Below are 179,764 nucleotides of genomic sequence, written 5' to 3' on the forward strand. Positions count from 1 at the left end.
TATTTTCAATACAGTTTATAAATGCCCAAGATCAGGAATTGATTAGAGCAAAGAAATTTTTTGATAGAACTTATTACAGCGAAGCTATTATTTTATACGAAAAATTAGCCGAAGAAAAGCCATCACAAGAAGTTATAAAAAACCTTGCAGATTCTTATTATTATACAAATGATTTAATAAAAGCGCAGCGTTATTATCGTCTGTTATTTCAAAATTATAAAGACAATTTAGACAGAGAATATTATTTTAGATATGCTCAGACATTAAAAGCAACAAATGCATACAATGATGCAAATAATGTTTTAAAAGAATATTATGCAAAATCATCAAATCCTGAAGATGCTGCCAATTTTGAAGAAGATATTAAAACCCTGGAAAATGTTTCGGCAATTGGAAAACGATTTGAAATTAAAAACCTGCCAATAAATACACCAAATTCAGAGTTTGGAGCCGTAAAACACAAAGACAATTTGGTTTTTGCTAGTGTTAAATTGAAGCCGGGAATGTTCGATAAAAAATTTAAATGGGATGGCGAAACCTATTTAAATTTGGTTACAGTTCCGCTAAAAAATATTAATTCTGCAGATTCTATTACATATTATTTTGCTAAGGAATTAAAAACCGGAATGCACGAGTCAAATGCCATTTTTACAAAAGATGGTAAAACAATTTACTTTACCAGAAATAATTCTAAAAACGGAAAGAAAAAGAAAGACGACAAGGAAATTTCAAATCTTCAGATTTTTAAAGCTGAATTAGTTAATGGAAAATGGACAAATATTACGTCACTGCCTTTTAACAGCCCAAATTATTCAGTAGAACACCCTGCACTTAGTGCTGATGAAAAAATATTGTATTTTGCTTCAGATATGCCGGGATCTCTTGGTTCTTTTGATATTTATTCGGTAAACATAAATAAAGGTGCATTTGATACTCCCAAGAATTTAGGCCCGGAAATTAATACAAATAGAAGAGAACAATTTCCTTTTGCTTCTGCAGATAATAAACTTTATTTTTCTTCTGACGGGCATTTAGGTTATGGATCTTTGGATGTTTTTGTTTCTGAAATAAACGGAACTGAATATTCAAAACCAATAAATATTGGACTTCCATTAAACTCAAACTTAGACGATTTTGCATTCAATATCGATTCTGAAACCAAAGAAGGATATTTTGCATCAAATAGAGAAGGAGGAAAGGGCAGCGACGATATTTATCAATTTAAAGAAACTAAAGACTTAATTGTTGAAGACTGCCATCAGTTGATTGCAGGAGTTATTACAGATATTGACACTAAATTGGTTTTAGAAAATGCCACAGTAATACTGCAGGATTCAAATAATAAAACACTGAATACAGCAACAACTTCTGCAGACGGAAAGTTTAGTTTTAGAGCTCTTTGTGAAGCTTCGTATAAAGTCTCGGCTTTTAAAGAAAAATATACAAATGAATCTAAAACGGTAACTTTAGATAATATCAGAAATAAAGAAAATGACGCTTCTTTAGCATTAAAATCTTTGGAAAAAATCAAACTTGAAGAAAAAGAAAACGCCGAAAAGAAAAGACAGCAGGAAATTATTATAGAAGAAGAAAATAAAAAGAAAGAAGCACTTGCCGTAATCGAATTAAAACAAAAAGAAAAGAAAGCGAAGGAAGCTGAAATTGCTGCCGCAGAAATCAAAAAGAACGAAAAAGTAAAACAAATTTTAGAGCAGGAAAAAGATGTTGTAAGAGATAAAGACAGATTAATTATCAAAACAGATCCAATTTATTTTGATTACAACATGTGGTACATTCGTAAAGAATCAAAAGTTGTTTTAGGAAGAGTTGTGGCGCTGATGAATAAATATCCGGGAATGGTAATCGAAATTGGTTCACACACAGATTCTCGTGGAAATGCAAAATTCAACGAAAGTTTATCTCAAAAAAGAGCCAATTCGACCAGAGAATTTATTATACAATCCGGAATTGATGCAAAAAGAGTTTCGGCAAAAGGTTATGGGGAATCTGTACCAATTGTAAAATGTAAAACTGACGATGCATGCTCTGAAGAAGAACATGAATTAAACAGAAGATCTGAATTTGTAATTAAGAATTTATAAATTCTATGAAAACAAATAATTTAATTAAGAAGCCTTTATTTTGGCTTCTTTTTTTTTAATTTTATAAAATAACCTTGAAACAAAATATTAAAATATGAAAAATCTAGTTTTACCTTGTATGCTTGTTATCTGCATTGGATTTCAAAGCTGTAAAAATGAAGAAAAACAAAAACAGGCAGAAGCAGCAAAAGCTGATGCTGAAACAGTTATAAAAACAGAGTGTTATCAGGCCGTATATGAAAAAGATACTATTCAATTAAAGCTTAACACTTTAAAAAATGGAAAATTAAGTGGAAATATGATTATGAAAGTTGCGCCTTCAACAGTAAGAACCGGCGAAATTGCAGGCGAATTTCATGGAGATACGTTATTTGCAGATTATACTTTTAAGGATTTAGCAAGTAAAGACAAAACGTTTAAAAATCCTATGGCATTTTTAAAGAAAGATAAACAGCTTATTTTAGGAAACGGAACAATGCAGACCACGATGGGAGTTACTTATTTAGTAAAAGATAAACCTATCGATTTTGATCGTGTAAAATATAAATTTGAAAGCGCTGAATGTGCTGAAAAGTAAATAAGAAAAAAGATTTAAGAAGCAAGATTGGTTTCTCTTAAAAAACAAAGCCGTTTCTAAAATTAAGAAACGGCTTTAGTTTTTTTAATATTTTATTTTTGTTATAAAACTTCACCTTTAATTTTTAAGGCGACTCTGCCGTCAGGGTAGTTTACAGCATTGGTTTCAACAGTAATTGTTTTACGAATTGGCCCGCTTGTCATATTGTATTTAACATCAATTTTTCCTTTTTTACCAGGCATTACAGCTGCTGCAGGTTTTGTAACAACTATAGAACTAACTGTCGATTCTGCACCAATAATTAAAAGCGGAGCGTCACCGGTGTTAGTAAACTCAAAGGAGCGAACTCCATTATCAGTCTTAGAAATTTTTCCATAATCAATTGTATTGTCCGGGGCTGCAAATTCAATTTTTGGGCCATTTTGTGCATAACCTATTGCGCTAAACAATACGATTGCAATAAAAGAGGCAACATTTTTCATCTTGAAATTATTTTTAAGTTGTAAGTAAATATACATTCTTTTAATTAACACACAAATTATTAATTCGCTTTTTATAGTGTACTTAATTATTTACTTTTGCTGTCAATTACAATTACAAAAATTGAACCAATTTTTCTGTTTAATTGTTTAATCGTTAATTCGTTTAATCGATTGACGATTTAAAAAAGTAAAAATCAATTAAACAGTTAAACAAAAAAACGATTAAACAGTTAAACGATTAAACAACCTAATAAATGACAATTCCAGCACAATTTGACGCTAAGACGATTGAGAACAAATGGTATGATTACTGGATGAAAAACAACTATTTTCATTCGGAACCAGATCATAGAACGCCGTATACTATTGTAATTCCGCCTCCAAACGTCACTGGTGTCTTGCATATGGGACATATGTTAAATAATACTATTCAGGATGTTTTAATTCGTAGAGCACGTCTTAAAGGTTTCAATGCCTGCTGGGTTCCGGGAACGGATCACGCATCAATTGCTACTGAAGCAAAAGTAGTTGCGAAATTAAAAGCAGAAGGAATTAATAAAAACGATTTAACCCGGGAAGAATTCTTAAAACATGCTTGGGAATGGACAGATAAATATGGCGGAACAATCCTTGAACAGCTTAAAAAATTAGGTGCTTCATGCGATTGGGAGCGTACAAAATTTACGATGGATCCGGATATGTCTGCATCTGTAATTCGTTCTTTTGTTGATTTATACAACAAAGGCTTGATTTATAGAGGATACCGAATGGTAAACTGGGATCCGGAGGCAAAAACGACTTTATCTGATGAAGAAGTTATTTACGAAGAACAACAAGGAAAATTATTTTTCCTGAAATATAAAATCGAAGGAACTGAGGAATTTTTAACCATTGCCACAACTCGTCCGGAAACTATTTTTGGAGATACTGCCATTTGTATCAATCCAAACGATGTGCGTTTTACACATTTAAAAGGTAAAAAAGCAATCGTTCCTATTTGCGGCAGAGTAATTCCAATTATCGAAGATGAGTATGTAGATGTAGAATTCGGAACAGGATGTTTAAAAGTGACTCCTGCACACGATATGAACGATAAAACTCTTGGAGAAAAACACAATCTTGAAATCGTTGATATTTTTAATGAAGACGCTACATTAAATAGTTTCGGATTACATTATCAGGGGAAAGACCGTTTTGTAGTTCGCACTGAAATTGCAAAAGAACTGGAAGAAATTGGAGCTTTGGCAAAAACCGAAACCCACTTAAATAAAGTAGGAACATCTGAAAGAACCAAAGCGGTGATCGAACCAAGATTATCAGATCAATGGTTTTTAAAAATGGAAGAATTGGTAAAACCTGCGATTAAATCTGTTTTAGAAACAGGGGATATTAAATTGCATCCAAAACGTTTTGAAAACACTTATGCGCATTGGTTAAACAATATTCGCGATTGGAATATTTCTCGCCAGTTATGGTGGGGACAACAAATTCCTGCTTATTATTACGGAGACGGAAAAGAAGATTTCGTAGTGGCAGAAAATATAGAAGACGCGTTAAAATTAGCACAAGCCAAAACCAATAACCAGCAACTAACAACCGACAACTTAAAACAAGATGTCGATGCGTTAGATACATGGTTTTCTTCCTGGTTATGGCCAATGTCTGTTTTTGGCGGAATAATGGATCCCGAAAGTGCAGATTACAAATATTATTATCCAACAAATGACTTGGTTACAGGTCCGGATATTTTGTTTTTCTGGGTTGCCAGAATGATTATTGCTGGTTACGAATATGCAGGTGAAAAACCATTTACAAACGTATATTTAACAGGTTTAGTACGTGATAAACAGCGTCGTAAAATGTCTAAATCATTAGGAAATTCTCCTGATCCTTTAGATTTGATCGATAAATTTGGTGCCGATGGTGTTCGTGTAGGATTGCTTTTAAGTGCTTCTGCAGGAAATGATATTATGTTTGATGAAGAATTATGTAATCAGGGGAAAGCGTTCTCTAATAAAATTTGGAATGCTTTCAAATTAATTAAAGGATGGGAAGTTTCAGAAACAATTCCACAGCCAGAATCATCAAAAGTGGCGATCGAATGGTATGAAGCAAAATTGCAGCAAACTTTAGTTGATATTGAAGATAATTTTGAGAAATACAGAATTTCAGATTCTCTTATGGCAATCTACAAATTGGTTTGGGATGATTTCTGTTCTTGGTTCTTAGAAATGATCAAACCAGCATATCAGCAGCCAATTGATAAGGCAACGTTTGATAAAGCAATCGAAATGTTAGAAAGTAATTTAAAATTACTTCATCCGTTTATGCCTTTCTTAACAGAAGAAATCTGGCAGTTAATTGCCGAAAGAACGCCAGAAGGAGCTTTAATTGTTTCAACCTGGCCAGAATTAAAACCGTTCAATGCTGATTTAATTTCTGATTTTGATAATATTACAGAAGTAATTTCTGGAATTAGAACTATCAGAAAAGACAAAAATATTCCGTTTAAAGATGCTATCGAATTAAAAGCAATCAACAGCGAGAATCTAACGACGCATTTTGATTCAATCGTAACAAAATTAGGAAACGTTTCTGCTTTTGAATATGTTTCTGCTAAAGTTGACGGTGCATTATCTTTCCGCGTAAAATCAAATGAATATTTCATTCCAATTACCGGAAATATTGATGTGGAAGCAGAAATTGCAAAACTGACAGAAGAATTGAATTATACAAAAGGATTCCTTAAATCTGTAGAAGCAAAACTTTCAAACGAGAAATTCGTAAATGGAGCTCCGGAAAAAGTTTTAAATATAGAGAAACAAAAACAAGCCGATGCTTTAGCAAAAATTGCTACAATCGAGCAGAGTTTAGCTGGTTTGAAATAAGAATCAGATTATTCTTTAATATAAAAGCTGTCCATTTCGGACAGCTTTTTTGTTTTCGTCAGAATGGACAATAGCATGTTGTTTTGTTCTTTAAAATCTGTCAAATTTATTATTTTACAGGTTCCCTAAGTATAGTTTTTAATTTCTCGGGAGATGTTTTACGAAAGTCTGATAAATAAATCTCGTGATGTAATCCGTTTTTTTGTAAATTGTTTTTGGTAGTAAATTCTTGAATTTTTTTCAGTGTTTGCGGTTCATTTTCAAAAGGTCCAACATGAAGGATCTGCACCACTTTGCCTTCTGTCATTTCATAAAATTCGATTGCTTTAGCTAATTCTATTAGTTTTTTATTAGCCACTGTATCAATAGCGGCTTTGGTTTGTTCTCTAGTTACAAAATCCGGCATTCTGATCATAATTCTGTAATTCCATTCACTGCGAGGTATCTTTACAGGCGCTTCATCCATAGAAATATCTTTGTATTTTTTGTCGTCAAAACTCCATAAGGCTTCTAGTTTTGGAACAACAAAATCATTATTTACTGCCTTTAGCACAAATTTAATAACGTAAGCTGTGGCATATAACGCTTGAATTTTTTCTGAAAACTCTTTTCCTGAAGGATCTCCTTTACCAATAATCGATATATAATTTGTTTTTTCTATATGAAGTATTTCAGGCTTAATTTTAGCAGTATAATATACTTTGTCAGTTTTTGCTAAATCTAATTTGTCCATTTTTTTATGTTTTATATTGCAAATTAAATCACATTAAGTGACAACAGTATGTCAGCAGAAATTCTTCATTATAGTTTCTTCTTCAAAACTAAAAACAAAGGATAAGAAATCACTGTAATTCCCATAATGATAATAAAGCTTTTTGGATCACTGTAAATAAATCCAATCAGTAAGGCAATAGAAGAGATAATAGCAATAATAGTTGTCCACGGATACCAAAAAGAACGATACGGTCGAGGTAAGTTTGGTTCTGAAGTTCTTAATTTTAAAAGTGATAAATAAGCCAGTCCCCAAACAATAATTGAGATAAATGCGGCGAAGGAGAACAGCACTTCAAACGAACCAATACAAATCAAAAATAAGCTAACAAATGATGAAACTAAAAGTGCGACAATTGGAGTTCCGCCTTTGTTCACTGTTGTTCCTTTTTCTATAAAAAAACCGTCACGACTTAATCCGTAAAGAATTCTTGGCGGGATCATCATAAAAGCATTTAAAATACTGATTAAAGAAAATATTGAAATTACAGTAACGATAATAGCACCGTTTTCTCCAAATAGAATTTTAGCAACATCGGCGGCGGCAAGATTTGATTTGGCTAAAATTTCAATTGGTAAAACATGAAAGAAAGCCGCATTTACCAAAACATAAATAGCAGCAACAAGAAAAACGCCGCTGTATAATGATTTCGGAATGTTTTTACTTGGATTATCATTTTCTTCGGCAAAAAAGCAAACACTGTTCCAGCCATTATAAGTCCCGATGATTAACTGCAATGATTTGAAAAATCCAAATAATAAACCAATCTGAAAGAAGGTGTTATCAGTTTTTATGAGCGGAAGTTTAACACCGGTATACATAAAACAAGCCACAACCAGGGACATAAAACAAATTACTTTAAGGAAACTCGTAATCTGCTGAATTATACTTCCGTTTTTTACACCGCTTAAATGAATCAATACAAAAGCAGCTAACAAAGAAATTGCCATTACTGTCGAGTAATCAGCAAGAGCCGGAAACAAAATAAAAAACCTCACCTTTTGCAAGATGAGGTTTAAATTTTCCAAAAAAACATTGTAATCTCTAATAATCAGAAAACTTTGAATGGGAAAAATCTAATTCAAAATTTTAGAATTTATAACGTAAACTTGTCATTACCTGTCTTGGTGCAATTGGGTTTACACTGTAATTTTCGTGAACTGTATAATTTAATTCATTTGTAATGTTTGATAATTTGCAAAGAATAGAGAATTTTCTCCAGGTATATCCTGCTGAAACATCGATTGTAGTATAACCTTTTAATGGTATTTCTCTGTGATAAATACCATCAGGATATTTGGTAGTATCAGTGTTGTATTGATCATTCCATCCGCCTAAACGGTCTCCTACATAATTCCCTATTGCACCTACAGAAACTCCTTTAAAAAATCCTTCCTGAAGAGTATAAAAGAAACTTAAATTAGCAGTATTTTGAGGTGTTCTTACCAAACGATCCCCCTCGATAAAACTTCCATTTAATCCAGATGTTTTTGTGTAACGCATATCATTGTAGCTATAACCTGCAATAATGTTTAAACCTTCAACAGGTCTTGCTGTGACATCGATTTCTACACCTTTACTTTTAGTCTCGCCGCTTAATACTTTAAGGTTTGTATCTGCATTTGCTGTTCCGTCAGCTTTAAATTGCGCCATTTGTGCAAAATTGCTGTTTGTAATTTGATAAACCGTAACATTTGTACTTAATAATCCTTTTAAGAAATCAGTTTTAATTCCGGCTTCATATTGGTCAATGATAGAAGGTTTTATAGGCTGTAAATCTACAGTTGTTCCTGTATTTGGCGTAAAAGAGTTAGAATAACTTCCAAATACTGAAATATCTTTTGTTGGCTGATACACTAATCCCACTTTAGGAGAAAATGCATTATCTAAACGTTTTGGCGTTACAACCGCAACCGCATTTTCCGGCGATGTAGTTTGAACTTTTGTGGTGTTATTGTATACTTCTTTATAAGTAGTAACTTCAGCTTCCTGCCAAGACCAGCGAATACCAGCCAGTAATTTGATTTTTTCTGTAAAAGAAATTAAATCCTGAGCATAGACCCCAAAACGATTTGTTTCTGTTTTTGCAATTTGAGTAGTTCTTGCGTCTGGAATATCGTTTCGTTGTGTTGAAGGATCAAAGTTATAAAGATTGATTGTATCGTAGTTGGCTGGAGAAAAAGCAAATGTATAAGCAGTTGCAAACGAATTTTCCCAGTCTGCTCCGGTAAATATTTGGTGTTTAACGCTTCCAGTATTAAATGTTCCCTGTAAGCTTAGCTGATCACCAAGTATTTGCTCTAAATTTTTATTTTGAACCAATGGTCTGGCCCAGTTTCCGTTAGCATCTACCGTTGCTAATTGAGCAGTAGATTTAGAACTTCTGTCGTAATTTTGAAAAGAAGAATTAAAATTTAATTTCCAATTGTCATTAAAATTATGGTTTACTAAAGCAGAAGCGCTTGCAGATTTTGTATTTCCATTAGACCAAAGTGCTCCATAAAAATTATTGCGTGGTACATCTACAAGTTCTTTTCCAATAATTCCTGTTCCAAAATCCGGAGTCCAGTCAGCACTTAAATAATCTCCCTGTACTGTAATCTGCGTTTTAGCACTAATATCAAAAAGTAATGATGGATTAACATACAAACGTTCGTTTTTTACAACATCTCTAAAACTTTCTGAGTTTTCATATGAACCATTAATTCTAAAAGCAATCGATTTACTTAGAGGACCATAAAAATCGATCGATGGTTTGTAGTAAGCATAACTTCCCATTTGCATAGAAATTTCGCCGCCACTTTTAAATTGAGGTGTTTTTGTCACAAGATTTACGATTCCGCCCGGGGCTACGTTTCCAAATAATAAAGCCGAGCCCCCTTTAAGAAATTCTACTTTATCTAAACCAGAAACGTCTGGAATTGAACCTGCATTATAACGAAATCCGTTTTTAAACATATTGTTGGCAGACATGTCATAACCTCTTGAGAAAAAAGATTCCTGAGCACCGCCGCGCGCAGAACTTACATAAATACCATTAGCATTTTTTAAAACTTCACTTAATCTGATGGCTTGCTGCTGCTCGATAATCTCGGCTCCAATAACTTGTATAGCTTGCGGATTATCCATTGGTTTTAAACCAGAACGAACTGCTGTTACAGGTTTTGGTTCTTTGTTTTTGGTAACAATTACTTCGTTTAATATTTCTCCTTTTTTGTTTTTTACAGTATCGCTTGCTGTATTATTTTCTGTACTGGTATAATCCTGGCTATAAGAAGAAGCAAAGCATATTAAAGCTAAGAGTGTTATTAAATTTTGTCTCATGGTATTTATTTAGATTCAATAAAAATTATCGATTGCAAATATAAAGAGACGGACACCTTAACAAAAAATTATGAAGTGATTATCTTTATTAAAGTTTTATTAGTTTTGCCTTAAGATTGTCTTAAGATATTGTTTTTATAGTTTTTATTGTTTAAAGAATTGTGTTGTGTGTGAAAATATGTAATATGAAAACAAAAAAACCTTGCTCATAGGAACAAGGTTTGATTGAAGATTAAAATTTTAAAAAACAGTTTTGAAAATTATTTAACAGCAATTAAGTATGTGGCCATTTTCCAGATTTCATCATATTTTTTACCGTTGTGTTCTCCGGCAGCTTTTTCTGTATAAGCAAATTCTACCATGTAATTTCCTGACCAGATTGGCGTAAAAGAAATTTCACCTTTATCATTTGACCATAATTCTTTTTCCCAGCCGTTTGGGGCGATAACTTTAATTTTTTGTTCTTTTGCAATAGTTCCATTATATAAAGCTGAAACATTTATTATTGTATTTTTTTTCGCAATATCAGCATTTTCAGAAAAAACACTAATTATATTATTGTTTACTGCAGCCACATTTCCTGCTGCTTTGTTTCCAACAACTACAGTTGCACTAGAATTATAATCTAATTTCATTGTGCCATAAACATCTTTTACTGTATGATGCATTACAATAGTATAAACTCCGTCTTCATCTGGAGTAAAAAACGCCTGGTATTTATTGTCTAAAGCTTTTGCAGTAAGTTTTGTTTCTTTTTTTGATGGAGAAATTACTACCAAAGAGAAATCTTTTAAATCAGAAAACCATTTATCTGCTTTTGTAATATCGTTTTCTGAAAATTCTCCAAAATAAACAGAAATTTCTTGTGCTTTCCCTTTTGTTCCGGTTGATTTAGTTTCGATCCAAAGTGCATGGGCAAAAAGCTGAGGTGCTGCAAAAAGCATTAAAAATGCAAATGTTATTAATTTAAAAGTTTTTGATTTCATGATAATAAGATTTAAAATTAATATTGAAAAAATCCTGATAAACGCTCAGGATTTTTAATTTATGGGTTATTATTTTGTGTCACAAATGTACTGTTTAATATTTGTTGAGCAATGTTTATTTAGATTAATTATCGATAGCAAGGTTTTAAAAAGAGACTTTTTTTATTAGTCCCTTTTTTTGATATTTAACTAGAATGAAGAGCTGTCACCCTGAGCGAAGTCAAAGGGTTTTACACTGTGTGGGCTTCGACTTCGCTCAGCCTGACAATGACAAACTCTAAACATTTTTAGAATTTATAAGAAAAACTCAATAAAGCATTTCTTGGTTTTTGCGGATTAACTGTAGACCATCCGCCATTAAAATAATCTTTATTTGCTATATTGTTTATGTTTAAAGCTGCACGAAATTTAGCCGAACTATAAAAAATTGAACCATTGATTACGGTGTATTCCGGCAAAACAAATTTTCCTGTTACCTGGCTGTCCAAAATAATATTGTCGCTGGCATAATTTCCTCCAAAACCAATTCCGAAATTTTCTAAGAAACCTTCGTCAAATTTATAAGCTGCCCAAAGATTTACAAGGTTTTTAGGTCCTGCCCAAAATGGTCTTTTTCCGGTTTCAAGCCATGAATTTGCAGCATCTCCTTTTACTATTTTGCTGTCATTATAGCTGTAGCCTGCTATAATACTTAAGCCTTTTACTGGTGCAGCATTCAGGTCAAATTCAAATCCTTTGCTTCTTGCGGTACCTCCTTGAGCTGTATTTACTACGCTTCCCGGTGCTGCAGTAACTAAATTTTCTACTTCGATATCATAATAACTTACTGTTGCATTTAGTTTATCTGCTAAAAGGTTTGCTTTTACTCCAAACTCTAATTGATTTGCATGTTCTGGTTTGAATGTTTTTGTTCCAGTTGGTTCTTCTGTAACTTCATCATATGTAACGGCTGGAGAAATGTTTCTAAAACCATTCATATAATTTGCAAACACGGCAAGTTTATCTTGTATTGGCTGATAAAGCAAACCAAATTTTGGTGATAAAGCAGTTTGGTCATAATCATCTTTATCTGTTGTTACATCAGCTTCAGTATCAAAATAATCGACACGTAAACTCGCCATTGCAAGTAAACTTGGTGTTATATTAATAACATCAGATGCATAAGCGCTGTATGTGGCTTCTTTACTCGTGTAATTTGTTACTCCCGATGCTGCCAAAACGTTATCTACAGAACTGCGGGTAGGATATCTCGGACTAGCTTCGATACCGGTCTCAGGATCAATATAACTTACAGCTCCCTGTGCTGTTACATTGTATAACCATGCATATCCGCTGCCGCCAAACATTACTTCTTTTGCATAATAATCAAGTCCGGCAACTAAACGGTTACGCATGTTTCCGATTTTGAAATCGCCGACAAAATTCTGCTGTATATCTGTTGTTGTGGTTTGTGACTGCTCTTTAGTAAGGCTTAGACCAAATTCTTTCGTACCATTTTGATTATCATAAATATAAGAGTAATAACCATCAGATTTTGAAGAACCTCTCGAAAAAGTGGTTTGCGATGTCCATTGATCAGAAATTTTGTAATTCATCTGAGCTTGTAAATTGAACCTTGGGTTTTTCATAGTTAAATCATTACTATAAAAAGAAAGGTGAGTATTATAGTCCAGTTCATCAAGATTTGCATACTGCAGCTGAGATTCTCTTCCTAAAAACAACATAGGCGGAGTTGTTTTTTCTTCCTGCATAAACTCAGTATTAATAAGAAAAGATAATTTGTCATTTACTTTGTAAGAAAGGGAAGGAGCGACAAAAAGTGCTGTGCGGAACCCAGCATCCTGAAAACTGTTTTCTGTTTGATAAGAAGCATTTACCCTAAATAAAATATCATTATTATCATCTAATGGCGTATTAACATCAGCGGTAACTCTGTTAAAGCCAAAACTTCCTGCCGTATATGAAAATTCTCCGCCAAAACCTTCGTATGGTTTTTTGGTCACGGTATTAATAAGACCTCCATAACTAACCAAACTGCTGCCAAATAAAGTTCCAGACGGGCCTTTGATAACCTCAATTCTTTCAACGTTTGCAGGATCAAGGCTTCCATTAGTCAAGCCCGGTAATCCGTTTACGATATTAGCCTGAACTTCAAATCCGCGCAGAGTATAATACGAACCGCCATCGCCGCCGCGGCCTGTAGATTCCCATAATTTTTGAATTCCCGGTACATTTTTTAATGCATCGTCATAAGTTGTAATAGCCTGTTCTTTCATTAATTCAGAAGAAACGACATTGTAAACCTGTGGATTTTCGATGTTTTTAAGAGGCATTTTTGATACATAAGTACTTTGTTTCGGGAATGCTTTTCCTCTCGAATTGGTAATGATAACTTCTTTTAATTGTTTGTTAGAAACTTTCAATTGTAAGCTTAATGCTGTTGTTTCATTGCTTGCAACGGTCACTTCTTGTTCAAGGGTTTCGTAGCCCGTTAAGGAAACCTGAACGGTATATGTATTTGGTTTTACTTTATTGAATTCAAAAGAACCATCTTCATTAGAAACAGTTCCGTATTTTGAGTTTTTAAGAATGATGTTTACGCCAAGTGCCGGCTCGCCGTCAGAGGTTGTAATCGTTCCTTTAATTTTTCCGTTATTTTGCTGGGCATTTACAGCACCAATAAAAATAAAGAACAAGCAGATTGTGTAGAGAAACTGCTTTGTAATTTGGTTAGAATAATTCATGATTTTATTTTTAATTAGTTATCGTTATTATTTAGAATAAATAAAAACAAGGTAAATTTAGAAATTATAATTTCTTTAACAACATATAGCAGGATTTAAAAAAAATCTATTTTCAAAATTTATTGTTAGGAATGTATTTAGTATAAAAAAATAAAACCATTCACCGCAGCGAATGGTTCTACTTAAAATGAAGCCTAAAGTTTAAGCGTTAAATTGACTAATACATTGGCTGGATTTTGTGCCATTCCATAAGAATCCCAGTATTTTGTATCGGTAAAATTATTATACTTTACACCAGCTCTCCATTTTGGCCTGTCATAAAATACTGTTGCGTTATAAGTAGAGTATGATGGAGCATAAAAACTTTCATTTTCAAATTTATATTGTTTGTCTACATAATTACCTCCAATACCAAACCCTAAGTCTTTCAGTTTGTTTTGAAATTTATATGACAGCCAAAAATTCACAACATTTTCCGGAGCACCGCTTGCCTTGTTGCCTTCGATAGCAGTATTTGATGATTTAACGATACGATTGTCATTATATGCATAACCTGCTATAATATTTAAACCCGCAATAGGATTAGCAATAAATTCAAAATCAATTCCTTTGCTTACTTGTTTTCCGTCCTGAACATTAAATCCGTCAGGAGTTGTTCTTGTGGCATTATCAATAGTAATGTTGTAATAACTAAGTGTTGTGCTTATTTTTTTATCAAATGCTTCTATTTTTACACCACCTTCGTATTGATTAGCATAAATTGGTTTTAAGATTAATAATGTTCCGTCAGGCTGGTTTACTGGCCCGGAATTTTGAAAACCATTCATGTAGTTCCCAAATAAAGAAACCTGATCTTTCACAATTTCATAGACTAAACCTAATTTTGGAGACAAAGCGGTTTGATTGTAACCCTCAGTATCTTCTAATTTTTTCTGAACAAAATTATCAAAACGAAGACTCAGCATTATAGATAAACGATCTGTAAAACTAACTACATCTGAGGCATATACACTAAAAGTCTGTTCATCCGGAACACCAAATTCTAAATCTTTTAATGCAGCATCGACCTGATTTTTTCTAATAGGTTCAAAATCCTTTGTGATATCTATTATATCCAGGACTCCTGTTGTAGCATATTTGAAAGTTCCTTTTGTAAATCTGTAATTAATACCGGTTAATAATTTATGTTTAATGCTTCCTGTAGAAAATTCACCATTAATATTTTCCTGAAAATTGGTAAAGTTGTTGTGGATTGGGCCAAAACGCGATACTATTCGCTGTACTTCTGTTGGAGAATTCCATACTGTATAATATTGATAACTGTAATTAACTCTTTCATCTACCCATGAAAAAAGCGTTGTCGATTTCCATTTATCAGATAACTTATATTCTGCCTGAGCAAATATTTTTGGAGAAGAAGTTTTAGCATCGGCATCATCAGCAAACAGGCTGGTTCTGTAATCCAATTTTAGATCTGTCGGGTTTGTAAGTCCGGCTGCATAAGAACGTCCGTAAGTTGGTCGGGTATTATTTGTATTATAAATTTCGGTATCTAAACTCAACGTTAATTTGTCTGTAACTTTATAAATAATACTTGGTGCAAACAAGACCGTTTTATTAAAACCATAATCTAAGAAACTGTTTTCTGTGTTTGCAGAAGCATTCATCCTAAACAATACTTTCTTGTCCTGAGTCAGCGGCATATTAAAATCGACTGCAATACGCTGTAACCCAAAACTGCCTCCGGTATATGAAATTTCTGTTTTACTAGCTTCAAAAGGCTTTTTAGTAACCAGATTTACGACTCCTCCAAAAGAAGAAACCGAAGAGCCAAATAACGTTCCCGAAGGCCCTTTTAATACTTCAATTCGTTCTGCATTATCAATAGAAACTGAGCTTCTTCCAGAAAGGGTTTCCATACCATTCCTGGCATTAACTCCGGTGCTGAACCCTCTAAAAGCAATCTCAAGCCCTCCCGAAGGATAAATTTTGGTAGTTACTCCGGGAGCATTCAGAACTGCACTTCTTATATCTACTGCAATTTGTTCCTGTAAAAGTTCTTTGGGAATAACATTATATACCTGAGGATTTTCTAAATTTTTCAATGGCATTCTCGCCACATAATCGGTTTTTTTAGATACAATATTTTTCTTGCCGTTTATTACAACTTCTTTCAATTCTTTGTTAGAAACTTTTAACTTTAAATTAATTGTAGTTGTTTCACTTTCTGCAACAATTACTTCACTTTCAAGTGTTTCGTAACCTGCTAATGAAACCTGCAGCATATAAGTATTTGCTTTTATGCGGTTAAAATCAAAACTTCCGTCTTCATTTGTAACTGTCCAGTATTTTGAATTTTTTAAAACTATATTAACTCCGGCTGCCTGCTCACCGTCTGATGTTGTGATGGTTCCTTTAATTTTTCCGTTGTTTTGCTGAGCAAATGTAATAAGGAAGGTTAATAGAAAACTAATTGTAAATAGAAAACGAGGTGTTTTCAAATTAAGGTAATTCATTTTTTCTTTTTAAATGGTTTATAATTAATTTTATTTAGAATAAATAAAAACAATACAAATGTAAAAATTATAAATTCGTTAACAAACATTATTTAAGTTCATTTACTAATGATTTGTTATAATTGAATAAAGAAGAAATGAAGGGATAAAAGTCAAAAATTATAAGGTTTTATTAAATATAAAAAGGACAGTAATTCCCTTTAAAAGCTTTATTTTTGCAATCTGAAAAACAGACTTCATGATTTTACCCTTCTTCAAAAAAATACAAAATACGCCTAGGGGATTCCGTATAGCAAATACTGTGTTTTTTTTTCTTTCAGGATTTGGCTATTCTTCGTGGGTATCGAGAATTCCGCACATACAAGCGCAATTACATTTAAGTGAAGCTGAGTTTGGAGCTGTTTTATTTGCATTTCCAATAGGTTTAATGCTTACAATGCCGTTTACAGGAAAGTTGTTGAATAAGTACAGCAGCCGTTATATTATGCTGTTAGGAGCGATTATGTTTAATATTGTTCTTTCTTTACCGGGTTTAGCGGCTTTTGTGTGGCAGCTGGTTATTATACTTTTAATTTTTGGTGCTTCTCGTAATATTTTCAATTTATCGATTAATGCACAATCTCTGGAAGTGCAGAAATTATATCCAAAATCGATTATAACCCGTTTTCATGCCGTTTGGAGTATTGCTGTTTTTTCGGGGGCAGGTTTAGGTTATGTAATGGTAACACAGCATATTGCACCGGCACATCATTTATTAGGAGTAAGTGTTTTTATGTTGTCTCTTACGGCTTGTTTTTATCCGTTGAGTATTCATAATGAACCTGTACCGGTCAAAAAGAAGTTCTTTTCGATGCCGGAAAAAAATCTTGTCAAGTTTGCCCTGATTTGTTTTGTATCTATGGCTTGCGAAAATACAATGTATGACTGGAGCGGTATTTATTTTGAAAATATATTGAAAGCGTCGCCAAAATTAACCAGCGCAGCATTTGTGTTTTTTGCCACAGCAGTAACTTTAGGACGTTTGTTTGGCGATTATGGAGTAATGAAATTTGGTACGAAACGAATTTTGCTTTACAGCGGTATTTTAATCACTTCTGGTTTTGCACTTTGTTTTATTCTACCGTATGCTTACCCAACTATTTTTGGTTATGTTTTAATAGGGTTTGGGGTTTCCTGTGTGGTTCCTCTGGTATTTAGCATTGCCGGAAGATCTTCAAAACTCAGCAGCGGCTCTGCATTAACTTCTATATCTACAATTGGTTATCTTGGGTTTTTGCTAGTTCCCCCAATGGTTGGTTTTATCTCTGAATATTTAAGTATGAAATGGGCGTTTTTAATAATGGCGCTTTTAGGTATACTGATGATTTTTATGGTGAATAAGATCGGGGAGAATGAGTGATTTTGTTTAAGTTGCTGAGATTCTAAGATGCTGAGGTGCTAAGGTTTTTTTGCTGGTTTTTGTGTTTATGCATTATGGATAATCTTTGCGCAAACCAGATTAATCCCGATAGCTATCGGGAGGTCCTACAAAATTGATCGAACCTCCGGTTCTTCTAATATTGTGAAAAATTCCGGAGGAATGAATCGTATTGTAGTGACGGATTTCAATCCGTGGAAACCAATTTGTGATAAATCTGGAAGTTCCGTAGGAACGACAAGTTTTATTAAATTATTTCTTCGTCATAACAAACTTTTCCGAACTCGGTTTCCCATTTAAATTCCCGGAAATTTCAGCAGTTAAAGTATTATTTGCTCCTTTTGTATATGTGATTTTTTGAGGATAATCGTGTTTAGCGTTTTCAAAAACCAATTGTTTGTCTGATTCTGCAGTTGATAGAAAAGCTATAGCTTTCTCTTCATTTTGACCTTTTACGGTTGCGAAATAGGTTAGGGTTTCGCCTTTTTGAGCGAGAACAATAGTTTCAAAATGTAAAGTATCTTTTTCTTTTATAAAATAAGAATAAGCGTTGAAAGTACTGTCGTTTAGTTTTTCCCAGTTTTCGGTTAAAACACCGTCTGGAGATTTGTTTTCCCAGTTTCCGATAAGCCAGTCGGCAATTTTAATTTTATCAGTTTCTGAAGATTCTTTTTTTTGACAAGAAACAACAGCTAATACAAGAGTTAAAAGAGTAATTTTCTGAAACATATTTATGAGTTTTGATTGTACTAAAGTATGAAAAAAATTGGTTGCCACGAATTACACTAATTTTCACGAATTAGTTTTTGAAAAACTGGAAATGTTTTTCCACTCCCGATAGCTATCGGGATAAAAGGATTAAAATGATTTTTTTCACGCAGATTTTGCAGATTTAGGCAGATTTAATTTTGATTCTGAGTTAAATAAATCTGCGCACATCTGCTAAAATTTTTTTAAATCTGCGTGAAAAAGAATTAGTGAAAATTCGCGTAATTCGTGGCAAAAAAACAAAAAAATCTTTTCTAATCCTTTTAATCTGTGGCTTAAAAAAATCTAAACATTTTCCTCTAAAATCGAATACACCAATTCCTTAGTTGGTTTTTGATCTTTTAATTTGGCACGGACTTCATCAAAAGTGACTTTAAAATCACAGCCCGATTTATATTCAGTGCAGCCGTAAGCGGTTTTCCCTTTTAGAATTGTTCCTTTTTTGCATTTCGGACAGATTAAAGAATCTGATGTTTCTTGCGTTGTTTTCTTCGTTTCGGTTTTTTTTGGTTCTAATTTGAGTTTGTAATTTTCCTCAAAACGAATTAAACCTTCAACCGTTCCAGCATCAGTTTTAAAGCCTTTTATATTTACGGTTGAGCCTTTTTGAACCAATCGTAAATATTGGCTTTCGGTAATTTTTTTACCTGAAAAAACATAAGGCAGCACAAAATCACAGCCCGACTTATATTCGCTGCACCCAAAAGCCGTTTTTCCTTTTATAAGATTCCCTTTCTGGCATTTCGGACAAGTTTCTGCCAAAATTCCATCGGCTTTCTTTTTCTCAGGTTTTACAACAGGTTTCTGAATCGTTGCTGCATGAGAAATATTGGCGTGTCTCGTTTCGCTTCGAACCTCGGTAACCAAAGCTTCGACCATGCGTTTCATATTTCTAATAAAAGCGGCAGCTGTAAAAGTTCCTTTTTCGATATCTTTTAGCTGTTTTTCCCAAGAACCCGTAAGTTCAGCCGATTTTATCAATTCATTCTGAATTGTATCAATTAACTGAATTCCGGTTATTGTTGGTAAAACCTGTTTTTTGTTGCGGACAATATACTGACGTTTAAAAAGTGTTTCAATAATATTCGCACGTGTTGACGGACGCCCGATTCCGTTTTCTTTCATTAATTCCCGTAAATCTTCATCATCAACTTGTTTTCCTGCGGTTTCCATCGCACGCAGTAAAGTAGCTTCGGTAAAATGATTGGGCGGTTTGGTTTCTTTTTGAAGGAAAGACGGTTCATGCGGGCCTTTTTCGCCCACAATAAAACTCGGCAGTAAATCGGGTTCTTTTTCTTTTGCGTTTGTATTGGGCGAAGTCGAAGTATCGAAAACAACGCGGAAACCTTTTTTCAGGATTTCTTTTCCTGTGGCTTTAAACATTACATCTGCTGCTTTTCCTATCACTGTCGTGTTAGCAACGAGACAATCGTCGTAAAAAACAGCAATAAAACGTTTTACGATTATATCATAAACCTGCTGCTGATTGTATGGCAGATTAATTTCTATTCCTGTTGGAATAATCGCGTGGTGGTCTGTTACTTTTTTATCGTTGAAAACCTTAGGCGATTTTTTTATTTTTTTTCCTAAAAGCGGTTCTGTTAAATAACCATAATTCGTCAGTTTTTGTAAAATTCCCGGTACTTTTGGGTAAATATCACCTGGCAGAAAAGTTGTATCAACTCTCGGGTATGTAATGGCTTTTTGCTCGTATAAAGTCTGTGCAATTTTAAGCGTTTCTTCTGCCGAAAACCCAAATTTTTGATTGCAATAAACCTGTAAACCCGTTAAGTCAAATAGTTTTGGTGCGTATTCGTTTCCGTTCTTTTTATCGACAGAAACGATTTCGAAATCACTTTCTTTGACTTTTTCGGCCAGAATTTCTCCGTCTTCTTTTTTCAGGAAACGGCCTTCTTCATAACTAAAAAGTGTCTCTCTGTACAAAGTCTGCAATTCCCAATAGGGTTGAGGTTTGAAATTTTCGATTTCTTTAAATCGGTCTACAACCATTGCCAAAGTTGGCGTCTGTACGCGTCCAATAGATAATACTTGTTTGTAACCGCCATGTTTTACGGTATACAAACGTGTAGCATTCATGCCGAGAAGCCAGTCGCCAATAGCTCTTGAAAATCCGGCGTAGAATAAATTGTCGTAGTTTTCGGATGGTTTTAAGTTGTCAAAACCTTCTTTTATGGCTTCGGTGGTTAGGGATGAAATCCACAAACGTTTTATTTCTCCTTTATAATGCGCTTCGTTCATTACCCAGCGCTGGATTAATTCTCCTTCCTGCCCGGCATCCCCGCAGTTTATGACCAATTCGGCTTTGTCAAAAAGACTTTTTATGATTTTAAACTGCTTTTGAATTCCAGAATTCTGAACGACTTTGGTTTCGAATTTTTCTGGAAGCATTGGCAGGTTGTTTAAATCCCAGCTTTTCCAGTGCGGTTTGTAATCGTTGGGTTCTTTCAAGGTGCATAAATGCCCAAAAGTGTAGGTTACGGCATAACCATTGCCTTCGTAATATCCGTCGTGCTTGGTATTGGCACCCAAAACGGATGCGATTTCGCGTGCTACACTTGGTTTCTCAGCAATACAGACCTTCATTTTCTCCTTTTCTTATTTAAAGAGCGAAGTTAGGATTTTTTTTGGTTTTGCCACAAAGGCGCCAAGACGCTAAGTTTTTATGCTGTTGTATTGGTTCTCGCAAAGTTGCAGAGACGCGAAGTTTTTTGTTCTGTCATTGGAACGAAGCAATCTCAGTTAGTTTGTTGATTTCTTTAAGAGTATCTCAATTTTAAAAACATCACAATTCCTTTCAACCAAAAAATTCCTGATTCTAAAAACGTAAATCTGGTTTTAATTATTTTATCGCTTTTATCTCTCGGACTTTTAGCCAGAAATCTGGCTGTCGAATTACTAAAATCTAAAGTATATCTAATTATTAATCATAGGTTCTAAATTAATGTCCTTATTTCGTAAATCTAAACCGCCTTCATAAACTGATTTAAGATTGGTTAAGTAAAAACCCCAGCCGTTTGAACAGCCGAGTCTGATATATTGTTTAGAATAATCATCTGTAGGGATATTGTGCTGACGAAGTTCAACCAGAGTATAACCGTTTGTTTCGCTTAGTTTTATATCGACAAGACAAGTTCCTTCAAAAGTAAATTGTAATTCGTCTTTTCCGTTGGCAGAAATAATTTTTCCTTTCATGGAATCTTTATACAAATACCAAAGCCAATCGTAAGTTGTAGCTTCTGCAACGTTTTGGTCTTTGTCAATTGGTTTCTGGTTTGTATCAAAAAAAGATACTTTTTCGAGAAACCATTTTTCTAATTCATCTGCAATTGTCCAGGCGTTATATATGTCGCTGAGTTTAGCTTTAATGGCTATTTTTTTTGTGAAAGATGTCCAGTCGAAGTTTTCCATAGTTAAACTTTTATTAATCTGTTATTCCTAGATTTTTGTCAAGTTTTTGGAGCCATAACCACAACTTGGACAATAAATTGCTCTTGGAGTTCTGAAAGGTTTTTCACAATTTGGACAATCTTTTCCAAATTGGCTTATTTGATGATGTAAAATAGGCAAAGGATTTGGCTCGTATTCTCCTGTTAGTACTCGATACATTTCAAGCATATAACGATATTTTTCAAACGTTTCAATTTTGTCCAGCCAAATATGATTTTTAATATTTCTACTTTTTAATTCTTTTTCAACGACTTTTTTTCCTTGAAACAATGCTTCTCTGCATAATTTGAATTCATTATCATCGAGCATTTTGACTTTCATATCACAGCGCCAGCAAAATTTTTCTTCCATGTATGATGTTTATAGGCTTATAATTAGATTATAACAAATATATGATATTTAACGTAGGTTATATACGGTAATAAAATCATATAAATATTCAGCGGGATACAACCAATTATGTGCAATTATCTAAAAGAAATAAAAAAAGCGCAAAGTCAGTAGACATTTGCGCTTTTGTATTATAATGAACCTTCTAATTTAAATTTTCCTTTTTTCATAATATTATAATCCGGACTTCTATAAAGGTTTCCACTTGTATCTCGTATGGTAATATATATTTTAAAATTAGAAGTTTGGTTTCCAGTATCTGAATAAAAAGTATCAGCAACAGACATAAAATAACCTGTTGCACCCCAGCCAATAGCATAAGGAGCTCCAACGCCATTTACTTTTGAGTACCACCAAATAATACTGTCTAAATCAGCATTTGCTAAATTTCCTGTATAAGCCCATGTAAATATATTTGGTCCAGACTGTAAATAATCAGGTCCCGTAGCTGTTACTTGCGGTAAGATTACCGGAGCTGCTGGATATAGGTATCTAATAGCTACTAAATCATAAACTGAAAATCCATTCCAGGAATAGTTTGCAGTACCACCATTCATTACTGAATTTGGATCCTGAGCAGGGGTATTTGGGATAACATTTGCCCCATAACTTCCCGGACCTTCATACCTGTTAGGGTCATCCCAGTTTGTATGTCGTAAACCAATACAGTGACCTAGCTCGTGTACCAAATTATATCGTTTACTTCCTTCACTAATGCTTGTATTGCTCCAAAAATCTAAGTTTATTAGAATTTGATTGTAAGGATTATTATTGTTAGGGAATCCTGCCGAAGCTATAACATTATCCTGTAGGACATTCCCATCGCTTTTTATAACTATATCTGCGGTGGGACTGCTACTAGTAATAATATTAAAATGAACTGTAGATCCGCTAATGTTATTGAGATCACTTACCGCATAACTTAAGGCATCTCTCCAATTGTCTTCTCCGCTCGATGGAATAGAAGGGTCGACGTAAACAGACATAAATGTAATTTTTAATATTGAAACTAAATTATTTGTAGCTGCGTGCCTGCTTGTGGTATTGTTTTTTGAATACGTTTTAATGTCTTTTGAAAACATTAAATCGCCCTCTACAAGATAAAAATCATCATATTCTTTGATTCTTTCTTTCTTAAAACCTAACGAAGTAAGTTTTGCTACAACAGGTGTTTCTTTTAACTCGTTTTCAATATTGCCTTGATTGGAATTTTCTTCAGAACAATTTTGAAATAAGAACAGGATTGAAATTGCAAACGCAAAAAGTAACGATTTACCGTAATACTGGTTTTTCATTTTTTTCATAATTTTTCAAATTTAATTTTGACTTGTTTAGTTAAATCAGGGAATTTTTTGAAGTATTTATTATAAAATCTATTAGTTAAAACCATTTAATTATGAATGATTTACAAATGTTATTTCTTTGGTTGTGTGAAATAATAAATTAACAGCATAAAACTTATAATAAAACCTCATTTTCAAAAATAGCTTCTTTAAAATCAATAATCTTACGGAGAAACCGTAAAGCTGTTTTTATGAAATTGCCGTTTTTACTAATACGGAATGGTATTATTTGTTTTCTTGTTTTTTGTAAGAAAATAAATGTATCTTGCAGCAAGATTAGAATTGTAATAATAATGATGACTGCAAATTTTTATTTAGTAAACAGCTGTTTGATGTGCTTGATGTACACATTATTATATTTGCATGATGACACTTTCTTAAAAAACTCAAAAGAGTTTATTCATTATGCCCTGTCGCAACTCTAGGCAGGGATCCTTTTTATTTATTAGTTCGTTTTATTTAACCTCAATTTTCATTCAGGATGCGATATCATTGAATTAGATGGAACTGCAAGATATTCAATGAAGAGTTGTATATCATATTCTATGAAAAGTGAGCAAACAAGAAAGTTATGTCACAAAATATTATTTTAACCACAGGAACATACGATTTAATTAAAGATCACGTAAGAAGAAAAAAAGTAACGCCGCAAGAAGAAGAACTGTTATTAGGCGAATTAAAACATGCGTCTCAGGTATTGAGAAAAAATCTGCCAGAAGATATTGTTTCGGTAAACCGAAAAGTAACTTATAAAGATCACATCAAAAACGAAGAAAAAACAATTCTTCTTGTTGGTCCGGAAAAAGTAAAAGTGAGTAAAAACAAAATTTCGGTTCTTTCTGATGAAGGTATTGCAATGGTTGGTTACAAGGTTGGGGATCTTATCGAATGGCCTGCTAAAAAAGGAAATTTAAAATTAGAGATTTTAAAAGTAGAAGTAGAGGCTTAACATTTTTATTGTTTTCGATTTAAGTATAGTAACATCCCAAAAGAGTTTTCTTTTGGGATATTTTTTTGATGAAGACATCGATCTGTATGCAGATCCGTTTTTTGTATTAAAAATGGAAAAATAACAAGATAATTGCTTCAAAAAAAGGCTTATTAAAAGATTAAAATAATTATATTCGTTCTTCTTAATTTAACAATAACCAACATGAAACAAGCAAATACTATAGACGAAGTAATTCAGCTTTTGGATGAAATAATAGAAAGATCAAAAATAGAGCAAAGTGCTATAGGTTTATTTGCTGCCCTATATCGTGAAGTTACTGTAAAAATAAAAGAAGGTATTCACGATGGTTCTTTTCAAAATGGTGAACGAATGGAGAAATTGGATGTCATTTTTGCCAATCGGTATTTAAAAGCCTATTATCAATATCAAGCCAAAGAGAAACCATCAGAATGCTGGGGATTTGCCTTTCAACAAGCCGAAAAGTTTTGGCCAATAGTTGTTCAGCATTTACTGCTCGGAATTAATGCACATGTGAACCTTGATTTAGGAATAGCCTCAGCTCAGGTCAGTACGGTAGAAAACATCAGCGATTTAAAAGCCGATTTTGACCATATAAATACCATTCTTAGCAATCTGGTAGGAGATGTTGAAAAATGCTTAATCAAAATTTGGCCAACGCTTACGTGGATACTAAAATTTACAGGTAAAATAGACAACTTCTTTATTGATTTTAGTATGGAAACCGCAAGAGACGGTGCCTGGAAATTTGCCAATGAATTTGTGGCGGTTCCTGAAAATGAAAGAGAAGTCTGTATTCAGCAAAGAGATGAAAGAATAACAGAAATTGCCCGATTAGTTTCAAATCCGGGGTATTTTGTTAGTGCCGTTTTCAAATTCATTCGTTTATTCGAAAGAGGAACTGTCGCTCAAAAAATAATTGATATGCAGATAATGGAACAAAAAAAGATTGAATGTGCTGTTGCGTGATTTTGGAAAAGTGATTCCGATATTCGATAGTGCGGATTTGTAATCTGTGTCCGTAAAGATTGTTTTGTTTGTAAATATAAAAAATCTGCATGATTTTTTGCAGCTTTTGTTTTGATGATTTCTACGTGCTAGCGCGAGCGTCCTTTGCTGTGCGAAGTCACCTTTGTTGTACGAAGTCTCCCGACTTCGTACCCGTTTCTATATTCCATCACAATTTTCAAATTCAATACTCATTATATCGTATAAAATTTTTCAAATTTAATGTATCAACAATGAGAACGTCGGCTTTTACGATTTTTAATAGACCAATGTCAGAAACATAATTATTGGCACTAGAATAAATATAATGTGACGCTTTTTCGACAATACCAGCACGAACCGGATTTAAATGAATATAATCTAACTTTGACCACATAAATTTGTTAGTATAAATTTCTTCGGGATGATTACCATATTGCCAAAACTGATAATTTTTGTTTCTGGAATGACTTTCAGTTGCTAATTTAAAACGTTCTAATATCCATTCTCTTCGACTCTCTGGATCAGATTTTATTTTTTCTATGATTTTTACAGCGGTAAATTTTTTAAAATCTCTCAATAAATCCGATAATTCTCCCTTTTCAGACTGCACAATCATATGTATATGATTACTCATAATTACATAGCCATATAAAATCATAGATTTGTTTTTAATGCAGAAATCTAAACATTCTATAACTATATCTCTGTAGTTTTTTCTTGTAAAAATATCAATCCAGTCAACAACTGTTGCTGTTATAAAATGAGGTAAATTTTGATCTCTTATTTTGTATCCGTCGTGCATTTTTTTTTGCTCAAATATAGTTATTTTTCTTACAAATAAATATTTGATAATCTTTATTGCATATTGGGATGGGTACGAAGTCGGGAGACTTCGCACAGCAGTCGTGATATTTAAGAAAGAACACTTCGTAGAGTGAGGGGTATTGAATGATTTATACAAACTTCATTTGTAAGTTTTATAAAAATCCTAAAGGCGCTGTGCGAAGTCTCCTGACTTCGTATCTGCATGCTATATTCCGTTTGGAATAGTTTTATTTTTTTGTGGATTATTGGAGTGGGTACGAAGTCGGGAGACTTCGCACAGCAGTCGCGGTATTTAAGAAAGAATACTTCGGAGAGCGGGGGAGAAATTATCGAGCAGATTTCATGGCTTTTACTTTTTTGATTTTGGGATCTTTTAAAAACTTTAGGTATTCATCTGTTTCCATTCCGAAAAGGGCTATTTTTCCATTATGGTCATTATGAATTCCAAAACCATATGTTTTTGAGAGAGGTGAGGCGCGAAAACAAGCTTGTCCCTTAGAAAAAAAATCTTCTCTGGCTTTTTCGTATTCGCTTTTTGTTAAATCATTCCGATCTGCAAATACCTGAAAAAGAACATCATCTGAGGTATATTTATACGGATTTTTGCTAATTAGTTCATATTGCATTTCTGCAACTGTTTTTTTGTCTTTGCTTGGTGGTTTTGTTCCGTGAGAAACTTTGCTGTCTTCTGCTGTTTCTATAAAAGTATCAAAATAGTTGGTGGTATGTATTTTCATCTTCCTATAAATTTGCTTTGTAAATATAGATTTTTCTTACGGGATATTTTTTATTTAATGCGTCATTACATCATGTTTTAACCCGCGAGATGCTATCGCTAGCGAATATCATTATCTTGTTATCAAAAAAACTGTTACAAATAAAAATATAAAAAAACAGATTGTATCAACTATTGTAACCCTTCTCCCATCTAAACTGTCATATCGGCTATTTTTTTCAGGTACAACTAATTCTTTTCCCTGAATCTGTAAACTTATAAATCTTAAAAATTGAAAAAGCGTTAATGAAAGTAATGTATTTCTTAAACCTAGAGATGCATTACTATTTACAAAAGCTAATTCTGGCAAATCTTTAATTTTAAGGAAAATACAAAAATGAATTAGTCCAATTATCATCCAGATTAAAAAATAATTGAAATTACGAAGTGCCCGATATTGAAAAAAGTAAAGAAAAAATTGTGTTCCTAATCCATAAAGGAATAAAATATCTGCCAGATGATTATTGTGTATTGCACCATAACTCAACAAGAAAATTGAAAGCAATAAATAAGAACAAATAGTAACAATATTCCATTTGGTTAGCGGGTAACTGCGAATAAATTTATTTTCCATTAAGGTTAAAATTCTTTTTATTTCCAAATATATAAATCTAAGTTGAAAATAATATCATTAATAGCGCGAGGGAAGGGAATTTAAGGGTTTAAGCTAAGTTTCCAACTTTATCTCTAATAGTTACTATAAGTTCAGGGTAATTTTCAAAATGATCTGGGCTAATTAATAATTCTTCACCATTTTCAAGATATATTACGCTTTCAAAATAACCCGTAGTTATTTGTCCTGCCTTAGAAGAAGATCCTGGAACACGTTCTGTTTGAACTCTTAAAATCGAAGAATAAGGGATTAATTCTACTTTAGACGAAACTAAAGTTGTTCTTTTTATTCCTTTTTCTGTAACGGTAATTTCATTAACCGAACTAAGTTTATTAATGTGAAAAAATATACACAATGCTAAAAAGAGAACCGATGCTAAAATTACTTTATAGTTCTCAGTACGAAAACCACCAAAAAAATTGGACAAACAAAAGAATTCAAATATGAAAAAAAGAATATTTATTCGAATCAAAAATAATGTTCGAAATTTTGAATGTATTTTCATTTAAGTAGATAATGTGGCAGTAATTTGATTATAACAAATATACTTTTTTTTGGATATGTTTTATACTGATTGATAGTTTGTAAATTTTCGGTTGTATACACCTGATTGTTTACAATCACTTAAAAATAATCTGTTATTTATAATTTCGTTAAAAAAAAAATCATAGAAATGCAGAATAAAGAAAGAGCCGAAGAATTGTTAGAATTAATAAATAAAAGAAATTATTTTACCAAACTAAAACTGGAACATAAAGAAGACACTTCATTTACGATACCGCTAAAAGTATGTTCTTATAACGAATTAAATTTAATGGTTTCAGATTTGCTTAAAGCTAGTATTGTTCTAATGAATAAAGAAGCCCGAAGTTTAGCCGTTTTTCATAAAGAAACAGATATTAATGTATTGACTTTACTTGAAATTGCATTACAGCTTCTGCCGGAAGAAGAAATGGAGTTATTGGATGATTTGCATAAAGTTCATCTTGAGAGTTAAGCGTTGCTGTTTATATGTCTCTGACTTTGCGTCATTTTCTATAATTTATTTTAAAAATAGAAACATTTCAAAATCTCTAATTTTACATTTTTATTCTTATAAAATAGTTTTAGAAGAATTTGTAAAAAGTCAGGAGACTTTTGAGACGTTTATTAATTTATAAGAAGCAAAAAAAATACGCAAAGTCAGAGACATTTGCGTAGCGTTTTATTAGTACTTTTCGTGGAGCGGGGACGTTCTTTATTTTTTTAAGATTTGGTTTTTATCGCTTTTATTAGTTTCTTATTACGTTTATCAGCTCTTGAATTCTGTAAAGAAATAACAGCCCAAATTGCTGCAGGAATCCAGCCAATTAAAGTTATTTGCAAGATTAGACAAATAATTGAAGTTAATATTCTTCCTCTCAAGAAGAATGAAGCAAAAGGAAAGAAAATTGCAATTAGCGTCATAATTTTTTTGGTTTGTAAATTTATTTAAATTTCATTTAAACGTTTCACATATATGCGATGTTGTGGAAATAAAGAGTAACGTATTATTTGTTACCGAAAACAAACTTAGTAAAAAAAAAAGACTCCCTCAGCTAGCGCAAGCGTCTCGTGTTAGCGAGTGAATTATGAAGCCAAAATTTTTGATTTTTGTTGTTCAAACTCTTCTTGAGATAAAACACCGGAATCTAACAACTCTTTTAGTTTTTGTAAACTATTTAATTTTTCATCAAAATTATTCTTTTGTAAATTGGAGGTGCTTTCTTCTTTCGGATAGGGATTGTTATTTACAACAATTGTTTGAGGTTTGTTATTTGTTGTGCAAGCCCAAACTAATGCAGCTATCCATCCAATGAATGTCCAGCCCAAAAAGAAATTCAATAATATTATTGCAGTGCGATTAGTTTTCTTGCGACTCAGTGCAATAAATGATGGTAAAAAGTAAAGTGCTAAAAAAGGAATTACAATTACAAGTAATTCTGTTGCTCCAATTCTTCCCATAATTGTTTTGTTTAATTAGTTAATATTTGTCTTTAGTTATTGTCTATGTGAATTTAACCTTGCTTGCTGTACGAAGTCTCCCGACTTCGTACCCGCATGCTATTTCCATTCTATATTTTCTCGTTCAAATAAATTGAATATTTTATTTTAATAAAATACTTGTTAAGTAATAACTGCTTATTGGAATGCGTACAAAGTCAGGAGACTTCGCACAGCAGTGACTTCGCACAGCAGTCTCGACATTTAAGAAAGAATACTTCGGGGAGCGGGGTCACTTCGTAGAGAGTGCTATTCGCCAATTATAATCTCTCTATAAATTCCTATTGGACTGACAGAAACTTTTGGATGATATACTTCGAAAAATTTTTCTAATCCTTCTATAGCTGAGAAAACCCCTCGAAATGCTTTTTCATAAACTTTTTCAACTGAGAGTTCTGTTTCATCATAGTATTTAAATTCATCATTTGGATTAGTTCGTTTGTCAATGGGCTGTGGACAAGAGGTAATTATCCCAAAAATTGTAAGTTTTACATTTGGTCTACTTCCGTAAGTGTATATAATATTTTCAAAGTTCCCATTAACTAAGAATTGATTTTTTAAATTAGAAACTATTTGAAAATCTGGAAAATTTTCAAATGGAATAAGTTTAAAATTTAGGCGATTTGGATTAAAGGTAGATAAGAACGTTTTAATCCTCTCAACAAATGTCTCATCTAATAGATTTGTTCCGGACAATTGCTGAATAGTTTCATCAAATTTTTTCTCAGTGATTTTTAATTGATTTATTTCTTTTTGATTATGAGCTCTTTTCAGACTCTTCTTTTTAGCATCTATCTCTTTTTTTAAATTAATTATTTCTGGGTCTGATTCATGTGCGGAGCCAAATATTAGTCTTTGAATTTCATTAAAATTCTCAAGAACGGTAGTAAATCTCTGGTAATCTTCAAATGTACACCAACCGGTTGCTTTGATATATGTGAATTCAGGGACTTTTTCAAGAAAATTATTAAAAGTGCTATCAAATTCATTATTTAATTCTTTTAGAGTATTACTTTCAAATAATTTCGTTTCAATATCATTTAGTAGTTCATGAAAGATTTCTAATTTTTCTGTTTTTATAGTTTTTTCTTTGTCATTAACTCCAGTTTTTCCACTAATAATTTTTATATCAAAACCAATTTCAGCATCACCACCATTTTCGTTTTCAATTGCTCTAGTTATTTCTTGCAACAATCCTCCGCTGAGTTGACTTTGCAAAGATTTTGCTTTGTCATAATCAAAGTAAATAAAGTCTTTTATTGTCTTCATATTTGTTATATATTTTGGTAAATACCGTCTGACTTATTTTATTTGCCCTTGCTGTGCGAAGTCTCCTGACTTCGTACCCGCATGCTATTTCCATTCTATATTTTCTCGTTCAAATAAATTGAATATTTTATTAAAATAAAATACTTGTTAAGTAATAATTGCTTGTTGGAACGGGTACGAAGTCAGGAGACTTCGCACAGCAGTCTCGACATTTAAGAAGGAATACTTCGGGGAGCGGGTAACTAGCGATTTATTTGTTTTTTGCATAAACTAAATCAATCATAAATTTAGCAAATCCAGTAGATAATTTAAGTTTATCTTTCCCCCAATTTAGCCCGCCTAAAGACTTGCTACCATTTGCTAAAATATAATTGTTTGCATTTTGATTAAGATAGTTATTTGCAACTAATCCAATATTAAAATTATAATTTGACCAGTTTCCGCCATAATTTACAGTCAAGTTTCCGCCTTTAATATACCAAGGCCATCTTTGCATCCAATCGTCTTTTTCGATTTCTTCATCTGAAACTTTAATTGGCAATGTTAGTGCTTTGTAAATTGATAATATTTTGCCTGTCCCAACTCCATAACAGATAAGTATATCATTAATTTTTACTCCAGTTGGTCGAAGTTTAGAAAAGTGCAAGTCAAATTCGCTATTGTCAAATTTTCTAGTTTGTTCGACAGGATGTTCAGTAACTCCTATCGGTTTTAACCAATAATTTACAGAATAATCAAAATGATTTGTCGAATTTATATTTAGATAAGAACTTAAATCTAAGTCTATTTCCCTAATTTCAGTATTTGGTTTTTGTTCTAAAAAGGAATTAGAAACTTCGGCAAGTTTATAAATATCAGTTTTTGTAATATTGTCTATTTCTATACATTTACCTATTGAGGATTCTAATTTTACTATTTCTTCAAAATCAGAAATTTCAATCCCCCATTCATGATTATATGATAAGCCACTATCGGTAAAATTAGCAGAAGTAATTATCGCACGGAATGGCTTGTCAAACTTTTTAAAGATATATATTTTTCCATGCAATTTATTATTGATTGAAATTCTAAAACTAACTTTGTCATCATTAAAAATTGGTAAATCAACAAAAGTCATCAATGAGTTAGTTTTGTTAATCTGATCAAAAGACTTAGGTTTTAGTGTTGTAATCAAATGAATATGACTTAAATTATCTAATTTTAAATCATTGAAAAATGTATTGAAATCTCCCATTAGAAAAGGACTAATAATAATAATTTTATCAGATTCTAACGCTAATTCTTTAATTCTAGAAAAGTGACTGCTTTTCGCATCTGAATTACTTATAATTTTCATGTTTATTTTTTTGTCTTAGTTGTTGTTGCGAATGTCTCGTTCGTAATTTATTATGGTTTTACTTAGATTGCGTGCACGAGCAGGACTAGAAACGGTTGATAATAAGGAAAGCACTTCGTAGAAAGAGAAATATTAAAAATCATTGTTATTATCTAAATTGATTTTTAAAATCTCCTCAATTTTGATATTATTTAAGATATTACCTTCTTGTAGCTGTTTCTTTTTTTCTTCACTTAGAGTTAGAATCATTTTGTTGATTTGCTCAATAAATTGGTCATGTAATCTATTATATTGAATTGTATCACGTTTTATTGGCATTTTTAGATCATTTTTTAATAATATTTCATTTCCCTTAGCTGCTAATTTGTCAAGAATGTAAATAGATCGATTAATATGTTTCCATATTTGTTCTAGTTCTTCAAATGAAATATAGGAAAAATATTTGTCTACAATCATAGATAAATTTATACGAGCATTTTCATAATTTAATAAAGTTGTTCTGATTTTTCCAATTTCAGGATTAAATCTTAAAATCAAACCGATTACAATTCCAAGTGTGTTAAGTGCGTTCGAATTTATTATTCCTAGATTTAAAGTAGTTGTAAGTCTATTAAAATTTGATACTTCGTTATAAGCAAATTGTAAAAGTTCAAGTTTTGTTTGCGTCATCCACCAAGGAGGTGATACTTGCCTTAGGACATCACAAATTGAAACAACTTCAATTTTAGTATGCATACTTGCAGGAGTATAATTTAATGATCCATAATAATATCCGTAATCACTAACTAACCATTTTGAATGGTTTTTTGAATTCAGAATTACTCCAATACCATTATTAACTAAGTGTTGAATATTAAGTGTATGATTACGATTACCAAATCCCCACATGTTAGGAGGCATAATAATAAGTACAGCAGCTCCATTACTTCTTTTGGCAACGAGTCTTGGGATTATGGAAGAAGGATGCGTATAGGGCGAGAAATTATAACCACATACAATAACAAAGTCATTGGCATTGTCAATAATTGAATGAATTTCTAAAGTTAGATCAGTTCCTGATGGTTTTATTCCCCATTGGCTGCCATTTCCTGGATTTATCATATTTTATATTTCTATTTCTTGTATTGTGAATATTTATGAAAAATGCTTTGCAGAAGTAAAGTTTATCACCAGTAAGATTGATATTAATTATTCTTCGCTTTCTTCTTCCTCTTGCCTTCTTCTTCTTCTTCTTCTTCTTCTTCTTCAGCTTCTTTTTGTTGCCTTTCTTCTAATTGCTTTTTTTGATATTCATCTTCTTCATTTTGTCTTATTCTGTCTTCTTCATCTTCGTTGTCTTCTTTTTGCTGAATCAGATCATCCTCATCTTCCACATATGTAGCGGTATTACAATCTCCATTATTTCCAATAATTTTTACTGTGTAATCAACACCACGGTCACTCGTAAACGAAGCTTCACCGCTTGAAATATCTGGAGGAGTGAAATGGGAATTGTCAAGCCAACCTCCATTCGGCCAATGAATTTCAATTAGTTCATTATTTTCAATTTCAACAAGTAAAATATATGTTGAGTTAGTCCCGGTTTCGGAATAATAATAATCTATTTCTGCACAATAAGTTCCATCAGGATAACCATCTTCTTCAAAATCCCCTAATGAATGTTCTTGTAAGTAATAACTATTTGATTTTTTACACTTAACAAACAAAATGCTAATGAATACAATTGAAAATATTTTTAAAAGTTTTTTAAGTTTCATTTTGTGTTGTTTGTTCTTTTGATTTCAAATTTTATAAAGAATTAAATAACAATAGTTTTTAGACAAAGTGATTTAATGTAAAAACAAACATCGACTTTAATTTAAATAAATTGTAGCGTAAAAACACCTGATTTTATGTCTGTAGCGAAAATGAAAGTAAAATTGTGTTTCCGATTTATTTAATTTCTTTCAGCATAGTAAGTAATTCTGGTATTTTGTTAACCTGAGACTCAGTCCAGAAATAATGTTCATTATCTGTGTTACCATTATCTTTTAAATAAATAGATATTCTTCTAGTGCTTTTTTCTATATAAAAACTGAATGTTATTTCTCTTGAATTAAAAATATATGTGGTGGATTGTTTTTTTTCAGTCTTATCTTTAAGATTTGGAACGACATATTCTTCAATAAATAATATAAATTCATTAACTTCATCTAAATCAATCCATGAAGATTTGAAATAACCATTTCCAACTGTCATATCCATTTGCAATGATTTTATCTTGTTTTTTGATTTCAAATCAATTGCTTCAACTGGAAAGAAAGATAATATTTCTCCAATTCCAGATTTAAATTCAGCTTTAATATTCCAATCTTTATTAATCTGAGTTATTTCTGCATTATCAATAAACTGCCTCGTTTCTGAATTTGTTTTTTCTTTTTGAGAATAGTTTTTCGATGTAATTAAGAGTAATAGAAACGTAATTAATATTTTATTGAATTTCATAAGAATGTTTATTTGTTGTTTAATATTGCCAAAACTAATTCCTTTAAAGTCAATTAAATTACGGGAAACCGTAACTGTTATAAAAACAAGATTATGTGGCACTTTATATTTTAAACAAAACAAACATCGCATAAAATTTAAATTTACCACTAAGTAAAAATACCTGATTTTTTCAAAACAAAAAACATCAAAATCCTACTCAAAATTCCCAAAAAATCAACACTAGAATTTTCCACAAAAATTTTGTAATTTTGCAGTCCAATAAAAGGAATTAGAAAATGTTAGATAGACTTCAATATGTAAAGCAGCGTTTTGATGAGATTTCGGATTTGATTATTCAGCCGGATGTTATTGCTGATCAAAAACGTTATGTGCAGCTTAACCAGGAATATAAAAGCATAAAAGCACTGGTTGAAAAGAGAGAAGAATACATTCTTGTTTTAGCAAATATTGACGAAGCAAACGAAATTATTGCTGACGGAAGCGATGCTGATATGACCGAAATGGCCAAAATGCAGCTTGACGAAGCAAAAGAACGCTTGCCGCAGCTAGAGGAGGAAATCAAATTTATGTTGATTCCTAAAGACCCTGAAGATGCTAAAAATGTAATGGTCGAGATTCGCGCCGGAACGGGTGGGGACGAAGCTAGTATTTTTGCAGGGGATTTATTCAGAATGTATACTAAATACTGTGAAGCACAAGGATGGAGAACATCTGTTGTGGATATGAACGAAGGAACTTCCGGAGGTTTCAAAGAGGTTATTTTTGAGGTTTCGGGAGAGGATGTTTACGGAACTTTGAAGTTTGAAGCGGGTGTTCACCGTGTACAGCGTGTTCCGCAGACAGAAACACAAGGTCGTGTGCATACATCGGCAGCAACTGTTATGGTTTTACCGGAAGCAGAAGAGTTTGATGTTCAAATCGATATGAACGATGTTCGTGTAGATTTCTTCTGTTCGTCTGGACCTGGAGGACAATCTGTAAATACTACGAAATCGGCAGTACGTTTAACGCACATTCCAACCGGATTAGTAGCGCAGTGTCAGGATCAGAAATCGCAGCATAAAAATAAAGATAAAGCCTTAATCGTATTGCGTTCTCGTTTATACGAAATGGAATTAGCCAAAAAACAAGAAGAAGATGCTACAAAACGAAGCTCTCAGGTAAGTTCTGGTGACCGTTCGGCTAAGATTCGTACCTATAACTACGCTCAAGGCCGTGTAACCGATCACAGAGTTGGTTTAACACTTTACGATCTAGGAAACATCATGAATGGTGATATCCAAAAAATTGTTGCCGAGTTACAATTGGTAAACAATATGGAGAAATTGAAGGAAGCGTCAGAAGTTTACTAACGTAAACTTCTTAGGTTCAAAGATACATAGTTACAAAGGTTCAGAGGTTTCTTTTCTGACGTAAAATAGTAAGCCGAACATTTGTTCGGCTTTTTGTTTTTAAAAACTTTGTCCCTTTGAACTTTTGCCTCTTTGTCACTTTTTTACCAATATTGATCCCTCAAACATAAACCTTTTCTTAAGAACTCAGAACCTCAGTGACTTAGCATCTTAGAACCTTTTGTATTGTCATTTTTTATTTCATATTTGCGCTACTAATCAACCAATTATAGCCAATTTATGAAAAGAACTTTACTTTTATTATGCTTCTTTGGAAGCTTTTTTTATGTCCGGAGTCAGTCTTATTTTGGGTTTCGGGACGATAATTATGCCGGAATTCAGGGAGTATTATTTAATCCGTCGGCAATTGTAGATTCTAAATATAGGGCAGATGTTACAATTGCCTCAGTAAGCGCAACCGGACAAAATGATTTGTATGGTGTTAATTTTGCCGAAATATTCGACGGCGGTTACGACTTGGATACAGATGCCAAAAAGAAATTCAAATCGAATAATAGAGGGAATTTTAATGTTGATATTCTTGGTTCTTCTTTTATGTTGAATATTACACAGCAGCATAGTATTGGTGTTTTTACACGTGTACGAAGCATCACCAATCTGATTGATGTAAACGGACAGCTTATTGACGAGGTAAACAAAGATATTGATGCTTCAAATAGTTTTTTAATATCTGGAGGAAATCCTAACGGTGTCAGCAATTCGTGGGCAGAAATTGGAGCCAGTTACGGAACCATATTGCTAGATCGTGATGAACATTTTATTAAAGGCGGTATTACGGTAAAATATTTAATGGCTGGGGTAAACGGTTATATCAACGGAAATAATTTGAGTGTTGCTTTTAATAAAAATGATGCGAATCCGGCTTTGAGTGCATATAACTCAGCAGGAACACTAAAAACGGCCGCAAGTTATGATTATGAAAACGGAAAAGATCCGGAGTTTGATATGGCTTCAGCAGGTGTAGGTTTTGATTTAGGATTTACTTATGAATACCGTACCAATTGCCATACCTGCATAGGCAACAGATATAAGTTTAAAGCAGCCGCAGCTGTAACAGATATTGGTAAGCTTAATTATAAAAACCTTACTGAAAACACGTATGATCTGACAGGAAATGTCACTCAGGAAGATATTGACAATGCAGATGATATTTTTCAATTTTTTGATACTTATTATACCAAAACCTCGTCCAGAAAAGGAGTAAAGGCAAATTTGCCAACGGCATTGCACACAAACTTTGACTGGAATATTGACAATAAGTTTTATTTGAATTTAAGTGGTGATTTTGGTTTAGTTGATGCAAAAAAGATCAACGGAACTGCTATTGCAAATTCGGTTACTTTTACACCCCGATATGAAACCAGACAGTTTAGCTTTTATGTTCCCGTAACCTGGATGGAATACAGCGGAACGCAGATAGGAACCGGTTTTAGAGCCGGACCATTATTTATTGGCTCAGGATCGCTGATTTCAAATTTGTTTTCAAACAATTCGAAAGGGGCCAATGTGTATGTAGGTTTGAAACTTCCAATTTATCAAAATTACAATTAAAGGTTTTGAGGTGCTGAGAGGTTAAGGTTTTAAAATGAAAAAGAGATTGTTTCACTTATGTGAAACAATCTCTTTTTTTTGGTTTGAGATTCTTAAGTTTTTACTTCGAAACTAAAAAATCTTAGCATCTTAGAACCTTAGTGCCTCAGAACCTTTATATTAAAAGTATTAACTGTTTAACCGTTTGTTATAGCAGAAACGTATAAACGAGTTAGATACCAAAAAATACTCGTGTATATTCAAAACATTTATATAGATTAGAGTACATGTATACACCGTTTTTTAATACTATGTGGCTTAGCTTTTCCATAATGTTTAAAATTTAAGTTTAACAAATTACTCTCTGGATGATGATTCTTCTTCTGAAGTTTCGCCGGGTTTTGAAATCAGGTTGGTTATAATAAGCTGAACGATTGATCCTAAAATTCCTTTTAACATCGAATCGCCTTTTCCTACTATAAATCTTTTAGCCAGATATCCAATTCCAATACTGATGACAGATTGTGCCAGATGGCTTTTAAAACCAACTGTTTCGTTGATTTCTTCAACTGTATTTCGAATGAGGTTAAGAGGTTTTAAATTCTCTGTAATGTCATCAATATGGTTTTTAATTGCACACCATTCAGTATCCTGACGTTCTTCTAATAATTTAATTCTCTGATTTAACTCATCAATAGTATAAATAGGCTCCATAATAGTCTTGTTTAGTTATTAATTATTATAAATCAGTTCTTAAACTTTTACTTTTCTTTTAAAATACTAGATACAATCGAGTTGCCAATTGGGGTTTTTATCAGCCTGTGATGCATTTTGTGCAGTATAATGGCAGCAATTAAATAAAAAAGTGACATAATAAAAAAGCCGAAATAATATTCCCCAAGTTCTTTACCAATCCATAAGCTTAATCCGACATTTAGGAATAAGGTAAAAAATGCAACAACAACGCTAACTGCTATCTTTGATGCTAATGATGAAACACCATCGGCTACTGAATATACTGTTTTGAGTTTTAATAATTCTAAACTTGTTTTTGTATAATTTTCAGCTCTTTCATAAATATTCAAATTCTCGTTTGTTGTTGCATTTGGTTCCATGATGCTGGTATTTATGGTTTGAAAAAATCACTTCTTATTAGTTAGATTATACAGTTTTAGGTTCATCTTTAACTGTATTGAAATCATCTTTTACCTGGTTGAATTTTGCTTTTCCTTCCTCGATGATGTCTTTACCGTTTGAAGTAATTGTGTTTACAATACCATCAAATTTTGTTTTTAAATTATCGCTGTATTCTTTCGATTTATCTTTAATTTTTTTTCTTGTGTTTGAACCTTTATCCGGTGCAAATAATACTCCTAATAGCGCTCCTGCCGCTGCCGCTGCAGCGATTCCTAAAACTGTGCTAGTTGCTTTCATAATATTTGATTTTTAATAGATTAATATATTTTATTTAATGTTGATTAATTTTTAAACCTCCCGGCCTTTGACAGGGCTCAGTAAAATTGCAATAATGGCGAATATTAATAAAACATGGATGATATTTCCGAAATTGTATATAAAAAAACCAAGAGCCCATAGAATAACTAGTATTACTGCGATGGTATCTAATAACTTTGACATGGTTTTTTATTTAATAGGTTAATAATTAACTGTTTTTAGTTTAGTTTATACGAAAGGTATAAAGACAAGCTGCTGTTTTTGGCATCAGGAAACGTATAAGTCGTTCCGGCAACTGTTGTTCTTTCTTTTCCAATAGTTGTAAGACCGTAATTATAACGTAAACCAATGCTTATTGGGTTAAAATCAAATCCAAGACCTGCAGAAACACCCGCATCAAATTTATTTAAATCGTCTGTGTCGATATTCTCATTAAAAAAAATATCGCCGTCTCCGCTGACTTTAGAACTTACCAGATAAGAAGCATATCCACCGGCATGAACATTAAAGTTTTTAGTAATATTTACTCGCACTAAAAGCGGAACCTCGATATAGTTTAATCGGAATTTAGCATTTCCACTTAGCAAAGCATTGTTATATTCTAATTTGGCGCCTTTTGTTGTAAACAAAATCTCAGGCTGAATGGCGACAAAATCTGAAACTGGTAATGTAGCATAAATACCGGCATTAAATCCGTATAATATATTCTCGTCATCAGCATCATCATTATATAAATTCGACATATTGAATCCGCCTTTTATACCAAACTCTGTGTTTGCATTATTGTTCTGAGCGTGCAGCATTCCAAATGAAGCTGAAATAAAAAGGGTCAAGGCACATAAAAAATTGGTTTGCATTTTCATAAAAAAATAATTTAGTTAGTTTTAATCTGGGCTTTTAAATGTTTTCTTTAATAATTCTCTCGGTTTCTCTTAAGAGATCAAATTGTTCAGGCAAATACTTCAATACTAATTCTAAAATTATTTTATCGTTTGTTTCATTCGAAACAGTTTCTAATAACTTAATCTGCTGTTCCAGGTATTCTTTCATAGAGTTCAAATAAACTCTGTCAAAATTTGAAGGATTTGCGGTAACCAATTCATAAGTATCTCTTCTGTGTGTTGCATTAATTTCAGAAATTATAATGAGCTTTTTATTAGCTAATTCTGTTATTTCCTGCAGTAGTTGATTTTGATGTCCTTCGATTTTTTTACCTAAAATCACTATTGAATTTTCTGAACTTTTTTGTTGTGCAATTTGACTTTTTGAAATAATTGTTTTTCCAATATTTGCCGTTTCAATGAGAAAAAAAGCAATTGTTTCTTCTTCCTCATTTTTCGCAAAAGTTTCATTTTTTTTCAGTGTACTTTCTATCAAATTATTTTTTGTGCATGATGGAACACAAATTATAAATAATAAAAAGAGTACTTTAAAAATGGTCACTTTAAGTACGGGGTTAGTTTTCATTATTACTTCATAAAGTATTACATTACAAAGATGCTAACGAATACAACATTTTGCTTTACAGCATAAAAAATAAACGTTATATAATTCCCATAAAGAAATTATATAACGTTTATTATGTAGGTTTTTAGGGTGTTGACGATAATTTAGTCAGGAAGAAATATTGTAAAAACAGACCCTCTGTCCGGCTCGCTGTCGGCCATAATATGTCCTTTATGGTTGTCAACAATTTTTTTACAAATGGCTAAACCAATTCCGGTTCCGGGATAATCTGTTTTTGAATGTAAACGCTGAAACAAAATAAAGATCGTTTCTTTAAACTGAGGATCAAATCCCATTCCGTTATCAGTAAAAGTTATTTTATGGAATTTCTTGATATTCTGATCCAGTATTTCCGGATAATCTTCAGAGTTAACCCTTATACTTTCAATAGTAATCGAAGGTATAACATTTGGTCTGCTGTATTTTAAAGAATTTCCAATTAAGTTGATAAAAAGCTGTTCGATTTGATATGGAATAACGGCAAGTTTTGGAAGTTTATTAGCCACAATTACAGCGCTTTTTTCTTCGATAACCTCTGTTAGTTCTGATTCGGCATTTTCAAGCAATTCCTCTAAGTTTGTTTTTATAAATTCTTTCTTGGTAGTATTTGTTCTCGAAAATAAAAGTAAATCGTCAATTAATACACGCATTCTTTTTGCCGAAACTTCAATTTTAGAGATATAATCTATTGCACTTTGAGACATAACAGCTTTATCAGCATCAGAAATCCTCGAAATAAAAGTCTGGATTTTTCGCAGCGGCTCCTGTAAATCATGACTTGCCACATGATTGAAAGAGGCAAGTTCCTTATTCGTTTTTTCAAGTTCTTTATTACGTTCCTGCAATTCTATATTTAGCAGATGTTCATCGGTAATATCAAAATTAATTCCCAGTAAAATATTACTTCCCTGCTGATCGGTCAATAATTTTCCAGTCGATTTAAAATATCTGATTTCGTGACTGGGTAGTAAGATTTTATAATAAACAAAAGGTAATTGTTTGTGTCTTATAATTCCTTCAATAGAATTAGAAACGGTTTCTTTATCGTCAGGATGTACAAAATCTAAAAAAGTTTCTTTTACAGGAATAAATGCACCGGGCTGGTAACCAAGTAAACGATATTGATTGTCTGAATAATCGATTTTATTGGCATCTAAATCCCATTGCCAGGTACTAAATTTTCCAATAACTTCTGACTCTGAAATTAATCCGTTTGATATTAAAAGTTTTTTATTGAAAACCTTTAAGCGCTGGAAATCTTTACTGATCTGCCTGAAGGCTAAAAGGATAAAAAATAAAGCCGTTAAAAAAAGAGAGATAGAAAAAAGCGGACTTAAAGAAATTTCGTCATCGTAAATTTTAAGTCTGTTTTTTAAATATGTTTTCTCGATGTCGTTCATTTCGTCTACTTTAAAACGAATGTTTTCCATCAGGATTCGTCCCCCAAACATATGATTGTCAAGCCTTCGTTTGTCATATGTTTTGGGATCACTGTATTTTAGACAATTTTCAAAAGAAACAAAACGCTGAATAATGAGTTTAAATAACCTTCGAAGATTTTCCTGCTGGACGGGATTATCTGTAGTTAATTTTTTTAATGTAATAAATGAAGTGTTTACCTTGTCTCGTGAATAAATATAAGGAGTTAAGAAACGGGCATTTCGGGTAATAATATAACCTCGCTGTCCGGTTTCGGCATCCTTAATTGCCGACATTAATCTTTCTAACTGAATGTTTATTTCGTATGTGTGCATAACCACTTTGCTCGATTCATTCAAGTCCTGATTATGTTTATAAGCGATAGAAGACAGAAATAACAGAATGAAAACTGCGATTACAAAAATAACTCTCAAAGAGTTTGAAGAATTAAAATTTGGTATCCATTTCATTTTGGTATACTTTTATTTTAGACGCAGCAAGAAATTATCACGATTTAACCCAGAGGTATGATAGTGCCAGTTTACGGTCACGACTTCATTAATTATTTTTTTCAGCGTATTAAAATCGCTTGGCTTTTTGATATAAATATTGGCACCCTGAATAAAAGTGTCTTCTATATCATCTTCTGAAGATGAAGTAGAATAAATTGCAATAATTATATTTTTAAGATGTTCTGCTTTTTTAATTTCTATCAAACACTCTTTACCAGTTTTTTTTGGCATATTTAAATCCAGAAACAAAATATCCGGAAGTTTATTATCAAAGTCCATTAAATGCTCCATTAACTGCATTCCGTCATGAACAAATTCTACGTTTGTTTGTATTTTTATTTCTTCAAAAGCATCCTTAAAAAAAAGACGATCATCCTCGTCATCATCCGCCAGTAAAATATTTAATGCGTTTTTTTGCATTTTAGTGTGGTATTTGTTTTTTTATTTTAAATTTTCTCTTCGTTTCTTAATTATTCTTTGAAATGCCGAAGGTGTAATTCCTGTCGTATTTTTAAACTGCGTACTTAAATGCGCAACACTTGAGTAATTTAACAGAAAAGCAATTTCTGTTAAACTCATTTCATTGATAATAATTAATTGTTTTGCTCTTTCTATTTTTTGTAAAATAATAAAATTTTCGATAGATGAATAAGTGACTTCTGAAAAAATGTTAGATAAATAACCATAACTATGGTTGAGCTTTTCTGCCAAAAATACAGAACTTTTATAATTATTACTATCTTCCATAAAGACCAGTTCAATTATAGCGTCCTTAATTTTTTGAACTAAAACACTTTTTTGATTTTCTACAACTTCAAAACCATGCGGACTTAAATTACTTTTTAAAGTTTCGAGAGCATCAGCATCAAAATTATCATCAATCTCGATCTCGCCAAATCCTAAACTAGTAAAATTTATATTTTGTTGTTCCAGGTTTTGTTTTAGATAAAGTGAACAGATGGTATTTATGTCGAACTTTATAAATAGCTTCATTTTTGAAAAAAATTTGGTTAAAGATAAATAAATTATTTGGGGTTACAGCGTTTAATGTTTTTAAAAAATCGATAAACAGTAGTAATAATCATTAAAAACTTCAAAAAAAATACCGCCTAATAGATTTAATTACTAGACGGTATTTCCTGATTGAGTCAGAAGGCTTACAAATTTGACAAAATTTGATAGAATTCTTCTTTAGTTTTTCTTTTAACTCATTCCTGTTTTTCTTTTATTTCTGTAGTATTCATGGCCGCATTTGTTTTGTTATCGGTTAATGTAAAGCAGCATTTCTCAAATAAATGTGTTATAAGAATTTCGATGCACATTGCATAATTTACATTTGCACTTATTTAAGCCTGATAACGACGCAAAACCCAAGCCATTTTTTCGTGTTCCTGCAGCAATCCGGTAACAAAATCTGCAGAACCTCTATCGTTTGTTTCATTTTCAAAAACCGGAATATAATCTCTAAATTCCGTAACCAATTGTTCATGGTTTTCTAATAGTTCCTCAAGCATATGTTTTTGCGAAGCATATTCTTTTGGAGATTCTTTAAGAGTAGAATTTTCGATAAATTCCTTCATTGTACCAATTGTTTTTTCGCCAAGCTGACTAATTCTTTCTGCGATCTCGTCAATCTGTGCTTCTAAAATGCGGTATTGTTCTTCAAACAATTTATGCAGTTCCATAAAACTATTTCCTGAAATATTCCAGTGAAATTTTCTCGTTTTCACGTAAAGTGTCATTTCGTTTGATAAGATCGTAGCTAATATAGTAGAGCTTTTTTTTAAGTTTGAAGTTGATATTCCGATATTTGGAGTCATAATTGTCTGTTTTTTCGGGTTCAGTTCAAAAATAAAAAGGAAGAACCCGGTACATCTTACATAATTTATCAAAGATGTTACATGAATTCAATGTTATCATAACCTGTATATAATTTCAATATTGTAGTTTTGCGCCAACTAAAACTAAAATCCAAAATTTAATGAAAAAACAGTTACTCATTTTATTTATTTTAATTACTTCCGTATCAGCCAAAGCACAATCTTATATTGGTTATTTTCATGACAATTATGCGGGTGTACAAAGTGTTCTTTTTAATCCGGCTTCAATAGCCGATTCCCGTTTTAAAACAGATATCAATTTATTTTCTGTTAGCGGATCTGTACAAAACGATTTGTACGGTGTTAAAATTTTTGATACTTATAAAGATGGATATGACTTTGACAGTCAGTCTAAAATGACTCCAAAAAATGCCAATAACGGATTGGCAAATTTTGATGTTATGGGGCCGTCTTTTATGTTTAACATTGCTCCAAAACATACTATTGCAGTATTTACAAGAGCAAGATCAATAACTAATGCCAATAAAATTAACGGATATCTGGTAGATCAGGTAAAAGATGGTTTAGACGAGGCAGGCGATTTTAATTTTAATTTAGGAAGCCCAAACGGATCTTCAAATGCCTGGGGAGAATTAGGAATCTCGTATGCGGCAGTTTTATACCAAAACAATCAGCATTTTTTAAAAGGAGGTTTAACTGCTAAATATTTACAAGGCGGTGCAAATGCTTATGTTAAGGGAAAAGATGTAAGTGTAACCTATATCGAGAATACAACAAATCCGCAATTAGGAATATTACAATCAAGTGGAGAAATTACTGTAGGTGGAAGCCAGGATTGGGAAAATAATGAAGATTATGATTTTGACTCTGCTTCACGCGGATTTGGTTTTGATTTCGGTCTTGTTTACGAATGGAGACCAGATTACAATCAATATGATTTAAGAAACGCAAAACCTGCAGATAATAATTTTAGAGATTTTAACAAATACAAATTACGTTTCGGATTATCAGTTACCGATATTGGATCTATTAACTACAAAAATTCTAAACTGGATACATATAATGTAAATGGTGTCGTGACTCAGCAAATGATTGATGATGCAGATAATTTATATGATTTCTTAAACGAGCATTATACTAAAGTTTCTACTTCAAAAGGAGTTAAAACAAACCTGCCAACAGCCATTCATGCTGATGTAGACTGGAATATGTATAATAAATTCTATTTGAACCTTAACGGAGACATAAGTATGGTTTCTGCTGATAAACTAAATTCATACGGAATTGCAGACAGAGTAACGTTAACACCTCGCTATGAAAGCAGATGGTTTAGTTTTTATGTTCCCGTAACGTATATGGAATACAGCGGTATGCAGGTTGGTACAGGTTTGCGTACGGGAGTTTTCTTTATAGGTTCTGGTTCTATTTTGAGTAATTTAGTCTCTAAAGAATCAAAAGGGGCAGATTTTCATATTGGGATGAAAATTCCGGTTTACGAAAAGCAGTTTAAAGATACCGATGAAGATGGTATTATTGATAAAGAAGACGCCTGTAAAAAAATAGCCGGGCCTAAAGAAAATAATGGATGTCCGTGGCCAGATGCAGACGATGACAAAGTTTTTGATAAAGACGATGCCTGCCCGGATGTAAAAGGGCCAAAAGAAAATAAAGGCTGTCCGTGGAAAGATTCTGACGGAGATACTTTATTAGATAATGTAGATGCCTGTCCAGCAATTGCCGGTCCGGTAGAAAATAAAGGCTGTCCGTGGCCAGATACAGATGGAGATGGCGTTTTAGATAAAGATGATGCCTGTCCAGCTGTTGCCGGATTAGCAGTAAATAAAGGATGCCCTGATTTAGATGCTGATAAAGACGGTGTTTTAGACAAAGAAGACGACTGCCCTCTTATAGCAGGACCAGCAGATAATAAAGGATGTCCTAAAGTAACTAAAGAAACATTAGCACAATTAAAAGTAGAAGCAAAATCTATTTTCTTCAACACAGGAAAAGCCACTTTAGACAATGCTAAAATGGGAGAAACTTCAGGAAGATTAGATGCGATTAAAGAGATTTTAAAGAATTATCCAAATGCTAAATTTGCAATTAACGGACATACAGATAATGTAGGGAATCCAAAAGCAAACCAGAAGCTGTCTGAGGCAAGAGCAAAAGCAGTAATGGATCTTTTAATTGAAAAAGGAGTAAATCCTGCTAATTTAACTTCTAAAGGTTACGGAGCTTCAAAACCGGTAAAAACAAATAAAACTGCAGCAGGAAGAGCAGAAAACAGAAGAACAGAAATTGTTTACTTAGGTAATTTATAAGAGCTGTTGAATATAAAACTAAAAAGCCATTCTTAATTGAGTGGCTTTTTTTATTTTTGCATACTTTCTAAAAAGAATATATTCTTTGAAAAAGAACTAAAAAAACAATATGACAACACAACAACTACACGAACAAATTCTTCAAAAAAAATCATTTTTATGCGTAGGCTTAGATCCTGATTTAACTAAAATTCCGGCTCATTTATTAGAAACAGAAGACCCTATTTTTGAATTTAATAAAGCCATAATTGATGCAACGCATGATTTAACTGTTGGGTACAAACCCAACACTGCTTTTTTTGAAGCATATGGAATAAAAGGATGGATGTCTCTGCAGAAAACGATCAATTACATCAACGAAAATTATCCTGAAATTTTCACGATTGCAGATGCAAAACGCGGCGATATTGGAAATACTTCGAGTATGTATGCAAAAGCTTTTTTTGAAGATTTGAATTTTGATAGTGTTACCGTTGCACCCTATATGGGAAAAGATTCAGTAGAACCTTTTCTTGCTTTCGAAAATAAACATACAATCATGTTAGCCTTAACTTCAAACGAAGGCGCTTTTGATTTTCAAACTTTAAACATAAACGGAACAGAATTATACAAACAAGTTATGGAAACGTCTAAAACCTGGAAAAACAGCCATAATCTAATGTATGTTGTAGGCGCTACAAAAGCAGAATATTTTGCCGATGTCAGAAAAATTGTTCCAGACAGCTTTTTATTAGTTCCGGGAATTGGCGCTCAAGGCGGAAGCTTGTCTGAAGTATGCAAATACGGAATGAATGATAAAATAGGATTGCTGGTAAACTCAGCAAGAGCAATTATCTACGCCTCAAAAGGAGCTGACTTTGCAGAAAAGGCAAGACAAGAGGCTTTATCAGTTCAAAAAGAAATGGAAGAGATTATTCGTTTAAAGTTTCAGGTTTAAAGTTTAAAGTTTACTTTGAACACAATTTTAACGCAAAGTTCGCTAAGTTATTTTCGCAAAGGCTGCAAAGGTTTATATGTTTGCTGAATTAAAGTTTTTTAAGTTCTCTAAGTTTAAATAAAGCAAAACTCATACTCTCAGAACTAAAAAAAACTTTTACAAGACTGCAGATAATTTCTTTGTGCACTTTGCAGAAAAAACTTAGCGAACTTAGCGTAAAAAAAAAACACCTCAACAAACCTGAAACAAACAAAACCCGAAACATGAAACAACTAAAAGACCAATTCGGCACTTTACATTCTTTTGAGGCGTCTCCAAAGCGTATTATTTCGTTAGTGCCTTCGCAGACAGAATTGCTTTATGATTTGGGTTTAGAAGATAAAATCATCGGGATTACGAAGTTTTGTGTGCATCCATATCATCTTAAATCTACCAAAAAGATTGTTGGCGGAACCAAGAAAATCCATTTCGAAAAAATAAAACTATTACAGCCTGATATTATCATTTGTAATAAAGAAGAAAACACAGAAGAAATCGTAAAACAATTGCAGGAAATTTGCCCGGTTTGGGTTACGAATATAGTTTCTATAGAAGATAATTTCCAGATGATTTCAGATTTCGGGCAATTATTCAACTGCAGAACCGAAGCTCAAAAGTGGAATGATAAACTGACTTTCGCTTTAAGCGATTTCAAAAAATATATTCAGGATATTCCGGAAAAAAAAGCAGCTTATTTTATTTGGAAAAATCCATACATGGCTGCAGGAAATGATACTTATATAAATGAGTTATTAAAACTGAATCATTTCAAAAATATCTATAGCGATAAAGGACGTTATCCTGAAATCGAACTTAAAAAAATGCGTTTAGAAGGCGATCCTGATATCGTTTTTCTTTCCTCAGAACCTTATCCTTTTAAAGAAGAAGACGCTTTCGAGATTGGAAGGTTTACGCATCATGCCAAAACCATTTTCGTAGACGGCGAAATGTTCTCCTGGCACGGCAGCCGACTATTAAAGGCTTTCTCTTATTTTAAATTACTGCACGAAAGACTTAGAAATTAGTTTTCTTTTGTTTCAAGTTTCAGGTTTCAAGTTCTTGGAAGCTTAACCGCAAAGTTCGCAAAGTTTTTTACACAAAGCTTTGCGAACTTTGCGTTTGTATAAAACACTCACAAAAAAACTTAGCGCTCTTTGCGTTAAAAATTATGTTCAAAGTAAAGCAGCCTGAAACTTGAAACGTGAAACAAAATAAACTAAGTTGACATAAAAAATAATGCCGGCGTCCTTAAGATGCCGGCATTATTTAACTAACCAAAACCAAAATAATAAATAACCAGTTTATTACATTACAAATGTCCGACATATATCAATCTTAAGCTGTTAAGGTCTTGTTATTACTTTGTTGGATATAAGTTAATGTTAGAGATTTTCATATATAACTTTGCGTGCTTTGCGAAACCTTTGCGCTCTTTGCGGTAAAAATTATGCTCAAAGCAAGCAACCTCAAACAAAGAAAACTTGAAACCTGAAACCAAATTATTACAAAAAAGAATGCCGGCATCTCGAAGACGCCGGCATCATTTAACTAACCAAAACCAAAATAATAAATAACCAGTTTATTACATTACAAATGTCCGACATATATCGATCTTAAGCTGTTAAGGTTTTGTTATTACTTTGTTGGACATAAGTTAAGATTCTTTAAATCGCTATTCTGAGCTTTCTGTAACGTTAAATAATTTTTGACTATTAAAATATAATAACAATCAATTTTGTTTATGGATATCGTAGAGATTAGTTTGTATATTTGATAAAGTGTTAAAAATCAGTGAAATGTGATTTCTTAAAAAAATTAGCATCTCATAGAAAATAGTTAACTTTAATAATAAAAAACAAAAGAAATGAGTGATTCAAACGAAAGTAAATGTCCTTTTCACAACGGACAAATGAAAGAAACTGCTGGTACAGGAACATCTAATAAAGATTGGTGGCCAAATCGTTTAAACTTAAACATATTGCGTCAGCATTCTAGTTTGTCAGATCCTATGGAAAAAGGTTTTAATTATGCTGCTGCGTTTAAGACTTTAGACCTAAATGAAGTCAAAAAAGATCTTTTTGATTTAATGAAAAACTCTCAGGATTGGTGGCCGGCTGATTATGGTCATTATGGTCCTTTGTTTATTCGTATGGCATGGCACAGTGCAGGAACTTACCGTATATCTGATGGCCGTGGAGGCGCGAGTTCAGGCAGTCAGCGTTTTGCACCTCTTAACAGCTGGCCGGATAATGGTAATTTAGATAAAGCACGTTTTTTACTTTGGCCAATTAAGCAAAAGTATGGAAATAAAATTTCGTGGGCCGATTTGATGATCTTAGCAGGTAACTGCGCTTTAGAATCTATGGGATTCAAAACTTTTGGATTTGCAGGTGGTAGAGAAGATGTTTGGGAGCCGGAACAAGATGTTAATTGGGGTAATGAAACAATATGGCTGGGTGATGCAAGATACAAAGGAGAGCGCGAACTTGATAATCCTCTGGCGGCTGTGCAAATGGGATTAATTTATGTAAATCCTGAAGGACCAAACGGAAATCCTGATCCACTAGGATCTGGTAGAGACATCAGAGAAACTTTTGCCCGTATGGCAATGAATGATGAAGAAACTGTGGCTTTGACTGCAGGCGGTCATACTTTCGGGAAAGCGCATGGAGCCGGAGATGCAGCCTTGGTAGGAGCAGAGCCAGAAGGCGCAAGTATCGAACAAATGGGGTTAGGATGGAAAAATAGTTTTGGTACCGGAGTAGGAGGAGACGCTATTACAAGTGGTCTTGAAGGTGCGTGGAAACCAAATCCTACAACTTGGGACAATGGCTATTTTCAAACATTATTTAAATATGATTGGAAATTGACCAAGAGCCCTGCAGGAGCGCATCAATGGACTCCAACTGATGAAAGTGCTGCTACAATCGTAGAAGATGCACATGACCCAACAAAAAGACATGCTCCTATGATGACAACGGCGGATATGGCAATGAAAATGGATCCTATTTATGAACCAATTTCAAGAGATTATATGCAAAATTTTGACAAATTTGCTGACGCTTTTGCCAGAGCATGGTACAAACTGACTCACAGAGATATGGGGCCAATTACGCGTTATTTAGGACCTGAAGTTCCAAGTGAAGTATTAATCTGGCAAGATCCTATTCCTGCTGCTAAAAATGAATTAAGCCATAATGATATTGCTGTTTTGAAAGAGAAAATCCGTTCAAGCGGTCTTTCGATCTCACAATTAGTGCATACTGCCTGGGCATCAGCATCTACATTCCGTGGTTCTGATAAACGCGGAGGAGCAAATGGGGCACGTATTCGTTTTGAACCTCAAATCAGTTGGGAAGTGAATTCTTCAAATCAATTAAAAAGCGTATTAACAGCTTTAGAAGCGATACAAAATGAATTTTCCAATTCAGGGAAAACAGTTTCTATAGCAGATTTAATTGTTTTAGGAGGATCTGTAGCGATCGAAAAAGCAGCATCAAATGCTGGATTAAGTATAGGGGTTCCTTTTACACAGGGAAGAGGAGATGCAACTTTAGAGCAGACAGATGTGCATTCGTTTGAAGCATTAGAGCCAAAAGCAGATGGATTCAGAAATTATAAAAGTGCTAAAACGAGTGCAATAACAGAAGAACTTTTGGTAGACAAAGCACAATTATTAAACCTTACAGTACCTGAAATGACAGTTTTGGTTGGAGGTTTGAGAGTATTGAATGCCAATTACGACGGTTCTAAACATGGTGTACTTACCACAAATGTAGGAACATTAAATAATGATTTCTTTGTTAACTTATTAGATTTGGGTACAACATGGAAAGCTATTAACGAAACCGGAGAAATTTTTGAAGGGCGCAATCGCGCAACTGGAGAAATAAAATGGACTGCAACCCGTGCAGATCTTATATTTGGTTCTAATTCTGAACTTCGTGCTATAGCTGAGGTTTACGGAAGTAACGATGCCAAAGAAAAATTTGTAAAAGATTTCGTTGCAGCATGGACGAAAGTAATGAATCTGGACCGATTCGATTTACTTAAATAGTTTTAAAAGGTTCAAAGCTTTTATACTTTATAATAAAAATAAAACCCGACAGATTTTATCCCGAAGCTTCGGGGCTGTCGGGTTTGTTTATTTTTAGGTTCAATCCCAATAGCTATCGGGACAGAGTTACAAAGGTTCAAAGTTATCAGAAAAGAAACCATCAGCGAAAACCTGTTCAATCTGTTCAATCTGCAGGCAAAAAAACTATAGAAAACAGCTTTTTCGATCTTCAAAATCAACAGAATTCATAAGCAAAAACTTAGCGTACTTAGCTTTGAAAAAGCATAATAAGAAATCAGCGAAAGCCTGTTCAATCAGTTGAATCTGCGGGTAAAATCTATAGACAACAGTCTTTGCGATCTTCAAAAAATCAACAGAATTCACAAAGCAAAAAAAACTCAGCGTTCTTTGTGCTTAAAAAAAAGCATTATGAAAATACAACGGTTTTGTTACTGTAAACCATCGTTTTGCGTTCAGAATGCAATTTAATTGCCCTGGCTAAAACAATTCGTTCTAAGTCACGGCCTTTCATAATAAAATCTTCGATTGAATGAATATGAGAAACTCTTGCAATATCCTGTTCGATAATTGGTCCTTCGTCTAATTCTTCGGTAACATAATGACTTGTAGCCCCAATAATTTTTACCCCGCGTTTAAATGCCGAGTGATAAGGTTTTGCACCAGGAAATGCCGGTAAAAAAGAATGGTGAATATTGATAATTCTATTCTCGTAAAGCGAAATTAATTTTGGTGTAATAATCTGCATATAGCGAGCTAAAACGATAAAATTAATCTCGTATCTTTTTAAAAGTTCAATTTGTTTGGCTTCGCCTTCTTCTTTATTGTCTTTTGTAAAAGGCACGCAGTGAAACGGAATATCAAATCGTTCTGCAATCGATCTTAAATCATTATGATTGCTGATAATAACCGGAATTTCAACGTTTAATTCCCCAGCGCTGTATCGTCCTAAAATATCAAATAAACAGTGATCATATTTAGATACAAACAATGCCATTTTTGGCTTTTGTTCCTGATTATACAAATGCCATGACATATTAAAATCGGCAGCAAGAGTTTTGTTGAAATCTTCTTTCAGGCTTTCAATCGTAATTTTCGGATTGGTAAATTCGCATTCCAATCGCATAAAAAATACATTTTGCTCCACATCAACATGCTGATCGATATAGGTAATATTTCCTTCAACTTTTGCAATAAAAGTAGTCACCGAGGCGATGATATTTTTTTGATCTTTGCAGTGAATGAGAAAGGTTATTTTTTGCATTTGGTTTTATTGGTTAATCGGTTAATCGTTGATTTGTTTAATCGTTTAAATGCTAAATCGTAAATTCGATTATACAATTAAACGATTAAACAGTTAAACGGAAACTATTTTCCGTCCTGCATTGCAAAAACACTTTTTAATAAAGGTGTTGTTCTTGCACTGATATTATTACGGATTTCTTTTTCTTCTACGGCAATCATTTTAAAAACTCCTGCTAGTGCCTGATTAGTTGTATAATCAGTTAGATCAGGATTTACTTTTTTTACTAGCGGAATGGTGTTGTATTTGTTGATGATTTTTGTCCAGACAACATCGGCACCCACTTTTTGAAAAGAACTTTTAATTACCGGATTAAATTTTCCGTATAAAGCTGTTGTTGTACTTCCTTGTAAATAACTAGTTGCAGCACTGTCATTTCCTAATAAAATATTTTTAGCATCTGTAAATGACATATTTTTAACAGCCGAAACAAATATTGGTGTTGCTTCTTTTACAGCATCTTCGGCTGCGCGGTTTAAAACTTTTATTCCTTCGTCGGCCAGTGAGCCAAGACCAACTTTACGTAATGTAGCATCTACTTTTTGTAATTCTTCCGGCATTAAAATTTTTACGGCTTCATTTTTATAAAAACCATCTACAGCGGTTAATTTACTTACTTGTTCAGTAATTCCTTTGTTAAGGGCTTCTTTTAGTCCAGAAGCAATATCAACTCCGCCAACTCCCGGAATCTGAGATGATATTTGAGGTAATTGATTTAAAGTCTGTTGTACCTGCGCACATGACGTTAGAGAAAATGTAACGGCTAATAAAAAAATCTTTTTCATTTATTGGGGTTTTATTAAGGTTCAAAAATACTACTTATTCAAAAATAAAGCCACAATTTATTTAACGACTCGTAACATTTTGTTTTATTATTAACAATTATAATGTTTTAATTTAATACAAAATCAAATAGTAAAAAAACTCAGTATCTCAGCACCTTAGCATCTTTAAAAACTATTTCTTCAATAAATCTATTTCTTCTTTTGTTTTCTCAATATAAACAGACATTTGATCGTATTTCCATTTTCCTCTTTTTGTGGCAACGATAAATAGGGCAGCTTTTCCTTTAGGGCCTTTTATCGGAATTTGTAAATCGCAATTTCCGGTATTGCTGCTTGTGTTTATACTTCCAGATATCATTCCGTCAGTTTCAATTGGATTTCCTAATTTTTCGATTACAATTTTATTGTGCTGTACGGCTGTCATCGACTCTTTAAAAACATCAGAATCTTTCATCATTGATGTTACTCCAAAAAATATTCCGCCAATAAATAAAGCAAAAAGTATTACAAGGCTTAAACAGCCTGTTGGCACAAACCATTTCCAGTTTCTGTCCCACCAATTTTTTTGAGGCTGATAATCATCATTCATAGTAATAAAAGGTTAATTTTTGATTAGGTTATTTTTCTGAAAGATATTAATTTTCAGATGAAACCAAAACAAAAAAAATCACCTTATAAACTATAAGATGATTTTTTGTTTTTAAGGTTTAACGATTATTAAAAGCTATTTCTTCTAAGGCCTTTGGATTACTGATTACTTTATTTACTTCTTGTTTTCTCATATTGTCATTATCCCTAATTCCAGTACTTAAAATAAGTTTTTTAGGAATAATTGGTGTTTTATCAAATATAGTAGCATATAGTAAAACTGCTTGTAAAAAACCACCATCGTTTATAAAGTGAAGTATATTTTTACCATAACGAAGATTATCTTTATTATTTTTTAAATATTTATAACCGTTTTTACCTTCATATGCATCTTTAACAGCATCACCAACCCTCAATAAACCTGCATTTTTAATAAAAGCGGCCGCTAAAATGGCATTTTTTTGTAATTCTTTATGATAATCATTATATTCTGAATTTGTATAAGCTAATGGAGACATATTTTGATAGACATATATTGCAACATCTGGACTGTTTTTATGTATTTTTTCCACGATTAATTTTAAGTTTGATCTATATTTTTCAAGATCTGTTAATGCAATTGGTGTCGATTCCTGAAGTACAACAAAATCATAATAATTTCCATCCTTATCTATATTAGAAAAAATTTGGTTCGCTTCTGTTTTATTAGTATAATAAACTTTATCAAGTGAAACTCCCATTGTTACCAATTGCTGCACATTTATATGTTTATTATTAGAATTACACAATTCCTGAAACAGTGTAGGGGCGCTTACAAAATATTCAATTTGACTATTTCCAATAAATAATATACGTGGAGGTCCTATAGCTTTTGGCGGTTTAGGTTTGCTGATTCCATCAGATATAATCCCATCATTTACTGTAGATTTATTGCATGAAATAAATAAAGCTGGTATAGTAAAACTAAAAATTAAAACGTATTTTTTCATTTGCAAATGGATATAGGAATCTGCAAATCTCTATTTAATCTATGACCATATATGCCTCAAAATGATTTTAAAGTAGTATTTTAAGACAAAAAAGATGTGGGTTTTACTTCAATATATTGGTTTATAGATATAGAAAAATCAGGAAACTCTAAAGCCCAATCTTTCTGTTATTTTTTGTCTCGCAGGTCTTATTAACAAAAAAATCACCTTATAAAATTTATAAGATGATTTAATTTTTTGTTTGAGATAAGCAAATTACTAAAAAAAACATTTTTTTTCAAGCAGAGTAGGGATTGCCTGATTGCCAGAATAGCTTTTGGTTTATCGTAACAAATTTATAACTAAGATTTTTAGGGACAAAAAAGGCAGTTTAAACGTATTGTAAGCAATAAAGGTTTGGGTTGTAAACAGGATTTATTGTTTTTAAATCTGCCAGTACTGCATGTGTATAATTTTGACCGCCAATAGCTAAATAAAATAAGGATTTAGAAAGATAAAGTGGTCTAAAAGGTATTGTATGCCAGCAATTTGCTACATTCTTAAAAAAATGTTTTACTGCATATTTCAATATCTTCTCTTCCGGACGAACAAAATAAATAGTTGAACTTTTAAATTTAGTCATCATATTAGGAAACATTACAAATTTTGCGCCTTGTTGAATTAGTAGGTTTATTTCAAAAAGTGTCAATCCTTCGATATTCTCTGTTTTCATGATAAATTGATTTTGCAATTAATATTAGTGGTAGTATTACACTGCAAAGTTGCGACAGAAATCGAAATATTTTTAGACTTAAAAGTTTTAAAATTAATAAGTTAGGTTATTTTTTAAAATGAATAATCGGAAATTTATTTAAGTAAATTTCCGATTATCTTTAGTTTATGATTTAATATAATTAGTTTGCAGCTACACCATCAACAGGAAATAAGAAATTATTTAACTCGGTATCTTTTTCATAAACATCCTGATAAAAACTAATTTCTCCGGAATCATGTACCCACGAAGTAAAATAAGTAATATAAATAGGTATTTTATTTGGCAGCTTAAATGTAGTTTCAGTTTTTCCCTCCATTGCTGTATTTATCTTATCAGTTGTCCATTCCGGATAATCTTTAAGTATTGCAATGGCTAATTCTTTGGCTTTGTTTACATTAATACAGCCATGGCTGAAAGTTCTTCTTTCAAAATCAAATAAACTTTTTGCAGGCGTATCGTGCATATAAATATCTTCAGGATTTGGGAAAATAAATTTTACTAATCCAAGAGAGTTATTAGGACCCGGTTTTTGTCTTACCAAACCGTTTACCATTTCCATATTATGATCTGCCAAATAATTAGGGTCGGCAGCTATTTTCATTTTTAATTCATTTTCAACAATACTTTGAGGAACCGTCCAGTACGGGCTGAAAACGATTTTATCAATATTTCCATTAAATATAGTGGTTTTAGTCACCGCAGATCCCACAAAAACTTTAGAGGTAAGTTCCGGTTTTCCGTTTTTTACATACACCAATTCAAAAGAAGGAATATTTACAATAATATATTCTTTGTCTTTTAGAATTTTTGGAGAAATCCAGCGGCAGCGTTCCATGTTAACCATCAAGGTATTAATCTTGTCTTTAAGCGGAATATTCATTTCTTTAATATGATCTTCAGACAAAATGTAATTTGGTTTAAACCCGTTTCTAAGTTTATATTTCATTACACCATCCATTAATTCACGATCATAAAAATTACTTTTTGAATCATGCTCTAAATCACCCAAAATAAATAATCTCGTTCTAACTTGTCCAATTGTAGGTGTATTGGCATCAGGTCGTAAATCTTTATAAGGAGATTCGGCAGCAATGGGTTTCCAGACACCGGATTTATCTATTTCTCTGTATTTTTTAAGAGCATCCTGCAATTTATAGTATTGGTTAAAAAGAAGCTCGTCATTTTTCTCTAATAATGTAGGTTCGGTCATTAAAGAATCTAACAAAGTATCATAAGATATTTCTTTTTTTGGAAGAAGCCATCCTGTTTTTTTAGCAGTTTCGGCATCCAAACCAACATACACACGATTCATGTATATAATATATGCAGTACTCAAAAGCATATCAGAATCTGTTTTTGATGGTTTATCAGTTGATCTTTTTTTAAAAATCTGATCAATTTCATATTTATAAGGAAGCTCAAAAATTAAACCTTCCTCATAAGTATCATTCAATTTGGCGTACAAGGTTTTTCCAAACTCATTGATTTTGTCATCCTCAAACCAAATTGGTTCATAAGATCTGGTTTTGTACAATGACACAACCTCGTTTTGATATTTTTTTAGATCAGAATATCTTTTAAAAAAATCAGCCAGAACTTCATTATCAACTTTTGTATCTGAATTGTTATTCTGATAAGATTTATTCAAACTTATGTTTTCTTCGGGATTACTATTATTATGCTTACTAAAAGATAATATAGTGAAACTAAGAGCTAAAATTATACTTAGTGGATATATTGTTTTCATCTTCATTTCAAATTTTACGTTAGTACTTAGACTTTAAGTTCCGGGTAAAAATTTGGGGTCTTTTCTACACTGCTAAATTACTTTAGGTTACTGATAATGAGTTGCTTTATTACATTTAGATTTTGCAAGATTGCCATGTTGTAGGTTTATATAGTATAAATCAGATGTTTATAAAATTTGTTACCCTAGTTATTAACGAAATCGATATATTTTTTAAAAACATAAAGGTTAGAGCATAAACAAATATTAAAATATTTTGTAAATTGCTCCCTTAAAATTATCATATTCATAAAATGGAACAACAAATACCATATATTCCTAAAAATAAAGTAAGAATTGTCACAGCTGCTTCGCTTTTTGACGGTCATGATGCAGCAATTAACATCATGCGTCGTATTATTCAGTCAACCGGAGTTGAGGTAATTCACCTGGGACATGACCGAAGTGTTGAAGAAGTGGTTAATACTGCCATTCAGGAAGATGCCAATGCCATTGCAATGACATCATATCAGGGCGGACACAACGAATACTTTAAATATATGTATGACTTGCTTCATGAAAAAGGAGCGGGGCATATTAAAATTTTTGGCGGCGGCGGCGGAGTAATTCTGCCAAGCGAAATTTCTGAATTACATGAATATGGAATTACCCGAATTTACGCGCCGGATGACGGCCGTTCTTTAGGACTTCAGGGAATGATTAATGATTTGGTGCAGCAGGCTGATTTTCCTATTGGAGATAAATTAAACGGAGAAATCGATCATATCGAAAATAAAGTTCCAACGGCAATTGCACGTTTAATTTCTGCAGCCGAGAATTTTCCTGAAATTGCAAAACCAGTTTTTGATAAAATTCACGAAAGCAATGCAACGTCTAAAATTCCGGTTTTAGGAATAACGGGAACGGGTGGAGCCGGAAAATCATCTTTGGTTGATGAATTGGTTCGTCGTTTTTTAATTGATTTTCCAGAGAAAACAATCGGATTAATTTCTGTCGATCCTTCTAAGAGAAAAACCGGAGGGGCGCTTTTAGGAGATAGAATCCGTATGAATGCTATTAATAATCCTCGTGTTTATATGCGTTCGCTGGCGACACGTCAGTCGAATCTGGCTTTATCTAAATATGTTGCTGAAGCGATTCAGGTTCTGAAAGCTGCAAAATACGATTTGATTATTCTGGAAACTTCAGGAATTGGACAATCTGATACCGAAATTATGGATCATTCTGATGTTTCTTTATATGTAATGACACCCGAGTTTGGAGCGGCAACACAATTGGAAAAAATCGACATGCTTGATTTTGCCGATTTAGTGGCTTTGAATAAATTTGATAAAAGAGGCGCGCTTGATGCTTTGCGTGATGTAAAAAAACAATATCAGCGCAACCATAATTTATGGGATAAAAATCCAGATGAAATGCCGGTTTTTGGAACAATTGCTTCGCAGTTTAACGATCCTGGAATGAACACGCTTTATAAAGCAATTATGGATAAAGTGGTTGAAAAAACGAATTCTGAGTTGAAATCGACTTTTGAAATCACAAAAGAAATGAGCGAGAAAATCTTCGTGATTCCGCCACACAGAACCCGTTATTTATCTGAAATTGCAGAGAATAACAGATCTTATGATGAAATCGCACTTTCGCAGCAAAAAGTAGCGCAGAAATTATACGGGATTTTCAAAACTATAGAATCTGTTTCTGGAAAAGTTCCTCAAATAAATAAAGCAGGAATCGATGATTCGACTGTTTTACCAAGTGCAGCGCAGCCACATGACGAAAACAGAATCTTTTTAAATCTTTTACTAAATCAGTTTGATAAAGTAAAAATGGATTTAGATCCGTACAATTGGGAAATTATCCTGAATTGGGATGAAAAAGTAGCGAAATATAAAAATCCGGTTTACTCGTTTAAAGTTCGTGATAAAGAAATCAAGATTGCAACACATTCGGAGAGTTTATCACATTTACAGATTCCGAAAATTGCTTTGCCTAAATATGAAGGCTGGGGCGATATTTTGCGTTGGAATTTACAGGAAAATGTTCCTGGAGAATTTCCTTTTGCTTCGGGATTATATCCGTTTAAACGTGAAGGCGAGGATCCGTCAAGAATGTTTGCGGGCGAGGGCGGACCAGAAAGAACCAATAAACGTTTTCATTATGTAAGTGCGGGAATGCCTGCAAAACGTCTTTCGACAGCATTTGACAGCGTTACTTTATACGGAAACGATCCAGATATACGCCCGGATATTTACGGAAAAATTGGAAATGCCGGAGTTTCAATCTGCTGTTTAGACGATGCAAAAAAGCTGTATTCAGGTTTTGATTTGGTTCATGCTTTAACATCTGTAAGTATGACAATAAACGGGCCTGCGCCAATGCTTTTAGGCTTTTTTATGAATGCGGCGATTGATCAGCAATGCGAATTGTATATTAAAGCCAATGAATTAGAAAAAGAAGTTGAAGCTAAAATCAACAAAATATATGCTGGAAAAGGTATTGAAAGACCAAAATACCAAGGCGATTTACCAGAAGGGAATAATGGTTTAGGATTAATGCTTTTGGGCGTTACCGGAGATCAGGTTTTACCTTTGGAGGTTTATAATGAAATAAAAGTTAAAACATTATCACAAGTTCGTGGAACGGTTCAAGCCGATATTTTAAAAGAAGATCAGGCGCAGAATACGTGTATTTTCTCAACCGAATTTGCGTTGCGATTAATGGGCGACGTTCAGGAATATTTTATTACTAAAAACGTTCGTAATTTCTATTCCGTTTCGATTTCAGGATATCATATTGCCGAGGCGGGAGCGAACCCAATTACGCAATTAGCTTTTACGCTTTCAAATGGTTTCACTTACGTGGAATATTATTTGAGCCGTGGAATGAATATCAACGATTTTGGACCAAATTTATCGTTCTTCTTCTCAAACGGAGTTGATCCAGAATATTCGGTTATTGGACGTGTGGCGCGTAAAATTTGGGCAAAAGCCATGAAAAACAAATACGGAGCTAACGAAAGAGCGCAAATGTTGAAATATCATATTCAGACTTCGGGACGTTCGTTACACGCACAGGAAATTGATTTTAATGATATTAGAACAACTTTACAAGCTTTATATGCTATTTATGATAACTGTAATTCGTTACACACTAATGCTTACGACGAAGCGATTACAACGCCTACAGAAGAATCTGTACGTCGTGCAATGGCAATTCAGTTGATTATTAATAAAGAATTAGGTTTAGCGAAAAACGAAAACCCAATTCAAGGTTCGTTTATCATCGAAGAATTGACTGATTTAGTTGAAGCTGCGGTTTTACAAGAATTCGATAGAATTACAGAACGCGGCGGAGTTCTTGGCGCAATGGAAACCATGTACCAAAGATCTAAAATTCAGGAAGAAAGTTTGTATTACGAAACCCTAAAACACAACGGCGATTTCCCAATTGTGGGTGTAAATACTTTCCTGAGTTCGAAAGGTTCGCCAACGGTTATTCCGGCAGAAGTTATTCGTGCTACAGAAGAAGAAAAACAATATCAAATTACAATGTTGGATAACCTGCATCAATTTCACGAAGCAAAAGTTAATGAGCATTTAAATAATTTGCAGCAAGCGGCTATTAAAAATGAAAACTTATTCGATCATTTAATGGAAGCTACAAAGGTTTGTTCTTTGGGCCAGATTACTTCGGCGTTGTTTGAAGTGGGCGGGCAGTATAGAAGGAATATGTAATTTTTTTTATTTTTTAATGATATGGAAAAAACCTCTCAGATTTTGGGAGGTTTTTTGTTTATAAAGTTGATAATAAATAAAGAAATTATAAGGAATTGTTAGATAAAAATTAATTAAATTTAAAATTAAGTTGAAAAGTAAAAAAACGTATTCAGATTGAATTTAAAGCATGTCAAAAAAAAAGGACAGTATAAAAAATGAGTGGGTGGAATTTAGAAATTCTGTATATGAAACTAAATCAAAAAGTCAAGATGATTTTGAAAAATATATAAATATAATTGCTTCTGGGGGATTAGGTATAACCATAGCTTTTTTCGATAAGATAGTGCAAATAGATAAAGCAATATATCTTTGGATAATTGTTTTTGGTTGGCTTCTTCTTGCTGTTACTTTATTGATAAATTTATTTTCACATTTTAAATCCGTTAATTATATGGAACTTACGATTTCGGAAATTAATGATGAAAAATATGAAGAAGTTTTCACTAATGTTGAAAAAAGAAATAAAATTATTAATAGATTTAACTTAATCTCTTTGGCTTCACTCATTATTGGTGTTTTGGCAATAATTATTTTTGTAACAATAAATTTATATATTATGAGTAATGAACGAAAACCGGTTTCTCCACAAAAGCCAGTTCCTGAAGAAAAAGGAAGAAAAATCCCTATTCCACCTACTAATAGACCATCAAGTACACCAAAAAAATAAAAAAATATGAATGAAGAAATAAAAAAGAAGTTAGAAGAAGCAATTATTTTAACAAAAAAAATTGAAGACTCAGGTAGTAAAGTAATTGCAGGTAGGACTGTGCCAATGCCTTCAAACTCATTAAAGCCTAAAGTAGTAATAATTGCAAAACCTAAAGAAAAGGAATAAACGAATATTGGCTTCTTCAAAATTTCGTTTATTTAGAAATACCATCAAACACAAAATTTTAAATAAAATCAAATAATATGAAAATATATAATGCTGATTTTAAAATACTTCGTTTGGATTTCGATATCGGGATTTTAAAAACAAAACCATTAATGGAATCTAATGTAGAAATAGTTTTAGAGTTATTTCCAGCTTCTGATGGTATAAAAGATGCTTGCAGATTTGGATTTAGGATTGCTTCTCATTTTTTAGAAATAAAGTCAAAAAAAAGAAGTAGTTGGTTATTTGTCTGAATATTTGTCTGATTTCGAAATAGAAAACGAAGTCAAAGATTTAATTGATATTAAAAGATTTGTTGAAAATGCATTTCTTAATCATGAAGTTCAATTTCAAGAAAATAAGCCTGCAGGAGTTGTAATGGATAACTTAATATTAAATCCAAATATTGAAGGTTTTACAGAAGATGTTTTTTTTTCATTTAAAAAGAAATGGATATTATCCAGATTAAAGATTATTTCCCTCCGCTGGCGCGAGCGTCCCGCTCGCGCCAGCGGAGGATTATCGTTTAATTTTTAATGAATCAACTAAATCCATTCCTAATGGCGTCAAAGCCCAACTTCCTGTATTATTTTTTTTAACGTAATGTTTTCCTGTTAAGATTTCTTGTAATGTAATTGGCAAGTCAGAGAATTGTTTTTCTGGATTATTAGCAAAATTAAAAATGCTTGTTTGATGTTTTTCAGAAAGGTTATTATAGAATTCAGCTAAGATTGAACTATTGTCATTGCCGTTATGAGTTAAATTAAAATTACTTAAGGTATTTTGTAAATCTTGTACTAGTTCATTTGATTCATTCAGTTTTAAATTTAGTGATTCTATTGTGTTTTTATCTGCATTTGCTCTTTGTGTGTTTGATTCTTCTAAAAATTTGATTCTATCCAATAGTTCCTGATGGTCTCTGTTCCCGCTTAAAATATTTTTCAATTCAGTTTCTCTTTCTGCTTCAAAAAACTTCCTTTTATATTTTGAAGATATTCGGCGTTTATTTATAGGTGTCAAAACTTCATCTACCAGTAGCATTATTAACGGAACGATTAGTGTGTAAATAAATGCTAGTGCTATTGGCCATAATATTGCTCCAAGAGTGCAATACTCATAATCAATCATCGCAATTTTATATTCAATGTTTGTATCAGAGAATAATAATAGGAAAATTGGCCGCCAATTGTAAATAAAAAAAGAACATATGAAAGCTCCTGTAATTGGAGTTTTTATACGCTCTTTAGATGATTCTATTAAACTATGTAATAAGTCAGATATTGTTTGCATAGGTCGTTTTCTGTTTAACAAACATAAGAAAAATAGTAAATCAAATTTGTAGTATTAAACCATAAAAATACTAATTGAAAGCTAGAATTAATCATTGACCTTCTTGTTAGTGCAAGTGTTCCGTTTTTAAACCCAAAATGGTTATATAAATAAGTTTTTGTATGGACGAAGAAATATTTATACCAGCTAAAGTCTACTAAAATATTATACTGTAAATTAAACTTTACTTTTTCCTAATAAATTAATTAGTATAATTATAAAGATATTTATTAATGTAATAGTTAACCCAATACATGTTATGTTAGTAATAATACAAAAAAAGTACAAGCCTATCCATGAGAAAAAAATTACTAAGCTAACCATGATATTAATTTTTGAAACAGAAAATTTTCCCCTGCTAGCGCGAGCGTCCCGCTCGTGAACGCAAAGAAATGCACGAGCGGGACGCTCGCGCCAGCAGAGAAACCACAGGCTATGTTTATATCGTTTTGAAATAACAAAAAATAAGATCATTCCCCAACAACCTCCCTAACATATCCTAAAAACTCTATTTCATCCAAAGGAAAAATAGACAGCACAGTTTCTAAAATAAGTCCCACATTTATAGATTGATTTTTCTTTTCGGGAACATTATGGATATCATGATCGAGTGCGAGAATGCATAATTTTAGCATATCGGTAATAATGCAGCCTAATTCAAAATAATTTAAAACCTCAATTTGAGCGATATAGTTTTTAGATTCGCTATTTGCAGGTTTTAGTGTGCGAAAATGTATTGCAGCTAATTTTTTAAGTCTCTCTAAAGTTTCCATTTCATTTGTTTCCATAAGGCGTGTATTTAGGTTGTGTTAGATAATTACTTTACAATTTGGTTTTTATAAATTTATTATAAGAAAAATTGTACTTTTGTTTGGTTCGGCGAAGGAAGAAATACATTGTATTTTACCAAACCATTTCTGCTGGTATCGTACTTTACTAAATAAGTTAATTACCAAAGGAAGTTTTCACACTTAATTATTATCTTTGAATTATGAGTACATTATCAAAACCAAATCATATAGGGCGAAAAATAAGCCGTATTCGTGAACTTCGTGATATGAAACAGGAAGCTTTGGCACAGGCTTTAGGAACAAATCAACAGGCGGTTTCTATTTTAGAAAATAGCGAAACTATCGATGAAGATAAACTTATCGCAATAGCAAAAGTTCTTGGTGTAACAGTTGAAGCCATTAAAAGTTTTTCAGAAGAAAGCATGATTAATTATTTTAATACTTTTAACGATACAAATAATAGTGGTGCATTTAATTTTGGAACAAATCACTGCACTTTCAATCCATTAGATAAATTAATGGAAACTGTAGAAGAAAATAAAAATCTTTACGAGCGTTTGCTTCAGGCAGAAAAAGAAAAAATTGAATATTTAGAGAAATTGCTAAAAGAAAAGTAATCGTATCATTCACGATTTAATATATAATATTTTAAGAGCAGTTCTATTAGAACTGCTTTTCTGTTTAAATTTGTCTTTAGAACAAATACTTAAAAATTATTATTAAGCGCTTAATTAATTTATATGTTTTTTCTTACTTTTATAAATAATCAAAAATGTAAAGAATAATGAAACAGGAAGGTGCGATTCAGATATTTGAAGAAAAAAAAGTGAGAACGATTTGGAATCAGGATGAGGAAAAATGGTATTTTTCTATTGTTGATATAATTACTGTATTGACAGAAAGTAAAGATTCAGGTGCGTATTGGCGGAAATTAAAACAACGCCTAAAAGAAGAAGGAAATGAAACCGTGACGAATTGTCACAGTTTGAAACTCGAAGCTGCAGATGGTAAAATGAGATTAACAGATGTAGCAGATACAGAACAACTATTTCGTTTAATACAATCTATTCCATCACCTAAAGCAGAACCGTTTAAGTTATGGCTGGCGCAAATTGCAGCAGAACGACTGGATGAGATGCAGGATCCAGAAATTACAATTGATAGGGCTTTAGAACAATACATGCAGTTAGGTTATTCTGAAAGTTGGATTAATCAACGGTTAAAAAGCATAGAGATTCGTAATGAACTAACTAAGGAGTGGAAAAACAGAGGTGTTAAAGAAGGTTTACAATTTGCCATCTTAACGGATATTATTTCAAAAACCTGGTCAGGAAAAACAACCAAAGATTATAAAATTCTTAAGGGACTAAAAAAAGAAAACCTAAGGGATAATATGAGTAATACTGAGTTGATTTTGAATATGCTTGCAGAAGCATCGACTACAGATATTTCGAGTGTTGTTAAACCCAAAGATTTTGATAAAAGTATGGAAGTAGCCCAACAAGGGGGAAATGTTGCAAAAGTTGCCCTTAACGAATTAGAATCTAAAACAGGAAAAAAAATCGTTACATCGCTAAATGCTAAAGATCTATTAAAACAGCAAATAGAAGAAAAATAAAAAAAGCAGCTCCATCTTATAGAGCTGCTTTCATTTTTTTTGTGGGGCAAAAAAAGTGGTTTAACGACGAAACCCAGGACTTTCGTTTACTGACTCGTCTAACTTAACAGTTTTTGCCTTTTTTGCAGCAACTTTAATTTCGTGTTTAGCAACTTTGTCGTTTGCTTTAACTTCTAACACATAAGTACCGGCTGGAAAACCTTCTAAACTTATTGTTTTTGAAACTTCTAATTTGTTTGCAGCAGAATCTCCCGCATAAAGTAAATTATGATTTACGTCGTAGATAGAAAAAGATGATTTTTCAACTGTGTTTAAGGTAAAGCTAACTACTTTTCCGTTTCCAGTTTGAATGTTTAAAATAAAATTGCCTTTTCCATCAATGGCGTAAGAAAATAGAGTTGCAAAAAAGAAGGCTGCAACTAGCCCGGCTTTGGTAAATTTCGTCATGTTTTTTTAAAGTTATATTACTAAAAGTGGAACGGTCAAAACTACAAATAGAAATTTAATTTTTAGCAAAAAAATCACCTTTTTTGAGGTATAAAATGCTGAATTCAAACTGTTTCTGTGTTTTGTCTGCGCTATGTACGTAAATACGGGGCTTACGGTTTTAAAAAAGTTGATTTTTTTTAATGCAGTAAAAACCAGGTATATACATTTATTAAGAATAATTTTTCAAAAAAAAATGAAAATTGAAATTTTGAAAAAAAATGGCATAAAAAAAACAGCTCAATAACCACAAAGAGCTGTTTCTAAAACTTGCGTTTTTAACTTTACTAACTATCTAACCTTATTTTATACTTATGAGAAGTATAACTTTTTTAGCGCACTGCTACGCTTGTATTTTTATCAGAAACTGTTTTGTAAACAGATGAAACTGCTTTTGCAGATAATACAGTTGTATCGTCTGTAATTGTAATTTCATGTCTCACTTTTTTTACATTGTCCTCAGCTTCTAAGAAGTAAGTTCCCTCAGGAAATTCTTCTAAGCTAAAAGTTCTTAATATTCCATCTTTACCTGAAGCAGTTTCAGAATAAATTAGATTTCCGTCTTTGTCGTAAATTGCCAGGGTAGCTCTCTGCAATTTATTAATTGCAAATGAGATAAGCTTTCCGTTAGCTTTTATTACATGAAGATTAAAGTCTTCATTTCCATCAATTGCATATGTACTTCCTGTAAAAAGTACTGCACATACTAAACTCAATTTTAAAATCTTTTTCATAACTGTTAGTTTTAAATTATTAGTTTAATTCTCTGATGTAAAATTACTACAGAAGTGCTTGGATTTTAACAACTCTATTTTCCGATTTCGATGCTGTATTCTCATTTACGAAACCGTTATAGGTTAAAATTTAAATTATTTTTATTGTTTTTGTTAATTCAGTTATTATTTTTCAATGAATTTACAAAACTTTGATTTTACCTTTTTCTTACATTTTATTAATAATAAGAGTTTAGAAAATACTTGTTTGTAAACCTGGTTTTACCAAAAAGTAAAGAGCAAAAAAAACAGCTCAATAACCACAAAGAGCTGTTTCTAAAACTTGCGTTTTTAAACTTTACTAACTATCTAACCTCATTCTTATACTGTATGCGAGTATAAATTTTTCAGTGCATTCCTGCACTTGTATTTTTTTGCAGGGATCTGCTTAATAAACTGTTGTAAGGGCTTTTGAAGACAAAACAGTAGATTCACTTGTAACCGTGATTTCGTGTCTGGCTTTTTTGAAGTTGTCTTCAATTTCTAAGAAATAAGTTCCGGCTGGAAATTCTTCTAAACTAAAAGTTCTTAAGATTCCGTCTTTACCAGAAGCATTTTCAGAATAAATTAAATTATTGTTTTTATCATAAATACTAATACTTGCCTTTTTAGTCTGATTTAAAGCAAAAGTGATTAGTTTTCCATTAGCTCTTAATACATGGAGATTAAAAGCGTTGTTTCCGTCAATTGCATAAGTACTTAATCCTGATAAAAGTACTGCACATACTAAACTCAATTTTAAATTCTTTTTCATACTATTTGTTTTTGATGTTATTATCTCTAATTCTCTGATGTAAAATTACCTTAGTTTTATCTGTTTTTTATCAACTCTATTTTCCAATTTCGATGCTGTATTCTCATTTACGAAACCGTTATAGGTTAAAATTTGAATTATTTTAGGTGTTTTTGTTAATTTGGTTGTTATTTTTCAATGTTTTTACAGAATGCTGTTTTGGGATTTTTATATCTATTATATATAAGTATAAATGTTAAGCTATTGTAGAAACCCTAATTCTTAATATAATTTAAATATAAATACAATCTAAAACATTGCCAGCGGTTTCAACCGCCGGGATGTAATATATAATCTCAATAAAAAATCTGCCAAATCTGCAGAATCTGCGTGAAACTAAATTAAGTACGTTCAAAAAAGTAAAGAGCAAAAAAAAACAGCCCAATAACCACAAAGAGCTGTTTTTAAAACTTGCGTTTTTAACTTTACTAACTATCTAACCTTAGTTTTATACTTATGAGAAGTATAACTTGTTTAGCGTACTGCTACGCTGGTATTTTTATCTGAAATTGTTTTGTAAACAGATGAAATTGCTTTTGAAGATAAACTAGCAATCTCGTTATTTACAGTAATTTCATATCTAACTTTTTTGGCATTGTCTTCAACTTCTAAGAAGTAAGTTCCATCAGGAAAATCTTGTAAGCTGAAAGTTCTTAAAATTCCATCTTTTCCAGAAGCATTTTCAGAATAGAATAAAGTACCTTCTTTATCGTATATAGCTAATTTTGCTTTTTGTGTTTGGTTAAGACCGAAAGTGATCATTTTTCCGTTTTTCAATACATGAAGATTAAAGTCCTCATTTCCATCAATTGCATAAGTACTAATTCCTGATAAAAGTACTGCACACACTAAACTTAATTTTACAATCTTATTCATAGTATCTGTTTTTAAAATTATTATCTCTAATTCTCTGATGTAAAATTACTCTAGCTGTTCAATATTTATATCAACTCTATTTTCCAATTTATGTGCTATATTCTCATTTACGAAACCGTTATAGGTTAAAATTTGAATTATTTTAGGTATTTTGGTTAATTACATTGTTATTTTTCAATGTTTTGTAAATGTTAACATTTTTAAAAAATTCCAATATTCTTACAGAAATAATGAGTGTCTATAAAAATGATCGAATAAATACGATATCTTAAAAAAAACTGTAATAAAAATATGGGGTGTTTAAAAAAAGATGTTTTGGGGATAATTTGTTAGATTATCTTTTTATTATTTTAATGAAAAATTCTTATTTACGAAACCGTTATAGGTTAAAATTTAAATTATTTTAGGTGTTTTTGTTAAATTTGCTATTATTTTTTAAAGAAATTATCATGAAGACAATCGCCCCAGCTCTTGAAGTGATAACTAACTCATACGGAAGTTCTTTTACCTACACAAAACACGCCGAAAAGACCAATAGCAAAGCTCATTTATGGCATTATCATCCAGAGATTGAGTTGGTTTATATTAACGGCGGGGCAGGAAAAAGACAAATAGGAAGCCATGTTTCCTATTATACAAATGGTAGTTTGATTTTGATAGGGTCTAATTTGCCGCATTGCGGCTTTACGAATGAGCAAACGGGAAACGTAAACGAAACGGTTATTCATATTAAACCTGAGTTTTTAGGGAATGGCTTTTTTGGAGTACCGGAAATGAAAAAAATTCAAAATGTTTTAAGTCAGTCGAAAGGCGGAATCGCTTTTGGTGGTGAAACTAAAAAACATATTGGAAAAAAAATCGAAGCAATGGAAGATCAGCTTCCGTTTGAGCGTTTGCTTTCGCTTTTGAATATTCTGGATGAATTAGATTCGTCTGAAGAATATACAATGCTCAATGCAGATGGCTTTGCAATGGAACTGCAGACTCAGGATAACGATCGTATGAATGTGGTTTTTAATTTTGTTAAAGATAATTTTCAGCAGTCTATCGCTATAGATGAAGTTTCGAATTTAGTGAGTATGACAACGCCTTCGTTTTGTAGATATTTTAAAAAGATTTCTAACAAAACTTTCACAGAGTTTGTAAACGAATACAGATTGGTACACGCCTCAAAACTTTTGGCCGAAAAACCTATAAGTATAAATGAGGTTTGTTACGAAAGCGGTTTTAATAATTTCAGCCACTTTAGTAAATCGTTTAAACAATATACAGGTAAAAGTGCCTCGCAATACCGCCACGAACATAAGATTATTATTAGTTAGTGTTTTTTGCCACGAATTATACGAATTACACGAATTAGTTTGTGAAGAATGTTTGATATTTTTGCCACAGATTAAAGGATTAAAATGATTTTAGAATCCGTTTATAAGCCAAGTTGAAAATAAATTCGTGGAAATTCGTGTAATTTGTGGCAAACCAATTTTTCAAAGAAAATAATCCATAGAATCCTTTTAATCTGTGGCAGTAAAAAATAACAAATACATAATCCGATTAGTATAAAAGCTGGTCGGATTTTTCATTTAGTTTGTTCAGAAAAAAGGTATATTTACATTCCTTTAATCGAAAAAAAACTATCAAAATGAAGAACCTTAAAATTTTAGTATTCCTTGTTTTTCTGTGTATTTCGTCAATGTCATACGCCGCAAAAGTAGATACTCTACAAATTGCAAGTGCAGCCATGAACAAAACCTACAAAGCGGCTGTAGTTTTACCAAATTCGTATACAAAAAGTAAATCGACGTTTCCGGTAATGTATTTGTTACACGGAGCGTACGGACATTTTAGTGACTGGTTAAAAAATACTCCAAATAAAAAACTGGTTCAGAGTTTATCAGATCAATATAATTTAATCATCGTAATGCCCGAAGGCGAAACTTTTAGTTTTTATCTGGACAGTCCTGTAAATAAAGGAAGCCAATTTGAAACTTTTATTACACAGGAAGTAATTCAAAAAGTAGATAAAACTTATAGAACAATCAGCAATAAAAGCGGAAGGGTTATTACCGGACTTTCGATGGGCGGACACGGTGCTTTATATCTTTCTGCCAGACATCCTGATTTATTCTGCGCTGCCGGAAGTATGAGCGGAGCAGTAGATATGAGTACAATGCTTAATCGTGAATCTTCGGCGCAGGTAGTAAAATTAATGCAGCCTGTTTTTGGGGACAGAAGCGACAATTCTGAATTATACGCACAGCATGCCGTTATGGGAATGCTCGATAAATTAAAAGAAAACAAACTGCCTTTAATTATTGACTGCGGAGTAGATGATTTCCTTATAGAACCAAATAGAGAATTACATCGCCGATTAGTTTATAATAAGGTTGAACACGATTATACTGAACGTCCCGGCGCACATACTTGGGAATATTGGGAAAATTCCTTACCTTACCATGTATTATTTTTTAGCAAGATCTTGTTTAAGAATCAGGTTGTTGTGAAAAAATAATAAGAAATTTTGTTTCAAAATCTATTTAACAAAATTTTTGGTTTGGTTTTTGGAATGCTTTTATAAACTTAAAAAAAATATATATTATGAAAAAGATACTTACGTTATTCGCTGTTGTTGGGTTAATTGTATTTACGGGTTGTGAAGGACCGGAAGGGCCTCCGGGACAAGATGGAGTTAATATTGTGGGAACAGTTTATGAAAATACATCGGCTAATTATTATAACTTTACTGAAGGAAATAATTATAGTGTTGTATTTAATTTTCCACAGCAACTAATAATTTCAGATGTTGTTCTTGTATATCGTCTAGGAGATGTAGTTAATGGTCAACCGCTGTGGGAATTTTTACCTGAAACTCATTATTTTGATGATGAAGCAGGAATTAGAGACTTTACTTATAATTTTAATTTTACAAGAAATTATACTAAAATTTTTCTTGAAGGTTATGATCCGAGTAATCCAGTTCCAAGCCAATTTACATCTAATCAAATATTCAGAATTGTAGTGGTTCCTGCAGATTTTGCATCGAAAGTAGATAAGTCTAATTATTTAGATGTTGCTAATAAATTAAATCTTAAAGAAAGTCAGGTTCAAGATATTAAATTTTAATTGTTAGAAACTAATCAAAAAAAAGAGGCTGTCTCAAAAGTCGAGACAACCTCTTTTTTATTCGGATACCTATCGGAGAAATTTTCCGTTTACGCGATTCTCAACAGCTTGATTTTACTTTTGAGACAGCCTCTTTTTTTATAGATTTTTTAGTTTTTTATAAATGTTTTTTGAATAATGCCAGAAGGGACTCTTTGCATTGTAATAAAATATGTTCCTGTTATTAAATTCGAGACATCTAAACTTATCAGATTTGGATTTATTATGGTTAATTGTGTATTAATTGTTTCTCCCTTAATATTTACAATATTAATTTGATAAAGTGATATATTACGACTTTCAATATTTAATAATGATGATGTTGGATTCGGGTATATTTTTGTTTCTTCTTCATATGTGCTTCCGTATAAAGAAACTTCGTTGCTGTAACTAGAAACGTTTCCATAAGTCGATTTATCCATGTTTAAATAATTTATTTTAGAAATTCGTCTATACTTGTATGATTCATCAAATATAAAGACCGTACCAGTTCTACCAGAGCTCTTTATTGTAAATTTTTGAGCAGGCAAGTAATTTTTTGATGTAGCTCCTAAAATGTTTGACCATGTAGAGGTGTTTTGACTACCAATTGATTGAACTTGCCATTGATAAGAAATATCATTAATTAGGAAATTTTTTCCTGTGATATCTGTATTATCTAATATGGGTGTAGATCCAATTATAGTATCAGGTGTTTCAAAATTTGTACTTGATAATATTTTTACGACTTGATCACAACAGATGGTGTTGTTGTAGCCAATTGTTCGGACCATAATCTTTAATACATTACTACTACTTTTAATGCCTTTATATATTGCTATTCTTCTTAGTAAGTAGTAGTTGTCTTCAGTATTTGATATTTCGGCAGGATTAAAATAATTTAAAATTGAAGAATTTTCATTTGGTATTGTAATCCATTTTGGGATACCTCCCAATCCTTTACTGGTCTTAGTGTATTCCCATTCAAATCTTTCAACATCAGTGAATCTATCAAGTCTCGAATATGTATGGAATGGGTTGTCTAAAATGTCTAAGTTAACATTAACTTTATTTAGACCTCCACTTACTTCAATTGGATTAATATTTATGTGCTCTATAAAACCATCTGGATTTGGCTCTGCATATACTAAAATGTTATTTGATGTTATTGGTGATGGTATAACAGTAATTGTTATTGTATTACTTTTGTTAGTAGGAGTTAGAGTTGTAGGATAACCTAAGCCTCTCATAACTGTAAAATTCCCTGTATTTTCTATATAGTCTAATGATAGAGTTTTATTCGCATTATCAACTTCTAAAATACGAACATTTGGATTTCCGTTCACCTGCCAAGAAGCATTTATGCCATATGTCTGTCCTTGATAAGGATTAAGATATTGGGAACCAGTTATTATAGTAGGTTTATCTCCTAATCTAACAGTTTGGTTACAGCAAATTGAATTCGGGATTTTGGCTGGATCAGGAGCATCTGCAGGAATTTGAGGAGTTCCGCCTCCTTGCGTAGCATTTTTGATAATGGCAAGATTAGAGCTCTTGTATATTACACCGCCTCCAGTCTTATATTCTGCATAAATATAACTGCCAGAAGTAGTAAAAGAACTCCACAGTAAGTTTATAACAAAACTACGGGATGCAGATTTTCCTTCGCCAAAAAATAAGGTTCCTCCGTTTCCTCCAGTTACAATGTTGTCGTTTAAGCCATTTACGGAATGAATGGTAATTGTACCGTAATTTCCTGGTATTGCTGGCATTTCAACGTTGACACCTAATGAAATAGTTGAATTTGGCGTGCCACCTAAATTAATTGGTCCTCCGCTAACGCTTTGACCGTTGACTGTAGTAGGTGTGAGCGTAACTTTTTGCCCAAATGAAGTAAAGGCTAATAAGAAAACAAAAATGGCGTAAATGTAATTTTTTCTCATGATAAAAATTTAAGGTTTATAATGAGATAAAAATAGTATTTAAATGCGTAAAATCTTATTTTTAAAAGTTAAATTATAGTATTTGTCTTGTTTTTTTGGTAATTATATTAAAAAGAGATTTTAAAAAAGGAAATCTTTCGATTTCCTTTTTTTATGAATATATGTTTTGAAATGATATTACAAATCAGAATCAGTAAGTTCTTTTTCTTTTCCGAATTTAAGCGAAACCAAAATTCCAACTAAAAGCGAAAGCGCAATAAATCCTAACGAAGCCCATTCTGGAACGTGAACCCATTCGTGTAAAAGCATTTTTAAACCAACAAATGCTAAAATAGCAACCAAGCTGTATTCTAAAAAGCTGAATTTTGCCAGCATATTGGCCAAGAAGAAATACATAGAACGTAAACCCAGAATGGCAAAAATATTAGAACTAAATACTAAAAAAGGATCTGAGGTAATGGCTAAAATTGCCGGAACGCTGTCAACGGCAAATAAAACGTCCATAACTTCGATTACTATTAAAGCAACAAAAAGCGGAGTAGCGGCCTTTTTTCCTTTTTCGGTTAAGATGAAAAATTTCTCATGATCCGTATGTGAAGTAATCGGAATAATTTTCCCTAAGGTTTTGTATACAAAAGAATCTTTAGGATTGAAATCTTCTTCTTCTCCTGAAAACAACATTTTTATAGCAGTAAATACTAAGAACGCTCCAAAAACATAAGTTGTCCAGCTAAATTTATTAATCAGCATTACGCCAAAGAATATCATTAAACCACGAAAAACAATTGCACCCAAAATTCCCCAGAATAAAACACGGTGCTGGTACTTTTGCGGAATTTTAAAAGAGGCGAAAATAATTGCAATTACAAATATGTTGTCAACGCTTAAAGATAATTCGATTAAATAACCTGTAATAAACTTCATCGAAGCCACAGCAGGTTTTAATTCGTCGGGATTTGCAATATAATCTGTAGTGTAAAGCCAGTAGATAACGCCTGAAAACAAAAAGGATAAAGTAACCCAGATCAATGTCCATTTACTGGCTTCTTTGGTGCTGATAATATGCGGTGTTTTGTTGAATACGCCTAAATCTAAAGCAAGAATAAAAACTACGGCCAGTAAAAAGAGAGTCCAAACTATCATGATGGTTTTTTTAAATGAATTACAAAGATAAGTTTTGAAGTTTAAATTAAAAAGTAATTATAAGAAAGGTACTTTTAAATTTAATTAATCTTATTAGATGTAAGAGGTAAAAGTTAGAAGGTTCTCGACTTCGCTCGAACTGACAGTTGTTGTTTGTTAGAACTTTGTCAAAATTTTAAACTTTGACAAAGTTTTGGATAAAGATTTTTAACGTAATCTTGTCATTGGAGGAACGAAGAATCGTACTAGTAATTCCGCAAAGAAAGTCGTGAATCTTTGTAGAGTTTTTGTGCGATTCCTCGTTCCTCAGGAATGACAAAACTGTGTGTTTATTGAAAATGATAAAAAAATCTGTTTAAACCAGCGTCATCTGTGTGCCGTTATATGCACTTTAGTTTTAGTGCGGCTGCTTCGTTCCTCCTCAATGACAAACAAGGATATAAAAAAAGTGCCAGCAATTATGATGGCACTTTTAAGATATATTCTAAGCTTTAAATTATAGCGCTGATTTAACAGTTTTGATAATTCTTGCAGCAATTTTGTATGGATCTCCGTTTGAAGCTGGTCTTCTGTCTTCTAACCAACCTTTCCATCCTTTTTGAACAGTCATTAAAGGAATTCTGATAGAACATCCTCTGTCTGAAACTCCATAAGAGAAATCGTGAATAGAAGCAGTTTCGTGTTTACCAGTTAAACGCTGTTCGTTGTAAGCTCCGTAAACCGCGATGTGCTCAGCAGTAACAGGACGGAAAGCTTCACAGATTCTTTCATAAGTTGCCTGATCTCCACATGTTCTTAACACATTGTTAGAGAAGTTAGCGTGCATTCCAGAACCATTCCAGTCAGTATCTCCTAGTGGTTTTGGGTGATATTCAATATAGTAACCATATTTTTCAGTCAAACGATCTAAAAGGTAACGGGCAACCCAGATTTCGTCTCCAGCTTTTTTAGCACCTTTAGCGAATAATTGGAACTCCCATTGTCCGCAGGCAACCTCTTGGTTAATACCTTCAAAGTTAATTCCGGCAGCGATACATAAATCAGCATGTTCTTCTACTAATTTTCTTCCGTGAGTGTTTTTTCCACCTACAGAGCAGTAGTACATACCTTGTGGAGCAGGATAACCTCCAACAGGGAAACCTAATGGCAATAAAGTTTTAGTATCCATGATGAAATACTCTTGTTCGAAACCAAACCAGAAATCATCATTATCATCATCAATAGTAGCTCTACCGTTAGAAGGGTGCGGCGTTCCATCAGCATACATAACTTCAGACATTACTAAATATCCGTTAATACGAGTTGGATCTGGATAAATTGCAACAGGAACTAATAAACAGTCAGAAGATCCACCTTCAGCTTGTTTTGTTGACGAACCATCAAATGACCAATTTCCAAGTTCTTCTAATGTTCCTTTGAAATTTTCGTGTTCTTCAACTTTAGTTTTACTTCTAAGATTTTGAGTTGGTTCGTATCCATCTAACCAAATGTACTCTAACTTAATTTTAGCCATAATAATATAAATTTATTTTTTTTTTTGTTTTTTCGCTGGGTCAAATATAGATTTATTTTTTTAGTCCTAAAAATTAGGGGGCTATTTTGTTTATCAGACAACAATTTTTTTGAGAAGCGCAATTTTGATAGGGGTATATTTTTAAAAAAGCAATTTTGAATACTTAAAAAAAATAAATTCGTAAAAATAAAGGTGAGTTTTTGAATTTTAGGGTTAAGAAATTATGAAAAAATGTTTATTTAATGAATAATACTGAGCTTTTTTGTTATATTTCTTTACATCGTCTTTATTATTCTTTAAAAAAAGGATCATCTGTTGATAAATCTTCGTATAAAATTCTCGGGTTTAAGTTTAAAAAAGGGGCTTTTATTGTTTATATTTGTTGTTCATTTTTTTAGTGAAAACTATTACGAATTTTTAAAATTATATACATGTCAACATTACGTTTTCAAGCTTTAAAAGAAGCTTCTACAAGAAAGCCGGTACACTTTGAAGAAATAGATAAGAAATCGAATCTTTTTGGTTCAAATGTGTTTAATGAGAAAGCAATGAAGCAGTTTTTAACTTCAGATGCTTTAAAAGGAGTAAGAGATGCCATTCAACACGGAACGAAAATAGAACGAAAACTGGCAGATTATATCGCCATGGGAATGAAAGAATGGGCATTATCAAAAGGTGTTACGCATTATACACACTGGTTTCAGCCATTAACAGGAACTACTGCAGAAAAACACGATGCTTTTTTTGAAACATCGTATGATGGAAGTGATCCTGTCGAGAAATTTGGTGGTGCACAATTAGTACAGCAAGAGCCAGATGCATCAAGTTTTCCTAACGGCGGAATCAGAAATACATTTGAAGCAAGAGGTTATACAGCCTGGGACCCGACTTCGCCAGCCTTTATATATGGAACAACTTTATGTATTCCAACCGTTTTTATTGCCTATACAGGTGAAGCCTTAGATAATAAAATACCTTTATTAAGAGCATTATCTGCAATTGATGAAGCGGCTACAGAAGTTTGTAAATACTTTGATAAAAATGTAAAAAAAGTAACTGCAACCTTAGGATGGGAACAGGAATATTTCCTGATTGACAAAGCTTTAGCAAATTCACGCCCTGATTTAGTGATGACAGGAAGAACTTTATTAGGACATACATCTGCAAAAGGACAGCAGTTAGACGATCATTATTTTGGATCTATCCCAACTCGCGCCCTTACTTATATGAGGGATTTAGAGCAGGAATGTATGTTGTTGGGAATTCCGGTAAAAACACGCCATAACGAAGTTGCGCCAAATCAGTTTGAGCTGGCACCAATTTTTGAAGAAACAAACCTTGCAGTAGATCATAACTCTTTATTAATGGATGTAATGCAGAGAGTTGCAGAACGTCATGATTTTAAAGTATTATTTCATGAAAAACCATTTAAAGGAGTAAATGGATCAGGAAAGCACAATAACTGGTCGCTGGCAACAGATACAGGGGTTAATTTATTGAGTCCTAGTAAAACGCCAATGAGCAATTTACAGTTTTTGACTTTCTTTATTAATACCATAAAAGCGGTTAACGATTATGAAACTTTATTGAGGGCATCTATAGCAACAGCTAGTAATGATCATAGATTAGGAGCTAATGAGGCGCCGCCGGCTATTATTTCTGTTTTTATTGGAGCACAATTAACAAAAGTTTTATCTGAATTAGAAAGTGTAACAACCGGAAAATTATCTCCAGAAGAAAAAACAGATCTTAAACTAAATGTGGTTGGTAAAATTCCAGATGTACTTTTAGATAACACTGACAGAAATAGAACTTCGCCTTTTGCCTTTACAGGAAATAAATTTGAGTTTAGAGCGGTTGGTTCAAATGCAAACTGCTCGAATGCAATGACAACCTTGAATGCTATTGTGGCAAAACAATTAATAGATTTTAAAAATGAAGTGGAGAACCTGATCGAGTCGAAAGACATGAAAAAGGATGATGCTATTTTTAATGTTTTAAGAGAGTACATCAAACAATCTAAAAAAATCCTTTTTGAAGGCGATGGTTACAGCGAAGCCTGGGAAAAAGAAGCTGCAAAAAGAGGTTTAAGTAATTTTAAAACAACTCCGGAGGCGATAAAAGCTAAAGTTTCGAAACAAGCTTTAAACTTATTCGACGAACTTGGAATTTTTAACCATGTTGAGGCGGAAGCGCGTTATGAAATTGAATTAGAAGAATACACCAAGAAAATTCAGATTGAAGGAAGAGTTTTAGGAGACATTGCCAGAAATCATGTAATTCCAACTGCAATTCGCTACCAAAATACATTAATTGAAAATGTAAAAGGTTTAAAAGAAATCTTCGGAAAAGAATTTGAAACTATTGCAAAAGAACAGATTACTTTAATTAAAGAAATTTCTGGTCATATTGAAGGAATCAATTCTAAAGTTTTGGCCATGACCAATGAAAGAAAGAAAGCAAATCAGTTAACTGATGGTCAAAAAATGGCCGAAGCATATTGCAATAATGTGAAGCCATATTTTGAAGATATCCGCAATCACTGTGATAAATTAGAATTATTAGTGGATGACGAAAGCTGGACATTAACAAAATACAGAGAATTATTGTTTACTAAATAGTTTTTTCGCCACGAATTGCACGAATTTATATTTCAAAAATCATCCTTATTGGATGATTTTTGTTTTTTAGAAATAGAAATTTGTGAAAATTTGTGCAATTCGTGGCAAACTTTTTTGAAACCTATATTTGAATAAGCCAAAGAATTAAAAAAAGGGATTATCTTTGCACCACATCAACACAAACTAATTTTCATGAGTTCAGATTCTAGCAAAAGATATGCACAAAGAGGTGTTTCGGCATCAAAAGAAGACGTACATAACGCTATAAAAAATATTGATAAAGGTTTATTTCCACAAGCATTCTGTAAAATTGTCCCTGATTATTTAACTCAGGACAACGACCACTGTTTAATCATGCATGCTGATGGAGCGGGTACAAAATCATCCTTGGCTTATATGTACTGGAAAGAAACCGGAGATCTTTCGGTTTGGAAAGGAATTGCCCAGGATGCTTTAATCATGAATATTGACGATTTATTATGTGTTGGCGCAACGGATAATATTTTACTTTCTTCAACCATTGGAAGAAATAAAAACTTAATTCCGGCTGAAGTTATTTCGGCAATTATCAACGGAACCGAAGAACTAATCAACGAGCTAAAATCTTTTGGAGTAACAATTCATTCAACGGGAGGAGAAACTGCAGACGTTGGAGATGTTGTTCGTACGATAATTGTAGACTCGACTGTTACAGCTCGTATGAAACGCAGCGATGTTGTAGATAATGCAAATATTAAAGCCGGAGATGTAATTGTTGGATTGGCTTCTTTTGGACAAGCAACATATGAAAAAGGATATAACGGCGGAATGGGTAGCAACGGATTAACGTCTGCCCGCCATGACGTTTTCGGGAAATATCTGGCTAAAAAATACCCGGAAAGTTATGATGCTGCTGTTCCCGAGGAATTAATTTATTCAGGTCAGGTAAATTTAACGGATGAAGTTGAAAATAGTCCAATAAATGCTGGTCAATTGGTACTTTCTCCAACAAGAACTTACGCACCAATTATCAAGAAAATTTTAGATAAATACACACCAAACGAGATTCACGGAATGGTGCATTGCAGTGGCGGTGCGCAGACTAAAATTTTACATTTCGTTCAAAATTTACACATTATAAAAGATAATTTATTTCCGGTTCCGCCATTGTTCAAGTTAATTCAGGAACAATCAAAAACAGACTGGAAAGAAATGTATCAGGTTTTTAACTGCGGTCACCGTATGGAGCTTTACGTTCCTGAAAACATCGCACAAGATATTATTGAAATTTCAAAATCATTCAATGTTGATGCACAAATCGTAGGCAGGGTAGAAGCAGCAGATGCTAAAAAGCTTACTATTACCAGTGAATACGGAACATTCGAATATTAATTTTTTTGAGGTGCAAAGGATCAAAGGTTCAGAGTTACAAAGTTTTTAACATCTGAATTTTTAGTAGAGACGCACAGCAGTGCGTCTAACATTACGAAAGACGCACTGCTGTGCGTCTCTACAATTTATAAAACGCCAGTATTATGTACGAACTGCTTTTTTGGAGATATTTAGACGAAATTTACCTAAACCATCATGAGGTTTACGAGGCTCTTGTTGAAAAAGAAGAAGTTGACGGACTTGAGAAACTTCCTGTTGAGGTAATTATCAATCGTATCAATTCTGTTTTCTCAAAATGGGAAAGAGTAGATGAAAACAGCTGGAAAAATAATGCCGGAAAAGGAGCTTTCCAAGTTATTACAACACCGCAAAGCATCAAAATTGACTGTTACGGCACCGAAGGAAAAACCATGAATCAATTAGTAGATTTAATGGAAGAATTCAAATGTCCGCTTTACGATCCGCAGGTTCCGGAACGTTATGATGAAATGAGTGAATAATTATTTTTTGCATATCGAGTAGAAATTGAGAAAAAGTATAGCCCCTCCGGACAATGTCATTAAGTTAAGAGGAAATCTATAAAATTACTTAACAGTTTAATTAAGAAAGTCATTAGAAAAATCAGTAAAATCAGCGTCTAATTGTGACGCGGATAAAACAGATTTACTTCGTAAAAACGCTGATAAACACGGATTTGATTTGCAATAATTTTATTTTCTAAAAGCTTAACTTAATGACATTGCCCGTAGGGACTACATTTTATAGAAGAATGGCGGTAAAATATTTAAGCCTTAATTTTTTTAATTGATAGAGAAAAACATGAATGCAGTTTCAAATTTCAATTTCACAGATAATATAGTTTTAGAAGACGACTTCGTTTTATTATGTCCTATTCAGGAATCAGATGTAGAAAATTTACTAGAAATTTCTATTAACGAACCCGAAACCTGGAAATATTCTTTAGTTAGTGCAGAAGGAAGAGAGAATTTGATCAATTATATTCAATTGGCAATTAAAGCAAGAGAAAACCAGAAAGAATTTCCGTTTATAGTTTTCGATAAAAAGTCTCAAAAATATGCCGGCTCAACACGTTTTTACGATATCAACTTTGAGTTCAAAACCTTACAATTAGGTTATACTTGGTATGGATCTGCTTTTAGAGGAACCGGACTAAACAAACATTGTAAATTCCTATTATTACAATTTGCTTTCGAAACCCTTGGAATGGAGCGAGTAGAATTTCGTGCAGATAATAATAACGAACGAAGTATTGCTGCAATGAAAAGCATTGGCTGTAAAATCGAAGGTGTTTTAAGAAGCAATATGCCAACACGAGATAGCGATGTTCGTCGTGATTCTATCGTTTTAAGCATTCTAAAAAACGAATGGTTTGATGAAGTAAAAGAAAATCTAAAAAATAAGCTTTAAAAGAGCCGTTAGTTTTTTTCCATATTTGTAGGGCCGGATTTTAATCCAGTTTAAAAGAAACAGAAGGGAAAAAAGAACCATAGGTTCGACCAATATTGTAGGGCCGGATTTCAATCCAGTTTAAAAGAAACAGAAGGGAAAAAAGAACCATAGGTTCGACCAATATTGCAGGGCTGGATTTTAATCCAGTTTAAAAGAAACAGAAGGAAAAAAAGAACCATAGGTTCGACCAATATTGTAGGGCTGGATTTTAATCCAGTTTAAAAGAAACAGAAGGGAAAAAAGAACCATAGGTTCGACCAATATTGTAGGGCCGGATTTCAATCCAGTTTAAAAGAAACAGAAAGTAAAAAAGAACCATGGTTCGACCTGTTTTATTATGCTAAATGAACCGTTCCTACGGAATTTGTCATTCAAACTTGAAATTTATTTCCATTGACTTTTATTATTGGAATTTGGAATTTCAAAATTGAATTTTCCATAACCATTATTGGAATTTCTCATTAATTTATCCATCTTTCAATAACAAATTTTGTTCTTTTCGAAGCCTCACCACCAACTGATCAATATGAGTTTTTATCTTTTGAGGTAATGTATTCCAGTTTTGGTCTTTCTTAAAACTTCTGCAATGATCTAAATCACATTCTACTGCACGAATTACATATTTTTTGTTGTTATAAACCGTAATAATTTTTACACGTCTAATTTCGTCATATTCCGTTTTTGATCCGTAGACAATCACCGGATCAATGTAGCCATCACCATCAAGATCTTTGGTACTGCAATATTTTGTCCAAAACCAAATTGTAGTTTCTTTCGGATTATAATCTTCCAGTAAATCGTTAATTCTCCATTTTTCCAAAAAGCCGCCATGATCATTCATGACACAAATCGCCTGAATTTTAGTATTTAAAGTATCTTTTTTTGAAATATTTTTTTGATTTTCGGTTAAAACCAAATTAGTAACCCCGCCTTTATCTTTGTATTCAAAAGCTCTGTAAATAGGAAAATCAGAAATTTTATCAAGCTCTCTTTGAGTTATTTGTTCTTTGGATAATTTATAACTTTCAATTTTTTGAGAGAAAGCAAATATAGAATTTAGAAGAAACAGGAGTACAGTTATTTTTTTCATTTCGGCAGTTATGTTTAGAAAACCAAAGATATTCAAATGCTGTTGAGTTTAAAATTTAAATTTTTTAAAACTATATTTTATCGTAATTTTCTGAACCAAACAATTACTGAAAAAGACCTGATGAATATTGTACAAAAACCTGCTTTTATTATTGCATTTGGAATTTTAATGCTTGCTTTTACGGCAAATACAAATGCGCAGAAAAAGGGAAACAGCCTTGGAAATTTGATTCAATATGTAGATCCAATGATTGGAACAGCAAAAATGGGACACGCATATCCAGGAGCTACAGTTCCGTTTGGGAGCGTGCAGTTAAGCCCGGAAACAGATACAATTGCATACAGCTTAAACGGAAAATACAATGGCGAAGTTTATAAATATTGTGCAGGATATCAATATGAAGATAAAACAATTGTAGGTTTTAGTCACACCCATTTTAGCGGAACTGGCCACTCTGATTTAGGAGATTTTCTAATTATGCCAACAACCGGCAAATTGCAATTGAATCCCGGTGTTGCTTCAAAACCATTATCAGGTTACAGATCGGCATTTTCTCATGCAGCAGAAAAAGCAGAACCGGCTTATTACAGCGTTCTTCTGGAGGATCATAATATTAAAGCCGAGCTTACGGCGACTACCAGAGTAGGAATGCACCAATATACTTTTCCAAAATCAGATAAAGCACACATTATTCTCGATTTAACTTCGGGAATTTACAATTATGATAAAAAAAATGTCTGGACTTTTGTACGTGTAGAAAACGATACTTTAGTTACGGGTTATCGCCAGACAAACGGCTGGGCGAGAACCAGAACCGTTTATTTTGCAATGTCTTTTAGCAAACCAATTAAAAGTTATGGACAGGCCGCGCAGGAAAAAAGTGTTTACAGAGGCTTTTGGGGAAGATTCGATCAAACGAAAAATTTCCCCGAAATGGCAGGGCAAAACCTAAAATTGTTTTTTGATTTTGATACAAACGAAGGCGAAAAAATCAAAATCAAAATGGCTTTATCGCCTGTAAGTTCTGCAGGAGCTTTAGAAAACATGAAAAAAGAAATTCCGGATTGGGATTTTGAACGTGTTAAAAAACAAAGTCAGGAAATTTGGAATAAAGAACTGAATAAAATTCAGGTTGAAACCATTCAAAAAGAAGATTTGGTGAATTTTTATACCGCAATGTACCACGCTTTTTTAGGCCCAACAGAATATATGGACCTTGACGGAAATTACAAAGGTTTGGATATGAATGTACATAAAGCCGATAATTTTAAAAATTATACCAGTTATTCATTGTGGGATACTTATAGAGCTTTGCACCCGTTATTCAACATTGTGCAGCCTGCCAGAAATGCTGATATGATAAGTTCGATGCTCGCACATTCAGATCAAAGTGTTCATAAAATGCTGCCAATCTGGTCACATTATGCAAATGAAAACTGGTGTATGATTGGGTATCATTCCGTTTCTGTAATTGCCGATGCAATTGTAAAAGGAAATATAAATTTTGATGCTGAAAAAGCACTTCAGGCTTGTGTAAATACAGCAAAAGTTCCGTATTTCGACGGATTGGAATATTATATAAAAAAGGGATATGTTCCTGAAGATAAAAACAGTTCATCAGTTTCTAAAACTTTAGAATATGCTTATGATGATTGGGCAATTGCACAGGCAGCGAAGAAATTAGGAAAAACGGATATTTATAATGAATTCATAGAAAGATCAAAGAATTATAAAAACGTTTACGACGAGAAAACAGGATTTATGCGTCCTAAATTAAACGACGGAACTTTCAAAAAAGAATTTGATCCGCTTGATACACACGGACAAGGTTTTATCGAAGGGAATTCGTGGAATTATAGTTTATACGTACCGCAGGATCCTGCCGAGATGATTAAAATGATGGGTGGAAATGATAAATTTAAAGTTCGTTTAGATTCATTATTCAACATGCACCTGCCAGATAAATATTTTGAAAACACAGAAGATATTACAAGAGACGGAATTATAGGAAATTATGTTCACGGAAATGAGCCTTCGCACCATGTTGTGTACTTGTACAATTGGACAGATTCTCCGTGGAAAGCTCAGGATAAAATCAGAATGATTCTGAAAAAAATGTACCGAAACGGCGCCGATGGTTTAGGCGGAAATGACGATTTCGGGCAAATGAGTGCCTGGTATATTTTCAGCAATTTAGGGTTTTATCCCGTTGCTCCGGGTTCTGATGAATATGCATTGGGAAGTCCGCTGGTTAAAAAAGCTGTTTTCAATTTAGAAAACGGTAAAACATTTGAAGTCGAAACGGTAAATCAATCGGATAAAAATGTGTTTGTAAGCAAAGTTTTATTGAACGGAAAACAATTGGACAAACCGTTTTTAAAACATGCAGATGTTATTAATGGAGGAAAAATTACTTTTTATATGAGCGCAAAACCTAATAAGAAATATTATCAAAATTAAAGATGACCGCGGATTTGGCGGATGAAACGGGTTTACACTGATGTTTATTTATTGTAGTGATGTAATATTACCAATGTCACCCTGAGTGAAGTCGAAGGGCTTTTGCGATGAAAAAAGGGCTTCAACTTCGCTCAATCTGACAAGAGTACAAAATTAGAATTCGTGAAATTTGCGGCAAAAAATAAACAAAGATCGGGATCGCTCAGCCTGACAAGAGAACAATATTAAAATTCGAGAAAATTTGTGCAATTCGTGGCGGAACAACAAAAAACTTCACGAAATTTGCACTTCAAATAAAATTACACGCGATATGAAAATAAATTTAAAATCAGGAATTGATAAATTGCTTTTCGGAATGAAGCAGAACGATGTTACAGCTGTTTTAGGAAAACCTGATAAAAATTATAAAGATGAAGATGACAATGTGATTTTTGTTTATAATGCATACAAAATCAGATTGACATTTTATGAAGAAGAAGATTTAAAACTTGGTTATCTTGTAGCTTCAAGCAATGATTTAGAAGTTTTCGGATTCAAATTAATCGGAAGAAAAATTGCTGATGTAAAGAAAGATTTCGCTGCAAAAGGAATTACTAAATACAATCAGGAAACTTTTGATACTTTCGAAAATTATTTCAATGAAGACAATTGGTTTATTCTTCAAACAGAATTTGATGAGGTAGTAAAGTTTGAAATTGGCGCAATTATCAATAATAAAGATGAGTTTGACTGGAAGTTTCCGGTTAAGAAATAGTAATTTGTCATCCTGAGGAACGAAGGATCACACTAGTTGATCGACATAGATTGTCGACATGCTTTGTAGAGTTCCTAGTGTGATCCTTCGTTCCTCAGGATGACAAAATAAAAAAACCGACAAGTGATTGTCGGTTTTTTTTATGAGTTTAAAAGAAATTACCCTTTTAACCATGCATTTCTAAGTTTGTCTTTTGAAGCATCAGTAGCTTTAAAAGTCTCAGTTTCTTCGTATGGTAATTTTACAGTTCCTTTAATAGTTTCTTCTTTACCGGCGCGTTTTATTTTTACAGCGATTGGATCATTTTCTTTCCATTTTTCACTTTCACCAATAAGGTCGTAAATGTTTTCTAAAGAATATGCTTTGTTGTTAACTGCTAAAATGATATCTCCGCCTTTTAAATTTAAATTCTTGAAAAAATCGTTTGGTTCAACATCAGAGCGAACTGCAATTTCTTTTGTCTGCTTGTCAATTGTAATGTATGGAGTTTGCCCTTTTAAGAAAACTGCTCCGGCTTTTTTCTCAGTAGATTTAGTTACTCCAACTTTTGCAAGATAAAAATCGTAAGGGATTGGAGTAGTTCCGGCAACATATTTGTTTAAGAAATCTCCAACTTCAGGATAAGTTAATTGTGTAATTTTAGCAAATAACTCATTATCGTTAAACGGTTTTTCAACACCATATTCAGTTGATAATTTGTGCATTAAATCAAGGATTCCTCTTTCACCGTTGCTTTTTTCTCTAATGATAATGTCTATACACATCCCAATCAAAGCACCTTTTTGATACACATTTAAGTATTGGTCTTTATAAGGCTGTTCTAAAACGTTAGCACTCATTTTAGTAAATGACATTGTATCATCTAACTTTTTAGCCTGCTCAATTTTATCAGCAATTCTAGTGTAGAATTCTGCTTCATCAATTAAACCTTGATTAATCTGGAAAAGATTTGCAAAATATTCTGTTACACCTTCGTACATCCATAAATGTTCAGACATTTTTGGGTCATTATAATCAAAATACTGGATTTCTTTTGAGTGAATAGTCAATGGAGTTACAATATGAAAAAACTCGTGAGAAACAACATCTTTCATCGATTCTACCAGTCTTTCTTTTGGCATAGATTCCGGAAGCACAACTGTAGTAGCTGTTGGGTGTTCCAGAGCTCCAAACCCATGTGCATCGTCTTTTGCCATACTTGATAAGTATAATAAAACAGTATACTTTTTAGTTGAATTTACTTTACCTAAAAAGTTTTTCTGAGCCGTCATCATTGTTTTCATTTCTGGCGTAATACTTTCTGCAGTAAATTTTCCTGTTGGAGAATAAACAGCAATTAAAATATCCATTCCGTTAACATTAAAAGTAGTATAATCCGGCTTAGAGTACATAATTGGATTTTCAACCAAAACGGCGTAACGAGGTGTTGTAAAAACGTCACTTGTTTTGCTTGCATCTTCATCATTCATTGATGTTGCTCCCCAAAGTGTTTCAGGATGTGTAATAGTAACTTTGTACGGAATTTCTAATTTGTCTTTGAAATACCCAACAAAACCATGTGTATTTACTAAGAAATTCTCTCCGGCTTTGATGTTTGTTCCTGCAGGTGAGAAAATATCATCATTACCAAATCCGGTTCCTTTTTCAGTGTCAAAAGTGTCATTAACTAAATAAGTAATTTTTTTTAGCGCTTTAGCATTAGAAATAGACCATGAATTATCACCAAGTCTATTTACTGTTAAAGCATTTCCTTTAGCATCATAAGCTTTAAAATCTTCTGAGTATTTTCCGTAGTTATCAGTAGAATAAGTTCCGGGAACTGTTTTTGGAATGCTGTAGATGATTTCATCTGTTTTAATTGGCGGAGGTGTTACAGTTACCAAAACTTTGTCATTTTTTACATCAACAAGATTAATGTTAACGTCTACGACATTTTTTTCAGAAACTGAAGAACTTCCCGTTTTACAGCTCCAAAGCGTTACTGCAAGAGCTAAAGTGTAAAGTATTTTTTTCATTTGATATTGTTTAGTTATGTGTATATGACTTAAAAATCACAAAAATGTTACAATAATTTATAAATATAAAAAAAACTCCTGAAAAACAGGAGCTTTGATCTTAGTCTAACTTATTCTTTATGTAATATTTTCCGTCAAGGTCTTCGTCAAAATCATCAATTTTAATTGGTTTGGGTTTCGGCTTATTTGCAATAGCCTTCTTTTTCCACATCTCAAATTTTTCAAGAGGCATTTTCTTTTTCATGATTTCAAGAACTTCTTTTTCTGCCAATCCAAATTCTTTTTTTATGATTTCAAATGGATTTCTTTCTTCTAAGGCTAACGAAACTAGTCTTTCCGTTTGTTCCCAATTCAATTCTTTGCGGTTACTCTTTTTCATCTCGTGAAAATTAATTCAAAATAGAGGGTTAATGATTAATAGATTGATTTTCATTTTATATATCAATATTAATAAAAAAAATAATTAGTTGGTACGCCTAAGTATATTTTTTTTATTGATTTTTAGTGTTTTTTGCAGATCTTGATTTTTGAAACGGAATTTGCAATAAATTTTTCAATTGGTTGTTTTCTTCGGGCAGCATATGAGTATCTACACCGTAAACTAATTTATCTTTTGACAAAGTGATATATGTGCCGAAAAGCCGGTCCCAAACAGAAAATATATTACCATAATTGCTGTCTGTATAAGGAAGAACATAATGATGATGTACTTTATGCATATTAGGAGAAACTATAAAGTAACTTAAGAAAAAATCCAGCTTATCTGGCAGCGAAATATTTGCATGATTAAATTGTGAGAATATAACAGATAAGGACTGATATAAAAATACCATCCACATTGGGCTTCCTGCGATTAATACGCCAAGCGCAGTAAACAGAAAACGAATTACACTCTCACCCGGGTGATGTCTGTTTGCTGTTGTTGTATCAATCCAGGTATCAGTATGATGAATAATGTGAAAACGCCATAAAAACTTTATTTTATGTTCTATAAAATGTACTAAATAGGCACCAACCAAATCCAATAAAAGCAATCCAATAATAGTATAAAGCCAAATAGGCATTTCCGGAAGCCATTGTAAAATCCCGAAATTATTCTCAGTTGTCCAGCTGGCTGTTTTTATTAAAATGAAAGCCAGAATAAAGTTGACAATAATAGTAGTGATGGTAAAGAAAATATTAATTCCGGCATGATGCCATTTTTTGTACTGCATTTGAAATAGCGGAAAAGTATTTTCTATCACCCAAAAAAGTGTAATTCCGCCAACTAAGATAAGACTCCGGTGTGAAGACGGAATAGAGCTGAAATAAGAAATAATTTCGTTCATAACAAATAAGATTTGAGTTGAAATGAAACTTTTTTTTGATTTAAACCAAAGAAAAAGAGAAAACCAAATATAAATATATCTGATTTTCTCCTTAAATTTTAAAAATGATTAAATATTTATGCTTTTTTAATCAAGCTGATAATAAATAATAAGACCCATGCACCTCCCACAGCAATTATAATCTGCCATAAAAGTCCGCCGCCGCCAATACCAAATTTACCGGCAATCCAGCCGCCTACAAATCCACCAATAATTCCAACAATGATGTTGCCAATTAAACCAAAACCGGCACCTTTCCAAATTTGACCAGCTAACCAGCCGGAAATTGCTCCTATTAATAAGAAATACAAAAATTCCATAATATTTTTTTTAGTTATAATTAAAATCAGTTATGCTTCTGCATGATTTTGAAGTAATGTTTTATAAATAAACCCGGCTGCAATGGCACCTAAAATTGGAGCTGCCCAAAATAGCCAAACCTGCGAAAGTGGTTCTCCGCCTGCAAAAATTGCCTGAGATAATGATCTTGCAGGATTTACAGATGTATTTGTAATTGGAATACTAATTAAATGAATCAATGTTAGTCCAAGACCAATTGCAATACCGGCAAATCTTCCGTTTGCAAATTTATCTGTTGCACCTAAAATTATTAATAAGAAAAATAAAGTAAGTACAAATTCGGCTATGAAAGCTGCTTGTAATGAATATCCATCAGGAGAAAATGCACCAAAACCATTAGATGCAAATGCTCCGGCTTTGGTATTATCGATTATAAATCCTGCCTTTCCGGATGCGATTGTATATAATGTTCCCGCAGCAGCAATTGCACCAATACATTGTGCAATAATGTACGGAATAAGATCTTTGACAGGAAATCTCCCTCCAGCCCATAAACCAAATGATACTGCCGGGTTAAAATGCCCGCCTGAGATATGCCCTACGGCATATGCCATTGTCAAAACAGTTAAACCAAATGCTAAAGCAACACCTGCAAACCCGATTCCTAATTCAGGATAACCAGCAGCAAAAATGGCGCTTCCACAACCTCCAAAAACCAGCCAATAAGTTCCAAAGAACTCTGCAAACAATTTTTTCATAATAAAATAATTTTAGATTAATAGATTTGATTGTTAAAAGGTATATAGATACGCCCAAACAATCAAAACAAACTGTAAGGGCAAACGTACAAATAAAATCCATTTTGGTAAACCAAAACTCGCTTTTTTATTTTGCAGCATGTATAAATTTGCAGGAAATATAGCAATTAGTAATGCAATAATCCCCCATGCTGCCAAATGTGTTGTAAAAGAAAGCATCAGCAGAATGCCTAATAGTATTTCAGCAGCTCCACTTAAAATATTTATTATATTAGGTTTCTTGAATATTGGAGGAATGATTCTGATGTACATTTCCGGACTTCGAAAATGATTAATACCTGCAAGTATATAAAGTATCGCCATTAAATATAAATGCCAGGGTAAAATCATGATAATTAATTGTTTATCACGAATTTATAAAAAAATTAACAATTATTACACTACAAGATCATTTATTTTAATTATTGCAAAAAAGCATTATTTTTTTTGTTTAAAATTTACATTCATAATAATGATTGCCAAGATGATCAAAATGATTCCAACCCATTGAGAAAGAATTACTTGTTCGTTTAATAAAATATAAGCCATCATTACAGAAACCGGAAGTTCCAATGCAGAAACGATACTTCCTAATCCAATTCCGGTTAATGGAAAACCTAAGTTCATTAAAAGTGGTGGAATAATAGTTCCGAATAAAGATAAAACAATTCCCCATTTCAGGAAAATTGCCAGATTGAAAGGTGTAACCTGAGTAAAAAAACCGAAAGTAAATACAATTACGGCTCCGCCAAGAAGCATATATAAACTGCGTTGTGCAGAAGAAATTCCTGTTGCAACACGGTTTGCAGTAAACATTGTTGTAGTAAATGAAGCTGCAGCGAGAACTCCCCATACAATTCCGCGCCAGTCAAGCACAATATCATTATTGATAATATTAGTAGCTAAAACAGTTCCTATCAGCACAATAAAAACAGCAATGACTTTTTGTTTTGAGGGTAATTTTTTTTCTAAAATCATTTCAAGTAAAACTCCCATCCAAACAGTCTGCATTAATAAAACGATTCCAATTGAAACTGGAATAAATTTAACTGCCAGATAGTAGAACAAACTTGTCATTCCTAACGAGGTTCCGGCAAGCATTAAATGAAATATATTTTTTGAAGTAGCTTTTACAACCTTTTCCTTATTTTTTACTTTTTGAAAAGTGTTGATGATCAAAATACCAATTATTCCAAGTACAAATTGAGAGGTTGTTACTTCTGCAGTTGAATATCCTTCAGAATATGCCATTTTTACAAAAGTGGCTAACATTCCGTAAGTTGTAGCTCCTAAAGCAACTAAAAGCACTCCCTTTAATACGTTATTTTGTGACATTTTGATTGTTTGTTTTAAAAATTCAAGCCGGCAAAGGTAAGTTATTTTGTTTAAGAATTAATAGAAAATATATGTAAATATTGTCAATGTGTGTGTCTGCGATGCATTATGGTATTCAAATTTGAAGATTTGACAGAATTGGAGAAATGAAAAAAGCCGTCAAAATCTACATTTTGACGGCTTTACTATTTTTATAAAATGGATTTAAAGTATTATTTAGCAGGTTGATTTTGATACGTTTCAATTTCAAAAATCAAAGTAGCATTTGGTGGAATAACTCCTCCGGCGCCTTGTTCTCCGTAAGCTAAATTTGAAGGAAGGAAGAAAATTGCCTTTTCTCCATCTGTCATCATATCCAGAGCTTCAATAAAACCGGGAATCATACCGTCTTTTTTACCAACTGTAAAAGGAAAGGCTTTATAACCGCCTTGAGCGTCTCTGTTTGCATCATATTTTCCGTATGCTTTTGCTACATCAGTTATGCTGCTGTCAAAAAGATTTCCATCTTCAAAGTATCCTGCATAATGAAAATAAATTGTAGAACCTGCAGGGCCTTTTACTCCTGTTCCGTTTTTAGTAATTACATACTTTAAACCAGATGCAGTTGCAGTCGCTTTAGCTTTTGTTGCAGCAAAATAAGCAGCTTTTTCAGCTACTACCTTTTTAGCTTCGTCTTTTTTGGCTTCTTGTTTTTTTACATCATCACTAAAGATTTTTACCGCATCAAATTTTTTAGCTGCGGCGCCTTTACGTGTAATTGTAATTTTTGTCATGATATCATTCTGAACAATTTTGTTTACATTGTCCATCCCGGATACTACATGACCAAAAATAGTATGTTTTCCGTTTAACCAAGGAGTATCTTTATGCGTGATAAAAAATTGGCTTCCGTTTGTTGCAGGGCCTGAATTCGCCATTGCTAAAACACCGCCTTTTTCAAATTTTAATTCCTCTACAAATTCATCTTTAAATGCATATCCAGGACCTCCAGAGCCATTTCCGTCCGGATCACCGCCCTGAATCATAAAGTCATTAATAACCCTGTGGAATTTTAAACCATCGTAAAAAGGTTTTCCTTTAAGTTTTTCAACTTTTACATAAGGGTTTTTTCCTTCTGCCAAAGTAATAAAGTTAGCCACAGTAACTGGAGCTTTTACATATTCTAATGAAACAACAATGTCTCCTTTTGTTGTTGAAATTGTTGCAAAAATACCTTCAGCAGGATTAGCCGAAACAGCTGTTTTAGGTTTTGCTGCAGTAGTTTTTTTTGCTTGTGCCTGAATGTTTAATACAGCCAGACAGAATAAAAATAGAAATTTAAATTTCATTGTGTTTCGAATTTAAGTCTGTAAAACTAATTATAAAAATAATTATGGTTTTTCTAATAATTGAACTTCAAAAATAATATTTGCATTTGGCGGAATAACTCCTCCAGCTCCAGTTGCTCCATACGCTAAATGAGATGGAATAAAAAGAACCGCTTTATCACCAAAAGAAAGTTTTTCGATTCCTTCGATAAATCCAGGAATTAAACCGTCTTTTTTTCCTGCCTGAAAAGGAATTGGCTGATATCCGTGCTGTTCTGCTCTTGCAGCATCAAATTTTCCGAAAGTTTTATTAACCTCTTCAATGCTCGAATCAAATAAAGTTCCGTCTTCAAGGAAACCAGCATAGTGAATATAAACCTGAGTTCCTGCTGCAGGTTTTTTTCCTGAACCTTTTTCGGTAATAACATATTCTAAACCAGTTGAAGTTTTTGTCGCTTTTGGTCTTATAGAAGCATAGAAATCTACTTTTTCTTTTTGAGCTCCTGCATACTTGCTTTTTTCTTTAGCTATATCAGCAAAATAATCGTGAAATACTTTTACAGCATCAAATTTCTTAGCTGCTTCACCATTTCTGATAATAGTTACAACAACGATATTATCACCCTGAACTACTTTATTTACTACCTCTTGTCCTTTTTCAACAACGTGGCCAAAAATGGTATGTTTATTATCTAACCAGGGAGTTTCAACATGTGTAATAAAAAATTGGCTGCTGTTTGTTCCTGGCCCGTTGTTTGCCATTGCTAAAACACCGGCTTTGTCGAATTTTAAATCTGAGAATTCGTCCTTAAATTTATATCCAGTATCTCCAGAACCTGTTCCTAGCGGATCTCCAGACTGAATCATGAAATCTTCAATAACTCTGTGGAATTTTAAGCCATCAAAAAAAGGTTTCTTTTTTAATTTTTCATCCGTTACAAATTCGTTTTTACCTTCTGCCAATGTTACAAAGTTTGCAACCGTTATTGGCGCTTTTTTGTAATCTAATTCAACAATGATGTGTCCTTTATTAGTTTCGATATCAGCATATAAACCATCTGGTAAATTACTGTGGTCGTCTTTGCATGAATACAATGAGCTTACGGCTAATAGTAATAATAAAATACTTTTTTTCATTTCTTAAAATGTTTTTTATGGGTTTATTGTATCTTTTTTAGTTGTTGCGGCTGGTTTCACAGCTGCAGGTTTTGGAGTTTTTACTGATGTTGCACCCGTACCCACAGCAGCAGGAGCAGCAGTAGTTTGTGCCGGGTCCGGAACGAAATTACGAAGCGTAACAGTACAAATTAAGGATTCATTAGGCCCAATCTTTTTATTGTCTCCGTGGTATCCATACGCGATATGAGATGGAAACAGAAAAGTAACTGTTTCGTTCTTTTTCATGTATTTGATTCCATCACGTAATCCCATCATAATATTTTGTTTATCTACATAATAAGTCTGCGGGCCAAGATCAGATTCTGAATAAATAAGTGTGCCATCGATATTTTTAACTTCTAAATTGAAATAGGCAATATCTCCTTTTTTTGGAGCTGTAGTTTCAGTATTATTTTTTTCATCATAAGAGAACCAATATCCTTTTTTAGTAGCGTAATATTTTACTTTCGGATTGCTTTTGATGATTTTCTTGATGACTTCTTCTTCGCTTGCTACTAACTTTTTATTTCTGTCAGCCGATTTTTTCATAAAAGTACCCGAAGCTCTCGAAATTGGTCTTCGTGCTTCTTCATGGTGTTTACAGCCCACCAATAAAACTGCAAAAAGCAGTGAGTAAATGCTAAGTTTTAAGTAGTTCATATTGGTTTTATAATTTTAGTTTAGTTACTAAATCTTCAAACTTTTTAACGGTTTCTTCCATTGTCACATCAGATCTTCCGCCGGCCGCATTTATGTGGCCTCCGCCGTTAAAATGGTCGCGCGCAAACTGGTTTACATCAAATCCTCCTTGCGAACGGAAAGAGATTTTAATTATTTTTTCGTCTCTATTTTCGATAAAGATAGCCGTAAAAACAATTCCTTTAATACTTAATCCGTAATTAACAATTCCTTCTGTATCGCCTTTTACATAATGAAAAGAATCTAATTCTTCCTGAGTAAGAGTAGTATAAGAAGTTTTATGTTCTTCGAAAACTTTCATATTCTGAAGCGCACGTCCTAATAATTGCAAACGGCTGTACGAACTGTTATCGTATAGTAAAACCGGAATTTGAGTGTTTTCGACACCTAAATCGATTAATTCTGCAATAATTCTATGTGTGTTTCCTGTTGTTCCCGGAAAACGGAATGAACCAGAATCGGTTAAAATTCCGGTATAAATACAAGTTGCAATGGTTTTATCAATATCTTCTTTTTTGTTTAAAAAGGTAATAAAGTTGTAAACCATCTCGCAAGTCGATCCGTACGAAGTATCAGAATACATATACGCAGCATAATCGTGCGGTTTTTCATGATGATCGATCATGATAAACGGAGCAGTTAGCTTTGCTAAAGTATGTTCCATTTCGCCCGTACGATGAAAAGCATTAAAGTCGAGTGTAAAAATCAACTCGGCTTCTTCTAATATTCCGGTACAGTTTTCAGTATCTTTTTCAAAGATTTTTACTGTTTCTGAACCTGGAAGCCAAGCAAGAAAATCAGGAAAATCATTTGGTGCAATCACTGTTGGCTGGTGATTGTTTTTTAATAAAAAATGGTATAAAGCTAGAGTAGAACCCATGGCGTCGCCATCTGGTCCTCTGTGAGGAATTATTACAATTTTCTTTGGAGCAGCAAGCAATAATTGAATTGCCTGAATATCTTGTATTTTCATAGTGTGCGAATTTACATTTTTTTAATGTAATGCTGAAATCATTTTGTGGATTAACACACTTTTAGGAAAGGAGTCCAATTATCGTTTCTGGTTTTTAAATTTAGCTCTTTGTCTGTGCCTTTTTAATTTGGTTTAAAGTACTGGCAATTTTGAAATTTAGAGCAAGCATTTGTTCATCATATTTAGGGCTGTTTTCAGAGATTTTTTTATATGCTAACTCATATAAGCTGATTCTTAATTCGCAATATTCAATTATTTTTTCATTTTGCTGATGTATTTCTTTCGGCAGATATAATTTATCTAATTCGTTAACCAAAGTGATATTTTCATTCCAGTAATAAATACCACGATCTTTAATCATGTATAAGATACTTTCTCTGTTTTCTTCGATCGAATTTCCATATGGAATACTGTAAGCTTCGAGAGCCATTTTTTCCATATCATTAAATTCCTGCATTCTTTTTTCATATTCCATTACCTGATATATATAGACTTTAGAATTTTTAAAATTTATAAATAAAACAGCAATTATTATTGTAGCAAGTGATGAAATAAGTGCCATGCTGTAATCTTTTCTTTTTCTTATAATGGAAAGTATTAAACCAAATAAAATACCAGAGGCAAAACCTCCAATATGTGCCGCAGCATCTATACCGTCTTTAAAACTGTAAAGAATGTTGATACCAGCCAAAACAGCAATGTTGAGTAATAATTTTAATTTTATTTTAGTTTCAAAAGTTTTAAATAAAAGTACAATAAGTAAAATTCCATACATACCAAAAATGGCTCCTGAAGCACCTGCACTTACCAAATCTTTATTCCAGTATAAACTGCTTAAACTGGCAATAACACCACAGAAAAGATAAGTTGCCAGAAAGGTCCAAATTTTTAAATAAGGTTCTAAAAGAAGTCCTGCATAAGCAAGTGCGATGCAATTTAGAATTAAATGAAAAAAACCGAAATGAATAAAGCAGGAAGTTAGTAATCTCCAGAATTGACCTTCGTAAATCATTGGTCCGTAATTTCCTCCCCAGTCAATAATATTTTGAATTTCAGGTTTAAAAAAATGTACTCCTGAAAAAGTCATGACAAGAAAAACCGCAAGGTTTATGTAAATTAAAACAGGAGTAATCAAATAACCTTTTGAAGGAGTAAAAATCGAAAAGAATGAATAAAACGCTGATATGTTTTCAGGTTCTGTTTTTTCTTTATTTGAAACATTTTCGTTTTTTATTTGCTCCGAAAAATCAGTTTCATTTATTTCAAAATCAGAAATATTTTTAAGTTCTTCAAAATATAGGTCTAAAAAGATTTCTGTTTTTTTTTTATTTCTTCCACGATCATAGATCTGATTTCCGTTTGAAGAACTTGTTATTATAGCTGTATTTTCATCAAAAGAAAATGAAATAGTTTCGTTCCAGATATTTTTATTGTTTTGAGAAACTGCATTTAATTCATTTTCATCAATATAAATAATCCTCCAATTTAGTTTTTTGCAGATGCTGACAGCGTTTAAAATAAATGTTTTTTGAGGTAAATTATTTAAAGGCGTTAATTGAGAGTACGCTGCTGGAAATCCAAAGGCCATTTTAATAGTTTTGATTTAGGTCAAACAATACTACAAAAAAAACTTTTAGTTATCACGAAATATTTGTTACAAATGTTCCAATTCTTTCCCCTTAAACCTTTGGTACAATTTATATTTTGCCCCTTTTACAATTTGTGATTTGTAAATACCAACAGAACCTGATGAAAAATAAGCAATTGTACATCCTATAGCAATAAAAATTCCAGATTCAATACCAAATAATTCCAGTCCCATAATGGTGCAGGCGATAGGCGTGTGGGTTGCTCCGGAGAAAACGGCAACGAAACCAATTCCGGCTAAAAGTGCAATTGGCATCGGGATAAATAAGGATAATGTGCTTCCTAAAGCGGCGCCAACAAAGAATAACGGTGTTACTTCTCCGCCTTTAAAACCTGCGCCTAAAGTAAATCCGGTAAATAAAATTTTAAGGAGGAAATCATACCATTCACTCGGGTTCGAAAATGAATCGACAATAACAGGAACGCCAAGTCCGGAAAATTTGGTAAACCCTAAACCTGCAATGGCGATCGCTAAAATAATTCCGCCAATAACTGGACGCAGCGGCGGATATTTAATGTTTTTCGAAAATAGGAAACCCCAAAAATGAGTGCTTCGTGAAAATAATAAAGCTGTAAATCCCGAAAGAAGTCCAACAAATACAGTGTAAAATACGTTGTCGATACTAAGTTCAGGAACAATTGGAATGCTGTAATGCGTATGTTTTATTTCCCAAAATTCTACTGTAAAATAAGCTGCATAAGCCACCATAAAAGAAAGTACAATACTTTTTAAATTGATTTTACTGAAATACAAAACTTCCAAAGCAAAAATGGCGCCTGCTAAAGGAGTGCCAAAAACAGAAGCAAAACCCGCGCTGATTCCCAGAATAATTAAAATCCTGCGTTCGGCATTATCGAGTTTGAAAATTTTGGTGAATTGATCCGCAATTGCGCCTCCCATTTGTACGGCTGTGCCTTCGCGTCCTGCAGAACCTCCGAATAAATGGGTCAATAAAGTTCCTAAAAGAACCAAAGGAGCCATTTTAAGCGGAATGATTTTTTTAGGTTTTTCGTATTCTTCGAGCAGTAAATTATTGCCTTTTACTACAGATTCTCCCCAATAATAATAAATAGAACCAACTAAAAATCCGCCCAAAGGTAAAAGCCAGATAATATAGTCGTGATGAATTCTAAATTGTGTAACCCACTCTAAAGAAACAAGAAAAAATGCGGATGCAGATCCTGAAAATAGGCCTATTAAAGCACAAATAATAATCCATTTAGGGATGGAAAGCAGGATTTGTTTTGGGGTTTGGGAAGTCATTAACTTTTTGTGATGTTTTTCTAGCCACGAATTTCACGAATTTTCACGAATTAATATGTTTTTAATTGAGACAAACAAAAAGAATTTTTTTAAATCTTTTACCCCAATAGCTATTGGGAGTGGTAAAACAAAAAATAATTAGTGAAAATTCGTGAAATTTGCGGCAAAAAAACTATTTACTGTACAACAGCTGTAAATTCGATTTCAACTAAATATTCAGGAGCAACTAATTTACTGATTTCATAAAAACCGGTTGTAGGTTTTACATCTTTAAAAAAAGCAGAATGCGCTCTCGCAACTTCTTCAAAGGTAGAAACATCAGTTGTGAAAATACGGGTTCTGATAACGTCTTTAATTCCAACGTTTAAGTCTTCTAAAACTTTTTCAACGCGTTCAATAATATTATAGGTCTGCGCATAAGCATCGTCGGCTTTTACTTTGTCGCCGTCAACAATTGCTACAGTTCCCGAAACTTCAACGATATTGCCAATTCTTACAGCGCGGCAGTATCCCATTTTGTCTTCCCACGGCGATCCTGTTAAGATATTTTCTCTTTTCATTTTATGAGGTTTTTTGAATTGTTTTGTTTCGTTTTAAAAACAAATTCAGGTTAATTAATGTGCTGCAATTTATGAAATATGCCCATCAAAAAGAATTATAATGAGTTGAAATCACATTAAAAATCTTTCTTTTTTGTGATATTTCAAAAGAGAGATTTTACGTTTTATTCCGTTTGGTTTTCTTCGTAGATTCGGAGTTTGTTCTGTGTATTTGTCAAATGCTGCTGTAACACCTCAATTTTATTCAGCAAATGATAAATGGCATCAATCCCTTCTAAATTAATATTAAGATCATAATGCATGCGAATCATTTTTTCTATTAAAGGCAGTTGTTCCGGCTGAAGATATTCATCATTTTCTTCGGTAATAATTTCTACTAAACCATAATTGTTGAGTTCAGTTATAAAAGTATTTTCAATTTCGTGATAGATACAAAATTGTTTTATTTGGATTAAGTTCTTGTTACTCATGATTTCTAAGTTTAGATAATTCTGCAAATAATTCTTTTTCTTTTTCAGATAATTTGGTAGGAATTTTTAAATTATATGTTACATATAAATCTCCAAACTGATTGTCCTTTTTATAAATAGGAAACCCTTTTCCTTTTAACTTGACTTTTGTTCCGGTTTGAGTTTCAGCAGGAACTTTAATTTTTACCTTTCCGTCAAAAGTTTTAATATTTATTTCTCCGCCTAAAACTGCAGTATAAAGGTCGAGATTAACATTAGAATATAAATTGTTTCCTTCTCTTTTAAAATCAGGATTATTTTCAATTATAAAAGTGATATACAAATCGCCGTTTGGCCCGCCATTTACGCCGGGTCCGCCATGTCCCGGAATTTTGATAACCTGGCCGTTTTCTACACCGGCCGGAATTGTAATTCGGATATTTTTACCATTTACGGTCAGGCTTTGTTTGTGCGTCGTGTAAGCAGAAGCCAGGTCTAATTGCAGTTCGGCATTAAAATCCTGTCCTCTATATTTGGACTGACCCCGGCTGCTTCGCCCTGAACCATACATAGAATTAAAGAAATCTGAGAAATCACTTCCTGAAAAGTCTCCTCCGCCAAAACCAGAAAAATCCTGATTACCTTGTTGTTGTCTGGAATATTGCTGCTGGTTTGGATCGTAACCAGCTTTTTCAAACTCGTCGGCATGTTTCCAGTCCTTACCATATTTATCGTACTTTTTACGATTTTCAGGATTGCTTAAAACTTCGTTGGCCTCGTTGATTTCCTTGAATTTTTTCTCTGCTTCTTTATCATTTGGATTCAAATCCGGATGATATTTTCTGGCCAGTTTTCTATATGCTTTTTTTATCTCGGCTTCTGTAGCAGATTTTGTAACATCTAAGGTTTTATAATAGTCGATATAATCCATCTTTTTGAATTTTAGGATAAAATAAATTGAGATATTGAAGTTAAGAATAAGTTGTTAACTATCAAAGTGATGTATGGTTTTAAAATAAAAATTAACGCACGTTTTTGGAATTTGGAATTTATCCCGAAGCTTCGGGATTGGAATTTATTTTGATAACAAAGGGAATAATTGGCAGGTTTTTTGATTCCAAAAATTAGCCTAATATATTGTTATAATAGTCTTAAAGTTGTCGCACCAAACTTATTTATGCTATTTTTGTGATGCTAGACTTGAGTTCTGTAAAAATTATGAAGCCGATTCGATAACCATTTTTCAATGAAGCATATTTTATTATTCATACTGTTTTTTGCTGCTGTAACTGTTTCAGCGCAAACTGAATTTGGAACAAAATTCAAGCCTATTCCGGCACCTAAGTTTAGCACAAAGAAAAAAACACCAATTCCGCAGGTCAAAGATCCACAGGCAGAAACTGCAGATGTACCAAGTATTAAAACACCAAATGTTTTTGATAATACGAGCATAACTCCAAAATCACAATTTCAGATTGGAGAGGAGAAAAGTAAATTTACAATGTCTACAGAAAATGATTTTGCTAACCCAGGCGATCAATATGTGGCAAAGATGGAAAAAGATTTAAATAAAGCTTTAAAAGATGCTGGATTAAAAGAAGATGAACAACAATTGGTTTTAAAAGATCTTAATTTTGGAGAAATTAGAACTAGTTCTGCCTATTTCGTTATTAAATGCCGTGATTATGGAGCTATTGATGGCGATTTAATTAAGGCTGTTTTAAATGGAGATGTTGTTAAAGAAAGACTACTTTTAAAGTCAACTTTTCAGGAATTTAGAATATATTTTAAAGAAGGTTTCAATCCGTTTTTTATACAAGCTCTTAATAAAGGTGAGCTTGGTGGAAATACAGGAGAATTTCAGATATATGATGCCGAAGGGAATTTTATATTATCGGACTATTGGAACAACTTTGAAGCAGGTGTTAAAGCAAATTTTTTAATTTATAAAGAACAAGGGTTACTTACTAAACCTCCAAAGAAGAAGTAATTCTTAATTTGAAAAATAATATAGTTGCTAAAGTTCTTTTTTTAAAACTCAGAACCTTAGCAACTCAGCATCTTAGACCCTCAGACTAAAACGGATCTGCAGTAACCTTAAATGTCATATCTGCTTTAATCGTTACATCTTTCGTAAGCGTTTCTTTAATTGTAACCTGTGTTCTAATCTTATAACTGTCTGCTTTAATATATTGATCCAGTTTTTTATCGGTACAAATTAAATCAATCGTATTGCTTGACGAATTGATATTGTCCTGATACGCCAATTCTATTTCATCAGAATCTGTTGTTGAAATATATAAATGTATTGATTTTAAAAACGTAAAAGTTTTATCTGAAGGATCTGAAATAGAAAGCTTAAGCGATCTGATTTTTACATCTTTTACCAAACTTGCTTTAGTTTTATTGTTTTCAAATTCGGCTGAAGAATTGGTTGTTACATCCGGTGTGACTATTTCTGTTGGCAGATTAATTGGAGATGTACTTTCAATTTTAATCGAAGTTTCGTTTGAAATATTGAAAGTCAATAAATCATCTACAGCATTACAAGAAGTAAAAAATAGAGATAATAAAAGAGTAAGGGCAATTAATTTTGATTTCATAAATGTTTTTTAGTTTCAAAGGTTCAGGGGAACAAAGGCGCAAAGTAAAAAAAAAATCTTCAATTTTAAAACCTCAGAACCTTTGTACTTTTTCAACTCTGAGCCTAAAATCAGAACTGTGAAAAAAAAAATTTTTTTTCACAGTTCTGATTTTTCAATTTCGAATATAAAAAGTATTTTTGCGCATGCAACACAACGTACTTATTTTAGATTTCGGATCGCAATATACACAGCTTATTGCGCGTAGAGTTCGCGAATTAAATATATTCTGCGAAATTTTCCCTTACAATCACTTTCCTAGTGATTTATCAGCTTACAAAGCAGTAATTTTAGGCGGAAGCCCGTTTTCTGTTCGCGCAGAAGATGCCCCGCATCCAGATTTATCTCAAATTAGAGGTAAACTTCCAATGCTTGCCGTTTGTTACGGAGCGCAATATTTAGCTCATTTTAGCGGAGGTGAAGTTGCCGCTTCTAACACTAGAGAATATGGCAGGGCAAATTTATCTTACATAAAAGATAGTGAAGTTTTCTTTGATGGAGTTTCAGAAAACAGTCAGGTTTGGATGAGCCATAGTGATAGTATCAAAGCACTTCCAACTAATGCTGTAAAATTAGCAAGCACACATGATGTAGAATTTGCCGCTTATAAAATTGAAGGCGAAACAACCTACGGAATTCAATATCATCCAGAAGTTTTCCATTCTACAGACGGATCAAAAATGCTGGAGAACTTTTTAGTAAAAATTGCCGAAGTTCCTCAAAACTTTACACCAAACGCTTTCGTAGAAGAAATGGTGGGAGAATTAAAAGAGAAATTAGGAAACGATAAAGTAGTTTTAGGATTATCAGGCGGAGTAGACTCTACTGTTGCAGCGGTTTTATTAAACCAGGCAATTGGTAAAAACCTTTATTGTATTTTCGTAAATAACGGACTTTTGCGTAAAAACGAATTCCAAAATGTATTGAATCAATACAAAGGAATGGGATTAAACGTAAAAGGAGTAGATGCCGGAGATCGTTTTCTTTCTGAACTTGCAGGAATCAGTGATCCTGAAACCAAACGTAAAACTATTGGACGTGTATTTATCGAAGTTTTTGATGATGAATCACATTTAATCGAAGACGTAAAATGGTTAGCGCAGGGAACTATTTACCCAGACGTAATCGAATCTGTTTCGGTAAAAGGACCATCTGCAACAATTAAATCGCACCACAATGTAGGTGGATTGCCAGATTATATGAAATTAAAAATTGTAGAACCGCTTAGAATGCTTTTTAAAGATGAAGTGCGGCGAGTTGGAGCTACATTAGGAATAGATCCAGAATTATTAGGAAGACACCCTTTCCCTGGACCAGGATTATCAATTAGAATTTTAGGAGATATTACTCCGGAGAAAGTACAAATTTTACAAGATGTTGATTCTGTTTTTATCGAAGGATTAAAATCTTGGGGATTATACGACAAAGTTTGGCAGGCTGGAGCAATTTTGCTTCCGGTAAACAGTGTTGGAGTTATGGGCGATGAGCGTACTTACGAAAAAGTGGTAGCGCTTAGAGCGGTAGAATCAACAGACGGTATGACTGCTGACTGGGTTCATTTACCTTACGATTTCTTGATGAAAGTGTCAAACGACATCATCAACAAGGTAAAAGGCGTGAATCGTGTAGTTTACGATATAAGTTCAAAACCACCTGCAACAATTGAGTGGGAATAGTATTGTTTTTAAAATTAAGGTCTTACATTTGTAAGGCCTTAATTTTTTATAACCTACTATTTATGAGAGAACTTTTAACGATTTCTCTTGCGTTTATTTTGTCTTTTAACAAAATAGCTGCGCAAGATTCAATTATTGAGCACAAGATTCAAAAAGGGGAAACTGCTTATTTTATTGCCCAAAAGTATAAGGTTTCTGTAGACGAGATTTACAAACTCAACCCCGAATCACAAAACGGAATCAAAGACAACCAAATTATCAAGATTCCCGTTCATTCTCCACAAAAAACAAATCAAGAACAGCAAATTACTCATGTTGTTGGCGAAAAAGAAACGCTGTACGGTTTATCTAAAAAATATAATGTTTCTGTAGAAGCTATTCAAAATGCAAATCCAATTCTTGCAAGCGGACTTCAGGTTGGGCAGGAATTAATTATTCCGCAAAGCGCTTCAAATCTTCCAAAAACAGAAATTGCAGCTGCTTCAAAAAGAACACATCTTGTTGTGGCAAAAGAATCTTTATTCAGCATTGCGAGACAATACAATGTTTCGGTTCAGGATTTAGAAAATCTAAATAAAGAATTATTGCAAAACGGACTGCAGATTGGTCAGACAATTGCCATTCCAAACAAAAGAAAAACTTTAGACGGAAAAGTTCGCGTGATTAATCAGGAAACTGTTTTTCATGTGGTTGAACCTAAAGAAACCAAATTTTCGATTTCTAAAAAATACGGCATTACAATCGATCAGCTGGAATCTCAAAATCCGGAAATTATTAACGGATTAATTGTTGGTAATAAATTAGCCATTAATACAAAAGAAATAAAACCGGCAAATGAAAGTGAAGAATTAATGCTGGCTCTTGCCGAAAAACAAGTTGTGGTCGAAAAAACAAAAGCCAAAACTGTTGAAATTGATGATTTAAAAGACAGGCTGGTTATTCAAAAAGAAATGAATGAGAAGATTATTAAAATTAACGATCTAAAAGTTAATTTGAATGATATGAATGGTTCCAAAGAAAATTCGGTTGAAAAACTGCGTCTGGTTTTAGAAGCCAATAAAAATGTTCAGGATATTTTAATGGCAAAATTAGATTCGTTAGTAAACACGATGAATAATGATTTGCTCGAATTAAAACGAATGGATGTTTTAAATGTTGATGAATCAAAACGTTTAGAAAAACAATCATATGAAAGCATCGGAAAAACAAGTGAATTATCGTCTCAGTTAAAAAAAGAACTGGCTGAAAACCGAAAAGCGTATGCCGGTTTAATGAATAAAGTAGAGAAAATCGCTGTTGAAGAAAATCAGGAATACAAGAAGAAAATCCGCGAAAACGAAAAAAATAAAAATGTTACTTCGATTCAGCAAAGACTTTCTTTAGACGAAATTAAACGTTATAAAATCGAACAGGAGCAGGGCGATGCCAAAAACCAGCAGTTAATTTCTAAAATTGATTCGCTGGATACTCAAAAACAAATCGAAGTAAAACGTCACATCAGCAAAGCTTCTTATTATAGTATGGAAGCCAGAAAATTTGATGATAAACTAGCTTTGGTTAAATTGAAAAAATATCAGGATGAAGCGATTAAAAAATCAGCTCCTGCAGAAACTTCAAAAGCAGTCTCGCTGGAAGAAATGAAACGCGAACTAAAAGAAAATCCGTTTAAAAATGAAAAAAATATAAAGATTGAAGTTTATGATAATCTTAAAGAAGTTTCAAATGGCTATTACTTAGTTTTAGGTATATTTACAGACGCATCGCAGCGAGATAAGTTAATTATGCAACTTATTGATTCAGGTGATTTTAACGCGAGTTTTTTCTTTAATATAAACAGTCTTTCTTATTATGTTTATTCAGATAAGTTCCAAAATATGGAAGAACTTCTGTATCAATGCAAGAAAAAAGAAGAAGATGAGTTATATAAGAACGTTATTATTGCAAAGTTAGAAGTCGATCTTCGATAATTTTTTGAAGAATTGATTGTGGCGTGAATCTTGTATGAGAGAAATTAGTATCTTGTTTTTGAATTAAAAATTAAAATTGTTTTAAGCCTTATTATGAAATATTATTCAACATTATTTTTACTTGTTTTTTTTGTAACCTGTTCGGCTTTTTCGCAAGGAAAAGTGGTAAAATATACAGTTTCAAGTGGAGAAACGGTTAACCAAATTGCCCAAAAATTTAAGGTTACACCTTTTGATATTTATGAATTAAATCCGGATGCACGCAATGGCGTGAAACCGAATACGGTTTTGTTGATTCCAACCGGAAAAAGTACAGACAAAAAAGAAACTGCTGCGGTAAAATCGAGTGGTAACTCAAAAACGGTTACACACGAAGTACAGCCGAAAGAAACATTGTTTGGTCTTGAAAAAAAATATAGTGTTACTGATGAAGCTTTAAAAGCGGCAAACCCTTTTTTGATTACTGATGGTTTACAGCCGGGGCAGACGTTAACGATTCCTGCAAAAGGTGCTGCGCCAAAAAATGCTGCGGTTTCAGACAAAAAACAGAAAGGAAAAGGAACCGAAAAATATGTTTATCATGATGTTCAGGCAAAGGAAACTAAATTTGGAATCGCAAAACAATATGGAATTTCGATTGAAGAATTAGAAAAGAAAAACCCTGAAATTGTAACAAGTTTACCAGTTGGGTATCGATTGACAATTAAAGGAACTGCTCCAAAAACGGAAACTGCTGCACCTGTGGCTGCAACTGCAAAACCTGAGGAAACTAAAAAAACTGCAGAATCTAAAAAAGCAGTTTCGTATATGGACTATCAGGTAAAACCAAAAGAAACATTTTATAGTTTAGGAAGAGTTTTTCACTTAACCCAGGAAGAATTAACAGCCTTAAATCCATCGCTTTCAGAAGGTGTAAAAGAAGGTATGGTTTTAAAAGTTCCTGCAGGATATATAGCGCCGGTCCCTATTGTTGTACAATCGCAGCCAGATGAAAAAGCTATAGAAACTTCTGTAGAAAAACCAACTGAAAAAGCGATTGAAAAACCAATTGAAAGCAGAGGCGGAGGAATTAAAATTGTAGATAAAGTAAAATCAGAAACTGTTTCTGCAGATCCTGAAATAGTAGAATTAACTAAAAAAAGAGGTCAAAGCGAACGCAAAAAAGTGATTTTGTTATTGCCATTTAATCTGGCAAAATTACAAAGCGATACAACCGGAACAGCTGCGCGTTTAAAAACAGATAAGTTTTTAAACATGACCCTTGATTTTTATTCGGGAGCAATGATGGCAATAGATTCGGCTAAAACATTGAAATTACCTATTGATGTTTCAATTTATGATTCGCAGGAAACAAAAACTACATCGAATATATCGAGTTTAATTGCACAAAATAAACTGCAGGAAGCAGATGCTGTTGTGGGACCATTTTACCAAAATAATGCAGAGTCTACTGCAAATTCACTTCGTTTGTATAATGTTCCTGTTATTTCGCCATTATCAAAAGATACTGCAAATCCTATCGATAATTTGTACCAGACAATACCATCAAACGATGTGGTTCGAAATGCAATTTTCGATTATATGAGAGCTAAAAACGGAAACATTGTGGCTGTTGTAGACAAGAAAAAAGAGTCGGTTATCAATTATATCAAACAAAATCAAAAAGGAGTTGTTTTTGCGGCTTTAACAGAAACTGGAGGTTTAGATGTTGCTAATTTAAAGAGCTTATTACTGCCAAACCGAATGAATTATGTTGTAATGGAAACGGGAAATACGGCGATGATCAAAACGACAATAAAAGCATTGACCGATGCCCAAAAATCATGTCAGGTGCAATTGGTTATTTTAGAGCCAAACAGCACGCTTGATACAGACGAAATTAATTTTGATAATTTGGTAAAATTAAAATTAATGTACCCGTCTGTAACTCGTGACAGTGAAGATCAATCAGTTTCTATCTTTAAAAAAGAATATAAATTGAAAAATAAAATCTATCCAAATAGTTATGCAACCAGAGGTTTTGATGTAACTTTTGATACCATGATGCGTTTGGTTCAGGGAAAAACGTATCAGGAAACAGCAGATTTAATGACAACACAACAGGTTGACAATAAATTTCAATTTTATAAAAAAGAAGATGGCGGACACGCAAATAAAGGTGTCTACATATTATATTACGATTCAGACTTAACTTTAAAAGAAGCAAATTAATGACATCAAAAGTAACCTACTTAGGCGATTTAAGGACAAAATCAATTCATATACAATCCGGAAGTGAAATCATTTCTGATGCACCTCTTGATAATAACGGTAAAGGCGAGGCTTTTTCTCCAACAGATACAGTTGCAAATGCTTTAGCAAGCTGTATGTTTACAATTATGGGAATTAAAGCCCGTGATTTAAACGTAGATTTAACTGGCTCAACTGCCGAAGTAACTAAAATTATGAATGCTGAACCAAGAAGAATTGGTGCAATCGAAGTTGTTTTTGAACTAAAAAGCAATGCTGATGAAAAGAGTAAAACTATCTTAGAACGTGCTGCAATGACTTGTCCGGTGTTTTTAAGCCTAAGTTCCGAAATTGAAAAAAATGTAACCTTTAATTGGGAATAATTTTTTTTGCAATATATTTTAGAAGCCGTCAATATTGACGGTTTTTTTATGTAATTCTCATAATTGAAAAAATTAACAAAATATTCATATCAAATTTTGGTTCTTAAATATAATATGAAGTATCTTTGATGTGCAAAAAATATGCATATTTATGCAAAAATAATGCAGTTTCAAAAGTGAAAACGAGAATCGCTTTTTCAATATTATTTGGAATCTCTAAGTGAGATATAAATGATATTCCAAATTCTGCCCTAAATCAATAATTTAAATTTTGTTGTATTCCATTTATAAAGGTTTTATCTTTATATGGTATTGAATGCTATTGTTTTAGCAATGTTTTGACTTGCGTTTTTGCGATGTAAAATAAAATTTTAAGGCTTAAAGCCAATACATAATCCGAAGAATAAAAAAAACTATACCATGTTAAAAAGTAAAATAGACAAAGCAACCGGTTTTGAAAAGCGCTTCGAAAACATCAACACTGTTGTTTTTGAAAATTCAGGTGAAGCTTCAAAAGCTGTTGCGCAGGAAATTGCAGCTTTAATCCAATCCAAACAAAAAGAAAATCAGCCTTGCATTTTAGGTTTGGCAACAGGCTCTTCTCCAAAAGGATTGTATGCTGAACTGGTTCGCCTGCATAAAGAAGAAGGGTTGAGCTTTAAAAATGTAATCAGTTTTAACCTGGACGAATATTATCCGATGGAACCAAACTCTATCAACAGTTATGTTCGTTTTATGAAAGAATTACTGTTTGATCATGTCGATATTTTACCTGAAAACGCGCATGTTCCAGACGGACTTTTGACAAAAGAACAAATTGCAGATTACTGTCATGAATATGAAGCAAAAATTGAAGCTCTGGGCGGAATCGATTTACAAATTCTTGGAATTGGAGGAAACGGACACATTGGTTTTAACGAATCAGGTTCGCTTCAAAACTCGAAAACACGTTTAGTGGCACTGGATCATATTACAAGAGTTGCTGCAAGTAAAGATTTCTTCGGATTAAATAATACGCCAAGAACTGCAATTACACTTGGGGTGAAAAAAATTATGGAAGCTAAAAGAGTTATCTTATTAGCGTGGGGTGAAGGAAAAGCAAATATTGTAAAAAGATCTGTTGAAGACGAAGTTACTAATAGAGTTCCGGCTTCGTTTCTGCAGGAACATGATAATGCTGTTTTTATTTTAGATAAAGAAGCTTCTTCAAAACTAACGAGAATTAATAAACCATGGCTGGTTGAGAAAATCGCTTGGACAGATAAATTAACTCGCAAAGCAGTTTTAGGATTGGCATTAGATCTTAAAAAACCAATTTTAATGCTTACTGATGCTGATTATATCGAAAATGGAATGAGCGATTTACTGGCAGATTCTGGTCCGGCATACGACATCAACATTAAAATCTTCAATAAATTACAAAATACAATTACAGGCTGGCCAGGCGGAAAACCAAATGCAGACGATACAAACCGTCCGGAAAGGGCTGAGCCTGCTAAAAAACGTGTATTGATTTTCAGCCCGCATCCTGATGATGATATCATTAGTATGGGAGGAACTTTCATGCGCTTGCAGGAGCAGGGACATGAAGTTCATGTAGCGTACCAAACTTCAGGAAATATCGCTGTTGCAGATGACGAAGCGTTACGTTTTGCAAGATTCGTGATTGATTACAATGAAAAATTCAACATTAAAAGCGAAGAAGCAGATAACATTTATAGAAAAGCACAAACTTTTTTAGAAAATAAAAAGAACAGTGAAATTGATATTCCAGAAGTTCGTTACATAAAAGGATTAATCAGAAAAGGAGAGGCAAGAGCAACAAGTCATTTTGTTGGATTAACCGATGATCAGATTCATTTTATGGAATTACCATTTTATGAAACCGGAACTATTGAAAAGAAACCAATTGGACAAGAAGATATTCAGCTTACAATGGATTTAATTGAAAAAATTAAACCGCACCAAATCTATGCTGCAGGAGATTTAGCAGATCCGCACGGAACGCACAAAGTTTGTCTTGATGCTATTTTTGAAGCTGTAAAAGCCTTAAAACCAAAACCATTTATGGATGACTGCTGGTTATGGTTATACCGTGGTGCATGGCAGGAGTGGGGAATTGACGAAGTTGAAATGGCGGTGCCAATGAGCCCGGATCAGGTTTTGGCAAAACGCCACGGAATCTTCAAACATCAGTCACAAAAAGACGGTGTTGTTTTTCAGGGAACTGATGCAAGAGAATTTTGGCAGAGGGCCGAAGACAGAAACAGCGAAACAGCAGCTTTGTATCAGCAGCTAGGTTTAGCAACTTATGCAGCAATGGAAGCTTTCGTGAGATGGCACTATTAAGATACTAAGGTTCTGAGATGCTAAGATTCTAAGGTTTTTAATCACGAATTCCACAAATTAAATTCGTGATAATTCGTGTAATTCGTGGCGAGAAAAAAATCATTTAAATCTTTTTAATCTGTGGCAGAAGAAAAATAAAAAAATAGAATAGCTTTGTAAGCAATTAGAAGCAAGAAGGAAGAATGAGCCTGTATTTCTTTCCTCTTGCTTCTTTTTTCTTTAAAAAAATGGAACAAGACAAAAAACTTCTCATAAAATTAGCGCATACCAAAATGCCTTTCGGAAAATACGAAGGGCGTTTTTTAATCGATTTACCAGAATATTATGTGGTTTGGTATCACAATAAAGGTTTTCCAAAAGGAGAATTAGGGCAGCAGTTACAGCTTATTTATGAACTGAAATTAAATGGACTGGAAGAGTTAATCAGGAATATTAAAAAGCAATACCCAAAGCCAATTTAAAGATATTTCTTAAAAAATATTCTAATAAAAGCTTAAAATTATCGATTACAAAACCAAGTAATCAATCTGTTTAAAAATTTGCAAATTATCTCATTCTCTAATTGATAAATTATCTAATTAAATTTGTACTTTTGCCAAGTTTTTTACACAACTACTTACAAACAACAACAGAATGAATCAAACAAAATATATTTTTGTTACAGGCGGTGTGACTTCTTCATTAGGAAAAGGGATCATTGCAGCATCTTTAGCAAAATTGTTACAAGGAAGAGGATACCGTACAACTATTCAAAAATTTGATCCGTATATTAATGTGGATCCGGGAACATTGAACCCGTATGAGCACGGAGAATGTTATGTAACAGATGATGGTGCCGAAACAGATTTAGATTTAGGTCATTATGAGCGTTTCCTGAACGTTCCTACTTCTCAGGCAAATAACGTTACAACAGGAAGAGTTTATCTTTCGGTTATTGAAAAAGAAAGAAGAGGGGAATTTTTAGGAAAAACAGTTCAGGTTGTTCCTCATATTACAAACGAAATTAAAGACAGAATGCAATTGCTGGGTAAATCTGGCGATTATGATATTGTAATTACTGAAATTGGTGGTACTGTTGGTGATATTGAATCATTACCTTATATTGAGTCTGTTCGTCAATTAGTTTGGGAATTAGGAGAAAATAACGGAATTGTTATTCATTTAACATTAGTTCCTTATTTGGCTGCTGCGGGTGAGTTGAAAACAAAACCAACACAGCACTCTGTAAAAACTTTGATGGAAAGCGGAATCAAAGCAGATATTTTAGTTTGTAGAACTGAGCACGAATTGTCTCAGGAACTACGTCAAAAACTGGCTTTGTTTTGTAATGTTAAAAAAGAAGCGGTTATTCAGTCAATTGATGCTTCAACAATATACGAAGTTCCAAATTTAATGCTTGAAGAAGGATTAGATGTTGTGGCTTTGAAAAAATTAGATTTACCTAAAAAAGCATCTCCGGATTTAAAAACATGGAATACTTTTTTACGCAGATTAAAAAGTCCAAAACAAACCGTAAATATTGGTTTAATTGGGAAATATGTAGAGATGCAGGATTGTTACAAATCTATTTTAGAGGCATTTATTCATGCAGGCGCTGCAAATGAAACCAAAGTAAATGTAATTTCTATTCACTCAGAACATATCAATATTGATAACGTTGCTGAGAAATTAGAAAATCTTGACGGCGTACTAGTGGCTCCGGGATTTGGAGAAAGAGGTATTGAAGGAAAAATTGAAGCAGTTCGTTATGCGCGTGAAAATAATATTCCGTTTTTTGGAATTTGTTTGGGAATGCAGATGTCTGTTATCGAATATTCCAGAAATATTTTAGGTTATACCGAAGCCAATTCTACTGAGATGAACGAGAAAACGCCTCATCCGGTTGTGAGTTTAATGGAAGAGCAAAAAAATGTTACAGATAAAGGCGGAACAATGCGTTTGGGAGCTTGGAAATGTGATATTAAACCAAATACGCTGGCACACAGAATTTATGGTGCAACAACCATTTCAGAGCGTCACCGCCACCGTTATGAGTACAATAATAAATACGCAGATGAATTGCAAAAAGCTGGTTTAAAAGCTTCTGGAGTTAACCCAGATACTGGATTAGTAGAAATTGTAGAGCTTGAAAACCACCCATTCTTTATTGGGGTACAATACCATCCGGAATATAAAAGTACAGTAGCAAATCCGCACCCGATTTTTGTAAATTTCGTAGCAGCTGCCGTAAATGCGCATAAAAAATAATAATTAATATTCTAAGGGGTTGTAACTTTTAAGCTATAATCATAACTAATAACTTCTGACGGATAACTTTTTTAAATAAATAATGGAAGAAAAAAAATTTGACCTTAATTCAATCATTGGTTTTGTATTGATATTTGGAATTTTGATTTGGATTATGTACCAAAATCAGCCTTCTGAGAAAGAAATTGCTGCTGAAAAAGCCAAGAAAGAATTAGTAGCTAAACAAGAAGCTCAGGCAAAAGCTGATAAAGCTAAAACCGTTGCTGCACCAATTACTGCTGCTGCACCAGGTGATACAGTTCAATTAGCACAATTGCAAAAAACTTTAGGCGGATTTGCATATTCTGCTACGCTTCCTTCTGCAAAAGAGTCTTTTACAACTATCGAAAACGAAAAGATTAAACTTAAAATCGCTAACAAAGGTGGTTATATTGTTGAAGCTGTTCTAAAAGAATTTAAAAAGTTTGAGAAAAATTCAGGACAATTAGTTGAATTAATTAAAGACAATAATTCTAATTTAAACATTCAATTACAAACTACAGATAACAGAACTTTAAACTCTAAAGATTTGTTTTTTGAACCTACATTGGCAAAAAATGGTGAAGACCAAATTTTAACAATGCGATTAAAAGCTGGAGCTAATGAATTTTTAGAATATAAATATGTATTAAAACCAAACGATTATTTAGTTGGTTTTGATATTCGTTCCCAAGGATTGAACAGAGTTTTAAATTCTTCTAAACCATTAGATTTACAATGGGATTTAAAAACATACAGAAACGAAAAAAGTATTTCTTATGAAAATCGTTATGCCGAAATTTATTACGAACATGAAGATGGGAAAATAAATTACGCAGGTTTAGGAAAACATGAAGAAGAGACTGTTGAGAAAGTTAGTTTTATAGCTTATAAACAACATTTCTTTACTTCTATATTAGTAACAGACAAACCATTTGCTACATCTAAACTAGAATCAACTAATTTAGTAAATGACGATAAAATTGATACTGTTTTTACGAAACAGTTTAAAACAAATGTTCCTTTAGCATTCACAAATGGTGAAATTGATTATAAAATGCAATGGTATTTTGGGCCGGCAGATTATAAAGTTTTAAAATCGTATGACAAAAATTTCGAAAAAATTATTCCATTAGGATGGGGAATTTTTGGATGGATCAATAAATTAATTTTTGTTCCATTGTTTGGATTCCTGAGTTCAACAATTGGATTGTCATTAGGAATTGCGATTATCATCTTCACAATTATTATCAAGTTGGCCATGTCGCCAATTACATATAAATCGTTCTTGTCTCAGGCTAAAATGAAAGTTTTAAGACCTGATATTACAGAGTTGGGAGAAAAATACAAAAAAGACCCAATGAAAAAACAACAGGAAACAATGAAACTGTATAATAAAGCAGGAGTAAACCCAATGGCAGGATGTATTCCCGCATTGATTCAGCTTCCGTTTATGTATGCATCGTTCCAGTTTTTCCCTGCAGCTTTTGAATTAAGACAAAAAGGTTTCCTTTGGGCAGACGATTTATCATCTTTTGACTCGGTTGTAAAATTACCTTTCCATATTCCATTGTACGGAGATCATATCAGTTTGTTTCCAATTTTGGCAGCAATTGCAATTTTCTTCTATATGAAAATGACCTCTGGAGATCAGCAAATGGCTGCGCCTCAGCAGGAAGGTATGCCGGATATGGCAAAAATGATGAAAATCATGATTTATGTTTCGCCATTAATGATGTTAATTTTCTTTAATAGTTATGGTGCAGGTTTAAGTTTGTACAACTTTATCTCGAACTTAATTACTATCGGAATTATGTTTGTTATTAAAAATTATATCGTAGACAGCGACAAAATTCATGCTCAAATTCAGGAAAATAAATTAAAAGAACCTAAAAAGCCAAGCAAATTTCAACAGCGTCTTCAGGATGTGATGGAGCAGCAGGAAGCAGCAAAAAAGGCTCAAAATAAAAAGAAATAAATTCTAAAAATCCCGATCTAATCGGGATTTTTTATTTTAAAGAGTATGTTTCTTTTTCAAATTGCATATGAAAATTTTAACTTTGAGAGCGGCAAAACATACTTTATGAAACTAATTTTCGTTTAAGTTAAAAATTGTATATAAGATGATTTCTAAAAAAATAATAATTGGGATTTTATTGCTGAATATTTTCTTTGTAAATGCCCAAACTGAGTTTAATAAATTAGATGCTAACGGAAAAAAAGACGGCGTTTGGAAAGGTGTTTACGAATCAAAACGTCCGCGATATGAAGGAACTTTCAGTCACGGAAAAGAAACCGGAATTTTTAAATTTTTTGATGATACAAAAAAAGGCGATGTAATTGCAACACGCGATTTTACAGCTAATGATGGAAGTTCGTATACTATTTTCTATGATCAGAATAAAAATATAGTAAGCGAAGGAAAAGAAGTTGGGAAGGAAAGAGAAGGTGAGTGGAAATACTATCATAAAGCGTCAAAAGTTTTGATGACTTCTGAAACTTATAAAAAAGGTAAATTACAAGGTTTAAGAACGGTTTATTACCCAAATGCCAAAGTTGCTGAAGAAATGACTTATGTGAACGGTTTAAAAGAAGGAAATTATAAAAAGCTAGGGCAAAACGGAACTATTCAGGAACAGTCTGTATTTAAAAATAACGAGTATGAAGGCGATGCTGTTTTTTATGATGCAGATGGAGTTGTAGCTTCTAAAGGGAAGTTTGTAAAAGGAAAAAAAGCCGGAATCTGGCAGTTTTATACAAGAGGGAAATTGACCAAAGAAGTTAATATGAGCGATCCAAAAAGTGCTTATAAAGCCAATTCAAAACCTAAGAACGAATAACATACTTGCCCGCTTTGAGGGCATTTTTTTTGCCGCGAATTACACTAATTTCCACGAATTTTTATTTAACTAAAGCAAAAAATTAATTCGTGGAAATTAGTGTAATTCGCGGCAAACTTTTTCTCAAAATAAATTCGTGAATTCGTGGCTGATTTTTTACTCAATTGTTTAAATTTGATTGAGCTAATATTTTGATTCAATGGATTTAAACGAACTTACAGGAAGATTTTTTTTATTGTTTTTTTCGATTTTGGTTTTGTACTTTTTCTCAAACAGAAAAGATAACGAAACCATAAATCCGTTGATGGTTATTGTTGGTCTCTGTACTTTTTCTCTATGTTACTTATTTACAAAAATTGAAATAGGAGTTGGGATTGGTTTTGGGTTGTTTGCTATTTTCTCCATTTTAAGATTTAGGACACAATCGTTTACTGTAAACGCGATCATCTTTCTTTTTGCAACAATAACACTTTCTATTTTAGATATTATGTATCCTTTTGAGAAAATAGAAATACTCTTATTTTTTCAAATCATCATTATTGGGTTTTATGTTGCAGCGTCTATTATAGTGAACAAAAAATCTTCAAAATACCTCAATACTGTCGATGTGAAAATCCCGCTGATAAACGATTTTTCTTTAGAAAATGGAAATATCCGCAAAGCAGTTCAGGAAAAAATAAACATTCAGGATTTTGATTTTAAAATTGTTTTAGTCAATACCGTTTCTAATGAAATAGATCTTTTAGTTTTTTATTAGTCAGGCAAATTCAGAAGTAAGGCAGCTATAAAATAGTACAATAAGTTTTTTTTTCACGCAGATTTTTTGATAAAGTTTTCTCGAACAATAATCTGCTAAATCTGCAGAATTTGCGAGAGTTTTGCCAACACATTTTATGAATCATTTTAATCCCTTAATCTGTGGCAGAATAAACTTTACATCTTCGCTCCCGATAGCTAAATGTTATTTTTTTTTATTGAATTGTGTCTAATCATTAAAAGGACGAACCTGTTTGATATATAAATCCCGATTTTCACCAACGATTTTAAATTCTATATCTACAGGATGGAAAAGATTTTTCTTCCAGTATCGATACATTTTTTCTTCAATTTTTTTGCTGACAAGAAAAAGCCGGCTCATTTCTTTTCGGCTCAATAAAGGTTCATTATTATTGAGATTTGAATTTGAGATATAATCGACATCAAAATCGTCATCGTTAGTTCCAGAGTTTAAATGATAGGCTACAAACTGCTCGCAGATTTCTCCTTTTTCTGGTTTTACAACAGAGTTTTCTCCTTTTTGAATATTAACCGTAATTCCGGGAAAATTTTTCCTAAAAATGTTTCTTGTAATCACAACGCCATTTGCTAATTCATCCGGAAAAGAACGGTGTACTAAAACACCCATTGCAATATTCTGCTGATCGATTCCAAAAAGCTCTCTTTCATTATACGAAGCTTCATTCCATACACTTGCCCAAACTTGCTTAATTGCTTTTTCGAATGTTTTGATGCTGTCTCCTAGAATTCCGGTTTTAGAATCATACAATCCGGCACCGTTAAAATCATCCAGATCTTCTGCATTTGTTGAGGAACGAAATCTGAAATTTTTGAATTTCGTATCTTTAAATGTTACATTCAATTTCGAAATTAACTCAGGATCGACAGGCTCTTTTTTAATGGCATCACGAATTTTTTTCAATTGCTGATTTACCCAAACCGTTGAATCTTTTTTCGAAGAATTCAAAAGCTCTTGTATTAAAGGAGAAATCGATTCTTTCTGAATATGTTTCGTATAAAAATAAAACGGAATAGCGTGCGCATCTTCTGGGGTTTTAAATGGAGTTTCTTTTGAAATAGCAATCAAATACGACATGTTTTGTGCTTTTGATCCAATGTAATTAACTCCTTTTTTTAAAATTTTAGACAAATCAACTAACTCAGTAATGCTATTATCAATAATTAATTTTTTATTTTTAGAATTTGTTTTAACAACAATCTTTTTATCAGTCTCTTTTATAAAAAAAGTATCAACCTGAATTTTTAATTCTACTTTTTTAGAAAGTAATCTTTTAATGTTTTCATCTTTTAAGGCTAATGTATATGCCATAATTGGAATTTTTCTGTTTTTGCCTAACAGTACTAAATGGCTCAATGGCGTTTGCAGTTCGTTGACAATAATTCCCCTTACATTGGGTAAAATATCCGGTGTTCCGTCTAAAATAATAATTTCATCAGGATTTGGTTTTACTTTATCCAGCTCTTTGATTTTGTATTGTTTTAAAATACCAACGTTGTTTCCTGAAACAACTTCCTGATATTTTATTTCATTAAAAATATAATCTGATTTTACACACGGAATTTTAAATTGTTTTAAGCGAAACCATTCCATCTGCTCAGGATTATTCAAATAAAATTTTAAATTTTGACCAATAAAAATAGATTGAATTACTAAGTTGAAAAAACGCTCAATTAACGGAACGGGCATATGATCTGAAGCAGCGAGTTCAAAAATCCATTTATCAGTTCCTTTTATGTGGTTGAGATTTCCCAATAAAAAATCTCTGTCTTTTAAAGTGCTGCTGTAATTCTCATTATTAAATATTTGCAAGTCGTAATTGTATCTCAGATAATTGGTTACAAAATCATAATGCAGCGGAATCAAAGTACTATTGAAATAATACATTTTTTGTTTTCTTAAATCATAAACGACTTTTACCGATTCGATATTTGAAAATTTATCTGATAAAGGTTTTCCTCTAAATGCTTTATATTCTTCATAATTTGCTAATGATGAAGAATATCTTTGCGCAGTTAAAGACATGAAAATGAAAAAGAAAAATAAGCTGTAAATGTATTTTTTCATGACAATTGTATTGAATATTAAAAGTAAGTATTTAAACCATAAGTTTTATCTACTGCGGGATTATATAAACTAATTAAAACCAGTAAGATTTTCTAAAATATGACTTACCTTTGCACCCTTGTAAAATTATAAAGATTTTAAAATGAAACGTGTAGTTGTTGGTCTTTCTGGTGGGGTAGATTCTAGTGTTGCTGCTTATTTATTGCAGCAGCAGGGATACGAAGTTATTGGGCTTTTTATGAAAAATTGGCATGATGACTCAGTTACTATTTCTAACGAATGTCCTTGGTTAGAAGATAGTAATGATGCTTTATTAGTGGCTGAAAAACTTGGAATACCGTTTCAAACTGTTGATTTAAGCGAGGAATACAAAGAAAAAATCGTTGATTATATGTTCAACGAATACGAAAAAGGACGAACTCCAAATCCTGATGTGCTTTGTAACCGCGAAATCAAATTTGATGTTTTTATGAAAATTGCACTAAGCCTTGGTGCTGATTATGTTGCGACTGGGCATTACTGCCAAAAAAGCGAAATTGAGGTTGACGGAAAAACGGTTTATCAATTGATTGCCGGAAATGATATTAACAAAGATCAGTCTTATTTTTTATGCCAGTTATCACAGGAACAATTATCTAAAGCATTGTTCCCGATTGGTGCTTTGACAAAACCTGAAGTTCGCGAAATTGCTGCTGAAATGGAATTAGTAACTGCCGAAAAGAAGGATTCACAGGGACTTTGCTTTATCGGAAAAGTTCGTTTACCAGAATTTTTGCAGCAAAAATTACAGCCAAAAGAAGGTAAAATTGTTCAAATTGATAAAAACGACCCGATTTATAATGTTGAAAAACCAGCTGAATTATCTTTAGAAGAAGATCTAAAAATTGAAGCTCAAAAACTGCATTATCTTCCAACAATGGGAAAAATTATGGGCAAACATCAGGGTGCACATTATTTTACTGTTGGTCAGAGAAAAGGATTGAATGTTGGCGGAACTACAGATCCGTTATTTGTTATTGCTACAGATGTTGAAACTAATACCATTTATACCGGTTTAACAAGCAGTCACCCTGGATTGTTTAAAAAAGCTTTATTTGTTGGAGAATCTGAAGTACACTGGGTTCGCGAAGATTTGAAGTTAAATGCGGGTGAAAAAATGGAAGTTATGGCGAGAATTCGTTACCGTCAGCCGTTACAAAAAGCGACACTTCATCAATTTGAAGACGGAATGTACGTTCATTTTGAAGAACCACAATCTGCAATAACAAAAGGTCAGTTTGTTGCCTGGTATTTAGAAAATGAATTAGTTGGTTCGGGAGTAATTTCTTAGCTTTATACTTTTTTACGAAGGACTTCCTTTTAAAAGAGTATATATGAAACACAGCTTTACTTTTCTTTTACTATTGTTTTCTACTGTAATGTTTTCTCAGGAAGAAGATGCCTGGGTATATTTTACGGGAAAACCAAATGCTCAGGATTTTTTCGATAATCCGTCGCTGACCCTTTCGCAGAGATCATTAGATCGCCGTACTGCACAAAATATTGCATTAAATACTACAGATGCACCTCTTGAAATTACGTATGTAAATCAGGTAAAAGCCAGTACAGGAATAACTGTAATGGCACAGTCGAAATGGTTAAATGCACTTCATGTTAGAGGAACTCAAGCCAATATTACGGCTTTAAAGTCCCTTTCGTATGTTGATAAAGTAGTTTTTGCAAATAAAGCATTGAATGTAACTTCAAAAAAAGTTTCGCAAAATAGTATTGCAGCGGTAAAAAATAAGCTGGAAACTACGATTGATTATGCTTATGGAAATTCTGCAAATCAAATTCAAATGCTTAACGGACAAGTTCTGCATCAGCAGAATTATACAGGGTCTGGAAAAGTAATTGCTGTTTTAGATGCCGGTTATCCGGGTGTAAATACAGCAGAACCTTTTAAACGATTACGAGATAATAATTTAATTTTAGGAGGTTATGATTATGTAAGCAGAAGTACGAATTTTTATGCCGGAGACGATCACGGAACTTTAGTTTTATCTACAATGGGCGGTTACACAGAGAATTCTTTGGTAGGGACTGCTCCAGATGCTTCTTATTATTTATTTATAACAGAAAATGATGCTTCTGAAAATCCTGTCGAAGAATCGTATTGGGTTGAAGCTGCAGAACAAGCTGATGCCTATGGAGTTGATATCATTACAACTTCATTAGGTTATTTTAGTTTTGATAACACCAATTACAGTCATACATACAGCGATATGAATGGCACAACAAATTTTATTACAAAAGGTGCCGAAATAGCTTTTAGTAAAGGAATTATCGTTTTAGCATCTGCGGGAAACGAAGGAAATCAGGTTGAAAATCATGTTGGATCGCCCGGAGATGGAGCTTCAGTTATTACGGTTGGTTCTGTTAACGCTGCAAAAGTTAAAGCCTCTTCCAGCTCTATAGGACCAAGTTTTGATAATCGTATAAAACCAGATATAATGGCGCAGGGTGTTGCCGCTGTTGTTGCAAACACTTCAGGAACTATTGGTACGGCTAACGGAACTTCTTTTTCATGCCCTATTATGGCAGGAATGATAGCTTGTCTCTGGCAGGCATTTCCATCAAAAACAAATCAGGAAATTAAACAAATGATTCTGCAGTCTGCAGATCGATATACAACTCCTGATAATAATTATGGTTATGGAATACCAAATTTTGGGTCGACTTTAAGTGTAGATGTTTTTCAGTCTTCATCGGATTTTTCAGTTTATCCAAATCCGGCAAAATCTAATATTTCTTTTTTGTTTGCTGATGAAACAGCTTCTGTATGTATTTATTCCATTTTAGGACAAAAGCTGATTGAAAAACAAATAACAAACCAAAATCCGGTTCTTTCTGTTGAAAGTTTAACCAGCGGACTGTATTTTTATACTTTTAAGTCTGAAGGTTTACAAAAAACAGGAAAAATAATAAAACAATAATAGTTTTAATGAACAGAATTACACAGCTTTTCAATACAAAATATCCAATTATTCAAGGCGGAATGATCTGGAACAGTGGTTACAAATTAGCATCTGCAGTGAGTAATGCAGGTGGTTTAGGCTTGATTGGAGCTGGATCAATGTATCCTGATGTTTTAAGAGAACATATTCAGAAATGTAAAAAAGCGACTGATAAACCATTTGGAGTTAATATTCCGATGTTATATCCCAATATTGAAGAGATTATGAATATTGTGGTCGAAGAAGATGTAAAAATTGTTTTTACTTCGGCAGGAAACCCTAAAACCTGGACTTCGTTTTTAAAAGGAAAAGGGATAACGGTTGTTCATGTTGTTAGCAGCAGCACTTTTGCATTAAAAGCACAAGAAGCAGGCGTAGATGCTATTGTTGCCGAAGGTTTTGAAGCAGGCGGACACAATGGTCGTGATGAAACTACAACTTTAACTTTGATTCCTATGGTTAAAGAAAAAATACAAATTCCTCTTATTGCCGCTGGCGGAATTGCAACGGGGAGAGGAATGCTGGCCGCAATGATTTTAGGTGCTGATGGAGTACAGGTTGGGAGTCGTTTTGCAGCGTCGATAGAATCTTCTGCCCACAATAATTTTAAAGAAACGATAGTTAATATAAAAGAAGGAGATACACAATTGACTTTGAAAGAATTAGCTCCGGTTCGATTGGTAAAGAATAAATTTTATAATGATGTTCAGGCTTTGTATGAAAAATGCCCTTCTAAAGATGAATTAATCCAGCTTTTAGGAAGAGCAAGAGCTAAAAAAGGAATGTTTGAAGGTGATCTTGAAGAAGGTGAACTTGAAATAGGACAAATCGCCGGACTGATTCATAAAATTCTTCCTGTAGAACAAATTGTTCAAGAAATGATGTCTGATTTTAGAGATGCATGCAAAGAAAAAGCTACATTTGAGTTTTAATTACCTGTAAGAAATATTTTATGAATTATATTCGTGCCTATATAATAGTATTGTTTCTGGCTTTTGGATTACAACAAGTTCAGAGTCAGTCGTATCATTTTAAAACTTCAGGATTTAGTGTTTTAGAAAAAAATGAAAAAGGAAAGTGGGGGCAGTGGTCTGATCTTGATTTGGTTAATCTCTCTGTAGTTCTTGATACTGATAAGCATAGGATAGTAGTATATTCTCAGGAAATACAGCTTTTTAGTATTCTGGATTACATCGAACGAGAAGAAAACGATACAGATATTGTATATTCTTTTATGTGCAAAGACAATGACGGAAGAGAATGTAAACTTTCTATTATCACACGTAAAAAACAAGATAATCGCAAACAGCTTTATATCAATTACGACGATCATATTATTGTTTATAATATTTTTACGGTGTAACGATGCAGAATTTTTTCAATCGTAAATTTAAAAACATATTTATCATTGACTTTCATTTTGAATGTATCATCAAGAAGGGGAGGTAAAATTATATACTGAAAAAATATTTTGAACCCGAAAAAGTTAGAGTATGAATAGTAAAAATAGAAAATCAAATACCCAAATTTTTTATGCTTCAATTACTGCATTTTTTGCATGGTTTGCTATCATTTTTCAATTCTATCTCACTAAAGGAAGTATTGCTAATTTTTTCAGTTATTTTACAATTCTATCTAATTTGTTGATTGCATTGAGTCTTACGTTTTCGATATTCTTGCCCAAAACAAAAATAGGAGAGTTTTTTTCAAGTCTATCAGTGCAAACCGCTATATCATTGTACATATTTATAGTTGCATTAGTTTACAATACTGTTTTACGCGGAATATTGATTGTAACAGGCTGGAGGTTAATTGCAGATAATATACTGCATGTTTTAAATCCTGTTTTGTATATTTTGTATTGGTTACGTTATTCTGAAAAAGAAAAGTTAAGTTGGAAAGATGGCGTTTACTGGGCAATTTTTCCTTTTTTTTATCTCATTTATTCATTAATTAGAGGTGTAATTACAAACTGGTACCCTTATCCTTTTTTAAATGTGGTACAAATTGGTTATAAAACAGTTTTAATGAATGTAGGAGTTATGATTATTGTATTTTTTATAATAGGGCTACTATTAATTATTTTGAATAATAAGCTAAAAAAGAATAATGATAGCCAAGACATTTGATTACTGCTGCTTAGTTCATAATATTAAACCCGACAGGTTTCAAAAACCTGTCGGGTTTGCTATATAAAAAAACTTAGAATCTTAGTATCTCAGTACCTTAGAAACTTTCCTCTAAACTTCAATTTCCTTAATAAACCTATCATACTCCAGATAAAACATTTCAAGAGCATGCATGTTTTCGTTGAAAAAATCAAAAATAGCGTCCCAGTTATTGCGATTGCTAAAACCTACCCCAAGTTTTTCAACCCATATTCTGCTAATGGTTTTACCGCTTTCTAAAGTGTAGTTTTTTTCGAAAACAAGATCTTTAATAAATTCCTCTTCAAGGATATTTTTTAAAGCTTCAATCTTTTCAAAATAAGCATTTCGTTTTTCGTCGCTTCGGTGTTCAATGTCAATTAAAACCTGTGCTTTTTTATTGTCTACATAAAATTTAAAAGAGAAATCCTTGATTTTGGTATCATAAAGAACCCATTTTCTTGGGTACTTTTCTGCAAAAGCAACCCAAAATTCCCTTTTTATTCTTTGTGATTCTTCTCTGCTGTACATTTTTATGGCTTTGTTTTAGAAAACTTGTAGAACCGCATTTTCTAGAGTATATTTATATTTTAATTTGAAAGTACAAAAATAAACTTTGAATATGGATTTTCAAGATTTTTTGCAATATGTTCCTAATTTAATTCCAGTTGAACTTCCGGCGGAATCGGCACATGCGAAAATGGCACCTCTGGAGCGTATTCAGGCATTGAAAAATTTAGATATTAATGCAAAAAAACCAAGAATCGCTGCTGTTATGATGTTGTTTTATCCTAAAAACGAAAAAACGCATTTGATTTTAATTGTCCGTAATGCATACAATGGCGTTCATTCATCGCAAATTGCATTTCCGGGCGGAAAATATGAACCTGCAGATCGTGATTATCAGGAAACAGCTTTGCGTGAAACCAGCGAAGAAATTGGGGTTCGTCCTGAGAAAATTGAAATTATAAAGCATTTTACACCTATGTATATTCCGCCAAGTAATTTTTTAGTGCATCCTTATTTAGGAATTGCTAAAGAAGAACTTGCATTTTATCCCGATGCCCGAGAAGTAGCCGGTGTTCTCGAATTGCCATTATCAGTTTTTTTAGATGATGAAATTATTATCGAATCCAAATTATCAACCTCTTACGGAAATGATATTTTGGTTCCCGCATTTAATATTCAAAATCATATTGTTTGGGGGGCAACCGCAATGATTTTAAGCGAATTGAGAGATGTTTTAAAACTTACTTTTTCAGAAAAACCACAATAACGTTAATTTAATAATTTGATAATCATTAATATATAGATTTATTTCGTAAATTGTATAACACTATTGCTAAAAGAATAAATTTTGTATGTTTGCGACTTAACCAAAAAACACAAAACAACGTTATGGGATTGTTTAAACGAAATCCTTTTGGGCATATATTATTCATCAAGAAATGGTTAATCCGTATTTTGGGAGCCATGACCCATAGAAGATATAGGGGGTTTAATGAATTACAGATTGAAGGATCTGAAATTATTAAAACACTTCCAGACAGAAACGTTTTATTTATATCCAATCATCAAACTTATTTTGCCGATGTTGTGGCGATGTTTCATGTGTTTAACGCAAGTTTAAGCGGACGTCAAGATACTATTAAGAACATTGGTTATTTATGGCAGCCTAAAATGAATATTTACTACGTAGCTGCAAAAGAAACAATGCAGGCCGGATTACTGCCAAGAATTTTAGCTTACGTTGGAGCAATTACTGTCGAAAGAACCTGGAGGTCAAAAGGGGTTGATGTTACCGAAAAACGTGACGTAAATCCAAATGATACTGAGAATATCCGCATTGCCCTTGAAGACGGATGGGTTATTACTTTTCCGCAGGGAACAACAAAATCTTTTAAACCCGTTCGTAAAGGAACAGCACACATAATCAAACAGCATAAACCTGTCGTAATTCCTATTGTTATAGATGGTTTCCGTCGTTCTTTTGATAAAAAAGGGCTTCGCATGAAAAAGAAAAACATCCTGCAGTCTTTCATCATCAAAGAACCTCTTGAAATTGATTATGAAAACGACACGATCGAAGAAATCGTAGAAAAAGTAGAATACGCTATCGAACAGCACCCTTCATTTTTAAAAGTAATTCCAGCCGAAGAAATCAAAGCACAGGAAGAACTAAATAAATTTAGACAGTGGGAGTACTAATTTTAGATTTCTGATTTTAGATTTTTTTGTTTCAAGTTTGAGGTTTCAAGTTAGAAAAACTTAGAACCTTAACATCTAAGTCCTGAAGTTTCGGGATGGCGCCTTAAAGGAAAACCTTTGAACCTTTGTCACTCTGAACTTTTGAACCTCAATTAGAAATCAATTTTCTTCAACTCCTTATAATTAGCGTATAATCTGCGTAATAAAGTTCCGTACAGCAATCTGTAAAAGCACCAGAATAATCCAAAGAAACCTAATATTACTAAGGTTAAGATTCCAATTGTAGCAAACATTGCTTTTCCGTTTACTGCAAGTTTTTCCCTTAAAAAAGCCATATCAGGATTGTAAACAAAAGCGATGAAGAAACTTAAAATTGAAGTGATTACAATCATTCCCAAATTGTACCAAACATAATACTGAACTGTTTTTCTGGTCCTTAAAATGGCACTCATTAAAGATTTTGTGGCAACGGTTGTAGAAATCGTAGTGTAGTTTTTGTAAAAAATAAACACGAAAATTAATCCAACTAAGTAATTCAAATAAGTCAAGTATTCAAGCGTAACCACAATTTCCGGATGATTTATTTTTCGCAAAACATCATCTGTATTGATAAATAAGTTTGAAAAAGTCCAAAACGAAATCTCCAAAATACTGATAATCAAAATCCATTTGACAATTGAAGATGACTTTTTGTGAATCATTTTATAGATTTCTTTTTCAGAAATTTGTTCAAAAGAATCCGAGTTCTTTTTCCAGTCTTTTTTTAGTAAATCCAGTTCTTTCATAAATTTTTAAGGATTTAGTATTTTTTTAAGTTTCCCTTTAATTCTGTTCATTTTCACGCGCGCATTCACTTCGCTGATTCCTAAGGTTTCGGCTATTTCTTGATAATCTTTGTCTTCTAAATACATAAAAACTAATGCTTTTTCGATGTCATTAAGCTGGTAAACGGCTTTGTACATCAATTTAATCTGTTCTTCCTCTTCATAGTTGTAATCGACATCTTTTACAAAATGCTGATGACTCTCATAATCTACGGTAGATATAGTTCTTTTGGTTTTGCGGTATAAGGTGATAGCAGTATTTAAAGCGACACGATATGTCCAGGTCGAAAATTTACTGTCGCCTCTAAATTTTGGATAAGCTTTCCAGAGCTGAATAGTGATTTCCTGAAACAAATCTTTATGAGCGTCTTCGCCGGCAGTATATAATCTACAAATTTTGTGGATTATATTCTGATTTGCCTGCAATTGCGCAACAAATGACTGTTCTAGATTTTCGCTCATAAAAGTATTAGTAGTATTGAAATCTATTTTGTTACAGTTGAATTTATTTTTTTGCCACAGATTAAACAGATTTTAATGATTTTTTATTTTATATAAAGAAAGGTTTATGGATCCTTTTTAATCATTTAAATCTGTGGCAAAATTTATAATTCTCTTGTTCTATAATAATTAATCATTAAATCTATAAACTTGCTATAACTTTCCATTCCATCTTTTTGATTGTTTGATTTTAAGAAACTATCATAAACAAAATGAAAACCCTTATCAATAAAAGTATCATATTGTTTCCAAAAATCCTGACTTTCCTGATAGTTTTTTAAAATCCCCGAATTTACTTGTCTCTTTAAAATTTCGAAAATTTTCTCGTTTTTAAATTTCCAGATTCCAAGGCAATAGCGCAACGCAAAACTATACCCGGAATATTGATAATATAAATTGTCATTTTTTACAGATGCTAAAACGCCTATAAAATTACATTCATTCTCGCTGGCAAAACCTATCTGATGCGCCATTTCATGTGAAGCAGTAACTGGAAAAGAATACATAGGCAATAAATCATTTACCTGTGCTTCATTAGTAAAAGGGTTCAAATAACCGCCAAATCCCATATAAGTTAACGGAACACTAAAAAGTGATTTTTTTACGCTTAAAGCGTCATATTTAAAATAAGAATGTTCTTTGGCTAAATTATCATACCCGTTTAAATTCATCTTAAAAACTTCTTCCTGAGAATACGGAAAATTGATTTTTTCGCCTTTATTTTTTGTGATTTTAAACTGAATTTCATTCGTTTTAACAATCAGTCTTTTTGTAAAGGCTAATAAATCAGCATCAGTATATTCCCTTTTGATTTCCATTTTCTCGAAAAGTGGTTTGCGATAATAATTGAAAGCCCAAAGCAAATGAAAGAAAAAGTAAAAAACAGAAATTTTACCTGTAATTTTTAAAAGATGATCTTTCCAATCTGTTCTCCATGTTTTTCGAATTCTCCAAAACCAGCTTATCATCGATAAAATTAAAACTGCGTAAATACAATCGCCAACAGAAAATGAAATTTTACCTAAAAGTACTCGTGAGAAATGCGAAATTCTGATGTATACATTATTACTGTAAAAACCTTCAACAAAATCAGGAAAAAACGGCAGAATTTTTAAAAAGATAATCTGAACTAAAAGAAATAAAGGAAGGATATATTTTCGTGTCACGGTTTTACTTTTGGGTTAAAAATAATAATTAAAATACTAGTTCGTTTTCTTTTTTGTAAATTTGTTATTCAATAACGAAGAAAATGACACAAATCACTTTAAATATTCCTGATAACGAATTGTCATTCTTTATGCAGTTGATAGAGAAATTTAATTATGAAACCGTAATTAATGAATTTTCTGTAAGCGAAGAAATGAAAAATTTGTTAGACGATAGAAGATCAACTTCAAAAGAAGATGATTTTCTTCCTTGGAACGAAGCTAAAAAACAATTACGTTTCAAATCAGAGAAATGATTTTTAATATTGTTATTGAACCGAGAGCACTTGCAGATATACAAGAAGCGATTGATTACTATGAGTCTAAGCAAAGCGGTTTAGGTGAATATTTTTATCAAGTGATTGATGAGCATTTGGATACATTATCGAAAAACCCTTTTTTTGAAATTAGATATAAGGATTATCGAGGTCTTCCCATTAAAAAATTTCCATTTATTATCTTTTATTTTATTGATGAGAAAGTGAAAACGGTATACATTATGTCTGTTTTTAATACATCATTAAATCCCTCAAAATATCCTCTTTAAGAAGTTTGAATTTTAATTTAAATTTTATTGTTTTAAATTGAGTATTCATATCTATTCAACTTTAGAGCCATTATAATTTGTGCTAATTCGTTTAATTCGTGGCGGAAAAAGCATTTAAACTTTGTAACTTTGAAGTTCTTAATTGTTAAACTTCAAACAAAATATAATGAGTCAGGAAATAAGAAATCTGGAACCAAAAGCACTTTGGAACAAATTTGCAGATTTAAACGCCGTTCCGCGTCCGTCAAAGAAAGAAGAGCGTGTAATCGAGTTTATGAAAAACTTTGGAAACAGCTTAGGTTTAGAAGCTTTTGAAGACGAAATACGAAATGTAATCATCAGAAAACCCGCAACTCCGGGAATGGAAAATCGCAAAGCCATTGTAATGCAAGGTCACTTAGATATGGTTCACCAAAAAAATGCAGATACCGTTTTTGATTTTGATACACAAGGAATTGATATGTATGTTGATGGTGACTGGGTTCGCGCCCGCGGTACAACGCTTGGTGCTGACAATGGGTTAGGAGTGGCAACAATTATGGCAGTTTTAGAAAGTAAAGATATTCCGCATCCTGCAATTGAAGCGTTGTTTACAATTGACGAAGAAACCGGAATGACTGGTGCTTTAAACTTAAAGGGAGGAATTCTTCAAGGTCAGATTTTATTGAACCTGGATACGGAAGAAGATGATGAAATTGATATAGGATGTGCCGGTGGAATCGATGTAACGGCTGTAAGAACTTATAACGAAGAAGAAGTTCCAGAAGGTTCTGTTGGATATACTATTACCGTAAAAGGCCTAAATGGAGGTCATTCTGGAATGGATATTCATAAAGGTTTAGGAAACGCAAATAAAATCATGAACCGCTTATTATTTGATGGTTTCGAAAACTTTGGATTACAGGTTTCTGAAATTAACGGAGGAAGTCTTAGAAATGCAATTCCAAGAGAAAGTACTGCTAAAGTAATTATCTCTCAGATGTTTGATGAAGCGTATGTTTATGATATGCAGGAAATTATTTCTGACATCAAAGCAGAATACAAAACTACTGAACCAAACCTATCTATCGAAATCGTAAAAACTGATTTACCTGAAAAAGTAATGGATCTAGGTGTTCAGGAAGGAATTATCAGAGCGATTTACGCGGCACAAAACGGAGTTTACAAAATGAGCGCGGATATGGCTGATTTGGTTGAAACTTCAAACAATATTGCAAGAGTTGTTGTAAAAGATGGAGAAATTTTGGTTGGATGTTTAACGCGTTCTTCTGTAGAATCTTCAAAATTTGATTTGGCTAATTCTTTACGTTCTGCTTTTGAATTAGTAGGATGCGAAGTTGAACTTTCTGGTTCTTATCCGGGATGGACTCCAAACGTAAATTCAGAAATATTAGAAGTTCTAAAAGATATTTACGAAAAACAAAATGGCGAACAGCCAAAAGTTGTGGCTTGTCACGCTGGTTTAGAATGCGGGATTTTAGGAACAAATTACCCAGATATGGATATGATTTCTTTTGGGCCAACCATTCACGGGGCGCACTCTCCAGACGAAAGAGCCAGTATTTCATCTGCTCAAAAATATTGGAAATTTGTATTAGAAATTCTTTCAAATATTCCGGTTAAATAAAAAAGTAATCAGTGTTCAGTTTAGTAATCAGTAAATCTGTTGACTAAACTGAACACTAAAAAAAACTGAACACTGAACACTTTTTTTAATCTCTTTTAGGAGAATTTTTCTTCTCTCTTTTTTCTTCTTTCTTTTCTTTAGCCGTTTTTAACGGTTCTTTTTTTACCGTTTTTTTAGCATCTTGACCTTTTGCCATAATGTATTGATTTTATTTGTTTTACTGTTTTATTATAGTAAATATAGTTTTTTAAAAAATTATAAGACATAAAAAAAATCCCCAATTTTTAAAATTGAGGATTTGTATGTTTTTATAAAAGTAAAATTTAATTCCTTTTTAATACTTTATATTGTTCGTAGCAGCCGCTTATAGCATCTAAAATCTGTAAGTCATTTGCGGTTTGAATAAAAGCGTCAGAATAGTTACAGCGATGCATGATTTCAGGAATTTCATCCTTGCTGATTCCTAACAGAACTGCTATGGTTTCGCGATCGTATTTAGTTTCTAAAAGATTTCTAATCGTATCGTCTTTTTTCATGTCCTTGAGTTTCTTGAGCTCCCGGCTGTTTTTTCCAAAGAAATTATAAAGCATATCTGCCGGATTAAAAATAGAACCCAATACTTTTCCAAAAGCATTTGGAGAATATTCACCCGCTTCATAACCTTGGGTAAGACCCGAAATACTATAACGGTAGTTTTCTTTGGTTGGAATTAACTTCGAATCAATTTCAAGATAACCTGTTAAATTAAATGGAGCAATAATAACTTCTTCAAGCGCAATTGCTTTTTCAGTAAGCTGAATTCGAGTTACTTTATTTTTTATCCAGTCATTTGTCACTCTGATCCTAAGAGATTGAAATCCTAAAAGAGAAAAATGAATTGTATCATTAGGCTGAACATCAATCTCAAAATACCCTTTTGCATCAGATTTTGCGCCGCGTACTTTATTGGTGTTAATGATATTTACATTTGGAAGAGGTTGTTTACTATCATCGTTTATAATGTAACCTGAAACCCTTTGCGGAGTTGTAGGTTCGGCATCTTGTGCAAAACTTACGGCAGAGAATAGTAAAAAAAAGAAAACTGCGAAATATTTCATATCCTGATTTAAAGCACTAAAAGTAGTAAATAGAGATTAAATATTTCGCAGTCTTCGAATATAATTATCAGAAAATTAACAAAGTCAGCAGTAGTGCTTTTGATATTTAAATAAAAAGAGAAAAGGAAGATTAAATTACATTGTTTTTGAATTACAAAACTCATTTTTAGAGATTAAAATTTACCCATTGGGTGTAAAAAAAAACATTTAACACATAGAAACATAGGTTTTATATGTGTAAAAGGATATAAAAAGAAACTTGTTTCTAACACATAGCTCTCTATGTTTGTTTTAAATAAGTGAAACGATTTTTTTTGAGAGTGCTAAATCTATGTTTCTATGTGTTAAAATTAATTATACTCAACGGGTTAAGATTCTTAATATAAAAAAAATCCCAAATTCCATTTATGTCAGGAATTTGGGATTTTATATTTTAAGATATTAAATTATTAATCTCTTCTTGGTCTTCTTGGTCTTGGCGAATCACCAAAACTTTCAGAACGTCTTGGGGCTCTGTCAGAACTTCCTTCGTTTCTTCTGAAACCACCTTCTCTTGGAGCTGAGTTTCTGTCGCTTCTAAATCCTCCGCCTGAACCTTCACGTCTTGGAGCAGAATTTCTGTCGCTTCTAAAACCTCCGCCAGAACCTTCACGTCTTGGAGCAAAGTTTCCTTCTCTTCTTGGTCCGCCAGAATTACGTCCGCCGCCACGGTTGTTGTGGTCACGTCTTCCGCCTCCGTCATTTTTAGAAATTTCAACATTAATACGACGTCCTTCTAACTGAACGTTATTTAAAATATCCATTACTTTATCAGTATGCTCAGGATCAGTATTAAAGAAAGAGAAACCTTCTTTTACATCAACTTTGAAAACGTCATCACGACCTAAGTCTAATGTTTCTTTCAGGTAATCTTTAAGAGACATCCAGTCAAAATTATCTCTCGAACCGATGTTTACAAAATAACGAACTGCTCCGTTATTATTGAATTCTCTTGGTTCAGAATCACCTCTTTCACGTCTTTCCCCAGAAGATTGAGTAGATATATCTCTATTCTTTTTGTAGTAAGTAATGAAACGGTTAAATTCTACAGATACCATTTTCTTAATCAATTCTTCTTTAGATAAATCTTCAAGAACATTGTTGATTGCTGGTAAATAGTTGTCAATTTCGTGATCAACCTCAGTATCTTTAATTTTATTTGCTAAGTGCAATAATTGAATTTCGCAGATTTCGATTCCAGATGGAATAGTTTTTTCTTCGAATTTTTGTTTGATGATTCTCTCGATAGAAGAAATTTTACGCAACTCACTTTTTGTAACAATTACAATAGAAGTCCCTAATTTCCCGGCTCTACCAGTACGTCCAGAACGATGGTTGTACGTTTCGATTTCATCAGGTAATTGGTAGTTCACAACGTGTGTTACGTTATCAACGTCAATTCCACGCGCAGCAACGTCAGTAGCAACAAGCATCTGAATTTGTCTTCCGCGGAAAGATTTCATTACACCATCACGCTGTGCCTGAGATAAATCTCCGTGCAATGCAGCGGCGCTGTATCCGTCTTCAATTAATTTCTCGGCAATAGCCTGAGTATCTCTTTTAGTACGACAGAAAACCACAGAGAAAATATCCGGGTTTGCATCTGCCAAACGTTTTAGAGCTTCATAACGATCACGGGCATTTACTAAGTAAAATTCGTGAGAAACTGTAGATGAACCAGAGTTTTTAGTCCCAACAGTAATTTCTAAAGGATCGCTCATGAATTGTTTTGCAATTCTCGCAACCTCCTGCGGCATTGTTGCAGAGAACAACCATGTGCTTTTTTCGTCTGGAGTATCTGATAAAATAGATACGATGTCATCATAAAATCCCATGTTTAACATCTCGTCAGCCTCATCAAGAATACAGTAATCTATATTTTTAATGTTTACCAATCCTCTGTTAATCATGTCCTGCATTCTTCCCGGAGTTGCTACAATAATTTGCGCTCCTCTCTTTATTTCTCTTGCCTGCTCTGTAATACTAGCTCCTCCGTAAACTGCTACCACATTAATACCTTTTTCGTATTTTGAGTAGTTTTTAAGTTCGTTAGTAATCTGTAAACAAAGCTCGCGTGTTGGCGATAAAACTAATGCTTGTGTATTTCTGTTGTCGGCATCAATTTTTTGAATTAGCGGAAAACCGAAAGCTGCCGTTTTCCCTGTCCCTGTTTGAGCCAACGCAACCATATCCGTGTCTTTTTCCAATAATAGGGGAATCGCCTTTTCCTGTACCTCTGACGGATTTTCAAATCCTAGATCTAAAATCGCCTTCAGTAACGATTCATTCAATCCTAATTGTTCAAATTTATTCATATGTGTTTTTAAAATAGGGTGCAAAATTACTGTTAATTATTCAGATATACTAATGCAATTTTAAGATTTATGGATTTGTTATGATTTGATTATCAAAAAGTTATGTTTAGCGTAAAATCATTTTCGAAAGAAATCAAAAAAAATACGTCGTGAAATATCAATTTTGCCCAATAAAATGTTGTATTTTAAACAATTATTTTCTTGTGTTCAGGAAATCAATAAGTTGCTCAGTTGCCTTTGCACGATGGCTGATTTTATTTTTAATTTCTGCAGCTAATTCGGCAAAAGTTTCACTGTAATTTTCAGGCTGAAAAATCGGATCATATCCAAAACCATGATTTCCGGTTTTATTTAAAATAATATTTCCTTTTGCCAAACCGGTAAAAAGATGCTGCTTTCCTTCTAAATTTAAAGCAATAACGGTCTTAAACTGTGCACTGCGGTTTTCTTCATTTTTTAAAGCTTCCAAAAGCTTGTTCATATTATCATCGGCATTTTTTTGTTCTCCCGCATATCGGGCAGAATAAACTCCGGGTTCTCCGTTTAAAGCTTTTACTTCCAAACCAGTATCATCAGCAAAACAATCATAGCCATATTTTTCGGTTACATAATTGGCTTTTAAAATTGCATTGCCTTCAATCGTATCAGCAGTTTCAGGAATTTCTTCGTGACAGCCAATATCTTCTAAACTTAATAGCTGAATAGATCCGTTTAGAATACTTTGAATTTCCTTGATTTTATTTAAATTATTTGAAGCGAAAACCAGTTTCATGTATTTTATATTTTAAAGTGAATTTTTCGATTAAAAAGATAAATATTATTCCAAATGTATAAGCAAGAATATCTGACCAAAGAAAACCCTGCCCCAATACATATCTTCCAAAAAGTGTTTTTCGAAGCTCAACAATCCATTCTGCCTCATAAAGCTGTAAAAACTCAATGCAGTAACATAGCAAAAGAGAAAATAAAGCTATTATAAAAGCTTTTCTAGTTGGAAAAAATATTCTCACCAAAAAATAAATCATAATGGCATAAAGAGAATCTCCAATCCATAAAGGAATAAAGAAGATTTTTCTTGAAAGGATTCCAAGAAGAATTGTGCAGAGAAAAATTAAGAAATAATAGATTCTGGATTTTTTCAAGTTTAGAAAGACTTTAGTTAAAAGCAAATTTATATTAAATTTTTTATTTGTAGATAAAGTTTGTCATTGCGAGGAATGAAGCAACCGCATTAACAAAAGTTAGAAAGCTGGACGTAATGGTACGCAGATGACGCTGATTTGAACAGATTTATTCTTGTTTTATGTCTTGCAGTTTTGTCGTTCCTAGGAATGACAAGATTGTGTCATGGAAAAAAATAAAATAAAATACATTTTTAGGGGACAAAAAATACAAAGGCTGAAATAAGTTTACTTTATTTTATAAATTTATCGGTTCTAAAAACTACCTATCTAAAAATAACCACATGAGTGTAAAATTTTTTACTCTGATTACAGCTTTATTTCTTCTTGGAAATCAGGGTTATTCTCAAAAAGACAATTCGTTTAACGTTAAAAAACAATTGGAGTATTGCGCAGAGCAGGCTTCAAAAACATTAAAGGTAATTCCGAATGACGGTACTTCGCCAAGAATGGTTCTGAATGGGAGCAAAGATTGGAAATTTGTAAATTACAAAGACTGGACAAGTGGATTCTGGCCTGGAGAGTTGTGGTTTTTGTATGAAGCGACAAAAGATAAAAAATGGGAGAAAGAAGCCGATAAATTTACACGCTTTTTAGCACCTTTGTCTGTTAGTAAAGCTGCAGATCACGATTTAGGTTTTCAGGTTTTTAATAGTTTTGGAAACGGATACAGATTGACTAAAAACAAAGAATACAAAGAAATTATTCTAAAAACAGCCGATACTCTGGCAGCACTTTTTAATCCAAAAGTAGGAACAATTCAATCCTGGCCTCATAATAAAATGGGCGGTCACAATACTATCATCGATAATATGATGAATTTAGAATTGTTATTTTGGGCTTCTAAAAACGGAGGAAATAAAAAATTGTATGATATTGCGGTAAAACATGCCGAGACAACAATGGCAAACCATTTTAGAGCAGATAATACTTCGTACCATGTTGTAATTTATGATTTTGAAACTGGTAAAAAAATAAAAGGAAGAACGGCTCAGGGTTACAGTGATGACAGTATGTGGGCGCGCGGGCAGGCGTGGGCAATTTATGGATTTACAATGGTTTACAGAGAAACAAAAGATCCAAAATTTTTAGACTTTGCTCATAAATTAACTCGTGTTTATCTGGATAAATTAACTACAGAAGATTTGGTTCCGTATTGGGATTTTAACGCGCCAGATATTCCAAATGCTCCAAGAGATGCATCGGCTGCTGCTATTGTTTCTTCGGCACTTTTAGAGTTGAGTTCTTATACGAAAGATAAAATGCTGAAAAACGAATATTTGACAAAATCTAAAAAAATGATTGTATCGCTTTCAGATAATTACCAAAGCCATGATGTTAACTCAGCATTTTTATTGCATTCTACAGGCCATAAACCTGCCGGAAGCGAAATAGATTGTTCTATAAATTACGCAGATTATTATTATCTTGAAGCACTTTTAAGACTTCAAAAACTGAAATAAAAATTTAAAATTATGATTAGGAAAATAAGCCGGATTTTATGTACAGTTATCATGGTGTTGATGCTTGTGGGCTGTAAAAATGCAAAACAAAAACTTCAGGAATATGTAACGACTTATAACAGTGCTGCTGCAAATTTTAAGGCTGAAGATGTTACGCTCACAACTGCCAGAGGTTATATTAATGATGATAAAATCGAATTGCGATTTGAAACTAATTTAGAGCAAAATGCAGTTAATAAAGTAAAGGCCGAGTCGTCGTTTCCAAAACTGCTGAAAGAAATGATTAACAAAGATCAAATTCCTAAGGAACTGGTTGAAGAAGGTATTCAGTTTGATGCTTATTTTTTAGCCGATGATAATACCGTTTTTGTAAAACAAATAATCAACAAAGAATCTCTGGCCGAATTGTTAAAATAATATTCAGATTATATATTTATTAAATCCTCTTTAAGCAATTTTAAAGAGGATTTTTTTTTAGTTATTAAGTTAATTCTTTTCATTCTTTTGTCGGGATAATCTATTTGTAGTCAAATAATTACATTTTAAACTTTTACTTTTTCATTTTGCTTTTGTGTTAAAAGTTTATTATGTTTGAGTTAAAAATAAACCAAAAACCTAAAAAATTATGAAAAAAATTACCCAAATCGCATTTGCTTTTGCTGTTGCATTATTGCTGGTAAGCTGTAAAAATACCAAGCAAAAAATTCAGGAACATGTAAGTACTTACAATAATTCGTCTTCCATAAAAGGTAACGGAATTACCAGTACTACTGCAAAAGCATTTTTAAATGATAATAAAATTGAAATTAGAATTGAAACAAACTTAGAAGGTGATGAGGCTAATAAGCAGGCCGCTGCCAATTCATTTCCTGATTTACTAAAAGAAATGATTAAGAATGATCAAATTTCTACAGAATTAATTGGCGAAGGCGTAACGTTTGATGTTTACTTTTTGGCCTATAATAATATCATATTAGCTAAAAAAATAGTTGATAAAGAAGAATTAGCAGTTTTAGAAGGAACTGCGGAAGGAAAGAAGAAAACCGCAAAACTTTAATTTAAAAATATTAAATAAAGTATTGAAAATAGCCTCTTTGTAAATCATAGAGGCTATTTTCTTTTTGTTAAGAAAAAATAATTCTTTTGGATTAATTCCAACATTAGGTTATGTTTGTGTAAAAGTCTACTTAATAAAATCTTTAAAACTATGATCAAAAAAATTACCCAAATCACATGCACGATTGCTATTGCTTTGTTTTTAGTAAGCTGTAAAAATACCAAGCAAAAAATTCAGGAATATGTTAATACGTTTAATAATTCGAGTGCGCTTTTTCAAAATGATGTTATCAGCAGCGCAAGTGCAAAAGCTTTTTTAGCCGAAAATAAGGTCGAAATAAGAATCGATACCAATTTAGAAGCAGACGAATCCAGTAAATCTATTTATAGCCAAATGTTTCCCTCTATACTTAGCGAAATGTTGAAAAGCGATGCAGCTTCAATGGAACTAATTAAAGAAGGCGTAACGTTCGAAATGTTTTTTTTAGCTAATAATAGTACAATACTTGCTGAATTGAAAGTTGATGAAAAGGAGTTAAATAAAATATTAAGCAAAAATAACGCAGCTTCTATAGATAGAAAAGAACTTTCAAGTTCTGGTTTGAATCCTGAGATGGAGCAAATGCTGGCCATAATGAACCAGAATATGCCAATAACAAATGAAGACGGAACAAAAATCCTGAAAATTGAAATTAGCGATAAAAATGAATTGGTTTATAAAATTGAAGTGCCAAAACAGTATTCTGAATTGCTTAAAGGTGAAGGAGCAAAGGTTTTAATGAAAGAAAGCATTTTAAGAAGCACTGATTTAAAAACTATTCTGGGTTCTATACAGCGTTATAACATTACAACAATAAAATATGTATATCAGGATGCTAAAGGTAAGCTGGTAAATGATATTGTTTTGACAGGAAAAGATCTAAAATAATCATGGATGAAAGATCAACATGGAGAACCGTATTAAGTGTTTTATCTGTTATAATTTTAGGAGGCAGACTGTTGTATACTTGTTCTAATATGAATAAACCCCGTTATGAAAATGATCCTGTTATGGAAAGTTTTCGAAATTCTCAGGAAACGATGAAAGAGAATTTTAGGCAGCAGCGAGAAATTCAAAAGAAATTGTCTAATACTATATTGTATACTAATTATGAAAGTTTAGATAGTTTATCAGCTTTGCAAAAAGACAATTACGGTATTCAAAAACTGGAAAAAGATTCATTAATATACATCGCATTAGATACGCAGATAAAAATACCAAAGGATTTTTATCTTCAAAACAGACATGATGATTCCTTGCGAATGGCGTTTAAATCACCGGATAATCTAAATGTTTTTATTCATGATTTTGAATCTAAAGCAGAAATTGAATCAAGTTTTAAAAATCTAAAAAACGGCGCCAACCTGCAAAAGTTTAAAGTAGAAAATACTATTAGAGACGTTAAGGCGATATCATACAAAATAACCAAAAAAAGTAAAAGGTATAATGGTTATGCTTTATGTTTTAAAAATGATGGATTTCTTAGTTTCTACGAGTTCGAAAGTAACAAACTTCCTCTTGATAAATTAAAAGGACGTGCTATTGAATTCTTTTCTCAAAATATGAAAGAGAAGAAATAAATTTCTTAAAATTAAAAAAGCCTCTTTGAAAACTCAAAAGAGGCTTTTTGTTTTAATTACGTCTCGTAACGTTTGTTAAATTATCAGGAAAATACAATTCTGATAGATTTGTAAATTCATCACCACGCATAAAGATATTAATGTCAACATCTGCAAAAGATGTTTTTCCGGCTGCAGCCAAAAGTTCGTTTGCAGCATGAAGCGTATTTTTATGAAAATGATAAACACGATCAGATTTATCGGTTACAACCAAACCTTTCATCAGCATTTTGTTTTGAGTTGCAACTCCCGTTGGACATTCGTTGTTATGGCAGCGCAAAGCCTGAATACAACCCAGAGAGAACATAAAACCACGTGCACTGTTACACATATCAGCGCCCAAAGCTACGGCATGCAGGATTGAATATCCGGATATAACTTTTCCGCTTCCTATGATGCGTATTTTGTCGCGAATATTTAAGCCAATTAGTGTTTTGTTTACGAAAATCAATGCCGGTTCAAAAGGCATTCCAACACCATCTGCAAATTCTAGCGGAGCGGCTCCTGTTCCTCCTTCGGCACCATCAACGGTAATAAAATCCGGATAAATATCTTCGGCAATCATTTCGTGGCAGATTGCCTCAAATTCAGTTGTATTTCCAATACATAATTTAAAACCAATAGGTTTTCCATTTGATAAATCACGTAATTGTTTCACAAAATGAATAAGTCCTTTAGCATCAGAAAAAGCATGGTGTCCCGGAGGAGAAAGAATCATAGTATGCGGTTCAACCCCTCTAATTTTAGCAATTTGTTCTGTATTTTTAGCCGCCGGAAGCACACCGCCATGTCCAGGTTTTGCACCTTGTGAAAGTTTAATTTCAATCATTTTAACGTTTGGGAGATTGGCTTTTTCCGAGAATTTTTCAGGGCTGAAATTTCCTTCGGCATCTCGGCATCCAAAATATCCAGTTCCTATCTGCCAGGTAATATCTCCGCCTCCGGCAAGATGAAATTCAGTTAAACCGCCTTCTCCTGTATTTTGATAAAAGTTTCCTTTTTTAGCACCAATATTAATGGCGCGAACTGCATTTTCGCTCAGCGAACCAAAACTCATGGCCGAAACATTAAATAAAGAAGCTAAATAAAGTTGTTTACAATCTTTTCCGCCCACTAAAACTCGCGGTAATTCTTCATTTACTTTTGCAGGAAAAATAGAATGCTTTATACCTTCATAAGTTTCGGTATTTAAATTTTGCTGTGTCCCAAAAGGGGTACTCGAATCAATATTTTTGGCTCTTTGATAAACAAGAGAGCGCTGGTTTCTTGAAAAAGGTTTTCCATCAGTAGATCTTTCGATAAAATACTGTTGAATTTCCGGAGCAATCATTTCAAATAAATACCTGAAATAACCCAAAACCGGAAAGTTCCTTAAAATGGCATGTTTTTTTTGAGTAGCATTATAAGCTCCAATAATCAGTAAAATTGGGATAATAAAAACGAGTAGATAACCTCGATCTGTGTAATGGTAAATTGCAAGAACAATTAGAAACAATAAGAATCCGTAAATGAAGAATTTTTTTCTCATGTTTTGAATAATAATAGTAAATAAGGTAATAATTTAATTAGTTGAACCGTAATCGAACATAGACGTGTTTAATGCCTTTTTTATCCGATTCCCTTTCGTCGATTTCAAGAATATCCGTTAATGATTTCAGCATTGGGGTAAGCTTAGAATAACCATAATTTCTTGGGTCAAATTCTGGTTTTTTCTTTACGATCAAATTACCCACATCGCCAAGAAATGCCCAGCCGTCATCATCTTCAATATCTTCAATTGTAGCTTCGATAAGGTCAATGGTTTGTTTGTCGACTTTGTGAAGTGCTTTTTCGGCAGGTTTTTCTACAGGTTTCTTGGTATCTGCTGCAGTTGCTTTTGGCTTTTTCTTTTGAATAGCACCATCCAGAACCTCAATATAAATAAACCTGTCGCAGGCAACGATAAAAGAACTTGGGGTTTTCTTTTCACCAATGCCAATTACTTTCATACCAGATTCTCGAAGTCTAATCGCCAGACGGGTAAAATCGCTGTCGCTGGAAACAATACAAAAACCATCTAATTTCCCCGAATAAAGCAAATCCATAGCATCGATAATCAATGCCGAATCTGAAGAATTTTTTCCAACCGTATAACTATATTGCTGAATAGGAGTTATGGCATGCTCCAGTAAAACCGCTTTCCATCCGTTTGCATTTGGCTTCGTCCAGTCGGCATAAATTCGTTTCGTTGTTGGTGTTCCAAGCTTTGCAATTTCTTCCATCATACCCTTTACATTGCTGTAGGGCACATTATCGGCGTCAATAAGAACAGCTAATTTTAATTCTCTGGAGTTGCTGGCAGGCATTTTTTTAGATATTAGAAATTAAGTACACTCAAAGTTAAAATTAAAATTCGTTTTTATATGAGTTTATTGCTGAATAAGTGTTTTTGACCGTGTTAATTATTTTGGTTATAAATAAGATTTTTGTTAGAAAAATTAATTAAAGATAAATTTGTCTTTTATAGTGAATTTGAATACCTTTGTAAGGAATTAATTAATCAGTATATGTTTTCAAAAGCGTGTGAGTATGGAATAAGGGCTTCCATTTTTATTGCAACCAAATCTTCAGAAGGAATTAGGGTTGGAATAAAAGATGTTGCCAAAGAAATTGATTCGCCGGAACCTTTTACTGCCAAGATTATGCAGATTTTAACCAAAAGCGGAATCATCTATTCGGCAAAAGGAGTAGGAGGAGGTTTTGAAGTTTCGAAAGAAGCATTAAAATCGATAAAATTAATTCAGATTGTCGATGCCATTGATGGAAATACTATTTATAAAGGCTGCGGAATTGGTCTGAAAGAATGTTCAGAAATTCATCCTTGTCCGGTACATAATCAATTTAAAAAAATACGCGAACTACTTTTGGCAATGCTTACTAATACTACTTTAGAGGAGCTGGCACTTGGTGTAAATGCTGGAAATTATTATTTAAAAATCTTTAATAAAAGCGAATAAATCTTATAATTTAAATATAAAATAATGAATAAAAAAGTCACAATTTCGATGGTAATGCTAATGGGGTTTTTAGCAGTAACTTCTTGCGGAAAGAAAGAAGCAGCTCCTGCTGACGAATCAACAGAAATAAATGAAACAACATCAGATGAAGGTGTAAAACCAGAAGCTGCAGTTGAAAATGTTCTGGTTATTGAAGGAAATGATCAAATGCAGTTTAATAAAAATGAACTGAAAGCAGTTGCAGGAAAACCTATAAAACTTACTTTAAAACATGTAGGGACAATTCCAAAAGAAGCGATGGGGCATAACTTGGTAATCCTTCAGCAAGGAACAGATGAAAGCGCTTTTGCAGCGAAAGCGATCGAAGCAAAAGCTACAGATTATATTCCGGTTTCTGAAAAAGCTTCTATTGTAGCTCATACAAAATTATTGGGCGGAGGTGAAGAAGATACTATCGAATTTACAATTGATAAAAAAGGAACATACAACTTTTTATGTACTTTTCCTGGCCACGTAGCCATGATGAAAGGGGTATTAATTGTAGAATAAATACAAGAACTCTAAACCTGATTTTGGTTTGGAGTTTTTTAAAATATTAATAAAAGATAATTTTGTCTTTTATTAAAAATCAAAATAAATATCAATATTAATTTTTACGAAAAATGGAAAATTTAAAAAACAAAACAATCGGATCATTTGTGGCTCAGGATTATAGAACTGCTGCCGTATTTTCAAAATATAAAATAGATTTTTGCTGTAAAGGAAACAGAACCGTTTCTGAAGTATGCGAGAAACAGGAAATTAATTCTGACGCACTGCTTCAAAATATTTATGATGTTTTGCAGTCAGAAAACAACAGCGGAATAGACTTTAATTCATGGCCTTTAGATTTATTGGCAGATTATATAGAAAAAACGCATCACCGTTATGTTGAAGAAAAAACACAAGTCCTGCTGACTTTTCTAGATAAATTATGCAAAGTTCACGGGGCTAACCATCCTGAATTGTTTAGAATTAATGAATTGTTTATTGGATGTGCGGGAGAATTGTCACAGCACATGAAAAAGGAAGAACTAGTTTTATTTCCTTTTGTAAAAAGAATGGTAAAAACTAAAGAGGGGAACGGAATTTTATCACAGCCTTCTTTCGGAACGGTTTCAAACCCAATTGCCATGATGATGCACGAACATGAAAATGAAGGCGACCGTTTTAAAGAAATTGCAGATTTGACTAATAATTATACACCTCCTGCTGATGCCTGCACGACATATAAAGTTACTTATGCTATGCTAAAAGAGTTTGAAGAAGATTTGCACAAGCATATTCATTTAGAGAATAATATTTTGTTTCCAAAAGCGGTTGCGCTGGAAGAAGAATTTGCTTAACTATAATTTTAACCAGAGAAAGACACTGATAAATTCCAGTTGTGGAGTATTATCGGTGTTTTTTATTAGATTGAGCTTAAAAAATTAAACACATAGGAACATAGGTTTTAGAAGAATTATAAAAAGAGAATTTAAAAAAAATCTAGATTTTTACACATAGCTATGTTTGTTTATGCAAATGAAATGCCTTTTTAAGTCTGCAAAACCTATGTCTCTATGTGTTTAAAAAAATATACGTTATGAATCTCCAAAAAACCTGGATAATCTGTTGTTTCTTTAATTTTCTGATCGCCTGCGCATTTGGATTATTAATGCGGTTTATGTTTCTTTTTCCTTTAGATTTTATAAACTACAGTTTTATACTTCATGCGCATTCTCACGTTGCCATGCTTGGCTGGGTTTATATGATTATTTATGTCTTAGTAATTCATTTTTTTATTCCGAAAGAAAAAAGCCGGGAACCTATTTATAATATATTGTTTTGGTTAACTGAACTTTCTGTAATAGGAATGATGATTGCTTTTCCTATTCAGGGTTACGCATTGTTTTCTATTATATTTTCGACAATTCATATTTTGTTGAGTTACGTTTTCTGTCGATTAATTTGGAAAGATCTTCCGAAAGAGAAAATGCCTTCACAAAGACTTTTAAGCACTTCGATTTTATTTATGGTTTTTTCTACTTTTGGCGTTTGGTGTTTGGGTCCGGCAGTAACCACATTAGGAAAACAAAGTGCCTTTTATCAAATTGCAATTCAGTTTTTTCTGCATTTTCAGTTTAATGGCTGGTTTTTATTGGCCGTTTTGGCTTTGTTTTTAAAACAGTTTCAGAATAAAATTGAAAAGGCAAGGTTTAAAAAATTCTGTATCATTTTGATTATTTCAATACTATTAACCGTTACATTCCCAATAAGCTGGTTTGTAGAGAGCAATGTTTTAAACTGGGTAAATATTTTTGGAGTTTTATTACAGTTAACAGCTTTTATTTATTTCTGCAAAATGCTCCAGCCCCAAATAAACGATTTTATGGCTAATTTGAGTAAAGAGGCTAAAATGGTTTACGGTTTGGCATTATGCTCTTTATTTTTAAAAATAGGAATTCAATTGTTGACCATTTTCCCAAATATTGCTGAAGTTTCACACCAAGTCAGGAATTTTGTGATTGGATTTATTCATTTAACCAGTTTAGGGATTATCACAGGTTTTTTATTTGGAATATTGCTTCAAAATAAAATGCTTTCCAGTGATTCTTTGTCTTTAAAAATAGGAGTGAGATGTTTTATTTTCGGATATATCGCAACCGAAGTTTTATTGTTTTTACAGGGAGGATTTTTCTTTTTTAATAATGGAATAATTTTAGGCTATTATCAAAGTATTTTTGTTTTTAGTTTATTGCTGGTTTTAGGATTACTATTGATTACAGCCGCTATTTTAAACAAAAAACAAGAGTCGATTCATTCCTAAAAATCTTCTCTTGTTTTTTACTAATTCAACCTATTCAAAATTTTAAATTTTTTCTGCTTCATTATTTATGGTTTCTATCGTTTTTTCATTGTTTACACCTAAACCTTCTTGCTGAAAAACTAATTCTCCTTCGGGATTAAAAACGCTTATAATATTAGAATGCGAAAAATCTACGGGAGATATTTGTTTGTAATTCACAGCTAAAACAGCTGCAAATTCACGAGTATTTTCTTCAGAAGATCGAAGAAAAAGCCACGGATCCTGATTCATTTTATTTGAAATTGCAAAAACTTTTAATTTTTCAGGCGTATCAGTTTTTGGGTCAATACTTACTAAAATAAGTTTTACATTCTTTTTGGTATTTTTATTGAGTTTTGCTTCAATATCGCGCATATCTGCTACTAATCTGGGGCAGGCGGCTTTACAGTTTGTGTAAATCATTACCATAACCAGTACATTTCCTCTAAGGCTTTTTAGTTCAATATCGTTTCCGTTTTGAGTCGTCCATTTAGAAGGAAGATTATAGATGGATAAATCACTTACTTCCTTTTTTGTTACTGCAGTATCCTTTTTATTTTCTTTACAGCTTTGTAACGAAAACAGCAGAATAAAAACCGCAATTATTATTTTTTTCATTGCAATTAATTTAAAGATTAATTTTTGGTTTTGTAGAACTGGCGCATCTAAAACCAAGATTTCGGGTTGAGTATTGTGCTTTAAGGCTTCCTCTAAAGGCATAACGCATAAATGCAGCATAATCCATTAAATCGGATGCGTTTACAGAAGCGCTTCCGCAGAATAAATTCTTGTCACTGCTTTTGTCTTTTCTAGATTCTCCCGATAAAAAAATGCTGTTAAAATCTGATGTCCATTCCCAAACCAAACCATGCATATCGTAAACTCCCCAATAATTTTTAAACGTTTTTCCCACTTCATTTTCATACGTTTTTGACTTTTCGTACCAGGATAAAATGTAATTATTGAATTCCTTTTTGGTTCTGGCATCAATTGTTTTTTCATCGGCCATCGCTGCATATTCCCATTCATCCATTGTTGGTAAACGTTTTCCTTGACATTCACAGTATTTTTTTGCAGCAAACCAGGAAACAGCCGTTATGGGCGAATTTGGTTTTGAACTGCCAAAATCAAAATCATTTTCCCAGTAAGACAAATACGTTTTATCAGCAAAAATTCCCTTAATTTTCGATTTACTATAAGCGGGATTTTTTTTAACAAAACTCAAAAAATCAGCATTCGTAATAGGATAAATGTCTAAATAAAAAGATTTTACAGATACAGGTTTTTTAGATGAGGCTCCGTAAAGAGGAACAAAACGTCCCTCTTTTATCAGAGCCATTCCAATTTCCTGAGCTATTGTTATGCCTGTAAGCATCAGGAAAAAGGTAAGAATGAAAATGTGTTTTTTCATGCTTTATTTTTGATTGTTATCGCAGTGCTTTTACCATTTCCGGAGTAACTTCTGTTTTGTTATTGCCCCAGCTGTTGTAGATATAAGTAAGCACATTTGCTATTTCATCGTCAGATAAATTTTGTGCAGGCATTACGTTGTTATATTTTTTTCCGTTCACGCTTACTTCTCCGGTTAAACCGTGTAAAATTGTTTTAATAGCACGTTTTGAGTCTGCATTTAAATAATCTGATTTTGCAAGAGGAGGAAAGGTATTTGGAATTCCCTGCCCTTCGGCTTGGTGACAAGCAAAACAAGTAGTACCAAAAATTTCTTTTCCAATTTTTATTCTCTCTTCGGCAGTTCGTTTAGGTGTTGCAGTTTTTACAGCTGTACTTTCAGGCATTTTTTGAATCGTTCCGCCTTCAGGCAGATAAATTCCTTCCTGAATAGTTCCTGAATAAATGTTTTTATTTTCTTTTCCTTCCACTTTCAGCATTCCCAGCGCTCCTTTATTAAATGCCCTAAAAATAGAATGATCAACCAGAATAAAAGTTCCCGGAGTTTCTACTTTAAAATCGACAATTGCTGCGCCGCCGGCCGGAATTAAAGTGGTCTGCACATTTTTGTTAATTACATTTCCCCCTTCTACATGAACATGGTCAAATATTTCTCCAATAACATGAAAAGATGATACTAAGTTTGGACCGCCGTTACCAACAAATAAACGGACTGTTTCTCCAACTTTTGCCGTTAACTCGTTTCCGTTTGTCAACGAACCCACTTTTCCATTAAATACAACATAATCCGGGGTTTCTTTTACGGCTTTATTCATGTCGAATGGCTGTAAGCCTTTTGCTCCATATTCACCCTGTGTGTAGAAATCGCCCTGCATAACATAATATTCTTTATCAACAGGAGGAAGCCCGCCTTCTGGTTCAACTAAAATCAAACCATACATACCGTTTGCAATATGCATTCCCACAGGAGCTGTTGCACAATGGTATACATACAATCCCGGATTGATAACCTTAAAACTGAAAACTTTTTCGTGTCCAGGCGCAACAAGCGATGAAGTTGCCCCGCCTCCAGGCCCGGTTACAGCATGTAAATCAATATTATGCGGTAATTTATTATCAGGATGGTTTTTTAAATGAAATTCTACTTCATCACCAACACGAGTTCTAATAAAGCTTCCCGGCACAGAGCCGCCAAATGTCCAATACGTATATTTTACACCATCAGTCATTGTGCCTTCCTGTTCTTTGATTTCCATGTTTAATTTGAGTTTCATGGCTGTTCTGTTTCCAACTGGTTTTGGAACCATTGGCGGAACAGTAAGTTCAGCATTCATTTCTCCTTTAGTCATTATATCAGCATAATTTACTGACTCTTCTTTTTTACAGCTTCCTAAAAAAATAGTAAAAAGTAAGCATAACAACATGTTCATTTTAATCGAAATGTTATTTTTCTTTTTCATAAGGTTTGGTTTTATTTAGTTTTAAATCAGGAGTAAAAATAAAAGACTATTTTATCTTTTATTATGATAAAAATCATGTAATACTTACAAATAATACCCTTATATTAAATTAATGTATATAGTTTTGTTGTGCTTAACTATTTTAAATTCAATTCTTTAATCCGATGTAAATTTTTTGTAAATTAATATTTTGATATTTTTTTAATAAAAACAAAAGCCCAACTCTATTTTAGAATAATAATCATTATTTTTGCGACCTGTATAAATAAAATTATTACTTCAAAATATATTTATGGTAAAAGATTTATTCGAAAGAATTCAGGACAATAAAGGACCTTTAGGAAAATGGGCTTCTCAGGCAGAAGGTTATTATGTTTTCCCAAAGTTAGAAGGAGAGTTGGGTCCGAGAATGACATTTCATGGAAAAAATATTTTAAACTGGAGTTTAAATGATTATTTAGGTTTAGCCAATCATCCAGAAGTTCGTAAAGCAGATACAGATGCAGCAATTCAATATGGTGCTGCTTATCCTATGGGAGCCCGTATGATGTCTGGACACACAACTTATCATGAACAATTAGAAAATGAATTAGCTGCTTTTGTTATGAAAGAATCAGCTTATTTGTTGAATTTTGGTTATCAGGGAATGGTATCTATTATTGATGCCTTGGTTACAAAAAACGATATCATTGTTTATGATGTAGATTCTCATGCTTGTATTATTGATGGTGTTCGTTTACACATGGGTAAACGTTTTACTTACAAGCATAATGATCTTGAAAGTATGGAGAAAAACCTGCAGCGTGCTACTAAAATGGCCGAAGAAACAGGCGGAGGTATTTTATTTATTACCGAAGGTGTTTTTGGAATGCGTGGACAGCAGGGAAAATTAAAAGAAATTGTTGCATTAAAACAAAAATACAATTTCCGTTTATTGGTTGATGATGCACACGGTTTTGGTACACTTGGCAAAACAGGTGCCGGAGCAGGTGAGGAGCAGGGAGTTCAGGACGATATTGATGTTTACTTCTCTACTTTTGCAAAATCAATGGCAAATATTGGAGCTTTTGTAGCTGCAGATAAAACAGTTATTGATTACTTAAAATACAATTTACGTTCGCAGATGTTTGCAAAAGCATTACCAATGATCCAGACAATTGGTTCATTAAAACGTTTAGAGTTATTACGTAATTCGTCTGAAATTAAGGATAAACTTTGGGAGAATGTAAATGCATTGCAAAGCGGTCTTAAAGAAAAAGGATTTAATATTGGAGATACCAATACTTGTATTACTCCGGTTTATTTAGAAGGAAGTATTCCTGAAGCTATGATAATGGTAAACGATTTAAGAGAAAACTATGGTATTTTCCTTTCTATTGTTGTTTATCCGGTTATACCAAAAGGAATTATTTTGTTAAGAATGATTCCAACAGCTTCTCATACTTTAGCAGATATCGAAGAAACATTAACAGCTTTTGAAGCTATTCGTGAGAAATTAGTCAGCGGAACTTATAAAGAAATTGCAGAACGTACAACTGTAGATGTTTCGTAATTAATTTAAAAAATAGATTTCCTTAAGTGGGAATTATGTAAAAAAATCCATTTGTTATACGAATGGATTTTTTTTTATTTGAATTAACTTTATATAAACACGAAAATAAATACAGCATTATGAAAAAAGCAGCAGCAATATCGACTCTTATTTTAACAGCTCTTATTTCCTGTAAAAAAGAAACTGCCGCTGCAGAGCCGGTACAAATTACACCAAGCCCTCAAAAAGAGGTAGAAATTGTAGAACCGGCAGGAGATCAATGCTATATTTGGAAAGCAAATGGAAGTATAATTGAAATAAGTTTTAATGTAAATTCTCATCAGGAAGTAAATGGAAAATTAAGTTATAACCTGGCAGAAAAAGATAAAAATGAAGGAACACTGATTGGAAATATGAAAGGCGATACATTAGTTGCGGATTATACTTTTAATTCTGAAGGAGCTTCATCAGTACGAGAAGTTGTTTTTTTACAAAAAGACGGAACTCTTATTGAAGGGTACGGAGATGTTGTACAAACTAATGACAAAGTATCATTTAAAGATAAAACAAAGCTGAAATTTGATCAGAAAAACAAACTGACCAAAGTTGACTGCAAAGTAGAATAATGAATTGCTGTTAATGTGAAAAATCCATTCGTTTTGGGGGCGAATGGATTTTTTTATGTTTATTACTGAATTACTGAGACAGCGACTGAGAACAGCGACTGAAAACTTATAAATACTTTAAATAAGTCTTTCTCTGACAGTGAATTTTCGGGTCAAAGTTTTTCCAAAGTAAATGAATTGCTGTGTTTTCGGCTAGTTCAGGAGTTCTGATACAATTTTGAATTCCTTTCTCAGAAAAAGTTTTAAAATATTCATCAAAAATAATCGCCGTAACACCTTTGTTTTGGTAATCAGGATGAACTCCAATAAGGTAAAAAACAACATCTTTGCTTTTCTTTCTTGCCTTCAAAAGATGAATAAAACCAAACGGAAAAAGTTTTCCTTTTGCTTTTTGCAGCGCCTCACTAAAACTTGGCATTACAATACTAAAAGCAACTAAATTATCGTCTTTATCAACCACAAATTTTATATATTCCGGATTGATGAAGCTGATGTATTTCTTTTTAAAATATTCTTTTTGAACATCTGAAATCGCCACAAAAGAAGCTAATTTCGAGTAAGATTCGTTAAACAAATCAAACATTTTGTCAACGTGCGGCATTATGTCTTTTGTTTTGTTGAAAGTTAATGCCCTAAGTCCGTAACGTTTTTTAATTAATTCCTGTGCTTTTAGGAAAAAATCAGGTTTTACATTCGAAAAAGGGAAAATACTTTCTATATATTCTTTCTCAATTTGAAAACCTAATTGTTCAAAATGAGTAACATAATAAGGATTATTGTACCAGGTAATCATAGTTCCCATTTGGTCGTAACCTTCTGTAAGAACCCCAACTTTATCTAAGTTAGAAAAACCCATTGGGCCTTCGGCATGTTCTAAGTTATGTTTTCTTCCTAATTCATAAACTTTTTCAAGAAGGGCTTTTGTTACCTCGATATCATCAATAACATCAAACCATCCAAAACGAACCTTTCTTTTATGCTGATTATTTACTTCTGCCCAATTTATAATAGCTGTAATTCTCCCAACAATTTCGCTGCCTTTGTAAGCCAGATAAAAATAGGCTTCTGCATTATCAAAAGCAGGATTTTTAGTTTTATCAAAAGATTCTAATTCATCAGCAATAATAGGAGGAACCCAATACGGATTGTCTTTATAAAGTGAGAACGGAAATTTTATATATTCGGTTAGTTCTTTTTTAGTTTTGGCTTCTTTGATTGTAATCATTAAGGTGGTATTAGCTCCTTGTTTAAAGGTTTGATTATTAAATTTATTCGTATTTAGCTTTACGTTTTCTTTCTTTTTCCTGATAATCTATAGTTTCTTTATTCTCAGGGTTTTTCTTCGCTTTGTCTCTGTTTTTATTAGCGATTTGTTTTTCCTTGTACCATTCGTCATATCTCCATGAGAAACCAACTCCGCCATATAAAACCGAAGGTGTATTTTTGAAATTAGTACTTATAGAGGCATCAACCTGCATATTTGGGGACAAAAGATAGGCAGCACCACCGCGAACAATGGCATCGCTGTAAAAATCACTTTTGTATCCTTGATTTTCAATAAATCCAGACCATTTGTCATTAAATCCGTGAGTTAAAGTTAAAACGTAACCGTAACTTGGATAATCTGTACCAATATAATCTGCAATAATATTGGTTACAAAAACCCATCTTCCGCCTCCAAATAAGTTTTGAGTCACTAAAGCAATTTTTGGAGAAATTTCGCCATCTGGAGAAAAATAATAAGGATTATCAACCCCAATAAAATTCGCTCCCGCAAAAATAGAAACGGCCGGAATCAATTCACGCCATTGAAAACTGTGATTCGCTTTGTAACTATAAATATTAGCTTCTTTCTTGTAGTTTTTATAAGGATCATAAATCAGGTATTTAGCCCCTAAAACGGTTTGTCTGAAATTATTTTTTTTATAGCTGGTATACGGAGTATCAAAGTTTTCCATTTGATACTGAACATCTAAAATAAATTCAAGCTGTTCAAAAAAAGCACCATATCTAACGGTTAAATCTGTACCAAAGCCGCTAGCGTCATAATCTAATAAGTCGTGTTTTTCTTTAATGCCATAAACACCAATTTCGCCCTGAATAACAGATTTTCCAACCGCATAGGCCGACATTGTTTCGCCCGGACGGTTCGAATTAATCACATCTGTATATTGTGCGAAGAAAAATTGTGGTATTAAAAAAAGGAATGCAAAGAGTAAGTTTTTAATTTTCAACATAAATGTATTTTTTGATTAAAAGCTATAACGCATTTCAAATGTACTATATTTTATTATTTATTTAAGATTGATATTTTAATTTTAAACAACGGATTTACTAATTTTGGAAAAAAATTATACGATCATGCAAGAAGCATCTTTTACAAATTTGTTTAAAACGATAATGTGGATTATTGCGTTTTATTATATTTTTAAATTTTTAGCCCGAATCTTTTTGCCGGTATTGGTTAAAAAAGCGGTTGAGAAAGCAGGAGAAAATTTTCAAAGACAACAACAATACAGTCAGGATAATTCCTGGCAGCAAACTCGTAATAACAATAATGACGAAATAATCATTAATACTGCTAATGCTAAAAAGCCTCGCGAAACCAAAAAGGTGGGCGATTATGTTGATTACGAAGAAATAGATTAAGTTTGTATCCTTGTAGTATTAGGATTCATCATTTAACCAAACCAGCCAAAATTGAAAATAGTAAATAAATTCTATCCGCACGCCCTTGTAATCTTGGGCTTTATTCTCGTTTCCTTAATTTACTTTTATCCTGTTCTGCAGGGAAAACAAATTTTCCAGTCAGATATTGCTCAATATACCGGAATGGCCAAAGAGCAAAATGACTTTAGAGCAGCAGAACATGCAGAGCCTTACTGGACAAATTCTGCTTTTGGCGGAATGCCGACTTATCAGTTAGGAGCAAATTATCCAAACGATTTTGTGGGTAAAATAGATGATGTTTTACGTTTTTTACCACGTCCGGCTGATTATTTATTTCTATACTTCTTAGGGTTTTATGGTTTGTTATTGGTTTTAAAAACAGATCCTTTAAAAGCTTTTATCGGCGCTATTGCGTTTGGTTTTTCTACTTATTTAATTATCATTCTTGGCGTTGGACATAATGCAAAAGCACATGCAATTGCTTATATGCCGTTAGTTATCGCTGGATTTATACTCGTTTTTCAAAAAAAATATATTTGGGGAGGATTACTCACCATGTTTGCGGTGGCGTTAGAGGTTAATGCGAACCACTTTCAAATGACCTATTATTTATTGATTTTCTTATTGATACTTTCAGGTTATTTTGCCTTTACTTTTATAAAAGATAAAGAATACAAACCGCTTTTAATTGCCATTGGAACTTTGGCTGCAGCCGGAATTTTTGCAATTGGAGCTAATGCAGGAAATTTATTAGCAACAAGCGAATATGCAAAATATAGTATTCGTGATAAAAGTGAGTTGACTTTTAATCCTGACGGTTCTAAAAATGAAACAACGGCTTCAATGACAACTGATTATATTACTGAATATAGTTATGGAATTGCTGAAAGTTTGAATTTAATTGCTCCAAGGATTTTTGGAGGTTCAAGTCATGAAAATGTTGGTACAGACAGTCGTATGTACTCTTTTATGATTGAGAAAGGTGTTCCTGAAAGTCAAGCTTTAGATTTTGTGTCAGGTATGCCAACTTATTGGGGAGATCAACCTATAGTTTCAGCTCCTGCTTATGTTGGAGTTGTAGTTTTCTTTTTAGCTGTTTTGGCACTTTTTATAGATGATAGAAAAATTAAATATGTTTTCCTTTCAGGTGCATTATTTACATTAGTGCTTTCTTGGGGTAAAAACTTTTCGCTTCTGACTGATTTCTTTATTGAATATGTTCCAATGTACGATAAGTTTCGAGCAGTATCGTCTATTCAAGTTATTTTAGAATTATGTTTCCCAGTACTTGCAGTTATGGGATTACAATCATTTTTTAAAGCGAAAGATGAACCTAAATTACAGCAAAAAGCTTTAATTCAAACTACTGTTTTCGGACTTGGAGTTTTATTGATTTTGGTATTTGCAAAAGGCTTCTTTCATTTTACAGGAATGAGTGATAAATATTACCTAGAAAGTTATGGTGCGGAATTTATAGATGTATTAAAAGAAGACAGAATGTCTTTATATTCTGCAGATTTACTTCGTTCAGGATTTTTTATAGTTGTAACTTTTGGAGTTCTTTGGTTATTTATTAAGAATAAATTTTCTCAAAGTACAGCATTAATTATTGTTGCAGTTTTAATGATTTTTGACTTGTTTTTTGTAGATAAAAAATACGTTTCGGCAAAAGATTTTGTAAGCCCTGTTCAGATCGCAGCTCCATTTCAGGAAACACCAGCCGATACTCAGATTTTAAAAGATACTTCAATTTATCGTGTATTTGATTTACAAGGACAATTGCAGGGAAGATCTTCGTATTTTCATAAAACGATCGGAGGTTATAGTGCAGTACGACCAAGAAGAATGCAGCAATTGTACGATTACCAAATCGCTAAAAATAATCTGGAAGTACTTAATATGTTAAACGTTAAGTATGTAATTCAAATTGATAAAGATGGAAATCAAATTCCGACCTTAAATCCTGATGCGAATGGAAATGCCTGGTTTGTAAGTGCAGTTAAACTTGTAAATAAACCAGATGATGTCATGAAAGCTTTAGATCATATTGATACTAAGAAAGTGGCGGTTTTTAACGTTCATGAGCATGAAAGTAAATTTCAAAATGCCAGAATGAAGAAACAATGGGATACAACTGGAACAATAAAAGTAGTTCAATACAAGCCAAACTATATCAAATACCAATCGGATAATGGAAAAGATGGTTTAGCTGTTTTCTCTGAAATCTATTATAAAAATGGCTGGAATGCTTATATCGACGGAAAATTGACAGATCATTTCCCAGTTGATTATGTTTTAAGAGCAATGGAAATTCCTGGTGGAAAACATACTATCGAATTTAAGTTCGAACCACAGGTTATTAAAACAGGTGGTACAATTAACCTTATAAGTTCAATTGGAATGTTTGTGCTTTTAATTGGAGGTATTTATTTCGAAAGAAAGAAATTTAGTAAGCAGTCTCAGTAATTAGTCTCAGTCTTGCTTTGTGAATCTTTGCGATATTTTGTGTGGCTTTGTGAAATGTTATTTCGCAAAGATTCACAAAGATCTCACCGAGTTTCGCAAAGTCGGTAATAAGCTCTAAATTTGCACTTTAAAATAATAAACCGATTTTCCTTGGAACAAAAAAAGCTCTTAATTATAACCTATTACTTTCCTCCAGCTGGTGGACCGGGAGTACAGCGCTGGCTGAAATTTGTAAAATATCTGCCAGACTTTGGTGTTCAGCCCATTGTTTATGTTCCAGAAAATCCAACTTACCCAATTATTGACGAAGGTTTGGTAAGTGAAATATCAGATAAAGTAATTGTTCTTAAAAATAAAATTTGGGAGCCTTACCAGTTAGCTTCTGTTTTTTCAAAAAATAAAACCAAGAAAATCAGTTCGGGAATTTTTCCGCATAAAAAAAAGCAGACCTTTTTAGACAAAGCTTTTCTTTGGGTACGCGGCAATTTATTTATTCCAGATGCGAGGGTTTTTTGGGTAAAACCTTCTGTTTCCTATCTTGAAAAATACATAAAAGAAAATAATATTGATACAATTGTAACGTCGGGACCGCCGCACAGTTTGCATTTAATTGGTTTAGAATTAAAAGAAAAACTAAATGTAAAATGGTTTGCAGATTTTCGTGATCCGTGGACAACGATTGGTTATCATAAAGCGTTACGTTTATCCAGTTATGCTGCTAAAAAACATAAAAGTTTAGAACATAAAGTTCTCAACTCTGCTGATACCATAATTGTAACTAGTAAAACTACAAAAGCCGAATTTCAGGCAATTACGAATAAACCAATTTCAGTAATTACAAATGGTTACGATATTGAGAATGTTGAGAAACAAACGCTAGATACTAAGTTTACGCTTGCTCATATTGGATCATTTTTATCAGACAGAAACCCAAAATTTTTATGGGAATGTCTGGTTGAATTACTTCAGGAAATTCCAGATTTTAAAACGCATTTAGAAATTAAATTAATCGGTGCCGTAAGTCAGGAAGTTTTAGATTCTATTGAGGAATTTAAACTAAACGATTATTTAAACCTGTTAGGATATGTTTCGCATAATGAAGCTATTGCTCACCAAAAAAAATCTCAGGTTTTACTTTTAATCGAAATAAATTCTGAAGATACAAAAAGTATTATTCCGGGGAAATTGTTTGAATATATGGTCTCTAATCGTCCAATTATTGCCATTGGACCGCAAGGGTCTGATTTTGCCGATATTATAAAAGAAACCAATACAGGTGTATTTTTTGATTATTCAGAAAAAGCGAAGTTAAAAAGTGTAATTTTGGACTTTTATAATCAATTTTTGGAAGGAAAATTACAAGCTAATGGTGTTGGTTTACAGCAATATTCACGAAAAAACCTTACTAAGCAATTAGTACAATTGATCAATTAAAATAACAATTTCAAAAACAAAAGGAGAGCAGAAAATCAAAAATCTAAACTCTACAATCTAAACTCTGCAATCAAAAAATGGGTATTGTCTTAAACCAGTCTTTTAAAAACACTATAATAACATATATAGGCTTTGCAATTGGAGCCATTAATACGCTTTATTTATATCCTGTTTTTTTAGGGGCAACTTATTATGCATTAACAAATTATATTACATCTGCGGCAAATGTTATTATGCCTTTGTTTGCTATTGGAATGCAAAATACACTGGTTAAGTTTTACTCTCAGTACAAAACAGAAGAAGAACGGGAACAGTTCTTGTCATTTACGGCCTTGTTTCCTATTTTAATGTGTATTCCGTTAGGGCTTATTGGTATTTTCTTTTATGATGATATTACAGATTTTGTCTCTAAAGAAAATCCTGTAGTAAAAGAGTTTATGCTTTTAATTCCTTTTATCGGAATTTGTATGGCATATTTTGAAATCTTTTATGCCTGGGCGAGAGTTCACATGCATTCGGTTTTTGGGAATTTCATTAAAGAAGTGGGTTTAAGATTACTTTCTACCGCTGCTTTAATTGGTCTTTATTTTGGCCGGATTTCATTGGTACAATTTGTTTATGTAACTGCGGCGATTTATTTTTTGGCATTTATTGTAACGATGTTTTATGCATTTTATATTAAAAAACCAAACTTCCAGATTACCATTCCTGAAAATGTGAAAAGTGTAATGGAATATACTTTTTATATTATTCTTTCGGGAAGTGTTGCTAATTTGCTTTTAGATGGCGACAAACTGATGCTGAACCAATATATGAAAATCGAAAATATCGCGTATTATTCGGTTGCAACTTATATCGCTTTGGTGATTTCAGTTCCAAGTCGTGCGATGCATCAAATCGTGTATCCAATTACGGCAAAATTAATGCACGAAAACAAGCATGATGAGTTGAATTTACTTTATAAAAAGACCTCAATAAATTTACAAATGGTTGGCGGTTTTGTTATGCTCTGCATATTTGTAAATATTAATCAATTGTACGAATTGGTACCAAAAGAATACAGCGGCGGTATTGAAGTTGTATTTATGATTGGTTTGTCTAAATATTTTGATTTAATTTTAGGAAACAACAATGCGATTATTTTCAATACTAAATATTACCGAATGGTATTGTATTTAGGATTAATGCTGGTTGTTCTGACGATAATTTTAAATATGATTTTCATTCCAATTTTGGGAATTTTCGGATCAGCTTTTGCAACTTTATTATCCATTACATTATACAGTTTAGCGAAGCTGCTTTTCGTTGTAAAGAAACTTCATTTATATCCTTTTACAAAAGAAACGCTTTCCTCAATACTGCTTACATTTGTATTGTTTCTTGTTTTCTATTTTTGGGAATTTCCATTTTTCCAGCTTATCAGCATTGCCTTAAAATCAATTTTGGTAACAATTCTATATGTTTATCTAAACTATAAATTTAATATCTCCCCGGATATTAATAAAGTTATTGATAATATGCTAAGAAAGATCGGAGTCAAAATTTAAGAATTTTTGCTAGTAATATCACGAGATTTAATATTACTGAATTTCTAACTTGATTATTTAAATGTGCATTTTTTTCATTATCCAAAATAAAAGCTGTGTTTTTATATAACATATTGAAAATGTGAAGGAAATCTTAAAAAATTCGCTCGATTTATTTTGTAATTCAATTTATTACAATTAATTTTATGTAGATTTTTATTACATCTCTTTCATTGATAGTATGAATAATATTTGCATAAAGGCAATAAAAGCGGTGTCTTAATGTTTTTTTTAAATTAAATAGCTATCCCAAATTGTTAAATTTAAGTATCACATGTAGACAAACCCAAACAAATGATTATGAAAAGCAATAAGCTAAGTCAAGAACAAAGTGTACAGGTGTTTTCCAATATGATATCGAACAAAGTTCATAATGGATTTACATTAGAAGAGAGAAATGATGAATTACTTTTTGCAGTTCTTTCTAAAGGAGGAAAAGTAGTTAACCACAGTTTAAATTTCATGATTTTTTGTTTAACCCTCGGATTATGGTCATTTGCATGGCTGTATCTAACATTAGAGGCTTCCAAACAAAAAAAGGTATTAGTCGCCATTGACGAAGATGGTTTTCCTTTTGAAGAAAAATGTTTAGTAGCATAAATATTTTCAGTTTAAAATAGTTTAGCCATAAATTACAATCATCTTACATGAATGTAATTTATGGCTAACTTTTTTTATAGTAATGCTGTTATAGTTTATAATTTATCTTTTAAATAAATTCCTGTAACAGATTCCTTGATTTTAACAACATCTTCGGGTGTTCCTGTGGCTAATAAATGTCCCCCATTTTCACCGCCTTCAGGGCCTAGATCTAAAATCCAGTCTGCACATTTTATTAAATCTAAGTTGTGCTCAATTACAATTATCGAATGTCCTTTTTCGATTAAGGCATCAAATGAGGTCAATAATTTTTTAATATCATGAAAATGCAATCCTGTTGTAGGTTCATCAAAAACAAACAAAGCTTTATCTTTTGTTGCTCCTTTTACTAAAAATGAGGCCAATTTAATACGCTGGGCTTCACCACCGGAAAGAGTAGAGGACGATTGTCCTAATTGAACATATCCTAAGCCAACATCTTGCAGTGGCTGTAGTTTTTGAGTGATTTTAGTCTGCTTATTTTTTTCGAAAAAAGCAATTGCATCATCAATTGTCATGGTTAGAACATCGTTGATGTTTTGATTATCAAAAGTAACTTCGAGAATCTCTTTTTTAAATCGTTTTCCGCCGCAGGTTTCACAAGGCAGCGAAACATCGGCCATAAAAACCATTTCAACATTTATTGAGCCTTCTCCTTTACAAGTTTCGCAGCGGCCTCCATCAACATTAAAAGAAAAATGTTTAGCCTGATATCCTCTTATTTTCGATAACTTTTCTTTCGCATACAAATCACGAATGTCATCATAAGCTTTAATGTATGTTACAGGATTTGATCTCGAACTTCTTCCAATTGGATTTTGGTCAACATATTCAATATGTTTGATCTGAGAAAAAGAACCTGATATTTCACTGAACTGCCCCGCTTTTTCAGCAGCATTTTCCAGTTTTTTCTGCATGGCAGGAAATAAAATTTTCTTAATCAGTGTACTTTTCCCACTTCCTGAAACTCCTGTCACAACGGTTAAAACATCAAGAGGAAAAGTAACATTAATATTTTTAAGGTTATTTTCTCTGGCACCAATAATATCAATATGGTTTTTAAATTTTCGTCTTTTCTTTGGAACAGAAATTTCTAAATCACCGTTCAGGTATTTTGAAGTAAGAGAATCTGATTTTAAAATCTCCTTATAAGTTCCCTGGGCAACCAAATTTCCTCCAAAAGTTCCGGCTTCGGGTCCAATATCGATAATCATATCGGCAGCTTTCATGATATCTTCGTCGTGTTCAACTACAATAACGGTATTTCCTAAATCGCGGAGAGAAAGTAAAACCTTAATTAATCGCTCAGAATCTTTTGGGTGCAGCCCAATACTTGGCTCATCCAGAATATACATCGAACCAACCAAACTGCTTCCTAATGAAGTGGCAAGATTAATACGCTGCGATTCTCCTCCGGAAAGTGTAGCTGAATTTCGGTTTAATGTTAGATAATCTAAACCAACTTCTGTCAAAAAGGACAAACGATTATTAATCTCAACCATCAAACGTTTGGCAATTTGCTGTTCGTAAACATTCAATTCGATATTTTTAAAGAAAGTAACCAAATGTCTAATCGGAAGATCGACTAAATCTGAAACCGTTTTTCCATTGACTTTTACATATGAAGCTTCTTCGCGTAAACGTTTTCCACGGCAGGCGTGGCATTTCGTTTTACCGCGGTAACGCGAAAGCATGACACGATTTTGTATTTTATAATTTTTTTCTTCAAGTTCTTTAAAGAAATCGTTCAAACCCTGAAAATATTGATTTCCTTTCCAGATTAAGTCTTTTTGATCTTCTGAAAGTTCAAAATAAGGTTTGTGAATTGGGAAATCGAATTTATAAGCATGTTTTACTAATTCATCTTTATACCAGCTCATACTTTCGCCGCGCCAAGGATAAATCGCACTTTCAAAAATCGATAAAGAAGTATTTGGTACGACCAAATCAGCATCAATTCCAATAATATTTCCGTAGCCTTCGCAAACCGGACAAGCTCCGTATGGATTATTAAAACTAAATAAATGTACGTTTGGTTCCAAGAATGTAATTCCGTCTAATTCGAAATTGTTAGAATAAGAAAATCTTTTTTCTGAACCTGCTTCCTGAAGGTAACAAATTCCTTTTCCTTCAAAAAAGGCAGTCTGTACGGCATCAGAAAGGCGATTGTAAAACTCTTCTTCTTCCTTAACTACAATACGGTCAATGATTAATAAAATATCTTTATTATCCAGTTTATGTAGTTCTGTTGGGGTAAATTCATCTAAACGAACCATTTCGTTATCGACTAAAATACGGGCAAAACCTTGCTGCAAAAGTATTTTAAGTTTATCTTCAAGCTGACGGCCTTCTTCTAAATGAATAGGAGCGAGCAAAAGCCATCGACTGTCGATTTCAAGTGTTTTTACATCAGAAACGACATCTGTAACGGTATTTTTTTTGACTTCCTGACCAGAAACTGGCGAATATGTTCTTCCAATTCTGGCAAATAAAAGTTTAATATAATCGTAGATTTCGGTAGAAGTTCCTACAGTCGAACGAGCATTTGTTGTATTTACTTTCTGCTCAATTGCAATTGCAGGCGCAATTCCTTTTATGTATTCTACTTTCGGTTTGTCTAAACGCCCTAAAAACTGACGCGCGTATGATGATAAACTTTCAACATATCGGCGCTGCCCTTCGGCATATAAAGTATCAAAAGCTAAACTTGATTTCCCTGATCCCGAAAGCCCTGTAATTACTACAAGTTTGTTTCTCGGAATGGCAACATCTACATTTTTTAAATTATGTACCTGTGCGCCTTTTATTATAATATTTTGCTTCGGGTCGAGTGTAGAAAGATCAATTTGCATAAAAAAGTCAATTTTTACAAAAGTAATCAATTTTGAATAGAGTTTTGTTAAGGATATTGTCTCAAATCTTAACAGAATTGAGGTGTTTCATTTTGATCAAAACGCAAGATATTATCAACAATCTGTCTCCCAGGGTGAAAATATAGTCTATGATGCAAAATCTTTTATTTTACTAAAAATTATTGTTTCACTCTAAAATATGCTATTTTAGAACTGTTTTAGTATTATTTAATATCCTGACCAAATTTGAAAACTAAACTATTTATTTTGTTGTTTTTGATGAATTTCTTGCTGTTCTCGCAGGAACTTCCACCAATTGTAAAATATTCTTCATCTGTTTACGGAGCAGGAAATCAGAGCTGGATGATTTCGCAGGACGATGAAAATTATTTATACTTCGCTAATAACGATGGACTTTTAGAATATAACGGAACAAGCTGGCAATTGTACCCAGGACCAAATGAAACTATTATTCGATCTGTAAAAGTGATTGGGAATAAAGTATATACAGGCAGTTATATGAATTTTGGTTATTGGACCAGAAATGAAAACGGCAAACTAAAATACACATCACTCAGCGATAAAATTAAAAGTAAAATTTTAGATGATGAACAGTTTTGGAACATCTTAAAATACGATCAATGGATTCTGTTTCAATCTTTAAACCGAATTTATATTTACGATACTAAAACCAGAAAATTTAATATCATTGCACCAAAAAATGGTGTTATAAAATCATTTGCGGCAAAAAATGCTATTTATTTCCAAACCATTAAAGAAGGGCTTTTTGAGTTTGAAAGCGGAAGAGCAAAATTAGTTTCAGATAATCCGATTTTAAAGAAATTTACAATTGCGAATGTTTTTACGACAGATGATGGTTTGTTGATTCAAACACAGTTGGACGGAATTTACAAACTGACAGGAAATTCTCTAACCAGAGCTGCTACAGATATAGATGCGGAATTAAAATCAAGTTTCGTATACAGCAGCCAGCGTCTTCAGGATGGCAGTTTTGCTTTGGGAACAGTTTCAAACGGAGTTTTTATTTTATCGGATAATGGAAAACTAAAATATCATCTTACACAAAGTAAAGGTTTGAGCAATAATACAGCTTTGTCGCTTTTTGAAGATAAAGATCAAAATTTATGGGTTGGATTGGATAACGGAATCAACTGCATCAATATTCAATCGCCGGTACATAGTTTTACAGACGATACAGGGGTTTTAGGAACCGTTTATGCGTCGGCTGTTTTTAACGGAATGCTTTACATTGGAACAAATCAGGGATTGTTTTGTAAACCCATGCAGAGTAATGCTGAATTTAAATTTATAAATGGAACAAAAGGTCAGGTTTGGTCGCTGTTTATGTATGATAATGCACTTTTTTGCGGACACGATTCGGGAACTTTTGTGGTGAAAAATGATTCGGCAAAAAATATATTTTCGGGTTCCGGAACCTGGAAGCTTGAACCAGTTCCAACAAATAAAAACCAATTAATTCAGGGAAATTATTACGGACTTTCGGTTTTAGAGAAAGTAAATAATCAGTGGGTTTTTAAAAACAAAATTCAGGGTTTTGATTATTCATCGCGGTATTTTGAAATCACAAAAAATCTTGATGTTTATGTAAGCCATGAATACAAAGGGATTTTTAGATTAAAACTCGATAAAGGGCTTTTAAAAACACATGATTTTTATACCTACAAATCTCCCGAAAAAGGAATCAGTGCCAGTTTAACCACATTTAATAATTCGATTTATTATGCTTACAAAGGAGGGATTTTTAAATTAAATCCTAAAACAAAACAGTTCGAAAAAGATGCTGTTTTGAGTTCGATTTTTGAAAAAGACGAATATACATCGGGTAAATTAATTGTAGATCATTCGAATAAAATCTGGTTGTTTTCTAAAAACTATATTCATTATTTCTCTGCCAGTAAATTGAGCAATCAATTAAAGCAGAATATAATTCCTATTCCATCCTCTTTAACCAATTCGATGCTGGGTTATGAAAATATTACCCAAATTTCAAAATCAACTTATTTAATAGGTACGACAGATGGTTATTATACATTAAATATTGATGATTTAAGTTTTAAAAACTATGATGTTTTTATTACAGATATATTGATAAACAAGCAAAATGAAACGTTTAAAAATGTTGGTATTCAAAGAGAAGGCAGTTTTGATTCTGATGAAAATAACATTACACTTAATTACACCGTTCCGGAATATAATAAATACATTAATTCTGAATATCAATATTTATTAGAAGGTTTTCAGGACGACTGGAGCGAGTGGAGTACAAAGGCGACTGTAAATTTTAAAAACCTTTCGCCGGGAAAATACACTTTTAGAGTAAGGGCTAAATATGCCAATACAATTCTGCAAAATACTGCCGTATATACATTTATAGTTTTAAAGCCTTGGTATTTGACCAATTTAGCTTGTTTTGTTTATTTTCTTTTGGTTTTGGCAATGGCATATTTTATTAATAAAGCATATCGAAATTATTATCAAAAACAGAAAGAAAAACTTATCGAAGAAAATAACCTTTTACTGGAGATTCAGGAACTTGAAAACGAACAGCAGCTAATGAAACTTCGAAACGAACAGCTTTCGCAGGACGTTGATAATAAAAATCGTGAACTGGCGGTTTCGACAATGAGTTTAAACAGTAAAAACGAATTATTAGCCTTCATTAAAGAAGATTTAAAGAAAACTGCTCAAAATGACAGTTCAAATATCAAATCTGTAATTAGTACGATTAATAAAAATATTACCGAAGAAGATTCCTGGAACGTATTTAAAGAAGCTTTTGACAGCGCCGATAAAGATTTCTTAAAACGTATCAAACAAATGCATCCTGTCTTAACGCCAAACGATCTTCGTTTATGTGCTTATCTTCGACTGAACCTTTCATCAAAAGAAATTGCGCCAATGTTTAATATTTCTGTTCGAAGTGTTGAAATAAAAAGATATCGTTTGCGTAAAAAAATGGATTTGCAGCACGAAATCGGTTTAGTAGAATATATTTTGGCTGTATAGTATTTCAAAAAACAGCTCAAAAAAACTATACATTACCACAACATTATGCATTTATTAGGAAGTTGCAGTGAAAATGTTAAAAAAATTAACATTCGTAAATTATAGTTATACGGCGGTTTATTTTGTGATATCCTGAATTTACTATTTGTTTTTTTATGATGTATGTTTTTTGTTGAGGTTAAATTTGTTGTTTTCATAAATGGAACAGATAAATTTAGCTTTCAATAAAAACTAACTAATTATGAAATCTAAATTATTACTAATTGTACTATCACTGTGTACATCTTTTGCGTTTGCGCAGACTATAGATGTAAACGGTACGGTAGTAGATGGGTCGGGATTAGCATTGCCTGGCGTTAATGTAAAAGTTAAAAGTTCGTCTCAAAACACAACCACAGATTTTGACGGATCTTTTAAGTTATCAGGAGTTCCAAAAGGATCTTCAGTTGTCTTCAGTTATATAGGTTACAGAACACAAGAAGTTGTGGTTTCGGGAACTAAAATGACTGTAAAAATGGCCGACGATGCTAAATCACTTGAAGAAGTCGTTGTTATTGGTTACGGCAGCCAGAAAAAAAGAGAAGTTACCGGAGCAGTATCTGTTGTAGACAGTAAAACACTCGATGTTTTAAAACCTGTCCGTATTGAGCAGGCTTTGCAGGGAATAATTTCTGGTGTAAACGTAACAACACAGTCAGGAGCGCCGGGAGCGCCGCTGGATATTCGTATTCGTGGTATTGCTACAAACGGACAAAATGCACCAACAGCTATCATTGATGGATATGTTGGAGATTTAGGACTTTTGAATCCGAACGATATTGAAACAATAACGGTTTTAAAAGATGCCCAGGCGGCAATTTATGGAACAATTGGAGCAAACGGAATCATTTTGGTAACAACCAAAATGGGTAAAAAGAATTCTAAAACAAAAGTTTCGTTTAACAGCTATGCAGGATTTCAGGAAACATCCAGAAAATTACCAACTCTAAACGCTACAGAATATGCACTTTTATTAAATGAAAGTTATGCAAATGGAGGACGACCGCTTCCTTATCCTAATGTTTCTGGTTTAGGATCGGGTACAGACTGGCAGAAAGAAGTTTTTCAAAAAGGAGCACCTATCATTAATAATGATTTAACAATTACCGGAGGTTCAGACAAAATCACATATTCTATCAGCGGATCGCATTTAGATCAGGAAGGAATTGTTGGCGGAGATAAATCTGGTTTTTTAAGAAACACGGCAAGACTCGGTTTGAGTGCTGATTTAAGCGATAAATTCAAATTAAAAACCAATGTTATTTATACATATTTCACAAGAAGAACATTAAACGAAAACGGACTTGGTTCTGTATTGTTCAATGCACTTAACGTTCCTGCAACGTTAAAACCTTATGATGCAAATGGACAATTTACTTTGGTGCCGAGTACAACAGGATTAGGAACTGAAATTATAAATCCGCTTGCTCAGATTGCAAATACTTATAATGATTATAACTATAAAAAACTAAATGGAAACTTTGGTTTAGATTATAAAATTTTTAAAGGATTTACACTTTCAAGTTCAATAGGTTTTAATACTTCAAACAGCGAATCAAAAACTTTTGCAAAACAAATCAGTTATGGCGGAAAAGTATTTGATGTTCAAAGAAGTTCTGTAACCCAGGGAGCTGTAAATGATAACAACTATTCATTTGATCTTTTTGGTAATTACACTGCACAAATTGCAGAATCTCATAATATTACAGGAACAATAGGTACAACTATTTTTAAAGAATGGGGTAACGGACTTTTTGCAACTGGATTTGATGTACCTAATAACTCTTGGGAATTTGCAGATATTTCTTTAACAAAAGGAGTTTCAGAAACGTTGACAAACAGTTCATACGTTTACGATCAAAGAAGATTATCTTATTTTGGAAGACTTCAATATGATTATAAAAAGAAATATTTATTGTCTGGGATGATTCGTCGTGATTCTTCTACCAAATTTGGACCAGGAAATAAAGTAGGTTATTTTCCATCGGTTACGGGGGGCTGGGTAGTTTCTGAAGAAGGATTCTTTGGACAGCCAAAAGCAATTAGTTTCTTAAAGTTAAGAGCCAGTTACGGAACGTTAGGAAATGACCAAATCCCGAATTATGGTTATTTAGGACTTTTAAGTGGAGAAGCAACTTATGTTTTTGATGGCTCTTTAGTAAACGGAACAGCAACAGGACAAGTGCCAAACCCGGACTTAAAATGGGAAGAAGCAGAAAAATTTGATGTTGGTCTGGATTTGAAAGTTTTAAACGATAAAGTTTTCATTGTTGCCGATTATTTCATCGATACCAGAAAAGATTTATTAATCCCGAATATTCCGGTTTCAGGAATCAACGGTACAGGTGCTCCGGGGGCAAGTGCTCCAACTTTAAATGCAGGATCTGTTAGAAATAAAGGTTTTGAATTTGCAATTGATTATAAAGATAAATTCTCAGATGCATTTTCATTTAGCGTAGGTTACAATGTAACGTTCCTTAAAAATGAAGTACTAGAAGTAAATAATGGTACAGGATTTATTGAAGGTGGAGCTTTTGGAGTAGGACAGCCGGCTCCTTCGCGTATGGAAATAGGAAAACCATTAGGTTATTTCTACGGATATAAAACTGACGGAATTTTCCAAAATCAGGCAGAAGTTGATGCACACCCATCACAATTGGCTTTAGGAGCAAACGCAGCACCGGGCGATCTTCGTTTTGTTGATGTAAATGGCGATGGTGTAATTGATACAAAAGATAAAACCAACATTGGAGATCCAATTCCTGATGCTACAATGGGTTTCAATCTTCAGTTAAACTATAAGAACTTAGATTTTGCAGTTTATACATTTGCTTCTGTAGGAAACGATATGGTTCGCAACTACGAAAGAACACTTTCTGATGCAAATCGCTTAAATTATGTTTTAGACAGATGGACAGGCGAAGGCTCAACAAATTCAACTCCAAGAGTTACAACAGGTGCAACAGCAAACAATGTTTTCTCTGAGTATTTTGTAGAAGATGCTTCTTACTTTAGAATTCAGAATATTCAGTTAGGATATTCTCTTGCCCCAAGTGTAGCTCAGAAAGCAGGAATCACAAAATTGAGACTTTATGCAGGAGTAAATAACCTGTACACATTTACTAAATACAAAGGTTTTGATCCGGGAGCTTCAAGTGGAGCGCCAATTGGCGGAGGGATCGATTACGGATTCTACCCAATTCCAAGAACCTATTTAATGGGGCTAAACATTAATTTTTAATTTCAATTAAAATGAAAAAGTATTTCTTTACAACCGTTATAACTCTTGCTCTGTTTTCGACCATAAGTATTTCATGTTCGGATGAGTTTGTAGACCCAACTCCAGAATATTCTATAGATTCTGAAAACTATTTTAATTCAAAAGCAGATTACGATCAGGCTTTGATTGCAGCTTACGATTTGCTTCAGGCTTCTTATGTAAATGTTTTATTAGGAGAAATTGCTTCAGATAATACATTGGCAGGAGGAGAAAGCCCAACAGACGTTATCGGGTTCCAGCAGATTGATGATATGATACACACGCCGGTAAACAGCAATTTAAGAGATATCTGGAACTGGATGTTTGCAGGAGTTCAAAGAGCTAACTATATTCTTGAATTTCAGGATAAAACAGATTTTCCGGAGAAAACCCAGGTTATTGCCGAAGCTCGTTTTCTTAGAGCATATTACCAGTTTGAATTAGTAAAATGGTTTGGCGGTATACCAATGAAAGGCGATGCGAGATTTAAAATTGGTGATGAAAAAACGATACCGCGTTCATCAGTTCAGGAAGTGTATGCTTCAATCGAAGCTGATTTAATTTTCGCATCGGCTAATTTAGCACCAAATGCTTCTCAAAAAGGCCGTGCAACAAAAACTGCAGCTCAGGCATTATTAGGAAAAGCATACTTATATCAAAATAAATTTACTCAGGCTGCTGCAGTACTAGAATCTGTAATTACTTCAGGAAAATATTCTTTAGTAACAGATTATAATTCAATATTTGAAATGGACGGAGAAAACGGAGCAGAGTCTGTTTTTGAAGTACAATATACAGATACTGAAGGTGCAGGATTTGGATGTTTGCAATGTAGTGAAGGTAATGTAGCTGTAGGTTTTAGCGGCGTTAGAAATTTTTCAGGACCGCTTTTCTCTTCAGGATTTAGTTTTAATGTGCCAACTCAGGAAGGTGCAGATGCATTTGAAGTAGGAGACAGACGCAAAGATGCGGCCATTTTAGACATCGCTGCTTTTGCCGCTGCAAATGCTAATTATGATAACGGAAAAGGAGTCAGCTACGGAAAAGGAAATGAAGACACAGGTTTCTTTAACAGAAAATATCTTCCAAGAAAAAGAAGCGCAAATGCACAGGGAGATTTGAATTTAACAAATCCAAACAATTACAGATCAATTCGTTATGCAGACGTTCTTTTAATGGCTGCAGAAGCTTACAACAGAGGCGGAATTGACGACGGTAAAGCAAGAACGTATCTAAACCTTGTCAGACAGCGTGCTTTTGGAGATAATAACCATAATGTAACGGCTTCTGGAGCTGCTCTTACAGATTTTATCTGGGCAGAAAGAAGAGTAGAACTTTTTGGAGAAGGACATCGTTTCTTTGATTTAGTAAGAACCGGTAAAGCTGCTGGAACAATCCCTGGATTTTCAGCAAATAAAAACGAATTATTTCCGCTTCCAATAGAAGAAATTCAATTCGCAAACGGAAACTGGTCTCAAAATCCTGGATATTAAAAAAATACTATTATGAAAAAATTACATTATATATTAAGTCTTGTCGTTTTAATGCTATTCTTTAGCTGTTCAAGCGATGACAGCAATATTGATTTAGAAGGTGTCAGCGCACCCGAAAACATATCTGCTTTGACCACAGTAACTCAGGACAACTCCGGTAAAGTAACTTTTTTACCAAAAGGAGAAGGAGTAACGCAATACAAAATAAATTACGGAGACGGATCACCTGAATCTGATTATTTCCCTTCAGGAGGAACCGTAACACACGTTTACAAAGAAGGAACTTACCAAAGCAAAATTATTGCAATGGGAATCAGCGGAAAAACAACCGAAGTAACGCAGGAAGTTTTGGTTTCTTTTAGAGCTCCGGAAAATTTAGTAGTAGTAATAACAAACGATTTATCTGTTTCTAAAAAAGTAACCGTAAAAGCAACAGCAGATTTTGCATTGTTTTATGATGTTTATTTTGGAGAAGCAGGAAAACCAGATCCGCTTACTGCAAATAACGGAGAATCGGTTTCATATACGTATCAGCAAGCCGGAGTTTACACCATTCGCGTAGTTTCAAAAAGTGCAGCGATTAAAACAACTGAAAAATCTCAGGAGTTTGAAGCAAAATTAGTTCTTAATCCAACAACTTCAGCACCAACGCCTCCAAACAGAGCAGCCGGAAATGTAATTTCTATTTATGGTTCTAAATACACAAATGTTGCCGGAACAAACTATTTCCCGGATTGGGGACAAGCAGGACAAGGAAGCAGCTGGACAGAATTTGATCTAAACGGAGACAAAATGCTGAACTATATTAAATTAAGCTACCAGGGAATTGCTTTGGCAGATAATGTAACAGTTGACGTTTCTGGAATGGATTACATTCACATGGATGTCTGGACAGCAGATTTACAAAAAATCGAAACTTCATTAATTAGTAAAACAAATGGTGAAAAACCAGTTACAAAAGATCTTACAGCAAATCAATGGACAAGTATTGATATTCCAATTTCGGCATTTACAAGTCAGGGATTAACTGTTGCCGATATTTTCCAATTGAAATTTGTTGGAACACCTTGGGCCGGAGGAACTGTATTTATCGATAATATTTATTTCTACAAAGACAGCGAAACATTAAATACCGCAGCACCAACACCAACAAAACCGGCGGCAGACGTTATTTCATTATTTAGTGATGCTTACACAAATATTGCAATTCAAACCTGGCGTACAGACTGGTCGGCAGCGACACTTGAAGAAACGGCTGTTGCAGGAAATGCAGTTAAAAAATATTCAGATTTAAATTTTGTGGGTATCGAACCTGTAACAACAATTGATGCAACAGGAATGACACATTTCCACGTAGATGTCTGGTCTTCAGATTATACAGAATTCAGAGTTAAATTAGTTGATTTTGGAGCAAACGGAGTTTACAATGGAGGAGGAGATGACAAAGAACACGAACTTAAGTTTACCGCTCCTGCACAAGGACAATGGGTGAGTCTGGATATTCCTTTAAGTGATTTTACAGGATTAACAACCAGAGCTCATATTGCGCAGCTTATTTATTCAGGAAACCCAAGCGGAAGTCATACCATTTATATTGACAACGTTTATTTCCATAAATAAAAGCAGGGATTATCAACGAAATTAAAATGAATTTACATTTTATAAAAAATAACAAAATGAAAAAATATAATAAATACTTCGTATTACTTTTTGCTCTGCTGTCAGCAATAAGTTGTCAAAAAGACGATTACGCTTTTGGCGATTTAGCGGCGCCCTCTAATATTCAGGTAACAGCTGAAATTATAGGAAAAACTGCCGACGCTCCAAATGGAGACGGATCAGGAACGGTAAAACTTACTGCAAAAGCAGATAATGCTGTTTCTTATAAATTTGTTTTTAGCGATGGCACTTCAGAAAATTCGCCAAGCGGGATTTTTACAAAACGTTTCACAAAAACAGGCGTAAATACCTATACTGTTACAGTAATTGCAAATGGAAGAGGCGGTGTAGCATCAAACACAACACTTGATGTTGCGGTATTGAGTAACTTTAGCGATGATGAAGCTGTAGCATTCTTAACGGGCGGTACATCTAAAAAATGGTATTGGTCAGCTTCAGAAGCAGGACATTTAGGAGTTGGTCAAAACGATGCCGATGCAGCTAAAAACTATTATGCAAACTACTATCAGGCAGGACCGTTTGAAAAAGCCGGTTCACCAGCAAGCAGCTGTTTATACGAAAACGTATTGACTTTCTCTTTAGACGGGGAACAATTGAAATTTGAATTAGACAACGGCGGATCAACATTCTTCAACGCAGCCTTTGCAAGCGTAGGAGGAGGAAGCGGACCAGACGACGCTTGTTTAACTTATAACACAAGCGGAGTTAAAACAGTTTCATTAAGCCCGTCAGAATCTGTTGTAATGGCAAATCCAAATCATGCAACACAAACCAGAGGAACAACAATGAACTTCTCAGATGGTGGATTTATGGGGTATTATATCGGTCAAAGTTCTTATGAAATCCTGTCTATTACTGCAAACAGAATGGTTGTAAGAGCTGTAATGGGAGGAAACCCGGCATTAGCCTGGTACCATATTTTTACCACTACAAAGCCAACTCAAAATCCGGCAACAGATTATACAAATCTGGTTTGGTCAGATGAGTTTAATACTGATGGAGCTCCGGATGCGGCAAAATGGAATTACGATTTAGGCAGAGGAAATAACGGCTGGGGAAATAATGAAAAACAAAATTATACCAATGCAGCAACGAACGTAAAAGTACAAGGCGGTAATTTGGTTATTACAGCTAAAAAAGAAGCTTCCGGCGATGCAGATTATTCATCGGCAAGATTAAAAACAGATGCTAAATTTGCTTTTACATACGGAAAAGTTGAGGTTAAAGCTAAACTTCCGAGCGGTGGAGGAACATGGCCGGCAATCTGGATGCTTGGGCAAAACTATGCTTCTCAACCTTGGCCGGCCTGTGGCGAAATAGATATTATGGAGCATGTTGGCAACAATCAAAATGTAATTCTTAGTACACTTCATTATCCCGGACATTCAGGCGGAAATGGTGTTTCAAGCTCTAAAACCTATGCTAATGTTTCGACAGAATTTCATGTTTATAAAGTAATCTGGAGCCCTGCATCTGTAAAAACTTATGTAGACGACGATTTGCTCCATTCAGTTCCAAACGATGGTTCTTTACCTTTTAACAGCGATTTTTTCCTGATATTAAATGTAGCAATGGGAGGTAATCTAGGCGGTAATATTGATGGCGCTTTCACACAGTCTTCTATGGAGATTGATTACGTGAGAATTTATCAATAGAATATGAGTTAATTAATAAGTAATTCTGGAAGGTCAGTTTCGGCTGGCCTTCTTAATTTTAAAATGATACTATGAATAAAATAGTTTTACTATTGTTAATCTGCAGTATTTCGTATGCGCAGGAAACAAAAAGAAAATTGGTATGGGAAGAAAATTTCAATACTAAAAAATTAAACGAAAAAGCATGGAATTTTGAACTTGGCGACGGCTGCCCAAATTTGTGCGGGTACGGAAACAATGAAAGACAAATTTATACTAAAACAAATCACAAGTTTAAAGATGGAAACCTTGTTATTGAAGCCAGAAAAGAAGGAAATAAATACACATCTACAAAAATAACCACAAAAGGCAAAAAAGAATTTAAATATGGCCGAATCGAAGCCAGGGCAAAACTTCCTGTCGGGCACGGTTTGTGGCCGGCTTTCTGGATGTTAGGCGCCAATATTGATGAGGTTAAATGGCCAAAAACAGGAGAAATTGATATTTTAGAATATATAGGAAGAGATCCGCACATGGTCTATACAACCCTTCATACACAGGACAGCCACGGAAATACAATCAATACCAAAAGAACCGAATTTCCAAATATCGAAGAAGGTTATCATATATATGCAATTGAATGGAATAAAGATAAAATCGAATTTTTTGTTGATTCGGCTTTAGTTTATACTTTCAATCCCGAAGTTAAAGATGAAGATACATGGCCATTTGATAAACCATTTTATATTATTATAAATTTAGCAATTGGAGGTAATTTTGGAGGTCCTGAAGTCGATGATACTATCCTTCCTCAAAAATTTTACGTCGATTACGTGCGTGTTTATCAATAAAAAATATAGAATTAAATTTTAACCAAAAAGCAGATGTAAATAACTTAAATATTTAGTTGTAAGTTATTTACATTTGTTTTTGAATTGTTTTTTACAGCGTTTTTTAAACTATTTCTATCAAAAATGGGCTCTGAAGCAAAAAACTTAACGATTAAATGTTAATTATTATTGTTTTTGTTTGCTTATTAAAATAAATATTTGTTAAATTTGGTCACAATATTAACATAACTCAAAAAAGATCACGCCTATAAAATAAAATTACTTTTTAGAAAAATTACTCCAAATTATTAAAACTAAAAAAGTAGTATTATGGCTGATCTGCAAATTCCAGACGCTCTATTAGTAAAAAATTATGTTGAAGGCAGTGAAGCTGCTCTTGCAACATTAATAAAAAGGCACGAATCTAAGATATATGGATTTATATATTCTAAGATTGCTGATAGAGATATTTCAAATGATATTTTTCAAGATACTTTTATTAAAGTAATCAAAACTTTAAAAAGTAATTCCTATAACGAAGAAGGTAAATTTCTTCCTTGGGTAATGCGTATTTCACACAATTTAATTGTGGATCACTTTCGCAAAACCAAAAAAATGCCAATGTACAGAGAAACAGAGGAGTTCTCAATCTTTTCAATTATGTCTGACGATTCATTAAATATCGAAAGCAGAATGATTGTAGATCAGGTTGAGGTTGACTTAAAAAGATTGATCGAAGAACTTCCTGAAGATCAAAAAGAAGTCTTGGTTATGAGAATGTATCAGGATATGAGTTTTAAAGAAATCTCAGAATTAACAGATGTAAGCATCAATACAGCATTGGGTAGAATGCGTTATGCGCTTATGAATTTGAGAAAAATAATAGACAAACATCAAATTATTTTAACCAACTAATACTAATTTGAATATTAGTCCGTTATACTAGTATAAAACATTTACATGGTATGGCGAAAATTTACTCAAAAAAAGCATTAGCTTCTAAAGATTTGAAACCTAAAAAAGAAGTTGTTTCTTTTTTATTAAGTTATTCACAAGCTTTAACGGTTGTGAAAATTGAAGATAAAAATTTTGAGATTATAGCTAATTAAACAGCCCGCTGCTTTGGTCGGATGTTTATTTCGAAAGAAAAACCAAATGGTCGTTTTGGTTGAAAGCTCACTATTTGTATGCAAATACAGGTAGTGAGTTTTTTTTGCCTTAAATGCATAAACTTTACTCAGTTGAGATGCATTTTGATATGTATTTTTCCATACTTATTTTTCCAATCACTTACTATATTTCTTCGCTTTGCCTTAAATTAACCTGAAATATAATTTTGACTGAAAATTATATTTTTGTTAAAATTTAATATTTTCATTGAAAATATTTCTTTATTCAATAATTAATTTTATTTTAGTTAAAAAATAACTATTAATTCATAAAAATAGAAGAATTTTTCGTATTAAAACATTTAAATCACCCTAATTATGTCCAACCAATAACCAAAAACCTATGAAGAAAAACTACTCTGTCTTATTTCGTTTTGTTTGTTATAACTCTTAGTTATTTACTAAGAAATTTGATTTTTATGAGAAATTAAATTTAGAGACTTATTCTCTAAACTTTACTTTTTTACTTAGTGCAGGCTGAAGTTCTAAACTATCATCTTGCGGCAAAATTCATTCAAAAACTAGATCTGTTTTAATAACCAAAACCTAACCGAAATATGAAAACGAACCTAAAGATATTATCAATGCTGTTATTGATAAATGTCGCAGCATTTGCTCAAAAAGATCAAATAAAAGAAGCGCAGTCTTTATACGATAAAGGAAAAAGCGAGGAAGCATTGGCAGCTTTAAAAAAAATAGAATATTTGATCGTAAATGCATCCGATGAAGATAAATCTGATTTCTTTTATATAAAAGGAAATGTCTGTAAAGATCTGGCTTCTAAAAATATAGATGCTGTAAATAACTTTGCTCAAGCTTCGAGCGCTTATCAGGATATCCTTTTGTATGAAAATGATTCTCGTAATTACAAGTACGCTTTCAAAGCAAATTTAGCTTTAAAAGGAATGAAATCTACACTTGTAGACGGGGCTTTTAAAGATTATAAAGCTGGAAATTACAAAGAAAGCGCAGGAAAAAGTTATGAAGTATATTTAATTGACAAAAAAGATACATTAAACTTGCTTAATGCGGCTGGGGCGGCTTTAACAGGTAAAGATTATGTCTCTGCAATTAAATATTACGAAGAATTGAGAAAAATAAACTATACCGGTAAAGGAATGGTTTACTACGCTACAAACAAAAAAACTAAAGAAGAAGAAGCTTTTATTTCTGTTAGTGCCAGAGAATCTAACATTCAGGCTGGTCTTTATGAAAAACCAAGAAATGTTTTGCCGCCATCTAAAAAAGAAGAAGTTTTAATCTCTTTGGCATTTTCTTATCTGGAAAGAAATGATTATGCAAATGCATTAAAATACTATGAAAGTGATCTGCAGTTAAATCCAAATTGTATGGACTGCTATATCAATCTTACTTATGTAAAAATGCAGCTCAAAAAAGAACTGGTTAACCAAATGGATCAGCTTGGTAATACTCCTAATGAACAAAAGGAGTATGAAAAATTAAGCGCTCAAAAAGATGATATTGTAAGAAGTACAATACCATACCTTCAAAAAGCCTTAACGATAGAACCTAAAAATCCGGATGTAATTAAATCACTTTTAGGAGTGTACAGATCGCTGGATATGACAAATGAATACAATGCCTTAAAAAGTGGCAGCGGTATGTAAAATAAATAAAGAAGCTGCTAAACTTTCTTTTTAGCAGCTTCTTCTATTATAGATTTTTTACCAATTGTTCTGGTAATAATATCTTTTTCTAAACTCCAGCCTCTTGCAGGCGAATATTCACGTCCGTACCAAATAATCTGTAAATGAAGATCGTTCCACGTGTCTTTTGGAAACAATCTTTTAGCATCCTTTTCAGTTTGAACAACATTTTTTCCATTCGAAAGATTCCATCTGTGCATCAGTCTGTGAATATGCGTATCAACCGGAAAAGCTGGAACCCCAAAAGCCTGAGACATGACAACACTTGCTGTTTTATGTCCAACTGCCGGTAAAGCTTCAAGTGCTTCAAAACTCTGCGGAACTTCACCATTATGCTTTTCAATCAAAATTTCAGATAAACCATGAATTCCCTTAGATTTCATTGGCGACAAACCACACGGACGAATAATTTCCTTGATTTCTTCTATAGACATCTTCACCATATCATACGGATTATCAGCCTTGGCAAACAAAAGCGGTGTAATTTGGTTCACGCGGACATCTGTACATTGCGCCGAAAGTAAAACAGCAATTAATAAGGTATAAGGGTCTTTATGATCAAGAGGGACAGGTATAGTAGGGTAGAGTTCTTTTAACGTATTTATAACAAATTGTACGCGAGCTTCTTTATTCATTTCCGTAATTTTAAAGTGTAAAAATAGGGAATTATAAGTTAGGAGTTATCTTTGTTTTTAAATCTAAAATCAACAATCTGAAATCTAAAATAAAAAATATGACAACATTAAAAGCAGGCGATAAAGCACCAAATTTTTCAGGAACAGATCAGGATGGGAAAACACATAAACTGGCAGATTATGCCGGAAAAAAATTAGTAGTATTTTTTTATCCAAAAGCAAGTACGCCTGGATGTACCGCTGAAGCTTGCGATTTGAGAGATAATTTTGAGCGTTTTAAAGCCAATAATTATGAACTTTTAGGTGTAAGCGCCGATAGCCAGAAAGCACAGTCAAAATTTAAAGATAAATATGAATTTCCTTTTCCGTTAATTGCTGATGAAGATAAATCAGTAATCAATGCTTTTGGAGTTTGGGGACCAAAAAAATTCATGGGAAGAGAATATGACGGAATCCACAGAACCACTTTTGTAATCAACGAAAAAGGAATCATTGAAGAAGTAATCGAAAAAGTAAAAACAAAAGAACACGCAGCGCAGATTTTGAAATAGTTTTTTGTTTCAGGTTTCAAGTTTCATGTTGTTTTGCGTGTAGTTTTACCGCAAAGATTCTGTGTTGATTTCCAAATTAAAATCTTAATTTTTATTAGTTTTGTTTTTTCAAGACAGTCTTTGAGCTAGTCTCTATAGCGTGTAAAGCCATTTGTGTTTTCACGCTATTTTTTG

Annotated in this window: 160 protein-coding genes (1 of these 160 running past the window's edge); 76 read left to right on the forward strand and 84 right to left on the reverse strand. The window is 32.9% G+C overall.

Going from position 1 to position 179,764, the window contains the following annotated elements:
• Together LUU93_RS11785 and LUU93_RS11790 are read left to right on the forward strand one after the other, a co-directional pair.
• Positions 1–2,102: the 3' portion of an OmpA family protein gene (locus tag LUU93_RS11785; protein ID WP_232681307.1), read on the forward strand. It extends 28 nt beyond the left edge of the window; the window shows 2,102 of its 2,130 coding nt (coding positions 29–2,130); its start codon lies beyond the left edge, outside the window; it ends in the stop codon at positions 2,100–2,102.
• 94 nt (positions 2,103–2,196) lie between these two features.
• A complete protein-coding gene (locus tag LUU93_RS11790; protein ID WP_232681309.1) occupies positions 2,197–2,679 on the forward strand; it encodes a hypothetical protein in 483 nt (160 codons plus the stop codon).
• Between the two features lie 101 nt (positions 2,680–2,780).
• Here the strand turns inward: LUU93_RS11790 and LUU93_RS11795 are convergent, their stop codons facing one another.
• Complete coding sequence (locus LUU93_RS11795) at positions 2,781–3,161, reverse strand: DUF1573 domain-containing protein (protein WP_232681310.1); 381 nt, start codon at positions 3,159–3,161, stop codon at positions 2,781–2,783.
• 254 nt (positions 3,162–3,415) lie between these two features.
• On the opposite strand from LUU93_RS11795, the gene LUU93_RS11800 reads away from it, so the two are divergent.
• The gene (locus LUU93_RS11800; RefSeq protein WP_232681311.1) at positions 3,416–6,049 is read left to right on the forward strand and encodes a valine--tRNA ligase; all 2,634 of its coding nucleotides are present in this window, start codon (positions 3,416–3,418) and stop codon (positions 6,047–6,049) included.
• Positions 6,050–6,158: 109 nt separating this feature from the next.
• On the opposite strand, the gene LUU93_RS11805 is transcribed toward LUU93_RS11800, so the two are convergent.
• The 6 genes from LUU93_RS11805 to LUU93_RS11830 form a co-directional block, all read right to left on the reverse strand.
• On the reverse strand, positions 6,159–6,782 hold the full coding sequence (locus LUU93_RS11805) for a GyrI-like domain-containing protein (protein ID WP_232681312.1): 624 nt from the start codon (positions 6,780–6,782) through the stop codon (positions 6,159–6,161).
• 68 nt (positions 6,783–6,850) lie between these two features.
• On the reverse strand, positions 6,851–7,819 hold the full coding sequence (locus tag LUU93_RS11810) for an APC family permease (protein ID WP_232681313.1): 969 nt from the start codon (positions 7,817–7,819) through the stop codon (positions 6,851–6,853).
• 91 nt (positions 7,820–7,910) lie between these two features.
• On the reverse strand, positions 7,911–10,145 hold the full coding sequence (locus LUU93_RS11815; RefSeq protein ID WP_232681314.1) for a TonB-dependent siderophore receptor: 2,235 nt from the start codon (positions 10,143–10,145) through the stop codon (positions 7,911–7,913).
• A 260-nt stretch (positions 10,146–10,405) separates the two neighbouring features.
• Positions 10,406–11,131, reverse strand: coding sequence for a hypothetical protein (locus tag LUU93_RS11820; RefSeq protein ID WP_232681315.1), 726 nt, complete (start codon positions 11,129–11,131; stop codon positions 10,406–10,408).
• 287 nt (positions 11,132–11,418) lie between these two features.
• Positions 11,419–13,875: a TonB-dependent receptor gene (locus tag LUU93_RS11825; RefSeq protein WP_232681316.1), complete on the reverse strand. Its 2,457-nt coding sequence runs from the start codon at positions 13,873–13,875 to the stop codon at positions 11,419–11,421.
• Positions 13,876–14,069: 194 nt separating this feature from the next.
• Complete coding sequence (locus LUU93_RS11830; protein WP_232681317.1) at positions 14,070–16,391, reverse strand: TonB-dependent receptor; 2,322 nt, start codon at positions 16,389–16,391, stop codon at positions 14,070–14,072.
• Positions 16,392–16,629: 238 nt separating this feature from the next.
• Between LUU93_RS11830 and LUU93_RS11835 the strand changes: the two genes are divergently transcribed.
• Positions 16,630–17,790 (forward strand): MFS transporter, encoded by a 1,161-nt coding sequence (locus LUU93_RS11835; protein WP_232681318.1) that lies wholly within the window; start codon positions 16,630–16,632, stop codon positions 17,788–17,790.
• Between the two features lie 270 nt (positions 17,791–18,060).
• Here the strand turns inward: LUU93_RS11835 and LUU93_RS11840 are convergent, their stop codons facing one another.
• From LUU93_RS11840 to LUU93_RS11860, 5 genes are all read right to left on the reverse strand, one after another.
• Positions 18,061–18,537, reverse strand: a complete 477-nt coding sequence (locus tag LUU93_RS11840; RefSeq protein WP_232681319.1) for a DUF6265 family protein — start codon at positions 18,535–18,537, stop codon at positions 18,061–18,063.
• A gap of 324 nt (positions 18,538–18,861) precedes the next feature.
• The gene (locus tag LUU93_RS11845) at positions 18,862–21,180 is read right to left on the reverse strand and encodes a type IA DNA topoisomerase (RefSeq protein WP_232681320.1); all 2,319 of its coding nucleotides are present in this window, start codon (positions 21,178–21,180) and stop codon (positions 18,862–18,864) included.
• 330 nt (positions 21,181–21,510) lie between these two features.
• Entirely contained in the window at positions 21,511–22,005 is a 495-nt protein-coding gene (locus LUU93_RS11850) for an SRPBCC family protein (RefSeq protein ID WP_232681321.1), read from the reverse strand.
• Between the two features lie 27 nt (positions 22,006–22,032).
• Positions 22,033–22,395 (reverse strand): hypothetical protein, encoded by a 363-nt coding sequence (locus tag LUU93_RS11855; RefSeq protein WP_232681322.1) that lies wholly within the window; start codon positions 22,393–22,395, stop codon positions 22,033–22,035.
• A gap of 170 nt (positions 22,396–22,565) precedes the next feature.
• The gene (locus LUU93_RS11860) at positions 22,566–23,738 is read right to left on the reverse strand and encodes a M57 family metalloprotease (protein WP_232681323.1); all 1,173 of its coding nucleotides are present in this window, start codon (positions 23,736–23,738) and stop codon (positions 22,566–22,568) included.
• A 610-nt stretch (positions 23,739–24,348) separates the two neighbouring features.
• On the opposite strand from LUU93_RS11860, the gene LUU93_RS11865 reads away from it, so the two are divergent.
• Together LUU93_RS11865 and LUU93_RS11870 are read left to right on the forward strand one after the other, a co-directional pair.
• On the forward strand, positions 24,349–24,726 hold the full coding sequence (locus tag LUU93_RS11865; RefSeq protein ID WP_232681324.1) for a GreA/GreB family elongation factor: 378 nt from the start codon (positions 24,349–24,351) through the stop codon (positions 24,724–24,726).
• Positions 24,727–24,930: 204 nt separating this feature from the next.
• On the forward strand, positions 24,931–25,716 hold the full coding sequence (locus tag LUU93_RS11870; RefSeq protein WP_232681325.1) for a DUF5995 family protein: 786 nt from the start codon (positions 24,931–24,933) through the stop codon (positions 25,714–25,716).
• Between the two features lie 223 nt (positions 25,717–25,939).
• On the opposite strand, the gene LUU93_RS11875 is transcribed toward LUU93_RS11870, so the two are convergent.
• The 4 genes from LUU93_RS11875 to LUU93_RS11890 all read right to left on the reverse strand — a co-directional run bounded on the left by LUU93_RS11875 (position 25,940) and on the right by LUU93_RS11890 (position 28,377).
• Positions 25,940–26,539 (reverse strand): REP-associated tyrosine transposase, encoded by a 600-nt coding sequence (locus tag LUU93_RS11875; RefSeq protein WP_232681327.1) that lies wholly within the window; start codon positions 26,537–26,539, stop codon positions 25,940–25,942.
• A 349-nt stretch (positions 26,540–26,888) separates the two neighbouring features.
• Entirely contained in the window at positions 26,889–27,299 is a 411-nt protein-coding gene (locus LUU93_RS11880; RefSeq protein WP_232681328.1) for a DUF6157 family protein, read from the reverse strand.
• A 111-nt stretch (positions 27,300–27,410) separates the two neighbouring features.
• Entirely contained in the window at positions 27,411–27,911 is a 501-nt protein-coding gene (locus LUU93_RS11885; RefSeq protein WP_232681329.1) for a hypothetical protein, read from the reverse strand.
• A gap of 88 nt (positions 27,912–27,999) precedes the next feature.
• The gene (locus LUU93_RS11890; RefSeq protein WP_232681330.1) at positions 28,000–28,377 is read right to left on the reverse strand and encodes a hypothetical protein; all 378 of its coding nucleotides are present in this window, start codon (positions 28,375–28,377) and stop codon (positions 28,000–28,002) included.
• Between the two features lie 246 nt (positions 28,378–28,623).
• Between LUU93_RS11890 and LUU93_RS11895 the strand changes: the two genes are divergently transcribed.
• The gene (locus LUU93_RS11895) at positions 28,624–28,947 is read left to right on the forward strand and encodes a hypothetical protein (RefSeq protein ID WP_232681331.1); all 324 of its coding nucleotides are present in this window, start codon (positions 28,624–28,626) and stop codon (positions 28,945–28,947) included.
• A gap of 248 nt (positions 28,948–29,195) precedes the next feature.
• On the opposite strand, the gene LUU93_RS11900 is transcribed toward LUU93_RS11895, so the two are convergent.
• From LUU93_RS11900 to LUU93_RS11930, 7 genes are all read right to left on the reverse strand, one after another.
• Complete coding sequence (locus LUU93_RS11900) at positions 29,196–29,396, reverse strand: YqaE/Pmp3 family membrane protein (protein ID WP_232681332.1); 201 nt, start codon at positions 29,394–29,396, stop codon at positions 29,196–29,198.
• A 162-nt stretch (positions 29,397–29,558) separates the two neighbouring features.
• On the reverse strand, positions 29,559–29,933 hold the full coding sequence (locus LUU93_RS11905; RefSeq protein WP_232681333.1) for a superinfection immunity protein: 375 nt from the start codon (positions 29,931–29,933) through the stop codon (positions 29,559–29,561).
• A gap of 288 nt (positions 29,934–30,221) precedes the next feature.
• Positions 30,222–31,241, reverse strand: a complete 1,020-nt coding sequence (locus LUU93_RS11910) for a DUF6414 family protein (RefSeq protein WP_232681334.1) — start codon at positions 31,239–31,241, stop codon at positions 30,222–30,224.
• A 250-nt stretch (positions 31,242–31,491) separates the two neighbouring features.
• Positions 31,492–32,577 carry a restriction endonuclease PLD domain-containing protein gene (locus LUU93_RS11915; RefSeq protein ID WP_232681335.1) on the reverse strand — a complete coding sequence of 362 codons (1,086 nt, stop codon included), beginning with the start codon at positions 32,575–32,577 and terminating at the stop codon, positions 31,492–31,494.
• A gap of 132 nt (positions 32,578–32,709) precedes the next feature.
• Complete coding sequence (locus tag LUU93_RS11920; protein WP_232681336.1) at positions 32,710–33,678, reverse strand: phospholipase D-like domain-containing protein; 969 nt, start codon at positions 33,676–33,678, stop codon at positions 32,710–32,712.
• An 83-nt stretch (positions 33,679–33,761) separates the two neighbouring features.
• A complete protein-coding gene (locus LUU93_RS11925) occupies positions 33,762–34,334 on the reverse strand; it encodes a hypothetical protein (protein WP_232681337.1) in 573 nt (190 codons plus the stop codon).
• A gap of 175 nt (positions 34,335–34,509) precedes the next feature.
• The gene (locus LUU93_RS11930) at positions 34,510–35,061 is read right to left on the reverse strand and encodes a hypothetical protein (RefSeq protein WP_232681338.1); all 552 of its coding nucleotides are present in this window, start codon (positions 35,059–35,061) and stop codon (positions 34,510–34,512) included.
• 278 nt (positions 35,062–35,339) lie between these two features.
• Between LUU93_RS11930 and prfA the strand changes: the two genes are divergently transcribed.
• Positions 35,340–36,416: a peptide chain release factor 1 gene (prfA, locus tag LUU93_RS11935; protein WP_232681339.1), complete on the forward strand. Its 1,077-nt coding sequence runs from the start codon at positions 35,340–35,342 to the stop codon at positions 36,414–36,416.
• A gap of 279 nt (positions 36,417–36,695) precedes the next feature.
• On the forward strand, positions 36,696–38,027 hold the full coding sequence (locus LUU93_RS11940) for a DUF5723 family protein (protein WP_232681340.1): 1,332 nt from the start codon (positions 36,696–36,698) through the stop codon (positions 38,025–38,027).
• 336 nt (positions 38,028–38,363) lie between these two features.
• Here the strand turns inward: LUU93_RS11940 and LUU93_RS11945 are convergent, their stop codons facing one another.
• The 10 genes from LUU93_RS11945 to LUU93_RS11990 all read right to left on the reverse strand — a co-directional run bounded on the left by LUU93_RS11945 (position 38,364) and on the right by LUU93_RS11990 (position 44,718).
• Positions 38,364–38,720 (reverse strand): hypothetical protein, encoded by a 357-nt coding sequence (locus tag LUU93_RS11945; protein WP_232681341.1) that lies wholly within the window; start codon positions 38,718–38,720, stop codon positions 38,364–38,366.
• A gap of 47 nt (positions 38,721–38,767) precedes the next feature.
• Positions 38,768–39,121: a hypothetical protein gene (locus LUU93_RS11950; RefSeq protein WP_232681342.1), complete on the reverse strand. Its 354-nt coding sequence runs from the start codon at positions 39,119–39,121 to the stop codon at positions 38,768–38,770.
• A 46-nt stretch (positions 39,122–39,167) separates the two neighbouring features.
• Positions 39,168–39,440, reverse strand: a complete 273-nt coding sequence (locus tag LUU93_RS11955) for a YtxH domain-containing protein (protein WP_232681343.1) — start codon at positions 39,438–39,440, stop codon at positions 39,168–39,170.
• A 51-nt stretch (positions 39,441–39,491) separates the two neighbouring features.
• Positions 39,492–39,644, reverse strand: coding sequence for a lmo0937 family membrane protein (locus tag LUU93_RS11960; protein WP_232681345.1), 153 nt, complete (start codon positions 39,642–39,644; stop codon positions 39,492–39,494).
• Between the two features lie 35 nt (positions 39,645–39,679).
• On the reverse strand, positions 39,680–40,324 hold the full coding sequence (locus LUU93_RS11965; protein ID WP_232681346.1) for a porin family protein: 645 nt from the start codon (positions 40,322–40,324) through the stop codon (positions 39,680–39,682).
• A gap of 34 nt (positions 40,325–40,358) precedes the next feature.
• Positions 40,359–40,928 (reverse strand): DUF4142 domain-containing protein, encoded by a 570-nt coding sequence (locus tag LUU93_RS11970; RefSeq protein WP_232681347.1) that lies wholly within the window; start codon positions 40,926–40,928, stop codon positions 40,359–40,361.
• Between the two features lie 143 nt (positions 40,929–41,071).
• The gene (locus tag LUU93_RS11975) at positions 41,072–42,856 is read right to left on the reverse strand and encodes a sensor histidine kinase (protein ID WP_232681348.1); all 1,785 of its coding nucleotides are present in this window, start codon (positions 42,854–42,856) and stop codon (positions 41,072–41,074) included.
• Positions 42,857–42,868: 12 nt separating this feature from the next.
• Complete coding sequence (locus LUU93_RS11980) at positions 42,869–43,318, reverse strand: response regulator (protein ID WP_232681349.1); 450 nt, start codon at positions 43,316–43,318, stop codon at positions 42,869–42,871.
• 21 nt (positions 43,319–43,339) lie between these two features.
• Positions 43,340–43,891 carry a helix-turn-helix domain-containing protein gene (locus LUU93_RS11985; RefSeq protein WP_232681350.1) on the reverse strand — a complete coding sequence of 184 codons (552 nt, stop codon included), beginning with the start codon at positions 43,889–43,891 and terminating at the stop codon, positions 43,340–43,342.
• 353 nt (positions 43,892–44,244) lie between these two features.
• A complete protein-coding gene (locus tag LUU93_RS11990; protein ID WP_232681351.1) occupies positions 44,245–44,718 on the reverse strand; it encodes a Dps family protein in 474 nt (157 codons plus the stop codon).
• Between the two features lie 161 nt (positions 44,719–44,879).
• Here LUU93_RS11990 and LUU93_RS11995 point away from each other — a divergent pair, with 161 nt between their 5' ends.
• The 4 genes from LUU93_RS11995 to katG all read left to right on the forward strand — a co-directional run bounded on the left by LUU93_RS11995 (position 44,880) and on the right by katG (position 52,096).
• A complete protein-coding gene (locus tag LUU93_RS11995; RefSeq protein ID WP_232681352.1) occupies positions 44,880–47,063 on the forward strand; it encodes a DUF5723 family protein in 2,184 nt (727 codons plus the stop codon).
• 109 nt (positions 47,064–47,172) lie between these two features.
• Positions 47,173–48,000 carry an orotidine-5'-phosphate decarboxylase gene (gene pyrF / locus LUU93_RS12000; protein ID WP_232681353.1) on the forward strand — a complete coding sequence of 276 codons (828 nt, stop codon included), beginning with the start codon at positions 47,173–47,175 and terminating at the stop codon, positions 47,998–48,000.
• A 263-nt stretch (positions 48,001–48,263) separates the two neighbouring features.
• Positions 48,264–49,064 (forward strand): ABC transporter substrate-binding protein, encoded by an 801-nt coding sequence (locus LUU93_RS12005; protein ID WP_232681354.1) that lies wholly within the window; start codon positions 48,264–48,266, stop codon positions 49,062–49,064.
• A gap of 839 nt (positions 49,065–49,903) precedes the next feature.
• Positions 49,904–52,096 (forward strand): catalase/peroxidase HPI, encoded by a 2,193-nt coding sequence (katG, locus tag LUU93_RS12010; protein WP_311202627.1) that lies wholly within the window; start codon positions 49,904–49,906, stop codon positions 52,094–52,096.
• 427 nt (positions 52,097–52,523) lie between these two features.
• On the opposite strand, the gene purU is transcribed toward katG, so the two are convergent.
• From purU to LUU93_RS12040, 6 genes are all read right to left on the reverse strand, one after another.
• A complete protein-coding gene (gene purU, locus LUU93_RS12015) occupies positions 52,524–53,378 on the reverse strand; it encodes a formyltetrahydrofolate deformylase (RefSeq protein ID WP_232681355.1) in 855 nt (284 codons plus the stop codon).
• 104 nt (positions 53,379–53,482) lie between these two features.
• A complete protein-coding gene (locus tag LUU93_RS12020) occupies positions 53,483–54,202 on the reverse strand; it encodes a DUF4197 domain-containing protein (RefSeq protein WP_232681356.1) in 720 nt (239 codons plus the stop codon).
• Between the two features lie 172 nt (positions 54,203–54,374).
• Positions 54,375–54,791, reverse strand: coding sequence for a cytochrome c oxidase assembly factor Coa1 family protein (locus LUU93_RS12025; protein ID WP_232681357.1), 417 nt, complete (start codon positions 54,789–54,791; stop codon positions 54,375–54,377).
• A 118-nt stretch (positions 54,792–54,909) separates the two neighbouring features.
• Positions 54,910–55,779, reverse strand: coding sequence for a hypothetical protein (locus LUU93_RS12030; RefSeq protein ID WP_232681358.1), 870 nt, complete (start codon positions 55,777–55,779; stop codon positions 54,910–54,912).
• Between the two features lie 370 nt (positions 55,780–56,149).
• Positions 56,150–56,491 carry a hypothetical protein gene (locus LUU93_RS12035; protein WP_232681359.1) on the reverse strand — a complete coding sequence of 114 codons (342 nt, stop codon included), beginning with the start codon at positions 56,489–56,491 and terminating at the stop codon, positions 56,150–56,152.
• A 181-nt stretch (positions 56,492–56,672) separates the two neighbouring features.
• A complete protein-coding gene (locus LUU93_RS12040) occupies positions 56,673–58,280 on the reverse strand; it encodes a L,D-transpeptidase family protein (protein WP_232681361.1) in 1,608 nt (535 codons plus the stop codon).
• Between the two features lie 293 nt (positions 58,281–58,573).
• Between LUU93_RS12040 and LUU93_RS12045 the strand changes: the two genes are divergently transcribed.
• The 5 genes from LUU93_RS12045 (at position 58,574) to LUU93_RS12065 (ending at position 63,467) form a co-directional block, all read left to right on the forward strand.
• On the forward strand, positions 58,574–62,014 hold the full coding sequence (locus LUU93_RS12045) for a methylmalonyl-CoA mutase family protein (protein ID WP_232681362.1): 3,441 nt from the start codon (positions 58,574–58,576) through the stop codon (positions 62,012–62,014).
• A 169-nt stretch (positions 62,015–62,183) separates the two neighbouring features.
• On the forward strand, positions 62,184–62,723 hold the full coding sequence (locus LUU93_RS12050) for a hypothetical protein (RefSeq protein ID WP_232681364.1): 540 nt from the start codon (positions 62,184–62,186) through the stop codon (positions 62,721–62,723).
• 6 nt (positions 62,724–62,729) lie between these two features.
• A complete protein-coding gene (locus LUU93_RS12055; RefSeq protein WP_232681365.1) occupies positions 62,730–62,891 on the forward strand; it encodes a hypothetical protein in 162 nt (53 codons plus the stop codon).
• A 77-nt stretch (positions 62,892–62,968) separates the two neighbouring features.
• The gene (locus LUU93_RS12060) at positions 62,969–63,184 is read left to right on the forward strand and encodes a hypothetical protein (protein WP_232681366.1); all 216 of its coding nucleotides are present in this window, start codon (positions 62,969–62,971) and stop codon (positions 63,182–63,184) included.
• A gap of 4 nt (positions 63,185–63,188) precedes the next feature.
• Positions 63,189–63,467 carry a hypothetical protein gene (locus LUU93_RS12065; RefSeq protein WP_232681367.1) on the forward strand — a complete coding sequence of 93 codons (279 nt, stop codon included), beginning with the start codon at positions 63,189–63,191 and terminating at the stop codon, positions 63,465–63,467.
• On the opposite strand, the gene LUU93_RS12070 is transcribed toward LUU93_RS12065, so the two are convergent.
• Positions 63,450–64,220, reverse strand: coding sequence for a hypothetical protein (locus tag LUU93_RS12070; protein ID WP_232681368.1), 771 nt, complete (start codon positions 64,218–64,220; stop codon positions 63,450–63,452). The two genes, LUU93_RS12065 and LUU93_RS12070, sit on opposite strands and share 18 nt — an antisense overlap.
• A 509-nt stretch (positions 64,221–64,729) precedes the next feature.
• Positions 64,730–65,047, reverse strand: a complete 318-nt coding sequence (locus LUU93_RS12075) for a hypothetical protein (RefSeq protein ID WP_232681369.1) — start codon at positions 65,045–65,047, stop codon at positions 64,730–64,732.
• Positions 65,048–65,250: 203 nt separating this feature from the next.
• Here LUU93_RS12075 and LUU93_RS12080 point away from each other — a divergent pair, with 203 nt between their 5' ends.
• The gene (locus LUU93_RS12080) at positions 65,251–65,667 is read left to right on the forward strand and encodes a helix-turn-helix domain-containing protein (protein ID WP_232681370.1); all 417 of its coding nucleotides are present in this window, start codon (positions 65,251–65,253) and stop codon (positions 65,665–65,667) included.
• A 167-nt stretch (positions 65,668–65,834) separates the two neighbouring features.
• On the forward strand, positions 65,835–66,668 hold the full coding sequence (locus LUU93_RS12085; RefSeq protein WP_232681371.1) for a BRO-N domain-containing protein: 834 nt from the start codon (positions 65,835–65,837) through the stop codon (positions 66,666–66,668).
• Positions 66,669–66,728: 60 nt separating this feature from the next.
• On the opposite strand, the gene LUU93_RS12090 is transcribed toward LUU93_RS12085, so the two are convergent.
• The 4 genes from LUU93_RS12090 to LUU93_RS12105 form a co-directional block, all read right to left on the reverse strand.
• Complete coding sequence (locus tag LUU93_RS12090) at positions 66,729–67,115, reverse strand: T9SS type A sorting domain-containing protein (RefSeq protein WP_232681372.1); 387 nt, start codon at positions 67,113–67,115, stop codon at positions 66,729–66,731.
• A gap of 371 nt (positions 67,116–67,486) precedes the next feature.
• Positions 67,487–67,888, reverse strand: a complete 402-nt coding sequence (locus LUU93_RS12095; protein WP_232681373.1) for a T9SS type A sorting domain-containing protein — start codon at positions 67,886–67,888, stop codon at positions 67,487–67,489.
• 427 nt (positions 67,889–68,315) lie between these two features.
• Positions 68,316–68,681, reverse strand: a complete 366-nt coding sequence (locus LUU93_RS12100) for a T9SS type A sorting domain-containing protein (RefSeq protein WP_232681375.1) — start codon at positions 68,679–68,681, stop codon at positions 68,316–68,318.
• A 513-nt stretch (positions 68,682–69,194) separates the two neighbouring features.
• Positions 69,195–69,596 carry a T9SS type A sorting domain-containing protein gene (locus tag LUU93_RS12105; protein ID WP_232681377.1) on the reverse strand — a complete coding sequence of 134 codons (402 nt, stop codon included), beginning with the start codon at positions 69,594–69,596 and terminating at the stop codon, positions 69,195–69,197.
• 449 nt (positions 69,597–70,045) lie between these two features.
• On the opposite strand from LUU93_RS12105, the gene LUU93_RS12110 reads away from it, so the two are divergent.
• The 3 genes from LUU93_RS12110 to LUU93_RS12120 all read left to right on the forward strand — a co-directional run bounded on the left by LUU93_RS12110 (position 70,046) and on the right by LUU93_RS12120 (position 72,716).
• Positions 70,046–70,918 carry an AraC family transcriptional regulator gene (locus LUU93_RS12110; RefSeq protein WP_232681378.1) on the forward strand — a complete coding sequence of 291 codons (873 nt, stop codon included), beginning with the start codon at positions 70,046–70,048 and terminating at the stop codon, positions 70,916–70,918.
• A gap of 317 nt (positions 70,919–71,235) precedes the next feature.
• Positions 71,236–72,105 (forward strand): alpha/beta hydrolase, encoded by an 870-nt coding sequence (locus tag LUU93_RS12115; protein WP_232681379.1) that lies wholly within the window; start codon positions 71,236–71,238, stop codon positions 72,103–72,105.
• 86 nt (positions 72,106–72,191) lie between these two features.
• Positions 72,192–72,716 (forward strand): hypothetical protein, encoded by a 525-nt coding sequence (locus LUU93_RS12120; RefSeq protein ID WP_232681380.1) that lies wholly within the window; start codon positions 72,192–72,194, stop codon positions 72,714–72,716.
• Positions 72,717–72,865: 149 nt separating this feature from the next.
• Here the strand turns inward: LUU93_RS12120 and LUU93_RS12125 are convergent, their stop codons facing one another.
• The 3 genes from LUU93_RS12125 to LUU93_RS12135 all read right to left on the reverse strand — a co-directional run bounded on the left by LUU93_RS12125 (position 72,866) and on the right by LUU93_RS12135 (position 77,333).
• Positions 72,866–74,677, reverse strand: coding sequence for a T9SS type A sorting domain-containing protein (locus tag LUU93_RS12125; RefSeq protein WP_232681381.1), 1,812 nt, complete (start codon positions 74,675–74,677; stop codon positions 72,866–72,868).
• Positions 74,678–74,854: 177 nt separating this feature from the next.
• A complete protein-coding gene (locus LUU93_RS12130; RefSeq protein ID WP_232681382.1) occupies positions 74,855–75,820 on the reverse strand; it encodes a TerC family protein in 966 nt (321 codons plus the stop codon).
• Between the two features lie 496 nt (positions 75,821–76,316).
• Positions 76,317–77,333, reverse strand: coding sequence for a glutamine synthetase beta-grasp domain-containing protein (locus LUU93_RS12135; RefSeq protein WP_232681383.1), 1,017 nt, complete (start codon positions 77,331–77,333; stop codon positions 76,317–76,319).
• A gap of 431 nt (positions 77,334–77,764) precedes the next feature.
• Between LUU93_RS12135 and LUU93_RS12140 the strand changes: the two genes are divergently transcribed.
• The 4 genes from LUU93_RS12140 (at position 77,765) to LUU93_RS12155 (ending at position 82,753) form a co-directional block, all read left to right on the forward strand.
• Positions 77,765–79,954 (forward strand): glutamine synthetase III family protein, encoded by a 2,190-nt coding sequence (locus LUU93_RS12140; protein WP_232681384.1) that lies wholly within the window; start codon positions 77,765–77,767, stop codon positions 79,952–79,954.
• A 192-nt stretch (positions 79,955–80,146) separates the two neighbouring features.
• The gene (locus LUU93_RS12145) at positions 80,147–81,325 is read left to right on the forward strand and encodes an AIR synthase related protein (protein WP_232681385.1); all 1,179 of its coding nucleotides are present in this window, start codon (positions 80,147–80,149) and stop codon (positions 81,323–81,325) included.
• Between the two features lie 143 nt (positions 81,326–81,468).
• Entirely contained in the window at positions 81,469–81,825 is a 357-nt protein-coding gene (locus tag LUU93_RS12150; RefSeq protein ID WP_232681386.1) for a hypothetical protein, read from the forward strand.
• A gap of 319 nt (positions 81,826–82,144) precedes the next feature.
• A complete protein-coding gene (locus tag LUU93_RS12155) occupies positions 82,145–82,753 on the forward strand; it encodes a GNAT family N-acetyltransferase (RefSeq protein ID WP_232681387.1) in 609 nt (202 codons plus the stop codon).
• A 508-nt stretch (positions 82,754–83,261) separates the two neighbouring features.
• Here LUU93_RS12155 and LUU93_RS12160 read toward each other — a convergent pair.
• Positions 83,262–83,885, reverse strand: coding sequence for a M949_RS01915 family surface polysaccharide biosynthesis protein (locus LUU93_RS12160; protein ID WP_232681388.1), 624 nt, complete (start codon positions 83,883–83,885; stop codon positions 83,262–83,264).
• Between the two features lie 120 nt (positions 83,886–84,005).
• Between LUU93_RS12160 and LUU93_RS12165 the strand changes: the two genes are divergently transcribed.
• Positions 84,006–86,345 (forward strand): GH92 family glycosyl hydrolase, encoded by a 2,340-nt coding sequence (locus tag LUU93_RS12165; protein WP_232681389.1) that lies wholly within the window; start codon positions 84,006–84,008, stop codon positions 86,343–86,345.
• Positions 86,346–86,655: 310 nt separating this feature from the next.
• Positions 86,656–87,099, forward strand: a complete 444-nt coding sequence (locus LUU93_RS12170) for a hypothetical protein (RefSeq protein WP_232681390.1) — start codon at positions 86,656–86,658, stop codon at positions 87,097–87,099.
• Between the two features lie 158 nt (positions 87,100–87,257).
• Here the strand turns inward: LUU93_RS12170 and LUU93_RS12175 are convergent, their stop codons facing one another.
• From LUU93_RS12175 to LUU93_RS12250, 16 genes are all read right to left on the reverse strand, one after another.
• Complete coding sequence (locus tag LUU93_RS12175) at positions 87,258–89,114, reverse strand: M61 family metallopeptidase (protein ID WP_232681392.1); 1,857 nt, start codon at positions 89,112–89,114, stop codon at positions 87,258–87,260.
• Between the two features lie 100 nt (positions 89,115–89,214).
• Entirely contained in the window at positions 89,215–89,493 is a 279-nt protein-coding gene (locus tag LUU93_RS12180) for a DUF2805 domain-containing protein (RefSeq protein WP_073416753.1), read from the reverse strand.
• Between the two features lie 112 nt (positions 89,494–89,605).
• Complete coding sequence (locus tag LUU93_RS12185) at positions 89,606–90,442, reverse strand: sterol desaturase family protein (protein ID WP_232681393.1); 837 nt, start codon at positions 90,440–90,442, stop codon at positions 89,606–89,608.
• A 116-nt stretch (positions 90,443–90,558) separates the two neighbouring features.
• Positions 90,559–90,801 (reverse strand): GlsB/YeaQ/YmgE family stress response membrane protein, encoded by a 243-nt coding sequence (locus LUU93_RS12190; protein ID WP_232681394.1) that lies wholly within the window; start codon positions 90,799–90,801, stop codon positions 90,559–90,561.
• Between the two features lie 30 nt (positions 90,802–90,831).
• Positions 90,832–91,539, reverse strand: a complete 708-nt coding sequence (gene aqpZ / locus LUU93_RS12195) for an aquaporin Z (protein ID WP_232681395.1) — start codon at positions 91,537–91,539, stop codon at positions 90,832–90,834.
• Positions 91,540–91,572: 33 nt separating this feature from the next.
• A complete protein-coding gene (locus tag LUU93_RS12200; RefSeq protein ID WP_232681396.1) occupies positions 91,573–91,929 on the reverse strand; it encodes a DoxX family protein in 357 nt (118 codons plus the stop codon).
• Between the two features lie 87 nt (positions 91,930–92,016).
• The gene (locus LUU93_RS12205) at positions 92,017–92,913 is read right to left on the reverse strand and encodes an EamA family transporter (RefSeq protein WP_232681397.1); all 897 of its coding nucleotides are present in this window, start codon (positions 92,911–92,913) and stop codon (positions 92,017–92,019) included.
• 212 nt (positions 92,914–93,125) lie between these two features.
• Positions 93,126–94,241: a peptidylprolyl isomerase gene (locus LUU93_RS12210; protein WP_232681398.1), complete on the reverse strand. Its 1,116-nt coding sequence runs from the start codon at positions 94,239–94,241 to the stop codon at positions 93,126–93,128.
• A gap of 42 nt (positions 94,242–94,283) precedes the next feature.
• Positions 94,284–95,357 (reverse strand): peptidylprolyl isomerase, encoded by a 1,074-nt coding sequence (locus LUU93_RS12215; protein ID WP_232681399.1) that lies wholly within the window; start codon positions 95,355–95,357, stop codon positions 94,284–94,286.
• 15 nt (positions 95,358–95,372) lie between these two features.
• Entirely contained in the window at positions 95,373–96,038 is a 666-nt protein-coding gene (gene gldI, locus LUU93_RS12220) for a gliding motility-associated peptidyl-prolyl isomerase GldI (protein ID WP_232681400.1), read from the reverse strand.
• 7 nt (positions 96,039–96,045) lie between these two features.
• A complete protein-coding gene (locus LUU93_RS12225; RefSeq protein WP_232681401.1) occupies positions 96,046–97,050 on the reverse strand; it encodes a DHH family phosphoesterase in 1,005 nt (334 codons plus the stop codon).
• Between the two features lie 100 nt (positions 97,051–97,150).
• A complete protein-coding gene (locus LUU93_RS12230) occupies positions 97,151–98,638 on the reverse strand; it encodes a rhomboid family intramembrane serine protease (RefSeq protein WP_232681402.1) in 1,488 nt (495 codons plus the stop codon).
• A gap of 66 nt (positions 98,639–98,704) precedes the next feature.
• A complete protein-coding gene (locus LUU93_RS12235; protein ID WP_232681403.1) occupies positions 98,705–99,961 on the reverse strand; it encodes a chloride channel protein in 1,257 nt (418 codons plus the stop codon).
• A 176-nt stretch (positions 99,962–100,137) separates the two neighbouring features.
• Positions 100,138–100,521 (reverse strand): RidA family protein, encoded by a 384-nt coding sequence (locus tag LUU93_RS12240; RefSeq protein ID WP_232681404.1) that lies wholly within the window; start codon positions 100,519–100,521, stop codon positions 100,138–100,140.
• A 164-nt stretch (positions 100,522–100,685) separates the two neighbouring features.
• Positions 100,686–100,991, reverse strand: a complete 306-nt coding sequence (locus LUU93_RS12245; protein ID WP_232681406.1) for a chaperone modulator CbpM — start codon at positions 100,989–100,991, stop codon at positions 100,686–100,688.
• Positions 100,984–101,901 carry a DnaJ C-terminal domain-containing protein gene (locus LUU93_RS12250; RefSeq protein ID WP_232681407.1) on the reverse strand — a complete coding sequence of 306 codons (918 nt, stop codon included), beginning with the start codon at positions 101,899–101,901 and terminating at the stop codon, positions 100,984–100,986. The genes LUU93_RS12245 and LUU93_RS12250 overlap by 8 nt, the downstream gene beginning before the upstream one ends.
• Before the next feature lie 315 nt (positions 101,902–102,216).
• On the opposite strand from LUU93_RS12250, the gene LUU93_RS12255 reads away from it, so the two are divergent.
• Entirely contained in the window at positions 102,217–102,960 is a 744-nt protein-coding gene (locus LUU93_RS12255; protein ID WP_232681408.1) for a hypothetical protein, read from the forward strand.
• 85 nt (positions 102,961–103,045) lie between these two features.
• Here the strand turns inward: LUU93_RS12255 and LUU93_RS12260 are convergent, their stop codons facing one another.
• Positions 103,046–103,573 carry a hypothetical protein gene (locus LUU93_RS12260; RefSeq protein ID WP_232681409.1) on the reverse strand — a complete coding sequence of 176 codons (528 nt, stop codon included), beginning with the start codon at positions 103,571–103,573 and terminating at the stop codon, positions 103,046–103,048.
• A gap of 185 nt (positions 103,574–103,758) precedes the next feature.
• Between LUU93_RS12260 and guaA the strand changes: the two genes are divergently transcribed.
• The 10 genes from guaA to LUU93_RS12310 all read left to right on the forward strand — a co-directional run bounded on the left by guaA (position 103,759) and on the right by LUU93_RS12310 (position 118,078).
• A complete protein-coding gene (gene guaA / locus LUU93_RS12265; RefSeq protein WP_232681410.1) occupies positions 103,759–105,288 on the forward strand; it encodes a glutamine-hydrolyzing GMP synthase in 1,530 nt (509 codons plus the stop codon).
• 62 nt (positions 105,289–105,350) lie between these two features.
• Positions 105,351–107,255, forward strand: a complete 1,905-nt coding sequence (locus LUU93_RS12270) for a muramidase family protein (protein ID WP_232681411.1) — start codon at positions 105,351–105,353, stop codon at positions 107,253–107,255.
• Between the two features lie 93 nt (positions 107,256–107,348).
• Complete coding sequence (locus LUU93_RS12275) at positions 107,349–109,466, forward strand: PBP1 and LysM peptidoglycan-binding domain-containing protein (RefSeq protein ID WP_232681412.1); 2,118 nt, start codon at positions 107,349–107,351, stop codon at positions 109,464–109,466.
• Complete coding sequence (locus tag LUU93_RS12280) at positions 109,466–109,867, forward strand: OsmC family protein (protein WP_232681413.1); 402 nt, start codon at positions 109,466–109,468, stop codon at positions 109,865–109,867. Before LUU93_RS12275 ends, LUU93_RS12280 begins: the two co-directional genes overlap by 1 nt.
• A gap of 387 nt (positions 109,868–110,254) precedes the next feature.
• Complete coding sequence (nagB, locus tag LUU93_RS12285) at positions 110,255–112,216, forward strand: glucosamine-6-phosphate deaminase (protein ID WP_311202630.1); 1,962 nt, start codon at positions 110,255–110,257, stop codon at positions 112,214–112,216.
• A 227-nt stretch (positions 112,217–112,443) separates the two neighbouring features.
• A complete protein-coding gene (locus LUU93_RS12290; protein WP_073482724.1) occupies positions 112,444–112,677 on the forward strand; it encodes a DUF3820 family protein in 234 nt (77 codons plus the stop codon).
• 172 nt (positions 112,678–112,849) lie between these two features.
• Positions 112,850–114,463, forward strand: a complete 1,614-nt coding sequence (gene pyrG, locus LUU93_RS12295; protein ID WP_232681415.1) for a CTP synthase — start codon at positions 112,850–112,852, stop codon at positions 114,461–114,463.
• Positions 114,464–114,545: 82 nt separating this feature from the next.
• Complete coding sequence (yidC, locus tag LUU93_RS12300; protein WP_232681416.1) at positions 114,546–116,459, forward strand: membrane protein insertase YidC; 1,914 nt, start codon at positions 114,546–114,548, stop codon at positions 116,457–116,459.
• A 145-nt stretch (positions 116,460–116,604) separates the two neighbouring features.
• Complete coding sequence (locus LUU93_RS12305; RefSeq protein WP_232681417.1) at positions 116,605–117,321, forward strand: toxin-antitoxin system YwqK family antitoxin; 717 nt, start codon at positions 116,605–116,607, stop codon at positions 117,319–117,321.
• 199 nt (positions 117,322–117,520) lie between these two features.
• Entirely contained in the window at positions 117,521–118,078 is a 558-nt protein-coding gene (locus LUU93_RS12310; protein WP_232681418.1) for a DUF4956 domain-containing protein, read from the forward strand.
• Positions 118,079–118,306: 228 nt separating this feature from the next.
• Here the strand turns inward: LUU93_RS12310 and LUU93_RS12315 are convergent, their stop codons facing one another.
• Positions 118,307–120,184 (reverse strand): PEP/pyruvate-binding domain-containing protein, encoded by a 1,878-nt coding sequence (locus tag LUU93_RS12315; RefSeq protein ID WP_232681419.1) that lies wholly within the window; start codon positions 120,182–120,184, stop codon positions 118,307–118,309.
• A gap of 142 nt (positions 120,185–120,326) precedes the next feature.
• Between LUU93_RS12315 and mnmA the strand changes: the two genes are divergently transcribed.
• The 5 genes from mnmA to LUU93_RS12340 all read left to right on the forward strand — a co-directional run bounded on the left by mnmA (position 120,327) and on the right by LUU93_RS12340 (position 125,309).
• A complete protein-coding gene (gene mnmA, locus LUU93_RS12320) occupies positions 120,327–121,514 on the forward strand; it encodes a tRNA 2-thiouridine(34) synthase MnmA (RefSeq protein WP_232681420.1) in 1,188 nt (395 codons plus the stop codon).
• A 43-nt stretch (positions 121,515–121,557) separates the two neighbouring features.
• A complete protein-coding gene (locus LUU93_RS12325; RefSeq protein ID WP_232681421.1) occupies positions 121,558–123,159 on the forward strand; it encodes a S8 family serine peptidase in 1,602 nt (533 codons plus the stop codon).
• Between the two features lie 8 nt (positions 123,160–123,167).
• On the forward strand, positions 123,168–124,112 hold the full coding sequence (locus LUU93_RS12330; RefSeq protein WP_232681423.1) for an NAD(P)H-dependent flavin oxidoreductase: 945 nt from the start codon (positions 123,168–123,170) through the stop codon (positions 124,110–124,112).
• 20 nt (positions 124,113–124,132) lie between these two features.
• Positions 124,133–124,543 (forward strand): hypothetical protein, encoded by a 411-nt coding sequence (locus LUU93_RS12335; protein ID WP_232681424.1) that lies wholly within the window; start codon positions 124,133–124,135, stop codon positions 124,541–124,543.
• Between the two features lie 130 nt (positions 124,544–124,673).
• Entirely contained in the window at positions 124,674–125,309 is a 636-nt protein-coding gene (locus LUU93_RS12340; RefSeq protein WP_232681425.1) for a Pr6Pr family membrane protein, read from the forward strand.
• Positions 125,310–125,420: 111 nt separating this feature from the next.
• Here LUU93_RS12340 and LUU93_RS12345 read toward each other — a convergent pair whose 3' ends face one another.
• Positions 125,421–125,858 carry a DUF4268 domain-containing protein gene (locus LUU93_RS12345; RefSeq protein ID WP_232681426.1) on the reverse strand — a complete coding sequence of 146 codons (438 nt, stop codon included), beginning with the start codon at positions 125,856–125,858 and terminating at the stop codon, positions 125,421–125,423.
• A 91-nt stretch (positions 125,859–125,949) separates the two neighbouring features.
• Here LUU93_RS12345 and LUU93_RS12350 point away from each other — a divergent pair, with 91 nt between their 5' ends.
• Positions 125,950–126,603, forward strand: a complete 654-nt coding sequence (locus LUU93_RS12350) for an NUDIX hydrolase (protein WP_232681427.1) — start codon at positions 125,950–125,952, stop codon at positions 126,601–126,603.
• 122 nt (positions 126,604–126,725) lie between these two features.
• Complete coding sequence (locus LUU93_RS12355) at positions 126,726–127,535, forward strand: lysophospholipid acyltransferase family protein (RefSeq protein ID WP_232681428.1); 810 nt, start codon at positions 126,726–126,728, stop codon at positions 127,533–127,535.
• A gap of 152 nt (positions 127,536–127,687) precedes the next feature.
• Here the strand turns inward: LUU93_RS12355 and LUU93_RS12360 are convergent, their stop codons facing one another.
• From LUU93_RS12360 to LUU93_RS12370, 3 genes are all read right to left on the reverse strand, one after another.
• Positions 127,688–128,320 (reverse strand): DUF8845 family protein, encoded by a 633-nt coding sequence (locus tag LUU93_RS12360; protein WP_232681429.1) that lies wholly within the window; start codon positions 128,318–128,320, stop codon positions 127,688–127,690.
• Positions 128,321–128,326: 6 nt separating this feature from the next.
• A complete protein-coding gene (locus LUU93_RS12365) occupies positions 128,327–128,821 on the reverse strand; it encodes an RNA polymerase sigma factor (protein WP_007810116.1) in 495 nt (164 codons plus the stop codon).
• Positions 128,822–128,964: 143 nt separating this feature from the next.
• Positions 128,965–130,026 (reverse strand): DUF3810 domain-containing protein, encoded by a 1,062-nt coding sequence (locus LUU93_RS12370; protein ID WP_232681430.1) that lies wholly within the window; start codon positions 130,024–130,026, stop codon positions 128,965–128,967.
• A gap of 83 nt (positions 130,027–130,109) precedes the next feature.
• Between LUU93_RS12370 and LUU93_RS12375 the strand changes: the two genes are divergently transcribed.
• The 3 genes from LUU93_RS12375 (at position 130,110) to LUU93_RS12385 (ending at position 132,239) form a co-directional block, all read left to right on the forward strand.
• Positions 130,110–130,322: a hypothetical protein gene (locus LUU93_RS12375; RefSeq protein WP_232681431.1), complete on the forward strand. Its 213-nt coding sequence runs from the start codon at positions 130,110–130,112 to the stop codon at positions 130,320–130,322.
• Positions 130,319–130,612: a type II toxin-antitoxin system RelE/ParE family toxin gene (locus tag LUU93_RS12380; RefSeq protein WP_232681432.1), complete on the forward strand. Its 294-nt coding sequence runs from the start codon at positions 130,319–130,321 to the stop codon at positions 130,610–130,612. Before LUU93_RS12375 ends, LUU93_RS12380 begins: the two co-directional genes overlap by 4 nt.
• Positions 130,613–130,778: 166 nt before the next feature.
• Positions 130,779–132,239, forward strand: a complete 1,461-nt coding sequence (locus LUU93_RS12385) for an aminoacyl-histidine dipeptidase (protein WP_232681433.1) — start codon at positions 130,779–130,781, stop codon at positions 132,237–132,239.
• A 323-nt stretch (positions 132,240–132,562) separates the two neighbouring features.
• Here the strand turns inward: LUU93_RS12385 and fjbamP4 are convergent, their stop codons facing one another.
• From fjbamP4 to LUU93_RS12405, 4 genes are all read right to left on the reverse strand, one after another.
• Positions 132,563–133,336, reverse strand: a complete 774-nt coding sequence (gene fjbamP4, locus LUU93_RS12390) for a protein BamP4 (RefSeq protein WP_232681434.1) — start codon at positions 133,334–133,336, stop codon at positions 132,563–132,565.
• A gap of 449 nt (positions 133,337–133,785) precedes the next feature.
• Positions 133,786–135,690, reverse strand: a complete 1,905-nt coding sequence (locus LUU93_RS12395; protein WP_232681435.1) for a DEAD/DEAH box helicase — start codon at positions 135,688–135,690, stop codon at positions 133,786–133,788.
• A 193-nt stretch (positions 135,691–135,883) separates the two neighbouring features.
• Complete coding sequence (locus LUU93_RS12400; protein WP_232681436.1) at positions 135,884–136,462, reverse strand: non-canonical purine NTP diphosphatase; 579 nt, start codon at positions 136,460–136,462, stop codon at positions 135,884–135,886.
• On the reverse strand, positions 136,437–136,832 hold the full coding sequence (locus LUU93_RS12405; protein WP_232681437.1) for a ribosomal maturation YjgA family protein: 396 nt from the start codon (positions 136,830–136,832) through the stop codon (positions 136,437–136,439). Before LUU93_RS12405 ends, LUU93_RS12400 begins: the two co-directional genes overlap by 26 nt.
• Before the next feature lie 323 nt (positions 136,833–137,155).
• Between LUU93_RS12405 and LUU93_RS12410 the strand changes: the two genes are divergently transcribed.
• The 5 genes from LUU93_RS12410 to LUU93_RS12430 all read left to right on the forward strand — a co-directional run bounded on the left by LUU93_RS12410 (position 137,156) and on the right by LUU93_RS12430 (position 141,010).
• Positions 137,156–138,334 carry a glycoside hydrolase family 88 protein gene (locus LUU93_RS12410; protein WP_232681438.1) on the forward strand — a complete coding sequence of 393 codons (1,179 nt, stop codon included), beginning with the start codon at positions 137,156–137,158 and terminating at the stop codon, positions 138,332–138,334.
• Positions 138,335–138,346: 12 nt separating this feature from the next.
• A complete protein-coding gene (locus LUU93_RS12415; protein ID WP_232681439.1) occupies positions 138,347–138,751 on the forward strand; it encodes a hypothetical protein in 405 nt (134 codons plus the stop codon).
• Positions 138,752–138,959: 208 nt separating this feature from the next.
• On the forward strand, positions 138,960–139,391 hold the full coding sequence (locus LUU93_RS12420; RefSeq protein WP_232681440.1) for a hypothetical protein: 432 nt from the start codon (positions 138,960–138,962) through the stop codon (positions 139,389–139,391).
• Between the two features lie 150 nt (positions 139,392–139,541).
• Positions 139,542–140,318 (forward strand): hypothetical protein, encoded by a 777-nt coding sequence (locus tag LUU93_RS12425; RefSeq protein WP_232681441.1) that lies wholly within the window; start codon positions 139,542–139,544, stop codon positions 140,316–140,318.
• Between the two features lie 2 nt (positions 140,319–140,320).
• Positions 140,321–141,010, forward strand: coding sequence for a hypothetical protein (locus LUU93_RS12430; protein ID WP_232681443.1), 690 nt, complete (start codon positions 140,321–140,323; stop codon positions 141,008–141,010).
• 52 nt (positions 141,011–141,062) lie between these two features.
• On the opposite strand, the gene LUU93_RS12435 is transcribed toward LUU93_RS12430, so the two are convergent.
• Together LUU93_RS12435 and LUU93_RS12440 are read right to left on the reverse strand one after the other, a co-directional pair.
• The gene (locus tag LUU93_RS12435) at positions 141,063–142,577 is read right to left on the reverse strand and encodes an FMN-binding glutamate synthase family protein (RefSeq protein ID WP_232681444.1); all 1,515 of its coding nucleotides are present in this window, start codon (positions 142,575–142,577) and stop codon (positions 141,063–141,065) included.
• 37 nt (positions 142,578–142,614) lie between these two features.
• Entirely contained in the window at positions 142,615–143,394 is a 780-nt protein-coding gene (locus LUU93_RS12440) for an NYN domain-containing protein (RefSeq protein WP_232681445.1), read from the reverse strand.
• A 201-nt stretch (positions 143,395–143,595) separates the two neighbouring features.
• On the opposite strand from LUU93_RS12440, the gene LUU93_RS12445 reads away from it, so the two are divergent.
• The 4 genes from LUU93_RS12445 (at position 143,596) to LUU93_RS12460 (ending at position 146,893) form a co-directional block, all read left to right on the forward strand.
• Positions 143,596–144,045 carry an RrF2 family transcriptional regulator gene (locus LUU93_RS12445; RefSeq protein ID WP_232681446.1) on the forward strand — a complete coding sequence of 150 codons (450 nt, stop codon included), beginning with the start codon at positions 143,596–143,598 and terminating at the stop codon, positions 144,043–144,045.
• 24 nt (positions 144,046–144,069) lie between these two features.
• A complete protein-coding gene (gene azu, locus LUU93_RS12450) occupies positions 144,070–144,594 on the forward strand; it encodes an azurin (RefSeq protein ID WP_232681447.1) in 525 nt (174 codons plus the stop codon).
• Positions 144,595–144,707: 113 nt separating this feature from the next.
• Positions 144,708–145,430 (forward strand): iron-sulfur cluster repair di-iron protein, encoded by a 723-nt coding sequence (ric, locus tag LUU93_RS12455; protein WP_232681448.1) that lies wholly within the window; start codon positions 144,708–144,710, stop codon positions 145,428–145,430.
• A 239-nt stretch (positions 145,431–145,669) separates the two neighbouring features.
• Positions 145,670–146,893: a cbb3-type cytochrome c oxidase subunit I gene (locus LUU93_RS12460; protein WP_232681449.1), complete on the forward strand. Its 1,224-nt coding sequence runs from the start codon at positions 145,670–145,672 to the stop codon at positions 146,891–146,893.
• A gap of 42 nt (positions 146,894–146,935) precedes the next feature.
• On the opposite strand, the gene LUU93_RS12465 is transcribed toward LUU93_RS12460, so the two are convergent.
• Genes LUU93_RS12465 through nirK form a run of 3 tightly spaced genes read right to left on the reverse strand, consistent with a single transcriptional unit; the run spans position 146,936 to position 149,781 of the window.
• Positions 146,936–147,529, reverse strand: a complete 594-nt coding sequence (locus LUU93_RS12465; protein ID WP_232681450.1) for an SCO family protein — start codon at positions 147,527–147,529, stop codon at positions 146,936–146,938.
• Positions 147,530–147,539: 10 nt separating this feature from the next.
• On the reverse strand, positions 147,540–148,322 hold the full coding sequence (locus LUU93_RS12470; protein ID WP_438821638.1) for a formylglycine-generating enzyme family protein: 783 nt from the start codon (positions 148,320–148,322) through the stop codon (positions 147,540–147,542).
• Between the two features lie 16 nt (positions 148,323–148,338).
• The gene (gene nirK, locus LUU93_RS12475; RefSeq protein ID WP_232681451.1) at positions 148,339–149,781 is read right to left on the reverse strand and encodes a copper-containing nitrite reductase; all 1,443 of its coding nucleotides are present in this window, start codon (positions 149,779–149,781) and stop codon (positions 148,339–148,341) included.
• A gap of 292 nt (positions 149,782–150,073) precedes the next feature.
• Here nirK and capB point away from each other — a divergent pair, with 292 nt between their 5' ends.
• Both capB and LUU93_RS12485 read left to right on the forward strand, forming a co-directional pair.
• Positions 150,074–151,333 carry a cysteate-C-fatty acyltransferase gene (capB, locus tag LUU93_RS12480; RefSeq protein WP_232681452.1) on the forward strand — a complete coding sequence of 420 codons (1,260 nt, stop codon included), beginning with the start codon at positions 150,074–150,076 and terminating at the stop codon, positions 151,331–151,333.
• 119 nt (positions 151,334–151,452) lie between these two features.
• Positions 151,453–151,938: a hypothetical protein gene (locus tag LUU93_RS12485; RefSeq protein WP_232681453.1), complete on the forward strand. Its 486-nt coding sequence runs from the start codon at positions 151,453–151,455 to the stop codon at positions 151,936–151,938.
• Between the two features lie 106 nt (positions 151,939–152,044).
• Here the strand turns inward: LUU93_RS12485 and LUU93_RS12490 are convergent, their stop codons facing one another.
• On the reverse strand, positions 152,045–153,163 hold the full coding sequence (locus LUU93_RS12490) for a GTP cyclohydrolase (RefSeq protein ID WP_232681454.1): 1,119 nt from the start codon (positions 153,161–153,163) through the stop codon (positions 152,045–152,047).
• Between the two features lie 43 nt (positions 153,164–153,206).
• Positions 153,207–154,175 (reverse strand): transporter, encoded by a 969-nt coding sequence (locus LUU93_RS12495; protein WP_232681455.1) that lies wholly within the window; start codon positions 154,173–154,175, stop codon positions 153,207–153,209.
• 124 nt (positions 154,176–154,299) lie between these two features.
• Here LUU93_RS12495 and LUU93_RS12500 point away from each other — a divergent pair, with 124 nt between their 5' ends.
• The 5 genes from LUU93_RS12500 (at position 154,300) to LUU93_RS12520 (ending at position 160,694) form a co-directional block, all read left to right on the forward strand.
• Positions 154,300–154,587, forward strand: a complete 288-nt coding sequence (locus LUU93_RS12500; RefSeq protein WP_044048302.1) for a DUF4834 family protein — start codon at positions 154,300–154,302, stop codon at positions 154,585–154,587.
• A 51-nt stretch (positions 154,588–154,638) separates the two neighbouring features.
• Positions 154,639–157,074 carry a YfhO family protein gene (locus LUU93_RS12505; RefSeq protein WP_232681456.1) on the forward strand — a complete coding sequence of 812 codons (2,436 nt, stop codon included), beginning with the start codon at positions 154,639–154,641 and terminating at the stop codon, positions 157,072–157,074.
• 150 nt (positions 157,075–157,224) lie between these two features.
• Positions 157,225–158,508: a glycosyltransferase family 4 protein gene (locus LUU93_RS12510; RefSeq protein ID WP_232681458.1), complete on the forward strand. Its 1,284-nt coding sequence runs from the start codon at positions 157,225–157,227 to the stop codon at positions 158,506–158,508.
• 77 nt (positions 158,509–158,585) lie between these two features.
• Positions 158,586–160,055 (forward strand): oligosaccharide flippase family protein, encoded by a 1,470-nt coding sequence (locus tag LUU93_RS12515; RefSeq protein WP_232681459.1) that lies wholly within the window; start codon positions 158,586–158,588, stop codon positions 160,053–160,055.
• A gap of 339 nt (positions 160,056–160,394) precedes the next feature.
• A complete protein-coding gene (locus LUU93_RS12520) occupies positions 160,395–160,694 on the forward strand; it encodes a hypothetical protein (RefSeq protein ID WP_053473773.1) in 300 nt (99 codons plus the stop codon).
• 95 nt (positions 160,695–160,789) lie between these two features.
• Here LUU93_RS12520 and uvrA read toward each other — a convergent pair whose 3' ends face one another.
• The gene (gene uvrA / locus LUU93_RS12525; protein WP_232681460.1) at positions 160,790–163,585 is read right to left on the reverse strand and encodes an excinuclease ABC subunit UvrA; all 2,796 of its coding nucleotides are present in this window, start codon (positions 163,583–163,585) and stop codon (positions 160,790–160,792) included.
• Between the two features lie 246 nt (positions 163,586–163,831).
• On the opposite strand from uvrA, the gene LUU93_RS12530 reads away from it, so the two are divergent.
• The 9 genes from LUU93_RS12530 to LUU93_RS12570 all read left to right on the forward strand — a co-directional run bounded on the left by LUU93_RS12530 (position 163,832) and on the right by LUU93_RS12570 (position 178,365).
• Positions 163,832–166,633, forward strand: a complete 2,802-nt coding sequence (locus LUU93_RS12530) for a triple tyrosine motif-containing protein (protein WP_311202629.1) — start codon at positions 163,832–163,834, stop codon at positions 166,631–166,633.
• A gap of 241 nt (positions 166,634–166,874) precedes the next feature.
• Positions 166,875–169,913, forward strand: coding sequence for a SusC/RagA family TonB-linked outer membrane protein (locus tag LUU93_RS12535; protein WP_232681461.1), 3,039 nt, complete (start codon positions 166,875–166,877; stop codon positions 169,911–169,913).
• Positions 169,914–169,924: 11 nt separating this feature from the next.
• On the forward strand, positions 169,925–171,424 hold the full coding sequence (locus LUU93_RS12540) for a RagB/SusD family nutrient uptake outer membrane protein (RefSeq protein WP_232681462.1): 1,500 nt from the start codon (positions 169,925–169,927) through the stop codon (positions 171,422–171,424).
• A gap of 12 nt (positions 171,425–171,436) precedes the next feature.
• The gene (locus LUU93_RS12545) at positions 171,437–173,044 is read left to right on the forward strand and encodes a hypothetical protein (RefSeq protein ID WP_232681463.1); all 1,608 of its coding nucleotides are present in this window, start codon (positions 171,437–171,439) and stop codon (positions 173,042–173,044) included.
• Between the two features lie 56 nt (positions 173,045–173,100).
• Positions 173,101–174,759 carry a family 16 glycosylhydrolase gene (locus LUU93_RS12550; RefSeq protein WP_232681464.1) on the forward strand — a complete coding sequence of 553 codons (1,659 nt, stop codon included), beginning with the start codon at positions 173,101–173,103 and terminating at the stop codon, positions 174,757–174,759.
• A gap of 71 nt (positions 174,760–174,830) precedes the next feature.
• Complete coding sequence (locus LUU93_RS12555; RefSeq protein ID WP_232681466.1) at positions 174,831–175,589, forward strand: glycoside hydrolase family 16 protein; 759 nt, start codon at positions 174,831–174,833, stop codon at positions 175,587–175,589.
• 309 nt (positions 175,590–175,898) lie between these two features.
• The gene (locus LUU93_RS12560; protein WP_073482632.1) at positions 175,899–176,483 is read left to right on the forward strand and encodes an RNA polymerase sigma factor; all 585 of its coding nucleotides are present in this window, start codon (positions 175,899–175,901) and stop codon (positions 176,481–176,483) included.
• A gap of 50 nt (positions 176,484–176,533) precedes the next feature.
• Positions 176,534–176,677 carry a hypothetical protein gene (locus LUU93_RS12565; RefSeq protein ID WP_232681467.1) on the forward strand — a complete coding sequence of 48 codons (144 nt, stop codon included), beginning with the start codon at positions 176,534–176,536 and terminating at the stop codon, positions 176,675–176,677.
• 617 nt (positions 176,678–177,294) lie between these two features.
• On the forward strand, positions 177,295–178,365 hold the full coding sequence (locus LUU93_RS12570; protein ID WP_232681468.1) for a tetratricopeptide repeat protein: 1,071 nt from the start codon (positions 177,295–177,297) through the stop codon (positions 178,363–178,365).
• A 17-nt stretch (positions 178,366–178,382) separates the two neighbouring features.
• Here LUU93_RS12570 and LUU93_RS12575 read toward each other — a convergent pair whose 3' ends face one another.
• Positions 178,383–179,039, reverse strand: coding sequence for an endonuclease III domain-containing protein (locus tag LUU93_RS12575; protein ID WP_232681469.1), 657 nt, complete (start codon positions 179,037–179,039; stop codon positions 178,383–178,385).
• Between the two features lie 98 nt (positions 179,040–179,137).
• On the opposite strand from LUU93_RS12575, the gene bcp reads away from it, so the two are divergent.
• Complete coding sequence (gene bcp / locus LUU93_RS12580) at positions 179,138–179,590, forward strand: thioredoxin-dependent thiol peroxidase (RefSeq protein ID WP_232681470.1); 453 nt, start codon at positions 179,138–179,140, stop codon at positions 179,588–179,590.
• Positions 179,591–179,764: the final 174 nt, after the last annotated feature.

This window comes from Flavobacterium soyae, assembly GCF_021245985.1.
Taxonomy (GTDB): domain Bacteria; phylum Bacteroidota; class Bacteroidia; order Flavobacteriales; family Flavobacteriaceae; genus Flavobacterium; species Flavobacterium soyae.

Coding starts and splice junctions, on each gene's coding strand:
- LUU93_RS11910 (WP_232681334.1), bottom strand. CDS start 31,241: ATGAAGACAATAAAAGACTTTATTTACTTTGATTATGACAAAGCAAAA.
- azu (WP_232681447.1), top strand. CDS start 144,070: ATGAATAAAAAAGTCACAATTTCGATGGTAATGCTAATGGGGTTTTTA.
- LUU93_RS11925 (WP_232681337.1), bottom strand. CDS start 34,334: ATGAAACTTAAAAAACTTTTAAAAATATTTTCAATTGTATTCATTAGC.
- LUU93_RS12190 (WP_232681394.1), bottom strand. CDS start 90,801: ATGGAATTTTTGTATTTCTTATTAATAGGAGCAATTTCCGGCTGGTTA.
- LUU93_RS12275 (WP_232681412.1), top strand. CDS start 107,349: ATGAAATATTATTCAACATTATTTTTACTTGTTTTTTTTGTAACCTGT.
- LUU93_RS12485 (WP_232681453.1), top strand. CDS start 151,453: ATGAAAAAAGCAGCAGCAATATCGACTCTTATTTTAACAGCTCTTATT.
- LUU93_RS12490 (WP_232681454.1), bottom strand. CDS start 153,163: ATGATTACAATCAAAGAAGCCAAAACTAAAAAAGAACTAACCGAATAT.
- LUU93_RS12375 (WP_232681431.1), top strand. CDS start 130,110: ATGACACAAATCACTTTAAATATTCCTGATAACGAATTGTCATTCTTT.
- LUU93_RS12355 (WP_232681428.1), top strand. CDS start 126,726: ATGGGATTGTTTAAACGAAATCCTTTTGGGCATATATTATTCATCAAG.
- prfA (WP_232681339.1), top strand. CDS start 35,340: ATGTTAGATAGACTTCAATATGTAAAGCAGCGTTTTGATGAGATTTCG.
- LUU93_RS11800 (WP_232681311.1), top strand. CDS start 3,416: ATGACAATTCCAGCACAATTTGACGCTAAGACGATTGAGAACAAATGG.
- LUU93_RS12225 (WP_232681401.1), bottom strand. CDS start 97,050: ATGAAAATACAAGATATTCAGGCAATTCAATTATTGCTTGCTGCTCCA.
- LUU93_RS12020 (WP_232681356.1), bottom strand. CDS start 54,202: ATGAAAAAGATTTTTTTATTAGCCGTTACATTTTCTCTAACGTCATGT.
- LUU93_RS11915 (WP_232681335.1), bottom strand. CDS start 32,577: ATGAAAATTATAAGTAATTCAGATGCGAAAAGCAGTCACTTTTCTAGA.
- LUU93_RS12445 (WP_232681446.1), top strand. CDS start 143,596: ATGTTTTCAAAAGCGTGTGAGTATGGAATAAGGGCTTCCATTTTTATT.
- LUU93_RS12210 (WP_232681398.1), bottom strand. CDS start 94,241: ATGAAATTTAAATTTCTATTTTTATTCTGTCTGGCTGTATTAAACATT.
- LUU93_RS12145 (WP_232681385.1), top strand. CDS start 80,147: ATGAGTTCAGATTCTAGCAAAAGATATGCACAAAGAGGTGTTTCGGCA.
- LUU93_RS12105 (WP_232681377.1), bottom strand. CDS start 69,596: ATGAATAAGATTGTAAAATTAAGTTTAGTGTGTGCAGTACTTTTATCA.
- ric (WP_232681448.1), top strand. CDS start 144,708: ATGGAAAATTTAAAAAACAAAACAATCGGATCATTTGTGGCTCAGGAT.
- LUU93_RS12545 (WP_232681463.1), top strand. CDS start 171,437: ATGAAAAAATTACATTATATATTAAGTCTTGTCGTTTTAATGCTATTC.
- LUU93_RS11820 (WP_232681315.1), bottom strand. CDS start 11,131: ATGAAATCAAAAACTTTTAAATTAATAACATTTGCATTTTTAATGCTT.
- LUU93_RS12180 (WP_073416753.1), bottom strand. CDS start 89,493: ATGAAAAAGAGTAACCGCAAAGAATTGAATTGGGAACAAACGGAAAGA.
- LUU93_RS11985 (WP_232681350.1), bottom strand. CDS start 43,891: ATGAAGCTATTTATAAAGTTCGACATAAATACCATCTGTTCACTTTAT.
- LUU93_RS12570 (WP_232681468.1), top strand. CDS start 177,295: ATGAAAACGAACCTAAAGATATTATCAATGCTGTTATTGATAAATGTC.
- LUU93_RS12515 (WP_232681459.1), top strand. CDS start 158,586: ATGGGTATTGTCTTAAACCAGTCTTTTAAAAACACTATAATAACATAT.
- LUU93_RS12215 (WP_232681399.1), bottom strand. CDS start 95,357: ATGAAAAAAAGTATTTTATTATTACTATTAGCCGTAAGCTCATTGTAT.
- LUU93_RS11885 (WP_232681329.1), bottom strand. CDS start 27,911: ATGGAAAATAAATTTATTCGCAGTTACCCGCTAACCAAATGGAATATT.
- LUU93_RS12555 (WP_232681466.1), top strand. CDS start 174,831: ATGAATAAAATAGTTTTACTATTGTTAATCTGCAGTATTTCGTATGCG.
- LUU93_RS11870 (WP_232681325.1), top strand. CDS start 24,931: ATGAAACAAGCAAATACTATAGACGAAGTAATTCAGCTTTTGGATGAA.
- LUU93_RS11790 (WP_232681309.1), top strand. CDS start 2,197: ATGAAAAATCTAGTTTTACCTTGTATGCTTGTTATCTGCATTGGATTT.
- LUU93_RS11900 (WP_232681332.1), bottom strand. CDS start 29,396: ATGACGCTAATTGCAATTTTCTTTCCTTTTGCTTCATTCTTCTTGAGA.
- aqpZ (WP_232681395.1), bottom strand. CDS start 91,539: ATGAAAAAATTGTTTGCAGAGTTCTTTGGAACTTATTGGCTGGTTTTT.
- LUU93_RS11825 (WP_232681316.1), bottom strand. CDS start 13,875: ATGAATTATTCTAACCAAATTACAAAGCAGTTTCTCTACACAATCTGC.
- LUU93_RS11950 (WP_232681342.1), bottom strand. CDS start 39,121: ATGGAACCAAATGCAACAACAAACGAGAATTTGAATATTTATGAAAGA.
- yidC (WP_232681416.1), top strand. CDS start 114,546: ATGGAAGAAAAAAAATTTGACCTTAATTCAATCATTGGTTTTGTATTG.
- LUU93_RS11995 (WP_232681352.1), top strand. CDS start 44,880: ATGAAAAAACAGTTACTCATTTTATTTATTTTAATTACTTCCGTATCA.
- LUU93_RS11875 (WP_232681327.1), bottom strand. CDS start 26,539: ATGCACGACGGATACAAAATAAGAGATCAAAATTTACCTCATTTTATA.
- uvrA (WP_232681460.1), bottom strand. CDS start 163,585: ATGCAAATTGATCTTTCTACACTCGACCCGAAGCAAAATATTATAATA.
- LUU93_RS12060 (WP_232681366.1), top strand. CDS start 62,969: ATGAAAATATATAATGCTGATTTTAAAATACTTCGTTTGGATTTCGAT.
- LUU93_RS12360 (WP_232681429.1), bottom strand. CDS start 128,320: ATGAAAGAACTGGATTTACTAAAAAAAGACTGGAAAAAGAACTCGGAT.
- LUU93_RS12440 (WP_232681445.1), bottom strand. CDS start 143,394: ATGCCTGCCAGCAACTCCAGAGAATTAAAATTAGCTGTTCTTATTGAC.
- LUU93_RS12235 (WP_232681403.1), bottom strand. CDS start 99,961: ATGACTTCCCAAACCCCAAAACAAATCCTGCTTTCCATCCCTAAATGG.
- LUU93_RS12315 (WP_232681419.1), bottom strand. CDS start 120,184: ATGAAAAAATACATTTACAGCTTATTTTTCTTTTTCATTTTCATGTCT.
- pyrF (WP_232681353.1), top strand. CDS start 47,173: ATGACAACACAACAACTACACGAACAAATTCTTCAAAAAAAATCATTT.
- LUU93_RS12140 (WP_232681384.1), top strand. CDS start 77,765: ATGTCAACATTACGTTTTCAAGCTTTAAAAGAAGCTTCTACAAGAAAG.
- LUU93_RS12095 (WP_232681373.1), bottom strand. CDS start 67,888: ATGAAAAAGATTTTAAAATTGAGTTTAGTATGTGCAGTACTTTTTACA.
- LUU93_RS12575 (WP_232681469.1), bottom strand. CDS start 179,039: ATGAATAAAGAAGCTCGCGTACAATTTGTTATAAATACGTTAAAAGAA.
- LUU93_RS11975 (WP_232681348.1), bottom strand. CDS start 42,856: ATGAAATGGATACCAAATTTTAATTCTTCAAACTCTTTGAGAGTTATT.
- katG (WP_311202627.1), top strand. CDS start 49,904: ATGAGTGATTCAAACGAAAGTAAATGTCCTTTTCACAACGGACAAATG.
- LUU93_RS12200 (WP_232681396.1), bottom strand. CDS start 91,929: ATGATTTTACCCTGGCATTTATATTTAATGGCGATACTTTATATACTT.
- fjbamP4 (WP_232681434.1), bottom strand. CDS start 133,336: ATGAAATATTTCGCAGTTTTCTTTTTTTTACTATTCTCTGCCGTAAGT.
- LUU93_RS12550 (WP_232681464.1), top strand. CDS start 173,101: ATGAAAAAATATAATAAATACTTCGTATTACTTTTTGCTCTGCTGTCA.
- guaA (WP_232681410.1), top strand. CDS start 103,759: ATGCAACACAACGTACTTATTTTAGATTTCGGATCGCAATATACACAG.
- LUU93_RS12115 (WP_232681379.1), top strand. CDS start 71,236: ATGAAGAACCTTAAAATTTTAGTATTCCTTGTTTTTCTGTGTATTTCG.
- LUU93_RS12175 (WP_232681392.1), bottom strand. CDS start 89,114: ATGAAAAAAATACTTTACACTTTAGCTCTTGCAGTAACGCTTTGGAGC.
- LUU93_RS12165 (WP_232681389.1), top strand. CDS start 84,006: ATGAATATTGTACAAAAACCTGCTTTTATTATTGCATTTGGAATTTTA.
- LUU93_RS11880 (WP_232681328.1), bottom strand. CDS start 27,299: ATGAAAATACATACCACCAACTATTTTGATACTTTTATAGAAACAGCA.
- LUU93_RS12430 (WP_232681443.1), top strand. CDS start 140,321: ATGGATGAAAGATCAACATGGAGAACCGTATTAAGTGTTTTATCTGTT.
- LUU93_RS11955 (WP_232681343.1), bottom strand. CDS start 39,440: ATGAAAGCAACTAGCACAGTTTTAGGAATCGCTGCAGCGGCAGCGGCA.
- LUU93_RS12415 (WP_232681439.1), top strand. CDS start 138,347: ATGATTAGGAAAATAAGCCGGATTTTATGTACAGTTATCATGGTGTTG.
- LUU93_RS11930 (WP_232681338.1), bottom strand. CDS start 35,061: ATGAAATTCAATAAAATATTAATTACGTTTCTATTACTCTTAATTACA.
- LUU93_RS12565 (WP_232681467.1), top strand. CDS start 176,534: ATGGCGAAAATTTACTCAAAAAAAGCATTAGCTTCTAAAGATTTGAAA.
- nirK (WP_232681451.1), bottom strand. CDS start 149,781: ATGAAAAAGAAAAATAACATTTCGATTAAAATGAACATGTTGTTATGC.
- LUU93_RS12245 (WP_232681406.1), bottom strand. CDS start 100,991: ATGAGTAACAAGAACTTAATCCAAATAAAACAATTTTGTATCTATCAC.
- LUU93_RS12170 (WP_232681390.1), top strand. CDS start 86,656: ATGAAAATAAATTTAAAATCAGGAATTGATAAATTGCTTTTCGGAATG.
- LUU93_RS12035 (WP_232681359.1), bottom strand. CDS start 56,491: ATGAAAACAGAGAATATCGAAGGATTGACACTTTTTGAAATAAACCTA.
- LUU93_RS12410 (WP_232681438.1), top strand. CDS start 137,156: ATGAGTGTAAAATTTTTTACTCTGATTACAGCTTTATTTCTTCTTGGA.
- LUU93_RS12340 (WP_232681425.1), top strand. CDS start 124,674: ATGAATAGTAAAAATAGAAAATCAAATACCCAAATTTTTTATGCTTCA.
- LUU93_RS12290 (WP_073482724.1), top strand. CDS start 112,444: ATGGAACAAGACAAAAAACTTCTCATAAAATTAGCGCATACCAAAATG.
- LUU93_RS12255 (WP_232681408.1), top strand. CDS start 102,217: ATGAAGCATATTTTATTATTCATACTGTTTTTTGCTGCTGTAACTGTT.
- LUU93_RS11970 (WP_232681347.1), bottom strand. CDS start 40,928: ATGAAAACTAACCCCGTACTTAAAGTGACCATTTTTAAAGTACTCTTT.
- LUU93_RS12205 (WP_232681397.1), bottom strand. CDS start 92,913: ATGTCACAAAATAACGTATTAAAGGGAGTGCTTTTAGTTGCTTTAGGA.
- LUU93_RS12260 (WP_232681409.1), bottom strand. CDS start 103,573: ATGAAATCAAAATTAATTGCCCTTACTCTTTTATTATCTCTATTTTTT.
- LUU93_RS11940 (WP_232681340.1), top strand. CDS start 36,696: ATGAAAAGAACTTTACTTTTATTATGCTTCTTTGGAAGCTTTTTTTAT.
- LUU93_RS12345 (WP_232681426.1), bottom strand. CDS start 125,858: ATGTACAGCAGAGAAGAATCACAAAGAATAAAAAGGGAATTTTGGGTT.
- LUU93_RS12085 (WP_232681371.1), top strand. CDS start 65,835: ATGAAACAGGAAGGTGCGATTCAGATATTTGAAGAAAAAAAAGTGAGA.
- LUU93_RS12305 (WP_232681417.1), top strand. CDS start 116,605: ATGATTTCTAAAAAAATAATAATTGGGATTTTATTGCTGAATATTTTC.
- LUU93_RS12040 (WP_232681361.1), bottom strand. CDS start 58,280: ATGAAAACAATATATCCACTAAGTATAATTTTAGCTCTTAGTTTCACT.
- LUU93_RS12230 (WP_232681402.1), bottom strand. CDS start 98,638: ATGGCCTTTGGATTTCCAGCAGCGTACTCTCAATTAACGCCTTTAAAT.
- LUU93_RS11895 (WP_232681331.1), top strand. CDS start 28,624: ATGCAGAATAAAGAAAGAGCCGAAGAATTGTTAGAATTAATAAATAAA.
- LUU93_RS12350 (WP_232681427.1), top strand. CDS start 125,950: ATGGATTTTCAAGATTTTTTGCAATATGTTCCTAATTTAATTCCAGTT.
- LUU93_RS12100 (WP_232681375.1), bottom strand. CDS start 68,681: ATGAAAAAGAATTTAAAATTGAGTTTAGTATGTGCAGTACTTTTATCA.
- LUU93_RS12520 (WP_053473773.1), top strand. CDS start 160,395: ATGAAAAGCAATAAGCTAAGTCAAGAACAAAGTGTACAGGTGTTTTCC.
- LUU93_RS12535 (WP_232681461.1), top strand. CDS start 166,875: ATGAAATCTAAATTATTACTAATTGTACTATCACTGTGTACATCTTTT.
- LUU93_RS12120 (WP_232681380.1), top strand. CDS start 72,192: ATGAAAAAGATACTTACGTTATTCGCTGTTGTTGGGTTAATTGTATTT.
- purU (WP_232681355.1), bottom strand. CDS start 53,378: ATGCAAAAAATAACCTTTCTCATTCACTGCAAAGATCAAAAAAATATC.
- LUU93_RS12540 (WP_232681462.1), top strand. CDS start 169,925: ATGAAAAAGTATTTCTTTACAACCGTTATAACTCTTGCTCTGTTTTCG.
- mnmA (WP_232681420.1), top strand. CDS start 120,327: ATGAAACGTGTAGTTGTTGGTCTTTCTGGTGGGGTAGATTCTAGTGTT.
- LUU93_RS11905 (WP_232681333.1), bottom strand. CDS start 29,933: ATGGGAAGAATTGGAGCAACAGAATTACTTGTAATTGTAATTCCTTTT.
- LUU93_RS12385 (WP_232681433.1), top strand. CDS start 130,779: ATGAGTCAGGAAATAAGAAATCTGGAACCAAAAGCACTTTGGAACAAA.
- LUU93_RS12050 (WP_232681364.1), top strand. CDS start 62,184: ATGTCAAAAAAAAAGGACAGTATAAAAAATGAGTGGGTGGAATTTAGA.
- LUU93_RS12135 (WP_232681383.1), bottom strand. CDS start 77,333: ATGGCTAAAATTAAGTTAGAGTACATTTGGTTAGATGGATACGAACCA.
- LUU93_RS12560 (WP_073482632.1), top strand. CDS start 175,899: ATGGCTGATCTGCAAATTCCAGACGCTCTATTAGTAAAAAATTATGTT.
- LUU93_RS12045 (WP_232681362.1), top strand. CDS start 58,574: ATGGAACAACAAATACCATATATTCCTAAAAATAAAGTAAGAATTGTC.
- LUU93_RS11860 (WP_232681323.1), bottom strand. CDS start 23,738: ATGAAAAAAATGAAAAACCAGTATTACGGTAAATCGTTACTTTTTGCG.
- LUU93_RS11815 (WP_232681314.1), bottom strand. CDS start 10,145: ATGAGACAAAATTTAATAACACTCTTAGCTTTAATATGCTTTGCTTCT.
- LUU93_RS12070 (WP_232681368.1), bottom strand. CDS start 64,220: ATGCAAACAATATCTGACTTATTACATAGTTTAATAGAATCATCTAAA.
- LUU93_RS12400 (WP_232681436.1), bottom strand. CDS start 136,462: ATGAAACTGGTTTTCGCTTCAAATAATTTAAATAAAATCAAGGAAATT.
- LUU93_RS12110 (WP_232681378.1), top strand. CDS start 70,046: ATGAAGACAATCGCCCCAGCTCTTGAAGTGATAACTAACTCATACGGA.
- LUU93_RS12310 (WP_232681418.1), top strand. CDS start 117,521: ATGGATTTAAACGAACTTACAGGAAGATTTTTTTTATTGTTTTTTTCG.
- LUU93_RS11980 (WP_232681349.1), bottom strand. CDS start 43,318: ATGCAAAAAAACGCATTAAATATTTTACTGGCGGATGATGACGAGGAT.
- LUU93_RS12240 (WP_232681404.1), bottom strand. CDS start 100,521: ATGAAAAGAGAAAATATCTTAACAGGATCGCCGTGGGAAGACAAAATG.
- LUU93_RS11960 (WP_232681345.1), bottom strand. CDS start 39,644: ATGTCAAAGTTATTAGATACCATCGCAGTAATACTAGTTATTCTATGG.
- LUU93_RS12125 (WP_232681381.1), bottom strand. CDS start 74,677: ATGAGAAAAAATTACATTTACGCCATTTTTGTTTTCTTATTAGCCTTT.
- LUU93_RS11865 (WP_232681324.1), top strand. CDS start 24,349: ATGTCACAAAATATTATTTTAACCACAGGAACATACGATTTAATTAAA.
- LUU93_RS11855 (WP_232681322.1), bottom strand. CDS start 22,395: ATGGAAGAAAAATTTTGCTGGCGCTGTGATATGAAAGTCAAAATGCTC.
- LUU93_RS12325 (WP_232681421.1), top strand. CDS start 121,558: ATGAAACACAGCTTTACTTTTCTTTTACTATTGTTTTCTACTGTAATG.
- LUU93_RS12080 (WP_232681370.1), top strand. CDS start 65,251: ATGAGTACATTATCAAAACCAAATCATATAGGGCGAAAAATAAGCCGT.
- LUU93_RS12055 (WP_232681365.1), top strand. CDS start 62,730: ATGAATGAAGAAATAAAAAAGAAGTTAGAAGAAGCAATTATTTTAACA.
- LUU93_RS11920 (WP_232681336.1), bottom strand. CDS start 33,678: ATGATAAATCCAGGAAATGGCAGCCAATGGGGAATAAAACCATCAGGA.
- LUU93_RS11795 (WP_232681310.1), bottom strand. CDS start 3,161: ATGAAAAATGTTGCCTCTTTTATTGCAATCGTATTGTTTAGCGCAATA.
- LUU93_RS12090 (WP_232681372.1), bottom strand. CDS start 67,115: ATGACGAAATTTACCAAAGCCGGGCTAGTTGCAGCCTTCTTTTTTGCA.
- LUU93_RS12250 (WP_232681407.1), bottom strand. CDS start 101,901: ATGGATTATATCGACTATTATAAAACCTTAGATGTTACAAAATCTGCT.
- LUU93_RS11845 (WP_232681320.1), bottom strand. CDS start 21,180: ATGAAGGTCTGTATTGCTGAGAAACCAAGTGTAGCACGCGAAATCGCA.
- LUU93_RS12465 (WP_232681450.1), bottom strand. CDS start 147,529: ATGAAAAAAATAATAATTGCGGTTTTTATTCTGCTGTTTTCGTTACAA.
- LUU93_RS12150 (WP_232681386.1), top strand. CDS start 81,469: ATGTACGAACTGCTTTTTTGGAGATATTTAGACGAAATTTACCTAAAC.
- LUU93_RS11830 (WP_232681317.1), bottom strand. CDS start 16,391: ATGAATTACCTTAATTTGAAAACACCTCGTTTTCTATTTACAATTAGT.
- LUU93_RS12330 (WP_232681423.1), top strand. CDS start 123,168: ATGAACAGAATTACACAGCTTTTCAATACAAAATATCCAATTATTCAA.
- gldI (WP_232681400.1), bottom strand. CDS start 96,038: ATGAACTACTTAAAACTTAGCATTTACTCACTGCTTTTTGCAGTTTTA.
- LUU93_RS11805 (WP_232681312.1), bottom strand. CDS start 6,782: ATGGACAAATTAGATTTAGCAAAAACTGACAAAGTATATTATACTGCT.
- LUU93_RS11990 (WP_232681351.1), bottom strand. CDS start 44,718: ATGACTCCAAATATCGGAATATCAACTTCAAACTTAAAAAAAAGCTCT.
- LUU93_RS12365 (WP_007810116.1), bottom strand. CDS start 128,821: ATGAGCGAAAATCTAGAACAGTCATTTGTTGCGCAATTGCAGGCAAAT.
- LUU93_RS12495 (WP_232681455.1), bottom strand. CDS start 154,175: ATGTTGAAAATTAAAAACTTACTCTTTGCATTCCTTTTTTTAATACCA.
- LUU93_RS12155 (WP_232681387.1), top strand. CDS start 82,145: ATGAATGCAGTTTCAAATTTCAATTTCACAGATAATATAGTTTTAGAA.
- LUU93_RS12470 (WP_438821638.1), bottom strand. CDS start 148,322: ATGAAAAAACACATTTTCATTCTTACCTTTTTCCTGATGCTTACAGGC.
- capB (WP_232681452.1), top strand. CDS start 150,074: ATGGTAAAAGATTTATTCGAAAGAATTCAGGACAATAAAGGACCTTTA.
- LUU93_RS12425 (WP_232681441.1), top strand. CDS start 139,542: ATGATCAAAAAAATTACCCAAATCACATGCACGATTGCTATTGCTTTG.
- LUU93_RS12335 (WP_232681424.1), top strand. CDS start 124,133: ATGAATTATATTCGTGCCTATATAATAGTATTGTTTCTGGCTTTTGGA.
- LUU93_RS12160 (WP_232681388.1), bottom strand. CDS start 83,885: ATGAAAAAAATAACTGTACTCCTGTTTCTTCTAAATTCTATATTTGCT.
- LUU93_RS11945 (WP_232681341.1), bottom strand. CDS start 38,720: ATGGAGCCTATTTATACTATTGATGAGTTAAATCAGAGAATTAAATTA.
- LUU93_RS12420 (WP_232681440.1), top strand. CDS start 138,960: ATGAAAAAAATTACCCAAATCGCATTTGCTTTTGCTGTTGCATTATTG.
- LUU93_RS11850 (WP_232681321.1), bottom strand. CDS start 22,005: ATGGAAAACTTCGACTGGACATCTTTCACAAAAAAAATAGCCATTAAA.
- LUU93_RS11840 (WP_232681319.1), bottom strand. CDS start 18,537: ATGTTTCAGAAAATTACTCTTTTAACTCTTGTATTAGCTGTTGTTTCT.
- LUU93_RS12030 (WP_232681358.1), bottom strand. CDS start 55,779: ATGAAAAAATACGTTTTAATTTTTAGTTTTACTATACCAGCTTTATTT.
- LUU93_RS12380 (WP_232681432.1), top strand. CDS start 130,319: ATGATTTTTAATATTGTTATTGAACCGAGAGCACTTGCAGATATACAA.
- LUU93_RS12280 (WP_232681413.1), top strand. CDS start 109,466: ATGACATCAAAAGTAACCTACTTAGGCGATTTAAGGACAAAATCAATT.
- LUU93_RS12500 (WP_044048302.1), top strand. CDS start 154,300: ATGCAAGAAGCATCTTTTACAAATTTGTTTAAAACGATAATGTGGATT.
- LUU93_RS12005 (WP_232681354.1), top strand. CDS start 48,264: ATGAAACAACTAAAAGACCAATTCGGCACTTTACATTCTTTTGAGGCG.
- LUU93_RS12435 (WP_232681444.1), bottom strand. CDS start 142,577: ATGAGAAAAAAATTCTTCATTTACGGATTCTTATTGTTTCTAATTGTT.
- pyrG (WP_232681415.1), top strand. CDS start 112,850: ATGAATCAAACAAAATATATTTTTGTTACAGGCGGTGTGACTTCTTCA.
- LUU93_RS12075 (WP_232681369.1), bottom strand. CDS start 65,047: ATGGAAACAAATGAAATGGAAACTTTAGAGAGACTTAAAAAATTAGCT.
- LUU93_RS11965 (WP_232681346.1), bottom strand. CDS start 40,324: ATGAAAATGCAAACCAATTTTTTATGTGCCTTGACCCTTTTTATTTCA.
- LUU93_RS12185 (WP_232681393.1), bottom strand. CDS start 90,442: ATGAACGAAATTATTTCTTATTTCAGCTCTATTCCGTCTTCACACCGG.
- LUU93_RS12130 (WP_232681382.1), bottom strand. CDS start 75,820: ATGATAGTTTGGACTCTCTTTTTACTGGCCGTAGTTTTTATTCTTGCT.
- LUU93_RS12270 (WP_232681411.1), top strand. CDS start 105,351: ATGAGAGAACTTTTAACGATTTCTCTTGCGTTTATTTTGTCTTTTAAC.
- LUU93_RS12025 (WP_232681357.1), bottom strand. CDS start 54,791: ATGAATGATGATTATCAGCCTCAAAAAAATTGGTGGGACAGAAACTGG.
- bcp (WP_232681470.1), top strand. CDS start 179,138: ATGACAACATTAAAAGCAGGCGATAAAGCACCAAATTTTTCAGGAACA.
- LUU93_RS12395 (WP_232681435.1), bottom strand. CDS start 135,690: ATGAATAAATTTGAACAATTAGGATTGAATGAATCGTTACTGAAGGCG.
- LUU93_RS12460 (WP_232681449.1), top strand. CDS start 145,670: ATGAATCTCCAAAAAACCTGGATAATCTGTTGTTTCTTTAATTTTCTG.
- LUU93_RS11835 (WP_232681318.1), top strand. CDS start 16,630: ATGATTTTACCCTTCTTCAAAAAAATACAAAATACGCCTAGGGGATTC.